At 58.9% G+C, this 226897-nt stretch carries 221 protein-coding genes, 4 tRNA genes, 1 other RNA gene and 1 riboswitch (2 of these 227 running past the window's edge); of the genes, 126 read left to right on the forward strand and 100 right to left on the reverse strand.

The window, feature by feature from the left end:
- Positions 1-156, reverse strand: partial view of an OprD family outer membrane porin gene (locus SP68_RS03760; protein ID WP_008806455.1) — the 5' end (the start) only. Its footprint begins 1113 nt before the window's first position; 156 of the gene's 1269 nt are visible here — the first part of the coding sequence; it begins with the start codon at positions 154-156; its stop codon lies off the left edge, out of view.
- 377 nt (positions 157-533) lie between these two features.
- Positions 534-1292, reverse strand: a complete 759-nt coding sequence (loiP, locus tag SP68_RS03765; protein ID WP_012540572.1) for a metalloprotease LoiP — start codon at positions 1290-1292, stop codon at positions 534-536.
- Between the two features lie 280 nt (positions 1293-1572).
- On the opposite strand from loiP, the gene tkt reads away from it, so the two are divergent.
- The 7 genes from tkt to SP68_RS03800 all read left to right on the forward strand — a co-directional run bounded on the left by tkt (position 1573) and on the right by SP68_RS03800 (position 10050).
- A complete protein-coding gene (tkt, locus tag SP68_RS03770; protein WP_012540573.1) occupies positions 1573-3564 on the forward strand; it encodes a transketolase in 1992 nt (663 codons plus the stop codon).
- 384 nt (positions 3565-3948) lie between these two features.
- Positions 3949-4977, forward strand: a complete 1029-nt coding sequence (epd, locus tag SP68_RS03775; RefSeq protein ID WP_004205289.1) for an erythrose-4-phosphate dehydrogenase — start codon at positions 3949-3951, stop codon at positions 4975-4977.
- Between the two features lie 39 nt (positions 4978-5016).
- On the forward strand, positions 5017-6180 hold the full coding sequence (pgk, locus tag SP68_RS03780; RefSeq protein WP_008806453.1) for a phosphoglycerate kinase: 1164 nt from the start codon (positions 5017-5019) through the stop codon (positions 6178-6180).
- Positions 6181-6277: 97 nt separating this feature from the next.
- Positions 6278-7357, forward strand: coding sequence for a class II fructose-bisphosphate aldolase (gene fbaA / locus SP68_RS03785; protein ID WP_008806452.1), 1080 nt, complete (start codon positions 6278-6280; stop codon positions 7355-7357).
- Positions 7358-7548: 191 nt separating this feature from the next.
- On the forward strand, positions 7549-8406 hold the full coding sequence (locus SP68_RS03790; RefSeq protein ID WP_012967232.1) for a small-conductance mechanosensitive channel MscS: 858 nt from the start codon (positions 7549-7551) through the stop codon (positions 8404-8406).
- 151 nt (positions 8407-8557) lie between these two features.
- Positions 8558-9193, forward strand: coding sequence for an arginine exporter ArgO (gene argO, locus SP68_RS03795; protein WP_008806450.1), 636 nt, complete (start codon positions 8558-8560; stop codon positions 9191-9193).
- Between the two features lie 89 nt (positions 9194-9282).
- Positions 9283-10050: an oxidative stress defense protein gene (locus tag SP68_RS03800; protein ID WP_040968868.1), complete on the forward strand. Its 768-nt coding sequence runs from the start codon at positions 9283-9285 to the stop codon at positions 10048-10050.
- Positions 10051-10104: 54 nt separating this feature from the next.
- On the opposite strand, the gene argP is transcribed toward SP68_RS03800, so the two are convergent.
- Positions 10105-10998 (reverse strand): DNA-binding transcriptional regulator ArgP, encoded by an 894-nt coding sequence (gene argP / locus SP68_RS03805; protein ID WP_008806448.1) that lies wholly within the window; start codon positions 10996-10998, stop codon positions 10105-10107.
- Between the two features lie 167 nt (positions 10999-11165).
- Here argP and rpiA point away from each other — a divergent pair, with 167 nt between their 5' ends.
- Positions 11166-11825: a ribose-5-phosphate isomerase RpiA gene (rpiA, locus tag SP68_RS03810; protein ID WP_008806447.1), complete on the forward strand. Its 660-nt coding sequence runs from the start codon at positions 11166-11168 to the stop codon at positions 11823-11825.
- Between the two features lie 269 nt (positions 11826-12094).
- Complete coding sequence (serA, locus tag SP68_RS03815) at positions 12095-13327, forward strand: phosphoglycerate dehydrogenase (protein ID WP_008806446.1); 1233 nt, start codon at positions 12095-12097, stop codon at positions 13325-13327.
- An 83-nt stretch (positions 13328-13410) separates the two neighbouring features.
- Here the strand turns inward: serA and SP68_RS03820 are convergent, their stop codons facing one another.
- The 3 genes from SP68_RS03820 to zapA all read right to left on the reverse strand — a co-directional run bounded on the left by SP68_RS03820 (position 13411) and on the right by zapA (position 14660).
- A complete protein-coding gene (locus tag SP68_RS03820) occupies positions 13411-14007 on the reverse strand; it encodes a 5-formyltetrahydrofolate cyclo-ligase (RefSeq protein WP_012967234.1) in 597 nt (198 codons plus the stop codon).
- A 99-nt stretch (positions 14008-14106) separates the two neighbouring features.
- Positions 14107-14290: non-coding RNA, 6S RNA (gene ssrS / locus SP68_RS03825), on the reverse strand.
- A 40-nt stretch (positions 14291-14330) separates the two neighbouring features.
- Positions 14331-14660, reverse strand: coding sequence for a cell division protein ZapA (gene zapA, locus SP68_RS03830; protein ID WP_004205298.1), 330 nt, complete (start codon positions 14658-14660; stop codon positions 14331-14333).
- Between the two features lie 166 nt (positions 14661-14826).
- Between zapA and SP68_RS03835 the strand changes: the two genes are divergently transcribed.
- From SP68_RS03835 to SP68_RS03870, 8 genes are all read left to right on the forward strand, one after another.
- Positions 14827-15405 carry a YecA/YgfB family protein gene (locus SP68_RS03835; RefSeq protein WP_008806444.1) on the forward strand — a complete coding sequence of 193 codons (579 nt, stop codon included), beginning with the start codon at positions 14827-14829 and terminating at the stop codon, positions 15403-15405.
- A gap of 23 nt (positions 15406-15428) precedes the next feature.
- Entirely contained in the window at positions 15429-16745 is a 1317-nt protein-coding gene (gene pepP, locus SP68_RS03840) for a Xaa-Pro aminopeptidase (RefSeq protein ID WP_008806443.1), read from the forward strand.
- Positions 16742-17920: a 2-octaprenyl-6-methoxyphenyl hydroxylase gene (gene ubiH, locus SP68_RS03845; RefSeq protein ID WP_040968867.1), complete on the forward strand. Its 1179-nt coding sequence runs from the start codon at positions 16742-16744 to the stop codon at positions 17918-17920. The genes pepP and ubiH overlap by 4 nt, the downstream gene beginning before the upstream one ends.
- A 10-nt stretch (positions 17921-17930) precedes the next feature.
- The gene (gene ubiI / locus SP68_RS03850) at positions 17931-19133 is read left to right on the forward strand and encodes an FAD-dependent 2-octaprenylphenol hydroxylase (RefSeq protein ID WP_040968866.1); all 1203 of its coding nucleotides are present in this window, start codon (positions 17931-17933) and stop codon (positions 19131-19133) included.
- A 422-nt stretch (positions 19134-19555) separates the two neighbouring features.
- Complete coding sequence (gene gcvT, locus SP68_RS03855) at positions 19556-20650, forward strand: glycine cleavage system aminomethyltransferase GcvT (RefSeq protein WP_008806440.1); 1095 nt, start codon at positions 19556-19558, stop codon at positions 20648-20650.
- Between the two features lie 24 nt (positions 20651-20674).
- Positions 20675-21064, forward strand: a complete 390-nt coding sequence (gcvH, locus tag SP68_RS03860; protein ID WP_020077973.1) for a glycine cleavage system protein GcvH — start codon at positions 20675-20677, stop codon at positions 21062-21064.
- 206 nt (positions 21065-21270) lie between these two features.
- On the forward strand, positions 21271-24144 hold the full coding sequence (gene gcvP, locus SP68_RS03865) for an aminomethyl-transferring glycine dehydrogenase (protein ID WP_040968865.1): 2874 nt from the start codon (positions 21271-21273) through the stop codon (positions 24142-24144).
- A 60-nt stretch (positions 24145-24204) separates the two neighbouring features.
- Entirely contained in the window at positions 24205-24948 is a 744-nt protein-coding gene (locus tag SP68_RS03870) for an SDR family oxidoreductase (RefSeq protein WP_008806437.1), read from the forward strand.
- Between the two features lie 224 nt (positions 24949-25172).
- On the opposite strand, the gene SP68_RS03875 is transcribed toward SP68_RS03870, so the two are convergent.
- From SP68_RS03875 to SP68_RS03900, 6 genes are all read right to left on the reverse strand, one after another.
- The gene (locus tag SP68_RS03875; RefSeq protein ID WP_032731237.1) at positions 25173-25676 is read right to left on the reverse strand and encodes a protein disulfide oxidoreductase; all 504 of its coding nucleotides are present in this window, start codon (positions 25674-25676) and stop codon (positions 25173-25175) included.
- A complete protein-coding gene (locus SP68_RS03880) occupies positions 25666-26277 on the reverse strand; it encodes a DsbA family protein (RefSeq protein WP_040968864.1) in 612 nt (203 codons plus the stop codon). Before SP68_RS03880 ends, SP68_RS03875 begins: the two co-directional genes overlap by 11 nt.
- Position 26278: 1 nt before the next feature.
- The gene (locus SP68_RS03885; protein WP_040968863.1) at positions 26279-28288 is read right to left on the reverse strand and encodes a protein-disulfide reductase DsbD family protein; all 2010 of its coding nucleotides are present in this window, start codon (positions 28286-28288) and stop codon (positions 26279-26281) included.
- A 49-nt stretch (positions 28289-28337) separates the two neighbouring features.
- Positions 28338-28697 carry a hypothetical protein gene (locus tag SP68_RS03890; RefSeq protein WP_012967243.1) on the reverse strand — a complete coding sequence of 120 codons (360 nt, stop codon included), beginning with the start codon at positions 28695-28697 and terminating at the stop codon, positions 28338-28340.
- 124 nt (positions 28698-28821) lie between these two features.
- Positions 28822-30255 (reverse strand): 6-phospho-beta-glucosidase BglA, encoded by a 1434-nt coding sequence (bglA, locus tag SP68_RS03895; RefSeq protein ID WP_040968862.1) that lies wholly within the window; start codon positions 30253-30255, stop codon positions 28822-28824.
- A 119-nt stretch (positions 30256-30374) separates the two neighbouring features.
- Positions 30375-31103, reverse strand: coding sequence for a MurR/RpiR family transcriptional regulator (locus SP68_RS03900; RefSeq protein WP_012967245.1), 729 nt, complete (start codon positions 31101-31103; stop codon positions 30375-30377).
- Positions 31104-31153: 50 nt separating this feature from the next.
- Here SP68_RS03900 and yqfB point away from each other — a divergent pair, with 50 nt between their 5' ends.
- From yqfB to SP68_RS27695, 3 genes are all read left to right on the forward strand, one after another.
- Positions 31154-31465 carry a N(4)-acetylcytidine aminohydrolase gene (gene yqfB, locus SP68_RS03905; RefSeq protein ID WP_008806430.1) on the forward strand — a complete coding sequence of 104 codons (312 nt, stop codon included), beginning with the start codon at positions 31154-31156 and terminating at the stop codon, positions 31463-31465.
- Between the two features lie 163 nt (positions 31466-31628).
- Positions 31629-32288, forward strand: a complete 660-nt coding sequence (gene trhA, locus SP68_RS03910) for a PAQR family membrane homeostasis protein TrhA (RefSeq protein WP_008806429.1) — start codon at positions 31629-31631, stop codon at positions 32286-32288.
- Between the two features lie 30 nt (positions 32289-32318).
- Positions 32319-32657, forward strand: coding sequence for a hypothetical protein (locus SP68_RS27695; protein WP_136071171.1), 339 nt, complete (start codon positions 32319-32321; stop codon positions 32655-32657).
- Between the two features lie 46 nt (positions 32658-32703).
- Here SP68_RS27695 and ygfZ read toward each other — a convergent pair whose 3' ends face one another.
- Positions 32704-33687: a tRNA-modifying protein YgfZ gene (gene ygfZ / locus SP68_RS03915; RefSeq protein ID WP_008806428.1), complete on the reverse strand. Its 984-nt coding sequence runs from the start codon at positions 33685-33687 to the stop codon at positions 32704-32706.
- Between the two features lie 245 nt (positions 33688-33932).
- On the opposite strand from ygfZ, the gene sdhE reads away from it, so the two are divergent.
- Both sdhE and SP68_RS03925 read left to right on the forward strand, forming a co-directional pair.
- A complete protein-coding gene (gene sdhE, locus SP68_RS03920; protein WP_002916312.1) occupies positions 33933-34199 on the forward strand; it encodes an FAD assembly factor SdhE in 267 nt (88 codons plus the stop codon).
- Positions 34180-34590: a protein YgfX gene (locus tag SP68_RS03925; protein ID WP_002916310.1), complete on the forward strand. Its 411-nt coding sequence runs from the start codon at positions 34180-34182 to the stop codon at positions 34588-34590. Before sdhE ends, SP68_RS03925 begins: the two co-directional genes overlap by 20 nt.
- Positions 34591-34596: 6 nt before the next feature.
- On the opposite strand, the gene fldB is transcribed toward SP68_RS03925, so the two are convergent.
- Positions 34597-35118 (reverse strand): flavodoxin FldB, encoded by a 522-nt coding sequence (fldB, locus tag SP68_RS03930; protein ID WP_008806427.1) that lies wholly within the window; start codon positions 35116-35118, stop codon positions 34597-34599.
- A gap of 100 nt (positions 35119-35218) precedes the next feature.
- On the opposite strand from fldB, the gene xerD reads away from it, so the two are divergent.
- From xerD to lysS, 5 genes are all read left to right on the forward strand, one after another.
- On the forward strand, positions 35219-36115 hold the full coding sequence (gene xerD, locus SP68_RS03935; protein ID WP_008806426.1) for a site-specific tyrosine recombinase XerD: 897 nt from the start codon (positions 35219-35221) through the stop codon (positions 36113-36115).
- A 22-nt stretch (positions 36116-36137) separates the two neighbouring features.
- The gene (dsbC, locus tag SP68_RS03940) at positions 36138-36851 is read left to right on the forward strand and encodes a bifunctional protein-disulfide isomerase/oxidoreductase DsbC (RefSeq protein ID WP_008806425.1); all 714 of its coding nucleotides are present in this window, start codon (positions 36138-36140) and stop codon (positions 36849-36851) included.
- Between the two features lie 5 nt (positions 36852-36856).
- Positions 36857-38590 carry a single-stranded-DNA-specific exonuclease RecJ gene (gene recJ / locus SP68_RS03945; protein ID WP_008806424.1) on the forward strand — a complete coding sequence of 578 codons (1734 nt, stop codon included), beginning with the start codon at positions 36857-36859 and terminating at the stop codon, positions 38588-38590.
- A gap of 85 nt (positions 38591-38675) precedes the next feature.
- A protein-coding gene (gene prfB / locus SP68_RS03950; protein WP_012540595.1) for a peptide chain release factor 2 occupies positions 38676-39774 on the forward strand; the annotation gives its coding sequence in 2 pieces (ribosomal slippage) (positions 38676-38750 and positions 38752-39774; 1098 coding nt in all).
- A 9-nt stretch (positions 39775-39783) separates the two neighbouring features.
- Positions 39784-41301 (forward strand): lysine--tRNA ligase, encoded by a 1518-nt coding sequence (lysS, locus tag SP68_RS03955; protein ID WP_008806422.1) that lies wholly within the window; start codon positions 39784-39786, stop codon positions 41299-41301.
- 235 nt (positions 41302-41536) lie between these two features.
- Here lysS and idi read toward each other — a convergent pair whose 3' ends face one another.
- Positions 41537-42091: an isopentenyl-diphosphate Delta-isomerase gene (gene idi, locus SP68_RS03960; RefSeq protein WP_032733796.1), complete on the reverse strand. Its 555-nt coding sequence runs from the start codon at positions 42089-42091 to the stop codon at positions 41537-41539.
- A 313-nt stretch (positions 42092-42404) separates the two neighbouring features.
- Between idi and actS the strand changes: the two genes are divergently transcribed.
- Both actS and SP68_RS03970 read left to right on the forward strand, forming a co-directional pair.
- Positions 42405-43118: an amidase activator ActS gene (actS, locus tag SP68_RS03965; RefSeq protein ID WP_040968861.1), complete on the forward strand. Its 714-nt coding sequence runs from the start codon at positions 42405-42407 to the stop codon at positions 43116-43118.
- 80 nt (positions 43119-43198) lie between these two features.
- Positions 43199-43272, forward strand: a tRNA-Gly gene (locus SP68_RS03970).
- A 167-nt stretch (positions 43273-43439) separates the two neighbouring features.
- Here the strand turns inward: SP68_RS03970 and SP68_RS03975 are convergent.
- Positions 43440-44828, reverse strand: coding sequence for an MFS transporter (locus SP68_RS03975; protein WP_040968860.1), 1389 nt, complete (start codon positions 44826-44828; stop codon positions 43440-43442).
- A 129-nt stretch (positions 44829-44957) separates the two neighbouring features.
- Between SP68_RS03975 and SP68_RS03980 the strand changes: the two genes are divergently transcribed.
- Entirely contained in the window at positions 44958-45887 is a 930-nt protein-coding gene (locus SP68_RS03980; protein ID WP_008806405.1) for a LysR family transcriptional regulator, read from the forward strand.
- A gap of 360 nt (positions 45888-46247) precedes the next feature.
- Here the strand turns inward: SP68_RS03980 and SP68_RS03985 are convergent, their stop codons facing one another.
- The 4 genes from SP68_RS03985 to SP68_RS04000 are packed head-to-tail and all read right to left on the reverse strand — an operon-like array spanning position 46248 to position 48998.
- Positions 46248-47051: a carboxymuconolactone decarboxylase family protein gene (locus SP68_RS03985; protein ID WP_040968859.1), complete on the reverse strand. Its 804-nt coding sequence runs from the start codon at positions 47049-47051 to the stop codon at positions 46248-46250.
- A 32-nt stretch (positions 47052-47083) separates the two neighbouring features.
- Positions 47084-48103, reverse strand: a complete 1020-nt coding sequence (locus tag SP68_RS03990) for an aldo/keto reductase (RefSeq protein WP_040968858.1) — start codon at positions 48101-48103, stop codon at positions 47084-47086.
- Between the two features lie 20 nt (positions 48104-48123).
- On the reverse strand, positions 48124-48687 hold the full coding sequence (locus SP68_RS03995; RefSeq protein ID WP_022064931.1) for an NAD(P)H-dependent oxidoreductase: 564 nt from the start codon (positions 48685-48687) through the stop codon (positions 48124-48126).
- Between the two features lie 2 nt (positions 48688-48689).
- Positions 48690-48998, reverse strand: a complete 309-nt coding sequence (locus SP68_RS04000; RefSeq protein ID WP_004151785.1) for a superoxide dismutase — start codon at positions 48996-48998, stop codon at positions 48690-48692.
- A gap of 138 nt (positions 48999-49136) precedes the next feature.
- Between SP68_RS04000 and SP68_RS04005 the strand changes: the two genes are divergently transcribed.
- Positions 49137-50036 carry a LysR family transcriptional regulator gene (locus tag SP68_RS04005; RefSeq protein WP_012540606.1) on the forward strand — a complete coding sequence of 300 codons (900 nt, stop codon included), beginning with the start codon at positions 49137-49139 and terminating at the stop codon, positions 50034-50036.
- 169 nt (positions 50037-50205) lie between these two features.
- Positions 50206-50481: a hypothetical protein gene (locus SP68_RS04010; protein WP_008806400.1), complete on the forward strand. Its 276-nt coding sequence runs from the start codon at positions 50206-50208 to the stop codon at positions 50479-50481.
- A gap of 3 nt (positions 50482-50484) precedes the next feature.
- On the opposite strand, the gene SP68_RS04015 is transcribed toward SP68_RS04010, so the two are convergent.
- Together SP68_RS04015 and SP68_RS04020 are read right to left on the reverse strand one after the other, a co-directional pair.
- The gene (locus SP68_RS04015; protein WP_012540607.1) at positions 50485-51057 is read right to left on the reverse strand and encodes a DUF1349 domain-containing protein; all 573 of its coding nucleotides are present in this window, start codon (positions 51055-51057) and stop codon (positions 50485-50487) included.
- 18 nt (positions 51058-51075) lie between these two features.
- On the reverse strand, positions 51076-51369 hold the full coding sequence (locus SP68_RS04020; RefSeq protein WP_008806398.1) for a YciI family protein: 294 nt from the start codon (positions 51367-51369) through the stop codon (positions 51076-51078).
- Positions 51370-51588: 219 nt separating this feature from the next.
- Between SP68_RS04020 and SP68_RS04025 the strand changes: the two genes are divergently transcribed.
- The 5 genes from SP68_RS04025 to SP68_RS04045 all read left to right on the forward strand — a co-directional run bounded on the left by SP68_RS04025 (position 51589) and on the right by SP68_RS04045 (position 56207).
- A complete protein-coding gene (locus tag SP68_RS04025; RefSeq protein ID WP_008806397.1) occupies positions 51589-51918 on the forward strand; it encodes a metalloregulator ArsR/SmtB family transcription factor in 330 nt (109 codons plus the stop codon).
- Between the two features lie 51 nt (positions 51919-51969).
- The gene (locus SP68_RS04030; protein ID WP_040968857.1) at positions 51970-53262 is read left to right on the forward strand and encodes an arsenic transporter; all 1293 of its coding nucleotides are present in this window, start codon (positions 51970-51972) and stop codon (positions 53260-53262) included.
- 9 nt (positions 53263-53271) lie between these two features.
- The gene (gene arsC, locus SP68_RS04035; protein ID WP_008806395.1) at positions 53272-53694 is read left to right on the forward strand and encodes a glutaredoxin-dependent arsenate reductase; all 423 of its coding nucleotides are present in this window, start codon (positions 53272-53274) and stop codon (positions 53692-53694) included.
- 476 nt (positions 53695-54170) lie between these two features.
- Positions 54171-55724 carry a peptide MFS transporter gene (locus tag SP68_RS04040; RefSeq protein WP_040968856.1) on the forward strand — a complete coding sequence of 518 codons (1554 nt, stop codon included), beginning with the start codon at positions 54171-54173 and terminating at the stop codon, positions 55722-55724.
- Between the two features lie 183 nt (positions 55725-55907).
- Positions 55908-56207, forward strand: coding sequence for a DUF1889 family protein (locus SP68_RS04045; protein ID WP_008806393.1), 300 nt, complete (start codon positions 55908-55910; stop codon positions 56205-56207).
- Between the two features lie 265 nt (positions 56208-56472).
- Here SP68_RS04045 and SP68_RS04050 read toward each other — a convergent pair whose 3' ends face one another.
- From SP68_RS04050 to SP68_RS04065, 4 genes are read right to left on the reverse strand one after another with little or no spacing between them, the layout of a single operon-like run.
- Positions 56473-57921 carry an MdtP family multidrug efflux transporter outer membrane subunit gene (locus tag SP68_RS04050; protein WP_023340707.1) on the reverse strand — a complete coding sequence of 483 codons (1449 nt, stop codon included), beginning with the start codon at positions 57919-57921 and terminating at the stop codon, positions 56473-56475.
- Complete coding sequence (mdtO, locus tag SP68_RS04055) at positions 57918-59855, reverse strand: multidrug efflux transporter permease subunit MdtO (RefSeq protein ID WP_032736393.1); 1938 nt, start codon at positions 59853-59855, stop codon at positions 57918-57920. Before mdtO ends, SP68_RS04050 begins: the two co-directional genes overlap by 4 nt.
- A 12-nt stretch (positions 59856-59867) precedes the next feature.
- Entirely contained in the window at positions 59868-60893 is a 1026-nt protein-coding gene (gene mdtN, locus SP68_RS04060; RefSeq protein WP_008806390.1) for a multidrug transporter subunit MdtN, read from the reverse strand.
- A gap of 6 nt (positions 60894-60899) precedes the next feature.
- Positions 60900-61172 carry a YtcA family lipoprotein gene (locus tag SP68_RS04065; protein WP_008806389.1) on the reverse strand — a complete coding sequence of 91 codons (273 nt, stop codon included), beginning with the start codon at positions 61170-61172 and terminating at the stop codon, positions 60900-60902.
- Positions 61173-61378: 206 nt separating this feature from the next.
- Here SP68_RS04065 and yjdI point away from each other — a divergent pair, with 206 nt between their 5' ends.
- Both yjdI and SP68_RS04075 read left to right on the forward strand, forming a co-directional pair.
- A complete protein-coding gene (gene yjdI / locus SP68_RS04070; RefSeq protein WP_012540613.1) occupies positions 61379-61609 on the forward strand; it encodes a 4Fe-4S mono-cluster protein YjdI in 231 nt (76 codons plus the stop codon).
- Positions 61610-61620: 11 nt separating this feature from the next.
- On the forward strand, positions 61621-61893 hold the full coding sequence (locus SP68_RS04075) for a GNAT family N-acetyltransferase (protein WP_008806388.1): 273 nt from the start codon (positions 61621-61623) through the stop codon (positions 61891-61893).
- Between the two features lie 42 nt (positions 61894-61935).
- Here the strand turns inward: SP68_RS04075 and SP68_RS04080 are convergent, their stop codons facing one another.
- The 10 genes from SP68_RS04080 to fimB form a co-directional block, all read right to left on the reverse strand.
- Positions 61936-63348, reverse strand: coding sequence for a cyclic diguanylate phosphodiesterase (locus SP68_RS04080; protein ID WP_040968855.1), 1413 nt, complete (start codon positions 63346-63348; stop codon positions 61936-61938).
- A complete protein-coding gene (locus SP68_RS04085; RefSeq protein ID WP_012540615.1) occupies positions 63345-64250 on the reverse strand; it encodes a fimbrial protein in 906 nt (301 codons plus the stop codon). The genes SP68_RS04080 and SP68_RS04085 overlap by 4 nt, the downstream gene beginning before the upstream one ends.
- Positions 64251-64267: 17 nt before the next feature.
- Positions 64268-64753: a type 1 fimbrial minor subunit FimG gene (fimG, locus tag SP68_RS04090; RefSeq protein ID WP_074194464.1), complete on the reverse strand. Its 486-nt coding sequence runs from the start codon at positions 64751-64753 to the stop codon at positions 64268-64270.
- A 27-nt stretch (positions 64754-64780) separates the two neighbouring features.
- On the reverse strand, positions 64781-65308 hold the full coding sequence (gene fimF, locus SP68_RS04095; protein ID WP_040968854.1) for a type 1 fimbrial adaptor subunit FimF: 528 nt from the start codon (positions 65306-65308) through the stop codon (positions 64781-64783).
- Positions 65309-65318: 10 nt separating this feature from the next.
- Positions 65319-67934 carry a fimbrial biogenesis usher protein gene (locus SP68_RS04100; protein WP_008806383.1) on the reverse strand — a complete coding sequence of 872 codons (2616 nt, stop codon included), beginning with the start codon at positions 67932-67934 and terminating at the stop codon, positions 65319-65321.
- Positions 67935-68014: 80 nt separating this feature from the next.
- A complete protein-coding gene (locus SP68_RS04105; RefSeq protein WP_012540619.1) occupies positions 68015-68719 on the reverse strand; it encodes a fimbria/pilus periplasmic chaperone in 705 nt (234 codons plus the stop codon).
- 49 nt (positions 68720-68768) lie between these two features.
- Positions 68769-69305, reverse strand: coding sequence for a type 1 fimbrial minor subunit FimI (gene fimI, locus SP68_RS04110; RefSeq protein ID WP_012967260.1), 537 nt, complete (start codon positions 69303-69305; stop codon positions 68769-68771).
- Positions 69306-69375: 70 nt separating this feature from the next.
- Entirely contained in the window at positions 69376-69924 is a 549-nt protein-coding gene (fimA, locus tag SP68_RS04115) for a type 1 fimbrial major subunit FimA (protein WP_008806380.1), read from the reverse strand.
- A gap of 480 nt (positions 69925-70404) precedes the next feature.
- Entirely contained in the window at positions 70405-71013 is a 609-nt protein-coding gene (gene fimE / locus SP68_RS04120) for a type 1 fimbria switch DNA invertase FimE (protein WP_012540621.1), read from the reverse strand.
- A 463-nt stretch (positions 71014-71476) separates the two neighbouring features.
- Positions 71477-72082 carry a type 1 fimbria switch DNA invertase FimB gene (gene fimB, locus SP68_RS04125; RefSeq protein ID WP_012967261.1) on the reverse strand — a complete coding sequence of 202 codons (606 nt, stop codon included), beginning with the start codon at positions 72080-72082 and terminating at the stop codon, positions 71477-71479.
- Positions 72083-72326: 244 nt separating this feature from the next.
- Here fimB and SP68_RS28135 point away from each other — a divergent pair, with 244 nt between their 5' ends.
- Positions 72327-72524 (forward strand): hypothetical protein, encoded by a 198-nt coding sequence (locus SP68_RS28135; protein ID WP_153242724.1) that lies wholly within the window; start codon positions 72327-72329, stop codon positions 72522-72524.
- A gap of 410 nt (positions 72525-72934) precedes the next feature.
- Here SP68_RS28135 and SP68_RS04140 read toward each other — a convergent pair whose 3' ends face one another.
- Positions 72935-73180: a hypothetical protein gene (locus SP68_RS04140; protein ID WP_008806377.1), complete on the reverse strand. Its 246-nt coding sequence runs from the start codon at positions 73178-73180 to the stop codon at positions 72935-72937.
- Positions 73181-73529: 349 nt separating this feature from the next.
- On the opposite strand from SP68_RS04140, the gene yehD reads away from it, so the two are divergent.
- The 5 genes from yehD to SP68_RS04165 all read left to right on the forward strand — a co-directional run bounded on the left by yehD (position 73530) and on the right by SP68_RS04165 (position 79406).
- The gene (gene yehD, locus SP68_RS04145; RefSeq protein ID WP_040968853.1) at positions 73530-74072 is read left to right on the forward strand and encodes a fimbrial protein YehD; all 543 of its coding nucleotides are present in this window, start codon (positions 73530-73532) and stop codon (positions 74070-74072) included.
- 61 nt (positions 74073-74133) lie between these two features.
- Positions 74134-74817: a fimbria/pilus periplasmic chaperone gene (locus SP68_RS04150; RefSeq protein WP_012540626.1), complete on the forward strand. Its 684-nt coding sequence runs from the start codon at positions 74134-74136 to the stop codon at positions 74815-74817.
- A gap of 12 nt (positions 74818-74829) precedes the next feature.
- The gene (locus tag SP68_RS04155; protein ID WP_012967262.1) at positions 74830-77310 is read left to right on the forward strand and encodes a fimbrial biogenesis outer membrane usher protein; all 2481 of its coding nucleotides are present in this window, start codon (positions 74830-74832) and stop codon (positions 77308-77310) included.
- A 12-nt stretch (positions 77311-77322) separates the two neighbouring features.
- Positions 77323-78312, forward strand: coding sequence for a fimbrial protein (locus SP68_RS04160; protein WP_012967263.1), 990 nt, complete (start codon positions 77323-77325; stop codon positions 78310-78312).
- Positions 78313-78449: 137 nt separating this feature from the next.
- On the forward strand, positions 78450-79406 hold the full coding sequence (locus SP68_RS04165; RefSeq protein WP_040968852.1) for a nickel/cobalt transporter: 957 nt from the start codon (positions 78450-78452) through the stop codon (positions 79404-79406).
- Here SP68_RS04165 and SP68_RS04170 read toward each other — a convergent pair.
- Positions 79403-79909 (reverse strand): MarR family winged helix-turn-helix transcriptional regulator, encoded by a 507-nt coding sequence (locus tag SP68_RS04170; RefSeq protein WP_012540630.1) that lies wholly within the window; start codon positions 79907-79909, stop codon positions 79403-79405. The two genes, SP68_RS04165 and SP68_RS04170, sit on opposite strands and share 4 nt — an antisense overlap.
- A gap of 81 nt (positions 79910-79990) precedes the next feature.
- On the opposite strand from SP68_RS04170, the gene SP68_RS04175 reads away from it, so the two are divergent.
- On the forward strand, positions 79991-80887 hold the full coding sequence (locus SP68_RS04175; RefSeq protein WP_040968851.1) for an EamA family transporter: 897 nt from the start codon (positions 79991-79993) through the stop codon (positions 80885-80887).
- A 95-nt stretch (positions 80888-80982) separates the two neighbouring features.
- Here SP68_RS04175 and SP68_RS04180 read toward each other — a convergent pair whose 3' ends face one another.
- Positions 80983-81192 carry a YdgH/BhsA/McbA family protein gene (locus SP68_RS04180; RefSeq protein WP_002916131.1) on the reverse strand — a complete coding sequence of 70 codons (210 nt, stop codon included), beginning with the start codon at positions 81190-81192 and terminating at the stop codon, positions 80983-80985.
- Between the two features lie 705 nt (positions 81193-81897).
- Here SP68_RS04180 and mrkA point away from each other — a divergent pair.
- From mrkA to mrkF, 5 genes are all read left to right on the forward strand, one after another.
- Positions 81898-82506: a type 3 fimbria major subunit MrkA gene (mrkA, locus tag SP68_RS04185; RefSeq protein ID WP_008806369.1), complete on the forward strand. Its 609-nt coding sequence runs from the start codon at positions 81898-81900 to the stop codon at positions 82504-82506.
- Positions 82507-82601: 95 nt separating this feature from the next.
- Positions 82602-83303, forward strand: a complete 702-nt coding sequence (mrkB, locus tag SP68_RS04190) for a type 3 fimbria chaperone MrkB (RefSeq protein WP_040968850.1) — start codon at positions 82602-82604, stop codon at positions 83301-83303.
- A gap of 11 nt (positions 83304-83314) precedes the next feature.
- A complete protein-coding gene (mrkC, locus tag SP68_RS04195) occupies positions 83315-85801 on the forward strand; it encodes a type 3 fimbria usher protein MrkC (protein WP_008806367.1) in 2487 nt (828 codons plus the stop codon).
- Complete coding sequence (gene mrkD, locus SP68_RS04200) at positions 85792-86787, forward strand: type 3 fimbria adhesin subunit MrkD (RefSeq protein WP_022064925.1); 996 nt, start codon at positions 85792-85794, stop codon at positions 86785-86787. The genes mrkC and mrkD overlap by 10 nt, the downstream gene beginning before the upstream one ends.
- Positions 86788-86800: 13 nt before the next feature.
- The gene (gene mrkF, locus SP68_RS04205; protein WP_022064924.1) at positions 86801-87436 is read left to right on the forward strand and encodes a type 3 fimbria minor subunit MrkF; all 636 of its coding nucleotides are present in this window, start codon (positions 86801-86803) and stop codon (positions 87434-87436) included.
- A gap of 35 nt (positions 87437-87471) precedes the next feature.
- Here mrkF and mrkJ read toward each other — a convergent pair whose 3' ends face one another.
- From mrkJ to SP68_RS04235, 6 genes are all read right to left on the reverse strand, one after another.
- Positions 87472-88188, reverse strand: a complete 717-nt coding sequence (mrkJ, locus tag SP68_RS04210) for a cyclic-di-GMP phosphodiesterase MrkJ (protein ID WP_022064923.1) — start codon at positions 88186-88188, stop codon at positions 87472-87474.
- Between the two features lie 143 nt (positions 88189-88331).
- Entirely contained in the window at positions 88332-88916 is a 585-nt protein-coding gene (gene mrkI / locus SP68_RS04215; protein WP_008806363.1) for a transcriptional regulator MrkI, read from the reverse strand.
- Between the two features lie 5 nt (positions 88917-88921).
- Positions 88922-89626: a transcriptional activator MrkH gene (mrkH, locus tag SP68_RS04220; RefSeq protein ID WP_008806362.1), complete on the reverse strand. Its 705-nt coding sequence runs from the start codon at positions 89624-89626 to the stop codon at positions 88922-88924.
- A gap of 382 nt (positions 89627-90008) precedes the next feature.
- Positions 90009-90887 (reverse strand): aldo/keto reductase family oxidoreductase, encoded by an 879-nt coding sequence (locus SP68_RS04225; protein ID WP_012967270.1) that lies wholly within the window; start codon positions 90885-90887, stop codon positions 90009-90011.
- Positions 90888-91006: 119 nt separating this feature from the next.
- The gene (locus SP68_RS04230) at positions 91007-92236 is read right to left on the reverse strand and encodes an amino acid permease (RefSeq protein WP_008806360.1); all 1230 of its coding nucleotides are present in this window, start codon (positions 92234-92236) and stop codon (positions 91007-91009) included.
- 124 nt (positions 92237-92360) lie between these two features.
- Positions 92361-92822: a multidrug/biocide efflux PACE transporter gene (locus SP68_RS04235; RefSeq protein WP_008806359.1), complete on the reverse strand. Its 462-nt coding sequence runs from the start codon at positions 92820-92822 to the stop codon at positions 92361-92363.
- Between the two features lie 102 nt (positions 92823-92924).
- Here SP68_RS04235 and SP68_RS04240 point away from each other — a divergent pair, with 102 nt between their 5' ends.
- From SP68_RS04240 to ompK26, 3 genes are all read left to right on the forward strand, one after another.
- On the forward strand, positions 92925-93794 hold the full coding sequence (locus tag SP68_RS04240) for a LysR family transcriptional regulator (protein ID WP_008806358.1): 870 nt from the start codon (positions 92925-92927) through the stop codon (positions 93792-93794).
- Between the two features lie 118 nt (positions 93795-93912).
- Positions 93913-95091 carry an acetyl-CoA C-acetyltransferase gene (locus tag SP68_RS04245; RefSeq protein ID WP_008806357.1) on the forward strand — a complete coding sequence of 393 codons (1179 nt, stop codon included), beginning with the start codon at positions 93913-93915 and terminating at the stop codon, positions 95089-95091.
- A 249-nt stretch (positions 95092-95340) separates the two neighbouring features.
- Positions 95341-96036: a KdgM family porin OmpK26 gene (gene ompK26 / locus SP68_RS04250; RefSeq protein ID WP_012967271.1), complete on the forward strand. Its 696-nt coding sequence runs from the start codon at positions 95341-95343 to the stop codon at positions 96034-96036.
- Between the two features lie 134 nt (positions 96037-96170).
- Here the strand turns inward: ompK26 and SP68_RS04255 are convergent, their stop codons facing one another.
- Complete coding sequence (locus SP68_RS04255) at positions 96171-97346, reverse strand: oligogalacturonate lyase family protein (protein ID WP_008806355.1); 1176 nt, start codon at positions 97344-97346, stop codon at positions 96171-96173.
- A gap of 487 nt (positions 97347-97833) precedes the next feature.
- On the opposite strand from SP68_RS04255, the gene kduD reads away from it, so the two are divergent.
- Together kduD and araE are read left to right on the forward strand one after the other, a co-directional pair.
- Complete coding sequence (gene kduD / locus SP68_RS04260; RefSeq protein WP_012540639.1) at positions 97834-98595, forward strand: 2-dehydro-3-deoxy-D-gluconate 5-dehydrogenase KduD; 762 nt, start codon at positions 97834-97836, stop codon at positions 98593-98595.
- Positions 98596-98892: 297 nt separating this feature from the next.
- Positions 98893-100314: an arabinose-proton symporter AraE gene (araE, locus tag SP68_RS04265; protein WP_008806353.1), complete on the forward strand. Its 1422-nt coding sequence runs from the start codon at positions 98893-98895 to the stop codon at positions 100312-100314.
- Here araE and SP68_RS04270 read toward each other — a convergent pair.
- A complete protein-coding gene (locus tag SP68_RS04270; RefSeq protein ID WP_008806352.1) occupies positions 100311-101306 on the reverse strand; it encodes a LacI family DNA-binding transcriptional regulator in 996 nt (331 codons plus the stop codon). The two genes, araE and SP68_RS04270, sit on opposite strands and share 4 nt — an antisense overlap.
- 94 nt (positions 101307-101400) lie before the next feature.
- Between SP68_RS04270 and SP68_RS28140 the strand changes: the two genes are divergently transcribed.
- The 4 genes from SP68_RS28140 to SP68_RS04285 all read left to right on the forward strand — a co-directional run bounded on the left by SP68_RS28140 (position 101401) and on the right by SP68_RS04285 (position 105707).
- Complete coding sequence (locus SP68_RS28140) at positions 101401-101535, forward strand: hypothetical protein (protein WP_046621754.1); 135 nt, start codon at positions 101401-101403, stop codon at positions 101533-101535.
- 12 nt (positions 101536-101547) lie between these two features.
- The gene (locus SP68_RS04275; protein WP_012540640.1) at positions 101548-102789 is read left to right on the forward strand and encodes an MFS transporter; all 1242 of its coding nucleotides are present in this window, start codon (positions 101548-101550) and stop codon (positions 102787-102789) included.
- A 19-nt stretch (positions 102790-102808) separates the two neighbouring features.
- Positions 102809-104242: a glycoside hydrolase family 32 protein gene (locus tag SP68_RS04280; protein ID WP_032747069.1), complete on the forward strand. Its 1434-nt coding sequence runs from the start codon at positions 102809-102811 to the stop codon at positions 104240-104242.
- Positions 104243-104363: 121 nt separating this feature from the next.
- The gene (locus SP68_RS04285) at positions 104364-105707 is read left to right on the forward strand and encodes a carbohydrate porin (RefSeq protein ID WP_022064921.1); all 1344 of its coding nucleotides are present in this window, start codon (positions 104364-104366) and stop codon (positions 105705-105707) included.
- A 59-nt stretch (positions 105708-105766) separates the two neighbouring features.
- Here SP68_RS04285 and SP68_RS04290 read toward each other — a convergent pair whose 3' ends face one another.
- The 5 genes from SP68_RS04290 to SP68_RS04310 all read right to left on the reverse strand — a co-directional run bounded on the left by SP68_RS04290 (position 105767) and on the right by SP68_RS04310 (position 110775).
- Positions 105767-107053, reverse strand: coding sequence for an ABC transporter substrate-binding protein (locus SP68_RS04290; protein WP_022064920.1), 1287 nt, complete (start codon positions 107051-107053; stop codon positions 105767-105769).
- A gap of 16 nt (positions 107054-107069) precedes the next feature.
- Positions 107070-108197, reverse strand: coding sequence for an ABC transporter ATP-binding protein (locus tag SP68_RS04295; RefSeq protein WP_022064919.1), 1128 nt, complete (start codon positions 108195-108197; stop codon positions 107070-107072).
- 12 nt (positions 108198-108209) lie between these two features.
- Entirely contained in the window at positions 108210-109112 is a 903-nt protein-coding gene (locus SP68_RS04300) for a carbohydrate ABC transporter permease (protein WP_008806346.1), read from the reverse strand.
- Positions 109105-109995: a carbohydrate ABC transporter permease gene (locus SP68_RS04305; protein ID WP_004205419.1), complete on the reverse strand. Its 891-nt coding sequence runs from the start codon at positions 109993-109995 to the stop codon at positions 109105-109107. The genes SP68_RS04300 and SP68_RS04305 overlap by 8 nt, the downstream gene beginning before the upstream one ends.
- 453 nt (positions 109996-110448) lie before the next feature.
- Positions 110449-110775 (reverse strand): cupin domain-containing protein, encoded by a 327-nt coding sequence (locus SP68_RS04310; protein WP_012540645.1) that lies wholly within the window; start codon positions 110773-110775, stop codon positions 110449-110451.
- Positions 110776-110914: 139 nt separating this feature from the next.
- Between SP68_RS04310 and SP68_RS04315 the strand changes: the two genes are divergently transcribed.
- A complete protein-coding gene (locus SP68_RS04315) occupies positions 110915-111628 on the forward strand; it encodes an aspartate/glutamate racemase (protein WP_008806343.1) in 714 nt (237 codons plus the stop codon).
- Here SP68_RS04315 and SP68_RS04320 read toward each other — a convergent pair.
- Positions 111594-112520, reverse strand: coding sequence for a LysR family transcriptional regulator (locus tag SP68_RS04320; protein ID WP_022064918.1), 927 nt, complete (start codon positions 112518-112520; stop codon positions 111594-111596). The genes SP68_RS04315 and SP68_RS04320 overlap by 35 nt on opposite strands.
- Positions 112521-112657: 137 nt before the next feature.
- On the opposite strand from SP68_RS04320, the gene lysA reads away from it, so the two are divergent.
- The gene (gene lysA, locus SP68_RS04325; RefSeq protein ID WP_022064917.1) at positions 112658-113920 is read left to right on the forward strand and encodes a diaminopimelate decarboxylase; all 1263 of its coding nucleotides are present in this window, start codon (positions 112658-112660) and stop codon (positions 113918-113920) included.
- Here the strand turns inward: lysA and SP68_RS04330 are convergent.
- Positions 113913-114914, reverse strand: coding sequence for a LacI family DNA-binding transcriptional regulator (locus SP68_RS04330; RefSeq protein ID WP_162493303.1), 1002 nt, complete (start codon positions 114912-114914; stop codon positions 113913-113915). The genes lysA and SP68_RS04330 overlap by 8 nt on opposite strands.
- Positions 114915-115213: 299 nt before the next feature.
- Here SP68_RS04330 and SP68_RS04335 point away from each other — a divergent pair, with 299 nt between their 5' ends.
- From SP68_RS04335 to SP68_RS04350, 4 genes are all read left to right on the forward strand, one after another.
- Entirely contained in the window at positions 115214-116551 is a 1338-nt protein-coding gene (locus SP68_RS04335) for a PTS sugar transporter subunit IIC (RefSeq protein ID WP_008806339.1), read from the forward strand.
- 7 nt (positions 116552-116558) lie between these two features.
- Positions 116559-117986: a glycoside hydrolase family 1 protein gene (locus tag SP68_RS04340; protein WP_022064916.1), complete on the forward strand. Its 1428-nt coding sequence runs from the start codon at positions 116559-116561 to the stop codon at positions 117984-117986.
- 67 nt (positions 117987-118053) lie between these two features.
- Complete coding sequence (locus tag SP68_RS04345) at positions 118054-118827, forward strand: GntR family transcriptional regulator (protein WP_008806337.1); 774 nt, start codon at positions 118054-118056, stop codon at positions 118825-118827.
- Entirely contained in the window at positions 118824-119303 is a 480-nt protein-coding gene (locus tag SP68_RS04350) for a GNAT family N-acetyltransferase (RefSeq protein ID WP_022064915.1), read from the forward strand. Before SP68_RS04345 ends, SP68_RS04350 begins: the two co-directional genes overlap by 4 nt.
- Here SP68_RS04350 and galR read toward each other — a convergent pair.
- Entirely contained in the window at positions 119264-120280 is a 1017-nt protein-coding gene (gene galR, locus SP68_RS04355; RefSeq protein WP_008806335.1) for an HTH-type transcriptional regulator GalR, read from the reverse strand. The two genes, SP68_RS04350 and galR, sit on opposite strands and share 40 nt — an antisense overlap.
- A gap of 620 nt (positions 120281-120900) precedes the next feature.
- On the opposite strand from galR, the gene aas reads away from it, so the two are divergent.
- Together aas and lplT are read left to right on the forward strand one after the other, a co-directional pair.
- Positions 120901-123060: a bifunctional acyl-ACP--phospholipid O-acyltransferase/long-chain-fatty-acid--ACP ligase gene (aas, locus tag SP68_RS04365; RefSeq protein WP_032733767.1), complete on the forward strand. Its 2160-nt coding sequence runs from the start codon at positions 120901-120903 to the stop codon at positions 123058-123060.
- On the forward strand, positions 123053-124246 hold the full coding sequence (gene lplT, locus SP68_RS04370) for a lysophospholipid transporter LplT (RefSeq protein WP_008806333.1): 1194 nt from the start codon (positions 123053-123055) through the stop codon (positions 124244-124246). Before aas ends, lplT begins: the two co-directional genes overlap by 8 nt.
- A 104-nt stretch (positions 124247-124350) precedes the next feature.
- On the opposite strand, the gene SP68_RS04375 is transcribed toward lplT, so the two are convergent.
- From SP68_RS04375 to SP68_RS29005, 5 genes are all read right to left on the reverse strand, one after another.
- Positions 124351-125391 carry an NADP(H)-dependent aldo-keto reductase gene (locus SP68_RS04375; protein ID WP_008806332.1) on the reverse strand — a complete coding sequence of 347 codons (1041 nt, stop codon included), beginning with the start codon at positions 125389-125391 and terminating at the stop codon, positions 124351-124353.
- Between the two features lie 220 nt (positions 125392-125611).
- Positions 125612-125830, reverse strand: a complete 219-nt coding sequence (locus SP68_RS04380) for a YgdI/YgdR family lipoprotein (RefSeq protein WP_002915974.1) — start codon at positions 125828-125830, stop codon at positions 125612-125614.
- Between the two features lie 123 nt (positions 125831-125953).
- A complete protein-coding gene (locus SP68_RS04385; RefSeq protein ID WP_004205441.1) occupies positions 125954-126667 on the reverse strand; it encodes a TerC family protein in 714 nt (237 codons plus the stop codon).
- 63 nt (positions 126668-126730) lie between these two features.
- Positions 126731-127426, reverse strand: a complete 696-nt coding sequence (gene mutH / locus SP68_RS04390) for a DNA mismatch repair endonuclease MutH (protein WP_008806331.1) — start codon at positions 127424-127426, stop codon at positions 126731-126733.
- Between the two features lie 85 nt (positions 127427-127511).
- Positions 127512-127655: a hypothetical protein gene (locus SP68_RS29005; protein WP_012540652.1), complete on the reverse strand. Its 144-nt coding sequence runs from the start codon at positions 127653-127655 to the stop codon at positions 127512-127514.
- A gap of 453 nt (positions 127656-128108) precedes the next feature.
- Here SP68_RS29005 and rppH point away from each other — a divergent pair, with 453 nt between their 5' ends.
- The 12 genes from rppH to recD all read left to right on the forward strand — a co-directional run bounded on the left by rppH (position 128109) and on the right by recD (position 146596).
- Positions 128109-128639, forward strand: coding sequence for an RNA pyrophosphohydrolase (gene rppH, locus SP68_RS04395; RefSeq protein WP_004205443.1), 531 nt, complete (start codon positions 128109-128111; stop codon positions 128637-128639).
- Between the two features lie 12 nt (positions 128640-128651).
- Positions 128652-130898, forward strand: a complete 2247-nt coding sequence (gene ptsP / locus SP68_RS04400) for a phosphoenolpyruvate--protein phosphotransferase (RefSeq protein ID WP_008806330.1) — start codon at positions 128652-128654, stop codon at positions 130896-130898.
- Between the two features lie 245 nt (positions 130899-131143).
- Complete coding sequence (gene lgt / locus SP68_RS04405) at positions 131144-132019, forward strand: prolipoprotein diacylglyceryl transferase (protein ID WP_002915934.1); 876 nt, start codon at positions 131144-131146, stop codon at positions 132017-132019.
- A gap of 6 nt (positions 132020-132025) precedes the next feature.
- A complete protein-coding gene (gene thyA, locus SP68_RS04410; RefSeq protein ID WP_008806329.1) occupies positions 132026-132820 on the forward strand; it encodes a thymidylate synthase in 795 nt (264 codons plus the stop codon).
- Between the two features lie 188 nt (positions 132821-133008).
- Positions 133009-133560 (forward strand): prepilin peptidase-dependent protein, encoded by a 552-nt coding sequence (locus SP68_RS04415; protein ID WP_016161770.1) that lies wholly within the window; start codon positions 133009-133011, stop codon positions 133558-133560.
- On the forward strand, positions 133557-134114 hold the full coding sequence (locus SP68_RS04420) for a prepilin peptidase-dependent protein (protein WP_023298179.1): 558 nt from the start codon (positions 133557-133559) through the stop codon (positions 134112-134114). Before SP68_RS04415 ends, SP68_RS04420 begins: the two co-directional genes overlap by 4 nt.
- The gene (locus tag SP68_RS04425) at positions 134111-134518 is read left to right on the forward strand and encodes a DUF2509 family protein (RefSeq protein ID WP_032691242.1); all 408 of its coding nucleotides are present in this window, start codon (positions 134111-134113) and stop codon (positions 134516-134518) included. The genes SP68_RS04420 and SP68_RS04425 overlap by 4 nt, the downstream gene beginning before the upstream one ends.
- On the forward strand, positions 134503-134826 hold the full coding sequence (locus SP68_RS04430; protein ID WP_016161768.1) for a prepilin-type N-terminal cleavage/methylation domain-containing protein: 324 nt from the start codon (positions 134503-134505) through the stop codon (positions 134824-134826). The genes SP68_RS04425 and SP68_RS04430 overlap by 16 nt, the downstream gene beginning before the upstream one ends.
- A 12-nt stretch (positions 134827-134838) precedes the next feature.
- Positions 134839-138216 (forward strand): exodeoxyribonuclease V subunit gamma, encoded by a 3378-nt coding sequence (recC, locus tag SP68_RS04435; protein ID WP_040968848.1) that lies wholly within the window; start codon positions 134839-134841, stop codon positions 138214-138216.
- 120 nt (positions 138217-138336) lie between these two features.
- Entirely contained in the window at positions 138337-141222 is a 2886-nt protein-coding gene (gene ptrA / locus SP68_RS04440; RefSeq protein WP_032733765.1) for a pitrilysin, read from the forward strand.
- Positions 141219-144755 (forward strand): exodeoxyribonuclease V subunit beta, encoded by a 3537-nt coding sequence (gene recB, locus SP68_RS04445; protein ID WP_022064907.1) that lies wholly within the window; start codon positions 141219-141221, stop codon positions 144753-144755. Before ptrA ends, recB begins: the two co-directional genes overlap by 4 nt.
- Positions 144752-146596, forward strand: coding sequence for an exodeoxyribonuclease V subunit alpha (recD, locus tag SP68_RS04450; protein WP_040968847.1), 1845 nt, complete (start codon positions 144752-144754; stop codon positions 146594-146596). The genes recB and recD overlap by 4 nt, the downstream gene beginning before the upstream one ends.
- A gap of 58 nt (positions 146597-146654) precedes the next feature.
- Here the strand turns inward: recD and SP68_RS04455 are convergent, their stop codons facing one another.
- Entirely contained in the window at positions 146655-146975 is a 321-nt protein-coding gene (locus SP68_RS04455; protein ID WP_008806320.1) for a hypothetical protein, read from the reverse strand.
- A gap of 231 nt (positions 146976-147206) precedes the next feature.
- Positions 147207-148538 (reverse strand): amino-acid N-acetyltransferase, encoded by a 1332-nt coding sequence (gene argA, locus SP68_RS04460; protein ID WP_004149616.1) that lies wholly within the window; start codon positions 148536-148538, stop codon positions 147207-147209.
- A gap of 227 nt (positions 148539-148765) precedes the next feature.
- On the opposite strand from argA, the gene amiC reads away from it, so the two are divergent.
- A complete protein-coding gene (amiC, locus tag SP68_RS04465) occupies positions 148766-150019 on the forward strand; it encodes an N-acetylmuramoyl-L-alanine amidase AmiC (RefSeq protein ID WP_008806319.1) in 1254 nt (417 codons plus the stop codon).
- 17 nt (positions 150020-150036) lie between these two features.
- A complete protein-coding gene (gene cobD / locus SP68_RS04470; RefSeq protein ID WP_012967290.1) occupies positions 150037-151113 on the forward strand; it encodes a threonine-phosphate decarboxylase CobD in 1077 nt (358 codons plus the stop codon).
- A 3-nt stretch (positions 151114-151116) separates the two neighbouring features.
- On the opposite strand, the gene SP68_RS04475 is transcribed toward cobD, so the two are convergent.
- The 21 genes from SP68_RS04475 to pduA form a co-directional block, all read right to left on the reverse strand.
- Positions 151117-151983 (reverse strand): GHMP family kinase ATP-binding protein, encoded by an 867-nt coding sequence (locus SP68_RS04475; protein ID WP_032755755.1) that lies wholly within the window; start codon positions 151981-151983, stop codon positions 151117-151119.
- 91 nt (positions 151984-152074) lie between these two features.
- A complete protein-coding gene (locus SP68_RS04480) occupies positions 152075-153289 on the reverse strand; it encodes an acetate/propionate family kinase (RefSeq protein WP_022065721.1) in 1215 nt (404 codons plus the stop codon).
- Positions 153286-153726 (reverse strand): propanediol utilization protein PduV, encoded by a 441-nt coding sequence (pduV, locus tag SP68_RS04485; RefSeq protein ID WP_022065722.1) that lies wholly within the window; start codon positions 153724-153726, stop codon positions 153286-153288. Before pduV ends, SP68_RS04480 begins: the two co-directional genes overlap by 4 nt.
- A gap of 4 nt (positions 153727-153730) precedes the next feature.
- Positions 153731-154081, reverse strand: coding sequence for a propanediol utilization microcompartment protein PduU (pduU, locus tag SP68_RS04490; protein WP_002915850.1), 351 nt, complete (start codon positions 154079-154081; stop codon positions 153731-153733).
- A complete protein-coding gene (gene pduT / locus SP68_RS04495; protein WP_012967293.1) occupies positions 154081-154635 on the reverse strand; it encodes a propanediol utilization microcompartment protein PduT in 555 nt (184 codons plus the stop codon). The genes pduU and pduT overlap by 1 nt, the downstream gene beginning before the upstream one ends.
- A 2-nt stretch (positions 154636-154637) precedes the next feature.
- Positions 154638-155990, reverse strand: coding sequence for a 4Fe-4S dicluster domain-containing protein (locus SP68_RS04500; protein ID WP_040968846.1), 1353 nt, complete (start codon positions 155988-155990; stop codon positions 154638-154640).
- The gene (pduQ, locus tag SP68_RS04505) at positions 155987-157099 is read right to left on the reverse strand and encodes a 1-propanol dehydrogenase PduQ (protein ID WP_040968845.1); all 1113 of its coding nucleotides are present in this window, start codon (positions 157097-157099) and stop codon (positions 155987-155989) included. The genes SP68_RS04500 and pduQ overlap by 4 nt, the downstream gene beginning before the upstream one ends.
- An 11-nt stretch (positions 157100-157110) precedes the next feature.
- On the reverse strand, positions 157111-158496 hold the full coding sequence (gene pduP / locus SP68_RS04510; RefSeq protein ID WP_023298165.1) for a CoA-acylating propionaldehyde dehydrogenase PduP: 1386 nt from the start codon (positions 158494-158496) through the stop codon (positions 157111-157113).
- A complete protein-coding gene (pduO, locus tag SP68_RS04515) occupies positions 158493-159509 on the reverse strand; it encodes a two-domain cob(I)yrinic acid a,c-diamide adenosyltransferase PduO (protein WP_022065727.1) in 1017 nt (338 codons plus the stop codon). Before pduO ends, pduP begins: the two co-directional genes overlap by 4 nt.
- A gap of 10 nt (positions 159510-159519) precedes the next feature.
- Positions 159520-159795 carry a EutN/CcmL family microcompartment protein gene (locus SP68_RS04520; RefSeq protein ID WP_012540668.1) on the reverse strand — a complete coding sequence of 92 codons (276 nt, stop codon included), beginning with the start codon at positions 159793-159795 and terminating at the stop codon, positions 159520-159522.
- Positions 159796-159798: 3 nt separating this feature from the next.
- Positions 159799-160290 (reverse strand): microcompartment protein PduM, encoded by a 492-nt coding sequence (pduM, locus tag SP68_RS04525; protein WP_032733755.1) that lies wholly within the window; start codon positions 160288-160290, stop codon positions 159799-159801.
- Complete coding sequence (locus SP68_RS04530) at positions 160287-160919, reverse strand: phosphate propanoyltransferase (RefSeq protein WP_008806307.1); 633 nt, start codon at positions 160917-160919, stop codon at positions 160287-160289. The genes pduM and SP68_RS04530 overlap by 4 nt, the downstream gene beginning before the upstream one ends.
- A complete protein-coding gene (locus SP68_RS04535) occupies positions 160919-161386 on the reverse strand; it encodes a BMC domain-containing protein (RefSeq protein ID WP_012967299.1) in 468 nt (155 codons plus the stop codon). Before SP68_RS04535 ends, SP68_RS04530 begins: the two co-directional genes overlap by 1 nt.
- Before the next feature lie 21 nt (positions 161387-161407).
- Entirely contained in the window at positions 161408-161683 is a 276-nt protein-coding gene (gene pduJ / locus SP68_RS04540) for a propanediol utilization microcompartment protein PduJ (RefSeq protein WP_002915806.1), read from the reverse strand.
- A gap of 18 nt (positions 161684-161701) precedes the next feature.
- Entirely contained in the window at positions 161702-162052 is a 351-nt protein-coding gene (locus SP68_RS04545) for a glycerol dehydratase reactivase beta/small subunit family protein (RefSeq protein WP_012540672.1), read from the reverse strand.
- Positions 162042-163874: a diol dehydratase reactivase subunit alpha gene (locus SP68_RS04550; protein ID WP_022065729.1), complete on the reverse strand. Its 1833-nt coding sequence runs from the start codon at positions 163872-163874 to the stop codon at positions 162042-162044. Before SP68_RS04550 ends, SP68_RS04545 begins: the two co-directional genes overlap by 11 nt.
- A gap of 12 nt (positions 163875-163886) precedes the next feature.
- Positions 163887-164411 (reverse strand): propanediol dehydratase small subunit PduE, encoded by a 525-nt coding sequence (pduE, locus tag SP68_RS04555; RefSeq protein ID WP_022065730.1) that lies wholly within the window; start codon positions 164409-164411, stop codon positions 163887-163889.
- A gap of 14 nt (positions 164412-164425) precedes the next feature.
- Positions 164426-165106, reverse strand: coding sequence for a propanediol dehydratase medium subunit PduD (gene pduD / locus SP68_RS04560; protein ID WP_016161755.1), 681 nt, complete (start codon positions 165104-165106; stop codon positions 164426-164428).
- Positions 165107-165116: 10 nt separating this feature from the next.
- Positions 165117-166781: a propanediol dehydratase large subunit PduC gene (gene pduC / locus SP68_RS04565; RefSeq protein WP_002915744.1), complete on the reverse strand. Its 1665-nt coding sequence runs from the start codon at positions 166779-166781 to the stop codon at positions 165117-165119.
- Between the two features lie 18 nt (positions 166782-166799).
- The gene (gene pduB, locus SP68_RS04570) at positions 166800-167612 is read right to left on the reverse strand and encodes a propanediol utilization microcompartment protein PduB (protein ID WP_008806300.1); all 813 of its coding nucleotides are present in this window, start codon (positions 167610-167612) and stop codon (positions 166800-166802) included.
- Positions 167609-167893 (reverse strand): propanediol utilization microcompartment protein PduA, encoded by a 285-nt coding sequence (pduA, locus tag SP68_RS04575; protein WP_002915737.1) that lies wholly within the window; start codon positions 167891-167893, stop codon positions 167609-167611. Before pduA ends, pduB begins: the two co-directional genes overlap by 4 nt.
- 524 nt (positions 167894-168417) lie before the next feature.
- Between pduA and pduF the strand changes: the two genes are divergently transcribed.
- From pduF to cobT, 21 genes are all read left to right on the forward strand, one after another.
- Entirely contained in the window at positions 168418-169227 is an 810-nt protein-coding gene (gene pduF, locus SP68_RS04580; RefSeq protein WP_012967303.1) for a propanediol diffusion facilitator PduF, read from the forward strand.
- Between the two features lie 202 nt (positions 169228-169429).
- Entirely contained in the window at positions 169430-170341 is a 912-nt protein-coding gene (pocR, locus tag SP68_RS04585) for a transcriptional regulator PocR (RefSeq protein ID WP_012967304.1), read from the forward strand.
- Positions 170342-170621: 280 nt separating this feature from the next.
- Positions 170622-170799, forward strand: a riboswitch (cobalamin riboswitch).
- Positions 170800-170892: 93 nt separating this feature from the next.
- The gene (locus SP68_RS04590) at positions 170893-172269 is read left to right on the forward strand and encodes a cobyrinate a,c-diamide synthase (protein WP_040968844.1); all 1377 of its coding nucleotides are present in this window, start codon (positions 170893-170895) and stop codon (positions 172267-172269) included.
- Entirely contained in the window at positions 172266-173225 is a 960-nt protein-coding gene (cbiB, locus tag SP68_RS04595) for an adenosylcobinamide-phosphate synthase CbiB (RefSeq protein WP_012967306.1), read from the forward strand. Before SP68_RS04590 ends, cbiB begins: the two co-directional genes overlap by 4 nt.
- 10 nt (positions 173226-173235) lie before the next feature.
- Entirely contained in the window at positions 173236-173871 is a 636-nt protein-coding gene (locus tag SP68_RS04600) for a cobalt-precorrin-8 methylmutase (protein WP_002915711.1), read from the forward strand.
- The gene (gene cbiD, locus SP68_RS04605; protein WP_040968843.1) at positions 173868-175007 is read left to right on the forward strand and encodes a cobalt-precorrin-5B (C(1))-methyltransferase CbiD; all 1140 of its coding nucleotides are present in this window, start codon (positions 173868-173870) and stop codon (positions 175005-175007) included. Before SP68_RS04600 ends, cbiD begins: the two co-directional genes overlap by 4 nt.
- A complete protein-coding gene (locus SP68_RS04610; RefSeq protein WP_023340677.1) occupies positions 175001-175606 on the forward strand; it encodes a cobalt-precorrin-7 (C(5))-methyltransferase in 606 nt (201 codons plus the stop codon). The genes cbiD and SP68_RS04610 overlap by 7 nt, the downstream gene beginning before the upstream one ends.
- Positions 175596-176165 carry a decarboxylating cobalt-precorrin-6B (C(15))-methyltransferase gene (locus SP68_RS04615; RefSeq protein WP_016161750.1) on the forward strand — a complete coding sequence of 190 codons (570 nt, stop codon included), beginning with the start codon at positions 175596-175598 and terminating at the stop codon, positions 176163-176165. Before SP68_RS04610 ends, SP68_RS04615 begins: the two co-directional genes overlap by 11 nt.
- Entirely contained in the window at positions 176158-176931 is a 774-nt protein-coding gene (locus SP68_RS04620; protein WP_004149602.1) for a cobalt-precorrin-4 methyltransferase, read from the forward strand. Before SP68_RS04615 ends, SP68_RS04620 begins: the two co-directional genes overlap by 8 nt.
- A complete protein-coding gene (cbiG, locus tag SP68_RS04625; protein WP_040968842.1) occupies positions 176912-177967 on the forward strand; it encodes a cobalt-precorrin 5A hydrolase in 1056 nt (351 codons plus the stop codon). Before SP68_RS04620 ends, cbiG begins: the two co-directional genes overlap by 20 nt.
- Complete coding sequence (locus SP68_RS04630) at positions 177967-178692, forward strand: precorrin-3B C(17)-methyltransferase (protein WP_008806290.1); 726 nt, start codon at positions 177967-177969, stop codon at positions 178690-178692. Before cbiG ends, SP68_RS04630 begins: the two co-directional genes overlap by 1 nt.
- Positions 178689-179474, forward strand: coding sequence for a cobalt-precorrin-6A reductase (locus tag SP68_RS04635; protein ID WP_012540688.1), 786 nt, complete (start codon positions 178689-178691; stop codon positions 179472-179474). Before SP68_RS04630 ends, SP68_RS04635 begins: the two co-directional genes overlap by 4 nt.
- A gap of 10 nt (positions 179475-179484) precedes the next feature.
- Complete coding sequence (gene cbiK, locus SP68_RS04640) at positions 179485-180279, forward strand: sirohydrochlorin cobaltochelatase (protein ID WP_008806288.1); 795 nt, start codon at positions 179485-179487, stop codon at positions 180277-180279.
- Positions 180276-180986 (forward strand): cobalt-factor II C(20)-methyltransferase, encoded by a 711-nt coding sequence (locus SP68_RS04645; protein WP_012540689.1) that lies wholly within the window; start codon positions 180276-180278, stop codon positions 180984-180986. The genes cbiK and SP68_RS04645 overlap by 4 nt, the downstream gene beginning before the upstream one ends.
- Positions 180986-181723: a cobalt ECF transporter S component CbiM gene (gene cbiM / locus SP68_RS04650; RefSeq protein ID WP_008806286.1), complete on the forward strand. Its 738-nt coding sequence runs from the start codon at positions 180986-180988 to the stop codon at positions 181721-181723. Before SP68_RS04645 ends, cbiM begins: the two co-directional genes overlap by 1 nt.
- A gap of 1 nt (position 181724) precedes the next feature.
- A complete protein-coding gene (locus SP68_RS04655; RefSeq protein WP_008806285.1) occupies positions 181725-182006 on the forward strand; it encodes an energy-coupling factor ABC transporter substrate-binding protein in 282 nt (93 codons plus the stop codon).
- Positions 181993-182670: an energy-coupling factor ABC transporter transmembrane protein gene (locus tag SP68_RS04660; RefSeq protein WP_040968841.1), complete on the forward strand. Its 678-nt coding sequence runs from the start codon at positions 181993-181995 to the stop codon at positions 182668-182670. Before SP68_RS04655 ends, SP68_RS04660 begins: the two co-directional genes overlap by 14 nt.
- Positions 182671-182678: 8 nt before the next feature.
- On the forward strand, positions 182679-183503 hold the full coding sequence (locus SP68_RS04665) for an energy-coupling factor ABC transporter ATP-binding protein (protein WP_012540691.1): 825 nt from the start codon (positions 182679-182681) through the stop codon (positions 183501-183503).
- Positions 183500-185023, forward strand: a complete 1524-nt coding sequence (locus SP68_RS04670; RefSeq protein ID WP_040968840.1) for a cobyric acid synthase — start codon at positions 183500-183502, stop codon at positions 185021-185023. Before SP68_RS04665 ends, SP68_RS04670 begins: the two co-directional genes overlap by 4 nt.
- On the forward strand, positions 185017-185562 hold the full coding sequence (cobU, locus tag SP68_RS04675) for a bifunctional adenosylcobinamide kinase/adenosylcobinamide-phosphate guanylyltransferase (protein WP_016161746.1): 546 nt from the start codon (positions 185017-185019) through the stop codon (positions 185560-185562). Before SP68_RS04670 ends, cobU begins: the two co-directional genes overlap by 7 nt.
- A 43-nt stretch (positions 185563-185605) precedes the next feature.
- Entirely contained in the window at positions 185606-186661 is a 1056-nt protein-coding gene (gene cobT, locus SP68_RS04680; protein WP_040968839.1) for a nicotinate-nucleotide--dimethylbenzimidazole phosphoribosyltransferase, read from the forward strand.
- Positions 186662-186755: 94 nt separating this feature from the next.
- Here cobT and SP68_RS04685 read toward each other — a convergent pair.
- From SP68_RS04685 to SP68_RS04695, 3 genes are all read right to left on the reverse strand, one after another.
- Positions 186756-186832 (reverse strand) — tRNA-Met (locus tag SP68_RS04685).
- 32 nt (positions 186833-186864) lie between these two features.
- A tRNA-Met gene (locus SP68_RS04690) sits at positions 186865-186941 on the reverse strand.
- 35 nt (positions 186942-186976) lie between these two features.
- A tRNA-Met gene (locus tag SP68_RS04695) sits at positions 186977-187053 on the reverse strand.
- 210 nt (positions 187054-187263) lie between these two features.
- Between SP68_RS04695 and mltA the strand changes: the two genes are divergently transcribed.
- Both mltA and tcdA read left to right on the forward strand, forming a co-directional pair.
- A complete protein-coding gene (mltA, locus tag SP68_RS04700; protein WP_008806279.1) occupies positions 187264-188361 on the forward strand; it encodes a murein transglycosylase A in 1098 nt (365 codons plus the stop codon).
- An 87-nt stretch (positions 188362-188448) separates the two neighbouring features.
- The gene (gene tcdA, locus SP68_RS04705; RefSeq protein ID WP_040968838.1) at positions 188449-189258 is read left to right on the forward strand and encodes a tRNA cyclic N6-threonylcarbamoyladenosine(37) synthase TcdA; all 810 of its coding nucleotides are present in this window, start codon (positions 188449-188451) and stop codon (positions 189256-189258) included.
- A gap of 184 nt (positions 189259-189442) precedes the next feature.
- Here the strand turns inward: tcdA and csdE are convergent, their stop codons facing one another.
- Together csdE and csdA are read right to left on the reverse strand one after the other, a co-directional pair.
- The gene (gene csdE, locus SP68_RS04710) at positions 189443-189880 is read right to left on the reverse strand and encodes a cysteine desulfurase sulfur acceptor subunit CsdE (RefSeq protein ID WP_008806277.1); all 438 of its coding nucleotides are present in this window, start codon (positions 189878-189880) and stop codon (positions 189443-189445) included.
- The gene (csdA, locus tag SP68_RS04715; RefSeq protein ID WP_008806276.1) at positions 189880-191085 is read right to left on the reverse strand and encodes a cysteine desulfurase CsdA; all 1206 of its coding nucleotides are present in this window, start codon (positions 191083-191085) and stop codon (positions 189880-189882) included. Before csdA ends, csdE begins: the two co-directional genes overlap by 1 nt.
- Before the next feature lie 197 nt (positions 191086-191282).
- On the opposite strand from csdA, the gene SP68_RS04720 reads away from it, so the two are divergent.
- The 4 genes from SP68_RS04720 (at position 191283) to rlmM (ending at position 194284) form a co-directional block, all read left to right on the forward strand.
- Entirely contained in the window at positions 191283-191507 is a 225-nt protein-coding gene (locus SP68_RS04720; RefSeq protein ID WP_002915549.1) for a YgdI/YgdR family lipoprotein, read from the forward strand.
- 351 nt (positions 191508-191858) lie between these two features.
- The gene (gene gcvA / locus SP68_RS04725) at positions 191859-192776 is read left to right on the forward strand and encodes a glycine cleavage system transcriptional regulator GcvA (RefSeq protein WP_002915545.1); all 918 of its coding nucleotides are present in this window, start codon (positions 191859-191861) and stop codon (positions 192774-192776) included.
- Positions 192777-192795: 19 nt separating this feature from the next.
- Complete coding sequence (locus SP68_RS04730; protein WP_002915543.1) at positions 192796-193191, forward strand: DUF423 domain-containing protein; 396 nt, start codon at positions 192796-192798, stop codon at positions 193189-193191.
- Positions 193184-194284 carry a 23S rRNA (cytidine(2498)-2'-O)-methyltransferase RlmM gene (rlmM, locus tag SP68_RS04735; protein WP_008806275.1) on the forward strand — a complete coding sequence of 367 codons (1101 nt, stop codon included), beginning with the start codon at positions 193184-193186 and terminating at the stop codon, positions 194282-194284. Before SP68_RS04730 ends, rlmM begins: the two co-directional genes overlap by 8 nt.
- Before the next feature lie 48 nt (positions 194285-194332).
- Here rlmM and fucR read toward each other — a convergent pair whose 3' ends face one another.
- From fucR to fucP, 5 genes are all read right to left on the reverse strand, one after another.
- Positions 194333-195043 carry an L-fucose operon activator gene (fucR, locus tag SP68_RS04740; RefSeq protein ID WP_012540709.1) on the reverse strand — a complete coding sequence of 237 codons (711 nt, stop codon included), beginning with the start codon at positions 195041-195043 and terminating at the stop codon, positions 194333-194335.
- Between the two features lie 58 nt (positions 195044-195101).
- Positions 195102-195524 carry an L-fucose mutarotase gene (fucU, locus tag SP68_RS04745; protein ID WP_008806274.1) on the reverse strand — a complete coding sequence of 141 codons (423 nt, stop codon included), beginning with the start codon at positions 195522-195524 and terminating at the stop codon, positions 195102-195104.
- 1 nt (position 195525) lies between these two features.
- Complete coding sequence (gene fucK, locus SP68_RS04750; RefSeq protein WP_038421732.1) at positions 195526-196944, reverse strand: L-fuculokinase; 1419 nt, start codon at positions 196942-196944, stop codon at positions 195526-195528.
- A 107-nt stretch (positions 196945-197051) separates the two neighbouring features.
- Entirely contained in the window at positions 197052-198827 is a 1776-nt protein-coding gene (fucI, locus tag SP68_RS04755) for an L-fucose isomerase (RefSeq protein ID WP_040968837.1), read from the reverse strand.
- A gap of 32 nt (positions 198828-198859) precedes the next feature.
- The gene (gene fucP / locus SP68_RS04760) at positions 198860-200170 is read right to left on the reverse strand and encodes an L-fucose:H+ symporter permease (protein ID WP_008806271.1); all 1311 of its coding nucleotides are present in this window, start codon (positions 200168-200170) and stop codon (positions 198860-198862) included.
- Between the two features lie 566 nt (positions 200171-200736).
- On the opposite strand from fucP, the gene fucA reads away from it, so the two are divergent.
- Positions 200737-201384 (forward strand): L-fuculose-phosphate aldolase, encoded by a 648-nt coding sequence (fucA, locus tag SP68_RS04765; protein ID WP_008806270.1) that lies wholly within the window; start codon positions 200737-200739, stop codon positions 201382-201384.
- 27 nt (positions 201385-201411) lie between these two features.
- On the forward strand, positions 201412-202560 hold the full coding sequence (fucO, locus tag SP68_RS04770; RefSeq protein WP_012967319.1) for a lactaldehyde reductase: 1149 nt from the start codon (positions 201412-201414) through the stop codon (positions 202558-202560).
- Between the two features lie 70 nt (positions 202561-202630).
- Here the strand turns inward: fucO and xni are convergent, their stop codons facing one another.
- Positions 202631-203386, reverse strand: coding sequence for a flap endonuclease Xni (xni, locus tag SP68_RS04775; protein WP_004142871.1), 756 nt, complete (start codon positions 203384-203386; stop codon positions 202631-202633).
- A gap of 96 nt (positions 203387-203482) precedes the next feature.
- Complete coding sequence (locus SP68_RS04780; protein ID WP_008806268.1) at positions 203483-205426, reverse strand: sigma-54-dependent Fis family transcriptional regulator; 1944 nt, start codon at positions 205424-205426, stop codon at positions 203483-203485.
- Positions 205427-205503: 77 nt separating this feature from the next.
- On the opposite strand from SP68_RS04780, the gene SP68_RS28150 reads away from it, so the two are divergent.
- The 9 genes from SP68_RS28150 to SP68_RS04820 all read left to right on the forward strand — a co-directional run bounded on the left by SP68_RS28150 (position 205504) and on the right by SP68_RS04820 (position 215232).
- Entirely contained in the window at positions 205504-205620 is a 117-nt protein-coding gene (locus SP68_RS28150; protein WP_040153195.1) for a hypothetical protein, read from the forward strand.
- 77 nt (positions 205621-205697) lie between these two features.
- On the forward strand, positions 205698-206870 hold the full coding sequence (gene ssuD, locus SP68_RS04785) for an FMNH2-dependent alkanesulfonate monooxygenase (protein WP_008806267.1): 1173 nt from the start codon (positions 205698-205700) through the stop codon (positions 206868-206870).
- 46 nt (positions 206871-206916) lie between these two features.
- Positions 206917-208314 (forward strand): FAD/NAD(P)-binding protein, encoded by a 1398-nt coding sequence (locus tag SP68_RS04790; protein WP_040968836.1) that lies wholly within the window; start codon positions 206917-206919, stop codon positions 208312-208314.
- A gap of 73 nt (positions 208315-208387) precedes the next feature.
- The gene (locus SP68_RS04795) at positions 208388-209794 is read left to right on the forward strand and encodes an LLM class flavin-dependent oxidoreductase (RefSeq protein WP_004890067.1); all 1407 of its coding nucleotides are present in this window, start codon (positions 208388-208390) and stop codon (positions 209792-209794) included.
- Positions 209791-210813 carry a methionine ABC transporter ATP-binding protein gene (locus SP68_RS04800; RefSeq protein WP_004174621.1) on the forward strand — a complete coding sequence of 341 codons (1023 nt, stop codon included), beginning with the start codon at positions 209791-209793 and terminating at the stop codon, positions 210811-210813. Before SP68_RS04795 ends, SP68_RS04800 begins: the two co-directional genes overlap by 4 nt.
- The gene (locus SP68_RS04805) at positions 210810-211508 is read left to right on the forward strand and encodes a methionine ABC transporter permease (protein ID WP_040968835.1); all 699 of its coding nucleotides are present in this window, start codon (positions 210810-210812) and stop codon (positions 211506-211508) included. Before SP68_RS04800 ends, SP68_RS04805 begins: the two co-directional genes overlap by 4 nt.
- A complete protein-coding gene (locus SP68_RS04810) occupies positions 211505-212383 on the forward strand; it encodes a MetQ/NlpA family ABC transporter substrate-binding protein (RefSeq protein ID WP_008806262.1) in 879 nt (292 codons plus the stop codon). The genes SP68_RS04805 and SP68_RS04810 overlap by 4 nt, the downstream gene beginning before the upstream one ends.
- A gap of 193 nt (positions 212384-212576) precedes the next feature.
- Positions 212577-213998 (forward strand): MFS transporter, encoded by a 1422-nt coding sequence (locus tag SP68_RS04815; RefSeq protein WP_004151071.1) that lies wholly within the window; start codon positions 212577-212579, stop codon positions 213996-213998.
- A gap of 10 nt (positions 213999-214008) precedes the next feature.
- Positions 214009-215232 carry an acyl-CoA dehydrogenase family protein gene (locus tag SP68_RS04820; protein WP_016161727.1) on the forward strand — a complete coding sequence of 408 codons (1224 nt, stop codon included), beginning with the start codon at positions 214009-214011 and terminating at the stop codon, positions 215230-215232.
- Between the two features lie 45 nt (positions 215233-215277).
- On the opposite strand, the gene SP68_RS04825 is transcribed toward SP68_RS04820, so the two are convergent.
- The 5 genes from SP68_RS04825 to queF form a co-directional block, all read right to left on the reverse strand.
- Positions 215278-216219, reverse strand: coding sequence for an aliphatic sulfonate ABC transporter substrate-binding protein (locus SP68_RS04825; RefSeq protein WP_022065097.1), 942 nt, complete (start codon positions 216217-216219; stop codon positions 215278-215280).
- 138 nt (positions 216220-216357) lie between these two features.
- Positions 216358-217725, reverse strand: a complete 1368-nt coding sequence (locus tag SP68_RS04830) for an L-serine ammonia-lyase (RefSeq protein WP_012540721.1) — start codon at positions 217723-217725, stop codon at positions 216358-216360.
- Positions 217726-217790: 65 nt separating this feature from the next.
- A complete protein-coding gene (locus tag SP68_RS04835) occupies positions 217791-219080 on the reverse strand; it encodes an HAAAP family serine/threonine permease (RefSeq protein WP_008806259.1) in 1290 nt (429 codons plus the stop codon).
- A gap of 509 nt (positions 219081-219589) precedes the next feature.
- Positions 219590-220957: a nucleotide 5'-monophosphate nucleosidase PpnN gene (gene ppnN / locus SP68_RS04840; protein ID WP_008806258.1), complete on the reverse strand. Its 1368-nt coding sequence runs from the start codon at positions 220955-220957 to the stop codon at positions 219590-219592.
- Between the two features lie 111 nt (positions 220958-221068).
- Complete coding sequence (queF, locus tag SP68_RS04845; RefSeq protein ID WP_008806257.1) at positions 221069-221914, reverse strand: NADPH-dependent 7-cyano-7-deazaguanine reductase QueF; 846 nt, start codon at positions 221912-221914, stop codon at positions 221069-221071.
- Positions 221915-221982: 68 nt separating this feature from the next.
- On the opposite strand from queF, the gene syd reads away from it, so the two are divergent.
- From syd to SP68_RS04875, 6 genes are all read left to right on the forward strand, one after another.
- Positions 221983-222528, forward strand: a complete 546-nt coding sequence (gene syd, locus SP68_RS04850; RefSeq protein WP_008806256.1) for a SecY-interacting protein — start codon at positions 221983-221985, stop codon at positions 222526-222528.
- A gap of 632 nt (positions 222529-223160) precedes the next feature.
- A complete protein-coding gene (locus SP68_RS04855; RefSeq protein WP_008806255.1) occupies positions 223161-223490 on the forward strand; it encodes a YqcC family protein in 330 nt (109 codons plus the stop codon).
- Positions 223490-224284, forward strand: coding sequence for a tRNA pseudouridine(65) synthase TruC (gene truC, locus SP68_RS04860; protein ID WP_008806254.1), 795 nt, complete (start codon positions 223490-223492; stop codon positions 224282-224284). The genes SP68_RS04855 and truC overlap by 1 nt, the downstream gene beginning before the upstream one ends.
- Before the next feature lie 4 nt (positions 224285-224288).
- Positions 224289-224732: a flavodoxin gene (locus tag SP68_RS04865; protein ID WP_008806253.1), complete on the forward strand. Its 444-nt coding sequence runs from the start codon at positions 224289-224291 to the stop codon at positions 224730-224732.
- Positions 224733-225203: 471 nt separating this feature from the next.
- Positions 225204-226562 carry an MFS transporter gene (locus SP68_RS04870; protein ID WP_008806252.1) on the forward strand — a complete coding sequence of 453 codons (1359 nt, stop codon included), beginning with the start codon at positions 225204-225206 and terminating at the stop codon, positions 226560-226562.
- Positions 226559-226897 carry the 5' portion of an enolase C-terminal domain-like protein gene (locus tag SP68_RS04875; RefSeq protein WP_040968834.1) on the forward strand. Its footprint extends 1002 nt past the window's final position, so only the first 339 of its 1341 coding nucleotides appear in the window; its start codon is at positions 226559-226561; the stop codon falls past the right edge of the window. The genes SP68_RS04870 and SP68_RS04875 overlap by 4 nt, the downstream gene beginning before the upstream one ends.

Below are 226897 nucleotides of genomic sequence, written 5' to 3' on the forward strand. Positions count from 1 at the left end.
CAACCCATCGCGATAATCACGTTTGATATAAGCGTTACGCAAAAAGAGATCCAGATGGCTGTCGTCAATAAAGCCCTGACTGGCGGATTGTTGGCTGGCGAAAGTCGGCGTGGCGGCAATAATGCCAAGTGCGATTAACGATAATTCTTTTTTCACTGAAGGCACTTCTCTGTCTGTCTATATATTCAAGGGAATCACTGCAGTCGCGATATTCTCCTGAAATAATGTCGAAAGCAATCATTGTGTGAGCAATGGTATCGCCAGGAAACAAGCTGTGTGGCGCACGCCGGCTGCGTTTGGCGAAGAGGGGTGGACTATTTATTATCTCGAGGAACGCGGTTCTGAAAGGCGGATTGTGCACGCTGTTTTTTATTTGCCAAATAATATCTTGCTGAGTGACAGCGCTTAAAATAATTGGCTGTGACGAGGTGCAGCAATAATTAACGGTTTGTGCGCTTAAGTTATCAATTCATGCGGCTAAATATTTTTACAAGGATATAAAAAAGGGAGGCGATAATGCCTCCCGCTGTCGATTATTTAATCCCGTCGGCCTTCATGCGATCGCGAATATGCTGGGCGCGCGCTTCGGAGGCCGGGTGATCGTCAAACATCGAGCTCTGACGACCGGCTTCCAGCTTGGCCAGTTTTTCGAAGCTGGTGGCCAGTCCCGACGGATTGATGCCGCGCTTACGCAACAGGTCGTAAGAGTAATCATCGGCTTCCGATTCCTGGCGCTGGGAGAACTGCGAGTTCACCAGTTTTTCGCCTAAATCGCCCAGCTGCGACTGCGACAGGCTGCCGACGATGCCGCCGGCGGAGGCCGCCGCCGCACGCACGGCGTTGGTCCCCAGCGCGACCTGCATGCCTTTCTTCACGTGGCCCAGCGCAACGTGACCCATTTCGTGGCCGATAACCGCTTCAACTTCATTATCGTTCATCAGGTCCATCAGCCCGCTGTAAACGCGGATGCAGCCGTTCGCCATCGCGAAGGCGTTCACATCCTTGGTCTCATAGACCTTGTAGTTCACTGGCTGGCCATTGATGTTATCGCCCAGCGCGGTCGCGATTTTGCTCAAACGCTGGCTGTATTCACTGCTGGCCGGGGCGATTTTCGCTTTGGCGTCCATCTCTTTACAGGCCTGGTCGCTTAAGGTTTTCACCTGCGCGTCGCTGAGGGAGTACGCCTGGAAGGCTTCGGCGCCTGAGCTGAGCAGACCATTGGAGTCCATGTTCTGACATCCGGTGAGGGTTGCTGCGATCCCAAGAGCAAGTACGGTTGAGCGAATTTTCATTTTTTTATCTTCCACAATCTTATGGTTGTTTATCCGACAATACGGCGACGGCAGGGAACCGTATTCTGCGTAAATTATAAAGAGTATCGCAGGATGCGGGCGAGCGGATTCCGGGGTAGCACAACCTGTTCCAGAGATTTCTTAAAGGGCAAAAGGATGCTCCATGTACATGACTTGTCGCTTGGGTTACATTGTTCACACTTTTTTCCGGCGTAGCCCAAAACGCGCTCTCGTCAAGTCGTTAAGGGCATGGCCTTCAACAGTCCGAACTGGAGTCAAAATGTCCTCACGTAAAGAGCTTGCTAACGCTATTCGTGCGCTGAGCATGGACGCTGTACAGAAAGCCAAATCCGGCCACCCGGGGGCCCCGATGGGTATGGCTGACATTGCCGAAGTGCTGTGGCGTGATTTCCTGAACCATAACCCGAACAATCCGGCCTGGGCTGACCGTGACCGTTTTGTGTTGTCAAATGGCCATGGTTCGATGCTGATTTACAGCCTGCTGCACCTCACTGGCTACGATCTGCCGATTGAAGAGCTGAAAAACTTCCGCCAGCTGCACTCCAAAACCCCGGGTCACCCGGAAGTCGGCTACACCGCGGGCGTGGAAACCACCACCGGTCCGCTGGGCCAGGGTATCGCTAACGCGGTCGGGATGGCTATTGCCGAGAAAACTCTGGCGGCGCAGTTCAACCGTCCGGGCCACGATATCGTCGACCACTACACCTACGCCTTCATGGGCGACGGCTGCATGATGGAAGGCATTTCTCACGAAGTGTGCTCCCTGGCCGGGACCCTGAAGCTGGGCAAACTGGTGGCCTTCTATGATGACAACGGCATCTCCATCGACGGCCACGTTGAAGGCTGGTTCACCGACGATACCGCGAAACGCTTTGAAGCCTACGGCTGGCACGTGGTGCGCGGCGTGGACGGTCACGACGCTGACGCCATCAAACGCGCAGTAGAAGAAGCGCGTGCGGTCACCGACAAACCGTCCCTGCTGATGTGCAAAACCATCATTGGTTTTGGTTCGCCGAACAAAGCCGGTACCCACGACTCCCACGGCGCACCGCTGGGCGACGCAGAAATCGCGCTGACCCGCGAAGCGCTGGGCTGGAAACACGCGCCGTTTGACATCCCGTCTGACATCTATGCGCAGTGGGATGCCAAAGAAGCCGGCCAGGCGAAAGAAGCGGCGTGGAATGAGAAGTTTGCTGCCTACGCGAAAGCCTTCCCGCAGGAAGCGGCCGAATTCACCCGTCGTATGAAAGGTGAGATGCCGTCTGACTTCGACGCCAAAGCTAACGAGTTCATCGCGAAGCTGCAGGCTAACCCGGCGAAAATCGCCAGCCGTAAAGCGTCGCAGAATGCTATCGAAGCCTTCGGCCCGCTGCTGCCGGAATTCCTCGGCGGCTCCGCTGACCTGGCGCCGTCCAACCTGACCCTGTGGTCTGGTTCTAAGCCGATCAACGAAGACACCGCGGGTAACTACATTCATTACGGCGTGCGTGAATTCGGTATGACCGCTATCGCCAACGGTATCGCGCTGCACGGCGGTTTCCTGCCGTACACCTCCACCTTCCTGATGTTCGTGGAATACGCGCGTAATGCGGTACGTATGGCCGCGCTGATGAAACAGCGTCAGGTGATGGTCTACACCCACGACTCCATCGGTCTGGGTGAAGACGGCCCGACTCACCAGCCGGTAGAGCAGGTGGCTTCCCTGCGCGTGACGCCGAACATGTCCACCTGGCGTCCGTGTGACCAGGTTGAATCCGCGATTGCGTGGAAATATGGCGTAGAGCGTCAGGACGGCCCGACCGCGCTGATCCTCTCCCGTCAGAACCTGGCGCAGCAGGAGCGTACCGCAGAGCAGCTGGCAAACGTCGCTCGCGGCGGTTACGTGCTGAAAGATTGTGCCGGCCAGCCGGAGCTGATCTTCATCGCCACCGGTTCCGAAGTGGAGCTGGCAGTGGCCGCGTGGGACAAACTGACTGCCGAAGGCGTGAAGGCGCGCGTGGTCTCCATGCCGTCCACCGACGCGTTCGACAAGCAGGATGCCGCTTATCGTGAATCCGTACTGCCGAAAGCCGTTTCTGCCCGCGTCGCGGTAGAAGCCGGTATCGCTGACTACTGGTTCAAATACGTTGGCCTGAACGGCGCTATCGTTGGCATGACCACCTTCGGTGAGTCTGCGCCGGCTGAGCAGCTGTTCGAAGAGTTCGGCTTCACCGTCGACAACGTGGTCGCTAAAGCGAAAGCGCTGCTGTAATGGCTGGTACGGTGCGGGCTGATGCCCTCACCCCAACCCTCTCCTGTGGGAGAGGGTGCAAACACCAAAAACGGTAACCCCTGGGTTACCGTTTTGCTGTTACCTCGCCACCCGGCTTTTTGTATGCACTATTCTTCGAACATGTAACCACCCTGTGAATTATTCCAAAAGAAATGTGACACAAGTCATATAGCTGGTTTATTGCGCTGGACAAACATTCCTTTTATTCCTTGTTTCGCTTATTCTAGCTGAAGCGTTTCAGTCGTTTAAATGTTCGACAATTAATCAATCAGTCGCAGTTTGCAGCTGGTAAGGTTCCCCTCAGAGCGTTGCTGGATTACTCTGTCAGCCACCTCAAAAAAGGGTCAGCCTTGCAGGAGATCTATGACCATTCGCATCGCGATTAATGGCTTCGGTCGTATTGGACGCAACGTGGTTCGTGCGCTATATGAGTCCGGGCGTCGTGCGGAAATCACCGTGGTGGCAATCAATGAGCTGGCGGATGCGGCAGGGATCGCGCATTTGTTGAAATATGATACCAGCCATGGCCGCTTCGCCTGGGATGTCCGTCAGGAGCGCGAACAGCTGTTTGTTGGCGATGATGCCATCCGCCTGCTACACGAGCCGACCATTGCGGCGCTGCCGTGGCGCGAGCTGGCGGTAGACGTGGTGCTCGACTGCACCGGCGTATACGGGAGTCGTGAACACGGCGAAGCCCATCTGCAGGCTGGCGCGAAGAAAGTGCTCTTCTCCCATCCTGGCGGCAACGATCTCGACGCGACGGTGGTCTATGGCGTCAATCAGGATGAGCTCCGCGCCGAGCACCGCATTGTCTCCAACGCCTCCTGCACCACCAACTGCATTATTCCGATCATTAAACTGTTAGATGATGCCTATGGCATTGAGTCCGGCACCGTCACCACCATTCATTCGGCGATGCATGACCAGCAGGTGATTGACGCCTACCATCCGGATCTGCGGCGTACCCGCGCGGCCAGCCAGTCGATCATTCCGGTGGATACCAAACTGGCGGCAGGGATCACCCGTATTTTCCCGCAGTTTAATGACCGTTTTGAAGCGATTGCCGTGCGGGTGCCGACGATAAACGTGACGGCAATTGACCTGAGCGTGACGGTGAAAAAACCGGTAAAAGCATGTGAAGTCAACCAGTTGCTGCAAAAAGCAGCACAAGGTGCATTTCATGGTATAGTTGACTATACGGAATTACCGTTGGTCTCGACAGATTTTAACCACGATCCGCACAGTGCTATTGTTGATGGCACGCAAACCCGGGTCAGTGGCGCGCATCTGATCAAAACGCTGGTCTGGTGCGATAACGAATGGGGCTTTGCTAACCGAATGCTCGACACGACGTTAGCGATGGCGGCTATTGGTTTCAGGTTCGACGCATAAACGTCGACAAAACTTTATGAATCAACGAGAGGATTCACCATGTCTGTAATTAAGATGACCGATCTGGATCTGGCTGGTAAACGCGTTTTTATCCGTGCGGATCTGAACGTACCAGTTAAAGACGGGAAAGTAACCAGCGACGCACGTATCCGTGCATCTCTGCCGACCATTGAACTGGCGCTGAAGCAGGGCGCGAAAGTCATGGTTACTTCTCACCTGGGTCGTCCGACCGAAGGCGAGTACAACGAAGAATTCTCTCTGCTGCCGGTTGTTAATTACCTGAAAGACAAACTGTCCAACCCGGTACGTCTGGTTAAAGACTACCTGGATGGCGTGGAAGTGGCTGCCGGTGAGCTGGTGGTTCTGGAAAACGTTCGCTTCAACAAAGGCGAGAAAAAAGACGACGAAGCGCTGTCCAAAAAATACGCCGCGCTGTGCGACGTGTTCGTGATGGATGCTTTCGGTACTGCGCACCGCGCGCAGGCTTCCACCCACGGCATCGGCAAATTTGCTGACGTGGCGTGCGCAGGCCCGCTGCTGGCCGCTGAACTGGACGCGCTGGGTAAAGCGCTGAAAGAGCCGGCTCGTCCGATGGTCGCTATCGTGGGTGGTTCTAAAGTGTCCACCAAACTGACCGTGCTGGATTCCCTGTCTAAAATCGCTGACCAGCTGATCGTCGGCGGCGGTATCGCCAACACCTTCGTTGCTGCCCAGGGCCACAACGTTGGTAAATCCCTGTACGAAGCAGACCTGGTTGATGAAGCTAAGCGCCTGCTGAGCACCTGTGATATCCCGGTTCCGACGGACGTTCGCGTGGCGACCGAGTTCTCCGAAACCGCAACGGCAACCCTGAAATCTGTTAACGACATCAAAGATGACGAGCAGATTCTGGACCTTGGCGACGTTTCCGCACAGAAACTGGCCGACATCCTGAAAAACGCCAAAACCATCCTGTGGAACGGCCCGGTTGGCGTATTCGAATTCCCGAACTTCCGTAAAGGGACTGAAATCGTGGCTAACGCTATCGCGGACAGCGAAGGTTTCTCCATCGCCGGCGGCGGTGACACCCTGGCAGCGATCGACCTGTTCGGCATCGCTGACAAAATCTCCTACATCTCCACTGGCGGCGGCGCATTCCTTGAATTCGTCGAAGGCAAAGTCCTGCCGGCAGTAGCGATGCTCGAAGAGCGCGCTAAGCAGTAATTCAGTTCAGGCGGGGAAACCCGCCTGTTTTTCAGCGCGCTTAAGGGCTCGCGAACCTTCTTCAACGGTCGAAGATACAGATACAGGACTAAGTAACATGTCTAAAATTTTTGATTTCGTAAAACCGGGCGTCATCACTGGCGACGACGTTCAGAAAGTGTTCCAGGTAGCGAAAGAAAACAACTTTGCACTGCCGGCGGTAAACTGCGTAGGTACTGACTCCATCAACGCCGTTCTGGAAGCTGCTGCGAAAGTTCGCTCTCCGGTTATCGTTCAGTTCTCTAACGGCGGCGCCGCGTTCATCGCAGGTAAAGGCGTGAAAACTGACGTTCCTCAGGGTGCTGCTATCCTCGGCGCTATCTCTGGCGCGCACCACGTGCACCAGATGGCTGAGCACTACGGCGTGCCGGTTATCCTGCACACTGACCACTGCGCGAAGAAACTGCTGCCGTGGATCGACGGTCTGCTGGACGCCGGTGAAAAACACTTCGCTGCTACCGGTAAACCGCTGTTCTCTTCTCACATGATCGACCTGTCTGAAGAGTCCCTGCACGAAAACATCGAAATCTGCTCTAAATACCTGGCGCGCATGGCCAAAATGGACATGACCCTGGAAATCGAACTGGGTTGCACCGGTGGTGAAGAAGACGGCGTGGACAACAGCCACATGGACGCTTCCGCCCTGTACACTCAGCCGGAAGATGTGGATTACGCCTACACCGAGCTGAGCAAAATCAGCCCGCGCTTCACCATTGCCGCTTCCTTCGGTAACGTACACGGCGTGTACAAACCGGGTAACGTGGTTCTGACTCCGACCATCCTGCGCGACTCTCAGGAATATGTTTCCAAGAAACACAACCTGCCGCACAACAGCCTGAACTTCGTCTTCCACGGCGGTTCCGGTTCTTCCGCTCAGGAAATCAAAGACTCCGTCAGCTACGGCGTAGTGAAAATGAACATCGATACCGACACCCAATGGGCGACCTGGGACGGTATCCTGCAGTACTACAAAACTAACGAAGCTTACCTGCAGGGCCAGCTGGGCAACCCGAAAGGCGAAGACCAGCCGAACAAGAAATACTACGATCCGCGCGTATGGCTGCGTGCTGCACAGACTTCCATGGTGACCCGTCTGGAGCAGGCATTTAAAGAGCTGAACGCGATCGACGTTCTGTAAGAAAAATCTGTTTCTTACCCTGAAGCCCGCAGCAATGCGGGCTTTTTTATTACTTTAACAACAGGATAGCGTGCAGGAAAACTGTGATCCATTTGGCAAAACGTGCACTTATTGTTTACCCTATAACCTGACTGCCCTGTTGCAGGCTGAGTTATTTACTTCCCCGTTCGGGGATTCATAAGGAATGTTAAATGGAAGATTTGAACGTTGTCGATAGCATCAACAACGCCGGGACGTGGCTGGCACGCAACCAGGAGCTGCTGCTGAGCTATGCCGTCAACATCGTGGCGGCGATCGTTATCCTGGTCATCGGGATGATCGTGGCGCGCATCGTCTCTAACACCGTCAACCGCCTGATGCTGGCGCGTAAGATTGATGCCACCGTTGCTGATTTTCTCTCGGCGCTGGTGCGTTACGCGGTTATCGCCTTCACCCTGATTGCCGCCCTGGGCCGGGTAGGCGTGCAGACCGCCTCGGTCATTGCTGTGCTGGGTGCCGCCGGTTTGGCGGTGGGTTTAGCACTGCAGGGATCGCTGTCGAACCTTGCCGCAGGCGTACTACTGGTGATGTTCCGCCCGTTCCGCGCGGGTGAATATGTCGATCTCGGCGGTATCGCCGGCACCGTGCAGAACGTGCAGATTTTCTCCACCACCCTGCGTACCGCAGATGGCAAAATCGTGGTGGTGCCGAATGGCAAAATCATCGCCGGCAACATCATTAACTTCTCCCGCGAACCGGCGCGCCGCAATGAGTTTATCATTGGTGTATCCTACGATGCTGATATCGACAAGGTGAAGCAGCTGCTGACCTCGATTATCGAATCTGACGATCGTATTCTGCGCGATCGCGAAATGACCGTACGCCTGAACGAACTTGGCGCCTCATCGGTGAACTTCGTGGTTCGCGTGTGGAGCAAAAGCAGCGATCTGCAAAACGTCTACTGGGACGTGCTGGAGCGTATTAAGCGTGATTTCGACGCTAACGGCATCAGTTTCCCGTATCCGCAGATGGATGTTCATGTGGTACAACTGCCGGAAAAAGCAGAGTAAATCATCACTGACAGAGTCAGGCCGGCCATGCCGGCCTTTTTTAATGGCTCACTATTAGCTTAGCTTATTAATGATTAATACTTTCAATTTCCGCTAATAATCCATTCGCGTTATAGTCAGCGCCACTCTCGAACACAGCGGAAAAATCCTTATGTTTACCTATTACTTTCAGGGTCTTGCCCTGGGAGCGGCAATGATTTTGCCGCTTGGCCCGCAAAATGCTTTTGTGATGAATCAGGGGATCCGTCGTCAGTATCACCTGATGATTGCCCTGCTGTGCGCGGTCAGCGACTTGCTGTTGATCTGCGCCGGTATTTTTGGCGGTAGCGCGCTGCTGATGCAATCCCCATGGCTGCTGGCGATAGTGACCTGGGGCGGCGTGGCCTTTTTGTTGTGGTATGGCTTCGGCGCACTGAAAACGGCGTTCAGTCAGAATCTTGAGCTCGCCAGCGCCGAGGTGATGCAGCAGGGGCGCTGGAAAATCATTATAACTATGCTGGCGGTCACCTGGCTGAACCCGCATGTTTACCTGGATACCTTTGTGGTGCTGGGCAGCCTGGGAGGGCAGCTGGCGGTGGAGCCGAAGCGCTGGTTTGCGCTGGGGACCATTAGCGCCTCTTTCCTGTGGTTCTTTGGCCTGGCGCTGTTAGCCGCCTGGCTGGCGCCGCGGCTGCGTACCGCCAAAGCCCAGCGGATCATCAATATTGTGGTCGGCGCCGTCATGTGGTTTATTGCATTTCAGCTGGCAAAAGAGGGCGTCGGCCATATCCTGGCGTTGCTCAACTAAGCGTTGTCCGATGGACTTTCCTGCTGTACGCGCTAAGCTTGCTGGCATGCGTCCCGTAAGGGCGATTTAAGTAACATGGAGAAACGACAGTGAAGTTAAAAGTCTTAGCCCTGGCGGCAGCACTCGGATTTAGCACAATGGCGGCACAGGCAAACGAATTGCCAGACGGTCCGCACATTGTGACTTCAGGCACAGCAAGCGTTGCCGCGGTTCCGGATATTGCCACCCTGGCGATCGAAGTGAACGTCGCGGCGAAAGATGCCGCATCGGCGAAAAAGCAGGCAGACGATCGCGTCGCGCAGTATCTCTCTTTCCTTGAAAAGAGTGGTATCGCGAAAAAAGACATTAGCTCTGCGAATCTGCGTACCCAGCCTGATTATGACTATCAGAACGGGAAAAGCATTCTCAAAGGCTATCGGGCGGTGCGCACCGTGGAAGTGACGTTGCGCCAGCTGGATAAACTTAACGGCCTGCTGGACGGCGCGCTGAAGGCGGGACTGAACGAAATCCGCTCCGTTTCGCTGGGCGTTGCGCAACCGGATGCCTACAAGGATAAGGCGCGTAAAGCGGCGATCGATGACGCGGTGCATCAGGCACAGGAGCTGGCGGCTGGCTTCCAGAGCAAGCTGGGGCCGGTCTACAGCGTGCGCTACCACGTCTCCAACTATCAGCCGAGCCCGATGGTGCGTATGATGAAGGCCGCTGACGCTGCGCCGGTTTCAGCCCAGGAAACCTACGAGCAGGCGACTATCCAGTTTGACGACCAGGTTGACGTGGTCTTTGAGCTGCAGCCAGCTCAGGCCGCCGCGCCAGCCGCGCCGGCGAAACCGGCGGAAGAGCCGAAACCAGCGCAGTAAGCGATAGAAACAAAAAAGCCACTTCCGGGAAGTGGCTTTTTTTATGCCGGGGATTTAATCCTGACGCAGCACTTTGTGGCCGTAATCAATAAGCGCATCGGTCACCCGGCGCATCATGCGGCTTTCCGGCGCAAAGCGGTGCCAGTACAGCATACGACGCTGGAACAGACCGGGCGTGAGGTCAATAAGCTCGCCGCTTTTCAGCTCTTTTTCGATTTGCAGATGCGGGATCATACAGCAGGTAGTGCCCTGGCGCGCCAGCTGCACGAAGGCTTCTGATGAGTTAACGATGTGGCAGGGGACGCTACCCGGCGGCAGGTCGAAGTTTTGCTGCAGGAACGCCTGATGCATATCGTCCAGATGATCAAAGGCGACGACCGGCGCTTTCAGCAGCGCAGAACGCGTCACGCCGTTCGGGAAATAGCGTTGCGCAAACTCTTTTGAGGCGACAAACAGGTAATCGAGCGCGCCGAGCTGATCCACCAGACAGCTTGGCAGCGCCTGCGGCTGGATACTCACTGCGCCCACCACTTCCCCACGGCGCAAGCGCTCCTGGGTGCGGGTTTCATCTTCCACCTGCAGGTTAAGACGAATAGGGGAGTCTGACAGAACATTGGCCAGCGCCGGCAGCAGCCAGGTGGCCAGACTGTCGGCGTTCACCGCCAGCGACAACAGCAGCGGCGTGGAGCCGGTCTGCTCGTCGCCCAGCCACTCTTCTTCCAGCAGTTCAACCTGGCGTAACAGGGCCAGCAGCTTTTGCCCCTGCTCGGTGGGGCGTGGCGGCACGGTGCGCACCAGCAGCGGTTGACCGAACATATTTTCCAGCTGCTTAATACGCTGTGAGACGGCGGACTGGGTAATACATAGCTTCTGCGCGGCGCGCTCAAATCCTCGTTCCCTAATCACCGCATCCAGCGCTTGTAGTGTCCTGTAGTCCGGTCGTTTCATTATTCTGGCGTGCCCCCATAACTAATCGTTATCTCGCACTATGACATAAATTTTTATTTGATACAGACGAAATTGGTCTGCTCAGTTGTGTGATCTGCATCGCAGGGACATTTCCACTGTCGATGTTCTATAATGCGCCACAGGCATTCACATCTCGGACCATAATTATGACGCAGGATGAACTGAAAAAAGCAGTAGGTTGGGCGGCGCTGCAATACGTACAGCCAGGGACCATTGTCGGCGTAGGCACCGGCTCGACGGCGGCCCATTTTATTGACGCGCTGGGCACGATGAAGGGGCAGATTGAAGGCGCGGTCTCCAGCTCCGATGCCTCTACCGAAAAGCTCAAAAGCCTCGGGATCCCCGTCTTCGATCTCAACAGTGTCGATCGCCTGGGGATCTATGTTGATGGCGCGGATGAGATCAACGGCCATATGCAAATGATCAAAGGCGGCGGCGCGGCGCTGACCCGTGAGAAGATTATCGCTTCGGTCGCCGATAAATTTATCTGCATCGCCGATGCCTCCAAGCAGGTTGATATTCTCGGCGCATTCCCGCTGCCGGTTGAAGTCATTCCGATGGCGCGCAGCGCCGTCGCGCGTCAACTGGTCAAGCTGGGCGGTCGTCCGGAGTACCGTCAGGGCGTGGTGACCGATAACGGCAACGTCATCCTGGACGTGCATGGCCTGGAAATTCTTGATGCTGTCGCGCTGGAGAATGCCATCAACGGCATCCCTGGCGTCGTGACCGTAGGGCTGTTCGCCAACCGCGGGGCCGACGTGGCACTGATCGGTACGGCCGATGGCGTGAAAACCATCGTAAAATAGTCTGTCCGCAGGGAGCCAGTCGGCTCCCTCGCAAATATTTTTTCACCTGGTGCAATTTGGTGACTTCTGTCACATTTATGCAACCATTCTGATTAACACGCTACCATTAATCTTCTTTCTGGTGTTTTGTCCTGTCATTTCCCTCTGGATGACATTTCTTCAGGACGGCGACGCAAACGTTCATATTGCCGCGATAGTTTTTTTTGATATGTTGCTGAGACGAACTTTCGTTCAGCACGACATCAGTTAAGACAAAACAGGACGGGGAAATGGCTAAGGTATCACTGGAAAAAGACAAGATTAAATTTCTGCTGGTTGAAGGTGTGCATCAAAAGGCAATCGATAGCCTTCGCGCAGCAGGTTACACCAACATTGAATTTCATAAAGGCGCGCTGGACTCCGAACAGCTGAAAGCGTCGATCCGTGATGCCCATTTCATCGGCCTGCGTTCCCGTACCCATCTGACTGAAGAGATTTTCGCTGCGGCGGAAAAACTGGTTGCCGTGGGTTGCTTCTGCATCGGTACCAACCAGGTCGATCTGAACGCCGCCGCGAAGCGCGGTATTCCGGTGTTTAACGCGCCATTCTCGAATACCCGTTCGGTGGCCGAGCTGGTCATCGGTGAGCTGCTGCTGCTGCTGCGCGGCGTGCCGGAAGCCAACGCCAAGGCGCATCGCGGTGTATGGAATAAGCTGGCGGTCGGCAGCTTTGAAGCGCGCGGCAAGAAACTGGGGATTATCGGTTACGGCCATATCGGTACCCAGCTCGGCATTCTGGCGGAATCGCTGGGGATGCATGTCTTCTTCTATGATATTGAAAATAAACTGCCGCTCGGCAACGCCACCCAGGTTCAGCATCTCTCCGACCTGCTGAACATGAGCGATGTGGTCAGCCTGCACGTGCCGGAAAACGCCTCCACCAAAAACATGATGGGTGCGGAAGAGCTGGCGCTGATGAAGCCGGGCGCGCTGCTGATCAACGCCTCCCGCGGTACCGTGGTGGATATTCCGGCGCTATGCGATGCGCTGGCGAGTAAGCATCTGGCCGGGGCGGCTATCGACGTCTTCCCGACAGAACCCGCCACCAACAGCGACCCCTTCACTTCGCCGCTGTGCGAGTTTGATAACGTGATCCTGACTCCGCATATCGGCGGTTCGACCCAGGAAGCGCAGGAGAACATCGGTCTGGAAGTGGCTGGCAAGCTGGCGAAGTACTCTGACAACGGGTCAACCCTGTCGGCAGTTAACTTCCCGGAAGTTTCTCTGCCGCTGCATGGCGGCCGCCGTCTGCTGCATATCCATGAGAACCGGCCGGGCGTCCTGACCGCCATCAACCAGATCTTCGCCGCGCAGAGCATCAACATTGCCGCGCAGTATCTGCAAACGTCGCCGCAGATGGGCTACGTGGTTATTGATATTGAAGCGGAAGAAGATGTTGCCCAGCAGGCGCTGCAGGCAATGAAAGCGATCCCGGGGACTATCCGCGCCCGTCTGCTGTTTTAATCATTTTTGCCTCTCGGGCAGGTCGCGTACCTGCCCGTTTTTTTGTTAATACTTTCCAGGCTGAAATTCTCGTCCTCGCGTACCTACCAACTCCAGGTTTTTCCCGGGGTGATCACCGCTGGTAACGGGATATCCCACTCTTCGCTTGGCAGGCTATCCACCTGCTGGCAGTCGTGCGCGTAGCCTACCGGCTGCAGGCGATACTGCTGCCAGTTTTGCAGCGTCCGGTCGTAAAAACCGCCGCCCATTCCCAGCCGTTGGCCACTGACATCGAAGGCCACTAGCGGGGTCACCAGCACATCGAGTTCAGCGAGCGGCAGCACGTCCCGCACATCGAGCTTCGGTTCGCGGATTTTCAGGCGATTCACTATCAGTTGGCTCTGTGGATGGTAGTGTAAAAACAACAGGTTTCCGGGGCTAAACGGATGCAGCACCGGGAGATACACCCGTTTGCCGGCGCGCCAGAGCTGGTCAATTAGCGGCTGGGTGTCCAGCTCGCCGTCAAAGGAGAGGAACAGCGCCACGGTATGAGCGAGTACGACCGGCGGCCAGGCCATCATCCGCTCGGCGGCCTGTTGGGCAAACAGGCGCTGTTGCTCCGGGCTGAGCGCGCGGCGACGCTCGCGGATCTGCTGGCGAATATGCTGTCTGGAGAGCGGGATATCAGGCTGTAGGGTCATACAGGTCTCATTACGAGCAAGCGAAACAGTACGAGGAAGTGTAATACAGGGCGGCAGCAGCCGAAAACTAGAGCGTTGGGATAATGCGAACTAAAGAAGGGAATCTCCGAGATGCCGCCGCAGGCTGTAACCCTTGAACCCTTGGTTCAAGGTGAATGTGTCGTCACAGTTTTAAGGCTTCTCGGACGAACCGAGCATGCTCACCAACCGTGGAGCGCCACATTCTTGTGGTATGAAATATCGGCTCAGGGGACTGGCCCGCTTGCAAACATCTCAGAGAAATTTTGTTCTGGAATTACTCTAACACAGTTAACTGCAAAGTGTTATTCAAACTTTGACCCTGGTCTTTCGCTTATGCGACCTTGCTCAAGCAATGCCTGTTCAATGGTCTGCTGAAGCATCCGAATGCGCTGCTCCATGCTCGAAGCGTAGTCGCGGGTCTTCGCTTTTTCCTGAGTCAACTCATAGCTGATGTTCAACGCGGCGATGAAGACCAGCTGCTCAGTATTTGTGACTCTAGTGCGTTCTTTTAAATCTTGCAACCGCTGATTAAGGTCTTCAGCTGCCTGATTCAGGGCATCCCTTTGTTCAGGCGGGCAATTCACTCGCAGTGAACGGCCGAAAATTTGGAGATCTACGGGTTGTGCAGACATGCCACCTTCCTGCTGATTGACTGCGCTGCCTTCACATCCGAGCCTGGGTCTGCGAAGGGGCGACACTATAGCTACCCTGGTGCAGGGATACAAGCCCTTTTCTGGTTCACCAGGGTCCAAAGTGGTAGCATATCATGAATATTCCTCCCAACGATGACGAATGCGCATGTCTATACAGAACGAAATGCCTGGTTACAACGATGTAGACCAGTTACTGAACCAACAAGGGGTCGGCCTCACCCCAGCCGAAATGCACGGTTTGATCAGCGGATTGCTGTGCGGCGGCAACACGGACAGCAGCTGGCTGCCGCTGGTGCACGACCTGACCAACGAAGGGCTCGCCTTTGGTCATGAACTGGCCCAGGCGCTGCGTAACATGCATTCCGCCATCAGCGATTCACTGGATGACGACGGTTTCCTCTTTCAACTGTATCTACCGGAAGGCGATGCGGTAAGCGTCTTCGACCGCGCCGACGCTCTCGCCGGTTGGGTCAACCATTTCCTGCTCGGCCTTGGCGTCAGCCAACCGAAGCTGGATAAAGTGAAAGACGAGACCGGGGAAGCGATTGACGATCTGCGTAATATTGCCCAGCTGGGCTACGATGAAGACGAAGATCAGGAAGAGCTGGAGATGTCTCTGGAGGAGATTATCGAGTATGTCCGCGTTGCCGCACTGCTGTGCCACGACACTTTTTCTCGTCAGCAGCCAACCGCACCGGAAGTCCGCAAACCGACATTACACTAACTAAAATTCGTTCAGGGGGCGTCATGACTCAGCAGGAATTTCTCTCGCGTCGCCAGGCGCTGCTGGCGCAGATGCAGCCAGGCAGCGCGGCGCTGATTTTCGCCGCACCGGAAGCGGTGCGTAGCGCAGATTCGGAATATCCCTACCGGCAGAACAGCGATTTTTGGTACTTCACCGGCTTCAACGAACCGGAAGCGCTGCTGGTGTTGATCAAAAGCGATGAAACGCACAACCATAGCGTGCTGTTTAACCGGGTTCGCGATCTGACCGCTGAGATCTGGTTCGGTCGCCGTCTGGGCCAGGATGCCGCGCCGGCGAAGCTCGGTGTGGATCGTGCGCTGGCGTTTAGCGAAATCAACCAGCAGCTGTATCAGCTGCTCAACGGCCTGGATGCTATCTACTTCGCCCAGGGTGAATATGCCTATGCCGATGAGATTGTGTTTAACGCCCTCGAAAAACTGCGCAAAGGCTCGCGCCAGAATCTGCAGGCGCCGAACTCGGTCATCGACTGGCGGCCCATCGTGCATGAGATGCGCCTGTTTAAATCTGCGGAAGAGCTGGCAGTGATGCGCCGCGCCGGCGAAATTTCCGCCCTTGCCCATACCCGGGCGATGGAAAAATGTCGCCCTGGCATGTTCGAGTATCAGCTGGAAGGCGAAATTCTCCATGAATTCAACCGCCACGGCGCGCGTTTCCCGTCCTATAACACCATCGTTGGCGGCGGCGAAAACGGCTGCATTCTGCACTACACCGAAAACGAATCCGAGCTGCGCGATGGCGATTTAGTGCTGATTGACGCCGGCTGCGAATACCGCGGCTATGCGGGCGATATCACCCGCACCTTCCCGGTTAACGGTAAATTCAGCAAGCCGCAGCGTGAAATCTACGACATCGTGCTGGAATCGCTGGAAACTGCGCTGGAACTGTATCGTCCGGGCACCTCCATTTATGAAGTTAATCAGGAAGTGGTGCGCATTATGATTACCGGCCTGGTGCGGCTGGGGATCCTGAAAGGCGAGATTGACGAGCTCATCGCCAACAACGCCCACCGCCCGTACTTTATGCATGGCCTGAGCCACTGGTTGGGTCTGGATGTGCACGATGTCGGTAATTACGACACCGACCGTTCGCGGGTACTGGAACCGGGAATGGTGCTGACCGTCGAGCCGGGACTGTATATCGCCACCGATGCCGACGTGCCGGCCCAATATCGCGGCATCGGCATTCGTATTGAAGATGACATCGTCATTACCGAAGACGGCAACGAAAATCTCACCGCCAGCGTGGTGAAGAAGGCGGATGAGATCGAGGCGCTGATGGCGGCGGCGCGCCAGTCATGAGCGTGCTGATCGTCGGCGGCGGGATGACCGGGGCGACGCTCGCGCTGGCCATCTCCCGTTTGACCGGCGGCGCCCTGCCGGTCCATCTGATTGAGGCGCAGGATCCGCATTCGTCACGCCATCCCGGTTTTGACGATCGGGCAATTGCCCTGGCGGCCGGTACCTGCCAGCAGCTGGCGCGCATTGGTATCTGGCAGACCCTGGCTAAACGAGCGACGCCCATCCAGCGGGTCCATGTCAGCGACCGTGGTCACGCTGGTTTTGTGAACCTGGCGGCGGCCGATTACGGCTTGTCGGCGCTGGGGCAGGTGGTTGAACTCCACGATGTCGGCCAGCGGCTGTTTAGTCTGCTGCGCGAGGCGCCGGGCGTCACCCTGCACTGTCCGGCGAAAGTGGAAGCGGTCAGCCGCCGCGAGGAGAGCGTCAGCCTTACGCTTGAGGGCGGCGAAATCATCAACGGTAAGCTGCTGGTGGCGGCGGACGGTTCCCGTTCGTCGCTGGGCGCTCACTGCGGCATCAGCTGGCAGCAGCAGCCGTATGAGCAGATAGCGATCATTGCTAACGTTAGCACTGCGTTGCCGCACGAAGGCCGCGCCTTCGAGCGCTTTACCGAGCATGGCCCGCTGGCGATGCTGCCGATGTCGCAAGGGCGCTGTTCGCTGGTGTGGTGCCATCCGCAGTCGCGGCGCGACGAGGTACAGAGCTGGTCTGACGAACGTTTTTGTCAGGCGTTACAGCAGGCATTCGGCTGGCGGCTGGGGCGTATTCCCCATGCCGGTAAGCGCAGCGTCTATCCGTTAGCCTTAACCACCGCCACCCGTGCGGTGTCGCATCGCCTGGCGCTGGTCGGTAATGCGGCGCAGACGCTGCATCCGATCGCCGGGCAGGGCTTTAACCTCGGCCTGCGCGACGTGATGAGCCTGGCGGAGATGCTTGCCGATGCGCATGTGGCCCGCGACGATGTGGGCGATTATTCCCTGCTGTGCCGCTACCAGGCACGGCGGGCAGGTGATAAAGCCGCCACTATCGGTGTCACCGATGGGCTGGTGCATCTGTTTGCCAACCGTTGGGCGCCGCTGGTGGCGGGGCGCAACGTCGGTCTGATGGCCATGGACTTATTTACCCCGGCGCGCGATGCGCTGGCGCAGCGTACCCTCGGTTGGGTTCCCCGTTAAGGAGTAAAACGTGCAAAGTGTTGATGTTGCCATTGTTGGCGGTGGAATGGTGGGACTGGCGGTAGCCTGCGGTTTACAGGGCAGCGGCCTGCGCGTCGCGGTGCTGGAGAAAGCAGCGCCGCAGCCTCTGGCCGCCGATGCGCCGCCGGCGCTGCGCGTTTCGGCGATCAATGCCGCCAGCGAAAAGTTGCTGACTAAGCTGGATGTCTGGCGCGAGATCGTCGCCCAGCGTGCCAGCTGCTATCACGGTATGGAAGTGTGGGACAAAGACAGCTTCGGCCGCATTAGCTTCGATGACCAGAGCATGGGCTTTAGCCATCTGGGCCATATTATTGAAAATGCCGTGGTGCATCACGCATTGTGGCAGAAAGCGCAGCGCTGCGCTGACGTCACCCTGCTGGCGCCTGCGGAACTACAGCAGGTGGCGTGGGGTGAAAACGAAGCCTTTCTCAGCCTGCAGGACGGCAGCATGTTGACCGCGAGGTTGGTGGTGGGCGCTGATGGCGCGAATTCATGGCTGCGTAATAAGGCCGATATTCCGCTGACCTTCTGGGATTACCACCATCATGCGCTGGTGGCGACGATTCGCACCGCTGAGCCGCATCAGGCGGTGGCACGCCAGGCGTTCCATGGCGAGGGTATTCTGGCCTTCCTGCCGCTCAGCGATCCGCACCTGTGCTCGATCGTCTGGTCGCTGTCGCCAGCGGAAGCGAAGCGGATGCAGGGGGCTGATGAAGCCACCTTCAACCAGGCGCTGAATATCGCCTTCGATAATTGCCTCGGCCTCTGCCAGCTGGCAAGCGAACGTGAAGTTTTCCCGCTGACCGGCCGCTATGCCCGTCAGTTTGCCGCCCACCGCCTGGCGCTGGTCGGCGATGCCGCGCATACCATCCACCCGCTGGCCGGGCAGGGGGTGAACCTTGGCTTTATGGACGCCGCCGAGCTTATCGACGAGTTGAGGCGCCTGCATGCGCAGGGGAAAGATATCGGCCAGCATTTGTACCTGCGCCGCTATGAGCGCAGCCGCAAACACAGCGCCGCGCTGATGCTGGCGGGTATGCAGGGATTCCGCGAAATGTTCTCCGGCAGCCATCCGGCGAAGAAATTCCTCCGCGACATGGGGCTCAAACTGGCCGATTCGCTGCCTGGCGTAAAACCGCAGCTGATTCGTCAGGCGATGGGCCTCAACGATCTCCCCGCCTGGTTACGTTAACCCCGTCACACTTCTTTTACCCGGCCTGCGTGCCGGGTTTTCTCCCTCATTTGAAATATTCTAATTTCACCTCTTTTTTCGCATTAGTTTTATTAATGCGCTCTTTTTTTTGTTAAAGAAATTAGGCCCGTAAAATCGCATAAAACACCATCATTGCCTTATCGATGAAAGCTTAATGTTAATTTTATGTGGCATAAATCGCTTTTTTCCAGTCAATAACTCTGTAGTCTTTTCGGCGGATTTTAGTCATAAGCTAATGTGATGCCCTGAATGAGCTTATGGTTTAGCGCCGGGTTCGGTGGTAAGTTCAGGCAAAAGAGAACGTTTGCGTCGGCGTCCGTCAGCGGTGCCGTCGCCGAATTTCGTGGCGCAAAATCGCCGACAATCTCGTGGCTGGTTCCGTTTTATTCGATGAGGAAAAGATGGCTCAACAGACTCCGTTGTATGAACAACACACGCTATGCGGCGCTCGCATGGTGGATTTCCATGGCTGGATGATGCCGCTGCATTACGGATCCCAGATTGATGAGCACCATGCGGTGCGCGGCGATGCAGGGATGTTCGATGTGTCGCATATGACCATCGTCGATTTCCACGGCAGCCGGATCCGCGAGTTCTTGCGCTATTTGCTGGCCAACGATGTGGCGAAGCTGACCACCCCAGGCAAAGCGCTCTACACGGGAATGCTTACCGCCTCCGCCGGCGTCATCGATGACCTGATTGTCTATTTCCTTTCTGAAGATTATTTCCGCCTCGTTGTTAACTCCGCCACCCGCGAAAAAGACCTCGCCTGGATCTCCGAGCAAGCTGAACCTTACGGCCTTGAAATTACCGTTCGCGACGATCTGTCGCTGATCGCGGTGCAGGGCCCCCAGGCGAAAGCGAAGGCGGCGACGCTGTTTACTGATGCGCAGCGTCAGGCCGTGGAAGGCATGAAGCCGTTCTTTGGCGTGCAGTCCGGCGACCTGTTTATCGCCACCACCGGTTATACCGGCGAAGCGGGCTATGAAATTGCGATGCCGAACGAGCAGGCCGCTGATTTCTGGCGCGGTCTGCTGGACGCTGGCGTTAAGCCGTGCGGTCTCGGCGCGCGTGACACCCTACGCCTGGAGGCCGGGATGAACCTGTATGGCCAGGAGATGGACGAAGGCGTCTCCCCGCTGGCGGCGAACATGGGCTGGACTATCGCCTGGGAGCCCGCCGATCGTAACTTTATCGGTCGCGAAGCGCTGGAGATGCAGCGCGAAAAAGGCACCGAGCAGCTGGTTGGCCTGGTGATGACCGAGAAAGGCGTCCTGCGCGGCGGCCTGCCGGTCCGTTTTACCGATAGCGACGGTAATCAAAAAGAAGGCATTATCACCAGCGGCACCTTCTCGCCGACCCTGGGCTACAGCATCGCGCTGGCGCGCGTGCCGGCCGGGATTGGCGACACCGCGGTGGTGCAAATTCGTAACCGTGAAATGCCGGTAAAAGTGACTAAACCTGGTTTTGTACGCAATGGCAAAGCCATTGTGTGATTTCCCTTTTTTGGAGATGAATTGATGAGCAACGTACCAGCAGAACTGAAATACAGCAAAGAACACGAATGGCTGCGTAAAGAAGCAGACGGCACCTATACCGTCGGGATCACCGAGCATGCGCAGGAGCTGCTGGGCGACATGGTTTTCGTTGACCTGCCGGAAGTGGGCGCCACCGTTGAAGCGGGCGCTGATTGCGCCGTTGCCGAATCCGTGAAAGCGGCTTCCGATATCTACGCGCCGATTAGCGGTGAAATCGTTGCCGTCAACGAAGAGCTGAACGACTCTCCGGAACTGGTCAACAGCGACCCGTACAGCGACGGCTGGATCTTCAAAATTAAAGCCAGCGACGAAGCGCAGGTTGCCGCGCTGCTGGATGCCGCCGCGTATGAAGCTTTACTGGAAGACGAATAAATACGCTTCATCCTTCACGCTGCAGGGGTGTTGGCTTCCTGGCTCCCCCCGGTCACTTACTTTTGTAAGCTCCCGGGGAGTCGCTGTGTCGCCGCCTTCCTGCAACGCGAATGATTTTGCGTATTCTGGCCCGGTAAGCATCAGCGCTTGCCGGGCAAACCAGTCAGACAATCACGATTCACCGCACGTTTCAGGAACCATCGCTCATGACTCAGACTTTAAGTCAGCTTGAAAACCGCGACGCCTTTATTGAACGTCACATTGGCCCGGACGCTCAGCAGCAGCAAGAGATGCTGAAGACCGTCGGCGCGGATTCGCTTAACGCCCTGATTGGCCAGATTGTGCCGCAGGATATCCAGCTGGCGACCCCACCGCAGGTGGGCGACGCGACTACCGAATTCGCCGCGCTGGCGGAGCTGAAGGCGATTGCCGGTCGCAACAAGCGCTTCAAGTCTTACATCGGCATGGGCTACACCGCCGTGCAGCTGCCGCCGGTCATTCAGCGCAACATGCTGGAAAACCCGGGCTGGTATACCGCCTATACCCCTTACCAGCCGGAAGTCTCCCAGGGCCGTCTGGAATCGCTGCTCAACTTCCAGCAGGTCACGCTGGATCTGACCGGGCTGGATATCGCTTCCGCTTCGCTGCTCGATGAAGCCACCGCCGCCGCCGAAGCGATGGCGATGGCCAAACGCGTCAGTAAACTGAAGAACGCCAACCGTTTCTTCGTTGCCGCCGACGTCCATCCGCAAACCCTGGACGTGGTGCGCACCCGCGCGGAAACTTTCGGCTTCGACGTGATCGTCGATGACGCCGACAAAGTGCTCGATCACCAGGATGTCTTTGGCGTGCTGCTGCAGCAGGTGGGCACCACCGGTGAAATCCACGATTACAGCAAACTGATCGCCGAGCTGAAAGCGCGCAAAGTGATTGTCAGCGTCGCCGCCGACTTTATGGCGCTGGTGCTGCTGACGGCGCCGGGCAAGCAGGGCGCGGATATTGTCTTCGGTTCCGCCCAACGCTTCGGCGTGCCGATGGGCTATGGCGGCCCGCACGCGGCCTTCTTCGCGGCGAAAGATGAATTCAAACGCTCCATGCCGGGCCGGATTATCGGCGTATCGAAAGATGCGGCGGGTAATACCGCGCTGCGCATGGCGATGCAGACTCGCGAGCAGCATATCCGCCGCGAGAAAGCGAACTCCAACATTTGTACCTCGCAGGTTCTGCTGGCCAACATCGCCAGCCTCTACGCGGTATTCCACGGCCCGGCGGGCCTGAAACGTATCGCTGGCCGCATTCATCGCCTGACCGATATTCTGGCCGACGGCCTGCAGAAGAAAGGGCTGAAGCTGCGTCATGCGCACTACTTCGATACCCTGTGCGTCGAAGTGGCGGATAAAGCTGCGGTGCTGGCGCGTGCCGAAGCGCTGCAGATTAACCTGCGTAGCGATATTCACGGCGCGGTTGGCATTACGCTCGATGAAGCGACCACCCGCGAAGATGTGCTGAACCTGTTCCGCGCCATCGTCGGCGACGATCACGGTCTGGATATCGATACCCTGGATAAAGACGTGGCGCTGGATAGCCGTTCGATCCCGGCGGTGATGCTGCGCGACGATGCGATCCTCACCCATCCGGTGTTTAACCGCTACCATAGCGAAACCGAGATGATGCGCTACATGCATGCGCTGGAGCGTAAAGATCTGGCGCTGAACCAGGCGATGATCCCGCTGGGCTCCTGCACCATGAAACTGAACGCCGCGGCGGAGATGATCCCGATCACCTGGCCGGAATTTGCCGAGCTGCACCCGTTCTGTCCGGTCGAGCAGGCGGAAGGTTATCATCAGATGATCGCCCAGCTTTCTGACTGGCTGGTGAAACTGACCGGCTATGACGCCGTCTGTATGCAGCCGAACTCCGGCGCGCAGGGCGAGTATGCTGGCCTGCTGGCGATTCGCCACTATCACGAAAGCCGCAACGAAGGCCATCGCGATATCTGCCTGATCCCAAGCTCCGCGCACGGCACCAACCCGGCTTCCGCGCAGATGGCGGGTATGCAGGTCGTGGTCGTTGCCTGCGACAAAAACGGCAACATCGATCTTGCCGACCTGCGTGAAAAAGCAGAGCAGGCAGGGGCGAATCTCTCCTGCATCATGGTCACCTATCCGTCAACCCACGGCGTGTATGAAGAGACCATCCGTGAAGTGTGCGAGATCGTGCACCAGTTCGGCGGCCAGGTTTATCTCGATGGCGCCAACATGAACGCCCAGGTCGGGATCACTTCTCCGGGCTTTATCGGCGCCGACGTTTCGCACCTCAACCTGCATAAAACCTTCTGCATTCCGCACGGCGGCGGCGGTCCGGGTATGGGCCCTATCGGTGTGAAAGCGCACCTGGCGCCGTTTGTACCGGGCCACAGCGTGGTTCAGATTGAAGGTATGCTGACCCGTCAGGGCGCGGTTTCCGCCGCGCCGTTCGGCAGCGCTTCCATTCTGCCGATCAGCTGGATGTATATCCGCATGATGGGCGCGGAAGGCCTGAAGCAGGCGAGCCAGAACGCGATCCTTAACGCCAACTATATCGCTACCCGGCTGAAAGAGGCTTACCCGGTGCTCTATACCGGCCGCGATGGTCGCGTGGCGCACGAATGTATTCTCGATATTCGTCCGCTGAAAGAAGAGACCGGCATTAGCGAGCTGGATATTGCTAAACGCCTGATCGACTTTGGTTTCCATGCGCCGACCATGTCCTTCCCGGTTGCCGGGACGCTGATGGTTGAGCCGACAGAATCGGAAAGCAAGGTAGAGCTGGACCGCTTTATTGACGCCATGCTGGCGATCCGCGCGGAAATCGACCGCGTCAAAGCCGGTGAATGGCCGCTGGAAGACAACCCGCTGGTGAACGCGCCGCACACCCAGGGTGAGCTGGTGAGCGAGTGGAACCATCCGTACAGCCGCGAGCTGGCGGTATTCCCGGCTGGGTTGCACAACAAGTACTGGCCGACGGTGAAACGTCTGGATGATGTCTACGGCGACCGCAACCTGTTCTGCTCCTGCGTGCCGATGAGCGAATACCAGTAAGTGGTGAATTAGCTAAACTTTTAAAGGCGCTGCGGCGCCTTTATTTTTTGGAGGGAAGGTATGGCGATAGCTCTGATTAGCGGCGCGAGCCGCGGCATAGGCCGGGCGACGGCGCTGCTGCTGGCGCAGGAAGGGTATACCGTCGCGGTTAATTATCATCACAACATTAACGCCGCCACCGAAGTGGTCAATACCATTGTTGAATCTGGCGGCAAAGCCACGGCGCTGCGGGCGGATATCAGCGATGAAGCGCAGGTGATGGCGATGTTTGAGGCGGTTGACCGCATGGGCGAACCGTTGACGGCATTGGTCAACAATGCCGGGATCCTGTTTACCCAATGTACGGTGGAGAGCCTGAGCGCCGAGCGTATTAACCGCGTGCTGGCCACCAACGTCACCGGCTACTTCCTCTGTTGTCGTGAGGCGGTAAAGCGCATGGCGCATCGGCATGGCGGCAAGGGCGGGGCGATAGTTAACGTGTCGTCGGCGGCCTCGCGCCTTGGCGCGCCGGGCGAGTACGTTGACTATGCCGCGTCGAAAGGGGCGGTAGATACCCTGACCACCGGGCTGGCGCTGGAAGTGGCGGCGCAAGGGATCCGGGTGAACGGCGTGCGTCCGGGGCTGATTTATACCGAGATGCACGCCTCCGGCGGCGAACCGGGACGCGTGGACCGGGTAAAAAATTCGCTGCCGATGCAGCGCGGCGGCCAGCCGGAAGAGGTCGCTCAGGCCATTGCCTGGCTGCTGAGCGACAAAGCGTCGTATGTGACGGGCAGTTTTCTTGAACTGGCGGGCGGTAAATAACCCATAGATGTCTATTGCCCGGCGGCGCTGCGCTTGCCGGGTAACCTTCCCGGATAGCGGCTACGCCTTATCCGGGCTACCCAACGATGCGTACCCGTAGCCCGGCTGAGCGCAGCGCGAGCCGGGGAAACCTTCCCGGATGGCGGTTACGCCTTATCCGGGCTACCCAACGATGCCTACCCGTAGCCCGGCTAAGCGCAGCGCGAGCCGGGGAAACCGACGGTCTACCAGGAGGCCAGCCACAGCCTCAGGCGCATTCCCCAACCGCTGGTCCAGCCGGTGGTAACCGACTTCACCTCGCCTTGAGAAATGACCACCAGCGTTGGCGTTACCCGAATGTCCCACTGCCGCGCCAGTTGGCCGCTCGGGTCATTCACCGTCGGCAGCGTCATTTTCTTCCTGGTCAGCCACTTCTCCAGCGCGGCGTTATCGCCGGAACGCAGGGCTACCGTCAGCACATTGCCGCCGTCGGCGGCAAGCGATGCCACCGACGGCGTGGTATAGCGACAGACTCCGCACCAGGTCGCCCAGACGTACAGCAGCAGCGGCTTTTGCTGGCTCATGGCGTTCAGATCCAGCGTCCTGCCGTCGAGTGTCTGCAGCGATGTGGCGCTGACGTTTTGCGGCAGCGCGGGCTGGCGAAAATAATCCACCGCCAGGCTCACCGCCGCGCCAATCAGCAGCCACACCGCCAGCTCGCGCAGCCAGCGCCTGATTTTACTGGCCACGGGCTTTCCCCAGCTGTTCTTTCACCAGCCCCTCCAGGTCTTCAGCAGGGATCGCGCCGGCCACCATCTGATCGCCGATGATGGTCGCCGGGGTGCCCTGAATATTCAGCACCTGCGACAAAATCAGGTTCATCTTCAGCGAATCCATGGTCTTGTCATCAATACTGACGTCATCGGTGGCGGTTTTCTTCTGTGCGGCGGCGATACTGGCGTCATCGTGATAGCCTTTTTTTGCCATCAGCCGCTGATGCAGCGCCCAGAATTTATCGGGCTGCTGACGCCAGGTGGAGAGCGCGGCTTTAGCGGCATTCACCGAACTCTGCCCTTTAAACGGCAGCAGCTTAACGATGAGCTGAATATCCGGATTATCGTGGACGATTTTTTCCAGCAGCGGATCAAACTGTTTGCAGTAAGGACAGTTGTAATCGGTAAACGAGACGATTGTGAGTTTTGGCTCTTTCGCGCCGGTGCGCGGGCTATTCGGATCGTTAAACAGCAGCTGGGCTAACTGGTCATTACCGTTCGATTGCGGTTTTTCCGCCGGCGCGGCGAAGCTGAAGGCCGATACGCACAGCAGTAATAAGGCGGTGATAGCTCTCATGTTATTTTCCTTTAGCGGCGGACAGGGTGGCGAGAAGTTGTTCGCGGTCTAACAGCGCAGGCAGGATCTCTCCCTGCGGCAATCCCGGTCCGTAAATCTGGTTAAACGGCACCGCGGCGTTGCCGCGTGCGGTTAAAAACTGACTAATGTCGGCGGAGGGTCGGCTCCAGTCGCCGCGTAAGGCGACCACGTCTGGCGCTGATAGCGCCTGCTGGATGTCGTCGCGCAGCAGCACGTTGTATTTATTGGCTTTACAGGTCACGCACCAGTCGGCGGTGACATCAATAAATACCCGTTTATGCTCCGCAAGGCCGTTAGCGATAGCCTGCTCGCTGAGCGGCTGCCAGTTAACCCGGTCGCGGCGCGGGCCCTGGCCGTCCTGTTGGGCGACAAAGGCGACGGCGCCCGCCACCACGATGGCCAGAGCGCCCGCGCGCAGCGCCGTACGCCAGCGGTAGCGCCAGGCGGTGGCCAATAGCAGGCCGATGGCCAGAATCACCAGCAGGGTAAGCACCGGCGTGCGGCCGATGTGGATCGTCAGCAGGCTAACCAGCCATAGTGCTGAACCAAGCATCATTAGCCCCAACACCACGCGCAGATGATTCATCCAGCGGCCTGGACGTGGAAGTCGTTGCGCCAGCCCCGGCCAGGCGACAATAAGCAGCCACGGCAGGCTCATGCCGATCCCCATGGCGAAGAAAATCCCCCACAGCAGCGGCAACGGCGCCACCAGCGCTACCGACACGGCGGTACCGAGGAACGGCGCGGTACAGGGCGTCGCCAGCAGGGTGGCGAAGGCGCCCTGCCAAAAATGGCCCATCAAGCCGTTGCCGCCGCGGGTGGCGAGGAAGGTACTGGCGCTGGAGGAGAGACGGATTTCGAATAGTCCCAATAAACTGGCGCTGAACAGCACCATCACCAGTGCCATCGCGCCGATAAACCACGGGTTCTGGAACTGGATCCCCCAGCCGAGCGCCTGATTACCTAAGCGTAGCGCGGTCATCATCAGCGCCAGCGCCAGGAAGGAGACGACGATCCCGCATACCGAGGCGAGGAACTGCCGCCGCACCGCGCCGCGTTCACGACGTTCGGTTTGCACCAATGAGCCGAGTTTCATCGCCAGCACCGGCAGCACGCAAGGCATGACGTTGAGAATAAGCCCGCCGGCCAGCGCCATCAGCAGCACCCAGCCTAACGCCAGCCCCGGCGCGGTACTGCCGGCGGCGATGGCGATTTGGCTTTCCTGCGCCGGGCCGCTATCGGCCAGCACCAGCGACAGCGTTTTGCCGCTCAGATCCGGCGCCGCTTCGCCCCAGCTATCGGTGACCGGTACGGTGGCGGTTAACGTATCGCCGCGGCTGGTAAAACTCGGCGTGCCGAAATCGACATCCTCCATGCTGTCGATAAACAGCGCTGGCTGCTGCCAGCCGGCATCGCGGCGGGCGGTTACCGTCAGCTTTCCGCTGACGTAGCTGGCGCTAAGCGCCGAGGTGAGACCGTCGCGCAGGGGCAGCGTGCCCATCGCGCGGGTGAAATCGTAATTAAATTGCTCCCCCGCCGGAGCCGTCATATCCAGCGAAAAGGGGTAGTCAGTGAGAATGCAGACATTGCTGCAGGTAGAGAGCGTCAGGACGCCGCTAAGCGTCGGCGGTATTTTCCCGCGCAGGGTCATCGGGAAGCTGACGTCGCCGTGATACCCCTGAGTGGAAATACCCGCGACGTCGAAGCGCTGCGGCGTCGGCCAGCGCCAGTTAACCTCCAGCGGCGTGTGCCAGGCGATAGCTGGCGCGATGCCGCCTTCGCCCGGCGAACGCCAGTAGGTTTTCCAGCCCTTTCCCAGCGCTACGTCTAAAAGCAGGCGGGTGTCGCCATTGCTTCCGCTTTGCGCCCGCAGGCGCACGCTGGCGTGTTGATTGTCGGCGACGCGCAGCCAGCCGCTATCGGCGGCCTGGCTGACGGGCAGCCATAGCCAAAGCAGGCAGACCAGCAGTCGCCTGAATACCATAAACATAAATTTTCTCCGTAAGTAATAAATTAACCTGAGCTGTCAGGAGAATTAATCACTCACGGAAGACGCATAATCGCAGATGCACCCGCAATCGGGGTGGGGAGATAACGCGGGGAGGCCACTGGCGTTCGATACGCGGCGGGATCGCCGCCAGCACCGCCAGCAGCAGAGTGATAGCCAACAGCGCCCCTTCAAACAGCATCGGCGGAACGGCCATCAGCGACTTGGCGCTGAGCTCGCACGGCGTGACCGGCGCCTCGGCCTTATCCGGGTTTTGCTGTAGCGACGGGCTGTCGGCGGTGAGGTTCATGACCAGCGCGTGCATCCCGGCCATCCGCTGGGCGGTGCAGGTCAGCACCACCAGACAGGCCAGGAGGACAAAAAGAATGGCTTTGCGTTGTCGCTTAATCATGATCGCCTCAAATATTCACGCGGCCTATCTTATCGGGCGAACGCGTTTTGGCAATGGTAAAGCTGTAAAGAAGTGTCTGGCGGATAAGTGATTTGCCCCCTCCCGGCCGGGAGAGGGCGGTCAGTTACAGATTCTCACCGTTGCTGGCGATGACTTCTTTGTACCAATTAAAGCTCTTCTTGCGCGAGCGGGACATGTCGCCGGTGCCGTCATCGTGTTTATTGACGTAGATGAAGCCGTAGCGTTTGCTGTACTGCCCGGTAGTGAAGGAGACGCAGTCGATGCAGCCCCATGGGGTATAGCCCATCAGATCGACGCCGTCATAAGTCACCGCTTTGATCATCTCTTCGACGTGGGCGCGCAGATAATCGATGCGGTAGTCATCGTTGATGCTGCCGTCGGCTTCGACTTTGTCGTAGGCGCCGAAGCCGTTTTCCACGATAAACAGCGGCTTCTGGTAGCGCTCATACAGTTCGCACAGGGCGTAGCGCAGGCCAACCGGGTCAATCTGCCAGCCCCAGTCGGAGGCTTTGACGTGCGGGTTCGGCACGCTGCCTTCGAAACCGGAAATGGCATCGCCGGTGCCGCCCTCAGCTTTCACCGCGTTGGTCATGTAGTAGCTGAAGCCGAGGTAGGCGCAGGTGCCTTCGCGCAGGATCTGCGCGTCGCCGTCTTCCATTTTGATGTTGAAGCCACGGCGTTCCCATTCATTCAACACATAGCTCGGGTAGTAACCGCGCAACTGGACATCGGTAAAGACGTAGCGTTCGCGCATCGACTCCTGGGCGAACATGACATCTTCCGGTTTGCAGGAATAAGGGTAGAGGGCGACCATCGCCAGCATGCAGCCGACCTGCATATCCGGGTTGATACGACGGGCCGCTTTCACCGCCAGCGCGCTGGCGACAAACTGGTGATGCAGCACCTGGTACATGGTCTCTTCCGGATTTTCATGCTCGGTATAGACCACGCCGGAACAGCAGTAGCCGAACAGCGGCGCGCGCCAGTTGCGCTGGTTATTGATCTCGTTAAAGGTCATCCAGTATTTCACTTTGTGCTTATAGCGCTCGAAGACCACTTCGGCGAAGCGCACAAAGAAATTGACCACTTTGCGGTTGGTCCAGCCGCCGTACTGCTGTACCAGATGCAGCGGCATTTCAAAGTGGGAAAGGGTGATCACCGGCTCGATGTTGTACTTCAGCAGTTCATCGAACATGTCATCGTAGAATTTCAGCCCTTCTTCATTCGGCTGAGTTTCGTCGCCCTGCGGGAAGATGCGGGTCCAGGCAATAGAGGTGCGGAAGCACTTGAAGCCCATCTCGGCGAACAGCTTGATGTCTTCTTTGTAGTGGCCGTAAAAATCAACCGCTTCGTGATTAGGGTAATATTTACCCGCTTCGACCTGGTGGGTGATTTCGCGCGGTACGCCGTGCGCCCCGCCAGTCAGCACGTCGCAGATGCTCGGGCCTTTGCCGCCTTTATTCCAGCCGCCTTCAACCTGATGCGCGGCGACCGCGCCGCCCCACAAAAAGTCTTTGGGAAGAGTCAATTTTTTCATCTTTGCTAATCTCTCTGAATGACTATTGCGATTGAGTCTAGCAAAGCGAAATTGAATGTCACGATATAACAAATTCCGCTAAAGGTAATATGTTACATCGAAAAAACAGGCTGTTATTTTTAGCTGATTTTGCGCGCTAATTTACGTCCTAGCGATTCAAGGATATAGATCACCGGAATTTGCGTTGTAATATCGTAGACGCCGCCGATGCGCGTCTGCGGCACGTGCCAGGAGAGATTGAAATCAGCCAGTTTCGCCAGTCGCGAATGCTCGTGGCTGGTAATCGACATCACCTTGCAGCGGTGCAGGCTGAACTGGCTGGCGAAGCGCAGGATCTCTTCGGTTTCGCCGGAGACGGAAAGCACGATCGCCAGCGCGTTACGGGCCATATCATTGGTTACCGGAAAATAGGGGTCGTCAATATGGTTGCTGAATTTCCCGACGTTGGAAAAGAAGCGTGCGCCATATTTCGCCAGCGCGCCGGAGGTGCCGGCGCCGACGAAAATAATACGTTCCGAAGCGAGAATAATATCCACGGCCTGCTCGAGTAATTCATCGAACTCGTCATTATTGACGCTTTTAAAAAAGCTCATAATTTCGCTGGCGCCGATATTTGCCTGTTGAGGCTCATTCTGCTCAAGATATAATTTAAAGCGTACGCGAAATTCAGAGTAGCCCTCGCACTGCAGTTTGCGGCAGAAGCGCAACACGGTGGTGGTGGAGACCCCGGCGGCCTCGGCCAGTTCGCGGATGGTCATGTACATCACTTTGTCACGATTCTTAATGACATAGTGATAGACCATCATCTCAAGATTATTGAGACTGGCGACAGCGGCGTGGGAGAACATACTCACAGTGGCGAACTCACAATTCATAATGACCAGGACGGAATTATATCATGCAGGCCAATGACATTACCTTTTTTCAGCGTTTTCAGGAGGACATCCTTGCCGGGCGCAAAACGATTACTATCCGCGATGCGGCGGAATCGCATTTTAAACCGGGTGACGTCCTGCGCGTTGGGCGCTATGAAGATGACGGCTATTTTTGCACCATCGCCGTGACCGCCACCTCGACGGTGACGCTCGATACGCTAACTGAACAGCATGCTCAACAGGAGAATATGACCCTCGAACAACTGCGGCAGGTGATTAGGGAAATCTATCCTGCGGAAGATCGGTTTTATGTTATTGAATTCAAACGCCTTTAAATAAAACCGGCACAGGTGTTAGTTGAAATAACATTGTAACATTATGATTTTAATGTATTTACAAATATACATCGTTTTATTTTAGCTAACAGGTGTTCACTGGAATCATTCTCAGTTACCCTAAGTGGGCAATGAAAGCGTTCTTGTTTTCACGGAGTCAAATATGGTGCGCAAACCATTAATCACTCAGGGATATTCTCTGGCAGAGGAAGTTGCCAACAGCATCAGCCACGGGATCGGGCTGGTGTTCGGTATTGTCGGCCTCGTGTTGCTGCTGGTGCAGGCGGTAGACACCAACGCCAGCGCGACGGCGATCACCAGCTACAGCCTGTACGGCGGCAGCATGATTATGCTGTTCCTCGCCTCTACGCTCTATCACGCGATCCCGCATCAGCGGGCGAAACAGTGGCTGAAAAAGTTCGACCACTGCGCTATCTACCTGCTGATTGCCGGGACCTACACGCCGTTTTTGCTGGTGGGGTTGAATTCACCGCTGGCAAAGGGGCTGATGATCGTCATCTGGAGCCTGGCCCTGCTGGGGATCCTGTTTAAGCTGACCATCGCGCACCGCTTTAAAATTCTGTCGCTGGTGACTTATCTGACCATGGGCTGGCTGTCGCTTATCGTGGTCTATCAGCTGGCAGTGAAGCTGGCGGTGGGCGGCGTAACGTTGCTGGCGGTCGGCGGGGTGGTGTACTCGCTGGGGGTCATCTTCTACGTCTGCAAACGTATTCCCTATAACCACGCTATCTGGCACGGCTTCGTGCTCGGCGGCAGCGTGTGTCACTTCCTGGCGATCTATCTGTACGTCGGCCAGTCCTGATAAACATTCCACGGTGGCGCTGCGCTTACCGTGGCTACGGTTATCTGCGGCCTGGAAATCCCACGGTGGCGCTACGCTTACCGTGGCTACGGTTATCTGCGGCCTGGAAATCCCACGGTAGTGCTGCGCTTACTGTGGCTACGATACTCTGCCGCCTGGAAATCCCACGGTGGCGCTACGCTTACCGTGGCTACGGTTATCTGCCGCCTGGAAATCCCACTGTGGCGCTGCGCTTACTGTGGCTACGGTTATCTGCCGCCTGGAAATCCCACGGTGGCGCTGCGCTTACCGTGGCTACGGTTATCTGCCGCCTGGAAATCCCACGGTGGCGCTACGCTTACCGTGGCTACGGTATTTGCAGTCAAGTAGCCCGGCTAAGGCGCGAGCGCCGCAAGCCGGGAGTCATAACGCTTTATTACACGTCTTCCAGCGAATAGGGCAGCGGTTCGATGCGCAGGCTTCCGGCATCGTCGCGCACGCGGAAGATGCTGTCCGGCTCCATATCGTTATTCATCACCACCTGCACCAGCAACTGGCCATCATCCAGCTGAACCGCCGCAAGCACCGTCCCGGTGCGGCGCCAGTTGTCGCCCATTTTCAGCTCCAGATCTTCCCCCGCTTCCGGCACCCGGCTGGCGGTCCCTGACAGCGTCCACAGCGCGCGCTTATTGGCGCCGCGGAATTTCGCCCGCGCCACCATCTCCTGACCGGTGTAGCAGCCTTTCCTGAAGCTGATACCGCCCAGCGCCTGCAGGTTGGTCGCCTGCGGAATGAACTGCCCGCTGTTGGCGCTGTCGATAACCGGCAGACCGGCTTCAATATTCAGCGCCAGCCACTGCTGGCTGTTATTGAGCTGCGCTTCGCCGCGCAGCGCATCGGTAACGCGATTGGCGGTGTCGACATCAGTCACCAGCAGGAAGCGTTCACCTGGATGTTCAAACCACAGCAGGCTGGTGGCGCCTTCGCTGACCACCGGGGCGGCCGCGTCGGGCAGGGCAGCGAACAGCGGCGCCAGCGCGGCGCGCGCCTGGAAGCCGGCCACCCCCAACAGAACCAGATCGTCGTTGGCGGCGATGGTGACTTTAGAGAAGACGGCATATTTTTTCAGTTCGGTCAGCTGTACGTCGCGCAGGCTGCGGCGCTCGATCCATGCGAAGCCGCCGTCGCGGCGGAATACGCGCAGATTGCTCCACATCTTGCCTTTGGCGTCACAGTGGGCGGCAAGCAGATGCTGAGCATCGGTGAGATTGCTCACATCGGCGGTAATCTGCCCCTGCAGATATTTTTCGCTATCCGGCCCGCTAATCGTCGCCAGCGCCCAGTCATCCAGGGTCATCAGCGTTAACGGCAGACGAGCGGAAGAGGAAGGCTGACGCGGAGGAAAAGGTGTAAAAGCCATAGTCATATCCTGAATCGCTTAACGCAGTGTGTGTGACCAATGGTAAAAGAGCTATAGTGCATTGCAAGTGCTTTCAACAGGCCATTTGTGCGCTGGCGTGAGACAGCCGCCTGACGCAGGGAATCAATAAGCCCATCATTATTTTATGGTTTTTATGGAAGGATGCTCGCATTCAGCGATATTCCTGTAAAGTTACGGCAGAAAACGGGTTAAACTAACCTATATTTTGCTGTTGGAAGGTCAACATGGACATTAACAATAAAGCACGTATCCACTGGGCATGCCGCCGCGGGATGCGCGAACTCGACATCTCCATCATGCCGTTCTTTGAGTATGAGTACGATACCCTCAGCGACGCTGACAAACAGCTGTTCATTCGCCTGCTGGAAAATGACGATCCGGATCTGTTCAACTGGCTGATGAACCACGGCAAACCGGCCGATGCGGAGCTGCAGCGGATGGTAACCTTAATTCAGACACGGAATCGGGAACGTGGTCCTGTGGCAATCTGATCTCCGTATCTCCTGGCGCGCGCAGTGGTTTTCCCTGCTGCTCCACGGCGTTGTGGCGGCGCTGGTGCTGTTGGTTCCCTGGCCGCTAAGCTACACCCCGATCTGGCTGCTGCTGTTGTCGCTGGTAGTGTTTGACTGCGTGCGCAGCCAGCGGCGGATCCATGCCCGTCGCGGAGAGATAAAACTGCTCACCGATTCCCGTCTTCGCTGGCAAAACGCCGAATGGGAGATCCTCGGGACGCCGTGGGTCATCAATAGCGGTATGCTGCTGCGTTTACGCCATGTCGATACCCGGCGCGGGCAGCATCTGTGGCTGGCGGCGGATAGCATGGATGCCGGAGAATGGCGCGATCTGCGCCGGCTGGTGCTGCAAAAACCGGCGCAGGAGTAAGCGGCGTCAGGAGAAGTGTTCGGCCATTTCGCCGAGGATCTGCTCGCACCAGCTCTGGATGCGCTCGTCGCTCAGGTCGTACTGATTGGTTTCATCCAGCGCCAGGCCAACGAACAGTTGGCCATCGGCGATAACCGGTTTTGGACTGGTGAACTCATAGCCTTCGGTTGGCCAGTAGCCGACAAACTTCACGCCTTTGGTCGCCAGCTTGTCGTGCAGCATGCCCAGTGCGTCAAGGAACCATTCGCCATAGCCCAGCTGATCGCCCATGCCGTACAGTGCGACGATTTTGCCTTCCAGGTCCAGGGTATCCAGTTGCTCCCAGACCGCCTCCCAGTCTTCCTGAATTTCGCCGAAATCCCAGGTCGGGATGCCGAGGATCAGTACGTCGTACTGGCTCATCAGCGCGGGGGAATCGTCTTTCAGATTGTGCAGCGTCACCAGCTCAGGGCCGATGATATCGCGGATTTTCTCCGCAGCCATTTCGGTATAGCAGGTACTGGAGCCGTAAAAAAGACCTATATTCATCGCGTAAACGTCTCAATTCTTGCCGTGAATTGCGCCCAGTGTACCAGAAAGGCGGCCTCTTAAGGCATAATGAGACCGTATAACGAACAAAGAGGCCGATGTGAAACAGGATCTGGCACAAATCGAACAGTTTCTCGATGCCCTTTGGCTGGAGCGGAATCTGGCGGAGAATACGCTCAGCGCTTACCGTCGCGATCTGACGATGTTAGTCGAGTGGCTGCACCATCGCGGCCTGTCGCTGGCCAGCGTCGGCAGCGACGATCTGCAGGCGCTGCTGGCCGAGCGGCAAACCGGCGGCTACAAAGCAACGAGCACCGCACGTCTGCTCAGCGCCGTGCGCCGGTTCTTCCAGCATCTGTACCGGGAAAAAATTCGCCCGGACGATCCCAGCGCGCTGCTGGCTTCGCCGAAGCTGCCGCAGCGGTTGCCGAAGGATCTCAGCGAGGCGCAGGTTGAACGTCTGCTGCAGGCGCCGCTGGTGGAGCAGCCGCTGGAGTTACGCGATAAGGCGATGCTGGAAGTGCTGTATGCCACCGGTCTGCGCGTCTCGGAACTGGTTGGCCTGACGATGAGCGATATCAGCCTGCGTCAGGGCGTGTTGCGGGTCATTGGTAAAGGCAACAAAGAACGTCTGGTGCCGCTGGGCGAAGAGGCGGTAATGTGGGTAGAAAATTACCTCGAATATGGTCGCCCGTGGCTACTGAATGGCGTGGCGTCGGATGTCTTATTTCCCAGCCAGCGCGCACAGCAGATGACGCGTCAGACCTTCTGGCACCGCATTAAACACTATGCCGTCCTGGCGGGGATCGACAGCGCGAAACTCTCCCCGCACGTATTACGCCATGCCTTCGCCACGCATTTGCTCAATCACGGCGCCGACCTGCGCGTGGTGCAGATGCTGTTAGGACACAGCGATCTCTCCACCACGCAGATCTACACCCACGTGGCGACCGAGCGTCTGCGACAACTTCATCAACAGCACCACCCGCGGGCGTGAGTGCTGAACAAAAGGACTGAGTATGAAAAAAGGTTTATTGATGTTCACTCTGCTGGCAGCCTCGCTTTCCGGCGCGGCGCATGCCGATAGCGCGGCGATCAAACAGTCGCTGGCGAAGCTGGGTGTGCAGAGTACTGATATTCAACCGTCGCCGGTTTCCGGGATGAGCACGGTGCTGACCGACAGCGGCGTCCTGTACGTTACCGACGATGGCAAACACATCATCCAGGGGCCGATGTACGATGTGAGCGGCGCGCAGCCGGTCAACGTCACCAACCAGTTGCTGGTCGGTAAGCTGAACGCACTGAGCAACGAGATGATTGTCTATAAAGCGCCGAAGGAGCAGCACGTCATTACCGTCTTTACCGACATCACCTGCGGCTACTGCCATAAACTGCACGAGCAGATGAGCGACTACAACGCACTGGGCATTACCGTGCGCTATCTGGCCTTCCCGCGCCAGGGGCTGCAGAGCCAGGCCGAGCAGGACATGAAGGCCATCTGGTGTGCGAAAGATCGCAACAAAGCGCTGGATGACGCCATGAACGGCAAAGGCGTGCAGCCGGCAAGCTGCAATGTGGATATCGCCAAACATTACACCCTCGGCGTGCAGATGGGCGTCAACGGCACCCCGGCGATGGTTCTCAGCAACGGTATGGTGTTGCCGGGCTATCAGGGGCCGAAAGAGCTGAAAGCGTTCCTCGACGAGCATAAAAAACAGACAAGCGGTAACTGATTCGCGTGAAACAACAGATACAACTACGACGCCGTGAGGCGGTTGACGGCGTCGATCTCCCTGCCGACCTGCCGCCGCTGCTGCAGCGGCTGTATGCCAGCCGCGGGGTGCGCAGTGCGCAGGAGCTGGAGCGCAGCGTCAAAGGCATGCTGCCGTGGACGCAGCTCACCGGCGTTGAAAAAGCGGTTGAAATGCTGCATGAGGCTTTCGAGAAAGGGTTACATATTGTGGTGGTCGGCGATTTTGATGCCGACGGCGCCACCAGTACCGCCCTTAGCGTGCTGGCGCTACGCGCGCTGGGCTACGGTAACGTCTCCTATCTGGTGCCCAACCGTTTTGAAGACGGCTACGGTTTAAGCCCGGAAGTGGTCGATCAGGCGCACGCTCGCGGCGCGCAGATGATCATGACCGTTGATAACGGCATTTCGTCACATGCCGGTGTCGATCACGCCCATGCGTTGGGCATTCCGGTGCTGGTGACCGATCACCACCTGCCGGGCGAGACGCTACCGGCGGCCGAGGCCATCGTTAACCCTAACCTGCGCGATTGTGACTTCCCGTCGAAATCACTGGCCGGGGTGGGGGTGGCGTTTTATCTGATGCTGGCGCTGCGTACTTTCCTGCGCGATAAAGGCTGGTTCGACGCCCGCGGCATAGCCGCGCCGAACCTGGCTGAGCTGCTGGATCTGGTGGCGCTGGGCACCGTCGCGGACGTCGTGCCGCTGGATGCCAACAACCGCATCCTGACCTGGCAGGGGTTAAGCCGCATTCGCGCCGGCAAATGTCGGCCAGGCATTAAAGCGCTGCTGGAAATTGCCAACCGTGACCCGCAAAAACTGGCGGCCAGCGACCTCGGTTTCGCCCTTGGGCCGCGCCTCAATGCGGCGGGGCGGCTGGATGATATGTCCGTCGGCGTGGCGCTGCTGCTGTGCGATAACATCGGCGAAGCGCGCGTGTTAGCCAATGAGCTTGATGCGCTCAACCAGACGCGTAAAGAGATTGAACAGGGGATGCAGGCCGAAGCGTTGACCCTGTGTCAGCAACTGGAACGCAGCAGCGACACCCTGCCTGGCGGGCTGGCGATGTACCATCCGCAGTGGCATCAGGGGGTGGTCGGCATTCTGGCATCACGCATTAAGGAGCGCTTCCATCGCCCGGTTATCGCTTTTGCGCCGACCGGCGACGGCACGCTGAAAGGTTCCGGCCGCTCTATTCAGGGGCTGCACATGCGCGATGCGCTGGAGCGCCTGGATACGCTCTATCCGGGACTGATCCTGAAGTTCGGCGGCCATGCTATGGCGGCGGGTTTATCGCTGGAAGAGGCGCGCTTTGAGGAGTTTCAACAGCGCTTCGGCGAACTGGTGACCGAGTGGCTGGATCCCGCATTATTGCAGGGCGAGGTGGTCTCCGACGGCCCGCTGGCGGCGACGGAGATGAGCATGGAAGTGGCGCAGATGCTGCGCGATGCCGGACCATGGGGGCAGATGTTCCCGGAACCGTTGTTTGATGGCCGTTTTCGCCTGCTGCAGCAGCGGCTGGTAGGCGAGCGTCACCTGAAAGTGATGGTCGAACCGGTTGGCGGCGGCCCGCTGCTGGACGGTATTGCTTTCAACGTTGATACTTCCATTTGGCCGGACAACGGCGTGCGCGAAGTGCAGTTAGCCTACAAGCTCGACATCAACGAGTTCCGCGGCAACCGCAGCCTGCAGCTGATCATCGATCACCTCTGGCCAAATTGACAACAGTGTATGAATAAGGGCGCGAATCCGGTAGAATTCCGCTCTTATCACCGCATTTTGACAAATCCATTAAAAGAAACCGACCATGTTTGAAATAAATCCGGTAAAAAACCGCATTCAGGACCTCACGGAGCGCTCCGACGTTCTTAGGGGGTATCTTTGACTACGATGCCAAGAAAGAGCGTCTCGAAGAAGTAAACGCCGAGCTGGAACAGCCGGACGTCTGGAACGAACCTGAACGCGCCCAGGCGCTGGGTAAAGAGCGTTCTTCTCTGGAAGCCATTGTGGATACCCTGGATCAGATGTCCCAGGGGCTGGAAGACGTGGCTGGTCTGCTGGAGCTGGCGGTTGAAGCCGAAGACGAAGAGACCTTCAACGAAGCGGTTGCTGAGCTGGACGGGCTGGAAGAGAAGCTGGCACAGCTTGAGTTCCGCCGCATGTTCTCCGGCGAATACGACAGCGCCGACTGCTACCTCGATATTCAGGCCGGTTCCGGCGGCACCGAAGCCCAGGACTGGGCCAGCATGCTGATGCGCATGTACCTGCGCTGGGCGGAAGCCCGCGGCTTTAAGACCGAAATCATCGAAGAATCCGAAGGTGAAGTTGCGGGCATTAAATCCGTGACCATCAAAATCATTGGCGATTACGCCTACGGCTGGCTGCGTACGGAAACCGGCGTTCACCGCCTGGTGCGTAAGAGCCCGTTCGATTCCGGTGGCCGTCGTCATACCTCCTTTAGCTCGGCGTTCGTTTATCCGGAAGTGGATGACGATATCGATATCGAAATTAACCCGGCCGATCTGCGTATCGACGTTTATCGCGCATCCGGCGCCGGTGGACAGCACGTTAACCGTACGGAATCCGCGGTGCGTATTACCCACATCCCGACCGGGTTGGTGACGCAGTGCCAGAACGACCGTTCGCAGCACAAGAACAAAGACCAGGCCATGAAGCAGATGAAAGCGAAGCTTTATGAGCTGGAAATGCAGAAGAAAAATGCCGAGAAGCAGGCGATGGAAGACAACAAGTCCGACATCGGCTGGGGCAGCCAGATCCGCTCTTACGTGCTGGACGACTCGCGTATTAAAGATCTGCGTACCGGGGTGGAAACCCGCAATACTCAGGCGGTGCTCGACGGCAGCCTGGACCAATTTATCGAAGCAAGTTTGAAAGCAGGGTTATGAGGAACCAACATGTCTGAACAACAAGCACAGGGCGCTGACGCGGCAATTGACCTTAATAATGAACTGAAAACCCGCCGTGAGAAGCTGGCCGCGCTGCGTGAGCAGGGCGTCGCTTTCCCGAACGATTTCCGTCGTGACCATACCTCTGACCAACTGCACGCTGACTTCGATGCGAAAGAAAACGAAGAGCTGGAAGCGCTGAACGTTGAAGTGGCCGTTGCTGGCCGCATGATGACCCGTCGTATTATGGGTAAAGCGTCTTTCGTTACCCTGCAGGACGTGGGCGGCCGCATTCAGCTATACGTCGCGCGTGATGACCTGGCGGAAGGCGTTTATAACGACCAGTTCAAAAAATGGGATCTTGGCGACATCATCGCCGCCCGCGGTAAGCTGTTCAAGACTAAAACCGGCGAGCTGTCCATCCACTGCACCGAGCTGCGTCTGCTGACCAAAGCCCTGCGTCCGCTGCCGGACAAATTCCACGGCCTGCAGGATCAGGAAGCGCGCTATCGTCAGCGTTACCTCGATCTGATCTCCAACGATGAATCTCGCAACACTTTCAAAGTGCGTTCGCAGATCCTGGCGGGTATTCGTCAGTTCATGGTTGGCCGCGGCTTTATGGAAGTGGAAACCCCGATGATGCAGGTGATCCCGGGCGGTGCTTCCGCGCGTCCGTTCATCACCCATCACAATGCGCTGGATCTGGACATGTACCTGCGTATCGCGCCGGAACTGTACCTCAAGCGTCTGGTGGTTGGCGGCTTCGAACGCGTCTTCGAGATCAACCGTAACTTCCGTAACGAAGGGATCTCCGTTCGTCATAACCCAGAGTTCACCATGATGGAACTCTATATGGCATACGCGGATTACAAAGATCTGATCGAGCTGACCGAATCCCTGTTCCGCACCCTGGCGCAGGACATCCTCGGCAACACTGAAGTGCCTTACGGCGACCAGGTGTTCGACTTCGGCAAGCCGTTTGAAAAACTGACCATGCGCGAAGCGATCAAGAAATACCGTCCGGAAACCGAGATGGCGGATCTGGATAACTTCGATTCCGCGAAAGCGATCGCTGAGTCCATCGGCATTAAAGTTGAGAAGAGCTGGGGTCTGGGCCGTATCGTGACCGAGATCTTCGAAGAAGTGGCGGAAGCGCATCTGATTCAGCCGACCTTCATCACCGAATACCCGGCGGAAGTTTCTCCGCTGGCGCGCCGTAACGACGTGAATCCGGAAATCACCGACCGTTTCGAGTTCTTTATCGGCGGCCGTGAAATCGGTAACGGCTTTAGCGAGCTGAACGACGCTGAAGATCAGGCGCAGCGCTTCCAGGATCAGGTTGATGCGAAAGCCGCCGGCGACGACGAAGCGATGTTCTACGACGAAGACTACGTCACCGCGCTGGAACACGGCCTGCCGCCGACCGCTGGTCTGGGTATCGGTATCGACCGTATGGTCATGCTGTTCACTAACAGCCACACCATCCGCGACGTGATCCTGTTCCCGGCGATGCGTCCGCAGAAATAATCGCCCTTCGCGAAATACAAAAAACCCGGCTTGCCGGGTTTTTTTATGTCTGATGTGAGGGCCGAAGCCTGACGTAGTCCGGCTCAGTGCAGCGCAAGCCAGGGGATCCCGGATAGCGGTATAAACGCCTTATCCGGGCTACGCAATGGCGCAGAACCGTAGGCCTGTGCAAGCGTAGCGCCGCCAGGCATTAATGACAGGCACAAGGCTGCGCCTGGCCTGGAGAATAGTCAGCTTACCCGCGCAGACGCGCAACGAAATCGATCAGCGCCTGGCGGGCGTCCTGGTTTTCCGCTTCCAGTACCATCCACGGGCTAAACGCCCACGGCGTGGCGGCCAGTGCGCTTAACATCGTTGCCAGGTCAACCCACTGATAATCCATGACTTCATCGTCGTTAGGCTGCACTTGGCTGACCACGCGCGCGGCATACACCGGGCACACTTCGTTCTCAACGATGCCGTTGGGGGCGACCGCCCGGTAGCGGAAGGCCGGGTGAACCGGCGCGATATCGGCGATCTCCACGCCGAGCTCGAAGCGGCAGCGGCGCGTGACGGCCTGCTCGAAGGTCTCGCCCTGCTGGGGGTGTCCGCAGACCGAGTTAGTCCACACCCCGGGCCAGGCTTTTTTGCCCAGCGAACGACGGGTGACCAGAAACTGACCCTGCTGATTAAACAACCAGCAGGAAAACGCGAGATGTAAAGGGGTATCAAGCGTGTGGGCGGCATACTTCTCCAGCATACCGGCAGGTTGATCCTGCTCATCCAGTAAAATGACGTGTTCCCCGGCCATGACGACTCCTGAAAATAAAAAATGACCCGGCACAAACCCGCCGGGTCATGTACTCAGGCCACTAGGGTAGCTCATAAATGGGAGAAAGGCATTACCAAAACAAGCCCTGGAGGCTGGTCTGCGAGCGGCAGCCTGGGACTGCGGGGCGTGCCCTCCACGACGTGCGGTATGAACGTGAATCTTTCCGTCGCTGGCCGAACGTGATGCCAGAGGGTCATCTGTTAGCCTTCAGGGATGACGCCCTGCGCCGCGGGCTGGTATGATATTCGCCCTGATTGCGAGGTAAGTGGTTGTGTTAAGTGCAGGATGCCTGATGATGAAACGCTTTTATATGACACTGATGCTGGCGACAAGCCTGGTGCTGGCCGGTTGCTCCAGCACCTCCGACTCCGGTGCCACCTATACCGTCAAACGTGGCGATACCCTGTACGGCATCTCGCGCACCACCGGCACCAGCGTTCGCGATCTGGCTCGTCTGAATAACATCTCGCCGCCTTACACCATTGAGGTGGGGCAGAAGCTGAAGCTCAACGGCAGCGGCGCGTCAAAGACGACGAAGAAAAAAACTTCCTCTACGCGCACTGCGGCGGTCACCCCTTCATCTGCGGTACCTCAATCCTCCTGGCCGCCGGTGGGACAGCGCTGCTGGCGCTGGCCGACCAGTGGCAAAGTGGTCCTGCCTTATTCCACCGCCGATGGCGGCAATAAGGGCATTGATATTGCCGGGACCCGCGGGCAGCCGGTGTATGCCGCCGGGGCGGGCAAGGTGGTGTATGTCGGCAACCAGCTGCGCGGCTATGGCAACCTGATCATGATTAAGCACAGCGAGGATTACATCACCGCCTACGCCCACAACGATAAGCTGATGGTGAATAATGGCCAGAGCGTGAAGGCCGGCCAGCAAATTGCCACCATGGGCAGTACGGATGCCGACTCTGTGCGCCTGCATTTCCAGATCCGCTATCGGGCCACGGCCATCGATCCGCTGCGCTATCTGCCGCCGCAGGGCAGTAAACCTAAGTGCTAAAAGGTTATTTTATCGCCAGTCAGCATCTGGCAGGCTTGTCACAGGGTGCGTAAGGGCTATAATGCTTCTCGCACCTCTTCGCGGGCGTAGTTCAATGGTAGAACGAGAGCTTCCCAAGCTCTATACGAGGGTTCGATTCCCTTCGCCCGCTCCAAACTCCAGTCTCCTGACGTCTTCTAAACTCACTTCTCCCTTGATAAATCAGCGGTTATAGCTTTCTGTCAGTCTATTGAACTCCGACGGAGGACTCCACTTTGGTTGCGGGATCAGCGTTTTGCGCTGCTGGCGCTGGAGTAGTCGCGTTTAGTGATATTTTCGCATTTATCCTGTTTCCGCAGGATGAGTAATTTTACGCAACCGGCTCGCGCTGACGATGACCGATACCGCAGAGGCCGCGGCAGCGCTCCACAGCGCAACATGAATTGACCTTTCATCTGCTGCCAGCAGAACGGCTACGGCGGCGGCTCCCAGGCACTGCCCGAAAGTGCGCATAATGGATAAAACACCGGACGCATAACTCGCGTGCTCACGAATAACGTTTGAGAGCATTTCCCGGTTATTGGGACTCTGAAAGCAGCCAAACCCTATTCCGCACACCAGACTTCGCAGGCAGATATCCCACATTGAAGGGCTGGCGGGTAACGTCGCCAGCAGGATCAAACCGATGACAAAAATCACCAGCCCCAGGGTGGATATCGCCGGGGCTGATATCGTGTCCGCCCAACGGCCTGCATGCGGCGCAATCAGCACGATCCCTAACGGCCACGGCGTAAACAGCAGGGCAGACACTACCGGACTGTAGCCGTATTCGCTCTGAAACAGGAAGGGTAGCGCAATAAAGGTGATCCCCTGGCTGACAAAAGCAACCATCGACGTGAAGGCCGCGAGGGTAAAACGTTCATTTTTAAACATGGTCGGCGGCAGTAAGGGATGATCCGTGCGGCGGATTTGCCAGATAAAAGCCATGCCGCTCAGCGCAGCGAGAGCCATCCAGCAAAGGCTGCCGAATTGAGAAGTAGCGTTCTGTAGGCTGTTCGCCGCCATGATCGTCGAACCCAACAGCAGCGCCGACAATATGGCGCCCAGGGTGTCGAAGGGCGCCTGCATAGGGATCGCATCCCGCGGCAGCGCTCTGACCGCCAGCAGTAAGGCGAGGGTGCCGGGAAGAACGTTTATCGCAAACAGCCATTGCCAGCTCAGGGTGTGAAGGATCGTACCGCCCAATACCGGGCCGATAGCGGAGCTGGAGGCAATGAGCAGGGCATGGAATCCCAGAATGCGGCCAAGTAATCGTCCGGGAAATACGGACCTGAGTATTGCGGGGGCAATACTCAGCGTCGCCGCGCCGCCGATCCCCTGAAGCACGCGCATACCAATAAGCACTTCGGGCTTATTCGCCAGCGCGCAACCCAGTGATGTCAGGGTAAAGGTCGTCAGGCCCGCCAGAAATACGGGGCGATAACCCAGACGGGCCGCAAGCGCCGCGAATATCGCCAGCGTCATCGCAGCCGCCAGCAGATACCCGTTGGCGAACCAGACGGCAATACTGGCAGGTACCTGCATCTCCTGAGCCATTGAGGGGAGGGCAATGTTGATCATGGTGCCATCAAACACGCCCATTAAGGTGGTGGTCATTATTGCGGCCATCACCCGTGCGCGCGCCGGGCCAGGCAGTCCTTCGTCGCCGGGTTGACTGGAAAAGAGCGTCATCATTTGTCCTCTGAGAAGAGTGTATGGATGACAAAACTATAAAGATGGCTTTTACTGGGCGGAAGACGCACTACTTTCACTTTATTGTTGCATCAAACGCCTTATCTTAATGTGCTGGGAGGAAGGGTAATGTCTGATCCCGATTTTAATTTGCTGGTAGCACTCGACATATTGCTGAGTGAAGCGAGTGTCGCAGGTGCGGCACGTCGTCTGAACCTCAGCACCTCGGCCATGAGCCGGACATTAAGCAGGTTACGCGATGTCACAGGAGACCCGATCCTGGTGCGCGCCGGGCGTAACATGGTACTGACCCCGTGGGCCGAAGCGACCCGGGATCGCGCCAGGCGTGCAGTGCACGAGGCCAGGGCAGTATTGCAGCCCTCAACGGAAACGTTCTGCGCGAGAAGTCTGGCGCGTCTTTTTACCATCAGGGCAAACGATGGCTTTGTGGTGGCGTTTGGGCCTGCGCTCATAGCAGCGGTTGCCGACGCCGCGCCGGATGTCTGTATACGCTTCGCGCCCAAGCCGGAAAAAACGTCGCGCTATCTTCGGGAAGGGCTGGTTGATCTGGAGATTGGCGTTCAGAGTAATATGGGGCCAGAAATACGGCTGCAACGACTGTTTGAGGATCGGTTTGTTGGCGTCGTGCGTAAAGGGCACCCGCTGGCTAAGCAGGCAGAAATAGGCGTGGGTGATTATGTCGCCTGGGGCCATGTGGTAGCGTCACCCGATGGCGCGTTGCACGGATCCGTCGACGATGCGCTGGCCGAACTGGGGACAAAACGTAAAATTGCGAGCGTCGTACCGGGATTTCCGACAGCCCTGTCCGTGGCGCTGGAATCGGATCTTATCGCCATGATACCCGCACTCTATTTACTCAATCAGCAGGTAACGGACCAGGTACATGTTTTCGAGCTGCCGTTCAAAAGCCGTCGTATTACGGTATCGCAGATGTGGCACCCAAGAATGGAACGCGACCCCGGTCACCGCTGGCTGAGAGAGCAAATTCTTGCGATATGCGGTGTGGGGAGGTCAGTCATGACTAAGGAGCCTGTATAGCGATTGCTATAACATCAATTTATATTAAATGAATAGTTCAAATTACTGATATTTAAGATAAAAAATCAAACGAAGTAGCGGTGTAGTAACTAAATTGAGATGCCCATCTCTGACCAAATAGACATGTCCGCGCTACCGTCTCGCTACAGCGATCGCTGCTTTCAAAGGATGAGACTCATGACGGCATACGGAACGGAAATTTTCTCAATGAGCGATGTGAACAGACTCACTATCGAAGTCTCCATACTTCGATAGACCGTTTATGTTCTTTCCGCGAGACCTAATCGAAAGCCCTCCTGGTACCTTTAAATTAACAGTTAACGATAAATAAAGGACAGCTTCCCTGTCCTTTATTCTTTTTTATTCAGTTTTGCTTTCGCGCGATCGCAATACCTCGCCGACCACCGGGGCGGCGGTAAACGCGTTTGGCCATCCCGCGTAGAACGCCGCCTGGGCGACTACTTCTCCGGCCTCTTCAGCCGAAAGCCCATTATCCATGGCTCTGTTCAGGTGGTAGCCAATCTGCGCGCTCTGTCCGGCGGCGATTAACGCGCTGACCGTCACCAGACTTCTGTCGCGGGGCGTAAGCGCGGGCCGTTGCCAGAGGTCGAGAAACAGCGGGTCGGCGGTAAATTTAACCAGGCCAGGCGAAATGGGGCCGACATTTTTTTCCACGGTGTCTGCACGCTGTTTCTCTACCTGTTCATTGAGTGGCAGCAGCGTTGGCGAGGCGGCGGGCAGGGCCTCTGCCGTGATGCCGCGGGCTGCAAAGATCGCTTTGGTCACGCTGACGGCTGACATTGCATTGGGCCAACCTGAGTAGAACGCCAGATGGGTAATGATCTCTGATACTTCCGCTGGCGTCACGCCGCTATCGAGCGCAACGGCAATATAGTGCTTCAGCTCGCCTGGCTGGTTGCGGGCAATCAGCATGGCTACGGTCACGATGCTACGGTCCCTGGGCGAGAGGGCTTCGCGTGTCCACAGATCTTCAGTAATTGCTTCTCGACCAAAGCGTGCCAGCGCCGGTGAGACCGCGTGAATATCAGCGTCCACAAGGGTGGAGGGGGTAATTTTCATCATAGCTTCATCTCTTTGTTCGTTGGCATAAGTAAAATCAGACAGCACAAGCGACAAGGCTGCCGCGGCAATCACGTTTTTCATGTTTTATTCTCCCTGCTGAACAGGACAGAGGGTTACCGCGTCCACACCTGATGATGGTCTTTGGCTTGCGGCGTGTTTTGCGCCATCACGCCTGTGAGAACGTGCGGCTGGTAGGCCTCTTCCAGATAGCGGATCTCCTCAGAACTGAGCCGCAGGTTCACGGCGCTGACCGCACCGTCAACATGGTGCTTTTGCGTGGCGCCGACCACCGGGGCGGTGACTTTAGTCAGCAGCCAGGCCAGCGAGATTTCGGTCATGGAGACCTGATGCCGTTCGGCAAGTTCGGCGACGCGCGCAATAATGATCCGATCCTGCTCTGCCGTGCCGTCGTATTTCCCCCGGGCATAATCATCTTCCACCGCTCGCCGCGTGTAGCCTTCTAAACGCGAGAGACGGCCGCTGGCCAGCGCGCTATAGGGGGTCATGGCGATATTATCTTCTGCGCACAGCCCGAAGAGTTCTCGTTCGTCTTCACGCATAATCAGGTTGTAATGGCTTTGCATGGAGACAAAGGGCGTCAGCCCTTCGCGTTCAGCAAGGGCGTTCGCCTTCGCCAGCTGCCAGGCATAGCAATTGGAAATGCCAATCGCGCGCACCTTGCCGGCGGTCACGGCGGTGTGCAGCGCCTCCAGCACGTCGATAACCGGGGTGTTGTGATCCCAGATGTGATAGATGTAGAGGTCGATGTAGTCCATCCCGAGGTTTCGCAGACTCTGGTCGAGCGAGCGGGCTATCGCCTCTTTTCCGCTGATCCCCTCGGCTATCTGGGCAGCGGTTCGTGGCAGAAACTTGGTGGCCAGCACCACCTCCTCGCGTTTTGCCATCTCCCGCAGCGCCCGGCCAACGTACCGCTCACTGGAGCCGTTCTGATAGGCGATGGCGGTATCGTAAAAATTGATGCCCTTTTCGAGGCCGTAGCGAATGATGTCCCGGCTTGCTGTTTCGTCCAGCGTCCAGCGATGCTGGCCCGTCAACGGATCGCCAAACCCCATACATCCCATGCAGATGCGGGAGACCAGTAAGTCACTTTTACCGAGCCGGGTATACTGCATCGTTATTTTCTCCCTTTGGGTTATTCCACCAGAGTTTTCAGCTGCGCGATCAGTCTGGCCGCGTGCTCCCGGGCACGCGCTTTTTGCTGGGCGATTTTGTCGGCATCCCGGTCGGCGTAGCTGATGCCGCAGGTATAAACCGGCGCCAGCAGCTCAAGATTGCACAGCCTGGCCGTGGTCTCGAAAGGAAGGAGGTACTCTTCAATGGCGTGGCCAAAGAAACCGTCAGTGGTGTAGAGCGCTTGCGGCGCCCCGGTGGTGAAAGAGAGAAGCAGTTTTTTACCGCCCAGTTTCGCCGTTGAGCCGTGAGCAAAGCCATGAACAAAAACCTCGTCCAGCCACTGTTTCATTAACCCGGGCAGCCCATACCAGGAAAAAGGAAACTGCCAGACAATCACATCGGCCCTGAGCAGGCTTTCCTGCTCTGCGCTGATGTTGATGTTGCCGTGCGGATAGAGCCTGTCCAGACGGCGGATTTCCGCGTCGGGCAGGGCGGTCTCCACTTCGTCGAGGATGGTGGCGTTGGCGATGGAATGGTTGAGGTCCGGATGTCCGGAAACGATAAGGATATGAGGCGTTCCCATCGTTACTCCTGATGTTTAAATTCGGCTGAGAAGAGATTTTCCCAGCTAATAAACGAGCCGAGTGGAATACACTCGAAGGTTAATAAACCCGCTTTTGCCAGCGGAAATTCGGCCATGACGTTATTCGCCTCTTCCACGGTGTCGCATTCGAGGAAAATAGCGACGCCGGGTCGGTCCTGACGGAAATAGATGTCGCGGATAAAGCCAGACTTATACAGTCCCCAGGCATGCAGGGCTTCCGCGGTAAGGTGCGGCGCATAGTGTTCCAGCGTCGCGCCGGGCGCGGGAATATCCAGACATAAAATTCGCATCGTTGTCTCCGGAAAGTCGTTATCAGCGGGAAGAGACAAAAGTATACGAGCCCCTGGTGGCGAAGATTAGGCGGTCATTGACTTAAGAATATTTAGCCTGTACTTAATAATCAGGCGAGGTTGGCTTAAGGAGATGCTATGAATAACGCGCTTTATAATCAGATACGCATTTTTCAGAGCATTGCGCGCGAAGGCACTATCTCGGCCGCCGCAAGGAAATTAGAAATCACACCGCCGTCGGTCAGCAATGCGCTCAAGCTGCTGGAAGAGCACATTGGTCATCCGCTTTTTGTGCGTACGACCCGGCGAATCGAGCTGACGGAAACCGGGCAACAGCTGCTGGAGCAGACTGCGGCGGCGGTGGAGGTTCTGGAAACATCGCTGGAGAGCCTCCGCGACCAGAATCAGGAACCCTCCGGAGCAGTGAGAATAACCCTCTCGCGCTTTGCCTACCTGCTTATTTTGAAACCGGCGATGGCGGCATTTTGTCAGCAATATCCGGGGATCCAGCTGGAAATATCGGTCTATGACGGTACCGTCAATATTATTGAAGAACGATTCGACCTGGGGATCCGCTTTGGCGATATTCTCGAAGGCGGAGTGGTCGCCCGCCCGTTAATGAAGCCGTTTCGGGAAGGGTTATATGCCTCCTCAGCCTATCTGGCCGAATATGGCGTGCCTGCGGTACCCGCCGATCTCAACCATCACCGGCTGATTGGCTATCGCTTTATTACCAACAACCGCATCCTGCCGCTGATCCTCAATGACCACGGCGAGCAGCTCACCGTCGAGATGCCGGGGCAGTTAATCAGCAATGATATTGACGTCATGGCCGACGGTATCCGCCATGGACTGGGGATTGGCCGCTTGTTTGAACCCATCTGGCGGCTACAGCCCGATCGTGAACAGTTTCTACCGGTGATGGAGGACTACTGGAAAACCTATCCGCCGGTTTATCTCTATTACCCGAAAAACGCGGGCAGAACGAAAAGGGTGAAAGCCCTAATTGATTTTCTGATAGCGCATACCGCGGAATAGAGGTTATTTGCGTGCGAAATGTCTGAAGGCACCGGCCCTGTCTTTCTCTCAGCCTTAACCCTATACTCCCTGCGGATAACGCGTTTTTATCGCGGTGCATTTTGCCGTGCAACGGCTCATCCCATCGTCAACGCGATGGACGGGGAATATCAATAAGGGAGAGGCAGCAATGGGCAGACGCTTCATGGTCTGTATGTTCGCGCTGGTGGCGTTTTCGGCCAGTGCAGCGCAGGGCGTTCACGGTGGCCATAACGGGCAGTCGGTAATAGCTGGCGCCGACGGCGGCAACGGTTCGAACGGCGGCGATAGCGATAATTCCTCGGGTCGGGCAGGGTGCCCGGGCGGCACCGATCCCGATAAGCACGGCCATTTTTACCTGCCCGGCACCCGCGAACCCTGTAATCCCGGGCCCCAGGATGCAGAGAAAGTCGGGTCTTCCCGCTAGCGTTCAGCTCAGATCGTGCAGCGCTTTGTCTGATGGCGGGGAAAGCTGAATATCCTGAAACTCAACCGCCAGTCCCCCGCGCTCCGGTGAGCAGCACATGACGCCCGCTTTCACCGGGCCTGGCGGAAAGTAGCCGAGCCGCAGCAGCGGCCAGCGCTCGCCGTCGGTCGAATACTGCAGCCTTAACGCATCGCCCTTGCGGGTCAGCCGCAGCCAGAAGGTGCGCGGGTCGCCGGGAAAAAGCCCGGTGGCCCAGTCGGAGTGGGTTAGCGTCAGTACGCTGCCGATGGCCGGGGCATCGTCATTGAATTCAATCCCCGCCTTCAGCCAGGTCTGCTCGTCCGCCATCATCATTAGTCCAGCCTGGTCGTAAAGCGTGGTGAAATCGGCACATATTTTTGCCTGCAGGGTAAAATCACCTTCCACCTCAGTAGCATAAAGATGCCCAGAGAAACGCTCGAAGCCATACCAGGTATGGCGCCAGAAGTCGGTATGCTTATCGGTGACCACCGTCAGGCCGTCAGTATCGCGGCGCCACTCGGCAGGTTCATTGATCCAGTGAAAGGACGGCTGCATTTTTCCTCCGGGATACGCTTATAACAGCGACTGCAGTACGGGTGACGCCATGCTGGCCTCAAAGGGAATAATCTCGGTACGGGCGAGACCCAACTGCTGGAAGGGATCCTGACTCAGACGCGATTCCAGCATTTCCCGGCTGGCGCATTTCGCCAGAATCACCCCGCCGGTGCGGGGAAGGCGGCGGCCGGAGGCGAGAAAGAGGCCGTCAGCATAGCCTTTTTTGAGCCATTCGACGTGGGCGGGAATGGCGTCGTCCACCTCTTCGAGCGGTTTTATATACGTTAAAACAACCACATAAAGCGTACTCATCCTGAAAACCCTGTCAATCCGATGGGATCGCCAGCCTGACACATTTCGATGAGGGATAAAAGAAAGCGCGGTATTTTTCCGTGCTATTGCGCAAGGGAGGGCGTGTAGCCACTCAACGGGGGCTTATCGCAGGTGTGAAATAACACATATGTTTTTACGAATGTATATTGATCTTTATTGGTGGTTCCGTATGCTGTCCGTCACGCTTGAGGAGAAATCATGTCTTTATTGCCCCTGCAACTGTTCAAAAACCTCGCCGATGAAACCCGGCTGGGGATCGTATTGCTGCTCAAGGCGCGTGGAGAGCTGTGTGTTTGCGATCTCTGTACGGCGCTCGCCCAGTCCCAGCCCAAGATCTCCCGCCATCTGGCGATGCTGCGGGAAAGCGGGCTGCTGCTGGATCGTAAACAGGGTAAATGGGTCCATTACCGCCTCTCTCCGCAGATGCCGGCCTGGGCGGCGCAGGTGATTGAGCAGGCCTGGCTCAGTCAGCAGGACGATGTGCGGATGATGGTTTGCAGACTGGCTGACGGGGCGGGTTGTCAGTAAAAATCTTATCTAAACATATCTGTTTTTTCGAATGTGATTGACGGGGTGATCATGTTGCTGGCAGGCGCGATTTTTGTCCTGACCCTGGTGCTGGTGATCTGGCAGCCGCGGGGTTTAGGGATCGGCTGGAGCGCGGCCTTTGGCGCGGCGCTGGCGCTGGCCACCGGTGGAGTACAACTAGCCGATATCCCGGTGGTGTGGCATATCGTCTGGAATGCGACCGCCACCTTTATCGCCGTTATCATTATCAGCCTGCTGCTTGATGAGTCTGGCTTTTTTGAATGGGCCGCTCTGCACGTTTCCCGCTGGGGAAGAGGGCGGGGTCGTCTGCTGTTTACCTGGATTATCCTGCTCGGCGCCGCGGTGGCGGCGCTGTTTGCCAACGACGGCGCGGCGCTGATCCTCACCCCCATCGTGATTGCCATGCTGCGAGCGCTGGGATTCAGCAAGGGAATGATGCTGGCCTTTGTCATGGCCGCCGGATTTATTGCCGATACCGCCAGCCTGCCGCTGGTGGTGTCGAATCTGGTGAATATCGTTTCGGCAGATTTCTTTGCCATCGGCTTCAGGGAGTACGCTTCGGTGATGGTGCCGGTCGATCTCGCGGCGATCCTCACCACCCTGGCGATGCTGCACCTGTTCTTTCGCCGGGATATCCCGCCGGCCTGGGATATGGCGTTACTGAAAGCGCCGGTCACGGCGATAAAAGATCCGGCGACGTTCCGCACCGGCTGGGGCGTGCTGCTGCTGTTGCTGGTCGGCTTTTTCGTTCTTGACCCGCTGGGGATCCCGGTCAGCGCCATCGCGGCGCCGGGAGCGGGGATCCTGTTTGCTGTCGCGAAGCGCGGGCGGGTGATTAACACCGGCAAGGTGCTGCGCGGCGCCCCGTGGCAGATCGTGATCTTCTCGCTGGGAATGTATCTGGTGGTGTATGGCCTGCGAAACGCCGGGTTAACGGATTATCTGACCACGGTGCTGAACATGCTGGCGGAGCGCGGGCTCTGGGCCGCGACGCTGGGCACCGGTATCCTGTCGGCCTTCCTCTCTTCAATAATGAATAATATGCCCAGCGTACTGGTCGGCGCCCTGTCGATTGATGGCAGCGCGGCAACAGGGACGATCAAAGAGGCCATGATTTATGCCAACGTCATCGGCTGCGATCTGGGGCCCAAGATCACGCCAATTGGTAGCCTGGCCACGCTGCTCTGGCTGCATGTGATGGCGCAGAAGCACATCACCATCGGTTGGGGGTATTATTTCCGCTGTGGCATTACCATGACCCTGCCGGTGCTGCTTGTGACGCTGGCCGCGCTGGCGCTGCGTCTCTCCTTCAACCAGCCATGAGAACGTACTATGAGCATCACCATTTACCATAACCCTGACTGCGGCACCTCGCGTAATACCCTGGCGCTGATCCGCAACAGCGGCGCTGAGCCCACCATTATCTATTATCTGGAGACGCCGCCATCGCGCGATGAGCTGCGCCAGCTGATCGCCGCGATGGCGATCCCGGTACGTGCCCTGCTACGGAAAAACGTTGAACCCTACGACGCGCTGGGGCTGGCGGAAGACCGGTTTACTGACGATCAGTTAATCGACTTTATGCTTCAGCATCCGATCCTGATTAACCGTCCGATCGTGACAACGCCGCGGGGCACCCGACTCTGCCGCCCATCAGAGGTGGTGCTGGAGATCCTGACGGCGTCGCAAAAAGGCGCGTTCGTGAAGGAAGACGGTGAGCCAGTCATTGATGCCGCAGGGCAGCGTGTGAAATAACTCGCGAAAGGCGCCGGCTTTGACTCCCGGCTGCCTCACTTCCCCTCCCGTCATCCTCCGCGACAAACACTGTGGGCCAGGATAGTCCCTGATAGAGAAATATTGCCACTTAGCGTGGTTTCTACATCATTCCACCTGTTTTCCTTACTTTTTCTGTCGTTATCCTGGCAGCCGAACTGAGCCGCTATAGATCCTCGCCTTAGCGTTAACTTTCTGTTTTTTAATAAAAATAATCGGATTTTCTGCACTAATATAAAGTCAATGCTGTTTATCTTTTTATGAACGTTAAATCTGTAAAACTAGATGTTTGTCGACTTTTCATCTAAAAAGGGAAGGTAAGGGGCTGGACAAAACCATTGTGTGGTTATCAAATGGTTAAAAATGCTCGCGTTTGATGTTAATGCAAACAAATTATAAATCGTCAGCCCGCTTTATACGGTTAACTTGCGCTGCGGCGCACCTTACCTGGAGAATTTATGCATTCCTCTGTTAATAAAAACGAAAGCCGTACCTTTTTCGGCCATCCTTATCCGCTGGGCTCCCTGTTCTTCACCGAAATGTGGGAGCGCTTCTCGTTTTACGGCATCCGTCCCTTACTGATCCTGTTTATGGCGGCGACGGTGTACGACGGCGGGATGGGACTGGCGCGGGAGAACGCCTCGGCGATCGTCGGGATTTTTGCTGGCAGTATGTATCTGGCCGCGCTGCCGGGCGGCTGGCTGGCGGATAACTGGCTTGGCCAGCAGCGGGCCGTCTGGTACGGCTCTATCCTGATCGCCCTGGGGCACCTGTCGATCGCCCTGTCGGCATGGCTGGGCAACGACCTGTTCTTTATCGGTCTGATGTTTATCGTCCTGGGTTCCGGGTTGTTTAAAACCTGTATCTCAGTGATGGTCGGCACTCTGTATAAAAAAGGCGACGCGCGCCGCGACGGCGGTTTTTCGCTGTTCTATATGGGGATCAACATCGGCTCGTTTATAGCGCCCTTGATCTCCGGTTGGCTGATTAAATCCCATGGCTGGCACTGGGGCTTCGGCATCGGGGGGATCGGGATGCTGGTGGCGCTGGTCATTTTCCGCGTCTTTGCCGTGCCGTCGATGAAGCGCTATGACGCGGAGGTCGGCCTCGATTCCACCTGGAACAGCCCGGTGGCGAAAAAGAATGGCGTCGGAGCGTGGCTGCTGGTCCTGGCCCTGGGGGTGGCAGTGCTGGTCACGCTGATTAGCCTGGGCACGATCGTGATTAACCCGGTGGCGGTGGCCAGCGTGCTGGTCTATGTGATTGCCGCCTCCGTGGCGCTCTATTTCATCTGGCTGTTCGTCTTCGCTGGGCTGAACCGTAAAGAGCGGGCGCGCCTGCTGGTGTGCTTTATTTTGCTGGTCTCGGCGGCCTTTTTCTGGTCCGCGTTTGAACAGAAACCGACCTCCTTTAACCTGTTTGCTAACGACTACACCAACCGGATGATCGGCGACTTTGAGATCCCCGCGGTCTGGTTCCAGTCGATTAACGCCTTGTTTATCATTCTGCTCGCTCCGGTATTCAGCTGGGCGTGGCCTGCGCTGGCGCGTAAAAACGTGCGTCCGGGCAGTATGACCAAATTCGTGATTGGCATCCTGTGCGCAGCGGCGGGCTTTGGCCTGATGATGCTGGCGGCGCAGAACGTCCTGAGCAACGGCGGGGCCGGTGTGTCGCCGCTGTGGCTGGTGGGCAGCATCCTGATGCTGACGCTCGGTGAGCTGTGCCTGAGTCCGATTGGTCTGGCGACCATGACTCTGCTGGCGCCGGAGAGAATGCGCGGCCAGATGATGGGCCTGTGGTTCTGCGCCAGCGCGCTGGGTAACCTGGCGGCGGGCCTGATTGGCGGTCACGTGAAGGCCGATCAGCTGTCGCTGCTGCCGGACCTCTTCGCCCGCTGCTCCATCGCATTGCTGATCTGCGCCGCCGTGCTGGCCGTGCTGATTGTCCCGGTCCGCCGGATGCTGGAGAACAGTCGGTCCAGTGCCGGGCAAACATCCGTCAGCAACGCCTGACGCGATCCTCAGACCGGCCCTACGGGGCCGGCTTATTTTTGTACGAAACCCGCCTCAGCAGAACAAAATCCCTTTTTCAGAATGCGCGATGTCCCATAACGTGAGCGTGTTCTTTGAAATCACGTCACTTTCCGGTCCATAGTGTAGTCAGGTTTACTATGTGGTTAATATAAGGACACACCTATGCCAGCAGTCATTGATAAAGCATTGGATTTCATCGGTGGTATGAATACGTCTGAGCCAGTACCACAGTCTATGGATGAAAGTACCGCGAAGGGAATTCTCAAATATTTGAAAGAGCTGGGCGTGCCCGCTACCCCGGCCGACGTCGCTGAACGCGGGCAGCAGCAGGGCTGGAGCGCCGGGTTTACCGACAAAGTGGCGGATTGGGCTGAACGGATCGCCGCCGGCGAGCGGATGGTCATCAAGCATCCGGAATTCTTTTCCACCTATATGCAGGAGGAGCTGCGCGCCCTGGTGTAATCGCCGCGCATCCACCCCGCCTCTTCTGTTAAATGCCTTCCCCATCCGGGAAGGCATTCTTGCTGATGACAAACCTGTTTGGTTATTGTGCCCGCCTTTCTGCCGGGTGGCGGCTTCGCCTTACCCGGCCTACGAAAGACAGTAATATCAAACAGTTATGCAATTAGCTGTAGGCCCGCGCAAGCGCAGCGCCGCCGGGCAATCCCTGAAGATTGCCCGGCGGCTGCAGTCTGAATGCCTTCTCCACCGGGGGAAGGCATTTTTGTTACTGGCCGCGGTAGCCGCCGCCCAGGGCTTTGATCAGGGTAATGTCGGTGCTCAGCCGCTGGGCTTCAATGTCCAGCAGCAACAGCTGCTGGGCGAGAACCGCCCGCCGGGCCTCTTCGGCGGCGTAGCGGCTGAGCAGGCCGCGCTGATAATGGGCGCGAGCGCTGTCGGTAGTGGTCTGCGCCGCGGTGACCTTTAGCTGCTGCAGCGCGCGCTGTTGATTCAGATCGTTAAGCTGGCTGGAGCTGATGGCGACATCGCGCACCGCGTCCAGCACCGCCTGGTTGTACTGTTTGATCAGGATGTTGCTGGCGGTGCGCACCGACTGCAGATTAGCGTTCAGACGACCGCCGTCGAAGATTGGCAGATACAGCCCGGGCAGCAGGTTGATCTGCTGGAAAGAGGACTTAAACAGATCCCCGACGCTCAGGGCGTTATATCCCCAGAACGCTTTGATATCAAAATGAGGATAGAAGGCCGCTTTCGCCGCATCGACCTGGCTCAGGGAGGCAGTCACGTAGCCGCGCAGCGCCTGCAGGTCCGGGCGGCGGGCCAGCAGCTCGAAAGAGAGCGATGGCGGCAGCGTCTCCTGGAGCGCCGGCAGCGCCACCGGATGGATCGCCGGCATGCTCTGCGCATCGGCGCCGATCAGCGCCCGCAGGGTTTCACGATACTGGGTCAGCATCCCCTCGGCGCTGATAATCTGCTGGCGAGCGGCGAGCTGCTCAGCCCGGGCATTGGCCACATCCACACTGTCTTCCACGCCGCGTTGGGTCCGGTGCTCATGGGCCGCTACCGAGAATTGGGCAATACCCTCCAGCTCCTGCAGCAGCGCGATTTTCTGGAACGTCGCCTGCATGGCGAAATAGAGCTGCGCCACGCTGCTGGCGATGTCGAGTTCAATGCCGGCGGTTTCCGCCAGCCGGGCATTTTTCTCGCCAATGGCGGCGGCGACCCGGGCGCGATCGGCTCCCCAGAGATCGATATTCAGCTGCGCCCCGACGCCAACGGTATTCAGCGTATACCAGGGACCGTTCTTATCCACCGGCAGGGAGTACGAGTAGGGCCAGCTAAAGGATTTGTCGGTGATCCGCAGGCGGTTTTGCGCCGCGACGGCGGTGGCCTGCAGGCCCATCGCCGACCGGGCGAGTTCCACCGTGGACTGCGACTGGGAGATGCGTAGCCGGGCGGCCTGCATGGTCGGCGAGTTCTGCAGCGCCCGGTTGATCAGCAGGTTGAGCTGAGGATCATCATAGGCCTCCCACCAGCGGGCTGCCGGCCAGTCGCTGTTCGCCAGGTGGATCACCTGCGCCAGCTGGGCCTGCTGCGGATTGACGATGGCGACCTGGGAAGGCTCATCCTGGATCAGCGCGCAGCCGCTGAGCAGCGTCAGCGTCAGGGTAAAGAGAGTGACCCGCAATCGCGCGGGGAAAGGAAGCATCATCATGACGTTTTAGCCTGTTGCTCAGTCGCTATCGGTGTCGGGCCCCAGTCGGGCAGGGCGGCCAGCGCGGTAGCCAGCGCCGGGCCAAAGGGGTTGCGGAGATCGGCGGCCAGCGTCCCGTCAGGCGCTGCCGCCTCCTGTTCGATACGTTCGGCGTAGCGCCGCAGCTGTTCAGCGCAGCGAGCCAGCGTCGGGTCTCCCGGCGCGGCATTGAGCCGGTAGCCTTCGCTGAGGCGGGCGATCTCCTCGGCCTGGGCGAGGGTGGCGCGCATCGGCCAGCCTTTCGCCTGGGGCCAGGGATGGGCCCAGGTGCCCAGCGGTTCAGCGCGAACCCGATGGAGCAGCGCTTCGCTGTCGGTGAAGGCGACAAACAGGGGAGCCAGCGGCACCGCCTCCTTCGGGGCGGCGAGACAGTCCGCCAGCCGGCGATAAAGCGCCGCAAGACAGGATTTCAGCTGCGGCGCTTCGCTGTCCGGCCAGAGATACAAATGGACAATGGAGGAGACCAGCACCCCGAGCAGGATGCCGAGCACCCGATCCCGCAGCTCGGTGAGGTTCGTCAGCGGGCCAAACCAGCTGAGGAAGGCCAGCGCAAAGGTGAAACCAATCTGGATCCCGGCGTAGGCGATACGCTCCGAGCCGGCGGCAATCCACGCCGCCAGCGCCAGCACCGGCAGAGACATCGCCAGCAGGCCCGACAGCGAATCGGTCCAGGGCTGAACAAAGACGATTAACAGCAGCGCCAGCAGGGTGGCGAGCAGCGCCCCGCCGATACGCAGCCATGTCTTTTGCATCGTGGCGCCCAGCCCGGGCTGGGCGACAATGACGCAGCTCAGCATAATGGTGTGCAGCCCTTGCCAGTCGGCAGCGGTATAGAAGACATAGCAGATTAGCGTCGCCAGCAGGGTCTTGAGCGCAAAATGGAGATAAGCCGGGTTGCGCCAGGCGTCCGGCGCCAGCAGGGGCGCCTTCTCCACCTCACCCTGCGGCAGGGCGACGGGCTCACCCTGCGCCAGCTGCTGCAGGAGGGTAGCCATCTCCTGCAGAACCGCGTGATTAATGCCACGACCGCTGAGCGCCAGGGGAGGAATGGCGCCGTCAAACTGTTCCTCGCTGAGGGCACTCTTCAGCTTCAGTACCGCCTGCGACAGCTGCTGGCGATCTTCGCTATCTGCCTCGTCTGCTTGCAGCAGCGCCGCCAGCTGATAGCAGCGCAGGGTGGCGGCCAGCCGCGAGCGCCAGGCCTGCGGTTCGGCGGCTATCTCCGGCGTGGCCCGGCTGGCCTGGGCGAACAGCGACTGCAGCTGGTTGAACTGCGCGGCGGTCTCGCCGAAGGTCGGTGGCGCTTCATCGCCAGGAGCCGTCAGCCGCCGGGCGACCTCGTGCAGCATCCCCGCCAGGCGCGCCTTAAACTGGTTGCCGGGAAAGGCCTGCTGAAAACAGGCGTTGACCAGCAAAGTGACGAGGATCGCGGTGTTAATCGCCACCCACAGCCAGAGCAGCAGCCGCACCAGGATCTCGCTCTGACTGGTCATTGACGGGAAGGTCTGAGCGTAAATCACCGCCAGCGCCACCACGAAAAAAGCCAGCCCCAGCTTACCCAGCACCCGCATCAGGTAGATGGCGCAGAAAAAGAGCGCCACGGAGGCCGCCAGGCGGATCAGCGGGTAGTCATAGGTCCACTTGATGATCAGCAGCACGCCGCCGAGCGCCACGGTGACGGTGACAAAAAAGACCACGCTGACCAGCTTGATCATCAACACGTTAGGCTGGCTAACGTAGAACACGACGATCAGCGCAACAGCCAGGAAGGGGATCTGCAGAGTCATAAACAGGGTGATGAGCACCGCGCAGCTCAGCGTCAGGCGCAGCGTGTAGCTGGCGCGTCCCGGCGCGTCGCGCAGCTCCTGGCGTAAAAAATGGGCGAGAGGAAACATCGCGTCCCCCGGCTACGGCTGCAGCACGGCGCTGGCCGAGGCGCCCATGCGGAACAGCGCCGGATCGGGATCGCTGACGGCGATTTTCACCGGGAAGCGCTGCGAGACGTGAACCCAGTTAATGCTTTTTTGGATCAGCGGCAGCCCTTCGATGACGCTCCCGCCTTCGGGCAGGACCCCGGAGCCGACCGAATCGACCACCCCGTTAAAGGTCCGGTTGTGGTTGGTCATCACGGTGATCCGTGCCGCCACGCCGGGGCGCACGTTGTTCAGATCGGTCTCGCGGAAGTTAGCGATCACATACCAGCGGTCGTCATCCAGCAGGGTAAAGACCGGCTTCAGCGCCGAGGCGTACTGGCCGACGGTGGTTTTCAGCGCCACCACCACGCCGTTGAAGGGCGCACGCACTTCGGTAAATTCCAGATGCAGTTCGGCGAGGGCGATTTGCGCCAGGATCCCGGCGCGTTGTGCCACCATGGCATCCACGCCGGTCACGGCCGCCGAGGCCTGTCTGGCCTGCAGCAGCGTGGCCTCCAGCTCCGCCCGCGCCGCTTTCTCAGCGGTGCGCGCCTGATCGAGATCTTCCTGGGAGGCAAACCCCTGCGGCACCAGCGGCTCAAGGCGGGTGCGCGTGGAGGTGGTCTGCTTGACCAGCGCTCTGGCGCGCTCGACGGCGGCCGCCACCGACTGGGCGTTATACTCCTGCGCTTTGATGGTGCGCTGGGTCAGCATGATCTGCGCGTCGAGGGTCGTCAGCCGCGCTTTCGCGTCATCGAGCATCGCCTGATAGGGACGGGGGTCGATGCGGAACAGCAGATCGCCTTTTTTCACCCGCTGGTTATCGCGAATGGGCATCTCCACGATGCGTCCGCTGACCTCGGGCACCACATCGATGGTATCGGCATAGACATAGGCGTCATTGGTCTCCGGCGAGGTTTGCAACTGCCAGATAACCAGGATCAGCGCCAGGATAGCGGCAAGGACCAGCGCCAGCAGAGGCCACTTTTTGCGTAACAGGGGAGTGCGGGAAGTTGTCATAAGCGATCAGTGAACAAAAAACAGAAACCACAGCAGCGTGGCGAACAGGAACATCAGCGCGACATAGCTGAAGACCAGAGGAGAAAAGCGCGGCTGCCAGCCTTTACGGGTAATCAGGATATGGCAGGGGATCAGTAAAAACGCACCGCCCAATAAGCAGAAAAACCAGCCGGGGAACGCGGCGCCCAATACCGGGATCGCGGGCGAAAGTGAGCAGCCGGAAAGCGGCAAGACGAGCAGTAACCGCGCCGGGCGGGCGATGGTGGCAATATGATTCAATAGAGCATCCCTGAGTGATCATACCAGTGTGTGATGAGTGTAATCGCCTCGTTGCGGGAATGAAAGTCAACGGATCGCCGACTGCGGGATCCTTACCCGATGGGAAAGCATGATGTGAGGCGCCAATTCCCACGCTTACGCGTAGTCAGCCGCGACGTGTAGGACTATGCTTAGCCTGAAACATAAAAAAAGAACGAGGCAATGTCATGGATAAGGAATTACTGGAAGCGGGCTACCGGGCCTACACCGGAGAGAAAATCGACGTCTACTTTAATACGGCGATCTGTCAGCATTCGGGGAACTGCGTGCGCGGCAGCGCGAAGCTTTTTAACCTGAAGCGTAAACCGTGGATTATCCCGGATGAAGTGGATGTGGCGACGGTGGTAAAAGTGATCGATACCTGCCCGAGCGGCGCCCTGCACTATCGTCATAAATAAGCGAGGAGAAGATGGAAATACTGGAAGGGCACAACAAGTTTTATGTTAACGACGCGCAGGGAAACCAGGTGGCGGAAATTGTTTTTGTTCCCACCGGCGACCACCTCAGCATTATCGAACATACCGATGTTGATCCCAGCCTGAAAGGCCAGGGCGTGGGGAAACAGCTGGTGGCGAAGGTGGTGGAAAAAATGCGCCAGGAGCAGCGGAAGATCATTCCTCTCTGCCCGTTTGCCAAACATGAATTCGATAACACCCGCGAATACGACGATATTCGCGCCTGACGTACCGGCACCGGTGCCAACCGGTGCGCTTTTCTCGCGCCATCAACGATCCGCCGGATCGCGCTGATGGGAAAAGCGGCGGATCAGATCCGGGAGATGCTCGCGCCGCATCGGCGGTGAAAACAGATAGCCCTGGAAACGGTCAATACCCAGCGATTTTAACTGCGTAAACTTCGCCAGCGAATCCACCCCTTCCGCCACGCAGCGGCTGCCGCTCAACTGGCAGTAGTAGGCCAGGCTTTTTATCAGCGCAAGCGCCTTCTGATCGTGCTGAGCGTCGTTGACGATACTCATATCCAGTTTATAGGCATTGAAGTGCAGGCGACGCGCCGGAAAGATGACGCTCCCCTGAGAAAAGCAGTCGTCCAGCATCACCCGCACGCCAGCACGTTGCAGTTCCTCCACCTGGGCGGTGGATCGGCTCTGACGGCGAAAATCGATGGTTTCAGCATATTCCAGCACCAGCCTTTCCACGCCCTCTGGCTGCCGGAGCTGCTGGCGAGCGGCTTCCACCATCCGCAGCAGGCTATCGCTGGCGGCGAGCGAGGAAGGAATATTGACCGAAAAATAGAAAGTACCCGGATGCTCATTAATATTCTGCACGGCCTCCTGCAGGACAAAGGCCGTGAGCAGCAGCCAGGCGTAGTCGGCGCGGAACTGCGGCAAAAAAGCCTGCGGATGGAGAACCTGGCCGCGGTGGCGCCAGCGGATCAGGATCTCCACCCCCTGTAGCTGTGAGCGACTATCGACGATAGGTTGAAAAACCGGGAAGACCTGGCGATCGTGGATCGCTTGTACCCATTCCTGTTCAAACGCCGACAGTGAGCTGGCGGATGAGCGCGGTAGCAGCGTACGCGGAAAGCGGGGGGCCAGATGCGGGTGATATTCCACCAGCTTTTTCACCCCGGCCAGCCGCTGGGTGTAGAGCGTTTTCTGGCTCAATCGGAGACGCCGGGCCTGCTCGCCTATCGTCTGCCCTTGCAGCAGGGCGAGGATCACTTTGAACTCGGCATGGCTCAATCCGGCGGCTCGTTTGTCGTGGAGCAGGGCGGCTTCACTGGCAAGCCGCTCAAGTCGCGGTGCGTTCTCCAGCCGATCGGCCAGCTCCGTGCAGGACAGATCGGCGGGGGCGGTATGGACGTTGCGCAGACGATCCGGATGGCTCACCTGATAAAGCAGCGTTTGCCACAGCCAGATGGCCGGGCTGCGGCTCAGAATCAACATCGGTAACGGCTGCAAGGCCTGGTCGAGCAGCCTTGCCGCCTGGCGCAGCGTGGTGAGCATCCACAGGGGATCGTCAGGGAGAAACACCACGATCCGCGTCACGGCGGTCAGCTCCCGCAGGGACACGCCCTCGACCGGCAGCTCAACGGGCCGCTTCGCGGCGTTCACCATCAGCTGGCTCAACCCGCGGGCGGCCAGCGAGCAGGGTGAGAGGATATAGTCGGTCATCATTGATAGACAAAGGTGATGCCGATGATCGACTGCACGTTGCCGGCAGTGACCTGGCCTGTGGTCCGGGCATAGGTTGCCGTCAGACCGAGATTAACTGGCGAGGTACTGACGGTGCCCAGCGAGACCGTGCTGTTCGCCGGCACGGCGCTGCCGTTGCGGGTCAGCTGAACGCCTATCCCCTGCGCCGGTGAGGCGGAGGCGGTATTGGTGAAGATCGCGTTGGCGCTATCCGCGGTGGTGCCGGAGAGGTAATACCCCAGCTGCTGGCTTTGCGCGCAGTGCACGGTGAGCGGCACGGCCATCGATCCCGGGTAGTCGGGGAGGGTGACGGTGACATCGCGGGCGGAGACATCGCAGCCGCCGGTGGGGACCACCACGTCGTTGTTGGCGTAAATGTTCCAGATGAACTGGAAGGAGTCGCTATTGTAGTTGTTGGTCTGATGCAGGATCAGCACCGCGATTAACGATCCTGCGGTGATCGCCACCCCACCGGCGGTGCTGACCGGCGTCAGATACAGGACGGTGGGCCAGGGCTTATCGGTCCGTGAATCGTAAACCACCCGCGCCGTTTCCGTGGTGGTCGGGAAGGGGTAAGAGGTGCCGTTATATTTCACGGTGCCGGAGAAACTCGACAGCACGCCGCCGTAGGCGGATCCGCGCTGCAGGGTGACGTAGTCAGTGATCGTTTCCGGATAGTCGTTATGGCAAAAAATCTGCGTGGAGAGGTCGACCACCAGGTTTTGCCCGACGTTAACCGCCGGTGTCAGATTTACGTAGACGTTGGCTGACCCGCCGCCGATGGGGATCGTCGCCCCGGTGGCCGTTTTGCAGGCAAAGGACCAGGCGTTCATCGACCAGCCCAACAGCAGCAGGGTGGTGAACAGGGGGATAATTTTTTTCATCATAATGCTCTCCTGGCTCAGGCGTAGGTATAGGTGACGTTAATCACCGCCTGAATGGTGCCTTGCGTGGCGCCGCCGTTGACGGACAGGGCTCTAACCTGCAGCGGGAAGCGAGCGGACTGGCTGGCCTCATCCACCTGTACCGACTGGCTGCTGCCATTGTTCAGCGTGGTGCCGTCCTCGCTCTGCAGTTCGAGCTGAATATTGCCCGCCGTTCCCTGGTTTTTGTAATAGCCGGTGCTGTCCGCCGTCCCGCTGAAGGTGGCCTTCACCCGTGAAGTACCCACGGGGCAGTTACTGAGATCCAGCGCCACGCTGTGCCAGGCCGATGCCGAGCCCGCGCCGATCAGGCTAAAGGTATAGAGATCGCCCAGCTCGACGGTGGCATTGACGGTGGAAACCGTGCAGGGTCTGGCCACCACCTTCCCGTTGACGGTGAGGGTGACGTCGGCCGCCCGCAGGGAAGCGCTCGCGGTTAACAGGCCGGCCAGCAGCCAGCCCACGTGGGTCCATTTCATTTCAGCCTCCGCTTACTGAAATTCCAGCGTGAATGTCGCTGTCGCATTGACATGCCCGGCGGTGACGGGCACCTGAGTGGCCATCAGACGGGCGTAAAAGTTGAGAATGTTGGTCTGGCCCGGCGTCAGCGTGGTCCAGGACATGGCTGACGACGGCGCATTGACCGGCAGCCGGGACTGCTGCTGATCGAGAATTTCCACCCCCATTCCCGCCGCCGCCGAGGCGCCGGCATCGAGTTTTAACAGGCTGGTGTTGACGCTGTCCGCCACGCCGGTGAAACCGACCTTCACCGCGGTGACGGAAGTGCCACAGGGCGACAGCACGATGCGGAACGGCACCGGCGGCGTCGTCGCCCCGACGGCATAAAACTGCTTCGCGGCGTTGTCCTGAAAATCGACGGTGAAATCCTTCGACTCGCCGGCCACTGCGCAGGCGTTGTCGCGCACATAGCCGCTGATGGTGATCGTGCTATCGGCAGCGAAGGCAAACGGCGTCACCAGGGTGAGCAGGGCGCCCAGCAGATACTGCAGTTTTTTCATCATGATCTCCTTAGCGGCACGCGGCCGACAGCTGGCTGAGCGCCTGCTGCTGACTCTCCGGCGGCAGACGATAATCGGCCACGCACTGAGCGTCCGGGCCATCGCCCCATTTCACTCGCACCTTGCCCGCCAGCGGCATCCCGCTCAGGTAGACCTGGCCGTTATCCGCGACGATGCTGCCGCTCTGGTTGCTGTCGCCGGTGGCGAGGGCGCCAAACGGCACCGGTTTGCCGCGATGGGTCAGCGTCATCAGGATCTTCATTCCCACCTGCGCGTTAAAGTTGGCGCGGACGATCGCCCCATGGGTCGGCACCACGCTGACCACTGCATCATCAAGGTCGACATTGTCTGCCAGGGTGTTGGTGTCCAGCGCGATCCGGTTTTCGCGATACTCGGTGGCATAGGGCAGGACGGCATACCCGCGCCAGTCGGTGCGTACCCCGGTCTGGTTTTCCACCTTCACGCCGCCGGCGCCGGGGGCTTTCACCAGCACCACGGTATCGTTCAACGGCTGGCTCAGGGTGATGCCGTTGGCGTGCGCCAGCACGCCGCCGCTGACCCCGTAGTAGAGCTGTTTAAAGCCGTCGCTGCGGCTGTAGCCGACGTTGGCGTTGCCGTAGCCGCCGCGGTAGTTGAGCGCCGTATAGCCTGTGCTCCCGCTGTCGCCGTTGCCGCCGCCCGCATAGCCGGTCTGCACGCTATAGCTGAGGTTGTTGTCTTCCAGCAGGGTGCCGTACAGGCCCGCCAGGTTAGTCATGCGGCCATTGAGATCGTGCGACAGGCTGTAGCTGGCGCTGGCGTGCCGCCAGACTGAGCGGCTATCGGAACGCAGCCAGTGGCTGAAGGGGATATTGACGTTGACCGCCAGCATCTGATCGCGCCCTTGCTGCCAGGCGTTTTTGGTCAGGCTGTAACTTAGCGACCAGTTGATATCGTCTACGGCGGCGTTGAGGCCGGCCTGCAGCTGCTCATCGGCATCGTCGGTGCCCCAGTAGGTCTGGTGGCTGCCGCTGAGATAGAGGGTGGCGGTGCGCCCCAGCTGCTGGGTCACGCTCAGTTGCACCTTGCCGCGCTTGCTGTAAGCCAGATTGTAGTAGTCGGTAAATTTGGGTTTCACCTGGATAACGCCGTCCTGAGTTTCCACACTGTAGCCGCTCATCCGGCGGTAGGTGGTATCGGCAAAGTTATAGTAGCCGCGGGTGGAGTAGCGGTAGCCCACCAGCTGCAGGTTAGTCCCGGTCTCATCCAGGGATTTGTTATAGAGGAAACGCACCGACTGTCCCTGATGCTCGCTGTCGTCCGCCAGCGTGGCGTTGGCCTGGGTGATATCCAGCGACAGGGCGCCGAAATAGCCCATGTTTTTCCCCACCCCAAGGTTAAAGGCGCGATAGCGGTCCGCCAGCTGAGTGCCGCCGTACAGGGTCCAGCCGGCCGGCAGGCCATGCATGGCCGTGCTCTGGAAAAAATCGGGCGTTTCCTGTTGGCTGTTGCCGCTGCGGTACTCCCCGGCGGTGAGGGCGAAGCGGGTATGGCCTTCACGCTGCAGCACCGGCACCGTTGACCAGGGCACGCTGAAGACCTGGCGGGAGCCATCCGCTTCTTTAATCGTGACCTGCAGATCGCCGCCATTGCCCGCGGCGTAGAGATCGTCGATGGTAAACGGCCCCGGCGGCACTGTGCTCTGGTAGATTTCATAGCCGTTTTGTTTGATTGACACCTGCGCCGTGCCGCGGGCGATCCCGTGGATCACCGGCGCGAAGCCTTTCTGGCTGTCCGGTAGCATATTGTCGTCCGAGGCCAGCTGGGCGCCGCGGAAGTTGATCCCGTCGAAGACATCGCCGTTGGTATAGCTGTCCCCGAGGGTGAGTCGCGAACGCAGAGGCGTGATGTCCCGCTCAAGCCAGCTGTTAACGTGCTGCCAGCGGTTTTCACTGGAGGAAGCGCTGCCGCTGCCGCTACTGTAGCTCCACGTGCTGTTATCGCGCAGACGCCAGGCGCCAACGTTCAGGCCGCTCTGCAGATTCAGATAGGCGTAACGGCTGCTGCCACCCGTGGTGTTATGGACGTTATTGCCCGTGAAGTTATAGTTAATCAGCCCGGCGGTGATACCGTTATCCCACAGCTCCGGCGGAATATAGCCGCGCGCGCGGGTGCCCATAAATGCCTGAGGCACGGTGAGATACAGACGCTGTTGGCCGACGTCGAAGCGCGTAGTGGCTTCGCTGATAAGCGTCGTTAGCGGCACGCAGGCTGCGCTGTCCAGCGTCGCCATGCCCGGCACCCGACCGGTATCCACGCCCATGCTCGCCAGCTGGCCGCGCGTCAGACAGGGCGACAAGCCATGGCCCTGCGCGTCGGCCTGGAAAGTGACGTCCCGGGTGGTCATAAAACCATTGTTGAGATAAATATCGACGCGATAGGTGCCTGGCGGCACCTCCTGGCCTTTTTCAAATCCCGACAGGTCAGCCACCGCCGCCGGATCGTCAGCTAAGAAGCGGGGGTTAAAATAGAGGTCCGCCCGCGCGGCAAACGGCTGTGAGCAGAGCCACAGCGTCAGCGCCGGCGTAATCAGGCGCCGGGCGCTTCGGCAACCCCAATGGTCCAGTCCATATTTTCGATGTGACATAATCCCTCCGGTCCGACGTTGCCCGGCTGTCAGTGCTTCTGGTCATGCGCAGCGTGGCCCGCGCGGCGGGGTACTCTGGGTTAACGCAGTACGCCATTCATTTTCGGCGTCAGCGCGCCGTAATCGTTAATCGTGCGATAGGTGATGGTGCTCCCGGCATCCGCGGGCAGCTTGACGCTGGTTTTGCCCATCGGCGGCACGAGGGCGTTTTCCAGAATGCGCGTCCCGGCGTTCAGTTCGGTCACCGTCAGGTAATAAGGGGTGGGGTTCGTCAGCGTCAGCGAGGATCCGCTGCGGCTAAAGGTCAGCTTTTCCGCTGCCTGATCCGGGGGCAGGGCCAGTTTTCCCGGACGGTAGTAGAGCTTGATGCGGCTGATAATCGCCAGCTGCAGGGTATTGTCGCTGAGCTTGGATTTATCCATCGAGGGGATCGCCTTCACGTTCATCCAGAACAGGCTTTCCCGATCCTGCGGCAGCTGGTTATTGGTGGCGTCGATAATGCGCAGGGTGTTCTCTTTTTTGCCCTGCATGGCAAACAGCGGGGGAGTGATGACAAACCGGCCGTCTCGCTGACCATCGGCATTTTCCACCCATGACTGAATAAGCCAGGTGCTGTTGTCGTCATTATTGGTCACCGCGAGCTGGACCTGCTTCTGTCCCGCCGGGTAGATAACCCGGGTCGCGCCCAGCGCGACGCCCGCCTGCGCGCTGGCGCTCAACGCACCGGCGACGAAAAGTAAACATCCCGCCAGTATGCCGCGTGTCGTCGTTGCCATTTTTCTCACGTTATCTCCTTGTCTGCTCACCGTGTTGTCCTGTTTGTCTGCGGATTAATTACTGATAGGTCAATGAGAACCAGGCCTGGGCGTTGGCCGCGCCGCCGGTGACCTGGCGTCCGGTCGCCCGATATTTGGCGACAAAATTGAGCGTCGTCGGTCCGCGGTAGAGCGGCACCCAGCGGTCGGGCGGACGATTGAGCGGCAGCTGCTGGCCCTGACTGTCGAACAGCGCAATGCCAATCCCGCTGGCGATCCCCGGGCCTTCGCCCACCGAGAGCACATCGGGATTTTTACCATCAGCCACGCCGTGAAATGCCACCCCCACATGCTGGCTGACTGCGGTACTGCAATCCTGTAAATGAATCGCGAAAGGGATCGGGTTACTGTCTTCCCCGACATCATGAAATCGGTTACTGCTGATCTGCCCCAGATTGACCGTCATCTGCCGATCGCCCGCTTCGACGCGGCAGGAACTCGCCATAATCAGGCCCTGAAAACGCATGCTGCCCCCAGGCAGCGTGACGTTCCACTGATTACCGGCCAGGGCCAGCGGGGGTAGTAGCAGCAGCAGACCTGATTTCATTCCCTGCATCGTTTCACTCCAGTTGGAAATAGAGAGCGGGCCCTCCTGGCCCTGATTGCCTCCCTGCGTGGATCGGGCCTTACTCGTATTGCACTTTGAACGTGGCATCCGCGTTCGCCGTACCGGCGGTCGCTGCGCCGGTCGCGTAGTAACGCGCCTGGAACGGGATGATGTTGGTGCCGTCATTCAGCGTGGTCGCGGCACTGAAGGTGGCCCCGTCCAGCGCCAGCGGCGTGCCGGTGCTGTCGAGGATCTGCACGCCAACGTTGGTTGCGCCGCCGGCGGCAGAGTTTTGCAGTGCCAGAACGGTGGTGTTGCTGCTGTCGATAGCGGTACCGGAGAAAGCGACAGAAGCTTTGGTCGCCACTGTGGTGTCGCAGTCATCCAGCTGAATGTTGAAACCGACGGAGGAGCTGGTGCTACCTGCGGTGGCAAGTTTCGCGGAACGCACCTGTCCTAACTGGACGGTTTGATCGATAGAGCCGGCATCTACCGCACAGGCCGCATTGACGACTTCCCCTTTAAAATGCACTGTCCCGCCGTTGACCGTGGTGGTATCGGCCAGCGCCGCCGCGGAGCTCAGAGACAGGGCTGACACAACAACCATTGCCAGTGTTTTGATTTTCATACTGTTTTCCTTTGAACGATGTCGAAATAACGAACCGGATTGGCAGCCGATGTGCCTTCCAGGCATGTCAGATTTCAGCCGAGTAGTCAGGCTGCCGGCTCTGCACAGTTTTTACCCAACTGATGAGACAATTGGGGCCATTTTGACTCGTTGGGATAAATGATCTGTTTTTGGTTTTTGACTGGTTTATTTGTGGTTTTAAATTCTGTTTATTTGGCTTTTTGTGGGTATATAATCTGGAGTGGTGGGCGGAAGTGCAAAAGGAATAGCGATGGCGCTGGCGAAGGATCGCCGGTGCAACGGGAGTATGGTGGGAGAAAAGTGAGTGATTGCATGATTAAAAATATATAATAATCAATAAACTATGATTTTTTCTGCAGAAATATAGCGCGGTGAGTTGCAAAACATTACAAAACATTTTTATGATATAAACAGTTTGGCCCCAATTGACCTGTTAGCAATTGATTTTGTTGTATTAAATCAATCGCTTAAATCATTTTCCTTTGACAGGCCTTTTTCCTCTAAAAGATTATTTCTTTCCCAAATCCCGGCAAAACGCGCCGCATTGCTGGCAGTGTAGCGTACCGTGTGACGAATATTACGATGTCCCAGATAATCCTGTATCAAACGGGTATCTGTACCTCTTTCCGCCAGTTCATAGCCGCAGGCGTGACGCAGCATATGAGGGTGCGTGTGCGTCACGGTGCCCGCATTTTCACCGGCGGATCGAATAATACGATATGCCTGCTGGCGTGAGAGCGGCGTACCGCGACGAGAGATAAACAGCGCGTCGGTTTTTGCCGCCGCTTTCCAGCCGGCGCGGACCTGACTCCAGCGTTCGATTGCCTCGCGCTCATCAAAGCGCAGCGGATGAATAGTCGAAAAACCGTTCTTAAGCCGCCGCACATTGACCCGTCCTTCATGCAGATCCAGATCGTGATAGTGCAGATCCAGCAGTTCGCTGATGCGCATGCCGTGGCGAAAGGCAAGCAGGATGAGGCAGTAATCCCGTTCACCGGTTGGGCCCTGGCGAGCGGCCTGCATCATTGCCTGAACTTCTTTGGCGGTAAGAAAACGACGTCGGTTCACAATATTAGCTCCTGAAAAAAGGATGAATGACCGTCACGGCGAAACCTTACGCCATGACGAAAAGAATGCGTAATGCTAAAACGTTGTAGGGTGAAGTTGATTAACCACGAATAGATAGCACATTACATTGACTGATACTAAAAATATCGCCGGGCGATAATTCTTAATTTTAAAGATTTTAATCGTTGTCTCAATAGCCTCTCCAGATGTTATCGCCAGGTGCATAAAATAAAAGGATTTTTTTCTGGCGCACGTTGTCATTAAAAAAACGGTGCGGAAATTTTACTCGAGCAATAAATAATTCGGTCAAATCCAGAATGAACGCAGGGTTAAATTGACGCGGAGCTGGCAGGAATAAATAAGAACTTGCGGGAACAGTAATCATAATTAACGCAGGGTTAATGATAATAAATGTTATAATTTGCGAGCAGGTTGCGGGACAACGCCATCCTTGGCGTCAAGGTTATTGGATCAAAGACGATCGCTGTTTGTCGCGCGTATTGTCCCAGATGCCATAGAAACGTCCCGCGTTGCTGGCGGTATACCAGACGGTATGGCGGATATTGCGATGCCCAAGGTAATCCTGGATCAAACGGGTATCGATCCCCATATTGGCCAGCGCAAAGCCACAGGAGTGACGCAGCATGTGTGGGTGGATCTCCAGCGGTAATCCCGCCAGATCCCCTGATGAGGCGATAATCTGATAAAACTGCTGGCGAGAAAGGGGATTACCTTTGCGGGAGAGAAACAGCCATTCGCTGGCTGCCTGCGGCCAGCTGCTGCGAATGGCCAGCCATCGCTTTAGGGCGTGGATCTCTTTCTCCAGCAACGGATGGGTAGTTGAAAACCCCTTTTTGAGTCGATGGATGTAAACGCAGCGGGCAGCAAGGTCGATATCCGATATTCGTAGACGGCAGATCTCGCTGGCTCGCAGACCGTGAATGAAGCACAGTAATGTCAGGCAATAATTCCGTGCGGCATAGAGACCGGTATCGGCGGCTTTAAGTAAAGACTCGATCTCATTCTGAGTCAGGAAGTTCCTTTTTTTTATATCGGCGTTATTCGTCATGGTTTTCCCTTTTATTGCAGGCATATTTTTCTCTTTCCAGGCCTGCGTCAGGTCATTGTTAAATTCGACTGCCTTTTTATTTTGAAACGGCGTGCTGATAACGTTTTAATCTCATACGAAAGCGTTTCACCTGGTGAAGGCAAAATCTGAATGCTATCGCTGAGTGAGCGTGCGGTATCATAGGCTATCTCCATCGCCACCGATAAGGCGCCGCAAGCTGAAGGGTAAAGAAAGGGTTAGCGGGTTGAAGTGGCGTCGCTTTCCTGGTGGTTTCCACGTCCTGTACATCCCTGATCCTCTTGATGATGCCCGCATGATGATGAAGGCGCGGGCTTCCGGCCGCGGCAAGGCGGCCATCAATGCCGTCATGATTTATTGCCTGCCTGCTGGACATCATTGCGCCAGCAAACCAACCTCCCGCGCCAACAACCTTCGGGAATAGCATGAGAAATTTCTCAGACAGAATACAACTCTGCATCGTCTGGATAGCATTCACTGCAAAACTACAACAGTGATTAAACCATACTGCAAAAAGCCTGGGGATAATAGCCATTGTCTGTATGAGGGCACTTTACGCTGTATTTCAGTAATTCAGTTTAATCTAAAGCATGTGGTCGAAGTGGAGTGGTATCAGGCACGGTAAGCGCTAGTGGCGGCGATATTAGTGGGCTGGAAAAAAGGGGGATATGATGAGGACCGGGATACGGTCTGAGGGGGGCGCGGGAATATTCTGCGCTATGCTAAGAATAAGGCGCATGCCACAAACGTCAGCCAGACAACTGAAGTATGAGGGGGCGTTAAAGGCTCCGGCGGCGGGAGGAATGACGTCCTGGAGACGCCAAAACCTCAGTTTCACCATTTTTCGTCACGTGCTTCCTGGCGACCTTCGCGGCGGTTTTCCCGTTTATCGTGACGGCAGCTGGCGTTGCTTTGATTGTTATTGCGGACGCATTCCTGCTTGGTATCACGACCTTGCTCGCGGCTATCCTGTCGGATATCGCGGGCGTCCTGGCGTTTGTCGCCACGCCAGGTCGCCTGCGCCGAAAACGATGGCGCCAGCAGCGCGACGCAGACCAGGGCAAGTAAGCCTCTTTTCATGGAGATGGCCTTCTGTTTTTATAAACACAATAAATAATTAGCAGGTAATTATAAAATTATCATATAGCTTAAGTGAGGATAGCACAAAATGCATCGCTTCCAGCGATAACGTTGTTTTTTATTAAATGAATCCGTCGTTTCTGATGTCTATGTTTTTATTGTGTTTTAATGCGATATAAGCAACATAACTTTTGGATGAGTCGTAGATATAATGAATTATTTGGCTTGATATTAGTCAAGTGAATTAAATACGTCTGTTGTGAATGATTAAGTTGCGTGCAATATTTAACGCATGAGTTTTTTCTCATCTCATAAGCCAAATGGATAAACAAATAAAAGGAACTATATTATGAAGCGTTTAACTGTTGCTGCAGCAGTCCTGTCCACCGTATTTATGAGTGCCGGTGCTTTTGCGGATACTGACCAGGGTGAAGTTATTATCACCGGACGCGTTGTGGGAACCACGTGTCAGTTTCTTGATGGCAACAACTCTACCACTATTACGATGAACCAGGTCGGGCAGGAAAGTCTTGCTGGTCTTAATGCCGGCGCCACCTATACCGGCATTAAAAACAGCACCACGGTGCCATTAAAATTAAAATGTACCGGTGCTGAGCCGAAAATCAGCCTGGCACGTAACCAGTTTGATACCACTTACCCGAACATTACGAAAAATACCGTAGCGGGTGGCGCATCCGGCGTCGGCTTTGTGGTGACAGCGAATGACGCCGAACTAAACGCCAACTCGCTGATTCCTCTTAATGGGGATCCTGATGAAAACGGTGTATATACCATTGATTTTTCAGCACAGTATGCGGTGGTGGCCGCAGGTAACGCAGTCACCCAGGGCGATGTTGAGTCAACCCTTACGCTGACCGTGGTAACCGAGTGATGCTGTCACCCGGCGAGACGCAGGGCGTTCGCCGGGTCTCTGTTTACATGGAGTGAAAGAGATGAAAGGATTCATTCTGCTGCTACTGACCTTTTTCATTATCCCCGCGCAGGCGGGTATTGTGATCTATGGGACGCGCGTTATTTATCCGGCCGGTAAAAATGAGGTGATGGTGCAGTTAATGAATCGCGGCGATCGCGGCGCCCTGGTACAGGCGTGGATCGACGACGGTAATACTTCCATTGCCCCGGAAAATATCCGCGTACCTTTTCTTATTTCACCGCCGGTGGTGCGCGTCAGAGCCAATACCGGTCAGCAGCTTAAAATAAAAGCATTATCCAATACGTTACCGCAAAATCAGGAAAGTTTATTTTATCTGAATGTCCTCGATATCCCACCCAATGCCAGCGTGAATGATGGTAAAAATGTGGTGAAATTTGCGATCCAAAATCGAATTAAGTTGTTTTATCGCCCGGAAGGTGTCGCTGGCGTTACGCAGGCCAGTTTTCATCATTTAGACCTGCAGCAAAAAGGTAAAAATGTACTGCTTAAAAATAACAGCGCAAACTGGATAACGATCCCTGAAATTAAAGTGAATAATGTGAAAGGAAACAGTAAAGCCATTATGCTGGCGCCATTTTCACAGCAAATGATCACCCTCAGCGGCAGCGTTGCCAGACAGTACAAAATAACTCTTATTGATGATTATGGAAATTATATTAGTGATAGCATCAGCGTAAAATAAAAAGAGGTGGTTATGTTAAGGATGACATCACTGGCCCTGGCAATTATTGCATCATTATTTGCTGAAGCCCTGGCGGCAGAAGAGACCTTTGATACCAACTTTATGTTCGGCGGGATGAAAGGGGTTAAAGACAGTCACTATCAGTTTACAGATGACGCACCGATTGCGGGTGAATATAACCTGGATGTGTATGTCAATAACAAGTGGCGTGGGAAATATGACCTGACAGTGAAGGAGCAGCCAGGGGAAAGCTGCTTGTCACACTCCCAGCTGCAGCAGCTCGGTATTAAAGCCGAGAGGCTGGACAAAAAGGATCTGGCGCAATGCATCACGCTACGCGAGGCTGTGCAGGGGGGGAAATATCATTTTGATATCTCCACCCTGACCCTCGAGCTCACTGTCCCGCAGGCGTTTGTTAATGAGCTGGAGGCGGGCTATGCTTCCCCGGAAAGCTGGGACCGCGGGGTCAACGCCTTCTATACGTCCTATTATGCCAGTCAGTATTACAGCGATTATAAAAGCGCCGGGAATAACAAGAGTACCTTTGCCCGTTTTACCAGCGGTTTAAATCTCCTGGGATGGCAACTGCACTCTGACGCCAGCTATAACAATAATGATTCTGGCGCCGGTGAGTGGAAAAGTAACACCCTTTATCTGGAGCGAGGCTTCGGCGAGATAGAGAGTACGCTGCGCGCTGGCGATATGTACACATCAGGCGATATATTCGACACTGTGCGCTTTCGCGGGGTGCGCTTATATCGCGATATGCAGATGTTGCCCAACTCCAGACGCAACTTTACGCCGATCGTCCAGGGGATTGCGCAAAGCAATGCCCTGGTCACCATTGAGCAAAATGGCTTTGTCATTTATCAGAAAGAGGTGCCGCCCGGTCCCTTTGCCATCGCTGATTTACAGATGGCCGGCGGCGGGGCCGATCTTGACGTGAGCATCAGAGAAGCAGACGGGACGGTCACCAGCTATCTGGTTCCCTTTTCTTCCGTTCCCAATATGCTGCAGGCAGGCGTCTCGAAATACGATCTTGCTGCCGGACGCAGCCATATTGAGGGGGCCGATCGGCAGGCTGATTTTATCCAGGGGACCTATCAGTATGGTCTGAACAATCTGCTGACGCTGTATGGTGGTTCGATGCTGTCGAATCACTATTCGGCTTTTACCCTCGGGACGGGCTGGAATACCTGGCTCGGCGCTATTTCCGTCGATGCCACCCAGTCGCACAGCGAGCAGGATAACGGCACCTATGATGGACAAAGCTATCAGGTGGCTTACAGTAAATTCCTCACCCCAACCCAGACCCGTTTTGGCCTCGCGGCCTACCGCTATTCCAGCCGCGATTACCGCACCTTTAACGATCACGTGTGGGCGAAGAACAGAACCCACTATCACCGCGACGAAAATGATGTCTACGATATTGCCGATTATTATCAATATGATTTCGGCAGGAAAAATTCCTTGTCGGCCAGTTTGAGTCAGGCGCTTCCGGCGGGCTATGGCGCGATTTCCCTGAGCGCCCTGTGGCGCGACTACTGGGGAAAAAGCGGCAGCAATAAAGATTATCAGCTCGGCTACTCGAATACCTGGCAGCGGCTGACCTATACGCTATCGGCTAGCCAAACCTATGACGAATATCATCACCAGGATAAGCGATTTAATCTTTATTTCTCCATTCCGTTCAGTTGGGGGGACGACCTGACCGCGCCGCGCCGTCGGTTGAATCTGTCTAACTCCACCACCTTCGATAACAGTGGCTTTGCCTCCAATAACACCGGACTGAACGGCATTGCCGGCTCGCGCGATCAGTTCAGCTACGGCGTTAATCTCAGTCATCAGCAGCAAAATAATGAAACCGCTGCCGGGGCCAACCTTACCTGGAATGCCCCGCTGGCCACACTGAGCGGAAGTTACAGCCAGTCGTCAAACTACACCCAGGCCAGCGGAAGCCTGTCCGGGGGCATGGTGCTCTGGTCCGGGGGCGTGAACCTGGCGAATCGGTTATCAGACACCTTCGCGATTTTGCAGGCGCCGGGGCTGGAGGGGGCTTATGTCAATGGTCAGAAATACCGCACCACCAACGGGAAAGGGATCGTGCTCTACGACAACCTCACGCCGTTCCGTGAAAACGCCCTGATGCTGGATGTGTCGGATTCCCACAGTACGACGGAACTGAAAGGCAACCGGAAAATGGTGGCTCCGTATCGGGGGGCTGTGGTGGTCAGCCACTTTGATACCGACCAGCGTAAGCCGTGGTTGATTCATGCCCGACAAGCCGCGGGTGAGCCGCTGCCGTTTGGTTATGAAATCGAGGATAACCGGGGGCAAAACGTCGGGGTCGTGGGCCAGGGCAGCTTATTATACATCCGCACGGATACTGTTCCGTCGACGCTGAAAGTGGCTGTTGATAAAGCAAATAATCAGTACTGCACGATCACCTTTAAACAAACCATTGATGAAGAGCAGACCTATGTCTGCCGGTAAAGGAATATTACGATGAGATGGCTACTGTTTCTGCTATTCACCTTCAGTACCTTTGGCGCCTGGGCGGGGAACTGCGACCTGAACACCAGTCATATTCAGAAAGGGATTGAGGGGTACGGTACCTATATTTTCAAACCCGTCACCCTCTCCGGTACTCTGGCGTTACGCGAAGGCACCTTTACCAATGATGACTGGCTGTTTGTTTGTCAGTCATTACAGAACGTCGTGATTACCCTGACAGGAGAAGCGCAGCACAGCACCGAGTATAATTTCCTGGTGGGCCACGAAAAATATAAAATTAAATTCGACCTGTCGCCGCATAATATTTCCGGCACCGATTTGACCGAAAAAATTCACTATAAATTGTCTGACATTTTTAATGATACCGCCTCGATTAGCTATGCCATCAGTAAGGGAGAGGTCGCAGGCAGGCCGGTGATCACCCCCGGTCAGCCCTTTACGGTAAGTTATAAACTCAATCTAAGATATTGTCAGAATAAGGATAAAGAGTGCACCGATATCCCCATTACCTATATTTATCATATCATTTTGCAAATCAACGTGATGACCTGTGGTTTTGAGAATCCGACGACGGAAATCAACATGGGTGAATATAATTTCATCGATATTAAACAGGGAACCGTAGCGTACCGCCCGGAGGTGATCTATATCGACTGCCGCCAGGGAGAGTCCGGTGTACTGGAACTGACGCCGGGCAAGATTGAGTACTCGTTCAGGAGCGCATCGGGACTGAAAAACGGCCAGGTGTTAGCCAACGATGAGGAATTATCTGCCACCGGCGCCGGTGAGGTCGGGTTCCATATTCAGGATGCCAGCGGGGCGGATATCCAGTATGACAATGGCTACCTGTACGAAACGCCTCAGGAAGCCGTGCACGGCAAAAACCCAATTACCCTTAATATCAAGCCAATGAAGTATGGCGAGAATATACGTACCGGGGAGATGAAAAGCCGGGTCATCATCGTGGTCAACAATAACTAACCCCGCTTTGCCTGTCGACGCCAGCCCAGGCTAATGTTATCTCTATCTGTCAGGGGGCATACCGCTTCCCCTGGCCGACAGGGCAGGCAGACGGTTCGCCGCCCGGTGAGATAAACTCTTTACGCAATGGCATAATGATGAATACTCCGATTGCGCAGCGCGACTGGCGCCTGCTGGCGGCCGGGAGCGGCGGGCTCCTTCTGCTGGTGGCCGGCATCATGTTGCACAGCCACTGGGGCGATTTTCTCCAGTGGTGCCTCGCCACCCAAATTACCCTGCATCGCTATCTGGTGATGTACCTTCTGCTGCTGAATAACCACCAGTACAGCGGCGGCGTCTGGCTGTTAGTGGGCGCCTTTCTCTACGGCGTGCTGCACGCCATCGGGCCGGGTCACGGCAAGTTTATCGTCACGACTTACCTGAGCACCAACCCGGAGAGCCTGACGGCGGCGCGGGTGGTGCCCTTTCTCGGCAGCCTGTTGCAGGGCGTCAGCGCCATCCTCTTTGTCTTTATTCTCGCGGTAGGACTGAATCTGGCCGCCGGCGATCTCAGCGCCAGCCGCTGGTACGTTGAGAAGATCAGCGCCCTGACCATCGGCGCCTTTGGAATTTACATTATCTTTCGCGCGCTGCAGAACCTGGGGCCGGGCAAGAGAGTGATTCGCGCCATGACGCCGGTGCATCAGCATGATGCCTCGTGCGGCTGCGGGCACCACGGCGTGGGGCACAACCTGCACGGCGCCGACTGGAAAACACGCCTTGGCGTGGTGCTGGCCATCGGCGCCCGCCCCTGCAGCGGAGCAATCATGATCTTGCTGTTCGCCAACGCGCTGGGGATTGTCAGCTGGGGCATCGCCGCGGTGATGACCATGGCGCTGGGTACCGGACTTTCGATCCTCGCGCTGTCACTGACGGTGCACTATGCCCGCCACCGGGCGGTCAACAGGCTGACGGTGGGGAGTCGTCCGCGGCCCTGGCTGGTGCCGCTGGTGAAGATCCTCGGCGGGCTGGTGCTGATCCTCTTTGCCGCCGGGTTGTTTTTCACCGTGGTGCCGATCAGCGCCAACGGCGACTTTATCGCCGCCGGCTGTTAACGACTTTCCAGCAGGTGCATCAATACCCGTAGCGCCTGATCCAGTTGCAGGCGTTCGCTGTCACTGAGTCCTGCCAGCAGCTGCCGTTCATTATCGACATGCGTTTCCACCGCCTCATCGATCCGCTCACGCCCGACAGGGGTCAGGGCGACCAGCATACTGCGGGCATCCTCCGGGTTCGGCAGGCGGGTAATAAATCCGCGTTTCTCCAGCGCCTTCAGGCGATGAGTCATGGTGCCGGAGGTGATCATCAGCGTGGAGAAGAGCTGGGTCGGCGAAAGAGTGAAAGGGGGGCCGGCGCGGCGCAGCGTCGCCAGCATATCAAACTCCCAGCGCACCAGATCGTGGCGCGTAAAGGCCACTTCCACCTGCGGCTCCAGCAGCATGGCGCATCGTTTCAGGCGGCCTATCGGTCCCATTGGGCTGCAGTCCAGATCCGGTCGCTCCCGCTGCCACTGGGCGAGAATGCGATCCACGGCGTCGATCGCGGGTGATTTGTCCATCAGTGCTCACTTGTCTTGATATCAAGATACTTGTCGGTACATACTTCAGTCACCAATTTAGCTTGAAGTGAAGATAAAATCATGGCTTTTCTCTCACGTAGTCTGATGATCGACTTACTGCTCACCGCGCTGGCGCCCGCTATCTGGGGGACGACCTATATCGTCACCTCCCAGTTCCTTCCTCCCGATCGGCCATTTATCGCTGCGCTGCTGAGGGTGTTGCCGGCAGGCATCGCCCTGCTGATCTGGAGCCGTCGTTTCCCGCAGCGCGGCGAGTGGGCAAAGCTTATCGTTACCGGCATTTTAAATATCGGCGCTTTCCAGGCGCTGCTGTTTATCGCTGCCTATCGCTTACCCGGTGGACTGGCGGCGGTGATTGGCGCGATCCAGCCGCTGCTGGTGATGCTCCTCGCCTGGTGCGTTGATCGGCAGCGCTCGCCCTGGCTGGCGGTGTTCTCCGCCATCGCCGGTATACTCGGTATGGCCATGCTGCTGCTGTCGCCGCACACCGTCCTCGACCCGCTGGGGATCGGCGCGGCGTTTCTCGGCGCGATCAGTATGGCGCTGGGCACCTGGCTCTCCCGCCGCTGGGCGCTCTCCTTGCCGATTGTCGCGTTGACCGGCTGGCAGCTGGCGATTGGGGGAGTGGTGCTGGCCCCGGTGGCGCTGATCGTTGACCCCCCTCTGCATCAGGTGACAGCGCTGCAGGTCGCAGGCTATCTGTGGCTGTGCGTCGCGGGCGCCATGCTGGCCTATGGCCTGTGGTTCCGGGGGATTGGCCGCCTCTCGCCGGTGGCGGTGTCGGCGATGAGTCTGCTGAGCCCGGTGACCGCCGTGGTGCTGGGATGGATTTTCCTTGGACAAAAGATCCAGGGGATGGCGCTGGTGGGGTTGATCGTGGTGCTGGCGAGCGTGCTGTCCATCCAGCGCGCGCTGGCGCGCCAGGCGGTGGGAGCAAAAACGAAAAAAGCCCCATAACGGGGCTCGACATTGCTGCGTGCGGGGTGGGCGGCGGGAGCCAGACCAGCCACCCGCAGGCGGCCTGTCCGGCAGCTCCCTCTGCAACCATTCGCTTATTTAGACAGCTCGGCGGTCATATGGACCTGGTTGCCGGTGTACGCTTCGGTGATGTGGTAGGAAGCGCCTTGTTCTTTCGCAATGGTCGCGATTTTCGCTTCTGCGCTGTCCAGGGTATCTGCTGTCACGCTCACCGGATGCGCGAAGCTAGCAAAAGAAACCAGGGAGAGCATACCGGCAGCGGCGAGTAATTTTACGTTTTTCATGGTGTTTGTCCTTTTAACTTTTATGGTGGAAAGCGTGTTTGCTTTCGATGGACTTATAATAAGCCTGCTAACTATAACGCGCGTTGCAAAAAGTGCGATTTAGATCACATTTTTATGGCGGTTTGATGGCGGAAATATGATCGTTTATCTATTTTTTAATTTAAAAACAATGGATTAATGATTTGTTTCTGGAAGGGGATATCACATGGGCTGCCCTTGTTCAGGGAGAGGAATGCGCCTCATTCATGCTTTCATCATTCGTTGTATGAATGGTTTGGTGCTGTTTTCACCACCGCAAAGGCAGATTCAGACTTATCGCGATGGCCTTCCGAGGGCTTTTTCTGCATGCTGTTGCGGTCACTTTCTCTCGCACTGGCGTTAGGCTTGCTGCGCTGTAAACAACCACCCTCTCGTTTTCATCTATCAATGACTGTTTATTAATAGTTGATGGTTATCTGTTATATAACTTAATGAAACGTGAACAAATGTATATTTGTCGGCGAATAAATAGCATTCTTTGACGCCGATAGCACCAGCGAACTGATATTTTTAAGTTCGTTACCTGACGCCTTAAATATTGCGGCTCCCGGTCAGTCGAAGATTCTATTAGCAGTGGCATAAATCAGCATCGCCTGATGTTTCTGGTTCTATGCGAATTCACAGTGTGCTCATTGATTCGTAATTCACTCTGACAAGGAAATGGCAATGAAAAAGGTTCTTCTCTCTGCAGCAATGGCAACCGCGTTTTTTGGCATGACTGCTGCCCATGCAGCTGATACCAATGTTGGCGGCGGCCAGGTTAATTTCTTCGGTAAAGTTACCGATGTATCCTGTACTGTTTCTGTTAACGGCCAGGGCAGCGATGCGAACGTTTACCTGTCTCCGGTAACCCTGACTGAAGTTAAAGCGGCAGCAGCGGATACTTATCTGAAACCGAAATCTTTCACCATTGACGTCTCTAACTGCCAGGCTGCTGACGGCACCAAACAGGATGACGTAACCAAACTGGGCGTGAACTGGACCGGCGGTAACCTGCTGGCTGGCGCAACCAGCAAACAGCAGGGTTACCTGGCGAACACCGAAGCTTCCGGTGCCCAGAACATCCAGCTGGTGCTGTCTACTGACAACGCCACCGCGCTGACCAACAAAATCATCCCGGGTGACAGCACTCAGCCGAAAGCAAAAGGCGATGCTGCTGCTGTAGCCGATGGCGCGCGCTTCACCTACTACGTTGGTTATGCGACCAGCGCACCGACCACAGTAACTACCGGTGTGGTCAACAGCTACGCGACTTACGAAATTACCTATCAGTAATTCCGCCAGAAAATAAAACTGCCCCGCTCCGGGGCAGTTAATAACAATAATAAAGCGGCGATGTCCGCCGCTTGTATTTTTATTCTGAGGTCAGCATGAAGCGTATTGCCCTTTTTTTCTGTTTCATTTTTAGTTTTGCGGCCCATGCCAACAACATTATTGTTAACGGTACCCGCTTTATTTATCCAGGAAATGAAAAAGAAATAACGGTACAGCTTTCAAATAACGCCGACCGTCCGGCACTGGCGCAGGCCTGGCTGGATAATGGCGATGCCGATGCCACACCGGATACCATTACCACCCCGTTTATTATCACCCCGCCGATCTCGCGCGTTGACGCCAAAAGTGGCCAGACGCTGCGTATTAAGCTCGGCAGAAGCGCCGGTCTGGCGAAAGATAAAGAGACACTGTGGTGGCTGAATCTGCTGGAAATTCCACCGGTAGTGGCCAATCAGAAAAATGAAGGCCAGAACGTGCTGCAGCTGGCGATCCGTTCCCGCTTTAAATTTATTTACCGCCCTGCCGGACTGGGCAACCGCGATGCGGCGGCCGAGAAGCTGACGCTGACTGCCAACGGCAGCAGTCTCGCCATCAATAACCCGACGCCGTTCTACATTACCGTCAGCCGTATTTCCCGCGACGGCGGTAAAGCCCTGAACAGCAAAACCGTGATGCTGGCGCCGCAGTCCAGCCAGACGGTAGCACTCTCCTCCGCCGTCAACCGCGGCGAAACCCTGACCGTTAACAACATTAATGACTATGGCGCCGATGTCGCAGTGAAAGTGGCCGTTAAATAAGGGAAAAGCTAATGAAGCAGAGGTCATTCTGCCCGGGAAGATTAAGCACCGCGATAGCCATCGCGCTGTGCTGCTTTCCGCCATTTTCCAGCGGACAGGAAAACCCGGGAACGGTATATCAATTTAACGACGGCTTTATTGTCGGTAGCCGCGAGAAGGTCGACCTGTCACGCTTTTCGACCAGCGCGATTACCGAAGGCACTTACTCCCTTGACGTCTACACCAACGACGAGTGGAAAGGGCGCTACGACCTGCGCATCGCGCGCGACAAAGACGGTAACCTTGGCGTTTGCTACACCAAAGCGATGCTGACGCAGTACGGCATCGCGGCGGAAAAGCTTAACCCAAAGCTCAGCGAACAGGAGGGATACTGCGGTAGCCTCAAATCCTGGCGTAACGAAGAAAACGTCAAAGACAACCTGGTCCAGTCCTCCCTGCGGTTGAACATTTCGGTGCCGCAGATCTATGAAGATCAACGTCTGAAAAACTATGTCAGCCCGGAGTTCTGGGACAAAGGCATTACTGCGCTCAATCTGGGCTGGATGGCCAACGCCTGGAACAGCCACACCTCTTCGGTCGGCGGCTCGGATAACAGCAGCGCCTATCTTGGCGTCAACGCCGGCCTGTCGTGGGACGGCTGGCTGCTGAAGCACATCGGCAACCTGAACTGGCAGCAGCAGCAGGGTAAAGCGCACTGGAACAGCAACCAGACCTATCTCCAGCGCCCCATTCCGCAGCTCAACTCCATCGTCAGCGGCGGGCAGATTTTTACCAATGGTGAATTTTTCGACACCATCGGTCTGCGTGGGGTCAACCTTTCCACCGATGACAACATGTTCCCGGACGGCATGCGCTCGTATGCCCCGGAAATTCGCGGCGTGGCGCAGAGCAACGCCCTCGTCACCGTGCGCCAGGGCAGCAACATTATCTATCAGACCACCGTTCCGCCCGGGCCGTTTACCCTGCAGGATGTCTATCCTTCCGGCTATGGCAGCGACCTTGAGGTCTCGGTGAAAGAGGCGGATGGCTCGGTGGAAGTGTTTAGCGTGCCTTACGCTTCCGTCGCCCAGCTGTTGCGCCCGGGAATGACCCGCTACGCGCTCTCCGCCGGTAAAGTGGACGACAGTTCTCTGCGTAACAAGCCGATGCTCTATCAGGCCACCTGGCAGCACGGTATCAACAACCTGCTGACCGGCTATACCGGGGTCACGGGTTTCGACGACTATCAGGCCTTCCTGGTGGGGACCGGGATGAACACCGGCATCGGCGCGCTCTCCTTTGACGTGACCCATTCGCGGCTGAAGAGTGATACCCATGATGATTCGGGGCAGAGCTATCGCGCCACCTTTAACCGCATGTTTACCGATACCCAGACCAGCATCGTGCTGGCGGCGTATCGCTACTCGACGAAAGGCTATTACAACCTCAACGACGCGCTGTATGCCGTCGATCAGGAAAAAAACAGCCGCAGCAACTACACCCTGTGGCGGCAGAAAAACGGCATGACCTTCACCGTGAACCAGAACCTGCCGGACGGCTGGGGCGGGTTTTATCTGAGCGGTCGCGTCTCCGACTACTGGAACCGCTCCGGGACCGAGAAGCAGTATCAGGTCAGCTACAACAACTCATTTGGTCGTCTCTCCTGGTCGGCGAGCGCGCAGCGCGTTTACACGCCAGACAGCTCCGGTCATCGCCGCGACGATCGCATTTCACTTAACTTCAGCTACCCGCTGTGGTTTGGCGATAACCGCACCGCCAACCTGACGTCGAACACCTCGTTCAACAACTCGCGCTTTGCCAGCTCGCAGATTGGCATCAACGGTTCGCTGGACAGTGAAAACAACCTTAACTACGGCGTGTCGACCACCACGGCCACCGGCGGCCAGCACGACGTGGCGCTCAACGGCAGCTACCGTACGCCATGGACCACGCTCAACGGCAGCTACAGCCAGGGCGAAGGCTATCGTCAGAGCGGCCTGGGCGCCAGCGGGACGATGATCGCCCATAGCGGCGGCGTGGTGCTCTCGCCCGAAAGCGGCTCGACGATGGCGCTGATTGAAGCCAAAGATGCTGCCGGCGCCATGCTCCCGGGGTCGCCGGGCACCCGTGTGGACAGCAATGGTTACGCCATCCTGCCGTATCTGCGCCCGTACCGGATTAACGCCGTCGAGATCGACCCGAAAGGTAGCCTTGACGATGTCGCCTTCGATCGCACCGTGGCGCAGGTTGTGCCGTGGGAAGGCAGCGTGGTTAAGGTGGCGTTCGGCACCACGGTGCAGAACAACCTCACGCTGCAGGTGCGCCAGGCGAACCATGAGCCGCTGCCGTTTGCGGCGAGTATTTTCTCTCCTGATGGTAAGGAGATCGGCGTTGTCGGCCAGGGCAGCATGATGTTTATCAGCGATGCGAATGCCAAACGCGCGATTGTGAAGTGGAGCGGCGGGCAGTGTTCGGTGGATCTGGGACCGCAAACAACAAAGGATAGCGTATGTCGCTGAGGAAATTACTAACGCTTTTTATCGTCTTAATGGCGCTGGGAACCACCTCGTCCTGGGCCGTCTGTACGCGCCTTTCTTCGCCAACGGTGATGCTGGACATGGTGGTGGGCAGGGTGGTGGTGCCTCCGGATCTGCCGGTGGGGTCGGTGATCCTCACCCGCGACTGGACGATGAGCGCCCCCGGCGGCGCGAGCTATCGCTGTACCTCCGGCACCAACCGCTTCGCGGCGAAGATTGTTGCGCCAGGGGCCACTGACCTCGGGAATAAAATCTATTCCACCAACGTGCCGGGTATCGGCATGCGTTTCAGCCGCGGCGGCGCGACGGTCAATATCGTCTATCCCGACGTCTTTTCGTCTCGGGTATCGAGTACCACCAACTATTCGCTGGAGGGATCGCGCTTTACCCTGGAGATAATCAAAACTGCGGCAACCACCGGCAGCGGCACCCTGGCGACGGGAAAATACACCTCCTATGACTGGGAGAGCGGCGGCAACCCGATCCTCGAAACCTATCTGAGCGCCAACGCCATCACCGTGGTTTCGCCCTCCTGTACGGTGATGAGCGGGAAGAATATGAATGTCGATGTCGGTTCCATCCGGCGCAGTGACCTGAAAGGGGTGGGCACTACCGCGGGCGGGAAAGATTTCAATATCGACCTGCAGTGCAGCGGCGGCCTGAGTGAAACCGGGTATGCCAATATCAGCACGTCATTCTCCGGAACGCTGGCTACCAGCACGACGGCGACCATGGGCGCGTTGCTCAATGAAAAGGCCGGCAGCGGCATGGCGAAAGGCGTCGGTATTCAGGTGCTGAAGGATGGATCGCCGCTGCAGTTTAATAAGAAATACACCGTTGGTCGCTTGAACAATCAGGAGACTCGCTACATCACCATACCGCTGCACGCGCGCTTTTATCAGTATGGCCCGACGACCAGCACCGGCGAGGTGGAGTCGCATATGATCTTTAACCTGACGTACGATTAATACGGGAGGGGGAATGAAGGGATTGCCGAAACACACTATCGCGTGGCTGCTATTCTGCGGCAGCCTCGCCGCCCCCTCGGCGTGGGGTTTCGAGACTAATTATGACCGCGGACGGGTCGAATTTGCCGGGCGGGTGACGGATATCTCCTGCAGCGTCGCGCTGAATGGCGGTCAGCATGCCGGCAATGGCAACGTCTGGCTGGCGCCGGTCAGTCTGGCGGAAGTACACGATCGCGGGGCCGGGGCGTTTATGAAGCCGCAGTCTTTTACCCTGGCGCTGTCAAACTGCCAGTTGCGCCATGACGGTGGGGCCGCCTCGCAGGACGAAGTGCGACGGGTCAGCGTTCGCTGGATCGACGGTTTTTTACTGACGGCGGTCGGGAATGAGAATGCGGGCTATCTGGCCAATACCTTGCCAGATGGGGCGCAGAATATTTATCTGGCACTGTCGACCAATGATAATAATACGCTGGATAAAAGTAATAAAATTGTCCCGGCGGACCCGCAGCAAAATCAGGTGCATTTGCAGGAAAACGCGGTCAGCGGTGGGCTGTTCACCTATTACGTGGGCTACGTTTCGCCAACGCCAAAAAGCGCCACCAGTGGGCCGATTACCAGTTGGGCAACGTGGGAATTAGTTTATAATTAAGCAATGCAAAAAAGCCGGAGAATCCCCGGCTTTTTTTATCGGGTAATATCGTCAGCAACCAGTTGTTCAATACTGACTTCCTGCCAGTAATGGCCCTGAATGGCAAACCATTCCATTCCCTGCAACCATTTTTTATGGTCTTCGCTTTCCACCCCCTCAATAATCACGTTGTGATGATTGCGGGATAAAAAGGTCACCAGGGCATCCATTAACTGGCGGCCTGACTCTTTGCGCATCAGATGCCAGAAAAAATCTTTATCAATTTTGACATAGTCAAAATGATACCCTCTGATGGCGTTAATCCCCGCATAGCCTGAGCCGAAGTCATCGAGCCACAGCGAGGTATCTTGCGGGTTTTGCCAGGCGGCCAGGGAATTATTGAGAAGGTTCTCGGCGTTTTCGGTCACTTCGAAATGGACGCAGGCGAGTGCGGCAATTTTATCTTTTATTTCCTTATGACGCAGCAGATTCAGGATATGGTCATCGACGTTAATGGTGGCGGAAATGTTGTTGCGTAAAAACCAATCTTTATGTTTTTCAATCAATGCCAGTTGCTCGAGAAAAATACGCTCACGAACCGCCGCGGTAGCATGACGAAAAAAATACTCAGGAGAGACGGTAAGATTATCGAAGCGGCTCAGGCATTCAACCGCGACTAAGGTACCTTGTGGGGAAAACATTTTCTGAAAGACGTAGCGTACAGCGATATCATTACGAGATAAAATGTTGTCTTCGGTTATTTTAGTGTTCATTATCCCTCATCACGAGGTTAGTCAGACAATAGGCAGAGGATACACTAATTATAGGCTACCTGATGGTTAATGGGAATGGCAGGAAATGTAAATCAACAGCGAATAAGTACGCTTTATCCGCTGTTGATTTACTGGAGCATAATTTAACATTGATGGAGTGCGGCAATACGCTGGTTCATCGCGCGGGAATTATCAATGCCCAGCTTTTGCATGATATGGATACGATGGCTGTGAACCGTTTTATGAGCAATGCCGAGCAGGGCGGCAATACGCTTGTTATTATTGTTGGCAATCAGCAGTTCGAGGATCTGGCACTCTCGTGGCGACAGCTGTTTGCGCAACCTTCGCGGTGGCAGTTCGCTGGCGCCCTCTGCGCGCTTGACGATAGAGGAAAAAAGAGATAATGGCGATTTTTCGCTAATAATCATGGCATTATCAATAGTTATCAACTCTCTGCACAGGGCGACAATGTCGCTTTTCACCACCAGTACCGGCTGTTGGCAGCGCTGCAGAGAAAGGCGAAGCGCGTTCAGCAGGTCGACGATTCTGATGGCAGAAATATCCTTATTAATTAAATTGAAAATAACTGTCTGAGCCAGTGGTAGATGTTTCTCATGGATAACGTCGCCATAACCAAGACGGGTGATATTTTCATGGCTATCAATAAGGTAGTGATAGATTGAGTGACCAATGAGATTATCATTGGTGTACAGCAATATACTGTCCAAGGGTATCAGATTCTCTTTTTGCGCTTGGCTTCTAAGATCAGGTCCAGCAGTATCTTCTCTATTCTGCGCTGGTCATCGAGATGGCGGAACTTAAACTGGCAGGATATCTGATAGTAGCTTTCACTCTCTTCATTGGCGTCATCAAGGGTGATAACAATGACATTCTTTACCACCAGGTCAATGGTGATCTCACCATATTCCGCGAGCATCAGTACAGCATTTTTCAGTAAGGCGTTATGGCTGAGAAATTTCAGGTTCGGCGTCCTGGTCATCAATGCGCAACCGCCATCTGAAATGTCTTTGATGTCGAAAAGATAGTTTTCGCCATTTTTATGGCGACCGCGGCAATAAAAATCATGTTCGTGGCGTAAACGAAAACGGGGATCGCGGCGGCGCTGTACGACCTGCAGACATTCAGGCAAAGAAAAGGCGTAGCGGATACCTTTATCCACACCGCTATTGTCATGTTTTGTCAGGGGTGCATTAAACTCTATTTTCCCTGAATCACTATGCAGGAGAAAGCGAATTTTATGCCCCGGCGGGATTTTGCGGTGAGTCTGAATATGGAACTCGGCAAAATCCACACGTGTCAGTTGGGTTACGATACTCGTGTTGTTAAAAAATATTTCAATTTCAGTACGTTTGCGCAACTCCTCTCTGAAAATAGCAATAATTTCATACTTACTGGTCTTTATCGTTCCCTCTGTCATGTGCTTCCCTTGTAAATAGTTGTCGTGAGGCGTTTGATTTTTCTTATAGCAATAGCAACATTCTGATTGGGTTAATCAGATGTTTTTATGAGCGTTTGATGTTATTGACTATCTTTGCAGCCAGATTGATATGTATAAACTTGGAATTCGATATTGTGTTTCCTGTAATCAAGAGTTTCAAATTTTGGTCATGACAAAAACGACAACGGCCTCCATGCTGGAGACCGGTCGAAGGATAAAAACAGTAGTTTGATTAACGGGGATAATGAGAAAACGATCGTCGATCACACCCCATTTGTAAGATCTATAGTGCCAGCAGTGTTGAGGTTTTTCCAGGCAAATATTAAGGATAGCTGTCGTTCCCCCCATTTCTCCCCATGGGTCAGGGGCGTGCGCGGGTGGCGATATTATCGAGGATGCGCAGGGCGTCTGCCGGCAGGACCAGCTGCGCGGCGGCAATATTTTCCGCCAGATGCGTGCGGGATGACGTGCCGGGGATCAGCAGAATATTCGGTGAACGCTGAAGCAGCCAGGCCAGGGCGACCTGCATCGGCGTCGCCTCAAGCGAGGCTGCGACCTCGTTCAGCTCTTGCGCCTGGAGTGGCGTAAAACCACCCAACGGGAAGAAGGGCACCCACGCGATGTGCTGCGCGGCGAGCGCATCGACCAGCGCGTCGTCGGCGCGATGGGCAATGTTATAGAGGTTTTGCACGCAGACGATGGGCGTCATTTTCTGCGCATCCGCGACCTGTTTTGCCGTCACGTTGCTGAGGCCGATATGGCGGATCAATCCCCGCGCTTTGAGCTCCAGCAGGGTAGTGAGCGGCGCCTCCAGCGAGCCTTCCACCGGGCCGTGAGGGCTGAGCATACTGCGCAGGTTCACCACCTCCAGCACGTCGAGCCCCAGGTTACGCAAATTATCCTCGACGGCCTGGGTCAGTTCGGCAGGCGACATGGCCGGCAGCCAGTTGCCCTTCTCGTCGCGGCGGGCGCTAACCTTGGTGACAATACACAGGTCGTCAGGATAGGGATGGAGCGCTTTGCGGATCAATTGATTGGTCACATGCGGACCGTAAAAATCAGAGGTATCGATATGGTTTACCCCGGCCTCGACGGCAGCCTGCAGGACGCGCACCGCCTCCTCGGGATCTTTCGGCGGGCCGAAGACGCCGGGGCCGGCCAGCTGCATCGCGCCATAACCCAACCGATAAACCTGGCGATCGCCGAGCGTGCCGCGACCGGATAAGGTGACACTGGACATACGAACTCTCCTTACGGTGGCTAAGCCGTAAGTGTAATCCGCTCAGGGGAAAGGGAAGGGCGAGAATGTTGTCAGAATGTGCGGCAGCGGCTCAGGTAAGCCGCTGCCGCCAGAGGCGATTAGCCAAAGAACATCACTGAAACGCAGAGCAGGCCGACCACCAGCGTAATGGCGTTACCCACCGAGCGGTACGGTTTAAGCGCCGGAATAAGCCAGGTGGACAGCGTGGGCATGATAAACAGGATCATGGCGATAAGCGGCCCGCTGATGGCGTAGATCATCGAAATGGCATTCGGGTTGATAAAGCACACCGCAAAGGTGAAGGCGGAGACCAGCAGGATCGACATCGCCCGGTTGAAGGCGCGGCTCTTACGCACCCCGACCAGCCCCAGCGAACTCTTGACGATTTCACTGGCGCCTTCAATCACCCCGAAGTAGGTGCCAAGGAAGGATTTCGACATGGCGACCACGGCAACGATGATGCCGGTTACCGCCAGCCAGCCGGGCGCGCCCGGCACCATCGACAGGGCGGAAAGGATGGTCACCCCCTGATCGCGGGCGCTTTCAATATAGGTCGCCGGGATCGCCAGCAGACAGCTGAAGACGAAAAACAGCACGCTGGCGCAGATGATGGTGTAGGCCACCTTCATGATTTTTTTGCATTTACCCATGGCCAGGTCGCCATGTTTCTCCTGCTGGTCGATAGCAAAAGTAGAAATGATCGGCGTATGGCTAAAAGCGAAAACCATCACGGGAATGGAGATCCAGATCTGATGGAGCGTGTGCGTGCTGAACTGCATCTGGCTGGTGAGGTGCTCAGGATGCCAGTCGCGGATTAAATAGAGGGAGAGAAACAGGAAGCAGGCGATAAGCGGGAAGACCAGAAAGCCCATCACCTTGATGGTGACCTGCCGACCCATGAGGAAGATCAGGTTGAGGACCAGCACAACGCCCAGGCTCAGCAGCGCGCGCAGCGTGGGGGTCACCGGCGTACGATGCGCCACCTGCTCGGCCAGCGAGTTGGTGATGGCCACGGCATAGATGAGCACCACGACGAAGAAGGCGAGGAAATAGAGGCCGGTGATCAGGTTGCCGATTTTCTTACCATAGTAGTGATTGACTGCGCCGGTGATCCCGGTTCCCGGCGCGATATTGGCCGAGAGAATAAACTGGCTCAGCGCTTTGTGAGGCCAGTAGGTGAGCGGCCAGGCGACCAGCGCGGTGATGAACAGGACAATGGCGCCAGCCGAACCCAGCTGGATCGGTAGAAATAGCGTCCCAGCGCCTACTGCAGTGCCATATAAGGCAAAACTCCATAGAGTTTCTTCTTTAGACCAAATTTTAGACATTATGCGACTTTATCAACCGGTAAACCAAAAAAAAGGAGTGCAATTTACCATATTTATGGTTCGTCTGTTGCGATAGTTTTTGGTGATAAAGTCGCGGCGGATCGTGGAGGATCCGCCCGGGGTACTACCCGCGCGCCGGCTGGCGTGGGCGGCGGCGGCGGATAACGCGCTCGCGTAGGGTGTCCCATGCCCAGTTAAACGCCATGGTGTAGGGCAGGAAGAAGAGCATGAAGCCGATCTCCAGCATAAACGCCTGCAAGAGCGATACGCCCAGCACGATCGCCACCATGGTGACGCCAATGATGATGAATCCGGTCTCAAAGCCCAGCGCGTGCAGCGCACGCACTTTCAGTTGGCGGGGAAAGCGGGAGACCGGCCACAGGCGATCGAACATCGCGTTATAGATGATGTTCCATACCATCGCCAGGGTGGCGAGCAGAATACTCAGCCCGCCCATCTCCACGACCGAGCGCTGCATCAGCCAGGCGGCGGTAGGGGCGAGGATCAGCGTCGCCAGTCCTTCGAAGGTGATGGCGTGGATAACGCGTTCCGTAAGCGTCTTGCGCTGATGAGGGATCTGTTGCATGGCGAGCGACCTCCAGTTTTAGCCTGAACAGGAAATTACCCGGCATTTTATGGAAAAATATGATAAACAAAAGATAGAAACCATCGATAAAGTAGATAGATTATGCGTTATTCCCCGGAAGCGTTAACCGCCTTTGTGGAGGCGGTTGACTGCGGATCGTTTTCCGCTGCCGCCCGTCGCCTGCGTAAAAGCCAGTCGACGATCAGTACCGCTATCGCCAACCTGGAGGCCGATCTCGGCGTGACCCTCTTTGACAGGGCAACGCGGCAGCCGACGCTGACGCCGCAGGGGGAGCAGGTGCTGAGCTACGTCAAAGCGATCCTCGCCGCCAGCGAGCGGTTGGATGAGCTGGCGGTGTCGCTCGCCGGTGAGACGGAACCGCGACTGACCTTCGTGCTCTCGGACACCCTGCACCCGGACGTGCTGGAAGATCTGCTGGTGCAGTTTGACCGCCGCTTTCCCCATACCGAGTTTGAGTGTTTGATTGGCGAAGACGAGGATGTGATCGATCTCCTGCAAAAAGCCCGCGCCCAGGTGGGGCTGATTGAGGCCAGAGATCGCTACCCGACCGACATCGGCAGCACCCGCCTGCCGCTGCAGACGGCGATGGGCATTTACGTGGCGCCTGACCATCCGCTGGCGGCGCAGGGCAAGGTCGTCTGGGATGAGCTGCGCAGCTGGCGTGAGCTGCGGTTGAGCACCTTTCTGGCCAGCGCCACCGAACCTGCCGCAGGTCAGGTCTGGTCGGCGCCAAACTACCTGCTGCTGCTCAGCATGGCAGTGCAGGGATTCGGCTGGTGCATTCTGCCCTGTGCGCTGGTGGCGGAGTTTGCGCCGCAGGGCGGGCTGGTGGCGCTTGATATTCCCGGCTGGCCGCGGGCGATTTCGGTCGATCTGCTGTGGAATAAGAAAGCGCCGCCGGGGGCGGCCGGCAGCTGGCTGCGTGAGCATCTGCAGCGGCGTGAACGTTAATAAAAAGCGGTTTCTTTGTGATTGGCTTCACTTTTTTTAAACAATTACAAAGTTTTTTGATAACAATTATCTAGTATATCGCTGTTTCTTTGCGCAAAAGCATGGGCAGGGGTAGAGGATGAAGGATGTCGTGATCGTCGGGGCGCTGCGAACGCCGATTGGCTGCTTTCAGGGTGCCTTATCGCGCCATTCAGCCGTCGAGCTGGGGAGTGTGGTATTGAAAGCGCTGGTTGAGCAGACAGGGATCGATCCGCAGAGTGTGGATGAGGTGATCCTCGGCCAGGTGCTGACCGCCGGTACCGGGCAAAACCCCGCGCGACAGTCCGCAATTCGCGGCGGGCTGCCTAACACTGTATCGGCCATTACCATAAACGACGTCTGCGGCTCCGGCCTGAAGGCTTTGCACCTCGCCACCCAGGCGATTCAGTGTGGGGAAGCGGATGTGGTGATCGCCGGCGGCCAGGAGAATATGAGCCGCGCTCCGCATGTACTCACCGACAGCCGCACCGGCGCCCAGTTGGGCAACAGCCAGCTGATTGACAGCCTGGTGCATGACGGACTGTGGGATGCCTTCAACGATTATCATATGGGCGTTACGGCGGAAAACCTCGCCCGGGAATACGGCATCAGCCGCGAGTTGCAGGACGCCTGGGCGCTCAGCTCACAGCATAAGGCGCGCAAGGCGATTGATTCCGGCCGCTTTCGCGACGAGATTGTCCCGGTTATTACCGAGCATAACGGCGCGGCGCGCACCGTGGATACCGATGAACAACCGCGGGTGGATGCCAGCGCGGAAGGGTTGGCCAGCCTGCAGCCCACCTTCGACCGCCTCGGGTCGGTGACCGCCGGCAACGCCTCCAGCATCAACGACGGCGCGGCGGCGGTGATGATGATGAGTGAAGCCAAAGCCCTTGAACTGGGGCTGCCGATCCTCGCGCGGATCCGCGCCTTCGCCAGCGTCGGGGTCGATCCGGCGCTGATGGGCATTGCCCCGGTGCACGCCACCCGTCGCTGTCTGGAGCGGGCCGGCTGGCGGCTGGACGACGTCGATCTGATCGAAGCCAATGAGGCCTTTGCCGCTCAGGCGATCTCGGTTGGCCGGGTACTGGAGTGGGATGAACGGCGGGTCAACGTCAACGGCGGCGCGATCGCCCTCGGTCACCCCATCGGCGCCTCCGGCTGCCGGATCCTGGTATCGCTGGTGCATGAAATGATCAAGCGTGATGCCCGTAAAGGGCTGGCGACGCTGTGCATCGGCGGCGGTCAGGGCGTGGCGCTGGCGGTAGAGCGCGCCTGACACTCTGTCTCGATCTACATGGCCTCCTGCGGGAGGCCTTTTTTATGCGCCGCACTTTGCCGAACCCTGCTTTTTCTCGCGTATTTCACTTCCCCCCTGGCGAATTTATTGAGCTCCGTCACGTCTTGTTGTGCCACATTTTTTGAAACAAATAACTACGATCCTGGTCACTAAAACTAAGGTGCTTAAAAAATAAAATAACGTTTCATAAAAACGAAATGACATTTTATTTATTATAAGGGGTACCCTATGTTAAAACGATCTCTGGTTCTGGCCGCCCTCTGTGGTATGTCTTTTGCGGCGACTGCGGTAACGATAGATTTACGTCATGAATTCATTGATGGCGGTAAGAGCGATAAAAGTAATGCCGACCGCGTCTCCGTTTCCCACCGTTTTGCCAACGGGCTAGGCTTTACCGTCGAGGCCAAATGGCGTTCGGGTGGCGACAACGGTTCGCAGCCCTATTCAGACGTGGTGGGTAATGGACATGAAGACACCATCAGCTGGCGCTGGAAAGCAACGTCGAACTTTTTCCTCACCCCCGGGTTTACCATTGAGAGCAACGACAGCCGCTCCATCTACAAGCCGCACCTCCACGTGCAATACAGCTTCGACAACGGCTTCTATGTCGCCGCTCGCTATCGCTATGAATACACCCGTTATCCGAACAACGCCGGTAAAGATGATGACAAAGTTAACCGCGGCGACGCGTGGGCCGGGTTTGCGCTTGGTGACTGGCGTACAGAGCTGAACTATGTCTATGCCCGCAGTTCCGAAGGGGTCAGCCGCAACGACAACAAACCCTACTCGCAGGAATATAACGTGAAGGTGGCTTATAAGCTGGATAACAACTGGTCACCGTATGGTGAAATTGGCAACGTCGGGGTGAACGACCGCAGCGATCGTCAGACCCGCTTCCGCGTTGGGGTGGCCTACTCGTTCTGACAGACCATTCAGCCCTCATCGTTTGTTTTCCCCGGCGCCGTCAGCCGGGGTTTTTTATGGGGGAAAGAGAAGGGACAAAAAAAGCCCTCCACGAAGGAGGGCAAGGCCAGTGACAGAAAGACGTGTGGCGTGGATCAGGCGCTTAGCATTGGCGGATGCTCGGGTAATTTCGCGATATAGATGGCCGGTTTACCGTCTTTATCGGAGCTGAACAGAATGGCGCTGTCGTCCGGGGTAAACGAGGGGTGTGGGTGAGTCACCTGACGGCTGTTGGCCACCGTCGCCCACGAGGTATCATGACGCGCGACGCGGAAGTAGCGTTTTTGCGCCACGTTAAAGACATACAGATAAGGATCGTTATCAATGGAGTAGCCGCCGGTATCTTTGACATCCACCGGGGTCCCTGAGCCATCGCCCACCAGCAGCGTGCCGTCGAAATTGCTCATCAGATGCGAGCAGGCCGGCATGGTCATCAGGGCCTCGTTGACGCCGCTTTCGGGATCAAAGCGATAGATAGTCCGCCCCTGCTGACCTTTCAGATAGGAGACGTAGATCAGCGCCGAACCGTCCGGTACCCAGAATTCATGGGTGCAGCTTTCGCCCGGGGCATGCGTTTTCACTTTGCGGACGTGGCTGCCATCTTCATTGACCAGCCACATGCGGGCGTCCACCAGATCGTGCGGCCCTTCATGGCAGAAGGCGACGGTGTGGTCGTCGAAGGGACGATAGATTGGGTGTCCCAGCCAGATTTTTTCCTCATGGATCACCTGGCTCTCACCGCTGTGCAGATCGACGCGCAGCAGGCGGCAGTGTGGTCCTTTGTGAAAGAAGTCATGAAAAATCTGCCAGTCGTTGAGCGGCGTCCAGTCGCTTTTCGCAATCTCAATGCCCACCAGTTTGCTGCAATCGCTGTTTGCCACCCAGGTGCCGTAGCCGACCCAGTCATCGCTGACGCGATAAACTTCGCGCTCAACGAGGGTGGTCAGATTCACCTCCAGCAGGGTGCGGTCATTTTTCACGTAATAAAGCGACTTATCGTCCGGGGAGAGGAAGCCGCCGAAGGTGTTATCCCCGGCGCCTTCCGTCAGCTGGATGGCCTCGGCGCTGGCGATATTCAGCAGATAGTAGTTCCAGTGGCCGTCAAACTCGCCGGCGAACAGTAAATGGCTGCCATCGTTAAAAAAACACTTCTGATAGAAGTAGTTGCGATGACAGGTGACCTCCGGAGGGGTTAAGCGGGTAACTTCCGCTCCGGTATCCGGATCGTGGCTGACCTGATAATTCAGTTTGACCCGCATGCCTTTAGCCATGTAGTGCTCCTTTCTTTCCTGCGATGCCGCTGGACCAGAGGCGTGTCGCTGAGTGATGTGTTTTAAAAGATGAGTGTTAATTTATCAAAACATCGTTTCATTATTTGTGATGCTTCACGCAGTTCAGCGTAATTCCCGCATTTTCAGCGGCCTGTTGGCCTGTCTTCTGCCGTCTCTCCAGACAACCGATTGAATCATCAACCTTTTAAAATCGCTTCCGACCCGGCGCGTGCCGCCAGGTGCCTTCGCTTTTTCTTTTTTTGTAATCGCCATCATAAAAAATGAAACATCGTTTTAAATATTATTGAAAATGACAGGGGGCAGGGCTAAGATGGCACCCATCAGCAAAAACGGAACTCTGTTTTATTTTCATTATGGTGGGCTATGCCCGAGAGTTCACCCCACGCTCAGCTCCGCCATCGGCGTGGGCAGGGCCGAGAGAACCTTGCCTGCACGCAGCAGGCTCTGAACGATTAAGGAACACATTATGATTCTTGATGCATTCTCCCTGCAGGGAAAAGTAGCCGTCGTGAGCGGATGCGATACCGGTTTAGGTCAGGGAATGGCCCTCGGGCTAGCGGAAGCAGGATGCGATATTGTTGGTATCAATATCGTCGAGCCAGTGGAAACCATCGAGCGGGTGACGGCGCTGGGACGCCGCTTTCTCAGCCTGACCGCCGACCTGCGCCAGATCGACGGTATCCCCCAGCTGCTGGAGCGTGCGGTGGCGGAGTTCGGCCATATTGATATTCTGGTCAATAACGCCGGGCTGATCCGCCGCGAGGACGCGCTGGCGTTCAGCGAAAAGGACTGGGACGACGTCATGAACCTGAACATCAAGAGCGTATTTTTCATGTCCCAGGCGGCGGCGAAGCACTTTATCGCCCAGGGCAGCGGCGGGAAGATCATTAACATCGCCTCCATGCTGTCTTTCCAGGGCGGGATCCGCGTGCCATCGTATACGGCGTCCAAAAGCGCGGTGATGGGCGTGACCCGCCTGCTGGCGAACGAATGGGCTAAACACAATATCAACGTCAACGCCATCGCCCCGGGGTATATGGCGACCAATAACACCCAGCAGCTGCGCGCTGACGAACAGCGTAGCAGCGAAATTCTCGACCGCATTCCCGCCGGACGCTGGGGCCTGCCGGCCGATCTGATGGGGCCGGTGGTATTCCTTGCCTCCCCAGCTTCCGATTACATCAATGGTTATACGGTGGCGGTGGACGGCGGCTGGCTGGCGCGCTAACCCCCTCCGCGAGGCCGGGGCGGTGAGTATCGCACCGGCCGAGTGAGCAATTATTGTCCATATCAATAAGTGATAATCGTCCATATTCTATATCGCCTGATTAATGTTACTGCCCTGTATGGACAGGGTTATTCACTATGACAAACGCATTTTTTGTTCCTTAGAAAGTTTAATGTCCATCACAAAACCTCTCCTGCCAGCAAAATAGTCCATATCTTTGGCTTATCCAGCCTGACAAACTCCTCCGCCAGTCACGTACTTTCGTCCTATGTCTTTCTCTGTGTGGCAGGAATAAAAATGACTTCAATCAGTAACGACTCTGCATTAACGCCGCGGACACAACGTGACACCCGGCGGATGAACTGGTTTGTTTCTATCGCTGCGGCGGTAGCGGGGTTGCTCTTTGGCCTGGATATCGGCGTGATATCCGGGGCGCTGCCCTTTATTACCGACCACTTCACCTTATCCAGCCAGCTTCAGGAGTGGGTGGTCAGCAGTATGATGTTGGGGGCGGCGATCGGTGCGCTGTTTAACGGCTGGCTGTCGTTCCGCCTCGGCCGTAAATACAGCCTGATGGCGGGGGCTGTGCTCTTTGTTGCCGGCTCTATCGGCTCCGCTTTTGCCGCCAGCGTGGAGGTGCTGCTGATAGCCCGCGTGGTGTTGGGGGTGGCCGTCGGGATCGCTTCCTATACCGCGCCGTTGTACCTCTCCGAGATGGCCAGTGAGAACGTGCGCGGGAAAATGATCAGTATGTACCAGCTGATGGTGACCCTCGGCATTGTGCTGGCGTTTCTTTCCGATACCGCCTTTAGCTACAGCGGTAACTGGCGCGCCATGTTAGGCGTGCTGGCGCTGCCGGCGGTGATCCTGATTATTCTGGTCGTCTTTTTGCCGAACAGCCCGCGCTGGCTGGCGGAGAAAGGACGCCATATCGAAGCGGAAGAGGTGCTGCGGATGCTGCGCGATACCTCGGAAAAGGCGCGCGACGAGCTTAACGAGATCCGTGAGAGCCTGAAGCTGAAGCAGGGCGGCTGGGCGTTGTTTAAGGTCAATCGTAACGTGCGCCGGGCGGTGTTCCTTGGCATGCTGCTGCAGGCGATGCAGCAGTTCACCGGCATGAACATCATCATGTACTACGCGCCGCGTATCTTTAAAATGGCGGGCTTTACCACTACCGAACAGCAGATGATCGCCACTCTGGTGGTGGGCCTGACCTTTATGTTTGCCACCTTTATTGCGGTGTTCACGGTGGATAAAGCGGGTCGTAAGCCGGCGCTAAAAATCGGCTTTAGCGTGATGGCGCTGGGCACCCTGGTGCTGGGTTACTGCCTGATGCAGTTCGACAATGGCACCGCCTCCAGCGGTCTCTCCTGGCTTTCCGTCGGCATGACCATGATGTGTATTGCCGGGTATGCGATGAGCGCGGCGCCGGTGGTGTGGATCCTCTGCTCCGAGATCCAGCCGCTGAAATGCCGCGATTTCGGTATCACCTGCTCGACCACCACCAACTGGGTGTCGAACATGATCATCGGCGCCACCTTCCTGACGCTGCTTGACGCGATTGGCGCCGCCGGTACCTTCTGGCTCTACACGGTGCTCAACGTGGCCTTTATCGGCGTCACCTTCTGGCTGATCCCGGAAACCAAGAATGTCACCCTCGAGCACATTGAGCGCAACCTGATGGCGGGCGAGAAGCTGCGCAACATCGGTAACCGTTAATGTGAGGCGCGCGGCAACCACGGGCTGGCGACTTTGCGCGTCTCCCGATGGTTGTCGCCGTGAATGATATGCAGGGCGCTCAGGCGCCCGATGTCGTAGTGCGGCAGCTGCACCGTGGAAAGCGGCGGCAGAAACAGATCGCCAATGCCCACCATATTGTCGTATCCCACCACCGCCACGTCCTGGGGAATGCGTAACCCCTGACCCAGCAGCGTCTGATAGACCATAAACGCGATGCGATCGTTGCCGCAGATCACCGAGTCAAAGCCAGGTTTACCCTCGCGGATATGCGCCAGCACCACCGCCGGGATATCGTGGTAATGCTCATCGCCCTGGCCCATATACGAATGGATCAGATGGTCCGGTTCGATACCCGCCTCCCGGCAGGCGCGCTCCAGCCCCTGGCGGCGGCGGATCGTCGCCAGCTGGCTGGCGGGTAAGTGCAGGCACAGCGGATGACGATAGCCAGCGGCAAGCAGGGCTTTCACCGCGTCGTACTGGCCCTGTTCATCGTCCGGGATATAGCTGGCCACCGGCTGGCTGAGGCTTTCGCAGTTGGCCAGCACGCAGGGCAGAGTCAGCAGTTTGTCCGGCAGCGGCACCTGGCGCAGCCCCATGGTGGTAAAGATAATGCCGTCCGGACGGTGGGAGAGGAGCAGGTCGACCACCGCTTCCGGACTATCGTCCGAAAACATGTTGACCACAAAGCTGTTCCAGCCGTGGGCGCGGGCGGTCTCTTCGATCGAGAGGGTGATCTCCACCGAAAAGGGTGTGGTGACGGTATCCAGCGCCAGCACGCCGATGGTGCTGGGGGTGGCGCGCGCCCCGCGGATCTTCTTCGCCGACAGGTCGGGGACGTAGTTGGTCTCGGCGATGGCGGCCTGCACGCGGGCCAGGGTCTCCGGCTTGAGCCGCTCCGGGGTGTTCAGCGCCCGCGAGACGGTCATCAGAGATACATTCGCCAGTTTTGCTACATCTTTCAGGGACGCCATTTTTTCCTCCGCCGTGGCTGCAGAGTACAGGCTATACAACTAAGTCGCTGATGTAAAAGAGTGAAACGATTTTCTGCTATCGCCGTCCTGAACGCTGCCGCGGTTAATATTTGATCGCGATCGCATCTTCATTATGTTAACGTTAACTTTTGTGATTAACATCATGTATCGCAGCGAATCCCCCTGCGTTTTGTTTTTTGTTAACGTTACCATAATTGCATTCCTCTAACACGAGAATGTCATGATGAAAGCGCATCACTCACACAGCTACCCGTTGCTCAGTGCCTTACTGTTTTTCTTTTTCGTGACCTGGTCGTCATCCGGCTCCTTGCTCTCTATCTGGCTTCACCAGGAGGTTGGGTTAAAGGCTGGCGATACCGGTATTATCTATGCCGTACTGTCGGTTTCCGCGCTGTTTGCGCAAGTTTGCTATGGCTTCATTCAGGACAAACTGGGGCTGCGCAAACATCTGCTCTGGTATATCACCGCGCTGCTGATCCTCTCCGGTCCGGCGTATCTGCTGTTCGGCCACCTGCTGAAGATTAACGTCCTGTTGGGCAGCATCTTCGGCGGGATCTACATCGGCCTGACCTTTAACGGCGGCATTGGCGTGCTGGAATCCTACACCGAGCGCGTGGCGCGTCAGAGCCAGTTTGAATTCGGCAGGGCACGGATGTGGGGCTCGCTCGGCTGGGCGGTGGCCACCTTCTTCGCCGGCCTGCTGTTTAATATCAATCCGCAGCTTAATTTCCTCGTCGCCAGTTGCTCAGGGCTGGTGTTCTTTATCCTGCTGGCGCGGCTGCGGGTCTCCTCGGCGCCGCATGCGATGCAGGAGGCGGTATCGGGCGGTAAGGTGACGCTGGAAGATGCGCTGCGCCTGCTGACGCTGCCGCGGTTCTGGGCGCTGGTCTTTTTCGTCATCGGCACCTGCATCTACGGCGTCTATGACCAGCAGTTCCCGGTCTATTTCTCATCGCAGTTCGCGACCCTGCAGGAAGGCAATGAGATGTATGGTTATCTCAACTCCTTCCAGGTGTTCCTCGAGGCGGCCGGCATGTTCTGCGCGCCGTGGCTGGTGAACCGTATCGGCGCCAAGAACGGTCTGATTTTCGCCGGCATGGTGATGGCGATGCGCATGGTGGCCTCTGGCCTGGTGGAGGGGCCGCTGCTGATCTCCATTACCAAACTGCTGCACGCGGTGGAGCTGCCGATACTGCTGGTGGCTATCTTTAAGTACAACAGCATCAACTTTGATAAACGCCTCTCCTCCACCCTCTATCTGGTGGGTTTCGCCTGCACCAGCTCGATCATTGCCAGCGTCTTGTCGCCGCTGGCGGGCTACAGCTATGAAAAATATGGCTTCGCCCAGTCCTATCTGATCATGGGCCTGCTGGTGTTCTGCACCACCTTTATCTCCATCTTCTTGTTGCGCTCCGGTAAATCCTCGGCCGATCCGCTGGTGTCGCAACCTACCGCTATCTGAATCAAAAAGAGTGAAAATGATGACTTACACAATCTCCCGGGCTGAACAGGTACTCCAGACACAACGCCAGGCGCTCAATCTGCGCTGGTATCCACACTATCACCTGGCGGCCCGCGCCGGGTGGATCAACGACCCTAACGGTCTGGTGTGGTTCGACGGCTGGTACCATGCCTTTTATCAGCATCACCCGTATTCCACCCAGTGGGGGCCGATGCACTGGGGGCACGCGCGCAGTAAGGATCTGGTGCACTGGGAGCACCTGCCGGTGGCGCTGGCGCCGGAAGGGCCGGAAGATAAAGACGGCTGCTTTTCCGGTTCGGCGGTGGTCGATGGCGATACCCTGGCGCTGATTTACACCGGGCATAAGTTCCACGGCGATCCTGGCGACGAAGCCAATCTGTATCAGGTGCAGTGTCTGGCCACCAGCCGCGACGGGATCCACTTTGAGCGCCAGGGGATGGTGGTCGACACCCCTCCAGGCATGCACCACTTCCGCGACCCGAAGGTCTGGCGGGAAGGGGATAGCTGGTACATGATCGTCGGCGCGCGTGAAGGCGATACCGGCCAGGTGCGGCTGTACCGTTCAACCGATCTGCGCCAGTGGCAGGATGCGGGCGTGCTGGATGAAGCGGAAAGCACCATGGGCTACATGTGGGAGTGCCCGGACTTCTTCACTCTCAACGGCAAGCGTGTTCTGATGTTTTCTCCGCAGGGGATGCAGGCCGAAGGATTCCGCAACCGCAATCTGTTCCAGAGCGGCTATCTGATCGGCGAGTGGCAGCCGGGGCAGCGTTTTATTCGCCACGGCGAATTCAGGGAGATGGACCACGGCCACGATTTCTATGCCCCGCAAAGTTTCGCCACCCCCGATGGCCGGCGGATCGTAATTGGCTGGCTGGATATGTGGGAATCGCCGCTACCGGAACAGCAGGACGGCTGGGCGGGCATGCTCTCCCTGCCGCGCGAGTTGAGCCTGAGCGCCGATGGCCGCCTGCAGATGCGCCCGGCGAAAGAAGTGGAGAGCCTGCGCGGCGCCTGGTTCCCGTGGCCGGTCAGCACGCTGAACAACCAGCAGACGACGATGGTCGACAACTGCGAGGCGATGGAAGTGCACCTGCGCTGGGACTGCGCCCGCAGCAGCGCTGAGCAGTATGGTCTGCGCTTTGGCGATGGCCTGCGCATCTACGTGGATGCCCAACAGCAGCGTCTGGTGGTGGAGCGGCATTATCCGCAGTTTGGCCTGTGTGGGACGCGCAGCGTGCCGTTGACCGCCGGGGCGGATCTCAACCTGCGGATATTTTTCGATAGCTCTTCGGTTGAGGTTTTCGTCAATGATGGCGAAGCCTGCCTGAGCAGCCGTATCTATCCGCAGGTCCCTTGCCGTGAATTAGCGTTATTTGCCTGGAGCGGCTCAGCTGCATTAACTGAAGCCGGCGCCTGGCAGCTCGAATAATAATAAGGCTGTTGTCGTTAATAACCCGTCTTTGACGATGGGCGGGTTATTATTGCCTGCATCGTCGTGCGTTACCCATTAATAACAAATTCAGTTCATTCCATAATAAAAGGGTTTACCGATGAATAAAATCTGGGTCGGGTGTTTTCTCACGTCTCTGTATCTGCCATCCGTTATGGCGCAGGCGCCGTTATCGCTGGAGGAGCGACTGGCGCAAATGGAGCAGCGGTTAAAGGCAACGGAGGCGCGCGCCGCCAGCGCAGAGGCGGAAATTAAGACACTGAAAGGCCAGCAGCAGGCCACGACGGTCGCCCGCGCGGCGCCGGCTACGCCGCGCCTGCAGCTAAACGACAATGGCGAATTAAAATTTTATGGCGACGTCGAATTTAACCTCGATGGCGCCAGCCGCACCGGCAGTCTGACGTCGGTCAAAACCAGCGCGAATAAAAGCTGGGCGCCGGGCGATAAAGAACGCTGGGATATTAATGGTCGTATTCTGCTGGGGATTGACGGCAGGCGTAATGGCGCTGACGGGAAATATGCCGGATTCAGCGTGCAGCCGCTGGCGGATATGGATGGCAAAATGAATCTCGACGATGCGGTATTTTTCTTTGGTCAGCAGGATGACTGGAAAATAAAAATAGGTCGCTTTGAAGCCTGGGATATGTTCCCCCTGAATCAGGACACCTTTATTGAATATTCAGGCAATACCGCCAACGATCTCTATTCCGACGGCTATGGCTATATTTACATGATGAAAGAGGGGCGCGGGCGCAGCAGCAGCGGCGGCAACCTTCTGTTCAGCAAAACGGTGGATAACTGGTATTTCGAGGTTAATACCCTGGTGGAGGACGGCAGTTCGCTGTTTGTCGATCAGAACTATCACGGTAACGCGCTGGAAAACCGCAAAAATGTGGTGTACGTGCGGCCGGTGGCGGTGTGGCAGTCCGGCGCCTGGTCGGCGGCCGCGGCGATAGAGAGCAATCTCGTCAACAATGCTTACGGCTATCAGAACCAGAGCGGACGCTGGGTCGACCAGTCAAATCGCACCGGCTACGGGCTGACCATGAGCTGGAACACCCTGAAAAGCGACCCGCAGGATGGGGCGGTGGTCAATCTGAGTACCGCCCTGCTGGACGCGGCGGACGAAACCGACTTCAGCGCCGGAATTAACGCCCTGTGGCATCGCGTGGAGCTGGGCTATATCTACGCGCATAACAAAATCGACCAGTTCAATATGGCCGGGGTGACCAGCGAATGTGATGGCGACTGCGCAATTCTCGCGCCGGGGCGCTATGACATCCATACCCTGCACACCTCCTGGCAGTTGCCGAATATTATGGCGATGCCGAACTTCAATATTTACCTTGGCGCCTATGCTTCGTGGCTCGATTCCACGGCAGCGAAGAGCGGGAATCCCGATGAACGCTACGGCGCTCGGGTGCGTTTTAAATATTTTTTCTGACAGGATACTCAGGCAGGCTCTCCCGCGGCGGATGCCGCGGGAGAGTTCAGACGGGCACGTTAGCGCATCGCGCGGCGCAGAATGCGGTCGGTCTGGCGCTGGAAGTCCTCGGCCGCTTCTTCCACCGACTTTTTACCGTAGTCGATGTACTGCAGGGTGGTGCCGAACTGGGCGACGATCTGCGGATCGTCGAAGTACGGGGAGACCGGCAGAGCGGTGGGCAGGGATTGCGCCAGCTTCAGGCCGGACACCGCCGGATCGTCGGCTTTGATGATCCCATCCTCGGTCAGGTAGGTGACCGCCGCTTTACTCAGTGGTACCCCACGCTCCAGTCCAAGAATATCCACCCCTTCTTTGCTGTTCAGCAGGAAGTTAATCACTTTCGCCGCCGCCTGCGGGTTTTTCGTCGATTTGCCAATCGATAACATTTGCGCGGGCTTGAAGAACAGTCCGGCATCGGTGGCGCCCGGCAGCATCGGGTATTCCCCCAGCACCAGCTTCGCCGGCGGCTTCAGGTTATCGGAATATTTGTTGATGGTGGAGTTCCACATGTAGGTGCCGCCCCATTCGCCCTGGATCCACGGCTTCATCTCGTACATGTTGCTCTTGCCGAACGAGGCATAGTAGCGGGTGTCCGGCATCACATGGTTGTCGATAAGCTTCTTATACATACCGAAGAAATCTGCCCACTGCGCTTTGCTGTAGGAAAATTTGCGCCCCTTCTCATCGATGGCCGGCTGATTGTATTTTTGCACCATATAAGAGTTGAGCAGCGCCAGCACGTCCTGATGTTCGAGCACGACCGGGTAGTACTGTTTCCCGAGCTTGCTTTCGAAGGTTTTGCCCGCCGCCATAAGCTCATCCCAGGTTTTCGGGAAGGCGATGCCCGCCTTTTTCCACGCTTCGTCGTTAAAGTAGAAGACGCGGGCGGTGACGGAAATGGGAATACCGTTAAGCTTGCCGTTGACCGTGGTGGACTGCAGCTCTTTGGCATCGAACTGGCTGAGGTCGATCTCGTCTTTCAGGGTATTGAGATCGTAAAAGCCCTCGCCATTTTTCGAAAAGATCGGCAACCAGTTCCAGTTGGTCTGCATCACGTCAGGCTCAGTGCCGCCGGCAATCTGGGTGGTCAGGCGCGAAAGATGGCCGTCCCAGCCGGTGTATTCTGCTTTGACGTTAATGTCGGGATGTTGTTTGTGGAATTCCTCCAGCGCCTTGAGGGTGACCTGATGGCGGCCGTTGCCCCCCCACCAGGACATACGCAGGTCGACATCCTTCGCCATTGACGGTAATGCGGTAAGGCCCAGAGTGGCGGAGATGACGGCGCTTAAAAGCACGTTTTTCATTTTAATACTCCAGTGTTCACAGAGAGAGGTTCTGTTCGGTTTTCGCGTCAAAGATGTGACACTTATTGAGATCAAATTTGAAATACACCTTGCGATGAAGGCCCTTCTCGATCATGGGTTTCGCTTCATCGGACGGCACGCGGGCGGTCAGCTCATAATCAGCAACCTTCAGATAAACAAAGAATTCATGTCCCATGTTTTCCACACGTACCATTTCACCCGTGCAGGAACCCTCGGCAAAGGGTTCATCGGAGAGAGAGACAAACTCCGGGCGCACGCCAAAGAAAACCTGTTGATTCTTATGGGTCTCAACTTTGCTTTGCAGCAGGTCGTTGAGCGGCAGTCGCTGATCGCCCAGCGTCAGATGCAGGCGACCGTCGTGCTCAACCAGCTGGCTGGGGCGAATATTCATCTCCGGCGCGCCGATGAACCCGGCGACAAACATATTTTTCGGCTGGTGGTAGAGATTGTCTGGCGTATCAACCTGCATAATGTGGCCGAGCTTCATCACGCAGATGCGGTCGCCCATGGTCATCGCTTCCGTCTGATCGTGGGTGACGTAGACGGTGGTCGCCGGTTTGCCGGATTTTTTCAACTGCTTATGCAGATCGGAAATGCGGATCCGCATCGAGGCGCGCAGTTTGGCGTCAAGGTTGGAGAGCGGTTCGTCGAACAGGAAAACGTCCGGTTTTTTGACGATCGCCCGACCCACCGCCACGCGCTGCGCCTGGCCGCCGGAGAGCTGGCGCGGCAGGCGATCGAGCAGTTCTTCCAGTTCGAGAATTTTCGCCGCTTCTTCCACCTGTCTGTCGATTTGCGCCTTCGGCAGCTTGCTCAGCTTCAGGCCGAAGGCGAGGTTTTCGCGCACCGTCATATGCGGATAGAGGGCGTAGTTCTGGAACACCATCGCGATGCCACGTGATTTTGGCGCCAGGTTGTTGACGATTTTGTCCCCAATCCGCACCTCGCCGCCGCTGATGGTTTCCAGACCCGCCAGCATGCGCAGGGTGGTCGATTTGGCGCAGCCGGAGGGGCCGACGATCACCATAAATTCGCCATCGGCAATCTTCAGGTCGATACCATGCACCGCTTTAAACCCGTTGGAGTAAACTTTTTCCAGTTTGTTGAAAATGACTTCAGCCATGATATTTCCCTCTTAACCTTTGATTCCGCTGCTGGTCACGCCCTGCACGAAGTAGCGTTGAGCCAGGAAGAAGACAATGATGGACGGCAGAATGGAGATACTCGCCATTGCCAGAATTTCGTTCCACGGCGCGCCTTCCGTGACGTCGATGGACATTTTTAGCGCCAGCGCGATGGGATACTTATCGACGCTGTAGACGTAGATCAGCGGGCCGATAAAGTCGTTCATCGACCACATGAACTGGAACAGCGCCACCGAGATAATGGCCGGCTTGAGGATCGGCACCACCACGTACCACAGCACCTGGATGGAGTTGCAGCCGTCGATCTGCGCCGCCTCTTCCATATCGCGTGGGACGCCGCGCAGAAACTGGATCAGCATGAAGACAAAGAATCCCTGGGTGGCGAAGGCCAGCGGCAGGTACAGCGGCAGATAGCTGTTCAGCATCCCCATTTCACGGAACATCAGGTACTGCGGGATCAGCAGGACGGTGCTCGGCAGCAGCATGGTGGTGATGAGCGTTGCGAACCAGAACTTCTTCCACGGGATCTCAAAGCGTGCAAAGCCGTACGCCACGATGGTGGAGGAGATGATCGTTAACACCACCTTCGGGATCACATACTTAAAGGTGTTAAGCATATAGTGGCCGAAATGGTATTCGGTGCCGGTTTTCCAGCCATTAATAAACCCGTCCCAGGTCGCGTGGGCAGGCCACAGTCCGAGGGTGGTGAAGATCTCATGGTTCGGCTTGAACGAGGCGGAGAACATCCACGCCAGCGGGTAGAGCATCAGCAGGCCGACGAATATCAACACGACGTAGCGTACCACCCGACTCACCTTTTCCCGACGCAGCGTACGAGCGACCTCACGATCGGCGTTGCTCATTACCGGCGCCATCTGTTGAATATCAGCCATTTTTGCCTCCCTTATCGGCGGAGTAGAAGACCCAGTATTTCGATGATTTAAAGGCTATCGATGCAAAGACCGCGACGACGAGGAACAGCACCCACGCCAGCGCGGCGCCATAGCCCATGTCGAAGTACTTAAAGGCGGTATCGTAGATATAGAGTGAGAACAGGTAGGTGTAATAGGTTGGGCCGCCGCCGGTTATCACGTACGGGCCGGTAAACTCCTGGAACGCCTGAGTGGTCTGCATAATAAAGTTGAAGAAAATGACCGGAGTGATCAGCGGCACGGTGACCTTCATGAACATCTGCCACTTTGAGGCGCCGTCGATCATCGCCGCCTCATACTGCGACTGCGGAACGTTCTGCAGCGCGGCGAGGAAGATGACCATCGCGGAACCAAACTGCCAGACGCGCAGCAGGGTGACCGACATCAGCGCCAGCGAAGGCTCCCCCAGCCAGTTGACGGCATCGATGCCAAAGACGGCGAGGAAGCTATTCAGCAGGCCGTCAATGGCGAACAGGGCGCGCCACAGTACCGCAATAGCCACTGAGCTGCCGAGAATCGACGGAATGTAGTAGGCGGTACGGAAAAAGCCGATGCCGCGCAGTTTGAAATTGAGCACAAAAGCAATGCCGAGGGCGAAAGCCAGTTTTAAGGGAATAGTTAAAAAAACGTAGGCGAAGGTCACGCCCATCGATTTCCAGAACAGGCTGTCCTCGGTCAACATATAGCGATAGTTTTCGATGCCGTTAAATACCGGCGGGCTCATCAAGTCGTACTCAGTAAAACTGAGAAAGAAAGATGAAACAAAGGGAAAAGCGGTAAAGACGATCAGCCCGATGATATAGGGTGATATCCATGCCAATCCCAGCAGCTTGTTTTCATTCATACATACCTACCTGGCTTACGAGTTGTAATACGGATTCGGTGACGCGGCGCTGTCGGCCTTTTCGCCTGACAACGCAAAAATGTCTGAACGCTTCCTCTGATTAACATGTCCTTGTTAATGAATGGGTTAGTAATTAAGTGAGCCAGCAAGTGGCGTGCTGTCAGGCTCGCTTTTATGCTGCTCTATTTTTTATAAAACACCGTTTTAATTTCATTTTATTGCGATTTATTTCTGCGTCATGCAGATCAGGATGGAAATGTGATCAAAGTCGAAACGATGTTTCAAAAAGGTGAGGTGGTAAGCATTTTAGGGGGCTGAGGGAGCCTGAAAAGAATGAAGGTTCAGCGTTAACTGAGCGAAAAATATTATTACCAGGATAATGATTGTGACGGCATCTTTTTTAATGCCTGCGGTAACTCTTAAACCGGGGGCGGTGAACGCCCCCATCATGGATCAGCGTGAGAGAAAATCTTCGCGGACCGGCGTGAAGGTATCGAGCAGCGTGCCTGGCTGCAGGCAGACGCAGCCGTGCATGATCCCTGGCTGCTTATACAACGTATCGCCGGCGCTGACGACGCGCGTCTCCTCGCCGATGGTGAATTCAAACTCACCGGAGAGCACATAGGTGAGCTGTTCGTGGGGATGGTTATGCATCGGGCCGACGGCGCCGGCGGCAAAATTCACCTCCACGGCCATCATTTTTCCGTCGTGGGCCAGAATGCGGCGGGTTACGCCATTGCCGAGGTCTTCAAGGGTGGTGTCTTTATGGAAAATAAACATCGGGCGGTCCTGTTGTTAAAGTGAAACATTGTTTCATTTAACTTATCCCACTCTTCATGAAAAAGAAATACGCGGCCAGAGAAGTGGAAAGTTGATCACAAGTTTGCTTCACTGGCAGAAACGACATAAGGAGCAGAAGATGAAAACCATTGGCCTGTTAGGCGGCATGAGCTGGGAGTCCACGATCCCCTATTATCGGTTGATCAATGAGGGCGTTAAGGCGCGACTGGGCGGCCTGCACTCTGCCAGCCTGGTGCTGCACAGCGTCGATTTTCACGACATCGAAGCCTGCCAGTCCGCCGGCGACTGGGATCGCGCCGGGGAGATCCTTGCTGAAGCCGCGGTTGGGCTGCAGCAGGCGGGGGCCGAAGGCATTGTCCTGTGCACCAACACTATGCATAAAGTCGCGGATGCCATCGCCGCCCGCTGCCAGGTTCCCTTCCTGCATATTGCCGATGCCACCGGGCGGGCGATTGCCGCCAAAGGCCAGCGCCGGGTCGCGCTGCTGGGCACCCGCTATACCATGGAGCAGACCTTTTACCGCGGTCGTCTGCTGGAGCAGTTTGCCATCGAGACGTTGATCCCCGAGGCTGACGATCGGGCGCGGATCAATCAGATCATCTTCGACGAACTTTGTCTCGGCACTTTCAGCGAGGCGTCGCGGGATTATTATCTGCAGGTGATCGCCGCCCTGGCGGAGCAGGGGGCGGAAGGGGTTATTTTCGGCTGTACGGAAATTGGCCTGCTGGTGCCTGCCGAGCTCAGCCCGCTGCCGGTCTTTGACACTGCGGCGATCCACGCAGAAGACGCGGTCAACTTTATGCTCTCTGCAGGACCGACGCCAGCGGCGTGAGGATCTGCGGCAGACTCTCCTGCAGGTGTGCAACAAAGGCGTCGACCAGCGCCGATCGCGGGCGGTGGAGGGGGCGGATCAGGCTGACGGTAAACGGCACCTCGACGCTAAAGCGGCGCACCACCACGCCGCTATCGGCATAGTCCAGAGCGGTCAAGGGATTCACCACCGAGATCCCGGCGCCGGCGCGCACCATGGCGCAGATCGAGGCCGCGCTGTGGGTTTCGACCACCATCCGCCGTTTAACCTGATGCTCAAGGAACAGGGCGTCAAGCAGCTGGCGATAGCTGTCGGTGCGCGACAGGCTGATGTAGTTTTCGCCCTGAAAATCGGCGGGGGTCAGCGTCGTCTGCGCCGCCAGCGGATGGCCGGCAGGCAGCACGCAGACTTCATTCAGCGTCAGCAGTGGGGTGCGTTCGGTGCCCGCCGGGGTATGCAGGGTCTCCGTCAGGCCGAGGTCATGGCGCTGGGCGGAGAGCCACTCCTCCAGCAGCGGCGACTCCTGGGGGACGATCTGCAGGCTGACCTCCGGGTAGCGAGCGAGAAACGGCGGCAACAGCAGCGGCAGAAAGGACTGGGAAAAGACCGGCAGGCAGGCGATCGACAGCTCGCCCTGGCGGAACTCGCGCAGGCTCTCGGCGGCGCTGACGATGCGGTCCAGGCCGTACCAGGAACGCTGAACCTCCTCAAACAAACGCAGGCCCTGCACCGTCGGCTGCAGGCGACCGCGGGTCCGTTCAAACAGCTTCAGGCCGAGCACTTTCTCAAAGCGCGCCAGCTCGCGGCTGACCGTGGGTTGCGAGGTGTGCAGCATCCGCGCCGCTTCGGTCAGATTGCCGGTGGTCATCACCGCGTGAAAGATTTCGATATGACGCAAATTAACGGCTGGCATGCGGTCTCCATGAGGCTCGGCTGTAACCATATCATTTTTGCATAGAGTCGCGATAAAACGATATTTTTTATTCGTCCGCCACTGTGGCGTAATCGAAAAAAAACAGCGACCAACACACGCACTGCACCGGAGTTCTTATGCCACACTCGCTTTACGCCACCGATACTGACCTGACCGCGGATAACCTGCTGCGCCTGCCCGCGGAATTTGGCTGTCCAGTCTGGGTCTATGATGCGCAGATTATTCGCCGCCAGATTGCTCAGCTCAGCCAGTTTGACGTGGTACGTTTTGCGCAAAAAGCCTGCTCTAACATTCATATTCTGCGTCTGATGCGTGAGCAGGGGGTGAAGGTGGACTCGGTGTCGCTGGGGGAGATCGAGCGGGCGCTGGCGGCGGGCTACGATCCGCAGCAGAATCCAGAGGATATCGTCTTTACCGCCGATCTGATCGACGACGCCACCCTCGATCGGGTGAAAGCGTTACAGATCCCGGTGAACGCCGGCTCGATCGACATGCTGAGCCAGCTGGGCGAGGTGTCGCCGGGCCATCGCGTCTGGCTGCGCGTCAACCCGGGCTTTGGTCACGGCCACAGCCAGAAAACCAATACCGGCGGGGAGAACAGCAAGCATGGTATCTGGTACAGCCACCTGCCGGCGGCGCTGGAAGTGATGCGTCGCTATCAGCTGCAGCTGGTCGGGATCCATATGCATATTGGCTCTGGCGTTGACTACGGTCACCTGGAGCAGGTGTGCGGCGCGATGGTGCGTCAGGTCGTCGACTTTGGCCAGGATCTGCAGGCCATCTCCGCCGGCGGCGGTCTGTCGATTCCTTACCGCGAAGGCGAAGAGGCCATCGACACCGCCCACTATTATGGCCTGTGGAACCGCGCCAGGGAGCAGATCGCGGCCCATCTGGGGCACCCGGTGAAACTGGAGATTGAACCCGGACGCTTCCTGGTGGCCGAGTCCGGCGTGCTGGTGTCGCAGGTGCGCAGCGTGAAAGAGATGGGCAGCCGTCACTTTGTGCTGATTGACGCCGGCTTTAACGACCTGATGCGCCCGGCAATGTACGGTAGCTATCACCATATCACCGCTCTGGCGGCGGATGGTCGCGAGCTCAGCGCCGCGCCGCAGGTGGAAACCGTGGTGGCCGGGCCGCTGTGCGAATCCGGGGACGTCTTTACCCAGCAGGAAGGGGGCAAAGTCGAGACCCGCCTGCTGCCGGCGGTGGTGCCTGGGGACTATCTGGTGCTCCATGACACCGGCGCCTACGGGGCTTCGATGTCATCCAACTATAACAGCCGTCCGCTGCTGCCGGAGGTGCTGTTTGATGGCGGCAAGGCGCGGCTGATCCGCCGTCGCCAGACCATTCAGGAGCTGCTGGCCTTAGAGCTTATTTAAAAAAAGGTCCCGTCGTTACCGACTCGCGCAACACCAGCGTGCCGGTAAACGGCGGGATCGTTTCTATCGGCTGCTGGTTAGCAAGCTTGATCGCCTGATCGATAGCCGTGGTGATCATGTTGTCGATCGGCAGATAGACCGTCGACAGCCCCGGCTCCAGCCATTTCGCGCTTGGCGCATCGTCGAAGCCAAACAGCGACACATCCTGCGGAATACGCAGCCCCGCCTGATGCAGCGCCTTTGACGCCCCCAGCGCCATATCATCGTTACAGGAAAACAGCGCGCTGAAGCGGGCTTTCTCGTCCAGCAGTTCCCGGCACAGTTCGTAGCCGCGGGTCATCGTCGAGTCCCCGTACTTCACCCGGCTCGGATCCCACTCAATACCATGTTTTATCAGCGCGTTGCGGTAGCCCTGCAGGCGAGCCTGGCCGGTAGGGGTGTGCATCGGGACGGTCATGCAGGCGATATCGCGGTGGCCCTGGGTAATCAGATACTCCACGGCCTGAAAGGCGGCTTCCTGCTGCTCGAAGAACACGCAGCGTTCGCGGGCCTGCGCCACATCGCGGTTAATCACCACCAGCGGCATGGCGATCGAATTAATCAGCGACATGATCGCCTTCTCACTCATGTGCCGGGTATAGAGGATGATCGCATCGCATTGCCGGTCGGCGAGCATCTGCACCGCTTCCTCTTCGCGCTCCGGCGTATCATGGCCGTCAGTGACGATAAGCTGCTTTCCCCAGGCTTCCGTCTGGCGTGACGCCTGCTGCAGCAGACGGCCAAAGTAGAAGCCGTCGAAGGTGGAGACGACCAGCCCAATACTATTGCTGGTCTGATTGGCCAGCGAGCGTGCGAGAAAATTCGGCCGGTAGCCCAGCTCTTCCATCGCTTTAAAGACTTGTTGGCGGGTGCTCTCTTTCACCTGACCTGTGCCGTTCAACACGCGGGAAACCGTCGCTTTCGAGACGCCTGCGCGAATTGAGACATCCAGCATTGTAGCCATTCATCGATTCCTGATTTCACGTGGTAAAGCGCAGTTTATCACAGACCGAAAAGGGACATATCGACGGGGCGGGGCGGAAAAACCATCGCGATCACGCTTTTGGCAGGAACTGACGAGCCGGCATAGTCTGGTATGCCAATGTCGATTCTATCGGATATTTGGGATACCACAGTGCGCGTTGCGAGCGCTGTCACAGAACTATTTTTGCCTGGCGACTATGTTTTGGTATGCCAAAAGTCTCTGGCTGTTCACCTGGCCGCAATAAGCCCTTTACTCTGAGGTACTCTTTTATGGCATTACAGGACAAACTGATCGACGCGCTGGGGCGTTTCGCGACGACATTCAACAGCTATCGCTACATTATGGCGATCAAATCGGCGTTTATTACTCTGATGCCGGTGATCATCGTCGGGGCCTTTTCGGTACTGATCTCCAATATGGTGCTGGATCCGAAGAATGGGCTCGCCAGCTTTTCCTCGCTCTCCTTTCTTGCGGCGCTGAAGCCGATCACCAGCGCGCTTAACTACGCCACGCTCAACTTCCTCAATATCGGCGCCGTGTTTCTGATCGGTATTGAGCTGGGGCGGATCAACGGCATCAAAAGCCTGTTTCCCGGCCTGCTGGCGGTGATCTGCTTTATCTGCGTCACGCCGACGACGGTGGAGATGATGGTCGATGGCCAGATGCACGTGGTGAAAGATGTCCTGCTGCGCCAGTTCTCCGATACCCGCAGCCTGTTCCTCGGGATGTTCATCGCCATTCTGTCAGTGGAGATTTACTGCTGGCTGGAGGGGCGCAAGGGACTGAAGATCAAAATGCCGGATACCGTGCCGCCGAACGTTTCCGCCTCTTTTTCGGCGCTGATCCCGGCGATCATCACCACCACCGCGATCGCCACCCTGGGTTTTCTCTTTCACCAACTGACGGGAATGTATCTCTACGATGCGGTCTACCAGGTGGTGCAGCAGCCGCTGGAGCGGGTGGTGCAGAGCCTGCCGGGGATCCTGCTGCTGATGTTCGTCGCCCAGCTGTTCTGGGTGATCGGCATTCACGGCAACCAGATGATCAAGCCGATCCGCGAGCCGCTGCTGCTGGGGGCGATCACCGTCAATATGAGCGCTTTTGAGCAGGGAAAAGAGGTACCGAACATTATCACGATGCCCTTCTGGGACGTCTACATGAGCATCGGCGGCTCGGGGCTGACCATCGGCCTGCTGATTGCGGTGATGATCGCCACGAAGCGTAAAGAGATGAAAGAGATCGCCAAGCTGTCGATAGGCCCGGGGCTGTTCAATATTAACGAGCCGGTGATCTTCGGGATGCCGATCATGCTCAACCCGATCCTCGCTATCCCGTTTATCATCACCCCGCTGGTGACCGGCAGCATCGGCTATTTCGCCACCCTGACCGGCTTCGCCGGCAAGGCGGTAGTGATGGTGCCCTGGACCACGCCGCCGCTGATCAACGCCTGGCTCTCCACCGCCGGCTCGATGGGGGCGGTGGTGACCCAGCTTATCTGCATCGTGACCGCGGTGCTTATCTATCTGCCTTTCGTCAAAATCGCCTCCCGCCGTGCCGATGCCGCACAGCGTCAGGCCGACAATCAACAGACCGCCAACCCTGTCTGAGGAGCCTATGACTACCGTACGGATGACCATTCCCGATGATTTTATCCTTGGCGCGGCGGCTTCCGCCTGGCAGACCGAGGGCTGGAGCGGGAAAAAACCGGGGCAGGACTCCTGGCCCGATCTCTGGTACAAAAACGACCGCCACGTCTGGCATAACGGCTATGGCCCGGCGGTGGCCACCGATTTTATCAACCGCTTTCAGGAAGATGTGCAGTTGATGAAGCTGGCCGGGCTGACCCACTACCGCACCTCAATCAACTGGTCGCGCTTTCTGACCGACTATGAAAACGTCACGGTGGATGAGGAGTATGCGGCCTATTACGACCAGCTGTTCGATGCGCTGCTGGCCAACGGCATCACGCCGATGATCTGCCTTGAGCATTATGAATTGCCCGGCTATCTGCTGGAAAAGTATGGCGGCTGGGGGTCGAAAACGGTGGTCGAGCTGTTTGTGCGCTACGCGGAGCAGGTCTTTGCCCGCTACCACCCGAAGGTGACCCGCTGGTTTACCTTTAATGAGCCAATTGTGGTACAGACCCGGGTCTATCTGGATGCCCTGCGCTGGCCCTATGAGCAGAACACCAGCACCTGGATGCAGTGGAACTATCATAAGGTGCTGGCGACCGCCAGCGTCGTGAAGCGGTTTCGCGAGCTCGGCTATCCCGGGACCGTCGGCTGCATCCTCAATCCGGAGGTGACCTACCCACGCTCACGCGCCCCCCATGACCTGCGCGCGGCGGAGATCTACGATCTGTTCTACAACCGCATGTTCCTCGACCCGCTGGTGCACGGGGTCTGGCCGCCGGAGCTTCTTGCACTGCTCGAGCAGCATCAGGTGACGTGGGACGCCAGCGCGGAGGATCTGGCGATTATCCGCGAGCACACCGTCGATGAGCTGGGGATTAATCTTTACTACCCGCACCGGGTCAAAGCCCCGTCGCGGGCCTGGCATCCGCATACCCCGTTTCATCCGGCCTGGTATTATGAGCCGTTTGAGCTGCCCGGCCGGCGAATGAACGCCTCCCGCGGCTGGGAAATCTACCCGCAAATCATCTTTGATATGGCGATGCGGATAAAAAATGACTATCGCAACATCCCCTGGTTCGTGGCGGAGAGTGGGATGGGGGTGGAAAACGAAGACCAGTTCCGTAACCGCGAAGGCACCATCGATGACAGTTACCGCATCCGTTTTATCAGCGAACATCTGTGGCACACCCTGCGCGCCCGCGAGGCAGGGGCCAACTGCCAGGGCTATATGCTGTGGGCGTTTACCGACAACGTATCGCCGATGAACGCCTTTAAAAACCGCTACGGGCTTATCGAAATCGACCTGCAAAACCATCGCGCCCGGCGACCCAAAGCCTCGGCGCACTGGTTTCGTCAGCTGGGCGAACGGCGTGAACTGGTGCTGGATATCGATGATGAATACCGCTAGCCGGGGGCAATTTTTGCTAAGATAGCGGCGTATTTGACTCGCAGGCATGTAACGCACAGGTGATTTTGTGGAAAAAGCGATAATTCCGCCGGAAAAGAAGCCCTATCAGGAGATTGGTGATGACTTACGCGCCCAGATCGCGCAGGGGCGCTACCCGGTCGGGTCGCGTTTGCCGCCGGAACGCCATATTGCCGAAACCTACGGCGTCAGCCGGACCATCGTGCGCGAAGCGCTGCTGATGCTGGAGCTACAGGGGACGGTGGATATTCGTCAGGGATCCGGGGTGTACGTCATGCGTATTCCCCACGAGAACGACAGCGAAGAGGAGCAACTGCTCAGCAGCGACGTCGGTCCGTTTGAAATTCTGCAGGCGCGCCAGCTGCTGGAGAGCAATATCGCCGCCTTTGCCGCGAAAATGGCCACCCGCGCCGATATCGACAATCTGAAGCGGATTGTCGAGCAGGAGCAGCGGGCTATCGCCCTCAACGACACCGCGCAGGATAACGCTCGTCTGTTCCATCTGGTGCTGGCCGGGGCGACGCAGAACCAGATGCTGCTGGCGACGGTGGAGCGGATCTGGCTGCAGATGGACAGCAGCCCGCTGTGGCAGCAGTTCAATGTGCATATTGCCAGCCGCGCCTGGCGGCTGAAGTGGCTCGGTGACCGACAGACGCTGCTCGCCGCGCTGCGGCGTCGCGATGTGATGGGCGCCTGGCAGGCGATGTGGCAGCATCTGGAAAACGTCAAAAACAGTCTGCTGGAGCTGTCCGATGAAGACGCCCCCGACTTTGACGGCTATCTGTTCGATTCGGTGCCGATTTTTCAGGGGAAGCTGGTATGACGATCCTGCCGCTGTACGCTGCGCCGCAGTACGCCCCGCAGGTAACCGACTGGCTGTGGCACGCCTTTGGCGGCGAGACGCTGCCGCGGGAGTTTTTCGCCAGCATCATGCAGCATAGCCAGACGGCGGAGGCGCTGCCATTGACCTTTATTGCCGTGGAAGGCGAGCAGTTGCTCGGCACGATTGGCCTCTGGCGCTGCGATTTGATCAGCCGCCAGGATCTGTTTCCCTGGCTGGCGGCGCTGTACGTCGCGCCCGCCGCCCGCGGTCAGGGGCTGGCCGGAAAACTGCAGCGGCATGTGATCGATTATGCCCGCCGCGCGGGCTTTCGGGAGCTCTATCTCTACTCCGCCTGCCGGGATTTCTATGAACGCTTCGGCTGGCGCTACATCGGCGAGGGGCTGGATTACCCGGCCACTGCCGTGCATCTCTATCGCTACGATTTATCGCCTTCCAGCGGGGCGACCACCGAGTGACGGCGCACCAGCGTCGGGCTGAACAGGTGGGTGATCTCCGGGGCCGGGCGGTACTCCGCCAGGGCTAAGGCCAGCTCGGCCGCCTGGGTCGCCATGGTGACGATCGGGTAGCGGACAGTGGTCAGCCGCGGACGGACATAGCGCGAAATCAGGACATCGTCGAAGCCAATCAGCGAAATTTCCCGCGGGACGTCGATGCCGTTGTCGTTGAGTACGCCCATCGCGCCGGCGGCCATCGAGTCGTTATAGCAGGCGACGGCGCTAAAGTGGCGGCCGCGGCCAAGCAGTTCGGTCATTGCCAGTTCGCCGCCGCTTTCATCCGGTTCAGCAAAGGCGACCAGCCGGTCATTGCACGGCAGGCCGCTCTCTTCCAGCGCCGCGTAGTACCCCTGCAGTCGATCTTCCGCATCGGAGATATGGTGGTTTGAGCACAGATAGCCGATACGCGTGTGCCCCTGCTGGATCAAATGACGGGTCGCCAGCCAGGCGCCATAGCGGTCGTCCAGCGCCACGCAGCGGGTTTCATACCCGGGCAGGATGCGGTTGATCAGCACCATGCCGGGGATCTGCTTCATTAACCCCGCCAGTTCCTCATCGGGGATCATTTTGGCGTGTACCACCAGCGCCGCGCAGCGGTGGCGGATCAACTGCTCTATCGCCTGGCGTTCCTTCTGCACGTTGTGGTAGCCATTGCCAATCAGCAAAAAGTTGCCGGTGCGGTAAGCCACCTGTTCGACGGCTTTGACCATCGCGCCGAAGAAGGGGTCGGAGACATCACCCACCACCAGGCCGACGGTTTCCGTTGACTGCTGGGCCAGGGCCCGGGCGTTCGCGTTGGGATGATAGTTCAGGGTTTCCATCGCCGCGCCCACGGACTGACGCGAGGCTTCGCTGGCTTTGGGAGAGTTATTGATGACGCGGGAGACGGTAGCGACGGAGACTCCTGCGAGTCGGGCTACATCCTTAATTGTCGCCATACCATGCCTTTTATAGGGTAAGCGTTTACATACTGCTATGTTACGGGAAAGAGCGGCAGATTCAAGGCGCGGCGGCGAAGGAATGGCGCAAATGTGATTCAGGCCGGGCTTATGGGTAACCTGGTTACATTGACGTCATCGCTAATTGAAACCGACGCAGGGAAATACAAACCTTTGCTTACACTTTGCGATGCGCTGTTGCGAATGTTCGCTGGTTTGTTCGCGGACCCGGTTGATATTCTGGCTATCCCAGAGGTATTGATAGGTGGAGTCAACGTCACGTTGACCACTTTACTTACACCAGCCTGCGCAGATGCGCAGGTTTTTTTTTGCCCGTTATCGGCGTTGTTACAGATAGCGAAAATCGTAATACCTGGTTGCACTTAGGCTCACTCCCTTGCGTTTTCCCGCTGGCCCGTTACGGCCAAAAAACGTGACAATCGAGATCCCAGAGGTATTGATAGGTGAGTTTCTTAGGTACGCTCTTCGTACTGAACGTCTTACACCGACCTGCGCGGATGCGCAGGTTTTTTTTATTCCGAAAATCTCCCCGCTGCACTGCTTTCCCATGCCTTCTCGTGTAACCTGCTTTGACTCATCACCGGTCACATGGAGTTGTTATGCTTTTGGGATTTTTCAGACTGCTGTTCAAGGGGTTATACCGGGTCAGACTGACCGGCGACACGCAGGCTTTATACCAGCAAAAGGTCTTAATTACCCCGAACCACGTCTCTTTCCTCGACGGCATTCTGCTGGCGCTGTTTTTGCCGGTCCGACCGGTTTTTGCGGTCTATACCTCAATCAGCCAGCGCTGGTTTATGCGCGCGCTGACGCCGATTATCGATTTTGTACCGCTGGACCCGACTAAACCGATGTCGATCAAACATCTGGTGCGGCTGATTGAACAGGGGCGACCGGTGGTAATCTTCCCGGAAGGGCGAATTTCGGTTAGCGGCTCGCTGATGAAAATTTATGACGGCGCCGCCTTTGTCGCCGCCAAATCGCAGGCGACCATCGTGCCGCTACGCATTGAAGGCGCCGAACTGACGCCCTTCAGCCGGCTGAAGGGGCTGGTGAAGCGTCGCCTGTTCCCGCGTATTCAGCTGCATCTGCTGCCGCCCACCCATCTGCCGATGCCCGAGGCGCCGCGCGCCCGCGACCGACGGAAAATCGCCGGGGAAATGCTGCATCAAATCATGATGGAAGCCCGGATGGCAGTGCGTCCGCGGGAAACCCTGTATGAATCGCTGCTGGCGGCACAGGACCGCTTCGGCGCGCGCAAACCCTGCGTGGAGGATATCAACTTCCAGCCGGATACCTATCGCAAGCTGCTGACCAAGACCCTGTTTGTCGCCCGCATTCTGGAAAAATACAGCCAGCGGGGCGAAAAGATTGGCCTGATGCTGCCTAACGCCGGCATCAGCGCGGCGGTGATTTTCGGCGCTATCGCCCGCGGGCGTATTCCGGCGATGATGAACTATACCGCCGGGGTGAAAGGGCTCAGCAGCGCGATAGCCGCCGCGGAAATCAACACTATTTTTACCTCACGCACCTTCCTCGATAAAGGCAAACTCTGGCATCTGCCGGAGCAGCTGACCCAGGTGCGCTGGGTATTCCTCGAAGATCTTAAAGGTGATATCACCCTCGCTGACAAACTATGGATTTTCGGACATCTGCTGGCGCCGCGTCTGGCGCAGGTTAAGCAGCAGCCGGAAGACGCGGCGATGATCCTCTTCACCTCCGGCTCGGAGGGCAATCCGAAAGGGGTGGTGCACAGCCATAAGAGCCTGCTGGCCAACGTCGAGCAGATCAAAACCATCGCCGACTTTACCGCCAACGACCGCTTTATGTCGGCGCTGCCGCTGTTCCACTCCTTTGGCCTCACCGTCGGTCTGCTGACGCCGCTGTTTACCGGGGCTGAAGTGTTTCTCTATCCCAGCCCGCTGCACTATCGCGTGGTGCCGGAGCTGGTCTACGATCGCAACTGCACGGTGCTGTTCGGTACCTCGACCTTCCTCGCCAACTATGCCCGCTTCGCTAATCCGTATGATTTCTACCGCCTGCGCTATGTGGTCGCCGGGGCGGAGAAACTGCAGGAGAGCACCAAACAGCTGTGGCAGGATAAATTCGGCCTGCGCATTCTCGAAGGCTATGGCGTGACCGAGTGCGCGCCGGTGGTATCGATTAACGTACCGATGGCGGCGAAGGTCGGCACCGTGGGCCGTATCCTGCCGGGGATGGACGCCCGCCTGCTGGCGATGCCAGGCATTGAGCAAGGGGGGCGACTGCAGCTAAAAGGGCCGAACATCATGAAAGGCTACCTGCGGGTGGAAAACCCCGGGGTGCTGGAAGCGCCAGCGGCGGAAAACCAGCACGGCGAGAAGGAAGCGGGCTGGTATGACACCGGCGATATCGTCACCTTCGACGAGCAGGGCTATGTTCGCATCCAGGGCCGCGCGAAGCGCTTTGCCAAAATCGCCGGCGAGATGATCTCCCTCGAGATGGTGGAGCAGGTGGCCCTCGGCGCGTCGCCGGACAAAATGCACGCCACGGCGATTAAGCAGGACGCCAGCAAAGGTGAGGCGCTGGTGCTGTTTACCACCGATAATGAACTGACTCGCGAAGCCCTGCTGCGCTACGCTCGCCAGCACGGAGTACCGGAGCTGGCGGTACCGCGAGATATACGCTGGCTGAAGCAACTGCCGGTGCTGGGCAGCGGCAAGCCAGACTATGTCACCCTGAAAAACATGGTCGACGAGGCGGAAACAACCCATGAGTGAGTCAGTACATACTAACCCTTCGCTGTACTCGAAAGGGATGCTGGCGGTGATCTGCGCCCAGTTCCTGTCGGCCTTCGGCGACAATGCGCTTCTCTTCGCCACACTGGCGCTGATGAAGCAGCTCTATTATCCGGAGTGGAGCCAGCCGGTCCTGCAGATGTTGTTTGTGGGCGCTTACATTCTTTTTGCTCCTTTTGTCGGCCAGTTTGCCGATAGCTTTGCCAAAGGCCGGGTGATGATGGTGGCCAACGGTCTGAAGCTGCTCGGCGCCGGCTGCATCTGCTTCGGTGTCAATCCGTTTATCGGCTATACGCTGGTGGGGATTGGCGCCGCCGCCTATTCGCCGGCCAAGTACGGCATTCTCGGCGAACTGACCACCGGCGATAAGTTGGTGAAGGCTAACGGACTGATGGAGTCCTCGACCATCGCGGCGATCCTGCTGGGCTCCATGGCCGGCGGGATCCTCGCCGACTGGCACGTGCTGGCGGCGCTGATCGTCTGCGCGCTGGTCTACGGCGGGGCGGTAGTGGCTAACCTGTGGATACCCAGGCTGCCGGCGGCGCGCCCGGGGCAGTCGTGGCGTTTTAAGCCAATGACGCACAGCTTCTTCAGCGCCTGCCGCACGCTGTGGCGCAACGGCGAAACCCGCTTTTCGCTGATGGGGACCAGCCTGTTCTGGGGCGCTGGCGTGACCCTGCGCTTCCTGCTGGTGATCTGGGTGCCGGTGGCGCTGGGCATTACCAGCAACGCCATGCCTACCTATCTTAATGCGATGGTGGCGGTGGGGATTGTGTTGGGGGCCGGGGCGGCCGCGAAGCTGGTGACCCTGGAGACGGTATCGCGCTGTATGCCGGCGGGAATATTGATCGGTATCGCGGTGATGGCCTTTGCGGTGCAGCAGTCGCTGCTGCCGGCGTTCGGTCTGCTGTTACTGCTCGGGGTGTTCGGCGGGTTCTTTATCGTACCGTTGAACGCGCTGCTGCAGGAGCGTGGGAAACATTCGGTCGGGGCAGGTAACGCCATTGCGGTACAGAACCTGGGCGAAAACGTGGCGATGCTGCTGATGCTGGGGCTCTATTCCCTGGCGGTGAGCGTGGGCGTTCCGCCGGTCGCCGTGGGGATAGGGTTTGGCGCGGTCTTTGCCGTGGCCATCGCCGCGCTGTGGGTCTGGGGGCGGCGTAAATAACCTCCCGGCTTGCGCTGCGCTTAACCGGGCGACGGGTTCACCAATGTCTGCTCTTCGGTAGCCCGGGTGGTGGCGTATACGCCGCTACCCGGGGCTTTGCTTTCTTACGGTGCCGGGTAGGTATAAACCTGATGCACCGCCTCAATCTCCGCTAATACCTCTTCACTCAGTTCAAGCTGCAAACTTTCCACGTTGGCCTGCAGCTGCGCCATGGTCGTCGCCCCCAGCAGGGTGCTGGCGACAAATGGCTGCCGACGCACAAAGGCCAGCGCCATTTGCGCCGGATCGAGGCCGTGGCGTTTGGCGATATCCACATAGGCCGCTACCGCTTTCTGCGACTGCTCGCTGCTGTAGCGCGTAAAGCGGCTGAACAGCGTGTTACGCGCCCCTGCCGGCTTCGCGCCGTTGAGATACTTCCCGGTCAGTGTGCCGAAAGCCAGGCAGGAGTAGGCCAGCAGCTCCACGCCTTCGAACTGACTCACTTCCGCGAGGCCGACTTCAAAGCTGCGGTTCAGCAGGCTGTAAGGATTCTGAATCGTCACGATCCGCGGCAGGTCGTGCTTATCCGCCAGGTGCAGATAACGCATCACGCCGAAGGCGGTTTCGTTCGACACGCCGATGTAGCGGATCTTCCCGGCGCGCTGGAACTCGGTCAGCGCTTCGAGGGTATCCAGCAGGGTCACGGCGGGCGCGGCATCAGCCCAGGTATAACCCAGCTTGCCAAAGCAGTTGGTTGGGCGCTGCGGCCAGTGTACCTGGTACAGGTCGAGGTAATCGGTCTGCAGCCGCTTCAGGCTGGCGTGCAGCGCCTCGCGGATATTTTTGCGGTCCAGGACGTGATTGGGCCGAATGCTGCTGTCGTTATTGCGCGCGGGCCCGCTAACTTTGGAGGCCAGCACCAGCTTTTCGCGATTGCCGCGTTTCGCCAGCCAGTTGCCGACGTAGGTTTCAGTCAGCCCCTGAGTTTCCGGGCGCGGCGGGACGGGGTACATTTCGGCGACATCGATCAGATTGATGCCGTTGGCGACCGCATAGTCGAGCTGCTGATGGGCATCAGCTTCGCTGTTCTGCTCGCCAAAGGTCATGGTCCCCAGCCCGAGGGTGCTGATTTCAAGTGAACTGTGTGGGATACGGTGATACTGCATAGCCAGCTTCCTTTTTATTTATAAGGTCAGGCATTCCCCGACAAAGGAGTATCAACATGGCAGAGGGTGAGAAAAAGAGGAAGTAAAAAATCAAAAAAGCCGGGTGACGAGGAGGGGCGGTGGGTGGAACCCGCGGCGTCCTGGTGTGTCCCGACTCTTCTCAAAAGACTGGTTGTCGGTAAGCGCAGCGTCAACAGAGGCTGGGGCCGACGGGGAAAGATTAACGCTTAATGATTTGCGAAACGTCGTCACGATTGATCTGCATTTTATTACCCTGCTGATCTTCGTAACTGATTAAACCGGTATCGTCATCCACGGTAGGTTTACCGTCGGTCAGGATCATTCGCCCATCTTTGGTCGCCATGACGTAATCGCTGCTGCAACCGGAAACCGAGAACGCCAGTCCTACGGCGGAAATCAATACTGCCCATTTTTTCATCGTCATCACCTCTTGAGTAGCTGCACCCCATACCCGTCTATTAATAGCCTGATTTGTGAGACATAAAAAGCAGTAAAGTCTGAAAAAGGGTTGCAGCCTGTGACCAGGCTGCAATTTTGTGGTTTACAGCGGGTTTTTCTTATTACGCAGCAGGTTAAGGCTCTCCACCGCAATAGAGAAGAACATGGCGAAATAGATGTATCCCTTCGGCACATGAACGTCGAAACTTTCCAGCATCAGGGTAAAGCCGACGAGGATCAGAAACGACAGCGCCAGCATTTTCACCGAAGGATGGCGGTCAACAAAATCGCCGATAGGTCGCGCGGCGAACATCATCACCCCCACCGCAATCACCACCGCCGCCATCATGATGAACAGATGATCCGACAGGCCGACGGCGGTGATCACTGAATCGAGGCTAAAGATGATATCCAGCAGCATGATCTGCACGATAGCGCCGAGAAAGGAGTGGACGTTGGTCTTCAGCCCCTCTTCTTCACCTTCGATAGATTCATGGATCTCTTTACTGGCTTTCCAGATAAGGAATAGCCCACCGAGCAGCAAGATCAGGTCGCGAAACGAAATCTCCTGACCGAGGACGGTGAAGAGCGGGTTGGTCAGTTTCACTACCCAGGCGATAGAGGCCAGCAGCGCCAGGCGCATGACCATCGCGCCCATCAAACCGATCCGTCGCGCGTGGGCGCGCTGGGCGGTGGGGAGCTTGGCCACGACCAGAGAGAGAAAAATAATATTATCGATCCCGAGCACGATCTCCAGCAGCGTCAACGTGCCCAGCGCCAGCCAGGCGTTAGGATCGGTTATCCATGCAAATAACATTGTTCAAAGTCCTGCAAAATAGAAAGCAGCAATTATATGCAAGCCCTAACGCAGAACAAAAAATTAATCGTGTTGTAACAAGAAATGGCGGGCGAGCAGGGCGGCGGTAAAATTCTTTTTCAGGTAAAAGCCGCGCGGCAGCGTCAGGATCGTCTCCCCGTGCGCGCCGATGGCCTCGGTCAGCGCCTTGCTGTTGGCGGCTTTCGGTCTTAACTGCAGCACCTCGCCATGGCGGGCGGTAATGCGCTCAACTTCGCCCAGAACAATGAGATCCATCAGCTCCTCCCAGTCCATGCGCAGCTGGCGCTCCTCGTCTTCGTCCGGACTCCAGAGCAGTGGTGCGCCGACGCGCCGTGCCGCCAGCGGAATGGTGCGCTCACCCTCCACCGGGATCCACAGGACGCGCTGCAGCTTATGCCGCACATGGCTGCTCTCCCAGGTGACGCCGCTATTGCCGGTTAACGGGGCGACACAGACGAAGGTGGTCTCCAGCGGACGCCCCCGGCTGTCGATGGGGATCGTTTTGAGCTCGACCCCCAGCGCGGCGAAATCCTGCTCGGGTTTACTGCCTGCGCTGGCGCCCAGCCACAGCTCCAGCAGAATGCCCGTCCAGCCTTTATCGCGTTTCAGATCGCGCGGAATGGGGATCCCGGCCAGCGCCGCCAGCTCGCCCAGCGAATAGCCAGCCAGCTGACGGGCCTGGGCCAGCAACTGTTCCTGACTTTGCGGCGGCGAGGAGAGAGGGGCGATAGTGGGCATAGGGCGCTACCTTTGGCTAAAAAATGAGCGCTATTTTTGCGCGTTGTGGATAGAGTTTACCGTTTTCTGAGTAACTATACCAATGTCATGATTTATATGAGTTTTTAAACTTATTGCGCCGCGGGTGAAAACCGTGAAAACAGGTTTTCCAGAACTGGTCACTGACAATAAACAGGATCTTACACCATGTTATCCACAGAAAATTGGGATAACTGGGGAAAAGCCTCACTACTGGTTCGATTTACAGCCTTGACGTGCGACGAAAATCGAAATTTTAGAGAAAACCTGCCCGCGGTCTGCGCGTAATCTGTGGATAAAATCGACATTGCTCGATCTTTCATCAGTCAGCGGATCGCATATGTGATGATCGTCACGTTACGTTGTAATAAATGAAAGGAATATATTCTAACTTGATGAATATGCTATCATTATTTTAAGGTGTTAGCGGTGCGATGTTCAGATTACTCCGGGTTTTCCCGGGGTAATTCCGTACTTCTTCACAACTCTATCCACAGAAAAAGTGAATAAAATAGGGCCTAAGCCGCATTCGTTGTTTATAACTCTGGCCATTACTGTGAGTTATTCAAATGTTATCCGTTCTCAGTGTGCGAACAGAGTGGTTTACCGTTTCCGGCGAGTGTGAAACAATCATTCACATTGAAGCTTATCTTGAGGTAGTCCGGTGATTGATGACGATGGCTACCGCCCAAATGTCGGTATTGTAATCTGTAATCGTCAGGGCCAGGTCATGTGGGCCCGGCGCTATGGTCAGCACTCGTGGCAGTTCCCGCAAGGGGGCATAAATCCAGGAGAATCCGCAGAGCAGGCGATGTATCGGGAATTGTTTGAAGAGGTCGGGTTAAGCCGTAAAGATGTGCGGATCCTTGCCTCAACCCGTAACTGGCTGCGTTACAAGTTGCCTAAACGTTTGGTGCGTTGGGACACAAAGCCGGTTTGTATCGGCCAGAAACAAAAGTGGTTTCTTTTGCAGTTGATCGGCAACGATGCGGACATCAATATGCAAACCAGCAGTACACCAGAATTTGATGGTTGGCGCTGGGTGAGTTACTGGTACCCGGTCCGCCAGGTGGTGTCGTTCAAGCGCGACGTCTACCGCCGGGTGATGAAAGAGTTCGCCAGCGTGACCATGTCGCTGGCGGAGAGTGCACCTAAGCCGCAAAGCGCGCCTGCTTATCGACGTAAAAGAGGTTAAGCCACGCACATTATGCTCACTCGGTTGCGAGAAATAGTCGAGAAGGTCGCGAGTGCGCCGCGTTTAAACGAGGCGCTGGATATTCTGGTGACGGATGTCTGCCAGGCGATGGAGACGGAAGTCTGCTCGGTTTACCTGGCTGACAATGACCGACGCTGCTATTACCTGATGGCCACCCGCGGGTTAAAAAAACCTCGCGGGCGCACCGTTGCGCTGGCGTTCGATGAAGGCCTGGTGGGTCTGGTTGGCCGCCTGGCGGAGCCCATCAACCTCGCCGATGCGCAAAAACACCCCAGCTTCAAATATATCCCTGCCGTCAAAGAGGACCGCTTCCGCGCCTTCCTTGGCGTGCCGATCATTCAGCGCCGCCAGCTGTTGGGCGTGCTGGTGGTCCAGCAGCGCGAGCTGCGTCAGTTTGATGAAAGCGAAGAGTCTTTCCTCGTCACCCTCGCCACCCAGATGGCGGCGATCCTCTCCCAGTCCCAGCTGAACGCCCTGTTCGGCCAGTATCGTCAGACGCGCATTCGCGCCCTCCCGGCCTCTTCCGGGGTGGCGATCGCCGAGGGCTGGATGGACGTCAGCCTGCCGCTGATGGAGCAGGTGTATGAAGCCTCGACGCTGGACACCGCCTCGGAACGCGAACGCCTGACCGGCGCGCTGGAAGAGGCGGCTAACGAATTTCGTCGCTACAGCAAACGCTACGCTGCCGGCGCGCAAAAAGAGACGGCGGCGATCTTCGATCTTTACTCGCACCTCCTCTCCGACGCCCGCCTGCGTCGCGAGCTGTTTGCCGAAGTCGACAAAGGCGCGGTGGCCGAGTGGGCGGTCAAAAAGATCATTGAGAAGTTCGCCGAACAGTTTGCCGCGCTCAGCGACGGTTATCTGAAAGAGCGGGCCGGCGATCTGCGTACCCTGGGTCAGCGTCTGCTGTTCCATCTCGACGACAGCATTCAGGGGCCCAACACCTGGCCGGCGCGCATTATCCTCGTGGCGGACGAGCTGTCGGCCACCACCCTCGCCGAAGTGCCGCAGGATCGTCTGGTCGGTGTGGTGGTGCGCGATGGCGCCGCCAACTCCCATGCCGCCATTATGGTACGCGCCCTCGGGATCCCGACGGTGATGGGCGCCGATATCCAGCCCTCTCTGCTGCATGGCCATACGCTGATTGTCGATGGCTATCGCGGTGAGCTGCTGGTGGATCCCGAACCTGTCCTGTTGCAGGAATATCAGCGCCTTATTAGCGAAGAGAACGAGCTCAGCCGCCTGGCGGAGGACGATCTCCAGCGCGCGTCGGAGCTGAAAAGCGGCGAGCGGGTGAAAGTCATGCTCAACGCCGGCTTAAGCCCGGAGCACGAAGAGAAGCTCGGCAGCTTTGTTGACGGCATTGGCCTCTACCGTACCGAAATTCCCTTTATGCTGCAGAGCGGCTTCCCCTCTGAAGAGGAGCAGGTCGCCCAGTATCAGGGCATGCTGCAGATGTTTAACAGCAAACCGGTGACCCTGCGTACCCTGGACATCGGCGCGGATAAACAGCTGCCGTATATGCCGATCAGCGAAGAGAACCCGTGCCTCGGCTGGCGCGGGATCCGCATCACCCTCGATCAGCCGGAGATCTTTTTGATCCAGGTGCGGGCGATGCTGCGCGCCAACGCCGCCACCGGCAACCTCAGCATTTTGCTGCCGATGGTGACCAGTCTGGAGGAGGTGGATGAGGCCCGTCGGCTGATCGACCGCGCCAGCCGGGAAGTGGAAGAGATGATCGGCTACGCCATCCCACGTCCGCGCCTGGGGGTGATGCTGGAGGTCCCGTCGATGGTCTTTATGCTGCCGCAGCTGGCCAGTCGGATCGATTTTATCTCGGTAGGGACGAACGACCTGACCCAGTACCTGCTGGCCGTCGACCGCAACAATACCCGGGTCGCCAGCATGTATGACAGCCTGCATCCAGCGGTATTGCGGGCGCTGGCGATGATCGCCCATGACGCGGAGCGCTTTGGCATCGATCTGCGACTGTGCGGCGAGATGGCGGGCGACCCGATGTGCGTGACGATCCTTATCGGCCTCGGTTATCGCCATCTGTCGATGAACGGCCGCTCGGTGGCGAGGGTGAAATATCTGCTGCGCCGCATTGATATCGAAGAGGCGCAGGAGCTGTCGCGTCGCAGCCTTGATGCCCAGATGACCGCTGAGGTGCGCCATCAGGTGGCGGCCTTTATGGAGCGTCGCGGTCTCGGCGGCCTGATCCGCGGCGGGCGGTAGCGGTAGCCCGGGTGAGGCGTAAGCCGTAACCCGGGGATCCTCTGCTCGCACCATCCGGCAAAATAGGGTACCGCCGGGAAAACGGCATTCTGTTAGCATCCGTATACATATCTTTTACACGTTCGGCGCGGATCGCACTCCAGGCTTATGCTATGATTCGCCTCCTTCGGCGTGCCCGTTTTTATCGGGCATAGATCATCACCGCTGTCCACTTTCGGCGGAATAACAAGTCTTTATGGTGACAGATGAATAGTGGCTACCTGCATTTTCCGGAGTTCGATCCGGTCATTTTTTCTCTAGGCCCGGTCTCCCTCCACTGGTACGGTTTGATGTACCTGGTGGGCTTTGTCTTTGCGATGTGGCTGGCCACCCGTCGGGCGAATCGTCCGGGCAGCGGCTGGACGAAAAATGAAGTGGAAAACCTGCTCTACGCGGGCTTCCTCGGCGTCTTCCTGGGCGGCCGTATCGGCTACGTGCTGTTTTACAACCTGCCGGTATTTCTTGCCGATCCGCTGTATCTGTTCCGCGTCTGGGACGGCGGCATGTCGTTCCACGGCGGCCTGATCGGCGTGATCCTGGTGATGATTATCTTCGCCAGACGCACCAAACGCACCTTCTTCCAGGTCTCCGATTTTATCGCGCCGCTGATCCCGTTTGGCCTTGGCGCCGGACGTCTGGGCAACTTCATCAACGGTGAGCTGTGGGGCCGCGTGGACCCGAGCTTCCACTACACGATGATTTTCCCGGGCTCCCGTGCCGAAGACCTGGCGCTGCTGCCGACGCATCCGGAATGGCAATCGCTGTTCGATACCTACGGCGCGCTGCCGCGTCACGCGTCGCAGCTGTACGAGCTGGCGCTGGAAGGCGTGGTGCTGTTCCTGATCCTGAACCTGTTTATCCGTAAACCGCGCCCGACCGGCTCCGTTTCCGGTCTGTTCCTGATTGGCTACGGCCTGTTCCGCATCATCGTGGAATTCTTCCGCCAGCCCGACGCCCAGTTCACCGGCGGCTGGGTGCAGTACATCAGCATGGGGCAGATTCTTTCGATCCCGATGGTGCTTGCGGGTATCATCATGATGGTTTGGGCTTACCGCCATCGTCCGCAGCAACAGAATTCTTGAGGAACCATGAAACAGTATCTTGATTTGATGCAGAAAGTGCTCACCGAGGGCACGCCAAAAAATGACCGCACCGGCACTGGCACGATCTCTATTTTCGGCCATCAGATGCGTTTTAACCTGCAGGAAGGCTTCCCGCTGGTGACCACCAAGCGCTGTCATTTACGCTCCATCATCCATGAACTGCTGTGGTTCCTGCAGGGCGACACCAACATCGCCTATCTGCACGACAACAACGTCACCATCTGGGACGAGTGGGCAGATGAAAATGGCGACCTGGGGCCGGTCTACGGCAAACAGTGGCGTTCCTGGCCTGCGCCGGACGGTCGTCATATCGACCAGATCACCACGGTGATGAACCAACTGAAAAACGACCCGGACTCCCGCCGGATCATCGTCTCGGCGTGGAACGTCGGCGAGCTGGATAAAATGGCGCTGGCGCCGTGCCACGCCTTCTTCCAGTTCTACGTCGCCGACGGCAAGCTCTCCTGCCAGCTGTATCAGCGCTCCTGCGACGTATTCCTCGGCCTGCCGTTTAACATCGCCAGCTACGCGCTGCTGGTGCATATGGTGGCGCAGCAGTGCGATCTGCAGGTCGGTGATTTCGTCTGGACCGGCGGCGACACCCATCTGTACAGCAACCATCTTGAGCAGACCAACCTGCAGTTGAGCCGCGAACCGCGTCCGCTGCCGAAGCTGGTCATCAAACGCAAACCGGCGTCGATTTTCGACTACCGTTTTGAAGACTTCGAGATTGAAGGTTACGATCCGCACCCGGGCATTAAAGCGCCGGTGGCGATTTAACCCCCCCTGCAGAGATGATCAACCGGCGCCCGATGGCGCCGGTTTTTTTATGCCTTTTGCACCATCAGAATGGAGGCTATCTCCATAGCCACAGGGATAAGGTCGCTTCAGCCTGCCCACTGCCCCCCCGGCGGTTGCGGTGGGCGAAGTTGGGTAGACGCTCGCAAAAAAATGTTCCTCTGTCGAGTATGCAAACCTTTTTTGCGTATCTGGCCGGGAAAGCTATTTTCCGTCGTCGCGCCAGGGTCAACCGCCGCGGCATACTCGACGCCATGAACAGAGAACATGGCTACACCCTGATGGAAACCCTGGTAACGCTGACACTGATGATGATCCTCAGCGTCGGCGGCCTGTACGGCTGGCAGCGCTGGCAGCAGCAGCAACAACTGTGGCAAACCGCCGTCCAGGTGCGGGATTTTCTGCTCTTTCTGCGCGATGACGCCAACGCGTACAACCGGGACCGCGTGCTTCGCGTCGGCCAGGACGAAGTGGGCTGGTGCCTGAGCGCGGAGGGGGAGGGGCCGGAATGCGCCTCGGGGACATCCTTCACGCTGCGCCCGCGCTGGCCGGGGATCACGCTGGCTGGCGTTACGCCTGGTCTGGGGTTTTATGGTCTGCGCAGCACCGCCTGGGCGGGGAATCTGCGGTTGCAGAGCGCGGCCGGCAGCTGGAGCATTGTGATCTCACACTGGGGGCGGATTCGTTTATGCCGCAGCGACAGCGCAGGAGGGTGTCAGTGAACAGTCGAGGATTTTCCCTGGCGGAGGCGCTTATCGCCATGGCCATCGGCTCGCTGCTGCTGATGGGGGCCTGCCGTTTTCTGCCTGCCCTGCAGCGTCATATTCTGCGCCAGGGCGAACAGCTGGCCCTGGAGAACGAGCTGTGGCAGCGCGTGCATGCCGTGGGAAAACATCTCCAGCGCGCCGGGTACTGCCGGGGAGCGTGCGGCGGAGCCGGGCTGGAGCTAGCCGCTGATGGCGAGTGTCTGATTGTGCGCTGGGATGCGAACAGCAACGGGAGATGGGAAACCTCCCCCGCGGCAGCGGCGGAGAGCACCGGCTTTCGCCTGCGCGACGGCGCGCTGGAGACCTTGCGCGGGGCCAGCGACTGCCGCGGGGGCGGATGGGAGAAAATCACCAACCCGGCCGCCATCGTGGTGACGCGCTTCTCGGTACAACGTCAGGTCACCTCGGGCTTCGCGCCGGAGCTGAGCGTGACGCTGGCGGCGCGCTCCGCGCAACAGAGGGGCCTGACGAGCGAGGTTGAGCAGCGGGTGACGGGGTATAACCTGTGAGCCGTCAGCGTGGAATGTCGTCGCTGCTGATGGTGCTCCTGTTGCTGACCCTCGGCAGCCTGTTACTCGAGGGGCTTAACCTGCAGCAGCGGGCGCTGCTGGCGCAAACCGCCAGCGAAACGCAGGCGATCCGCGATACGGCGATAGCCCATTCGGCGCTGCAGTGGGGAAAACAACAGGCCTGGTCGGCGCAGCTGCCGCTGGCCTGCCGGGAGCAGACGCCGCAGGGCTGGCGTGCCTGCCTGCGTATCTTCGGCGACGGTTCACTGTTGCTCAGCAGCGCCAGCGGCGAGGTGCAGGTCTGGCAGTCCGGCGAGGTGCGCGGCGGGCAGGTGCGTTTTTCCGCCCACGGCTGGAGCGATTTTTGCCCGCTCAGGGAGGCGAGCTTATGTCAAATGCCCTGAAGCATCAGCGGGGGTTTAGCCTGCCGGAGACCGTGCTGGCGATGGCGCTGATGGTGCTGACGGTCACCGCGCTGGGCGGCTATCAGCGCGGAATGGCGCAAGGAATTGTCCAGTTGAACCAGACCCGTCAGCTGTGGCGGGACGCGTGGCGCTATAGCCAGCTCTCCGCGCCGCCCTCGCCGGAACACGGGCAGGTAAGCCGTATGCAGACATCGACGCAAAGATGTGTCAGCATCACGGTAACGATCAGTAGGCCCGTTGCAAAGCGGGTGCAGATGACCCGGCTGCATTGCCCGGTTAGTCAGTAGTCAGGAGCAATTATGTTAAGGGTATACCACTCAAACCGGCTGGATGTTCTCGAGGCGTTGATGGAATTTATCGTCGAGCGCCAGCGGCTGGATGACCCTTTTCAGGCCGAAATGGTGCTGGTGCAGAGTACCGGTATGGCGCAGTGGCTGCAGATGACCCTGGCCTCGCGCTTCGGAATTGCCGCCAATATCGAGTTCCCGCTGCCGGCGAGCTTTATCTGGGACATGTTCGTGCGCGTCCTGAAAGATATTCCTGGCGAAAGCGCCTTCAGCAAGCAGAGCATGAGCTGGAAGCTGATGACCCTCCTGCCGCAGCACCTGGAGGAAGACGATTTTATCTTGCTGCGCCAGTATCTGAGCGATGACGGCGACAAGCGCAAACTGTTTCAACTCGCCGCCCGGGTGGCGGACCTCTATGACCAGTACCTCGTCTATCGCCCGGAGTGGCTGATGCGCTGGGAGGCCGGCCAGCGGGTGGAAGGTCTCGGCGATGCCCAGCAGTGGCAGGCGCCGCTGTGGCAGGCGCTGGTGAGCTATACCGCCGAGCTGGGGCAACCGCAGTGGCACCGCGCCAATCTCTACCAGCGCTTTATCAGTACCCTGGAAAAAGCGGACGAACCGCCCGCCGGGCTGCCGTCGCGCGTCTTCATCTGCGGGATTTCCGCGCTGCCGCCGGTCTATCTTCAGGCCCTGCAGGCGCTGGGTAAGCATGTCGATGTCTACGTATTGTTTACCAACCCCTGCCGCTACTACTGGGGAGACATTAAGGATCCGGCGTTCCTGGCGAAGCTGCTGTCGCGCCAGCGGCGCCATCACCGCGAGGCGCGCGCGCTACCCCTGTTTCGCGACACCGAGCAGGCGCCGGGGTTGTTTAATGACGCTGGGGAACAGGATGTCGGCAACCCGTTGCTCGCCTCCTGGGGCAAACTGGGGCGCGATTATATCTACCTGTTGGCGGGGCTGGAGCGCTATGAGGAGCTGGACGCCTTTGTCGATATTGCCCCCGATAACCTGTTGCATAACCTGCAATCGGATATCCTCGAACTGCGCAACGCGGCGGTGGCCGGGCAGAGCGCAGAGGCGTTCGCCCACAGTCGCGACAAACGTCCGCTGGCGCTGGATGACCGCAGCCTGAGCATTCACGTCTGCCACAGTCCGCAGCGCGAAGTGGAGGTTCTGCACGATCGGCTACTGGCGATGCTGGAGGCGGATCCGACGCTCACCCCGCGGGATATCATCGTCATGGTGGCGGATATCGACAGCTACAGTCCCTATATTCAGGCGGTGTTTGGCGCGGCCAGCGGCGATCGCTGGTTGCCGTGGGCGATCTCCGACCGTCGCGCCCGCGAGTCGCACCCGGTGCTGCAGGCGTTTATCACGCTGCTCTCGCTGCCGGACAGCCGCTTCGCCAGCGAAGATGTGCTGGCGCTGCTGGACGTGCCGGTGCTGGCGGCGCGCTTTAATATCACGGAAGAAGGGCTGCGCTACCTGCGCCAGTGGGTGAACGAGTCCGGCGTCCGCTGGGGAATGGATGACGACAACGTCCGCGAGCTGGACCTGCCTGCGACCGGGCAGCATACCTGGCGGTTCGGCCTCACCCGTATGCTGTTGGGCTACGCCATGGACAGCCGCGAGGGAGAGTGGCAGTCGGTGCTGCCGTATGACGAATCCAGCGGTTTGATCGCCGAACTGGTGGGCAACCTCGCGTCGCTGCTGATGCAGCTTAATCTGTGGCGACGCGGCCTTGCCCAGCAGAGGCCGCTGGCGGAGTGGCTGCCGGTCTGTCGCGATCTGCTGAATGACTTTTTCCTGCCGGACAGCGAGACCGAAGCGGCGCTGGCACTGATTGAGCAACAATGGCTGGCGGTTATTGATAGCGGTCTGGAAGCACAGTATGGCGACCAGGTGCCGCTGACGCTACTGCGCGATGAGCTGGCCCAGCGTCTCGATCAGCAGCGGATCAGCCAGCGCTTTCTTGCTGGCCCGGTCAACATCTGCACCCTGATGCCGATGCGCTCTATTCCTTTCAAAGTGGTTTGCCTGCTGGGGATGAACGACGGGGTTTATCCGCGAACGCTACCGCCGCTGGGCTTTGATTTAATGAGCCAGAAGCCGCAGCGCGGCGACCGCAGCCGGCGCGATGATGACCGCTATCTGTTCCTCGAAGCGCTGATGTCCGCCGAACAGACGCTGTATATCAGCTATATCGGACGTTCGATCCAGGACAACAGCGAGCGCTTTCCTTCGGTGCTGGTGCAGGAGCTGGTGGATTACATTGGCCAGAGCCACTGTCTTGCTGGCGACGAAGAGCTTGACTGCGACGCCAGCGAAGCCCGGGTCAAAGCCTATATCACCCATCTGCATACGCGCATGCCGTTCGACGTCGCTAATTTCCAGGAAGACGAGAACAAGAGCTACGCTCGTGAATGGCTGGCCGCCGCCGGCCAGCAGGGAGAGGCGCATAGCGATTTTATACAGCCGCTCACCGCGCCGCCGATTGACAGCCTGCCGTTCGAGCAGCTCTTACGCTTCTGGCAGCACCCGGTTCGCGCGTTCTTTCAGCAGCGTTTGCGGGTCAATTTCCGCGCCGAAGAGGACGATATTCCAGACGACGAGCCCTTCACTCTTGAAGGGCTGAGCCGTTATCAACTGAATCAGCAACTGCTCAATACGCTTATCGAGGAGCAGGACGACTCAGCCATGTTCCGCCGCTTCCGCGCCGCCGGCGAGCTGCCGTATGGCGCCTTTGGCGAGCTGGTCTGGGAGACGCAGCGCCTGGAGATGCAGGCTCTGGCCGAGCGGGTGATGGCCGAGCGCCAGCAGGCGCAGAGTATGGAGATCGATCTGCAGTGCGGCGGCGTGAACCTGACCGGCTGGCTGCAGCAGGTGCAGCCGGACGGTCTGCTGCGCTGGCGGCCTTCGCTGCTGAGCGTCTCCCAGGGGATGCAACTTTGGCTGGAACACCTTGTCTACTGTGCCAGCGGCGGCACCGGCGAGAGCCGGCTGTTTGTGCGGAAAGAGGGAGAGTGGCGCTTCCCGGCGCTGGCGCCCGCCGAGGCGCAGGCGTACCTTAATGCGCTGGTGGATGGCTATTTGCTGGGGATGTCGCAGCCGCTGCTGCTGCTGCCGGAAAGCGGTGGCGCCTGGCTGAAAGCCTGTTACGACGCCGAAAAGGATGTCATCTTAATGGACGAAGAGACGCAGCAGAAAGCGCGGAGCAAATTCCTGCAGACCTACGAAGGTAATATGGTGGTCAGCGGGGAGGGCGCCGATATCTGGTATCAACGCCTGTGGCGTTCGCTGGAGCCGGCGCATTACGAAGAAATTATTGCTCAGACGCAGCGTTATCTGTTACCGCTATATCGTTACCATCAGTCCACACAAATTTAAATAGTATAAAAATTGCGCAGTGAATGGCGGTTCATTTATTATGCGCAACGTATCACGGACTGATGGACATAAAAGGCTGCACGCTGTGCAGCGCAAGTTTGTTAATGATGAGGTTCGTGAATGCCCCGCAGTTTATGGTTCAAGGTTTTTGTTGTGCTGGCCGCCCTCTGGGCGCCGTTTAGTCAGGCCGACACCGGATGGCAGCCGATTCAGGAGACGATCCGCAAAAGCGAAAAAGATACGCGTCAGTATCAGGCGATCCGCCTTGATAACGACATGGTCGTGCTGCTGGTTTCCGATCCGCAGGCGGTGAAATCGCTGTCGGCGCTGGTGGTGCCGGTGGGATCCCTGCAGGATCCGGCCGATCATCAGGGGCTGGCGCATTTTCTGGAACATATGACGCTGATGGGGTCGCAAAAATATCCCCAGCCTGACAGCCTTGCAGAGTTTCTTAAACTGCACGGCGGCAGCCATAACGCCAGCACCGCGCCTTACCGCACCGCGTTTTATCTCGAAGTGGAAAATGATGCGCTGGACGGGGCCGTAGACCGCCTGGCCGACGCCATCGCCGCGCCGCTGCTGGATAAAAAATATGCCGACCGCGAACGTAACGCGGTCAACGCCGAGCTGACGATGGCCCGGACGCGAGACGGGATGCGCATGGCCCAGGTCAGCGCGGAGACCATCAACCCGGCCCACCCGGCGGCCCACTTCTCCGGTGGTAACCTCGAGACGCTCAGCGATAAGCCCGGCAGCCCGGTACTTGATGCGCTGCATACCTTCCGCGATAGCTGGTACTCCGCCAACCTGATGAAAGCGGTGATCTACAGCAACAAGCCGTTGCCGGCGCTGGCGCGGATGGCTGCTGACACCTTTGGCCGCGTGCCGAATCGTCAGATCAGCAGGCCGGAAATTACCGTCCCGGTGGTAACGGATGCGCAAAAAGGCATCATTATTCACTATGTGCCGGCGATGCCGCGCAAAGTGCTGCGCGTCGAGTTTCGCATCGACAACAACAGCGATCGCTTCCGCAGCAAAACCGATGAGCTGGTCACCTATCTCATCGGCAACCGCAGCCCGGGCACGCTCTCCGACTGGCTGCAAAAGCAGGGGCTGGCGGAAGGTATCCGCGCCGATTCCGATCCGGTGGTAAACGGCAACAGCGGCGTACTGGCGATCTCTGCCACCCTCACCGATAAAGGCCTGGCGCACCGCGACGAAGTGACGGCGGCCATTTTCAGCTATCTCGACCTCCTGCGTACTCAGGGCATCGACAAACGGTACTTCGATGAACTGGCGCATGTGCTGGCGCTGGATTTCCGCTATCCGTCGATCAACCGCGACATGGACTACGTGGAATGGCTGGCGGATACCATGATCCGGGTGCCGGTCGAGCATGCGCTGGACGTGGTGAATATTGCCGACCAGTACGACCCGCAGGCGATCAAAGACCGGCTGGCGATGATGACCCCACAGAACGCCCGTATCTGGTATATCAGCCCCCAGGAGCCGCATAACAAGACGGCCTATTTTGTCGATGCGCCGTATCAGGTGGATAAGATTAGCGAGCAGACGTTCGCTGACTGGCAGCAAAAATCGCAGGCCATCCAGCTGCAGCTGCCGGTGCTCAACCCCTATATTCCGGATGATTTCACCCTCATCAAAAGCGATAAAGCCTGGCCGCATCCGCAGCTGATCCTTGATGAACCGACGCTGCGGGTGGTGTATGCCCCGAGCCAGTATTTTGCCAGCGAGCCGAAGGCGGATATCTCCCTGGTGCTGCGTAATCCCCAGGCGATGGACAGCGCTCGCCGGCAGGTGATGTTTGCCCTCAACGATTATCTCGCCGGCATCGCCCTCGATCAGCTCAGTAACCAGGCGGCGGTCGGCGGCATTTCGTTCTCCACCGGCGCTAATAACGGATTAATGGTTAATGCCAACGGCTATACCCAGCACCTTCCGGCACTGTTCAGCGATCTGTTGCAGGGATACTTCAGCTATACGCCGACCGAGGAGCAGCTGGAGCAGGCCAAATCCTGGTATGCGCAGATGATGGACTCCGCCGAGAAAGGCAAAGCCTACGATCAGGCGATAATGCCGATCCAGATGGTCTCCCAGGTGCCGTACTTCCAGCGCGAAGTGCGCCGGGCGCTGCTGCCCTCCATCACCCTTAAAGAGGTGCTCGACTACCGCGCCAACCTGAAAACCAAGGGGCGTCCTGAACTGATGGTGATCGGCAATATGACCTCCGATGCCGCCACGACGCTGGCCCGCCAGATCCAGCAGCAGCTGGGCGCCGACGGCAACGAATGGTGCCGTAATAAAGACGTGGTGGTGAACCGGCAGCAGCTGGCGATCTTCAACAAAGCGGGCAACAGCACCGACTCCGCGCTGGCCGCGGTGTTCGCGCCGCCCAACGTGGATGAGTTCAGCAGCACCGCCGCCAGCACCCTGCTGGGGCAGATTATTCAGCCGTGGTTCTACAACCAGCTGCGTACCGAAGAGCAGCTCGGCTATGCGGTCTTTGCCTTCCCGATGAACGTGGGGCGCCAGTGGGGCATGGGCTTCCTGCTGCAGAGTAGCGATAAGCAGCCGGCCTTCCTCTGGCAGCGGTTCCAGGCCTTCTTTCCCACCGCGGAGGCGAAGCTGCGGGCGATGAAGCCGGAAGAGTTTGCTCAGCTCCAGCAGGCGGTGATAAGCCAGATGCTGCAGGCGCCGCAGACGCTGGGCGATGAAGCCTCGAAACTGAGCAAAGATTTCGATCGCGGTAATATGCGTTTTGATTCACGTGATAAAGTAGTGGCTCAGATTAAACTGCTGACGCCGCAAAAACTTGCCGACTTCTTCCATCAGACGGTGGTGGATCCGCAGGGCATGACGATATTGTCCCAGATTTCCGGTAGCCAGAATGGCAAAGCGGACTATGCCCAGCCGAAAGGCGGCAAAGTGTGGGAAAACGTCAGCGCATTGCAGCAATCCTTACCCCTGATGCGAGAGAATGAATGACCGACACCGCTGAGTCTTTGGATCCCCTGCGCTTGCCCCTGAGGGGCGAGCGCCTGATAGAAGCCTCTGCGGGCACCGGAAAAACCTTTACCATCGCCGCGCTGTATCTGCGGCTGCTGCTGGGGCTGGGCGGCGAGTCCGCCTATTCCCGCGCTATCAGCGTTGAAGAGCTGCTGGTGGTGACCTTTACCGAGGCGGCGACCGAAGAGCTGCGCGGGCGTATCCGCAGCAACATCCACGAACTGCGCATCGCCTGCCTGCGCGGCGAATCCGACAATCCGCTCTACAGCGCGCTGCTGGCGGAGATCGATGATAAAGACGACGCCGCGAAGACGCTGCTGCTGGCTGAACGGCAGATGGACGAGGCGGCGGTATTCACCATCCACGGCTTTTGCCAACGGATGCTGAGCCTTAACGCCTTCGAGTCGGGCATGCTGTTCGAGCAGCAACTGATCGAGGATGAATCCCGCCTGCGCTATCAGGCCTGCGCTGACTTCTGGCGCCGCCACTGCTATCCGCTGACCCGCGATATCGCGGCGGTGATCCACGACGTCTGGAAAGGGCCGCGCGATCTGCTGAAGTCTCTTGACCGCTGGCTGCAGGGCGAAGCGCCGCAGCTTAAGTCGCCGCCGGCCCCCGACGAGACGCTGGCTGAACGCCATCAGCAGATCATCGCCCGCATTGACTCGCTCAAGCAGCAGTGGCGCGAGCAGGTGGGCGAGATCGAAGGCGTGCTGGAAAATTCCGGGCTCGACCGGCGGAAATACAATCGTGGCAACCAGGGCAAATGGCTTGAGAAAGTGAACGCCTGGGCGCAGGAAGAGACGTTAAGCTACCAGCTGCCCGACGCGCTGGAGAAATTTGCCCAGTCGTTTCTGCTCGAGCGCACCAAAGCCGGTGGCGAACCACCCGTGCATCCCCTGTTTAGCGCCGTGGAGTCGCTGCTGGCCTCCTCGCTGACGCTCACCGATCTGGTGCTGGCGAGAGCGATGGTCGAGATCCGCGATGCGGTCGCCCGCGAAAAGCGCCGCCGCGGCGAGCTGGGGTTTGACGATATGCTCAGCCGGCTTGACGAGGCGCTGCGCGGCGACAGCGGCGAGGCGCTGGCCAGCGCCATTCGCCAGCGTTTTCCGGTGGCGATGATCGACGAATTTCAGGACACCGACCCCCAGCAGTACCGGATTTTTCGCCGCATCTGGCGCCAGCAGCCGGAGACGGCGCTGCTGCTGATCGGCGATCCGAAGCAGGCCATCTACGCCTTTCGCGGCGCCGATATCTTTACCTATATGAAAGCGCGCGGCGACGTTGCCGCGCACTACACCCTCGATACCAACTGGCGCTCCTCGCCGGGCATGGTGGGCAGCGTCAATCGGCTGTTCAGCCTCAGCGATAACCCCTTCATGTTCCGCGAGATCCCGTTTCTGCCGGTGAAGGCGGCGGCAAAGAATCAGGGGCTGTGCTTTACCGTTGACGCGGCGGACGTACCGGCGATGAACGTCTGGCTGATGCCCGGCGACACCGTCGGGTCTGGCGATTATCAAACGTTTATGGCGCAGCTCTGCGCCACGCAGATCCGCGACTGGCTGAGCGCCGGGCAGCAGGGGCGCGCGCTGCTGTGGCGCGGGGAAACCTCGCGCCCGGTGCAGGCCTCGGATATCACCGTGCTGGTGCGCAACCGGCTGGAGGCGGCGCAGGTGCGTGAAGCGCTGCAGACGCTGGGCATCCCCTCGGTCTACCTCTCTAACCGCGACAGCGTTTTTGAGACGCTGGAGGCCCAGGAGCTGCTCTGGCTGCTGCAGGCGGTGCTGGCCCCGGAGCGGGAAAATACCCTGCGCAGCGCGCTGGCGACCTCGATGTTTGGCCTGACCGCGCTGGATATTGAAAACCTGAACCAGGATGAGCAGGCGTGGGACGCGCTGGTGGAAGAGTTCAGCGACTACCGCCAGATCTGGCGTCAGCGCGGAGTGATGCCGATGCTGCGGGCGTTGATGACGGCCCGGCATATCGCCGAGAATCTGCTGGCGACCCGCGGCGGCGAGCGGCGCTTAACCGACATTCTGCATATCAGCGAACTGCTGCAGGAGGCGGCCAGCCAGCTGGAAAGCGAGCATGCCCTGGTGCGCTGGCTGGCGCAGCATATCGCCGAGCCGGACAGCAACGCCGCCAGCCAGCAGATGCGTCTCGAAAGCGATAAGCACCTCGTGCAAATTGTCACCATTCACAAGTCAAAAGGGCTGGAGTACTCCCTGGTCTGGCTGCCGTTTATCGCCCGGTTTCGTAAACAGGACCAGGCGTTCTACCACGATCGCGAGACGTTCGCGGCGGTACTGGATCTGGGCCAGGATGAGGCCAGTCTCGAGCTGGCGGAGGCGGAACGGCTGGCGGAAGATCTGCGCCTGCTATACGTCGCCCTGACCCGTGCGGTCTGGCACTGCAGCCTCGGCGTGGCGCCGCTCAGCAGCCGGAAATCCGGCAACAGCGATTTCCACCTCAGCGCGCTGGGGCGGCTGTTGCAGGCGGGCGAAGCCATGGACGCCGCCGGGCTGGCCGCGCGGCTGGCGGACTTCTGTCATGGCGATATTGCATTACAGAGACCGGGCGAGCTGGATCTGACCCCGTGGCAGGCGCCCGCGGCGACCATCCCCCCGCTGTCGGCGCGCGAGCTGCAGCGCCGCATCGCCGACGACTGGCGGGTGACCAGCTACTCCGGACTGCAACAGCATGGTTTCAGCGGCGGGCAGGATCTGCTGCCGCGTCTGGATGTCGATGCCGCCGGCGTCGGCGAAGTCGTGGAAGAGCCGCAGCTGACTCCGCACCAGTTTCCGCGCGGCGCCGCGCCGGGGACCTTCCTGCACAGCCTGTTTGAGGAGCTGGACTTCACCCAGCCGGTGCCGGAAGGGTGGATGGCGGAGAAGCTGCAGCTGAGCGGGTTTGACGCGCAGTGGGCGCCGGTGCTGACCGACTGGCTGGGGGGCGTGCTGAAGACTCGCCTGCCGGGAGCGGATATTGCGCTCAATCAGCTTGCGGCGCGGGATAAACAGGTGGAGATGGCGTTTTATCTGCCTATCGCTCAGCTGCTGACGGCGGAGCGCCTTGACGCGCTTATCCGCCAGTACGATCCCCTCTCCGCCGACACGCCACCGCTGGATTTCCGCCAGGTGCGTGGCATGCTGAAGGGCTTTATCGATCTGGTCTTCCGCCACGAAGGCCGTTATTACCTGCTGGATTACAAATCCAACTGGCTGGGGGAAGACCGCGAGGCCTACACCCGGCCGGCAATGGAGCAGGCGATGCGTGCCCACCGCTACGATCTGCAGTATCAGTTGTACAGCCTGGCGCTGCACCGCTATCTGCGCCACCGGCTGGCCGATTATGACTATGACCGCCACTTCGGCGGCGTGATTTATCTTTTCCTGCGCGGCATGGACGGGCAGGAGGGGGGGCAGGGGATCTTCACCACCCGGCCGGTGAGACCGCTGATTGACGGTCTGGATCAGCTTTTTGCCGGAGAAACTCAGGAGGAGACCTCATGACTTTCGAACAATTACTGCTGGCGGCGGTGGAGCAGCGTCTGCTGCGGCCGCTGGACGTCCAGTTTGCCCTGATGGTGGCGCAAAACGACCCGCCGGCGGTCATGCTGGCGGCGGCCTTGCTGAGCCGGGATGCTGGCGAGGGGCACGTTTGCCTGCCGCTGTCGCGGTTGAGCGGCGACGAGGTGCTGAGCGGAAAAGCGGGGGAGATCCGCGATCGGCTGCTGGCCGAAGCCGGCGCGCCGGAGGACTGGCCCGCGCTACTGCTCGCTTCGTCGGCAGTGAGCTGCGGCGATGCTCCGGCGCCGATGATTTTATGCGGCGACCGGCTCTATCTGAACCGGATGTGGCGCAACGAGCTGACCGTCGCCCGCTTCTTTAACGAAGCCAACCGGGTGCTGGAGATGGATGAGGCGCGGCTGGCGTCAACGCTAAATGCGCTGTTTCCCGCCACTGGCGAAACCGACTGGCAAAAAGTGGCCGCGGCGGTGGCGCTGACCCGCCGTATCTCGGTGATCTCCGGTGGTCCCGGGACCGGGAAAACCACCACCGTGGCGAAGCTTCTGGCGGCGCTGATCCAGATTGACGACAGTCCACGCTGTCGTATTCGCCTGGCGGCACCGACGGGGAAAGCGGCGGCGCGCCTGACCGAATCGCTGGGCGCGGCGCTGAGAAAGCTGCCGCTGACCGACGCGCAGAAAGCGTTAATTCCCACCGAGGCCAGCACGCTGCATCGTCTGCTGGGCGCCCAGCCCGGCAGCCAGCGCATGCGCTATCACGCCGGCAACCCGCTGCATCTGGACGTGCTGGTGGTGGATGAAGCCTCGATGATTGACCTGCCGATGATGTCGCGGCTTATCGACGCGCTGCCGGCCCACGGGCGGGTGATTTTCCTCGGCGATCGCGACCAGCTGGCCTCCGTGGAAGCGGGGGCGGTGCTGGGGGATATCTGCGCCTGGGCGAGCTCGGGTTACACTGCCGCGCGGGCGCAGGAGCTGACCCGGCTGACCGGTTCGCCGGTGCCGGCGGGCGAGGGGACTATCGCTGGCGCGCTGAGAGACAGTTTGTGCCTGCTGCAAAAGAGCTATCGCTTCGGCAGTCACTCTGGTATCGGGAGCCTGGCGCGGGCGGTGAATGCTGGCGCGCGCGCGGAGGTGAAGGCCACGCTGCGCCAGCCGTTTGACGATATCGCGCTTCATCCCCTCAGCACGACTGAAGAGTACGAGGCCATGCTCGGCGCGGCCCAGCAGGGCTATGAACGCTACCTGCAACTGCGCCGCGAGCGGGCCGAACCGCAGGCCATGCTGGCCGCTTTCAGCGAATTCCAGCTGCTGTGCGCGCTGCGTGAAGGGCCGTACGGCGTGAGCGGCGTCAATGAGAGGCTGGAGCAGCGGCTCAACCGCCAGCGGGCGATCGCCCTGCCGCGCCACTCCCGCTGGTATGACGGCCGACCGATCATGATATCGCGCAACGACAGCGCGCTGGGGCTGTTTAACGGCGATATCGGCATAGCGCTGGAGCGCAACGGCGAGCTGCGGGTGTGGTTCCTGATGCCCGACGGCACCATCAAGTCGGTGCAACCGAGTCGCCTGCCGGAGCATGATACCGCCTGGGCGATGACCGTGCATAAATCGCAGGGCTCCGAGTTCGAACATGCGGCGCTGATCCTGCCGGCGCGCAGCGTCCCGCTGGTGACCCGCGAACTGGTCTACACGGCGATCACCCGCGCGAAAAAGCGATTGTCGCTCTATGCCGACGAGCAGGTGCTCTCCCAGGCCATTGTGACGCGCACCGAGCGGCGCAGCGGCCTGGCGGAGATTTTCGCCGGGCGCGAAGCCCCCTGAGAGGCCGCATCCGGGCGATGGAAAATGCTGCAGCCCGTTGCCCGGACTGGCAGAAAAATCAGTAGCTGAAGACCAGGGGGATGAGCCAGAGCACCGATATCGAGTTCATGGCGCAAAAGCGGACTGCCGCGCCGCTGGCCAGCGGTGGGGTGGAACAGCGGGCAACAAAAATCACCAGCGAGGAGATGAGAACATTCATGCCGGACGTCAGGGCCAGCAGGAATAATATCGCGATGGCGGCGCCGAGCGCGGCATAACCATGCTGATGATGGCGCTGGTTATCCCAGAGCAGCAATATCATCAGCAACCACGGATAGAGGGCGACCGCGGCGGTAATGAGGTTGATATGTCTGACCAGCCAGTTCGGTTTGGTTTCCATTATTTCAGCGATCCTTGCAGGGCGGGTGGCGGCCGTGGCGCCAGTCGACGTCCTGTCGACAGCCAATAGCATATCGGTGAGCCAGCGAGAAAGAAATGGCCTGTGCGGAAACCAGGAATTTCGCCCGCGTACCGCAGACGAGCGCTGGCGCGAAGAGTGGCGGGAGACCGGCCCAGGATAAAGCGATAAGCGTCGCGCTATCCCGGGCCGTTAGAAAGGGTGAAGAAGGGCCTAAGCGAGGTCGGCCATCAGCACCTTCGACCGGCGCTGATAGTTATACATCTGCTTTTTACTCTCCGGCAGCAGGTCGATATCCACCGGCGTGAAGCCGCGCTCCTGGAACCAGTGGATGCTGCGGGTGGTTAGCACGAACAGCTTGCTCAGTCCCATCTGTCTGGCCTGAGCGGCAATACGCTCCAGAAGCACCTCTCCCCGCGACGAGCTCCGGTAATCCGGATGCACCGCCACGCAGGCCATTTCGCCGATCTTCTCTTCCGGGAAAGGATAGAGGGCAGCGCAGGCGATAGTGGTGTTATCGCGCTGAATAATGGTGAATTTGTCGATCTCCATCTCCAGCTGCTCGCGGGAGCGGCGCACCAGGATGCCCTGCTGCTCAAGCGGGCTTATCAGCTCAAGAATACCGCCGATATCGTTGATGGTCGCCCGGCGGATCTGCTCCGCGCTCTCCATGACGATCTGGGTGCCGATGCCGTCGCGTGAGAACAGCTCCTGCAGCAGCGCGCCATTTTCCTGATAGCTGATCAGGTGGCAGCGCCGCACGCCGCTGCGGCAGGCCTTCACGGCCCCGCGCAGGAAGCGCACGGTGCCGGAGTTATAATCTTCGTCCGCTTCCAGCTCTTCGACGCGGGCCTGCGCTTCATTAGGGAACAGTTCGGAGACGATTTCTCCGGCCTGGTTGTAAACCCCTTGCGACGAACAGAAGCCGATCATTTTCTCCGCCTTCAGCTTGATGGCCAGCTGGGTGGCGATCTCTTCCGAAGTCAGGTTAAAGCTCTCGCCGGTGACCGACACCGCGACCGGCCCCATCAGGACAATGGCGCCGCTGTCGAGCTGACGATGAATCGCCTCTTCGTCAATGCGGCGAATGCGTCCGCTGTGGCAATAATCGACGCCGTCATCGACGCCCAGCGGCTGGGCGATGATAAAGTTGCCGCTGACGACGTTGATATGGGCCCCCTGCAGCGGGGTGTTGTTGAGGCTCATCGACAGGCGGGCGGTGATCTCCAGCTGCAGCATCCCCGCCGCCTGCTTAACCAGCTCAAGCGTTTTAGCGTCAGTCACTCGCGTCTGCTTGTGATAGACCGGCTCGTGGTGGTGCTCGGCGAGGTTAGCGTCAATCTGCGGGCGGGCGCCATAGACCACGACCAGGCGAATGCCCAGGCTATGCAATAATCCTATGTCATTGACAATATTTGAGAAATTTTCATGCTCAATGGCTTCGCCGCCCAGCATGATGACAAACGTTTTTCCCCGATGGGCATTAATATAGGGAACAGAATGGCGGAATCCTTCTACCAGTTCAGTGCGACGTTCCTTCACCATGACAAACCCTCAATGCATGATTATTCGTAATTATTGTATTTTTATTCTGTTTTGCTGTTAAACGCAAGTGCCAATTTTAGGCTAAGCCACGAAAAACATGTGACCCGGCGCAGGGTGTCAATGAATGTTTACCCTTTTATAGATGACAGGTTATATGCCTTTCGTTAAAGTTTCTGGTCAATCTGTTTGTTTTGGGTACAAATGCGTTTTTATTGCTTGGGAGTGGCATGTCGGGAAACAACTCTGGATTAAGCCGTCGCCGTCTGCTGCAGGGCGCGGGCGCCATGTGGTTAATGAGCGTGAGCCCTGTGGGGCTGGCTGCCGATGCGCGGGTGGTCGCTGTTCGCGTCTGGCCAGCATCGACCTACACGCGCGTCACGGTAGAATCGAATCATGTGCTGAAATACCGGCAGTTTGCCCTCAGTAACCCGGAGCGGGTGGTGGTGGATCTGGAAGGGGTTAACCTTAACTCTGTGCTGAAGGGCATGGGGGGGCAGATCCGCGATGACGACCCCTTTATTCAGTCCGCCCGCGTGGGCCAGTTTGATCCGCAAACCGTGCGCATGGTTTTTGAGCTCAAGCAGAACGTCAAGCCGCAGCTGTTTGCCCTCGCGCCGGTGGCCGGCTTTAAAGAGCGTCTGGTGATGGACCTCTACCCCGCCAACGCCACCGATGTTCAGGATCCGCTGCTGGCGCTGCTCGAGGATTACAACAAAGGCGATCTGGAGCGTCAGGTGCCGCCGGCGCAAAGCGGACCGCAGCCGGGCAAAGCCGGGCGTGACCGGCCGATTGTCATTATGCTCGATCCCGGACACGGCGGCGAAGACTCCGGCGCCGTGGGGAAGTATCGCACCCGCGAGAAAGATGTGGTGCTGCAGATTGCCCGCCGCCTCCGGGCGCTGATCGACAAAGAAGGCAATATGAAGGCCTATATGACCCGCAACGAAGACGTGTTTATCCCGTTGAAGGTGCGTGTCGCCAAGGCGCAGAAGCAGCGCGCCGACCTGTTCGTATCGATTCACGCCGACGCCTTTACCAGCCGCCAGCCCAGCGGCTCCTCAGTGTTTGCCCTCTCCACCAGGGGGGCCACCAGTACCGCGGCAAAATATCTCGCCCAGACGCAGAATGCCTCGGATCTGATCGGTGGGGTCAGCAAGAGCGGCGACCGCTATGTCGACCACACCATGTTCGATATGGTGCAGTCCCTGACCATCGCCGACAGCCTCAAATTTGGCAAGGCGGTGCTGGAGAAAATGGGCAATATCAATAACCTGCACAAGAATCGGGTAGAGCAGGCGGGCTTTGCGGTGCTGAAGGCGCCGGATATCCCCTCCATTCTGGTGGAGACGGCGTTTATCAGCAACGTGGAAGAAGAGCGGAAGCTGAAAACGGCCAAATTCCAGCAGGAGGTAGCCGAGTCGATCCTCGCCGGGATTAAAGCCTACTTCGCCGACGGCGCGACGCTGGCCCGTCGCGGATAACCACACAGGAAAGGGATATGGCCTTACTGAAAAGCGCCCATGGCGGTAACATCCGCGAGGCCGCCGCCCTGCTGGGTATTGCGCCCGGCGAGCTGCTGGATTTTAGCGCCAACATCAATCCGCTGGGGATGCCAGCTTCGCTCAGGCAGGCGATCGTCGACAACCCAGGCTGCGCCGAGCGCTACCCTGACGTTGAATATCAACAGCTGCATCAGGCGCTGGCTGCCCACCATCAGCTGCCGGCGGCGCATATCCTTGCCGGCAACGGCGAAACTGAATCGATCTTCACCCTCGTCCACGGCCTTAAGCCGCGGCGGGCGATGATCGTCATTCCTGGTTTCGCGGAGTACCGGCGGGCGCTGCAGACGGTGGACTGCGAGTTGGTGGAGTATGCCCTCCGGGAGTGCGATGGCTGGCAGCTGACTGACGCCATCCTCGATGCCCTGACTCCGGCGCTGGACTGCCTGTTTCTTTGCACCCCGAACAACCCCACCGGCCTGCTGCCGGAGCGGGGCCTGCTGGAAGCCATTGCGCAGCGCTGTCGGGCGCTGAACATCAGCCTGATCCTCGATGAGGCCTTCCTCGACTTTATCCCCGACCAGCCGGGATTTATTCCCCTGCTGGCGCAGCACCCGCACGTCTGGGTTCTGCGCTCGCTCACCAAATTTTATGCTATTCCGGGGCTGCGTCTCGGCTACCTGCTCAACGCTGACGCCCAGGCAGTGGCCCGGCTGCGCGAGCGACAAATGCCGTGGTCCATCAATGCCTATGCCGCCCTGGCCGGAGAGATCATCCTCCAGGACCGGGCGTATCAGCGGGCCACCTGGCAATGGCTGCAGGAGGAGGGGGCGCGTTTCTGTTCACGACTGAAAGAGATTACCGGGCTGACCGTGTGGCCCGGGCGTGCTAACTACCTGTTCTTGCGCTGCGACAGGCAAGGGCTTGACCTGCAATACGCCCTGTTGCGCCAGCATGTGCTGATCCGCAGCTGCGCCAACTACCCGGGGCTGGATAGCCGTTATTTCCGGGTGGCGATCCGTAGCGCCAGCGAAAACGACCAGCTGCTGGCGGCGCTGCGCCGGGCGCTGGCCTGAGGCCTACTGCAGGGTGACGCCCCCGGGCACCATCGCCAGCAGATGCTGCTGCGGCCAGTGGGCGGCGATGTCGCTCTCTGCCAGCCGCCATTGCAGAAATTCGACGTCATGACGAAGGCGGTCCAGCAGCAGGCCGACGACGCTGCCGCTGTGCGCTACATTAAGGCCATACAATCCTGCGCTTTCCACCAGTTGCAGTAGCGCGTCAAACCCCGGTTTGGGCAACAGCTGCTGGCTGGCGATGGCGCTGATGGTCGCCGCTTCGCCCAGCAGCTGTGGGCTGCCGCAATGGCAGGCCTGCTGTACTTTCTCCCACGCCAGCTGCAGCCGGGAGGCGTTAGCCAACAGACCCGCCTCGCGCGGCAGCTGGTGGTAGTCGGTGGTGCGCAGCGTCAGCGGGCTCTCCAGTACTAACAGGTCGAGCGCTGGCGGAGGGGGACAGGCGATTTGCGTGGCGGCGGTATTATGGTCGAACAGCGTCAGCTGGCGAAACAGGGTGCTGTCGGTAGGCTCCAGCGCGACGCACAGGCGCGCCAGCGTCGGCTCATCCAGTAGATGGCCCAGATGATGGGCGGTGGCGACGGCGGTGGCAGCGATATCGGCGGTGCTGCTGGCCATCCCTTTGGCCACCGGGATCGTTGAGTGCAGGGTAATGCGGATCTGCTGGCTCAGCGCTGGGGGGTAGCCCCAGTGGGCCAGCAGCTGGTCGACCATCGCCCGCGACAGCGGCCGCTCATCTTTTCGCGGCACCCCGGTCTCGACCTCGACGGTGCTGTACCAGTCCACCGGGCAGGAGACCAGTTTCTCGCTGCCGAGGATCCAGCCCTGGATAAGTTCTCCGCACGAGGCGGGACATTGTGCAACAGCCACGTTTTCACCTTTCCGCTTACCTTCGCCAGGGCGCATAGTGGCATGGCGACCCGCCGGTTACCATGATTCTCCGCAAGAGGAGGTACGTCGTTTAGGCCGACACCGCCAGCTCGCGCGCCTGCGGCAAGGCAAGACGCATGACGTCGCGGGCAATCATCAGCTCTTCATTGGTGTTGATCACCGCCACTTTGACCAGCGCATTATCCGCCTGAATAAAGGTCGCGCTCCGCTGGTTTTTCTCGTCGTCCAGTGCGAGGCCGAGAAAATGCAAATTGCGGCAGATCGTCGCCCGCGCCCGGGCGGAATGCTCGCCTATGCCGCCGGTAAAGATCAGCGCATCCAGGCCTCCCATCTGCATGATATAGCTGCCGATAGTTGCGCGAATGCGTTCGGCAAACAACGACAGCGCCAGAGCTGCGCGTTCATTGCCGGCGTCGGCTGCCTGTTCGACGTCGCGGTAGTCAGAGGACACGCCGGAGACGCCCAGCAGCCCGGATTCATTATTCAGCAGCTGGCTGAGCTGCCGGGCGGATTTCCCCTCTTTCTCCACCAGCCAGGGAAGGATCGACGGGTCGATATCGCCGCTGCGGGTGCCCATCATTACCCCGGACTGGGGAGTAAAACCCATTGAGGTATTCACCGACTGCCCGCCTTTGATGGCGCAGACGCTACAGCCATTGCCCAGGTGGCAGCTCACTACCCGCAGGGCGCTCAGCGGTACGCCCAGCTTTTCCGCCAGCGCGCTGCTGACATAGTGATGGCTGGTGCCGTGAAAACCGTAGCGGCGAATGCCCAGCTCGGCGTAATAGCGCCAGGGCAGGGGATAGAGCCAGGCCTCCGGCGCCAGGGTCTGGTGAAAGGCGGTATCAAAGACCGCCACCGCCGGTACCGCGGGTAACAGCTGGCGAAAGAGACGTATGCCCAGCGCATTGACCGGGTTATGCAACGGCGCCAGCTCCGCCAGGCGTTCGATCTCCCGCAGGGTGTCGTCGCAGACCAGCGCGGCGTCTTTGAAGCGTTCGCCGCCGTGGGCGACGCGGTGGCCAACGCCGTCTATCTCCTGCAGGCTGCTCAGGATCCCGCGGCCGGTCAGCGCCTCCAGCAGCAGGGTCACTGCCTCATGGTGATCGGCGATGGGCAGCGTCTCCTGCCATTTCTGTGCCGACGTTTTCAGCATGAAGCGGGCCTCGGGCAAGCCAATACGTTCGATCAGCCCCTGGCAGAGCAACGCTCCCTGCGGCATGTTAAGCAGCTGAAACTTCAGGGAGGAGCTGCCGGCGTTGATCGCCATGATTTTATAGGTCATTGATATTCCTCTGCGTTCAGGCAGGCGAGCAGGTCATCAAGCCCGTCGCCGGTTAACGCGCTGGTGATAAAGATATGTTCGGCGCCTGCCGCCTCGAGCCATGCCCGGACCTGTTCCAGACGGGGCGGGGCGGCCAAATCGGCTTTGGTGACCACCCCGATAACCGGGCGGTTCATCGGGGCGGTAAACCCCGGAGAAAAAGGTGACCAGGGCGCATCGGCATTCAGTACCAGCGCGATGACATCTGCCTCGCAGGCGCTGGTGAGCAGCGCGCTGTACAGGCAGCGGTTTTCCAGATATTCCCCCGGGGTGTCGATCGCGGCCGGCGTCCAGACGATGGCCTGCGTTTTCTGATAACGCAGCGTTTCGCCACGCAATACCTGGGTCAGCGAGGTTTTGCCGCACTGACTGGGTCCGATAAGCATCAGGCGTTTCATGGGCTCAGGTCCGGGTAATTGGACAGGCGGTGAAGCGCATCAGCTCACCAAGGGTGCGTGTGACCTGCCTGAGCGCGTACTCCACCGCGGAGACATCGCCGGTCAGCACCACCGCGCCGGTGAAGCGATCGAGAAAGCCGATCTCCACCGCGCCAGACTTGGTGGCGATGTCGCAGGCGATAATTGATGCCTCACTGGGGGTAATGGTGAGAATGCCGATAGCGGAGACCGCGTCCGGCAGGCCCAGCTTTTTGAACAGATCTTTGCCCGGATTGGCAATGAGATGCGCCAGAGTGACCTGTTTGCCCGGGACATACTCCTGGATCATGCGTTCGGTAGGGGTTTGCGGTTCCATTATCCCTCCATCAGCTGTTGCCACAGCGCATCGTGCGGTCGCGGGATCACTGCCCGGTAAACCAGTAATCCTTTCTCGCCTGCGCTGTCGCTGGCCACCGTGACGGCGTTGTCGACATCGGCGATATCACCCGCCACCACCATGTAGCATTTGCCGCCGATACCAAACGCCATATGAACGCGAACCAGGGTGACGTTGGCCGCTTTCACCGCGCGGTCGGCGGCGCTGATGCACGCTGCCACGCTCCAGGTTTCGACGATCCCCGCCGCCTGCCGCTGCTCGACCACGTTGAGTCCGCTGATCGCCGGCAGTACGCTGGGGTGAATGTTGGCCAGCACCAGGCTGTCCACCAGCATCTCCCCGGCGCGCGCCGTGCCGGCGGCGATTGCCTGTTGCACGGCGCCGACGTCGCCGCCGAGCATCAGCAGGAATTTCCCGGGACAAAGGGTTCTGCAGAGCAGGAGCTGTACGTTCGCGCTTTTCAGCATGACGTCGCCCAGCTCCATTCCCCTGGCGATGCTGGTCAGTTCTAAAATTCCGATAGCCTGGGTCATGATTAACCTCTTACAAGCGTAATGGCCTGCTCCGTGATGGCGGAGACCTGGCCGTCAATACTGGCGTGTACCGGCGCACCGAGGGCGTCGGCAGGGATGTCTGCCAGCAGCTGGCCGCGCGTTACTCGCTCTCCCGGTGCGACGCAGGGAACGGCGCTGATGCCGATATGCTGGCGCAGCGGCAGGGTGACGCAGCCCACCTCCGGCTCCACCGCCGTCAGCGGCGCCTCCTGATACCAGGGATCAAGCCCCAGTTTGCTGATGAGCCGTTTGACCGGCACCAGGCGGTGCTTCGCCATCTCGTCCGCCGGACGTAGCGGTCCCTCGTAGCGCAGGTTTTTCGCCCTCAGCTCACGTTTCAGCAGACGGTTGATGCGCATGGGGGAAATCCCCACCGGGCAGGCGACGCTCTCGCAAACGTTGCACTCCGAGCAGGTCAGGGCGCTGAGCAGCAGCGACGGGGTGGCCGCCTGGCGATAGTTCACCGCCCGCACCAGCAGGTGGGGAGAAAGCTCATGGCCGATCAGGTGCCGGGGGCATAAATCTGTGCATAAACGGCACTGCTCACAGACGGTGCGGGCGATGGCGAGCAGGGTGCGTTCATCCTGCCGCCGTCGCTGGATCAACGGATGGTTGCCCGGGAGCACCAGCAGGCCGCCGGTGGTTTTGGTGACCGGTGTCTCCAGGGAGGTCATAAGCGAGCCCATCATCGGACCGCCGTTGATAAACCCCGGTTCGGCAACCGTCGCGCCGCCGGCCAGATCCAGCACCTCGCGCAGCGACATGCCCAGCGGTACGGTCAGCGTCAGCGGGCGGGCGACAGCGCCATTGACGGTCAATGTCCGGCGGGTCACCGGATAGCCCTGCTCCACGGCTCTGGCGATATTGAGTACCGTCTGCACGTTATTGACCACCACGCCGACGCTGACCGGCAGCGCGGCAGGCGGCACGCGGCGCCCCGTCGCCAGCCAGATAGTGAGTACCTCATCCCCGGCCGGATAGACATCAGGCAGAATATGCAGCCGGGCCCATTCCGGTAGTCGCGGGGTTAACGCCGCAATCGCCGGAGTATATTTCGCCTTCAGGGCAATGATCCCTTCCCGGGCGCCGGTGGCGGTCATTGCGTAACCCAGGCCGCGAATCAGCCGGTCAGCCTGCTGCGCCATCAGCTGTTGATCAACCTTCAGCATCGGTTCGCATTCAGCGGCGTTCACCAGCACGGTATCCACCCTGGCCTGCAGTTTGATGTGGGTCGGAAAGCCCGCCCCACCGGCGCCCACCACGCCGGCGGCCCGGACGCGCTCGCGGATCTCCGCCGCGTCAATGTCTGGTAGTGGCACTATCGCTTCACTCATTGCAGGCTCTCCAGCAGTCGCGCGATGGCCTCACCATCGACCGGGCGCGGGTTGGTGCGCAGGGTGGCGTCAGCCAGCGCGGCCGGCACCATGGCGGGAATTCGCGATAAGAAAAGGGGATATTTTTCCTGCAAGGCGCCCTTGAGGGTGGGAATGGCGCACTGCTGTTTCAGTGTTTCCACCGCGGCAAGCAGCGCCTGGAGAGCCTCCTGTTCGCCAGCTTCCGGCGGGCAGAACCGGCAGGCCCTGGCCAGGCGCGCATAGCGCTTCGCCGCTCGCGGCTCGCCGGCGTTGAAGCGGATCACCGCGGTCAGCAGCAGCGCGTTGGCCAGGCCATGGGGGAGGTGAAACTGGCCGCCAAGCTGATGGGCGATAGCATGATTGAGTCCGAGGCCAGCCTGGCTAAAGGCCATGCCGGCAAGGGTTGAGGCATTGTGCATTTTACTGCGGGTCGCGACGCAGTCGCCCTGGCGAACCGCAACGGGCAGGGCGCGAAATACCAGCCTGGCGGCTTTTTCCGCCAGTGCATCGGTAAAATCGGTGGCCTGCGGCGATACCCATGCCTCAAGGGCGTGGGTCAGGACGTCCAGTCCGGTATGGGCCGTGATGGTGGGCGGTACGCTGACCACCAGCGACGGGTCAAGGATCGCCATATCGGGACAGAGTGCCTCATGGAACAGCGGGTATTTGATCCCTTTTTCCGGATCGCTGATGACGCAGGCGCTGGTCACTTCCGACCCGGTACCGCTGGTGGTGGGGATCGCCACGCAGGTGTCGACAGGCAGCCCGCCCTGCTGGCTGAACCAGACGATCGCCTTGGCGGCGTCCATCGCCGAGCCGCCGCCGAAGCCGATCACCACCTGCGGACGCAGGGCCTGCATCTGCGCTATCCCTTTCGCCACGGTGTGAATGGTCGGATCCGGTGTAATATCACTGAACACGCTGACGCGGTTGCTGGCGGGCAGCGCGGCGCGCAGCCGCTCGAACAGCGGCGAGCGCGCCAGGAAGCCGTCGCAGACGATCCAGATGTGCTGATGGCTAAAGCGCTGCAGCGCGGCCAGGCTGCCCGGGCCGCTGTAGAGGCGCGTTTGCAGAGAAAAGGTGTGCATGGCGCCCCCGGCTAGCGAATGGAAAAACCGTTGGTCAACACGCAGCGCCGCAGGCGGGCGAACGTCCGCGCGGAGGTGGTGCCTTCTCCGGTTGGCGTGGCGATGGTGAAGGTGGTAAACCCTTCGCCGCCGACGCCGATACCCGCGTAAGACGGACCATTTTTGACAAAAATGGAGGTCTGCAGCGTGCGTGCCGCCAGATTGAGCCGCGAGACATTCTGCGAGTGCATAATGGCGGTGTGGTGCAGACCCTCCTCAACGCGCAGGGCCAGCGCCAGGGCGCTATCAAAATCGGCGACCCGGACGATCGGCAGCACCGGCATCAGTTGCTCGCAGGTCACCCAGGGGTCGTTCGCCTGCACCTCGGCTATCAGCAGGCGAGGGGGGCGGGAAGGGACGGCGAGACCGGCGGCCGCCAGCAGCGCAGCCGGACTTTTACCGACCAGTTTTTTATTCGCCGCGCCGTCGGGCAGGCAGACGGCGCGCAGGGTATCGGTCTCCTGCGGGCTCAACAGCAGCGCGTCAAAATCCTGCATCTGCTGGATCAGGCGGTCAGCGACGGAGGCGACGACGATCAGGCTTTTTTCGGCGATACAGGGCAGGTTGTAATCGAAGGCGGCGCCGCTGATGATATCTTCGGCGGCTTTGACGAGATCGGCCGTTTCATCAACGATGCACGGCGGATTGCCGGCGCCAGCGCCGATCACTTTTTTACCGCTTTTCATGCCCATCGCCACAATGCCAGGGCCGCCGGTGATAGCCAGAACGGCAATCAGCGGGTGGGCCATCATTTGCTGGGTGGCTTCAAAGGTCGGCTCGGCAACGGTCACCACCAGGTTACGGATCCCGCTGCAGCGGTAGGCGATCTCTTCGATCCTGGCGATAAGCGTTAACGAGACCTTTTTCGCGCCGGGATGGGGGCTGAAATAGACGCTGTTACCCGCCGCCAGCATGCTGATACTGTTGTTGATAATGGTTTCCGTTGGGTTGGTGCTGGGCGCCACGGCGCCAATAACCCCGAACGGTGAGTACTCAAACAGCACCATCCCGCCATCGCCGGTGAGGGCGCTGGTAGTGAGATCCTCAATGCCCGGTGTGTTCTCAAGGGCAGCTTTATTTTTCAGATATTTATCTTCTTTGTTGCCCATGCCGGTTTCCGTGGCGCTCTCCTCCGCCAGCGTCGCCAGCTCGGGGGCCAGCGTCTCCCGCAGCGCGCTGATAATGGCGCTGCGGGTTTTTAGCGGACACTGCTGATAGCGGAGAAAAGCCTGATGGGCGGCGTCGATGGCGCTGCCGACGTCGCGGAAAATGCCCTGCTGTTCCTGAGAAACGGGGGCGGGCGCGAGCTTTTCGCTGAGAATGGTGCGGATAAGGGTTTCCAGTTCTGCTGTATTCATTGATGTGTTCTCACGTTAATGGCCGCCATAGCAGCCTGTGCAATAGCCATATCCTGCTCGATGCTGCCGCCGCTAATCCCGAGGCCGGCTATTAGCTGGCCATCGCGCCACAGCGGATATCCGCCGCCAAAGGTGACGACTTTGCCCTGCAGATGGCTCTCCAGACCGTACAGCGCAGCGCCTGGCTGTACGGTCGTCGCGAGCTCGTGGGTGGCGGTTTTCATGGCGACGGCGGTCCAGGCTTTTTTCGGCGCCAGCTCGCTGCTGACCAGCAGCGCATCGGGCATTCGCCAGGTCACGGTTTCGGTACCGTGTGCGTCAACGATGCTCACCACCACCGGCACCTGCAGCAGGCGGGCGTGTTCGATGGCCTGACGGGTAAGCTGATGCAGCTCGTGAAAGGAGAGCGACCCGGCCTGGGCTTTGGGCGCGTCGGGCGCAGGCGACCCGCTGGCGGCCAGGTAGCGGGCCGCGATCTCCGCGACGAGCCGGCGCTGGTGATCGGCATGATCCTCGCTGCGCGCCAGGGCATACAGGCAGTCAGATAAGCGGTTCAGATAACGCAGCAGTATCTGACGGATAGTGACCTCTGCCGCCAGCTCGACCAGCCGGCGCTCCGCCCGACGGGAAACGGTGCGGGCCAGGTGCAGACGACTGGCGGCTTCGCACCGTCCGGGCAACACAAACTGGTGCAGCGCCGGCACGCGGGCCATCTCGCGATCGATGGTCTGCTCCAGCAGGGCAATCTCTTCGCTGCTGATATAGCGCTTACCCGGTGATGGCTGTTCGCTGTCGCTGGCGAGCTCCGCGCTGAACCAGAAAATATGTTGCTGCAGGGCTTCGAGCAGGACGCGATGTTCCTCTTCAGCGACGGCGCAGACGCACAGGCTCAGCACCGCGTTCAGTTCATCCAGGGTGCCGTAGGCTTCGACGCGCGGATGCGTCTTGCTGACCCGCTGGCCGGTAAAGAGTGATGTACTGCCGGCATCGCCGGTTCGGGTATAAATAGCCACAGGCGCCCCCTTAGCGTGAAAGTGAGTCAACAATGCCCACAACGGCAAGATCGATAGCCTCATTCGGGCCGCTAAAGACGTGGCGTGCGCTCGAGCCGCTGCAGAGCAGCACCAGCTCGCCGACGCCAGCGCCAACCGAATCTACCGCCACTTCATCGCCGCTCGCGGGCTGAAATGGATGTTCGTCGTCTGTGCTTACCCGGCGCACCAGCAGCAGTTTTTTGCCGTTCAGAGAGGGCGATTTTTGCGTCGAGACGACGGCGCCGGTCACGCGTGCCAGATGCATAGTTCACTCCTGCGTAATCAATTGAACATGCCGCGCGACGGCCGCTTCGCGGGCGAGGGCGGTGATAATGGGGCGGCGGCGCAGCACCAGATAACCTCCCCTGAGACGGGCTACATCGGCATAGGTGAGCACCGACGCGGCGTGAAGTCTGACGGGCTGGCCAGGCGGGTCGCTGAACGTCAGCGGCAAACGGGCGAGTTTTTTTACCGCCAGCGCGGGGAGCAGGGCGGGAAGCAGCGTTAGCTGTACCCGAACGCCCCAGGCCATCGCCTCATGCAACGCGCAACCGGCGGCCGTCAGCGCGCGCTGGCCGGTAAGCTGCTCCAGCAGCGGTAAATCCACCTGCACGATGCGCAGCGAAGCGTGCTGGCACAGCAGGCTGTGGATATCCGCTTCGCCGAGCTGGGCCACGCTGAGCGTGGCCGTACTCCGGGCGCGACGGCGCAGACGGGCGGCGACCTCTTCGACGATACGCTGCAGCATCGCGTGGTTCATGGCTTCGTCACCAGCGTAGCCCAGGCCTGCGCAGCGTCAGCGCCTGCCGCATTGGCTTCGTCAGTATCGATGTGCATCTCAAGACGCATATCCGGGGCTACGCGGACCGCTACATTGTCGAAGATAAGCCGCCTGTCGCTGCCTTCGATCGCCACCGCGACGCTATCGCCATGGGCGACGCGCAGGATCAGGGCATCGAGCGGGGACATATGAATATGTCGTTGGGCGACGATCGTCCCGCTGCTCAGCTCCAGTTCGGCAAAGGGGCTTATCAGGCGGATCCCCGGCGTGTCCTGCAGATTGCCGGACATGCGCAGCGGCGCGGCGATACCGAGGGTCCGGGCGTCGGTGCGTGAGATTTCCACCTGGCTGGTCTGGCGCAAAGGGCCGAGCAGGCGCACGTTGTTTAATCGTCCTTTGGGGCCAACCAGGGTCACCGTCTGCTCTGCAGCATACTGTCCGGGCTGCAGCAGCGCTTTTTTCGGCTGGATGGGCTGAGCGGGAAAGAGCCTGGCGTAGTCAGCCGCCGCTAAATGGATATGGCGACTGGAGATACCGATAGGGATGGGACGCTGGCGCATCTCATCCAGCACTTTGTTGACTGTTGAAGCCAGCTGTTGTTTATCCATTACGCGTCACCTCGTTTACCGGCGTGCAGGCACTGCGAGCGAGGTTCGCCTTTTTGCCGTGGACAGTGCGGGTCCAGGCACAGGTTGCAGGTCACCTGCTCCGCAGGGCGGGGGAGGGTGTCTGCGGGATCTCTGCGCTCATCCATTACGGTGGCGTTCTCCTCTTCCAGAGCAGCGTCAGGTGCTGGTGAAGGCGCTTCGACGCGGGCTGGCAGCAGGCCTGCGCCGGGCCTGGCGATAACCTTCTGCGCCACCAGCCCCTGCTGCCGGTCGGCGAGTTCGGCCCCGGTCATCACCGCCGCCTGGACAGAGGCCACATCACCGGCGATCTTCACCACCATCCAGCCGGAGCCGTTGGTCTTTTCCAGGGCGAGCAGCGTGATGGCGGCCGCTTTCGCCATGGCGTCGGCGCAGGTGATGGCCAGGGCCAGGCCGCTGACCTCAAGTAATCCCAGTGATTGCTTCACGCAGTGCTCCTTGTTTCAAGGTCAGACGGATTTCGGCAGAATGGCCTCGACATCGCTGTGCGGGCGTGGGATCACATGGCTGGACTTGACCTCGCCGACCACGCTGGCCGCCGCGCTCCCGGCGTCAACGGCGGCTTTCACTGCACCGACGTCTCCGCGGACCATCACGGTAATCAGCCCGGAGCCAATTTTTTCGTAACCAATCAACTGCACGTTGGCGGATTTCACCATTGCATCAGCGGCTTCAATGGCGCCAACCAGGCCTTTCGTTTCAACCAGTCCTAGTGCGTTATTCATATTGTGTTCTCCTGTGGATTAAGCATTGCGATCCCGAAATGGGATCCCTTTGACGAGACGAGCCGCATTGTTGCCAGTGTTTCGCCGGGCCAGCCTGTCCTGGTGATACCTCAGCGAAAACAGCGGAGTTGATGCGGGTAAATTTTTGTAGTGCACGATGAGCTGTTCCCGGTCGCAGGCGATGCCCACCAGCAGCGGCGAACGCTGCGCCGCCTGCCAGGCGTGATGGACAAGATCGCCGCCGGTCCGCGGTTGCAGAACGAAAGGAATGCCTTCCTCTTCAATGCCCAGCAGGACATCGCGCCACTGTTCGCTGCATTCGTCAGTGACCGCAATGACGATGGCGGGGGTGACGAGGCTACTCTCCATGCGTACCTCCTTTTTGCCAGGCAAGGAGTAATCCGCTGGCGACCGCATTGCGCGGGCCTTCACTGCCGCGGATGTTGCCGCGCCCGGCAACCAGCCGGTAGTGCGCCAGCGCGTCGGTGACCAGCTGGGGGATCTCGAAATCGAGGGACGAGCCGCCCACCAGCACTACGAACGGGATGTCGCGAATGTTGCCGGTAGGGCTCACCTGGCGTAACGCCCGCAGGGCGTTGGTGACAAAGACGCGTGATTTGGCGCTACGGCGAATGGCGCGCACTTTCTCCAGCGGCAGATCGCCGGGCAGGGGAACCAGTTCATCCGGTTTCACCACGCAGACGCGGGCAAATACCGCCGGTGGTAAGGCCGACGGAAAAAACTGGACGCTGCCGTCTTCATGACGCAGATGAAACAGGCTTTCGACTTTCGCCAGCGGGTATTTTTTGATCTCTTCCGCCAGGTAGCGGTCCTCAAGCCCCAGCTCGCGGGCGATGATCATCGTGACCATATCGCCGGCGCCGGCCAGGTGAGTGGCGCTGATCTCTCCTTGCGCATTGATAATGGAGGCGTCGGTCGACCCGGCGCCCAGATCGAGGATCGCCAGCGGGCGCGTGGTGCCGGGAGTGGTGAGCGCCCCGAGAATGGCCGCTTCCGCCTCAGCGCCACCCACCTGAACCGCAATCTGCAGTTTGTGCTCAATTTCACGGGCGATCAGGGCCATCTGCAGGCGATCCGACTTGACCATCGAGGCGATACCCACCGCCTGCTCCAGCGAGAACTCCCCCGCCAGGCCACCGGTCACGCTGACCGGCACCGCCGTATCAACGGCCAGCAGATCCTGAATGCGGATCTCCTGAGCTGGCTTATTGGTAAGCTCCGCCATGGTCTGGCGCACGTGCTCAAGCATGCCGCCGATATTGGTGCCCGCTTCTCCCGCGACGTTGTCCAGTTTGCCGCAGCCGTCAACTGCCTTCATGATGGTTTCCGCCCCGGCGGCCACATCAACCTGTACGCTGCGCCCCTGAGCGATGAGCAGCAGATTCCCCGCCGGAATAGTCCGTGCCTTGACGTCGCCGGAGGGGGTTTTCACCACTACGGCCGAACGATTGCCAATCAGCGCCCGCGCCATTGGCACGATATTTTTGGTCTCTTCGGCGTTGAGATTGAAAACGGTGGCAATACCATAGGGGTTGGAGAGCGTTTCGATAATCTTGCCGGGTAAAGCGACCTCGACCGCCGCCAGCATGCCAAGTGGAATACGGTCGATATGCTGAACTTCATCGATCACCGGCAGCGGTTGCTGTAGCCGGTTATTGACCAGCACGCCGTCATCCTGCTGCAAAATAATGCCGGAAATCTGATAGCCCGCTGCCGTCGCCGCATTGACCATCGCAGCGACATCGGCAAAGTCAAAGGCTGAGGAGACCACCAGAATATAGGGGGCGTCCGCAGCGCAGGACAGCAGCGCCTCCGGTGTGATGGTGATGCCGACCCCCAGTCCGACGCCGCCGGGTGTCTTCGGGTTGTGGCCGATCATGGTGGACTCGGTGATGATGGTTTCCGTGATGGTCTCCATCGCCACATCGCCAATGACCGGCGTGGCTTCGTTAATGCGAATAAGCGAGATATCGCTGACCTGAATGCCTGCCGCTTTTGCCGCCTGTGTTAGCGCCTCCTGAATACCGAACACATTACGTAATGTGCCTTTAATACCGGTGGTTTCAGCCAGCGCGCTGTGGCGGATGTTCAGCACACCTGCGTCATCGACCGTCGCCAGGGCGACCTCTGTCGATGAGTTGCCAATATCAATGCCAGCGATATAGCGCATGCTTGCCCCCTGTTAATCGTCGCCTTTCAGTTTCTTACGCTCGACGTACAGCCCGGCCGCTTCCCGAACAAAGGCGGCACAGATCCGGGCCTGGTAGCGATGCTCCAGGTCGTCAGCGATCGCCAGTAGCTCCGCCTGGGTGGAACGGTATGGGCGCAGGGCGTTGTAGATCTCAAGGATCCGGTCGTCGGGAACCGCGGTGAGCTCGGCGGCCCGCTCAAAGTTCATCGCCAGCCGATCGCGTCCGGCATCCTGGGCGATCGCCGCCTGCATCTGCAGCGTTTCCGGGGTAATGCGCATGTCCTGCGCCGTAACGCGATCGCTTAATACGTTCTCCAGCGTCAGGTCATCGAGCGTTTTATTGGTAGCGGTTTTGACCCACTCCGGATGGCGGGTGGCTAACGGGTAGTCGCTGACTTTAGGCTGGCGAGCGGTGTCGTTTGTCGATGCGGCTGGCGCGGGCGTTGCCCCGTCCTGTAGGCTGTTCATCCGGCTCAGCACGTCGCGTACCATGGATTCAATTGCGTCGGTATTCATCGGGATATCCTTTGTTAAAGCGCCATGCGCAGTTCCTGCGGGTTTTTGCCGGTCACTACGTATTTGGTCTCTTTAATGTGCAAAATGGCCGACTTCGCCTGGTATTTGGGACGAGCCATCTGATCGTTGAGCGTCGGCACTGGCTGTGGCGACTCGCGTTTGGCGTAGCGCGCGGCGTTTTTGCCAATCTGGCGGTAGGTTTCCAGGGTCAGCAGCGGCGCCTGCGGGAAGAGTTCCAGATTGGAAAGCGGCGGCAGGCCCCGCTGGTGGATGACGGTGGTGCCTTTCGACTGAATACCGATCGAGATGCCGGAGCCGCTCAGGCGGTTGCCTTCCACCGCCACGAAGGCGACGTCAGAAGATTTAAAGCAGCGGATCACCCGGGCTTTGATGCCTTCTTCCTCAATGCCGGCGATCACTTCGCGCAGGATATTTTTATGCGGAATGCCGACGATATTGGCGGTTTGCGCCAGGCCAAAGGCGGGCCCGACGGCAATGATGACTTCATCCTGCTGCGTGCCGGGTTTGGCTTCGCCGATTTCCGTCAGGAAGCTGTCGCTGGACACAGGCGCAACAGCGGCCGACGCGACGGAAGCGGCAGGAGCGCTAAAGGAGACCGGCTTATCTGCGCCTGATTTCATCTCCGACAGCACCTCTTCGATAATCTGGCGCAGCAGCGTTTCGTTAATTTCCATTTTTCACCCCTTAGCCAAGTTCATTGGGATCGAGCGCGCCCGGGATATTTTTAATCTCTTCCCAGCGCTCGCCTTGCAGGCGGTAGCCTGTTGCCGGACCGGCATAATCGTTCACGTCATTCACGGCCGAGAGCACCTGGCCTTCGCCGACGATGATGGCGGAGGTGTGCAGGTAGTCGCCGGTGAGCTTGGCTTTCTGAATATTGAGCATGTCCTGGGCGACATCGGGGAAGCCGCCTTTCGCCAGGGCTTTCACCACCTCCAGGCCGTTGCGGTTCTTGTTGATGATCTCCTGGGCAAACTTGATGTCCTCAACGATGTTGCGCTCAGGCATATCTTTTGAACCGTGGGCGTAAGTGGCGGCCTCCACCTCTTCATCCGTAATTGGCGGCAAACCCATGCCGGCAAATACCGCTTGCAGCGCGCGGGCGGCTTTATTACGAATGGCGATCACGTCCTCTTCACGCACCGGCCGCAGGCCGCCATCGACCTTCAGATCGCGCTGGATCACGTTGTAGTCGTCGAAGTCTTCGGCATCTTCGTTGGAACCGGCGAACATGTTGTCGTAGTTCGGCACCGCCGAGTAACCGGAGGAGATAAAGTCGGTGCCTGGCAGGAACTGCATCAGCAGGCGCGCGGTACGCCGCATATCCGAGTGGGTAAAGGTTTGATCGTTACTTGAGGCGCACTCCAGATCCAGCGCTGAGCAAATCAGGTTTTCCGCCAGTACGGCGCGGATACCCGACGGTACGGCGGACGGCACGCCGATACAGCTGACGGAGCCATTCTGCAGGCCTTGCACCCCGGCGGCTTTGGTGATGTAGATGCAGCGCGCTTCGAGATACAGCATCGATTTGCCTTCGGCATAACCCATCTGCACTTCAGAGCCGGAGCCGGAGGTAAAGCGCATTTTCAGGCCGCGCGAGGCGTAGGAGGAGGCGAGGAAGCCTTTCGACCATGGGGTGTCATCGCCATCGGTAAACACCGGTTCCGTACCGTAGACCGAAATGGTTTCGGCATAGCAGGTATGGCCCAGCATGCCCAGTTTCAGCTCGGTGGCTTCTTCCAGCGAACACTGGGTGAGGACGCCGGGGCGGCCCACCTGTGAACCGACCAGCAGGGCGATGGCGTTGAACGGCGCGTAGCGCGCCACGGCGACGGTGGTCTCCTGCTCGTCAAAGCCGCGCCATGCGCCTTCAGCGGCGTCGGCGGCAATCTGTACCGGATTATCTTTGATATTAGTGACATGCGCCTGCTGGGACGGCGTGCGGCGGGCGCGCATTTTTTGCATCGCCATCATCATCTCGACCACGTTCATATGCGACACCACTTCGACGATTTTCGCCGGGGTCATCGCGGTGGTGAGCGGCACGATGTCGCTGCGTTTAACGTTCGGGTCGCAGAGCATATTGGCGAGCTTAACCGAATCCATGGCCATCACTTCTTCGGCCCGGGCGAGATTAATGCCGTAGCGCGCGATAAAGTGGTCAATCAGGTCGAACTGCTCAACCGGTTTACCGTCGAGTTCGGTCACCGCGCCGTTGACGATGCGGATAGAGGGTTTGGGATCGTTAGGGCTTTCCATCGCGATAAAGCCCTCTTCAATCCACTCCTTAACGAAACCATCCTGATTCACAGGGCGTTTCGCCAGTGCTTCAAATCTTTTCGATCTCATGAATCAGCCTCGCGGATATTAAATGTAGGAGGGGCGATCGTTTTTCGGTTCGGCGCCCAGCGTCCCCAGTACGGTTTTGCCGATCTCCCGGGCGGAGATCACCGCCTGGCGCACCGCCCCTGAGTCGCCGGAAATCACCAGGATGGCTTCGTTGCTGAAGCTGGTGCCGTGGGCCGGTGAGCTGTAAGCCACCACTTCGACGTTGGCTGATTTCAGCGCGGTATCGGCCATCAGCACGCCAACTGACGCCGGCGCGCCGACGATAATCCCGCAGGCGCGGCCCAGCGGAGCGCCGAAGGCTTTTTCCAGGGCGTAGCTGGCGCGCGCGGTATACTGCAGCTCGATATGACCCGCCTCGTTGCCGTAGACATCGCCGAAAGTACGGTCCAGCTCTTTCAGCGCGACCTCAATCCCGCGTTTGACGTCGGAAACATCGTTCCCGCCCAGCACAATCAGCGAGCCATGGCCGGCGCCGCCTTTGGTGTCGCGAGGAAGCTCAATGCTGACCACTTCGGTGTTGGTGGCTTTGACCGCTTCATCGGCGGCCATAATGTGCGGCCCGGCGCCGGTGCGCGCACCGAGGATGCCGATAGAGCGATAGCGTTTTTCAAGCTTCATGGCTTCCAGCAATGCGGCATCCACGTTGGCGATGACCAGCCCGAGGGTGTCGCCAATGGCGGTCCCGACAAATTCCGTTAAGCTGCAGCTTTTCTCTGCCATAGCCGTCTCTCCTGTGGGATGGGGGGTATCGGGAAGCGCCTGCTGCTCTGGCGTCGCCACACGGGCTATGACTTGCGCCATGATCTGTTCAACCAGCTCATTGCTGCTCATTGGCTATTCCCCTTCGGTAAGATTTTTTCAACATCGGTATGGGGGCGGGGAATGACGTGTACGGCTTTCACCTCGCCCACGTGGCGGGCTGCGGCGGCACCGGCGTCGGTGGCGGCTTTTACGGCTCCCACGTCGCCACGCACGATGACGGTCACCAGGCCTGAACCGATCCTTTCATAGCCAACTAATAAAACATTGGCCGACTTAACCATTGCGTCAGCGGCCTCTATGGCTGCGGTTAAGCCTTTGGTTTCTACCATTCCTAATGCTTCTTGTTGCATAAAGACCTCGCAGGGTATGTTCCAGTGAGGGAACTATATGGCGGGGCGGCGAAAAAGAATGGCTGAGTTGATGGTGTAGAACGAAAAAATAGTGGTTTTTATATAATAATAAATAGTCATGATTTATTTTATATTGTTGTTTTTATTGGTTTTTATTTTACTTATTAATGTGATTATCTTGCGGGTGCTGTTCCGTATTTACATTTTTTGGCGTGATTTTTTAAATTGTTTTTGCTATGCGATATTTTGCGTGGTGTGATATTTGTTGGAAAATAAGCACTGCGCTTTTGCAATTTTTTATTATTGAGTTGGAAATAAAAATATCCCCTGAACGCCCGCCATTGCTGCATGGATTCGCGAGCAAATAGCAATAAATTGCTCTTCTTCAGCGACTTTACGCCGCCCGTTTTCCGCAGGATGCCAACACTTTGCTGCCGCCGGTTTCTATAGTGGGCCTCGCCGTACCCAACGAGCCAGCGGATGGTTGGCTGGCCTGGACACGAACTACGTCAAGAGGTGTCACAATGAATGGTTCTTTACGTGCGCAATGTATCGCCGAGTTTTTAGGCACCGGGCTATTTCTGTTTTTTGGTATCTGCTGCCTGAGTGCTCTGAAGCTGGCTGGCGCCAGCCTGGGGCTGTGGGAGATCTGTATTATCTGGGGACTGGGTATTTCTCTGGCGGTGTACCTGACGGCCGGCATTTCGGGGGGGCATCTGAACCCCGCCGTCACCGTCGCCCTGTGGCTGTTTGCCTGCTTCCCGGGCAGAAAAGTGTTGCCCTATATCGTGGCCCAGGTCGCCGGCGCGTTTGGCGGCGCCGTGTTGGCCTGGATACTTTACAGCACCCTGTTTACGCAATTTGAAACGGTACATCATATGGTGCGTGGCAGCCTGGAAAGCCTGCAGCTGGCCAGTATCTTCAGTACCTACCCGGCGCCTGAGCTCAGCATCTGGCATGCGGCGCTGGTGGAGGTGGTGATCACCTCGATGTTGATGGGGATGATCATGGCGCTCACCGATGATGGCAATGGCGTACCCAAGGGCCCGCTGGCGCCGCTGTTGATTGGCATTCTGGTAGCGGTGATCGGCGCCTCGACCGGGCCGCTTACCGGTTTTGCGATGAACCCGGCGCGCGATTTTGGCCCGAAATTATTTGCCTGGCTCGCCGGGTGGGGCGACATCGCGATGACTGGCGGAAGGGATATTCCCTATTTTATCGTGCCCATCATCGCGCCATTGCTGGGCGCCTGCCTCGGCGCCGCAATTTATCGTTTTCTCATCGCCAATAATCTTCCCTGTCATACCTGCGTTGAGGAGAAAAATACGCGTTAGCATCCAGTGAAAAATGTATTACTGAAATAGCAAAACTATTTCATGAACCGATATCACGAACCGCTCAAAAAGTCTCCCCGGGGTGGGAGACTTTTGTTATTGTCAATGCACTTTTTTATCGTCGACGGGATCTGATGCTAAAAAAGGGAAATATGAATAATATGTTTTATTTATAACAAAAAATTAACTGAGGGGTTTTATCATGATTTCTGCGAGTACCCTGAACTCAGAACTCATCAATAAAATCGCACAGGATTTTGCGCAAGCCACCAGTCTGGCGGTTGTGGTCGTCAATATTCACGGTGATGAGATTTCTGAACTGTTTAATTTCACGCCGTTTTGCCAACTCATGCGTCAGCACCCGGAGCACAGCGGACGCTGTCGCATGAGCGACCGCTGCGGCGGGCTGGAAGCCTCGAAAAATGACCAGCTGTGTATCTACCGCTGTCACGCGGGGTTAACTGATTTTTCCATCCCGCTGGTGATCGCCGGCCACCTCGTTGGCTTCGTGCTGTGCGGCCAGGTGCGTCTGAGCAATGATATTGAACTGGTTGATATTCTGAACGTGGATGACCGCTGGCAGGACGATCCGGCGCTGGTCCAGGCGTTTCGCGATGTGCCTGAGATGGACTATTCGCGGGTTATCGCTTCGGCGGATCTGCTGAAGCTGATCGTCGAGAATTGCCTGAAAAAACAGCTCAACTTTGTGGTTATCAAAGATAACCCGCCGCAGAACGACCCGGCGCAGGCCTGCCGGGCGGCCTCGCCGCACGATGGCAAAATGAAGAAGGCGCTGCGCTATATCGACGCGCATCTCTCCGATGAGCTGCGTCTGGAGGACGTGGCGGCGCACGTCTATCTCAGCCCGTACTACTTCAGCAAACTGTTTAAAAAGTATCAGGGGATCGGCTTTAACGCCTGGGTCAATCAGCAGCGGATGGCGAGCGCAAAAGAGCTGCTATGCCACAGCGACTGGAGCATTGCCAGCATCGCGCGGAATTTAGGTTTTTCGCAAACCAGCTATTTTTGCAAAGTGTTTCGCCAGACCTATCAGGTAACGCCGCAGGCATTTCGTCAGCAAATTAATGCCGGATCACAAACTGAGTCTTTTTAAATGACAATATTTTGCTATTGCCGATTTTTGATATCCCGGAGTATCTTCATCATTATAAAATGAAAAAAACGACAGTAGAGCAATAAATTGTCATAGCGCAACAAAATAGTGATATTCGAGGGATAAACTACACCAGTTTTTATTTTTGTGATGGGATAGAGTGTCCGTTAATACGAGACTGATGAATATCACAACACCGCTTCACCTCGCGGACGTCATTTTGCAGGCGATGAGGCGGTAAAAGTAAGCGTGAAACATTAACCGCGGATGCATGGCGCATCGGCGAATACAACCGACAGGTTCGACACCAGTTTGGTGTCAGGGAAGGGGGTGTAAATCCCCCGCAGCCCCCGCTGCTGTGATGCTGACGACCCCGCAAAAACCACTGATCGAAAGATTGGGAAGGGCGGGCGAGAACGAGGCTAAGCCAGAAGACCTGCCTGCCGGTAACTGACCAACAACTTCGGTGGGAAGTGGGTGGCTTAGCGGTGCGTGGTCGCAGGACCAGGCATGCGCGCAGCTATACCCCGACCACCTGAACAGGACAGGGTATGGCAACCAGGCGTGCGTTTATTCTTGCGGGTACCGGCAGCGGTTGTGGCAAAACCACCGTTACGCTTGGCCTGCTCAGCTTGCTCCAACAGCGCGGTTTGCGGGTGCAACCCTGTAAAGTGGGGCCAGACTACCTGGACACCGCCTGGCACACCGCCATCAGCGGCGTCGCCTCCCGCAATCTCGACAGCTTTATGCTTCCCGCCCCGATACTCAACGCGCTGTTTGCCGAACAACTGCAGCAGGCCGACATCGCGGTTATCGAAGGGGTGATGGGCCTGTATGACGGCTACGGCATCGACCCCAACTACTGCAGCAGCGCGGCGATGGCTAAACAGCTTGGCTGCCCGGTGATTTTGCTGGTGGATGGCAAAGCGGTGTCGACTTCCATCGCCGCCACGGTGATGGGCTTTCAACACTTTGATCCGGCCCTCAACATCGCTGGCGTTATCGTCAATCGGGTTAACAGCGACGCGCACTTCCAGCTGCTGAAAAGCGCCATTGAGCGCTACTGTCAGGTGCCAGTGCTCGGCTATGTGCCGCGCGTGGAAGGCGTGGCGCTGCCCGAACGGCATCTGGGGCTGGTGACCGCCCGCGAGTCGGTGGTCAATCAGCAGGCATGGCGGGATTTTGCCAGCCTGCTGGGGCGCACCCTCGACATAGACCGGCTACTGGCCCTCAGCGAACTGGCCGCCATGCCGGCCGGCGAGTGGGGGGAACCGCTTGCCGCCGACGCCGGCGAAGGACTGACGCTGGCCCTCGCCGACGATGAGGCCTTCAATTTTTATTACCCCGATAACCTGGCGCTGCTGGCGCGCTGCGGCGTGAAGATGGTGCGCTTTAGCCCGCTGCGCGATCGCCAGCTGCCGGCCTGCCAGATGATCTGGCTCGGCGGCGGCTACCCGGAGCTGCATGCGGCCGGGCTGTCCGCCAACCATGAGATGCTGGCGCAGCTTCGCGCGGCGCACCGGCGCGGGGTGGCGATCTACGCCGAGTGCGGCGGCCTGATGTATCTGGGCACGACCCTGGAAGTCACCGGAGGCGAGCGCTACGCCATGGCGGATATTATTCCTGGACACAGCCGAATGGGGACGCGTCTGACCCGGTTCGGCTACTGCGAAGCGCAGGCGCAGCAGCAGACGCTGCTGGCCGCTCCTGGCGAGTGGCTGCGCGGCCATGAATTTCATTACTCCGATTTTTCGCCCGCCACCCCTGCCGTACTGGCCTGCCGTAAACAGCGAGACGGTAAGACGCTCCAGCAGTGGCCGGGAGGATGGCAGTCCGGCAGCGCCTTTGCCAGCTATCTCCATGTCCACTTTGCCCAGCGCCCCACCATGCTCAACCACTGGCTGCGAGCGGCAAGGAGGGCGCAATGACTCTTCTCGCCTGGTGTGTGGCCTGGATACTTGATGTGCTCATTGGCGATCCGCCGCACTGGCCGCATCCGGTGCGCTGGATAGGTCGCCTGATCACCGTCAGCCAGCGTGTGGTGCGGCGCGTCTGCCATAGCGACCGGGCGCTGCGCATCGGCGGCGGGGTAATGTGGCTGGTGGTGACCGGCCTGACATGGGGCGTGGCCTGGGGCGCACTGGCGCTGGCGCACAGGCTCCATCCCTGGCTGGGATGGCTGGTGGAGGTGTGGATGATCTTCACCGTGCTGGCGGGACGCTGTCTGGCACAGTCGGCGATGGCGGTGGCCCGGCCGCTGCAGGCCGGGGATCTCGCCGAAAGCCGGCATAAGCTCTCCTGGATTGTCGGGCGCGATACCTCTCAGCTCCAGCCAGCGCAGATCAACCGTGCGGTGGTGGAGACCGTGGCGGAAAACACGGTGGATGGCATTATCGCGCCGCTCTTTTTCCTGCTGCTGGGCGGCGCGCCGCTGGCCATGGCCTATAAAGCGGTCAACACCCTCGATTCCATGGTCGGCTATAAACACGAAAAATACCGGGCGATCGGCATGGTCAGCGCCCGTCTTGATGATGTAGCCAACTTCCTTCCCGCCCGGCTGAGCTGGCTGCTGCTCAGCCTTGCCGCAGTGCTATGCCGGGAAGATGGCGCCCGGGCGCTGCGTACGGGCTGGCGCGATCGTTATCAGCACAGCAGTCCTAACTGCGCCTGGCCGGAAGCGACCGTCGCCGGCGCGCTGGGGATCCGCCTTGGCGGCCCGAACGATTACTTCGGCCAGCGCGTTGAAAAGCCCTGGATAGGCGACGCCGTCCGCGACATCGCGGTGGACGATATTTCCCGAACCATTCGATTAATGTGGGTGGCGTCAAGCCTGGCGCTGGCGCTATTTATCGGCGTGCGCTACTGGCTGGTCGGCGCGGCCTGAGGAGAACCTGATGCAGTACATCCAACAACCGCAGGCGATCGAGGCGAAAAGCTTCGACATCATCAGCGAGATCATCGCCGAAACGCGACCGGACTACCGTTTCGCCAGCCCGCTGCACGAGGCGATTATCAAGCGGGTGATCCACACCACCGCTGACTTCGACTGGCTGGATATTCTGTGGTTTTCTCCGGATGCCCTGATCGCGCTGAGCGAGGCGTTGAGCCGGCCCTGCACGCTGTATACCGATACCACCATGGCGTTGTCCGGGATCAACAAAACCCTGCTGGCCCGCTTTGGCGGCGAATGCCGCTGCTATATCAGCGACCCACGGGTGGTGCGCGAGGCGCAAAGCCGGGGGATGACCCGCTCGATGGCGGCGGTGGATATTGCGGTGCAGGAGCCCGGGGAGAAAGTGTTCGTCTTCGGCAATGCGCCAACCGCGCTGTTTCGCCTGCTGGAACATCGCGAGACGGCCATCGGCGGCGTGGTGGGGGTGCCGGTCGGGTTCGTCGGCGCCGCGGAGTCGAAAGCGGCGCTCAGCGAGAGCGGCCTGCCGGCCATCGCCGCGCTCGGCCGCAAGGGGGGAAGCAACGTGGCGGCAGCGATTGTGAACGCTCTGCTTTACCACCTGCGGGAGGCGCAATGAGCGATCAGACCTTTGACGCCCCGGTGTGGCATCACGGCAAAGCGCTGCGCAAGGGCTACACCACCGGCTCCTGCGCCACGGCGGCGGCAAAAGTGGCGGCGCTGATGGTGATGCGCCAGCATCTGATCCACCAGGTCTCGATCGTCACCCCCTCCGGCGTCACCCTGTGCCTGAACGTCGAGTCTCCGCACGTCGAAGGGCAGCAGGCGGTCGCCGCGATCCGTAAAGACGGCGGCGATGATGTCGACGCCACCCACGGCATGCTGATTTTTGCCCGGGTGACCCTCAATGACAGCGGAGAGATTAGCCTGCAGGGCGGCGAGGGCATCGGCACGGTGACCCGCAAAGGGATCGGTCTGCCGACAGGCAGCCCGGCGATAAACAGTACTCCGCGGCACACCATCGAGACCGCCGTTCGCGAAGCGATTGGCCCTTCCCGTGGCGCGCAGGTGGAGATCTTTGCCCCGGAAGGTGTACTTCGCGCGCAAAAAACCTATAACGCGCGGCTGGGGATCCTCGGCGGCATCTCGATTATCGGCACCACCGGGATCGTCACCCCGATGTCGGAAGAGAGCTGGAAGCGCTCGCTCTCCCTCGAGCTGGAGATAAAACGCGCCGCCGGGCTGGATCGCGTAGTGCTGGTGCCGGGCAACCACGGTGAGCGCTTTGTCCGCGAACAGATGGGCATCGACCCGCAGATAGTCGTCACCATGAGCAACTTCGTCGGCTACATGATTGAAGAGGCGGTCCGGCTTGGTTTCCGCCAGATTGTGCTCATCGGCCACCCCGGCAAACTGATCAAAATCGCCGCCGGGATCTTTCATACCCACAGCCATATCGCCGATGCGCGGATGGAAACCCTCGTCGCTCATCTGGCGCTGCTTGGCGCGCCGCTGCCGCTGCTGACGCTGGTCAGCGAGTGCGACACCACCGAAGCGGCAATGGAGCATATCGACGCCTGGGGATACCAGCGCCTCTATAACCATCTGGCTGAGCGAATCTGCCAGCGTGTTCTTGAGATGCTGCGCTTCACTCAGCACCCGCCCACCTGCGACGCGGTTCTGTTTTCTTTTGATAACCAGGTGCTGGGCAGCAGCCGTCCGCTGGAGGCCATTGCCCGCGAGCTGACATGTTGACGGTCGTGGGAATGGGCCCGGCGGGGCTGCAGTGGCTGGCCCCGGCCGCGCGCGAGGCAATCGCCGCCGCCGAGGCGCTGGTGGGCGGCAGCCGCCACCTCCGGCAGTTTCCCAACTTCGCCGGCGAGCGCTTTGCGCTGGGGGCCGATATGCCGGCGCTGCTGGCGTGGATCGAGGCCCGTACCGGGCGCCACGTCGTGGTGCTGGCCTCCGGCGACCCGCTGTTCTATGGCATTGGCACCCGGCTGATTGCCCATTTTGGCCGGGAACGGGTGCAGGTGATCCCCGGCATCAGCGCGGTGCAGTACCTCTGCGCCCGGGCGGGCATCGACATGAACGACATGTGGCTGACCAGCAGCCATGGCCGGGCGGTGAGCTTCGATGCGCTGGCCGCCCACCGGAAAGTCGCCATGGTGACCGACGGCCGCTGTGGTCCGCGGGAGATTGCCGCCCAGCTGACGGCCCGCGGCAAAGGCCACCGCTGGATGGTGATCGGCGAAAATCTGGCGATGGAAAACGAGCGGATCCACTGGCTGCCGGTCAGCGCCGTGGAGGACGAATATGAGATGAATGCGGTGGTGATCCTCGATGAAAGATGAGCTGTTTTTGCGCGGCGCCCAGGTGCCGATGACCAAAGAGGCCGTGCGCGCACTGGCGCTGGCGAAGCTGGAGCTGCACCGGGCGCGCCACCTGATTGATATCGGCGCGGGCACCGGCAGCGTCAGCATTGAGGCCGCCCTGCAGAACCCGGCGCTGCGGGTGACGGCGATTGAGCGTCAGGCCGACGCGCTGCGCCTGCTGGCGGAGAACCGGCAGCGCTTTGGCTGCGACAACATCGCTATCGTGGCGGGCGTTGCGCCGCTGGCGGTCGCCGACAAAGCCGACGCGATCTTTATGGGGGGCAGCGGCGGCCACCTGACGGCGCTGATCGACTGGTCGCTGGCGCAGCTGCATCCCGGCGGCCGGCTGGTGATGACTTTTATTTTGCAGGAAAACCTTCATAGCGCCCTGGGGCACCTGCAGCAGTGCGGCATCCACGAGGTGGACTGCCAGCAGCTGGCGGTCTCCACCCTGGCTACCCTGGGCAGCGGCCACTATTTCAAACCCCATAATCCCGTTTTTGTCATCGCCTGTCAGAAGGAAGAAAACCATGGCTGAGACTTTTGATCCCCATTGCGTGTGGTTCGTCGGCGCCGGTCCGGGCGATCGCGAACTGATTACTCTCAAAGGCTACCGTCTGCTGCAGCAGGCGCAGGTGGTGATCTACGCCGGGTCGCTGATCAACACCGAGCTGCTGGCCTACTGTCCGCCACAGGCGGAGTGCCACGACAGCGCCGCGCTGCATCTGGAGCAGATCCTCGACCTGATGGAGGCGGGGGTGAAGGCGGGAAAAACGGTGGTGCGTCTGCAGACGGGCGATGTTTCGCTGTACGGCTCGGTGCGCGAGCAGGGCGAAGAGTTGACCCGCCGCGGGATCCGCTGGCAGGTGGTGCCGGGCGTCAGCGCTTTCCTCGGCGCGGCGGCCGAGCTGGGGGTGGAGTACACGGTGCCTGAGGTATCGCAAAGTCTGATTATTACCCGTCTGGAAGGGCGCACGCCGGTTCCTGCGCGCGAACAGCTGGAGGCCTTTGCCAGCCATCAAACCTCGATGGCGATTTACCTGTCGGTGCAACGTATTCACCGGGTGGCGGAGCGGCTGGTGGAGGGCGGCTACCCCGCGACCACCCCGGTCGCGGTGATTTACAAGGCCACCTGGCCGGAAAGCCAGACCGTCCGCGGTACCCTCGCGGACATCGGCGACAAAGTACGCGACGCCGGGATCCGCAAAACGGCGCTGATCCTGGTCGGTCCCTTCCTCGGCGATGAGTATCACTACTCAAAACTGTACGCAGCGGATTTTAGCCATGAATACCGTAAAGCCTGAATCCATTGCCCTGTTTTGCCTGACGCCCGGCGGCGTGCGGTTGGCAAAACGGCTGGCGGCCATGCTGCCGCTCACCTGCTACACCAGCGAAGCGCTGCAGGAAGAGGGGTTTATCCCCTTCAACGGCGGCTTTGCCAGCGCAGCCCGCGAGGCATTCAGCAGCTTCTCGGCGCTGATTTTTATCGGCGCCACCGGGATTGCCGTGCGGGTGCTGGCCCCGCTGGTGAATGACAAGTTCAGCGACCCGGCGGTGGTGGTGATTGATGAGCGCGCCCGGCACGTCATCAGCCTGCTCTCCGGCCATGCCGGGGGGGCGAATGCGCTGACCCGCTATCTGGCCGGGATGCTCGACGCCGACCCGGTGATCACCACCGCCACCGATGTCAACGAGCTGGCCGCCCTCGACACGCTGGCCTTCCAGCTGAACGCCCGGATGACCGATTTTCGCGCGGCGGTGAAAACCGTCAACCAGATGCTGGTGAGCGGCAAGCGGGTGGGGCTGTGGTGCGACGGCGAATTCACCGAGGCGCTAAGCCGGTGCGACCAACGCGGCTTTATCCCGGTAAGCGACCTGGCGCGCTTGCCGGCGCTCGACGCGCTGATCTGCGTCACCCTGCGCCGGTCGCTGCCGTCGCTGCCGGTACCTCACTGGAAGCTGGTGCCCCAGCGGGTGGTGGCGGGCATCGGCTGTCGGCGCGACACCCCCTGTTCCTTGCTCTGTACGTTGCTGGATCGCCAGCTTGCCGCTCAGCGTCTTGACCCGCTGGCGCTGAAAGCGATCGGCAGCGTGAGCCTGAAGGCAAACGAGCCGGGGTTGCGCCAGTTGGCTCACCGCTGCCGGGTGCCGTTCGAAACCTTCAGCGCCGAGGCGCTGCGCGAGCACGAGCACCGCTTTCCAGCCTCGTCTTTTGTCCGGGATACGGTCGGCGTCGGCAGCGTCTCCGGCCCGGTGGCCTGGCTGCTGAGTCAGGGAAACCTGTCCGGCGAAACCCTGCGTGAGCAGGGCGTGACCATTACTTTGGGAGTAACACACTGATGTTAAGCGTAATCGGAATTGGCCCTGGCTCGCAGGCGATGATGACCATGGAAGCCGTGGAGGCCCTGCAGGCGGCAGAGATTGTGGTGGGCTACAAGACCTACACCCACCTGGTAAAAGCCTTTACCGGTGACAAGCAGGTGATCAAAACCGGCATGTGCAAAGAGATTGAACGCTGCCAGGCCGCCATTGAGCTGGCGCAGGCCGGGAACAACGTTGCGCTGATCAGCAGCGGCGACGCCGGCATCTACGGCATGGCGGGGCTGGTGCTGGAGCTGGTCAATAAGCAGCAGCTGGACATTGAGGTCCGTCTGATCCCAGGGATGACGGCGAGTATCGCCGCCGCCTCGCTGCTCGGCGCGCCGCTGATGCATGATTTCTGCCATATCAGCCTCAGCGATCTGCTGACGCCGTGGCCGGTGATTGAAAAACGCATTGTCGCCGCAGGGGAAGCAGACTTCGTTATCTGTTTTTACAACCCCCGCAGCCGCGGCCGCGAAGGGCATCTGGCGCGCGCCTTTGCGCTGCTGGCGGCCAGCAAAAGCCCGGACACGCCGGTCGGCGTAGTCAAATCCGCCGGGCGCAAAAAGCAGGAGAAATGGCTGACCACCCTCGGAGAGATGGATTTTGCCCCGGTGGATATGACCAGTCTGGTCATCGTCGGCAACAAAGCGACTTACATCGACAACGGTCTGATGATCACCCCGCGAGGCTACGCGCTGTGAACCACGGCGACGTGCTGGTTATCGGGGGCACCAGCGATGCGCGGGCGATCTGCCAGCAGCTGGACGCCGCCGGCGTGCGCTACACCCTGTCGGTGGCGACCCCCACCGGCGAGCGGCTGGCCGGCGATATCCGCGGGCGGATACGCTGCGGGCGCATGGAGTGGCAGCAGATGGCGGAGTGGCTCAGGGCGCAGCGCACCCGCTGGGTGATTGACGCCTCTCACCCCTACGCCGAAGTGGTCAGCCAGAATATTGTGCGCGCCTGCGCCAGCGTCGGGGTCCTGCTCAGCCGCTATCAAAGGCCGGAGCAGCTGAGCGATCTGCGCCATCCGCTACTTCACGTGGTCGGCGATCTGAACGAGGCCTGCGTGCTGGCCCGTCGCCTCGGGGAGCGGATCCTGCTGACCACCGGCAGCAAAGATCTGGCGGCCTGGCGGGCGGGACTGGCGGAGAAAACGTTGCTCGCCCGGGTGCTGCCGGTGCCGGAGGTGGTTCAGCACTGTAGCGATCTGGGGTTTGGCGTCGGGGAAATCTTTGCCCTCTGCGGGCCGTTCAGCGCCGAATTTAACGCCGCCTTTTATCGCCAGTGCCGGGCTGATGTTGTGGTCACGAAAGCCTCGGGCGCGGAAGGGGGCTATCAGGAAAAAGTACAACCCTGTCTTGATGCGGGGATCCCCTGCATCGTCATTACCCGCCCGGCGCCGCTGGTGAAGGGCGATGAATTACTGGAAAGCCAGGCCGATTTCGCTACGCGGCTGACGCGCTGGCTGTCGGCGACTTGAGGAACAGGATATGAAAAAAGCACTTCTGGTGGTGAGCTTCGGCACCAGCTATCACGACACCCGCGAGAAGAACATTACCGCCTGCGAGCGCGATCTTGCCGCCAGCTGTCCGGATCGCACGCTGTTCCGCGCCTTCACCTCGGGGATGATTATTCGCAAACTGCGGCAGCGCGACGGTATCCATATCGATACCCCGCTGCAGGCCCTGCAAAAGCTGGCTGAGCAGGGGTACCAGGATGTGGCGATCCAGTCCCTGCACATTATCAACGGCGACGAGTACGAGAAGATCGTTCGCGAAGTGCAGAGCCTGCGCCCGCGCTTTCAGCGCCTGACGCTGGGCGTGCCGCTACTGAGCGGTCATGGCGATTATGTTCAGCTGATGCAGGCCCTGCGCCAGCAGATGCCGCCGCTGGCGGCGACGGAGCGAGTGGTGTTTATGGGGCACGGCGCCAGCCACCACGCCTTCGCGGCCTACGCTTGTCTGGATCATATGATGGCGGTGCAGGGTTTTCCGGCGCGGGTGGGGGCGGTGGAAAGCTATCCCGAAGTGGACATCGTGATTAACGAACTCTCCCGCCAGGGCGTGACCGGCGTGCATCTGATGCCCCTGATGCTGGTGGCCGGCGATCATGCCATTAATGATATGGCCTCCGACGAAGACGATTCGTGGAAAACCCGCTTTAATGCCGCCGGTATTCCTGCCACGCCGTGGCTGAACGGGTTAGGGGAAAATCCGGCGGTGCGGGCAATGTTTGTTGCCCATCTGCAGCAGGCGCTGAATAACGCGATGGAGAAAGCAGCATGAGCGGCAAACTCTACGCCCTGAGCACCGGGCCGGGGGCGGCCGATCTGATCACCGTGCGTGCGGCGCGGATCCTCGGCCAGTTGGATGTGCTGTATGCGCCAGCCGGCCGCAAAGGCGGCGACAGCCTCGCGCTCTCCATCGTGCGCGAGTACCTTGGCGCACACACGGAGGTCCGCTGCTGCCATTTTCCGATGAGCGCCGACAGCGCGGAAAAAGAGGCGGTGTGGAACGACGTTGCCGCGGCGCTGGCCCAGGAGGTGGCGGCGGGCAGGCAGGTCGGATTTATCACCCTCGGCGACGCCATGTTGTTCAGCACCTGGGTCTTTCTGCTGCAGCGGATTGGCTGCCCGGACTGGCTGGAGATTGTCCCTGGCGTTACCTCCTTCGCCGCCATTGCCGCGCGGGCGAAAACCCCGCTGGCTATGGAGCAGCAGTCGCTGGCGGTGATCTCCTGTACCGCGCCGGAAGCGGACATTGCCGCGGCGCTGCGCCAGCATGACAGTCTGGTGCTGATGAAAGTCTACGGCCGCTTCGCCCGCATTAAGGCGCTGCTGGCGCAGGCGGGGCTGCTGGATGCGGCGCTGATGATGTCAGAGGCCACCCTGCCGGGCGAGCAGTGCTGGCGCCGTCTGCGCGAGGTCAGCGATGACCAGCCGCTGCCCTATTTCTCGACCATCCTGGTTAACAAACAGTGGGAGGAGGCGTAATGAATCAGGTGAAATCGCTGAAGCAGCTTTCGTACGGGGGGCTGGCGGCGGCTGTTCTGCTGATCATCGTCCCGCAGGAGGCGTTCGCCATGCATATCATGGAGGGTTTTTTACCGCCGATGTGGGCGCTGGCGTGGTGGCTGCTGTTTTTACCCTGCCTGTGGTACGGCCTGGTGCGCCTGCGGCGTATCGTCCAGGAGGAGAGCAATCAGAAGGTGCTCCTGGCCCTGTGCGGGGCGTTTATTTTTGTTCTTTCGGCGCTGAAGATCCCGTCGGTGACCGGCAGTTGCTCGCACCCGACCGGCGTTGGTCTGGCGGTGATCCTCTTCGGGCCGGGCGTGGTGGCGGTGCTGGGGGCGATCGTTCTGCTGTTCCAGGCGCTGCTGCTGGCGCATGGCGGCCTGACCACCCTTGGCGCTAACGGGATGTCGATGGCGGTGATCGGCCCGATGGTCGGCTATCTGGTGTGGAAGCTGGCCTGCCGGGCGGGGATCCGTCGCGATGTCGGGGTCTTTCTCTGCGCCATGCTGGCGGATCTGATGACCTATTTTGTCACCTCCGTCCAGCTCGGGGTGGCCTTTCCCGATCCGGCCACCGGGGCAGGTGGATCGATCCTGAAGTTTATGGGGATCTTCTGCCTGACGCAGATCCCGATCGCCATCGCGGAAGGATTGCTTACCGTGATGATCTACGATCAACTGACCAAACGGCGGCTGATCGCCGCTGAGGGACATTAATATGAAAAAGCCCCTGATCTTGTTGGCGATGGTGGTTGCCCTGATGATCCTGCCCTTTTTTATTAATCATGGCGGTGAGTTTGGCGGTTCGGACGGCGAAGCGGAGAGCCAGATCCAGGTGGTGGCGCCGGATTATCAACCCTGGTTCCAGCCGCTGTACGAACCGGCGAGCGGCGAGATTGAGAGCCTGCTGTTTACCCTGCAGGGCTCGCTGGGCGCAGCGGTGATTTTTTACATTCTCGGCTATGCGAGGGGCAGACAGCGCCGTGATGACCGGGTTTGACCGACTCAGCTACCAGAGCCGCTGGTTGCAGGTGGCTCCAGAGCGGAAGTTTCTGCTCTGGCTGCTGCTGATGGTGCTGGCCTTTACGCTGCCGACGTGGGGCCAGGCGCTGACGCTGGCGCTGACCGCCGCGCTGACCTGCTGGCTGCTGCGGGTCTCATTCTGGCGCTGGTGCCGCTGGATGGCGCTACCCTTTGGCTTTTTGCTGGTCGGCGTGCTGACCATTGTGTTCAGCGTCAGCCGCGACCCGCAGATGCTGTTAGCGAGCTTGCGGCTGGGCGCTTTCTCGATAGGGATTTCCGCCCCGGGGCTGGCCGTGGCCGGGGAGACCTTCTGGCGCAGCCTGGCAGCGATGGCGGCCACGCTCTGGCTGGTGCTTAATCTGCCTTTCCCACAGCTGATTATCTTGCTCAAGCGCGGTCGCGTACCGCGACTGTTGACGGAGCAGATCCTGCTGACCTGGCGCTTCATTTTTATTCTGTTGGACGAGGCGATGGCGATTCACCGCGCGCAAACCCTACGTTTTGGCTATGGTAGCGTGCCGCAGGGCTATCGCTCGCTGGCGATGCTGGTGGGACTGCTGTTCACTCGCGTCCTCCTGCGCTATCAGCAGATGAGCACCGCGCTGGATATCAAATTGTACCAGGGTGATTTTCACCTCTAAGGATAAGTATGCTTGCCACAACCGATCTCTGGTTTCGCTATCAGGATGAGCCGGTACTTAAAGGGCTGACGCTGGATTTTTCCCGCCATGCGGTGACCGGCCTGGTGGGGGCCAACGGCTGCGGAAAGTCGACGCTGTTTATGAACCTGAGCGGCCTGCTGCGCCCGCAGCAGGGGGCGGTGCTGTGGCAGGGAGAGGCGCTGAATTACAGCAAGCGCGGTCTGCTGGCGCTGCGCCAGCAGGTGGCGACGGTGTTTCAGGATCCGGATCAGCAGATCTTCTATACCGATATCGACAGCGATATCGCTTTTAGCCTGCGTAATCTCGGGGTGGCGGAAGAGGAGATCGCCCGCCGGGTGGATGAAGCGTTGACCCTCGTTGATGCTCAGGGGTTTCGCCAGCAGCCGATCCAGTGTCTCAGCCATGGGCAGAAAAAACGGGTGGCGATCGCCGGGGCGCTGGTGCTGCAGGCGCGCTACCTGCTGCTTGACGAGCCCACCGCGGGCCTCGATCCCCGGGGGCGGGCGCAGATGATCGCCATCATCCGGCGCATTGTCGGGCAGGGGCGGCGCGTGGTGATCTCCAGCCACGATATCGATCTGATCTATGAGGTGAGCGACGCCGTTTACGTTCTGCGTCACGGCGAAGTGCTGGCCGCGGGGGATCCCGGCGAGGTATTTGCCTGCGCGGCGATCATGGCCCAGGCGGGATTGACGCAGCCGTGGCTGGTGAAACTTCATAGCGAACTGGGATTGCCGCTGTGTAAAACCGAAGCGGAGTTTTTTCAGCGGATGCACAACAACGCGATAGGCGCGATAAAGGAGGCGTCATGACGCTGGCAGTGATGTTACAGGGCACGGCTTCCGACGTGGGGAAAAGCGTACTGGTGGCGGGACTGTGCCGTATTTTTCATCAGGATGGGCTGCGTACCGCGCCGTTTAAATCACAGAATATGGCGCTGAACTCCGGCATTACGCCGGATGGCAAAGAGATGGGCCGGGCGCAGATTTTCCAGGCCGAAGCGGCAGGGATCGCGCCGGATGTCCGCATGAACCCGATTTTGCTCAAGCCCACCAGCGACCGTCAGGCGCAGGTGGTCCTGATGGGGCAGGTGGCGACCAGCATGGACGCGGTGATCTATCACCAGTACAAGCCGCGCCTGCGCGAACAGATCCTCGCGGTCTACCAGAGCCTGGCCGGAGAGTATGAGGCGCTGGTGCTGGAAGGGGCCGGCAGTCCGGCGGAGATTAACCTGCGCGACCGCGATATCGTCAATATGGGCATGGCCGAGATGGCGCAATGCCCGGTGATCCTGGTGGCCGATATCGACCGCGGCGGGGTGTTTGCCGCGATTTACGGCACGCTGGCGCTGCTGCAGCCTCAGGAGCGGGCGCGGGTGAAAGGGGTGATCATCAATAAATTCCGCGGCGATGTGGCGCTCCTGCGCTCGGGGATAGAGCAAATCGAGGCGTTGACCGGGGTGCCGGTGCTGGGCGTTATGCCGTGGCTTGACGTGGATCTCGAGGATGAGGACGGCGTCGCGCTGCAGGCCGGGAAATACCATCGCACCGACCGGCGCGACATCGACATCGCCGTGGTTCACCTGCCGCATATCGCCAATTTTACCGACTTTAACGCCCTGGCGGCGCAGCCAGACGTCCGGGTGCGCTATGTCCGCGACCCGCAGGCGCTGGCCGACGCCGACCTGGTCATTCTCCCGGGCAGTAAAAATACCCTCGGCGATCTGTGCTGGCTGCGCGAGAGCGGCATGGCGCATGCAGTCGAGCAGGCCCGGCAGCGCAAGGTGCCGCTGCTGGGGATCTGCGGCGGCTATCAGATGCTCGGCGAAACCATTATCGATGAGGTGGAGTCTGGCCTTGGCACCCAGCCCGGACTGGGGGTGTTGAAGACCGTGACCCACTTCGCCCAGCACAAAACCACCACCCAGGTGCAGGCGACCCTGGGAACTAACCTCCCGGAATGGTTAGCCGACGCGGCAGGTCTGCATGTCAGTGGCTACGAAATTCATATGGGCGAGACGCGCCGCGAGGCCGGCATCCCGCCGCTGCTGCAGCTGCATAAAGCGGGACAGTCAGTAGAGGACGGGGCGATAAGCGACGACGGCCTGGCATTCGGCACCTATCTCCATGGCCTGTTCGACAGCGATGCCTTTACCCGGGCGCTGCTCAACGGCCTGCGCCAGCGCAAAGGGCTGGCGCCGCTGGATAGCGCCCTGGAGTATGCCCGCTATAAAACCCGGCAGTTTGATCGGCTGGCGGACGCCATGCGCGAACATATCGCCATCGATAAAATTTACGCCATCATGCGCCAACATCAGGAGCCCCTATGCTGACTCTGGTTACCGGCGGCGCGCGCAGCGGCAAAAGCCGCCATGCCGAGGCGCTGATTGCCGATGCGCCGCAGGTGTTATATATCGCCACCTCGCAAATCTTTGACGACGAGATGGCCGCAAGGATCCAGCACCATCGCGACGGCAGGCCCGCCCACTGGCGCACCGCCGAGCGCTGGCAGCAGCTTGATGAACTGATCACCCCGGATATCGCCCCAGCGGAGGCGATTCTGCTGGAGTGTATCACCACCATGGTCACCAACCTGCTGTTCGCGCTCGGCGGCGACAGCGACCCCGACGGCTGGGATTACGCCGCCATGGAGCGGGCTATTGATGACGAAATTGGTGTGCTGATTGCCGCCTGTCAGCGCTGCCCGGCGCACGTCGTGCTGGTGACCAACGAGGTGGGGATGGGCATTGTGCCGGAGAATCGCCTGGCGCGGCATTTTCGCGATATCGCCGGGCGGGTCAATCAGCGCCTGGCGGCCGCGGCGGATGCGGTCTGGCTGGTGGTCTCCGGCATCGGCGTCAAAATCAAATAACTCAATCGCTGGCTGACCGGGCCAGCCCTGGCAGGGATTCTGTATGGAAAATTTAAACACGGTTCTGCGGGCGATCCCCGCGCCGGACGCTGACGCCATGGTGCGGGCACAACACCATATCGACGGCTTGCTTAAGCCCCCCGGCAGCCTCGGCCGTCTGGAGGCGCTGGCGGTTCAGCTGGCGGGAATGCCCGGCCTGGGCGGCCAACCGCAGGTGGCGAAAAAGGCCCTGCTGGTGATGTGCGCCGATCATGGGGTGTGGGACGAAGGGGTGGCGATTTCGCCGAAAGCGGTCACCGCCATTCAGGCAGCCAATATGACCCGCGGCACCACCGGCGTCTGCGTGCTCGCCGCCCAGGCCGGGGCGCAAGTGCATGTAATTGATGTCGGTATCGATAGCGAACCGCTCCCCGGCGTGGTGAATATGCGGGTGGCGCGGGGCTGCGGCAATATTGCCCGCGGTCCGGCGATGAGCCGTGAGCAGGGGCAGGAGCTGTTGCTGGAGGTGATGCGCTACACCCGCGCGCTGGCCCAGGAGGGCGTTACTCTGTTTGGTGTCGGCGAGCTGGGGATGGCCAATACCACGCCGGCGGCGGCGATGGTCAGCGTTCTGACCGGCAGTGATGCGCAGGAGGTGGTTGGGGTTGGCGCCAATCTGCCGTTGGCGAAGGTTGGCAACAAGGTGGAGGTGGTGCGGCGGGCTATCGCCGTCAATCAGCCCGACCCGAATGATGGTCTCGATGTGCTGAGCAAAGTCGGTGGTTTCGATCTGCTGGGGATGGCGGGGGTGATGCTGGGGGCGGCGTCCTGCGGGCTGCCGGTGGTGCTGGATGGCTTTCTTTCCTACGCCGCAGCGCTGGCGGCGTGCCAGATAGCGCCGGAGGTAAAACCGTATCTGATCCCGTCCCACTCTTCGGCGGAGAAGGGGGCGCGTATCGCGCTGGCGCATCTGGGCCTCGAACCGTATCTCAATATGGGTATGCGTCTGGGAGAAGGCAGCGGCGCGGCGCTGGCGATGCCGATCGTCGAGGCAGCCTGCGCGATGTACCATCGCATGGGCATGCTGGCGGCAAGCAATATTGTGTTACCGAAGGGGTAAGCAGGAGATGGGGGCGGCAATGGCCGTTCCCGTTTTCGGCAGAGGTTTGCCGGCGGCAGAAACAAAAAAACACCCTTGAGGGTGTTTATGATGTTGGTTGCGGGGGCCGGATTTGAACCGACGACCTTCGGGTTATGAGCCCGACGAGCTACCAGGCTGCTCCACCCCGCGTCACCGTACTGCTTTACTTTGTCAAATTTGATTGGTTGCGGGGGCCGGATTTGAACCGACGACCTTCGGGTTATGAGCCCGACGAGCTACCAGGCTGCTCCACCCCGCGTCACCGTACTGCTTTGTACTTCATCAAATTTTAATTGGTTGCGGGGGCCGGATTTGAACCGACGACCTTCGGGTTATGAGCCCGACGAGCTACCAGGCTGCTCCACCCCGCGTCCGTGGAAGCGCACTATACTCCGCTAGCGAGATGATGCAACCTTTTTTCGACCAAATCGACATTTTTGTAAGAATTGGCTTATAAAACGCCACGTTGTGGTGTTTTTTTACACAAATCTGTGCCATCGATGAGATCGCGCATTTCAATAGCCCCGGCGCTTTGTTATCTTCAACACGCACTAAGGCTTCGCAGCAAAAGATGAGACACCATGAAAGGACGTTGGGCAAAATATGTAGCGACGGGGGCAATGCTGGCTATGCTTGCCGCCTGTTCCTCAAAACCGACCGACCGCGGTCAGCAATATAGCGATGGCAAGTTCACCCAGCCGTTTTCACTGGTAAACCAGCCGGATGCCGTCGGGGCGCCGATCAACGCCGGCGACTTCTCCGAGCAGGTTAATCAAATTCGTAACGCCTCGCCGCGCCTCTATAATAGCCAGAGCAACGTCTATAACGCGCTGCAGGAGTGGCTGCGCGCGGGCGGCGATACCCGCACGCTGCGCCAGTTTGGCATCGACGCCTGGCAGATGCAGGGCACCGACAACTATGGCAACGTCCAGTTTACCGGCTATTACACGCCGGTAGTGCAGGCGCGCCACACCCGTCAGGGCGAATTCCAGTACCCCATTTACCGGATGCCGCCGAAACGCGGTAAGCTGCCGTCCCGCGCCAGCATCTATGCCGGCGCGCTGAGCGATAACTATGTGCTGGCGTACAGCAATTCGCTGATGGATAACTTCATCATGGACGTGCAGGGCAGCGGCTATATCGACTTTGGCGATGGTTCGCCGCTCAACTTCTTTAGCTATGCCGGGAAAAACGGCTGGCCCTATCGCAGCATCGGCAAAGTGCTGATCGACCGCGGGGAAGTGAAGAAAGAAGATATGTCGATGCAGGCGATCCGCGAGTGGGGTGAAAAGCACAGCGAAGCGGAAGTGCGCGAGCTGCTGGAGCAGAACCCGTCGTTCGTGTTCTTTAAACCGCAGTCTTTCGCGCCGGTGAAAGGGGCCAGCGCTGTGCCGCTGATCGGCCGCGCCTCGGTGGCCTCCGACCGGTCGATTATTCCGCCGGGAACCACCTTGCTGGCCGAGGTGCCTCTGCTGGATAATAACGGCAAGTTTAACGGCCAGTACGAACTGCGCCTGATGGTCGCTCTCGACGTCGGCGGGGCCATCAAAGGCCAGCATTTCGACATTTATCAGGGCATTGGGCCTGACGCAGGCCACCGTGCCGGCTGGTATAACCACTATGGCCGCGTATGGGTGCTGAAAAACGCCCCGGGCGCGGGGAATGTTTTTAGCGGCTAACTCCCCTGGCCATGCCTGTTGACCAGGGCGCCCGGATGACGCCGTTTACGGCGGCCTCCGGGCGCTGTCATTTTGTTCTGAGGTTCTATGTCTGTTGTTATCAGCGATGCCTGGCGCCAGCGTTTTGGCGGTACGGCACGTTTATATGGTGAAAAAGCGCTGCAATGTTTTGCCGATGCCCACGTCTGCGTGGTCGGGATCGGCGGGGTCGGCTCCTGGGCGGCGGAAGCGCTGGCGCGAACCGGCATCGGGGCGATCACCCTTATCGATATGGACGATGTCTGCGTCACCAACACCAATCGTCAGATCCACGCCCTGAGCGGCAACGTCGGGCTGGCGAAAGCGGAAGTGATGGCAGAGCGTATTCGTCTCATCAACCCGGAGTGTCGGGTGACGGTGGTGGATGATTTCGTGACCCCGGAAAACGTGGCGGAATATCTTGGCGTCGGCTTTAGCTATGTTATCGACGCGATCGATAGCGTCCGGCCGAAAGCGGCGATTATCGCCTGGTGTCGCCGCTACAAAGTGCCGCTGGTCACCACCGGCGGGGCGGGCGGTCAGATTGACCCAACGCAGATCCAGGTCGCTGACCTGGCGAAGACCATCCAGGATCCGCTGGCGGCTAAACTGCGCGAGCGGCTGAAAAGCCAGTTTGGGGTGGTGAAAAACAGCAAAGGCAAGCTCGGCGTGGACTGCGTCTTCTCTACGGAAGCGCTGGTCTACCCGCAAGCGGACGGCAGCGTCTGCGCGATGAAGAGCACGGCGGAAGGGCCGAAACGGATGGACTGCGCTTCCGGCTTTGGCGCGGCTACCATGGTGACCGCGACCTTTGGCTTCGTCGCGGTATCGCATGCTCTGAAGAAGATGCTGGCGAAGGCGGAGCGGCAGACGACGTAAATCCCGGGCCGCGGCGCAGGCGCCTTACCCGGTCTACAGGACAATTCCCCGGAGGCGGCGCAGGCGCCTTACCCGGTCTACAGGACAATTCCCCGGAGGCGGCGCTGCGCACCTGTCCGGGCGACAAAACTGCATGAGCCCGTAGCCCGGGCAAGGCGCGTCAAGCGCCGCCCCCGGGATGAGCTTAAACCTCAACCTCGCGGGCGGCGGCGAGCACTGCCTCGCTGAGGGCGCTGAGGCCCTGGCTGCGCGAGGCGCTGAGCTGGCCGCGTAGCCCCAACTCGTCGAACAGCGCCAGCGGATCCTGCGCCAGCAGCTCAGCGGCGCTTTTGCCTTCCACGGCGGTCAAAAGTACCGCCAGCAGACCGCGCACAATCCGTCCTTCGCTGTCGCCAAAGAAGTGCAGCCTGCCCTCGGCATCCTCCTCATAGCCCAGCCAGACGCGGTTTTCACACCCGGCAATCTCCCGGGCCTGCGCTTTGCGCTCATCGGTCAGCGTCGGCAGCTTTTTGCCCAATAAAATCAGCTGACGATATTTATCCTCCCACTGGTTCAGCGGGGCGAAGGTCTGGCGCAGCGTGGCGTCGGTAATGGTTGTGCCGAAGGGGTGCAGAGTTGTCATTAATCCACCAGAATTTCCAGGGCGCGATCCACCGCGTGGACCAGCGCCGCAACATCGTCTTGGGTATTGTAGGGGGCGAAAGAGGCCCGCAACGTGCCGCTGACCCCTAAGGCCGCCAGCAGCGGTTGGGCGCAGTGTTGCCCGGCGCGCAGAGCAATGCCGGACTCCGCCAGCAGCGTCACCAGATCGCTGTGATGAACACCGTCGAACTCAAAGGCCAGCAGGCTTGACTGCTGGCAGCGGAAAGAGCGGAAGCCCGGCCGTTTCGCCAGCGCCTCTTCCGCCAGACTCGCCAGACTGCGGCTCCAGTTTTCCGCCTGGCCGATATCGCTCTGCGCCAGCCACTCCAGGGCGGCGCTAAGGCCGATTACCCCGGCGACATTCGGCGTGCCGGCCTCGAGACCATAAGGGGCCGGCTGCGGCGTAAAGCCGTCAAAGCTGACCTCGGCGATCATTTTCCCGCCGCCGAGCCAGGGCGACATCGCCGCCAGCAGCTCGCTTTTGCCGTACAGGGCGCCGATCCCGGTCGGGCCATACAGCTTATGGCCGGAAAAGGCGTAAAAATCGATATCCAGCGCCTGCACGTCAGCGGGGAAATGCACCGCGCCCTGGGCGCCATCGACCATCACTACCATCCCGGCGGCGTGAGCAAGGCGGATAGCCTGCGCCAGGTCCGGGCAGCCGCCGGTGACGTTGGACATCTGACCGATGGCCAGCACCCGGCTGCGCGGGGTGATGAGCGCGCTGAGGCTGGCAATATCCGGCAGGCGGTCAGCGCCAAGCGGTAGTTTGACCACTCTGGCGCCGGTCTGCCCGGCTACCATCAGCCAGGGCACGAGGTTGGCATGATGCTCGGCTTCGCTAACGATAATTTCATCGCCAGGCTGCAGGCGCGGCCGGACGTAGCTCTGCGCCACCATATTGATGGCCTCGGTGGTTCCCCGCGTCCAGACGATATCTTTGCCGGACGGGGCGTTAAGCCACGCCGCCACGCGCTCGCGGGCCGCCTCGTAGCGCTCGGTCAGCCGCTGGGCGGCGGCGAACTGGCTGCGATGGACGTTGCCGGCGCTCAGGCGATAAAACTGGTCGCTGGCGTCGATCACCGCCTGCGGTTTGAGCGCGGTCGCCGCGCTGTCGAGATAGACGCCGGCATCGGCCAGAGCCGGAAACTGCGCGCGAAAGTGCGCCGGGTTGAATGCGTTCATGGAATTCCTCGTATCAATCCCGCGATCGTCGCGCAATTTGCCGGGCGTGACAAGGCCTCTGCGCCCTGTGGAATTGTCCGAATGTGACTTCAGGTGGGTCAAAGAGGGTTATGCTGAAAAGTGTTGGGTTTGTGTTTTAACCTATTACTTAACGAGTCACGAATAGTATAAATAGCCGTAAGGAGAGAAAAATGAAAATGACTAAGGCCGCTGCGATTATCTCTGCCTGTATGCTGACTTTAGGCCTGAGCGCCTGTTCCTCTAACTATGTGATGCATACCAATGATGGGCGAACCATCGTTACCGACGGGAAACCGCAAACCGATAATGATACTGGCATGATCTCGTATAAGGACGCGTGGGGCAACAAACAGCAGATCAATCGCTCTGACGTGAAACAGCTGGGTGAGCTGGACGAGTAAGGCAGTAAAAAGGCAAAAAAAAGCACCGCGCGTTGCGGTGCTACATTAAATCACTATGGACAGACAGGGTAAATGTACAGGAAGTGAAAAGGGGTAGCTTTGCTACCAGGGTCTGCAAAGACAGACCAATTGCAAACACAACAACACAACATCACAACCGTAAGCCAAAAGCTTGATGGAACACGCATTCCAAAAAAAGCTTCTCGTTCCGGCTCAGGAAGTGCCGCCACTATAGGTATTTGCTGGTAGAACCTCAACGGACAATTTATAATGGCTCAGATAAAAAAAACTAATAGGTTAATCATTGTTTCCTATTTGTTAAATTGAGTTAACATCTAAGCCAGAATAACCATGTCGAAGCGATTACCACCTCTGAATGCATTACGTGTTTTTGATGCAGCCGCACGTCATCTCAGCTTCACTCGGGCAGCCGATGAGCTTTTTGTGACGCAGGCCGCAGTCAGCCATCAAATCAAGTCTCTCGAGGATTTTCTGGGCCTTAAGCTGTTCCGGCGGCGCAATCGTTCGCTGCTGTTAACGGAAGAAGGGCAGAGCTATTTTCAGGATATTAAAGAGATTTTTTCGCAACTGACGGAAGCGACGCGTAAACTGCAGGCGCGCAGCGCCAAAGGGGCATTAACGGTCAGTTTATTGCCAAGTTTCGCCATTCAGTGGCTGGTGCCGAGACTGACAAGCTTTAACTCAGCTTATCCGGGAATCGACGTCAGGATCCAGGCGGTAGACCGCCAGGAGGATAAGCTGGCGGACGATGTCGATGTGGCGATTTTTTACGGCCGCGGCAACTGGCCGGGCCTGCGTGTGGAAAAATTGTACGCCGAGTATCTGCTGCCGGTCTGTTCCCCGCTCTTGCTCACCGGCGACAAAGCATTGAAAACGCCTGCCGATCTGGCGCAACATACGCTGCTTCACGATGCGTCCCGTCGCGACTGGCAAACTTATACCCGCCAGCTTGGTCTAAGCCATATTAATGTGCAACAGGGGCCGATTTTCAGCCATAGCGCGATGGTGCTGCAGGCGGCCATTCACGGGCAGGGTGTGGCGCTGGCCAACAACGTGATGGCGCAGTCCGAAATTGAAGCCGGTCGTCTGGTGTGTCCGTTTAATGATGTTCTGGTCAGTAAGAATGCGTTTTACCTTGTTTGCCATGACAGTCAGGCAGAACTGGGTAAAATAGCCGCTTTCCGGCAATGGATCCTGGCGAAAGCGGCAAGTGAGCAAGAAAAATTCCGCTTTCGTTATGAACAATAAATACTTGTAGGGTAAAAACATGACCAGCCGTTTTATGCTGATATTCGCCGCGATTAGCGGCTTTATCTTTGTGGCTCTGGGTGCCTTTGGCGCGCATGTATTAAGTCAATCGCTCGGCGCGGCGGAGATGGCCTGGATCCATACCGGCCTGGAGTATCAGGCCTTCCATACCCTGGCGATTTTTGGTCTGGCGGTGGCGATGCAGCGTCGGATCAGTATCTGGTTCTACTGGAGCAGCGTGTTTCTGGCGTTAGGGACCGTGCTGTTCAGCGGCAGCCTCTATTGTCTGGCGCTGTCTCATTTACGTCTGTGGGCGTTCGTGACCCCGGTGGGCGGCGTAAGCTTCCTCGCCGGTTGGGTTTTAATGTTAATTGGTGCAATTCGTCTGAAACGTAAGGGCGTTGTTCATGAATAAGGTTGTCCTCTATTGTCGCCCTGGGTTTGAGAAAGAGTGCGCAGCAGAAATTACCGATAAGGCCGCCCGCCTTGAGGTGTTTGGTTTTGCCCGGGTCAAAGAAGACTCTGGTTATGTGATTTTTGAAGGTTATCAGCAAGACGACGGTGAGAAGCTGGTACGCGATCTGCCGTTCAGCTCGCTGATTTTCGCCCGTCAGATGTTCGTGGTCGGCGAACTGCTGCGCGACCTGCCGCCGGAGGATCGCATTACTCCGATCGTCGGCATGCTGCAGGGCGTGGTGGAGAAGGGTGGCGAGCTGCGTGTGGAAGTGGCGGATACCAACGAAAGCAAAGAGCTGATGAAGTTCTGCCGCAAGTTCACGGTGCCGTTACGCGCGGCGCTGCGCGAGGCGGGCGTGCTGACCAACTATGAAACGCCAAAGCGACCGGTGGTGCATGTGTTCTTTATCGCCCCCGGCTGCTGCTATACCGGCTACTCGTACAGCAACAACAACTCACCGTTCTATATGGGCATTCCGCGGCTGAAGTTTCCGTCCGATGCCCCGAGCCGTTCCACCCTCAAGCTGGAAGAGGCGTTCCACGTCTTTATTCCGGCGGACGAGTGGGACGAGCGCCTGGCGAACGGCATGTATGCCGTCGATCTCGGCGCCTGCCCGGGCGGCTGGACCTATCAGCTGGTGAAGCGCAACATGTGGGTCTCTTCGGTCGATAACGGCCCGATGGCCCAGAGCCTGATGGATACCGGCCAGGTGACCTGGCTGCGCGAAGACGGTTTCCGCTATCGTCCGAACCGCAACAACATCTCGTGGATGGTCTGCGATATGGTGGAGAAACCGGCGAAGGTGGCGGCGCTGATGGCGCAGTGGCTGGTCAACGGCTGGTGCCGGGAGACCATCTTCAACCTCAAGCTGCCGATGAAAAAGCGCTATGAAGAGGTGTCGCAGAATCTGGCCTATATTCAGGCCCAACTGGACGAGCACGGCATCAACGCCCAGATCCAGGCGCGTCAGCTGTATCACGATCGTGAAGAGGTGACCGTTCACGTGCGTCGCCTGTGGGCCGCCGTCGGCGGACGTCGCGACGAGCGTTAATCCTTCCCCCTCAGGCCGGAGACGCGTGCGCGTCCTCCGGCCTTCCCCTTAAGGCTGCGGCGCATCCGACACAATATGCGTCACGTCATCCAGATGACCAATTCTCGCCTCGCCGGAACGGTTGAACTTGCTTTTGTCGATCAGCAGTAGCGACTGCGCCGCGCGCTTAAGCAGGATCGATTTAAAGTCGGCATTGAACGCATTGGAGTCCCATAGCGCGCCCTGCGGGTCGATGCCTTCGCAGGAAAAAATAAACAGATCGATCTCCAGCGATTTCAGCTGGGAAATCAGCGCCGGGTTCACGTAGCAGCCATATTTCCGCTGCAGAGTGCCGCCGGAGCAGGTGAGCGTGATTTGGTCGCGTTTGGCCAGCTCCTGGCAGATGGGCTGGCTGTTGGTAAAGACGTGCAGCGGGCGGTCCGGCAGCTGGCGGGCGAGATACCAGCAAGTGGAGCTGGCATCGAGGGCGATCACCATCCCTTCGTCAATCCAGGCCAGCGCTTCGCGGGCGATATCGGCTTTATGCGCGTAATGGCTTTTCAGCCGCATGTGAAAAGGGTCGCCGCTGTCCTGGCTGCGCTGATGGATCACTTTGGCCCGGCCGTGGTTGCGCAGCACTTTGCCCTGCGCCTGCAGCTCGCTCAGATCGCGGCGAATGGTTTCCCTGCTGACGTTGAGCTGTTTTGACAAGGTTTCGGTGGTCAGGCTGCTGTGGTTGATCAGGAGATCGACGATCGCCTGCTGGCGGGCTGCTTTCATTTATTCTCATCCCATCATTGATTGAGCGTCTGCATCAGGCAGACGCTCCGGCATGAGATTACGGCGTGACTCCTTTTTTTAAAAGGATATTTCCGTACTTAGCACGCTCTCCTGTGATAACGATCGCAAAGGCTTTTTGCGCCCGGTCGTAGAAGGCAAAGCGGTCAATCCGCACGATATCCGGGCAGGGGGCCTGCGCCGATAGCGCCTGCCGATAGCGCTGTTCCACCGTCGGGTCCAGCGCATCGCCTTCGACGGCGGCCATCATCACCAGCGGCGGCGCGTAGCTGTCTAACTCGAACAGCGGGATAATCGCCTGCAGCAGATCGCTGACCCGCAGGCCATCGGCGCGGATCACCTGTGGCCCCATGCTGTGCGCCGGGAAATGGGCATCGGAAAAAATGATTTCATCCCCATGGCCCATTTCGGCCAGCACTTTCAGCAGCTCCGGCGATATCAGCGGGGAAATGGTTTTGAGCATCTCAGGCTTCCTCTGTTAATTCAGGTTCAGTTTGCGGCCAAAAATAGCGGTAGCGGTACGCGACCTGCGCTCTGGCCTGTTCCGGCGAAGAGAACTCGCCCACGCCATACCAGCCAAACATCGCCGCGCCGGCCACCGTGGTTTCGGCATCATCGAGAACTTTGATCGGTATTCCAAGCCGGTCGGCCTTGATCTGGTTCCACAGCGCGTTGCGGCTGCCGCCGCCCACCAGCAGCAGCTCTTTCGCCCTGAAGCGGCCGATGTTTTCCAGGGTTTGCAGATGCTGCGCCAGCTGGTCGCTTAACCCCTCCAGCGCGGCGCGGTAAAAATGGCCGCGGGTGGTGTTGAGCGTGACGCCCTGCCAGCCGGCGTGCTGGCTGGCGAGCAGGTCGCACTGCATCCTGACGCCCTGGGCGCCGGGCGGGATCGCCTGCGCTTCGGCAATCAGCGTCTGCCACGGCGTGTCAGCGCTCCACAACAGCTTGCGCACCCATTCGAGCACGCCGGAGGCCAGCCACTGCATTCCCGGGTTATAGCGGCCCGGCTGGCTGTCCAGCTCGCAGGTGGAGCCGCTGTAGTCGCAGAGCAGCGAAGTGTCGACCTGGGCGCTGCGCACCATCAGGATCTCCCAGGTCCCGGAGGAGAGCACCGGCTCATCCTGCCCGGCGCCAGCGCCAAACAGAGCGAACTGAGTGTCGTGCCCGGCCGAGATAACCGGGATCCCGATGGGAAGGCCCAGCAGCGCAGCGGCCTCCGGCAGCAGGGCGCCGATTGGCTGGCCTGCTTCAACCAGCCGCGGGAACAGGCGGCGCGGCAGGCCGGTCGCCTGCAGGATCGGCGCGCTGAAATCGCGCTGCCGGAGATCGAGCATCTGGCTGGTACCCGCCATGGTGAGGTCGGTGGTGAACTCCCCGGTCAGCCGGTGGTTGATCAGCGACGAAATAAACAGCCAGGCATGGGCCTGCGTCAGCAGCTGCGGGTGGTTCTCTTTCAGCCACACCAGCTTATACAGGGTGTTGAACGCAAAGGCGCCGACGCCGGCAATCTGCTGTAGCTGGTGTGCTGGCATATACTGGCTGATATTCTCCATCACCGCCGCGGTGCGCGGGCATTTCCAGCTGATGATCGGATACAGCAGGGCACCCTGCTCATCCACCAGCGCGCCATCGACGCCAAAGGTCGTGACGGTGATGCCGCGCACCGTGCAGGAGGCCAGCTGGTCATGGATCTGCCGACAGCAGTCGGCAAAGCGCTGCATAATGGCCTCCAGCGACCACTGGTGCCAGTCGCTGTTCTCCGCCGCGATGTCGCTGGCGTTCGCCGTTGCGGCGCGGGCGATAATGTTTCCCTGTCGGTCAACGGCCATCGCCCGCACGTTGGTGGCGCCGCAGTCGAGGACCAGGATAACGTCTTGCTTCATAGTGACTCCCGAAACAACATCGCCGGATGGCGCGGCGCTTATCCGGCCTACAGACCGCGCGCATCTGTAGGCCAGGTAAGCCTGCGCCACCGGGCGAAACCAACCTGTTAACGCTTATACAGCGGCCCGTAGTTCTGGCAGGCGCGGTAGTCCTGGCCCTCGATATCCATGCCATGCGCAGCCCAGGCGGAGGGGCGGTAGATTTTCTCCGCTTCCACGTTGTGCATGCAGACCGGAATGCGCAGCATGGCGGCGAGGGTAATGAAATCCGCACCAACGTGGCCGATGGTCAGCACGCCGTGGTTGGCGCCCCAGTTGGCCATGACCGAGTACACATCGCTGAACGGACCCTTGCCGGTCAGACGTGGGGCAAACCAGGTGGTGGGCCAGGTGGAGTTGGTGCGGGCGTCGAGCTGGTCGTGCATCGCTTTGGGCAGCGCCACGCTCCAGCCTTCGGCAATTTGCAGCACCGGCCCCAGGCCTTTGATGATGTTCACCCGGGTCATGGTGAACGGCACGCCGCCTTCGGTCAGGAAGCGGGAAGAGAAGCCGCCGCCGCGGAAGTATTCGTGGATCGCCGGGCACCATTCGGTCGCTGCGAGGCAGGCATCCGCCTCGTTCTGCTCAATCTCCCAGTGAGGTTTCATCGTCGGGTTGCCCTGCGCGTCGCGCTGCTGGCAGGAGCCGTCCAGCGCCGCAGAGCCGGAGTTAATCAGGTGAATGATGCCGTGCTCCGCCCGCCCGGTGAGCGGCTGCCCGGTGACCCGCTCAACGGCGTCCGGCGACCAGTAGGTGCGCACGTCGGCAAACACCTGGGCGGTGCCGGTGAGCTGATGACCCATCAGCATGGCCACGCCGTTGAGGCTGTCGTTTTCGGTAGCGACGACAAATGGCTCGCGCACCCCGTTCCAGTCAAAAGAGCTGTTGAGCAGCGCTTCAGCGGTATCGCCATTGGGGTATTGATCGGTCCAGTGGCGCTGACCCTGGAAACCGGCGGCGATGGCGTTGTAGCCCAGCGACTCCTCCACCAGCCCTTTTTCCGCCAGTTTCGGGTTGCCCTGCATCATGTCGCGGATGCACATCGCCATCAGCAGGCTCTCTTTCAGCACCGCGCGGCTCTGCGTTTCATTGCGCTTATACTGCTCAGCGTTCTGATCTTCGCCGTAGCGGAAGTGTTTATCCGCCCACGCCAGCGCCATCTCCAGCTCGGTTTCATCATAGATTTTGTGATCGATTCGCCGGCGCAGCTCCGTCATGTCGACAGCCTGGACCTTCATGCCGAGCCAGGATTCAAAGAAATTGTGGTCGACGATGGAGCCGGCGATGCCCATTGAGACGCCGCCCAGCGACAGATAGCTTTTCCCTTTCATACTGGCGACGGCCAGGCCGGCGCGCGCGAAGCGCAACAGTTTTTCTTCGACATCCGCCGGGATCGAGGTGTCATCGGCATCCTGCACGTCATGTCCGTAGATGGAGAACGCCGGGATCCCTTTCTGGCTATGGGCCGCCAGGGCGGCGGCCAGATAGACCGCCCCCGGACGTTCGGTGCCGTTAAAGCCCCAGATGGCCTTCGGGCGCAGCGGATCCATGTCGATGGTTTCGCTGCCGTAGCACCAGCAGGGGGTGACGGTGATGGTGACGCCGACGTTCTGGCTGCTGAATTTCTCTTCACAGGCGGCCGACTCGGCCATGCCGGCGATGCAGGTATCGGCAATCACGCACTCCACCCGGGCGCCGCAGGCGTGGCGCAGTTTCTCGCTGATAAGCGCGGCGGTGGCTTTCGCCATGTTCATGGTTTGCGCTTCCAGCGACTCGCGGACCCCCATGCGACGACCATCGATTACCGGGCGGATACCGATCTTCGGTAAGCTGATTTTTTTCATTACAGATCCCTCAGGTTATGCGGATAACAGGTTTAGTTCGTCGCCGCTTGTGAACGGAAACGGGCAAAAATAAAGATGATGGCGAAGCACAGCGCCGGGACCAGTTCGGCGGTCGGGATATTGCCGGCGGCGTCGCTGACAAAGCCCATCACCGGGGTGACGATCCCGCCGCCGATAATGGTCATGACGATAAAGGACGAGCCATATTTGGTGTCCTGGCCCAGATGCTTAATCCCCAGCGAGAAGATGGTCGGGTACTGAATGGACATAAAGGCGCTGCACAGGGTCAGGGCCAGCAGACCGACGTGGCCGCCGCTGAAGGCGGAGAGCAAACAGAGCAGCATGGCGATAAACGCATAGATAGCGAGCACGTTATGCGGTGCAAAGCGGCGGATAAGCCAGGTGCCGGTAAAACGGCCAATAAAGAAGCAGACCATGGTGGCGGTCAGGTAGTTGGCGGCGAAACCGGCCGTCATGCCCGGGATCTCTTCGATAGCGTAGCGAATCAGGTAGCTCCAGCAGGCGGTTTGCGCGCCGACGTAGCAGAACTGGGCCAGCACCGCCCAGCGCCAGTGACGGATGCGCATCAGGCGCGTCAGCGAGGCGAGGAAGGTGCTCTGCGCGCTGTCGCTGTGGTCATCGCTCTGCAGGGAGGGGAAGCGGGTGCAGACGATCAGCAGGGCGACCAGCAGGACGATGGCCACGATAATCATATAGGGGGTTTGTACCGACAGGACCAGGCTGTGCTTCCAGGCGCTGAGCTGTTCTGGCGTCATTTTATCCAGCACATCCTGCGGCTGATGCGGGACGTTAGACAAAATAAGACTCTGGCCAAATACCACGGCAATAATGGCGCCAAATGAGTTAAAGGTCTGGGCCAGATTAAGGCGGAAGTGACCGCCGCTTTCCGGACCGAGAACGGTCACAAACGGGTTGGCCGCCGTTTCCAGGCAGCCAAGCCCGGCGGCGATAATAAATAATCCAATCAAGAATAAAGTGTAGTTCATCACTTCGGCGGCAGGCCAGAACAGCGCGGCGCCGCAGGCATATAAAAACAGACCCGTAAGAATGCCTGCTTTATAGCTGAATTTTTTCATCAGCATCCCAGCGGGGATGGGAATAATAAAATAGCCAAAATAAAAGGCCGACTGAATTAATCCGGCCTGGAAATTAGTCAGGGTAAAGGCCTGTTGAAATTGCGGTAATAAAATATCATTCAGATTATTAGCCACCGCCCACAGAAAAAAGAGGGAGCACAGCAGAGCAAAAGGAATAATGTAGCTCTTACTCTGCCCGCTCTCCATGGCGCGGTAACTTTGCGTTGGTATCGTTGTGTTTCCCATAGCGTCCTCATCAGTTCAGAAGCATTTACAACAGCATTCAGGGCGCAGTCTGGTGCTGCAGCAGACCGCAAAATTAAGTGAGCTCAGGTGACGCGCCGGTGAGTGAAATGAAAGTCACGGCGGAACTCATGACTTCATTTTCAAATAAAAACCGCCTGTTAATATGATGATGGTCACACTTAACGATCTGCGGGCCATTTTATGTGATAATTGTCACTTTAATTTTTCAAAAACGCTGACCGTTTGAGAAAATAAATTCACAAAACCACAACGCTAATGACCGAATGAATGTATATCGTGGAAAACGGGCAAATGTTACAAAGAAATAAAATGCCCGCTTGATGAAATATTATTAAGAACGGGCATTTTAAACACTCTCTTAATGGGCATGGTTGCTTTATTCATGGCGGAATTATTGACGCGGTTCACAAAATATAGTCATGAAAATTCCCCTTTGATTATTCAGGTTGATGATGAAGACCATTATTCACCCTATCCCACGGTAGCCGACGATATTTCTGTTGCCCTGCCGTTGACGGATGATGAGTCACCACAAGAGGAACGCAATGGAAAGAAACAGACTGGCCCGGCAGATTATCGATACCTGCCTGGAAATGACCCGCCTGGGGTTAAATCAGGGGACCGCCGGCAATGTCAGCGTGCGCTATCAGGGAGGAATGCTGATCACCCCCACCGGTATCCCGTATGAAAAGCTGACGGAAGACAAGATTGTCTTTATTGATGCCGATGGCCAGCATGAGCAGGGAAAATTGCCCTCCAGCGAATGGCGTTTTCATCAGGCGGCCTACCAGACGCGGCCCGATGCCCAGGCGGTGGTCCACAATCACGCTGTCCATTGTACGGCGGTGTCGATCCTCAACCGGCCCATCCCGGCCATCCACTATATGATCGCCGCGGCCGGCGGGAATTCGATCCCCTGCGCGCCCTATGCCACCTTCGGCACCCGCGAGCTGTCTGAGCATGTCGCGGTAGCGCTGAAGCACCGCAAAGCCACGCTGCTGCAGCATCATGGCCTGATCGCCTGCGAGGCCAGCCTGGAGAAAGCGCTCTGGCTGGCGCATGAAGTGGAAGTCCTGGCCCAGCTCTACCTCAGCACGCTGGCGATTATCGACCCGGTACCGGTGCTGGATGACGAGGCGATCGCCATCGTGCTGGAGAAGTTCAAAACCTACGGATTACGTATTGAAGAGTGATGCCGCAACGCTAACAGGAGAGACGCGATGGCAAACCGAATGATCCTCAACGAAACGGCGTGGTTTGGCCGGGGGGCGATAAACGCATTAACCGATGAAGTGGCGCGGCGCGGCTATCGCAAAGCATTGATCGTCACCGACAGCACCCTCGCCCGGTGCGGCGTGGCGGCGAAAGTCACTGATAAACTGGATGCCGCCGGGCTGGCATGGGATATGTTCAGCGACGTGATCCCTAACCCGACCATTGCCGTGGTCCAGCAGGGGCTGCAGGCCTTTCAGCGCAGCGGGGCGGATTACCTGATCGCCATTGGCGGCGGTTCGCCGCAGGATACCTGTAAGGCGATCGGTATTATTCAGTGTAACCCGGAATTCGCCGATGTCCGCAGTCTGGAGGGGCTGTCGCCCACCCGTCAGCCCAGCGTGCCGATCTTCGCGGTGCCGACCACCGCGGGTACCGCGGCGGAGGTGACGATTAACTATGTCATCACCGATGAAGAACAGCGGCGTAAGTTCGTCTGCGTCGATCCGCATGATATCCCGCAGGTGGCCTTTATCGATGCCGATATGATGGACGCCATGCCGCCGGCGCTGAAGGCGGCCACCGGCGTGGACGCCCTGACGCACGCTATCGAAGGATATCTCACCCGCGGCGCCTGGGCTTTGACTGATGCGCTGCACCTCAAGGCCATCGAGATCATTGCCGGGGCGCTGCGCGGCTCGGTTGCCGGGGATGCCGGCGCGGGCGAAGCCATGGCGCTGGGCCAGTACGTCGCGGGGATGGGATTTTCCAACGTCGGGCTCGGGCTGGTGCACGGCATGGCGCATCCGCTCGGCGCTTTTTACAACACGCCGCACGGCGTGGCGAATGCCATCCTTTTGCCGCACGTGATGCGCTTTAATGCTGAGGCGACGGGGGAAAAATATCGCGATATCGCCCGGGCGATGGGCGTCAGGGTGGAAGCGTTAAGCCTGACTGCCGCGCGCCAGGCGGCAGTGGAGGCGGTCTGCCAGCTAAACCGCGATGTCGGTATTCCCGGCCATCTGCGCGAGGTGGGCGTCAGGAAAGAGGATATTCCGGCGCTGGCGCAGGCGGCGCTGGAGGATGTGTGTACCGGCGGTAACCCGCGTGAGGCGAGCCTGGCCGATATCGTCGGGTTATATCAGGCGGCCTGGTGATTGCCTGGCCCGGGTAAAGCAGGCAATGCCGGAGGCAGTTACCCTGCACCGGCGCACCTCTTAACGATGGTTAGCGCGTCAGCCGCAGCTGCTGCAGATTGCCATCCAGCTGGAGGTCGGTCTGCAGGCGGGCCACTTCCCGGCAGGTGAAGGCCATCTCCTGATGCGCGGCCAGTTTTTTGCGCCACTTCTCCGGGACCTCGGCCAGACGGGCGTACAGCCCCTCCAGGTCCTGAAACTCGTTCAACAGCTGGGCGGCGCTTTTGGGTCCAATGCCCGCCACGCCCGGCACCTTCGAGCTGCTGATCCCCGCCAGCCCCCAGTAATCCGCCAGTTGCTCCGGAGTGACGCCGAACTCGCTGGCGATAAAGGGCGCGTCCAGCCAGCGCTTCTGAAAGTAGTCGCGGATGCGGATGGTGGGCGACAGCAGCTGACAGTAGCCTTTGTCGGTGGAGACAATGGTGGCTTGATGGCCCGCCTGGGCCACCTTTACCGCCAGGGTGGCGGCGAGGTCGTCCGCTTCGCTGCCCGGCGAGGCCCAGCAGCGGATCCCCCGCTGTTCGAAGGCCGCCCGCAGCGCTGGCATCTCGGCCACCAGCGTCTCCGGCATCGGCGCGCGGCCGGCTTTGTACTCTGGCAGGCGCTGGTGGCGCCAGCCGTGGGCGCGATCCTCATCATCGAACACCGCCACCGCGTGGGTGGGCTGACTGTGGACGATCAGCTGCTCCAGCGCATGCAGGCAGGTATCGACGCAGGGCGAACCCTGCACCGCATGGATGCGGCGGATCAGATTTAACGCGTCGACGATTAACAGATGAACAGCCACAGATACCCCCTTATTCTCAGCGTCTTTAGGGTAACATCGCCATCGGATCGAGGCTATCTGCGCCTGAACAATCAGGAAGATAACGCGCAAATTTCGCTAACTGACCGCCATCAGCGGGCTGATGACGCCCGGCGCGGGTTCGCCGTACCACACCGCTTCGCGCACCGGGACCGGTTTGGCGATAAGCCCGAGGGCGTAAAAGCGATCGGCGATGGTCTGCTGGGCGCGGATCACCGACAGATCCATCGGCCGCGGGCGATGGCTGCGGCGGGCGAGGGCCATGCTCAGCGACCGGGCGTCAATCCCCAGCTCTGCCGAGAGTAAGCGGGCCGCTTCACCACGATGCGAGTCGATAAACTGCCCGGTGTGGGTCAGCTCCGTCAACAGACGGCGCATGATATCGCCATGCTGAGCGAGATAGTCCCGTCGCGAAAGATAAAACTGATGGTTGTTGACTCGTCCTTCGCCGCTGGCGACCACCCGCAGCTCGCCGGTGTGTTCGGCGTCGCTGAGCAGCGGGTCCCACATCATCCAGGCGTCAACCGCCAGGTAGTCGCTGGCGGTCAGCGGATATTTCGGCGGGGTATAGACCACCCGCACGTCGTTCAGACCCAGGCCGGCGTCCTCGAGGATCTGCAGCAGCAGCCAGTGGACATTCGACCCTTTATTGAGGGCGATGCGTTTACCGCGCAGATCGCTGAGCTGGCGAATGTCGCTCTCCTGCGGGACGACCATCGCCACGCTGCGCGGCGCCGGCGGCTCCCACGCCACGTACATCAGTTCGCTATTGCTGGCCTGGGCAAACACCGGCGGCGCTTCTCCGGTGGTGCCGAAGTCGATCTCGTTGCAGGCGAGGGCGTGGAGGAGCTGCGGTCCGGCAGGAAACTCACTCCACAGCACGTTGACGCCGAGGCTGGCGAAGGCGGTTTCCAGACTCTGACGGGCTTTCAGGATCCCGAGGCTGCCGAAGCGCTGGTAGCCAATGCGCAGTTCGCGATCGGCCCCGGCTGCGTTGGCGAACGCCCGCGGCGGCGCAGGCGGGCGGCGGCGGCTTTTGATCAGCCCGAGGTTAGCGAGCTGGGTGCGCAAGGTATGCCGACTGATCCCCAACAGCGCGGCCGCCTGGCTCTGGTTATCGTCGCAATGCGCCATGGCGTGGCGAATCAGGGCGCTGGTCACTCGCTGCCACAGCGGCTCGCCGGGAAGCGCTAGCTGGTGGCGAATAAAGTCGTCCAGTTCATGATCGCTCGCCGGCGCCGGGGCGTCGTTGAGCGTCGCCAGGCGCAGCTGGGCAGGACTGATCTCCTCTTCTTTACTGAGGAGCACCGCGTTGTGCAGGGTGTTTTCCAGCTCGCGAATATTGCCCGGCCACGAATAGTCCATCAGCCGGGCCAGTGATTCCGGCGCCAGACGCAGGGTTGGCCGCCCTAGGCGCCGGGCATAGAGTGATAAAAAGTGGTGCGCCAGCAGCGGGATATCCTGCCGACGCTGGCGCAGCGGCGGCAGCGGCACCACCGCGATATTCAGTCGATAGTAGAGATCCTCGCGAAAGCGGCGCTCGCGGATCGCCTGGGCCAGGTCGACGTGGGTGGCGGCAATCACCCGGACATTCACTTTAATCGCTTTGCGTGAGCCGACGCGGGTAATTTCACGCTCCTGCAGCACTCGCAGCAGCTTGACCTGCAGCGGCAGGCTTAATTCGCCGATCTCGTCCAACAGCAGCGTCCCCCCTTCTGCGGCTTCAAACCAGCCGGGCTGTCCCTGCTGCGCGCCGGTGAAGGCGCCTTTCTCATGGCCGAACAGTTCGGCTTCGGCGAGGCTCTCGGTCAGCGCGCCGCAGTTAACGGCCAGAAACGGCTGCTGGCGACGGGCGCTGTGATGATGGAGATAGCGGGCCACCACCTCCTTGCCGGTGCCGGTTTCGCCCACGATCAGCACGGTCGCCTCCGTTGGCGCGAGCTTGTCCAGCAGGCTCTGGAAGGCCTTCGACGCCGGGTCGATCAGCGCGGGAGCGGTGGAAGGGGATTCTGGGTTCAGCATAGCGGGCCTCCGATCGTTGACGCTCTGAACTTATCCTGCGGCGGCCGCAGAAACCAGAGGGGGAAGGCCCGCGGCTGTTGCAAATGCGCCAGCGGATGCGCGGCGGCTGCGCGATTTGCAACAGCGCGGCGCGGCGAAGCTGTTTTCAGTGCCTTGATTTTAAAAGATTAATTTTTTATTCACCATTGGCATGATTATCGCTAACACCCATATAACCAAATTAAAACATCTCTTCGATAAATATCGGATATGGTTATATAGGAAATAGATAATGACGCAGCAAGCTCCCGACAAGATCAATGTCTTCTGGTTCTTACCTACCCATGGCGATGGCCGTTATCTGGGTACCACCGAGGGTGGACGCCCGGTCGATTTACCTTATCTGCAGCAGGTGGCGTTGGCGGCCGACAGTCTGGGCTACTACGGCGTGCTGATCCCCACCGGTAAAAGCTGTGAAGATTCGTGGCTGGTGGCCTCGGCGCTGGCGCCGTTGACCCGCCGTCTGCGCTATCTGGTGGCGGTCAGGCCGGGCCTGCAGCCGCCAACCCTGGCGGCACGGATGGCGGCCACCCTCGACCGTTTATCGGAAGGTCGGCTGCTGATCAACGTCGTTACCGGCGGCGACCCGGTGGAAAACAAAGGCGACGGTATCTTCCTCAGCCACAGCGAGCGCTATCAGGTGACCCGCGAATTTCTTGATGTTTACACCCGCCTGCTTCGCGGGGAAAAAGTGGACTATCACGGCGAGCATATTCACGTGGAAGGCGCTGAAGTGCTGTTCCCGCCGGTACAGGAGAATGGCCCGCCGCTCTATTTCGGCGGCTCTTCTGAGGCGGCCATTGATGTGGCGGCCGAGCAGATCGACAGCTATCTGACGTGGGGCGAACCCCCGGAACTGGTGGCGGAGAAGCTGGCGGTGGTGCGCGAGCGCGCCGCGGCCCGCGGACGCACCCTGCAGTACGGCATTCGTCTGCACGTCATTGTGCGCGAAACGGAAGAAGAGGCATGGGCCGCCGCCGACCGGCTGATCGCCCATCTTGACGACGATACCATTGCCCAGGCGCAAAAGATCTTCGCCCGCATGGACTCGGCCGGCCAGGCGCGGATGAGCGCCCTGCATCAGGGGTCGCGCGATAATCTGCGCATTGCGCCCAATCTGTGGGCCGGCGTCGGACTGGTGCGCGGCGGCGCGGGTACCGCGCTGGTAGGTAATCCGCAGCAGGTAGCGGAACGCATCCGCGAATATCAGGCGCTCGGCATCAGCAACTTTATCTTCTCCGGCTACCCACATCTGGAAGAAGCGCACCGCTTTGCTGAGCTGGTGATGCCTCTGTTGCCGCTGGAAAACGCGGCCTCGTCGAAGGCGCGTAGCGTGAACACCGGTCCGTTTGGCGAAACCATCGGCGGCGATAAGCGCCCGGTGCGCCAGGTCAGCGCCAGCTGATGGCCCGGAGCGCGACCATGAGACAGCATACCGGAGGAGGGCTGCGATGAGTGCAGAACCGCATATCGTGATTATCGGCGGCGGCTTTAGCGGCGCGGCGGTGGCGATTGAGCTGCTGCGCCTGGCGCCGAACGGGGTGCGCGTGACGCTGCTGGAGCCGCGCCAGTCCCCCGGGGCCGGGGTGGCCTACTCCACTGCGGAGCCGACGCACCGGATTAACGTTCCGGCCGCTCGCATGCAGCTGGCCGGCGACGAAGAGGGCGCCTTCGATCATTGGTACCGCCATCAGCCTGCCTTTGCCGTCGATGTGCAGGCGCTGCGCCCGGACGGTTCCGTCTACCCTCAGCGCGGCCAGTTTGGTCGCTATGTGGCGCAGCGTTTTGCCGACGCCGTGGCGTCCAGCGGCGGACGGCTTCGCCACCTGCGCGATCGGGCGCTCGCTTTTCATCAGGGGACGGTGACCACCGACGGCGGCCTGCAGCTTAAGGCCGATCTGCTGGTGCTGGCGATCAGTCATCCACCGCCTTCGCTGCCGCCGCAGGCCGAAGCCTGGCGTCATCATCCGGCGCTGATTGCCAACCCGTGGCAGCCCGGCGCGCTCGATGCCATCGCCCCGCACGCCCGGGTGGCGGTGATGGGCACCGGATTAACCATGGCCGATACGGTCGCGACGCTGGACCGGCTGGGCCACCGCGGCAGTATCGTCGCCTTTTCGCGCCACGGCCTGCTGTCGCGCGGCAACCTTAGCGGCGCAGGGACAACCTGGCCCGGCGACTATCAGCAGGGCAACCTGCGTCAGCGCCTGCGTCAGATCCGCCTCGACGTCGCGTATGCGGCGCAGCAGGGCCTGAGCTGGCAGGTGGTGCTGGATGCGGTTCGTCAGCAGGGGCAGCGGATCTGGCAGGCGCTCAGCGTCGCCGATCGCCAGCGTTTTCTGCGCCATCTGCGCCATTACTGGGATGTCCACCGCTACCGCGTGGCGCCGCAGGTCGCCGAGGTGCTGGAGGCGCGCCAGCGCACGGGCAGTCTGCAGGTGCAGGCGGCCAGGCTACTGTCGATAAGCGGTGAAGGCGAAACGCTGCGTCTGACGCTGGCGCGGCGCGGCGGCGGTGTGCAAACCCTGAGCGTCGATCACCTGATCCTGACGACCGGACCCGCACACCGCGCCCTGACCGACAGCCAGCCATTTTTACAGGACCTCGCCCGCCGCGGCCTGATTCGCGCCGATGCCCTCGGCATGGGCCTGGAGGTGGACAGCCGTTCCCGGGCAGTGGCTGAGCCGCACGTTGAGGCGCCGCCGGTGCTGGTGGCCGGTCCGGCCGCCCGCGGGCGTTTTGGCGAACTGATGGGCCTGCCGCAGGTAGCCGACCATGCCGCCGACGTGGCGGCGCAAGCGTTACTCACGCTCGGGATCCCGCAGGACTCCCGATGTCCTGCGTACTGAATACCTCCCTTTATTTTCCCTGATTCATTTTGCCGCGTGCGCCCCGGCGACGGGCCGCGCTATGGAGATTGCTATGTCATCACAACGTGAAATTCGTCTTAACGCTTTCGATATGAACTGCGTCGGCCATCAGTCGCCGGGCCTGTGGGCGCATCCCCGGGATCGCTCCTGGCAGTATAAAGATCTGGAGTACTGGGTGGATCTGGCGCGGCTGCTGGAGCGCGGCAAGTTCGACGGGCTGTTTATCGCCGACGTGCTGGGGATCTATGACGTACTGAACGGCAGCGGCGACGCGGCGATCCGCCAGGCGACGCAGGTTCCGGTCAACGATCCGCTGGCACTGATCACCCCGATGGCGCTGGTGACGGAGCATCTGGGCTTCGGCCTGACCGCCTCGCTGTCGTTTGAGCATCCTTACCCCTTCGCTCGTCGTCTGTCGACGCTCGATCATCTGACCAAAGGGCGGGTGGGCTGGAATATCGTCACCTCCTATCTGGAGAGCGGGGCGCGCAATATCGGCCAGCAGACTCAGACCGATCATGACACCCGCTATGACTATGCCGATGAGTATTTGCAGGTGATCTACAAACTGCTGGAGGGAAGCTGGGAGGACGGGGCGGTGCTGCGCGACAGAGAGCGGAAGATCTTCAGCGATCCGCGGAAAATCCATCCCATTAACCATCAGGGACAGTTCTTTTCCGTGCCGGGGATCCACCTCTGCGAGCCATCCCCGCAGCGCACGCCGGTGCTGTATCAGGCGGGGGCGTCCAGCCGCGGCAAACAGTTCGCCGCCGGCCATGCCGAATGCGTCTTCGTCGCAGCGCCGTCGAAGGTGCTGCTGAAGAAGACGGTGGCGGATATTCGCCGCCGGGCAGCTGAAGCGGGGCGAGATCCGCACAGCATCCTGATCTTCAACCTGCAGACGGTGATTGTCGGCGACACCGACCGCGAGGCGCAGGCGAAGTGGCAGGAATATAAGCAGTACGTCAGCTATGAAGGCGCGCTGGCGCTGCTCTCCGGCTGGACGGGGATCGATTTCGGCCAGTATCAGCCGGATCAGGTGCTGAAGTATCTGCACACCAACGCCATTCAGTCGGCGGTGGAGGCCTTTTCGACCGCTGATCCGAACCGCCAGTGGACGGTGCAGGCCCTGGCCGATTGGGCGGGGATCGGCGGCTTCGGTCCGCTGGTGGTTGGCAGCGCGCAAACCGTGGCGGACGAACTGCAGTCCTGGGTCGAAGAGACGGACGTCGATGGCTTTAACCTCGCCTATGCCGTCACTCACGAAACCTTCCGCGACGTCGTCGAGCTGCTGGTGCCTGAGCTGCAAAAGCGCGGCGTCTTTAAGCAGGAGTACCGCGAGGGGACCCTGCGCGAAAAACTGTTCGGCGCCGGCCCGCGTCTGGCCGCGCCTCACCCGGGCGCCAGCTACCGCCGCGATGCGCGCACGGCGGCATCGGTAGAGGAGAAGGTGACATGATCGCTATCGATGACCTGCATAAAAGTTACCGCACGGCGGATGGCCGGCTCAGCGCGGTGCTGAAAGGGCTGTCGCTGCAGGTGCCTGAGCGCTCCATCACCGCGGTGGTGGGGCCGAGCGGCGCCGGTAAATCAACCCTGGCGCGCTGCATCAGCCTGCTGGAGCAACCGGACAGCGGCAGCATTCGTATCAATGGCCAGGATCTGTCGGCGCTGTCCGGCGAGGCGCTGCGCCGGGAACGGCGGGCGATTGGCACCGTTTTCCAGTCTTCGGCGCTGTTGAGCCGCAGGACCGCCTGGGAGAATGTCGCCCTGCCGCTGGCGTGGCTGGGTGTGGTGGAGCGCGATATCAAGGCGCGGGTTGGCGAGCTGCTGGAGAGCGTCGGCCTGAGCCACAAAGCGGATGCCTGGCCGGCCCAGCTCTCAGGCGGCCAGCGCCAGCGGATCGGCATTGCCCGCGCGCTGGCGCTGCGCCCGTCCGTTCTGCTGGCGGATGAAGCCACCTCCGGCCTCGATCCTCAGGCCACGGCCTCGGTGCTGGCTCTGCTCAAGCGGCTGCGTGACGAGTACCAGCTGGCGATCGTCCTGATCACCCATGAAATGGACGCGGTGCGCACGGCGGCGGATGCGGTGGCGGAGATCCGCGACGGGACGATCGTCCAGTACGGGCGGATCGAAGATCTGCTGGCGCGCCCCGATTCTCTGCTCGGCCAGCAGCTGTTGCCGCTGACGCCGGCGGCAGCGACCCACAGCGATCTTCTGCTGCGTCTGAGCTACCGCTGGGATGTGCCGGTGGCCACCGACTGGATCAGCCGCCTGAGCCAGCAGTGGGCGCTGCAGATCGATCTCCTTGGCGGTCACGTCGAGGTGATCAATGGTCGGCTGGCCGGTCGCCTGCAGGCCGGAGTGCGCTTTCAGGGCGAACGCCTGTCGCCCGCGCGACTGCAGGGCCTGCTGGCGCAGCTCGGCATAACGGCGGAGATCCTCGACAGCGCGCCGTTGCTCAGGGAGGCGGTATGAAACCGACAGTCATCAGTCAGGATACCCCCTGGGGCGAAATCCCTTCGCTGCTGCTCCCCGCCTATGGCGAAACCTGGCTGATGGTGGCCATTGTGATGCTGTTTGTCGTCACGCTGGGAGGGCTGGTGGGGGTGGTGTTGTTTAATGCCTCGCCGCGGGGCTTATTTCCGCACGCACTGCTGTACCGACTGCTGAACTGGGTGGTCAATATGGGACGTTCGCTGCCGTTTCTGGTGCTGATGGCCGCCATTATCCCGTTCACATACTGGCTGACCGGCACCACGATTGGCATCCCCGCCGCGGTGGTGCCGATGATCGCCGCCGGCGTCCCGTTCTTTGGCCGTCTGGTGGAGAACGCGCTGCGCGAGTTGCCGGCGGAGGTCACCGCAGTGGGGGTCGTCTGCGGCGGGTCGCGCTGGCAAATCATTGCCAGCGCGCAGCTCAGTGAAGCCTTGCCCGCGCTGGTGGCGGCGGTGACGCTGAACCTGGTCTCGATGATTGAGTATTCGGCTATCGCCGGGACCATCGGCGCCGGCGGCATCGGCTACCTGGCCGTGGTGTACGGCTATCAGCGCTTCGACAACCACATCATGATCGCGACGATCATTGCCCTGATCGCCACGATCCAGTTGATTCAATTTTTGGGTGACCGTCTGGTCAACCGTTTACGCCACACGCAGGGGAACCTTGTATGACAACAGAGCAATTTGAGTTACGTAAAGCGCGGCGCTGGCCCTGGCTGGCGGCGCTGGCAGTGATTATCCTGCTCGCCATCGCCTTCTGGTGGTGGCGGGGACATACCCAAAGCCAGCAGGTGGTCTTCGGCAGCACGTTAAAAATTCACTACGAGCCGGCGATGGCCGGCGAGCAGCGGATCATTGAGTATATTAATCAGCATATTGCGCCCGATTACGGTCTGAAACTGGAGGCGGTGGGGGTGCAGGATCCGGTCCAGGCTGACCGCGCGGTAGCGGAAGGACAGTATGCCGGGACGATCTATCAGCATCAGTGGTGGCTTAAACAGGTGGTGGACGCTAACGGCTTTGCGCTGTCGACCACGGTGCCGGTGTTCCAGTGGGCGTTTGGCATCTATTCCGACCGCTACTCGTCGGTACAGGCGTTGCCCAACGGCGCGACCATTGTCGTGCCTGACGATGGCGCCAATCAGGGGCAGGCCCTGTGGCTGCTCCAGCGCATTGGGTTGATCTCGCTCGACCCGGCGGTGGAGCCGCGTACGGCGAAGCTGAAAAATATTGTCGGTAACCCGCATCAGTTTGTCTTTAAAGAGCTGGATCTGCTGACCATGCCGCGGGCGTTAAATTCGGTGGATGCCGCCATCGGCTATGTCTCGCAATTTGACGCCGGGAAAGTGCCGCGTGAGAAAGGCATATTATTCCCGCCGGCGCCGCGCACCTTTGCTTCGCAATTAGTGATTGGTACACCGTATTTATCGCAGGAAAATATCGTCAAATTAAAACAGGCTTTTTCTGACCCGCGGATCCAGACGTGGTTACAAACCACCGATGACCCGCTGGTAAAAGACGTATTAGTTCCAGTGTCCGCGGAATAAGCGTCCTGCACGACGTCTATTTTCGTTGTTATTTATTTCCCTTGAGGATGCGCGAAAGCGCGTCCTTTTTGTGCTGGTAATATTTATTAACTTATTGATTATATTGATTTTTATAGAATGATTTGTTGTTTTGATTCTCGTCGCGCGCGGTCTATAACCGCTGATGACCTGCACAAAATAATAAGGTGAAAAAATGAGTACATTACCAGTGGATAATCCCGGTATCGCTTCGGTACCGGTCAGTAGCGTCGGGGATGTGGCGCGGCTAATTAATTCCGGCAAGGAACAAGCGAAATATGCGCGGATGATTGTCTTCCTCGCGCTGGGGGGCGTTTTTCTCGACGCATATGACTTAACCACGCTCTCCTACGGTATTGATGACGTTGTACGTGAATTTCAGCTCTCACCGCTGCTGACCGGCCTGGTGACTTCGTCCATTATGGTCGGGACTATCGTCGGCAATATTATCGGCGGCTGGCTGACCGATAAATATGGTCGCTATTCGGTTTTTATGGCCGATATGTTCTTTTTCGTGATTTCGGCTATCGCCGCCGGGCTGGCGCCGAACGTCTGGGTGTTGATTGGCGCCCGCTTCCTGATGGGCATCGGCGTTGGCATCGACCTGCCGGTAGCGATGTCCTATCTGGCCGAGTTTTCCCGCTTTGCCGGCAAAGGCAACAAAGCGGCTCGCCTCGCGGCGTGGTGCCCGATGTGGTACGCCGCCTCAACCGTCTGCTTTCTCATTATCTTCGGCCTCTATTTCCTGCTGCCGCAGGAGCATCTTGACTGGCTGTGGCGCGCCTCCCTGCTGTTCGGCGCCGTGCCGGCACTGCTGATTATTGCCGTCCGCAGTCGATTTATGAATGAATCCCCGCTGTGGGCGGCGAACCAGGGCGATCTGACCTCTGCAGTGCGTATTTTACGCGACTCCTGGGGGATCCATGCCCATGAGGTCCCGGCGGCGAAGCCCGCGCCCGCGCCGAAAGTGAGCTTCCGCGTGCTGTTCGAAAAACCCTACCGCGAGCGGACTATCGTCGCCGGGGTGATGAATATCTGTATCTCCTTCGAGTACACGGCGATTGCCTTTTTCCTGCCGTCAATTCTTGCCCAGTTCCTCGGGGCTGGCGTCTTCGAAACTATTTCGGCATCGCTGGGGCTGAACGCCCTGTTTGCTTTTACCGGCGGGCTGCTCGGTATGCATCTGGCGTGGAAATATCCTTCGCGTCATGTGGCGATAGCCGGCTTCGCCCTGCAGTTTGTGGCGCTGATTGTGCTGGCGCTGGTGGGGCAACCGCACGCGACGGCAGGTATCGTGCTGGCTATCGCGATGCTGGGGCTGTGGCTGTTCGCCGAAGGGTTTGGCCCGGGGGCGCAGCTGATGATCTACCCGGCGCTCTCCTATCCTACTGCCATTCGCGCCACCGGGGTCGGTTTCAGCCGGGCACTCTCCGGGATCGGCAGCGCGCTGGCGTTGTTTATTCTGCCGCTGCTGCAGGCCTCCCTCGGCACGCAGATGTTCTGGGTGGTCTCGCTTGCCGCCATTATTCCCATTTTCTTCCTGCTGGCGGTCCGTCATGAACCGACGCGAGAAGATATCGACGCACTCCATGAATAAGGAACTGACAATGACCCTGCTCTCCACTGGCACCGATTATGACGCGCTGGCGGCCGCCTTCCGCCCGATATTCACCCGTATCGCCCAGGGCGCTGCGGAGCGCGAACAGCAGCGCATTCTGCCCGATGAGCCGATCCGCTGGCTGAAAGAAGCGGGCTTCGGCACGCTGCGTATCCCGCGCGAGAAGGGCGGCTGGGGCGCTTCGCTGCCGCAGCTCAGCGCGCTGCTGATCGAGCTGGCGCAAGCGGACTCTAACCTGCCGCAGGCCCTGCGCGCGCACTTTGCCTTTGTGGAAGATCAGCTGAATCAGCCGGATTCCGCCGGGCGCGACCGCTGGTTTCGTCGCTTCCTCGACGGTGAGCTGGTGGGCAGCGGCTGGACCGAGATCGGCGCGGTTAAGCTGGGAGAGGTGAACACCAGAGTGACGCCGACAGAGGGCGGCTGGCGACTCGACGGCGAGAAGTTTTACAGCACCGGCGCGCTGTACGCCGACTGGATCGATGTGTTTGCCCGGCGCAGTGATACCGCCGGCGATGTGATAGCCCTGGTCAGCACCCAGCAGACCGGCGTGGCGCGGGAAGATGACTGGGATGGCTTTGGCCAGCGGCTGACCGGCAGCGGGACCACCCGCTTTACCGGCGCTCGGGTGGAAACCGAACATGTCTATGATTTTGCCCAGCGCTTTCGCTATCAGACCGCCTTCTACCAGCATGTGCTGCTGGCGACCCTCGCGGGCATTGGCCTGGCGGTTGAGCGGGATGCCGCGCAGGGCGTCAAACATCGCTCCCGGATGTACAGCCACGGCAACGCCGCCGTGCCGCGCGATGACGCTCAGGTTCTGCAGGTCGTTGGGCAGATCAGCAGCTGGGCATGGGCGACCCGGGCCGCGGTCCTGCAGGCCGCGGAATCGCTGCAGCAGGCCTATGTGGCGCACGTCAGCGACGACGAAGCATTGATTGCCCGGCGTAACCAGCTGGCGGAAGTGGAAGCGGCGCAGGCGCAGGTGATCGCCAGCGACTGGATCCCGCGGGCGGCGACGGAGCTGTTTAATGCCCTCGGGGCGTCGGATACGCGAACTCGCCTTGCGCTGGATCGCCACTGGCGCAATGCGCGGACGGTCGCCTCGCATAATCCGGTGATTTATAAGGCACGTAATATCGGTAACTGGCTGGTGAACGGTGAAGCGCCCACCTTTATCTGGCAGATAGGCAATGGTGAGAAAACGGCGGGGTAAGCCTGTCGGCGACGGGAGGCGCAGTGCTTCCCGTCGTCAGGAAAATCAAGGTTTATCCAGCGACCAGGTGGCGCTGCGCACGTCGACTTTCACCGGCAGCAGGCCGATGCGCGTAAAGGTATCCGCCAGCGCCTGCTGTTCGTTATACACCGCCGGGGTCATGCGTTCGGCACCGTAGGGCAGGCGGGCCAGGGTCTTCTGCCAGATGGCTTTATCCAGTCCGGTTGAGGTCGACAGCAGCCCGGCGGCCTCGTCCTGATGGCTGTTCGCCCACGCGCTGAGTTTACCCAGCTCATCCACCACCTGCTTTGCTGTCTCCGGGTAGGTATCTGCAAACTTGCGGCTGGCGAGATAGAAGGTGTAGTGAGGCACCAGCCCCTCGGCATTGCGGATCTGTCGGGCTTTCGCGTTGGTTTCCACTTCTGCGAGGAACGGATCCCAGATCACCCACGCATCAATCGCCCCGCGCTGGAAAGCGGCGCGGGCATCCGCCGGCGGCAGATAGACCGGGGTGATGTCTTTATAGCTGAGGCCCGCTTTTTCCAGTGCGGCAACCAGCAGGTAGTTGACGTCAGACCCCTTGTTCAACCCCACGCGCTTGCCCTTCAGGTCGGCCACGCTGTGGATTGCCGACTGTTCAGGCACCACAATCGCTTCCGTTTTCGGGTTAGCGGGGGAATGGGCAAGGTAGACCAGATCGGCTTGCGCCGCCTGGGCAAAGGCCGGAGGCGCATCGCCGGTCGCGGCCAGATCGATACTACCGACGTTCAGCCCCTCCAGCATTTGCGGTCCGGCGGGGAATTCGACCCAGCGTACGGCAATACCCTGTTTTTTCAGGCTCTTATCCAGCGTGCCGCGATACTTCAGCAGCGCGAAGATATTCGCCTTTTGATAGCCGATGTTGACGGTTTCCGGCGCTTTGGCCAGCGCGGAGGTAGAGAGGGCGGCGAGGACCAGCAGCCAGGCGGGGCGGAATCGGTTGGACATTGTCTGTTCTCCTTAGCGGTTTTGCGTAAGGTAACAAACAGCGCTTATAACCATTAAATAACTAAAATTTTATTGATATAACAAAAAGAGTTATTCAGGACGATGACCCGACACGTCGACGCGTGCCGGGTCTGAGGATTAATCGCAGGCGACGATCTTCATCGCCAGGCCACCGCGAGAGGTTTCCCGGTACTTGGCGTTCATGTCTTTACCGGTTTCGTACATGGTCTCGATCACTTTATCGAGGCAGACGCGCGGCTCGCTGGTTCGGCGCAGCGCCATTCGCGCGGCGTTGACCGCTTTCACGGCGGCGATAGCGTTGCGTTCGATACACGGTACCTGCACCTGGCCGGCAACCGGGTCGCAGGTCAGGCCGAGGTTATGCTCCATGGCGATCTCTGCCGCGATGCACACCTGACCCGGACTACCGCCCAGCAGTTCCGCCAGACCGGCCGCCGCCATCGAGCAGGCGACGCCCACTTCACCCTGGCAGCCGACTTCGGCGCCGGAGATGGACGCGTTCATCTTATACAGCGAACCAATCGCGCTGGCGACCAGCATATAGCGGGCCAGAGAGTTGCTGTTCACTTTGCGGATAAACTTGTCGTAGTAGGCCAGCACCGCCGGCACGATACCGCAGGCGCCGTTGGTTGGCGCGGTAACGACCCGGCCACCGGCGGCGTTCTCTTCGTTCACCGCCAGGGCGAACATATTGATCCAGTCGACCACCGCCATCGGATCGCTGTTGGTGGTGTCCTGACTCACCAGCATGCGGCGCAGCGCGGCGGCCCGGCGCGGCACGCGCAGTTTGCCCGGCAGAACGCCTTCGGTGGTGATGCCGCGTTCGATACCGGCGCTCATCACTTCCCATACCGCGGCAAAGTGTTGCTCCAGCGCTTCTTTGCTGTGCAGCGCCAGTTCGTTCTGCATCATCAGCCCAGAGAGCGACAGCCCGGTTTCACGGCAGTGACGCTGCAGGTCGGCGGCGTTTTTATAAGGGTAAGGAACCGCAACCGGCGCATCGGCGATCTGGCCGAAGTGCGCTTCGTCGACGATAAAGCCGCCGCCGATAGAGTAATACGTCTGGCTGTAGATCACCTTGTCACCGGCCAGGGCGGTAATGCGCATGCCGTTCTCATGCAGCGACAGGTTGTCGGCATGGAAATTCATGCACTGATCGACCGGGAAGTCCACTTCGTGCTGACCGTTGGCCAGCATCAGGCGGCCATGGGTGTTAACGTCCTGAATAAAGCCCGGAATGGCGTCGATGTCGACGGTGTCCGGCAGGTTGCCGGCGAGTCCCATGATAATCGCGATGTCGGTATGGTGGCCTTTACCGGTCAGGGAGAGGGAGCCATAGACGTCGACGACGACTTTGCTGACGTCGGCCAGCAGGCCGCGTGCGATCAGATCGTCAGTGAATTGTTTGCCCGCTTTCATCGGTCCAACGGTATGGGAGCTGGAAGGGCCAATGCCGATTTTAAAGATATCGAATACGCTGATCATATGTATTCCCGTGCTGTCGGAAAGCGCGCCGCCGTTAAGCGGCGCGGGGGGAGGTATTGACTGAATTAGCTGAACAGCGAGTAGAAGATCGCGGAGATGGCAATCAGACCCATAATCACCACGAAGACGTTGCTGATATGGCCGCTGTATTTACGCATCGCCGGCACTTTCTGAATCGCGTACATCGGCATCAGGAACAGGATCATCGCGATAATCGGGCCGCCAAGGGTCTCGATCATCCCGAGGATGCTCGGGTTCAGCGTCGCCACAATCCAGGTGGTCACCAGCATGAACAGCGCGGTCAGCTTGTTCAGTTTGTTGACTTCGATAGATTTGCCTTTACTGCGCAGGGATTTAATCACCATGCCGTTAAAGCCTTCGCGGGCGCCCAGATAGTGGCCGAGGAAGGATTTGGTGATGGCGATCATCGCGATGATCGGTGCCATCCAGGCGATAACCGGCGCGTTAAAGTGGTTTGCCAGGTAAGACAGAATCGAGATGTTCTGCTCTTTCGCCGCCGCCAGGTCCGCCGGAGAGAGGCTCAGGACGCAGCTGAATACGAAGAACATCACGGTCAGCACCATCATAATGTGAGCGCGGGCCAGGATGCTGGAGCATTTCTTCTCGGCGCCTGCGCCGTACTCTTCACGCTTGGCCACCGCGAAGGAGGAGATGATCGGCGAGTGGTTGAAGGAGAAGACCATCACCGGGATCGCCAGCCACAGGGTCATCAGCAGGCCATTGCCGGTTGCGGAGGCGCTGCTCAGGGAGAGCGTCTCCAGCGCCGCGCCGTTCCACTGCGGGATCAGGTACAGCGCCAGAATCATCAGGGCGATAACGAACGGGAACACCAGGATGCTCATCGCTTTCACAATCATCTGCTCACCGAAACGCACGATGGTCATCATGCCGACGATCAGGATCAGCGACAGAATGGCGCGCGGCGGCGGCGTCATGTGCAGTTGGTGCGCCATGAAGGTTTCGACGGTGTTAGTGATCGCCACGCTGTACACCAGCAGGATCGGGTAGATAGCGAAGAAGTAGAGCAGGGTAATCAGCTTCCCTGCGCCTACGCCAAAGTGTTCTTCCACCACTTCGGTGATGTCTTCGCCCGGATTTTTCCCGGAGAGGACGAAGCGAGTCATACCGCGGTGAGCGAAGAAGGTCATCGGGAAGGCCAGAATCGCCATGATAATCAGGGGGATCATGCCGCCGACGCCGGCGTTGATCGGCAGGAACAAGACGCCCGCGCCGATCGCTGTACCGTACAGGCCCAGCATCCACATGGTGTCGGTTTTACGCCATCCGCTGCGGGTTTCGCCCGAAACGATGGTGCTGGTTTGAGTGGTTTCCATCTGTATCTCCTGGAGGAATCAACAAAATCTAATGAACAAATACAATTGCGTAACATGAAATTCGTTTAATTACGGTTTTTTTAGAAATTTTCTCCGTAATAATTGGGCCGGAAAGATACATTTATATGGTTTATGCATCAGTGATCGCGATCTCAAATGCAATAATCCACTTTCAATGTGCGTATTTTTAGTCCAACAGCCTGTTTCTGGTGATCAGCCAGCGATTTGTGGCGCGCAGGCTACCATTTGCAGCATATGAGATAAAAGCGGAGCGGCGTAATAACGAGGGATTTACTGTAAAAAAGAGATGTAGTCGACGTTTTTGCGCTTAAAACCATTTTTTGCAGTGATAATTGTCGCAGTTTTTACCAACGCAAACGATTGGCTATGTAGAAATGATTCAGGTGAATGAATAATAACAGAAAGGTTTTTAGCGTGTTCTGGAAGTCAGAGGAAGAGAGCCCGCCGGGGGCAGGCTGTAGAAGATACCCCGGCGGGAGAGTGAGAAATCAGGCGATGATTTCGTAGCAAGGAATATAGGCGGTGCCGCCCGGCAGTTTCATACGATGCTGGGCGACGAAGCCCTGCAGCAGATCGTCCATGCGGCGCATCATCTCCGGATCGCCATGCAGCTTGTAAGGACCGTACTGCTCAATGGCCTGGATGCCCACCTCTTTGACGTTACCCGCGACAATCCCGGAGAAGGCGCGACGCAGGTCGGCGGCCAGCACTTCCACCGGTTGGTCCGGGGAGAGCTTGAGATTGGCCATGTTTTCATGGGTCGGATCAAACGGCATCTGCAGGTCCGGTGAGATGCGAATCGACCAGTTGAAGCTGTAGGCGTCATCGGTCTCGCGACGGCTCTCTTTCACCAGCGGCATCGCTTTTTTCATCTGCCGCGCCACTTCCGCCGGATCGTCGATGATGATCCGATAGTGACGACGGGCGGACTCGCCCAGAGTATGGGTGATAAACTCGTCCAGCACGCGGAAGTAGTCGGCGCTCTCTTTCGGTCCGGTGAGGATCAGCGGCAGCACCTGCGCTTTGTTCTCCGGATGCATCAGAATACCCAGCAGATAGAGCAGCTCTTCGGCAGTGCCGACGCCGCCCGGGAAGATAATGATCCCGTGGGCGATGCGCACGAAGGCTTCCAGACGCTTTTCGATATCCGGCATGATGATCAGTTCGTTGACCAGCGGGTTCGGCGGTTCTGCGGCAATGATGGACGGTTCGGTCATGCCGATAAAGCGGCTGTCTTTGTAGCGCTGCTGCGCGTGGCCGACGGCGGCGCCTTTCATCGGGGCCTCCATTGCGCCAGGCCCGCAGCCGGTGCAGATGTTCAGTTCGCGCAGTCCCAACTGCGTACCGACGCGGCGGGCGTAGAGATATTCGTTTTCATTAATGGAGTGACCGCCCCAGCAGACGATCATGTTCGGTGCTTCGCCGACGTGCAGCGCGCGGGCGTTGCGCAGGATCGAAAACACCAGGTTGGTGATATGGACCGAACTTTCCAGATCGAGGTTCGGGAAGCGAACGGTATTGTGGATCTGGCCGTAAACGAACAGGATATCGCGCAGCACGGCGAACAGGTTGGCCTGCAGGGAACGGATAATACGCCCGTCAACGAAAGCTTCTTCCGGCGGGTTGATCAGTTCCAGCTTCACGCCACGTTCGCGACGCAGCACGTTAATATCGAAGTTTTCAAAACGGGAGAGCAGCTCCTTGCTGTTATCGGTCAGGCTCCCCGAGTTAAGCACAGCAAGCGAGCAGTTGCGAAAGAGTTGATACAGGTCACTGCTGGCGGTGCGCTTAAGCATATCCACTTCCAGCTGCGACAGCATATCCATTGAACCAAGCGGGCTAACATGTGTAATCAAGTGAACTCCTTACAGGACGCTTATGGTCTTCCTGTGATTACAATAGCCCTGCGAGCGGCGTTTCCACAACCTTGCGCGCGCCTAAACGCACGCATATTGTGAAATTATTTATTATTGTCGGGCGAGGCGGCCAGTGGCGGGGGAAAAGTCGCCGTTGCTGCGCCAGGGGTTGATATCCAGACCGCCGCGTCGCGTATAGCGGGCGTAAACGGAAAGCGATTCCGGCTGGCAGAAACGGAGAATATCGTTAAAGATGCGCTCGACGCACTGCTCATGGAATTCGTTATGATGGCGGAATGAGACCAGATAGCGCAGGAGCTGCTCGCGGTCGATTTTCGCCCCCCGATACTGGATCTGTACCGAGCCCCAGTCCGGCTGGTGGGTGATCAGGCAGTTGGATTTCAGCAGATGGCTGACCAGCGTCTCTTCCACGATTTTGCCGCTGGCGGCGCCCTGCAGATAGTCGGTGCTGAACTGATAGTTATCGATCTCGATATCCTGATCGTCGATGCAGGCGCCGTGCAGGTGGGCAATCGGCTGGCCTTCCAGTTCATCCAGCCGATACAGCGCCACCTTGACCTCGCCCTGCGCGCAGGCGCTCAGATCGCGGGTCAGCGTCTCTGCAACGTCCTGCCAGCTGGCGAAACGCGTCTGGTTAAAGCTGTTGAGATAGAGCTTAAAGCTTTTTGACTCCACCAGATTGACGCTGGTGTCGGGGAGTTCGACGTGGCCGACGGCCACCTGCGGCAGGCCTTTGCCGTTCAGCCAGGAGAGTTCGTACAGCGTCCAGATATCGGCGCCGTGGAACGGCAGGTTATCGGCATGCAGGCCCAGCGGATCGCGGTTAAGGCTGCGCGGGACACCCTGCAGCAGCGAGGCGTCATAAGTATCGCGGTAATCGGTTGATTTACCGAGCGTCAGGCCGGCCAGCGCCTGATGATTATCGTAAGAAGACATGTTTCACCATAGTAAAGCGGGTACACTGTCTCTCCAGTGTATCCTGTCTAACGTGAAGAGAGAAACCGGTGGACCATCAGACCGCAGAAGCGCTGCGCGCTTTTACCCAACGTTACTGCGCCGCCTGGCAGCAACAGCGCAACAGCCTGCCGCGCAGTGAAGAGCTTTACGGCGTTCCGTCGCCTTGCGTCGTTGATACCCAGGGCGAGGCCGTATTCTGGCAGCCGCAGCCGTTTTCGCTGGCGCAAAATATCAGCGCGGTTGAACGCGCCCTGGATATTGTGGTACAACAACCGCTTCATTCTTATTATACCACTCAGTTTGCCGGCGACATGACCGGCCGGTTTGCCGACGAAACGCTGACGCTGCTGCAGACCTGGAGTGAAGAGGATTTCCAGCGGGTGCAGGAAAACTTAATCGGGCACCTGGTGGTACAGAAGCGCTTGAAGCTGGCGCCGACGCTGTTTATCGCCACCCTCGAGAGTGAACGGGATGTGATTTCCGTCTGTAATCTCAGCGGCGAGGTGATCAAAGAGACCCTCGGCACCGCCAAACGCATCACGCTTTCCCCCTCGCTTGCGAGTTTCCTCAGCCACCTTGAGCCGGTTCTGTAATCCAGTCTACCTGGTCGTTTGTGAGAGATCTCTTACAAAACCTGTAAGAGATCGTCATCATTTAAGGCAAATTTAATCCCTTCTTTTTTTTATAAGTCATTGGTATCAAATCAGATCTTAATTTTTTCGTCCTTTTGAGTGGGGACTAATCTTAAGAGATTGTCTCAAGAAGGGTTGTAAGACGAGGCAGAATCAGTGATCCTATGTCTGTCGACAGGAAGTCGCGAAATGAAGCGAACATCAGGATGATGGCGCTTCTGCAGGACCCGCCAGGATGGCGTTGCAAGGACAGGCTTCAGGATGAAGCAAGGATAACGCAGGAACGCGTAATGGACACCTCCAGGATGGAGAACGAGAGCCGCTCAGGATGAACGGTGGATCAGGAAGATCGGGACAAACTTAAGGATAAGTCATTTCGCATCGGGGTGGTGTGAAAGCAGGATGCGCGAGTTTATGGATGAACATTGGTCAGGAGACCTCAGGAAAAGTTTTCAAGGACGAGCAGGGAGCACCAATGTAGCGGGAATGCTGCAAAACGAACCGGGAGCACTGTTTATACAGTGCTCCCTTTTTTTATTTCTTCTGCGGATTTGCTATCCTGCGCCCGGTTTTTAACTCATCGAGGTTTCCCCATGACTCTTCACGATAGCGTGCGCGATCGCCTGCGCGCCATTGAAGCCCTGCTGCGCGAAACAGAGCACTGGCAGGCGACGGCGCCGGACAGCAGCGCCTTCGCCAGCGATAAGCCGTTTTGCCTGGATACCCTGGAGCCGCTGGAGTGGCTGCAGTGGGTCCTGATCCCGCGTATGCACCAGCTGCTGGAGAGCGGTCAGCCGCTGCCGCAAAATTTTGCCGTTGCGCCTTATTACGAGATGGCTCTGGATCAGGCCCACCCGGTCCGCGAATCCATGCTGGCGGAACTTCTGCTGTTAGACGCGCTGTTTGCCGGTGAGCAGGCCTGATGCTGGAGATTATCTACCAGGACGACTGGCTGGTGGCGGTCAATAAACCCTCGGGCTGGCTGGTGCATCGCAGCTGGCTCGATCGCGACGAGAAAGTGGTGGTGATGCAGACCGTGCGCGACCAGATTGGCCAGCACGTTTTTACCGCTCATCGTCTCGACCGGCCCACCTCCGGCGTCCTGCTGATGGGGCTGTCGAGCGAGGCGGGCCGCCTGCTGGCGCAGCAATTTGAACAGCATCAAATCCAGAAGCGCTACCATGCGATCGTCCGCGGCTGGCTGATGGACGAAGCGCTGCTGGATTACCCGCTGGTGGAAGAGCTGGATAAAATCGCCGATAAATTTGCTCGTGAGGACAAAGATCCGCAGCCGGCGGTGACCCACTACCGCGGCCTGGCGACGGTGGAGATGCCGGTGGCAACCGGGCGTTATCCCACCACGCGCTACGGGCTGGTGGAACTGGAGCCGAAAACCGGCCGCAAGCACCAGCTGCGCCGCCATCTTGCTCATCTGCGTCATCCGATCCTTGGCGACAGCAAGCACGGCGATCTGCGGCAAAACCGCAGCGCCGCAGAACATTTCGGCTGTCACCGCCTGATGCTGCACGCCAGCGAGCTGTCGTTGACCCATCCTTTTACCGGCGAGCCTCTGACCCTGCGCGCTGGTTTTGACGAGGTCTGGATGCGCGCCCTGTCGCAGTTTGGCTGGCGCGGGCTTCTCCCGCTAAATGAAAGGGTTGAGTTTGCCGACGACTGCGGTCAGGATGAAGGGAATAAGGTCAATCCAGGGAGATAATAGCATGGCGGAAGTCGGAATTTTTGTCGGCACCATGTACGGCAACTCGCTGCTGGTCGCGGAAGAAGCGGAAGCGATCCTCAGCGGACTGGGGCACAAGGCAACCGTGTACGAGGATCCGCAGGTCAACGACTGGGAATCCTATACGGGTAAATATGTGCTGGTGGTCACCTCCACCACCGGGCAGGGCGATCTGCCGGACAGCATTGTTCCGCTGTATGAGGGGATGAAAGATATGTATCAGCCCCATCTGCGCTACGGCATTATCGCGCTCGGCGACAGCACCTATGCTAACTTTTGCGGCGGCGGGCTGAAGTTCGACCAGCTACTGCAGGAGCAGGGCGCGAAGCGCATCGGCGAGATGCTGAAGATTGACGCCAGCGAAGACCCGGAGCCGGAGAGCGTCTCCAATCCGTGGGTTGAGCAGTGGGCCACCCTGCTCGAATAAAAGCGCTGCCCTCTCCCTACGCAGAGGGCGCTCTTTCAATACGTCGCGGCCAGATACGCGGACGTCAAAATGGTAGCGCGTTCCTGGCGCCACGCCTTTAGGCAAACGCCACAATATCCTTAGCAATATCATGGCTTAAGCCAGCCAGTTTCACCGGGTCAAGTGAGGTATTTCACACTCCGGCCCTTTTTGCTGTGCTTTGCGGCTCCAGCGGCGCTGGTTTTTCATTTCCGTGAACTTCCCCCCATTCTTTCAGGCATTCGCCACAAACCACCTGCAATAGCGGCGTAAAAGCTGTGTAGATGCACGGTGAGCCGCGGTGTGCCTCTTCATATACTGCTCCAGCCAGTGATAAATGCAGTGCCAGATATAACGACAACTATCAAAACACGACCACGTCATTCTGATTACCCTACAGGTTGTGCTGTTCAGAATGAACGTAGCTAAACGCTATGATTCAGGAGTACAACAATGAGTTCATTAAGTCAGGCGGCGACGGCGGCTGAAAAGCGCACCAACGCCCGCTACTGGATAGTGGTGATGCTGTTTATCGTCACTTCTTTTAACTATGGTGACCGGGCGACGCTGTCGATCGCCGGTTCGGAAATGGCCAAAGATATCGGCCTCGATCCTGTTGGCATGGGGTATGTGTTCTCCGCCTTCTCATGGGCGTATGTCATCGGCCAGATCCCGGGCGGCTGGCTGCTTGACCGCTTCGGTTCGAAGCGCGTCTATTTCTGGTCGATCTTCATCTGGTCGATGTTTACCCTGCTGCAGGGCTTCGTCGATATCTTCAGCGGCTTTGGCATTATCATCGCGCTGTTCACTCTGCGTTTCCTCGTCGGCCTTGCCGAGTCGCCGTCATTCCCGGGCAACAGCCGTATCGTCGCCGCCTGGTTCCCGGCGCAGGAGAGGGGGACGGCGGTATCGATTTTTAACTCCGCCCAGTACTTTGCCACCGTTATCTTCGCGCCGATCATGGGCTGGCTGACGCATGAGGTGGGTTGGTCGCACGTGTTCTTCTTTATGGGCGGCCTGGGGATTGTGATCAGCTTTGTGTGGCTGAAAGTGATCCACGATCCGAACAACCATCCGGGCGTGAACCAGAAAGAGCTGGACTATATCGCCGAAGGCGGGGCGCTGATCAACATGGATCAGAAGAGCAGCGCGCAGAAAGTGCCGTTTAGCGTCAAAATGGGACAGATCAGACAGCTGATCGGATCGCGGATGATGATCGGCATCTATATCGGTCAGTATTGCATCAACGCCTTAACCTACTTCTTTATCACCTGGTTCCCGGTTTATCTGGTGCAGGCGCGCGGCATGTCGATCCTCAAAGCCGGCTTTGTCGCCTCCGTTCCGGCGGTGTGCGGCTTTGTCGGCGGGGTGCTGGGCGGGGTGATTTCCGACTGGTTAATGCGCCGCACCGGCTCGCTGAATATCGCGCGTAAAACGCCGATCGTGCTGGGGATGCTGCTCTCCATGACCATGCTGATGTGTAACTATGTCAACGTGGAGTGGATGGTGATCGGCTTTATGGCAATGGCCTTCTTCGGCAAAGGGATCGGGGCGCTCGGCTGGGCGGTGATGGCGGATACCGCGCCGAAAGAAATTAGCGGTCTCTCCGGCGGCCTGTTCAACATGTTCGGCAATATCTCCGGTATCGTCACTCCCATCGCCATCGGCTATATCGTTGGCACCACCGGCTCGTTCAACGGCGCGCTGATCTACGTCGGCATCCATGCCCTGGTGGCGGTGCTGAGCTACCTGGTGCTGGTGGGCGATATCAAACGCATCGAACTGAAACCTGTGGTGGGGCGCTCATCATGACTACCCAATCCAGCCCGATTATCACAGAGATGAAGGTCATTCCGGTGGCCGGGCACGACAGCATGCTGCTGAACATCGGCGGGGCGCACAACGCCTGGTTTACCCGCAATATCGTGGTATTGACCGATAATGCCGGCCACACCGGCGTTGGCGAAGCGCCCGGCGGGGAGGTTATCTACCAGACGCTGCTGGCGGCGATCCCGCAGGTGGTGGGCCAGGAGGTCGCCCGACTCAATCGCGTAGTGCAGCAGGTGCACAAAGGCAATCAGGCGGCGGATTTCGATACCTTCGGCAAAGGGGCATGGACCTTCGAACTGAGGGTTAACGCGGTGGCG

The organism is Klebsiella variicola, from assembly GCF_000828055.2.
In the GTDB taxonomy this organism is placed as follows: Bacteria; Pseudomonadota; Gammaproteobacteria; order Enterobacterales; family Enterobacteriaceae; genus Klebsiella; species Klebsiella variicola.

Coding starts and splice junctions, on each gene's coding strand:
- SP68_RS04795 (WP_004890067.1), top strand. CDS start 208,388: ATGTCATCACAACGTGAAATTCGTCTTAACGCTTTCGATATGAACTGC.
- SP68_RS04165 (WP_040968852.1), top strand. CDS start 78,450: ATGAATACTCCGATTGCGCAGCGCGACTGGCGCCTGCTGGCGGCCGGG.
- SP68_RS03990 (WP_040968858.1), bottom strand. CDS start 48,103: ATGCAGTATACCCGGCTCGGTAAAAGTGACTTACTGGTCTCCCGCATC.
- SP68_RS04340 (WP_022064916.1), top strand. CDS start 116,559: ATGACTACCGTACGGATGACCATTCCCGATGATTTTATCCTTGGCGCG.
- cobU (WP_016161746.1), top strand. CDS start 185,017: ATGCTGACTCTGGTTACCGGCGGCGCGCGCAGCGGCAAAAGCCGCCAT.
- SP68_RS04170 (WP_012540630.1), bottom strand. CDS start 79,909: ATGGACAAATCACCCGCGATCGACGCCGTGGATCGCATTCTCGCCCAG.
- trhA (WP_008806429.1), top strand. CDS start 31,629: ATGGTGCGCAAACCATTAATCACTCAGGGATATTCTCTGGCAGAGGAA.
- SP68_RS04385 (WP_004205441.1), bottom strand. CDS start 126,667: ATGTTATTTGCATGGATAACCGATCCTAACGCCTGGCTGGCGCTGGGC.
- mrkB (WP_040968850.1), top strand. CDS start 82,602: ATGAAGCGTATTGCCCTTTTTTTCTGTTTCATTTTTAGTTTTGCGGCC.
- SP68_RS03885 (WP_040968863.1), bottom strand. CDS start 28,288: ATGTTTATGGTATTCAGGCGACTGCTGGTCTGCCTGCTTTGGCTATGG.
- lgt (WP_002915934.1), top strand. CDS start 131,144: ATGAATAGTGGCTACCTGCATTTTCCGGAGTTCGATCCGGTCATTTTT.
- SP68_RS04005 (WP_012540606.1), top strand. CDS start 49,137: ATGAATAACGCGCTTTATAATCAGATACGCATTTTTCAGAGCATTGCG.
- mrkC (WP_008806367.1), top strand. CDS start 83,315: ATGAAGCAGAGGTCATTCTGCCCGGGAAGATTAAGCACCGCGATAGCC.
- SP68_RS04430 (WP_016161768.1), top strand. CDS start 134,503: ATGTCAAATGCCCTGAAGCATCAGCGGGGGTTTAGCCTGCCGGAGACC.
- cobT (WP_040968839.1), top strand. CDS start 185,606: ATGGAAAATTTAAACACGGTTCTGCGGGCGATCCCCGCGCCGGACGCT.
- galR (WP_008806335.1), bottom strand. CDS start 120,280: ATGGCGACAATTAAGGATGTAGCCCGACTCGCAGGAGTCTCCGTCGCT.
- SP68_RS04545 (WP_012540672.1), bottom strand. CDS start 162,052: ATGGAGAGTAGCCTCGTCACCCCCGCCATCGTCATTGCGGTCACTGAC.
- SP68_RS04300 (WP_008806346.1), bottom strand. CDS start 109,112: ATGGCTGATATTCAACAGATGGCGCCGGTAATGAGCAACGCCGATCGT.
- rpiA (WP_008806447.1), top strand. CDS start 11,166: ATGACGCAGGATGAACTGAAAAAAGCAGTAGGTTGGGCGGCGCTGCAA.
- SP68_RS04615 (WP_016161750.1), top strand. CDS start 175,596: ATGAAAGATGAGCTGTTTTTGCGCGGCGCCCAGGTGCCGATGACCAAA.
- SP68_RS04620 (WP_004149602.1), top strand. CDS start 176,158: ATGGCTGAGACTTTTGATCCCCATTGCGTGTGGTTCGTCGGCGCCGGT.
- SP68_RS04720 (WP_002915549.1), top strand. CDS start 191,283: ATGACTAAGGCCGCTGCGATTATCTCTGCCTGTATGCTGACTTTAGGC.
- SP68_RS04655 (WP_008806285.1), top strand. CDS start 181,725: ATGAAAAAGCCCCTGATCTTGTTGGCGATGGTGGTTGCCCTGATGATC.
- SP68_RS04335 (WP_008806339.1), top strand. CDS start 115,214: ATGGCATTACAGGACAAACTGATCGACGCGCTGGGGCGTTTCGCGACG.
- SP68_RS04140 (WP_008806377.1), bottom strand. CDS start 73,180: ATGAAAAGAGGCTTACTTGCCCTGGTCTGCGTCGCGCTGCTGGCGCCA.
- amiC (WP_008806319.1), top strand. CDS start 148,766: ATGTCGGGAAACAACTCTGGATTAAGCCGTCGCCGTCTGCTGCAGGGC.
- ssuD (WP_008806267.1), top strand. CDS start 205,698: ATGACGCAGCAAGCTCCCGACAAGATCAATGTCTTCTGGTTCTTACCT.
- SP68_RS04275 (WP_012540640.1), top strand. CDS start 101,548: ATGATGAAAGCGCATCACTCACACAGCTACCCGTTGCTCAGTGCCTTA.
- SP68_RS04315 (WP_008806343.1), top strand. CDS start 110,915: ATGAAAACCATTGGCCTGTTAGGCGGCATGAGCTGGGAGTCCACGATC.
- mrkA (WP_008806369.1), top strand. CDS start 81,898: ATGAAAAAGGTTCTTCTCTCTGCAGCAATGGCAACCGCGTTTTTTGGC.
- csdA (WP_008806276.1), bottom strand. CDS start 191,085: ATGAACGCATTCAACCCGGCGCACTTTCGCGCGCAGTTTCCGGCTCTG.
- recD (WP_040968847.1), top strand. CDS start 144,752: ATGACTTTCGAACAATTACTGCTGGCGGCGGTGGAGCAGCGTCTGCTG.
- pduJ (WP_002915806.1), bottom strand. CDS start 161,683: ATGAATAACGCACTAGGACTGGTTGAAACGAAAGGCCTGGTTGGCGCC.
- SP68_RS03980 (WP_008806405.1), top strand. CDS start 44,958: ATGTCTGATCCCGATTTTAATTTGCTGGTAGCACTCGACATATTGCTG.
- SP68_RS04240 (WP_008806358.1), top strand. CDS start 92,925: ATGCGTTATTCCCCGGAAGCGTTAACCGCCTTTGTGGAGGCGGTTGAC.
- fucA (WP_008806270.1), top strand. CDS start 200,737: ATGGAAAGAAACAGACTGGCCCGGCAGATTATCGATACCTGCCTGGAA.
- SP68_RS04150 (WP_012540626.1), top strand. CDS start 74,134: ATGAAAGGATTCATTCTGCTGCTACTGACCTTTTTCATTATCCCCGCG.
- pduE (WP_022065730.1), bottom strand. CDS start 164,411: ATGAATACCGACGCAATTGAATCCATGGTACGCGACGTGCTGAGCCGG.
- SP68_RS03985 (WP_040968859.1), bottom strand. CDS start 47,051: ATGAAAAACGTGATTGCCGCGGCAGCCTTGTCGCTTGTGCTGTCTGAT.
- SP68_RS04375 (WP_008806332.1), bottom strand. CDS start 125,391: ATGCAGTATCACCGTATCCCACACAGTTCACTTGAAATCAGCACCCTC.
- ubiH (WP_040968867.1), top strand. CDS start 16,742: ATGAGCGTGCTGATCGTCGGCGGCGGGATGACCGGGGCGACGCTCGCG.
- SP68_RS03790 (WP_012967232.1), top strand. CDS start 7,549: ATGGAAGATTTGAACGTTGTCGATAGCATCAACAACGCCGGGACGTGG.
- ptsP (WP_008806330.1), top strand. CDS start 128,652: ATGCTCACTCGGTTGCGAGAAATAGTCGAGAAGGTCGCGAGTGCGCCG.
- truC (WP_008806254.1), top strand. CDS start 223,490: ATGCTGGAGATTATCTACCAGGACGACTGGCTGGTGGCGGTCAATAAA.
- kduD (WP_012540639.1), top strand. CDS start 97,834: ATGATTCTTGATGCATTCTCCCTGCAGGGAAAAGTAGCCGTCGTGAGC.
- SP68_RS04855 (WP_008806255.1), top strand. CDS start 223,161: ATGACTCTTCACGATAGCGTGCGCGATCGCCTGCGCGCCATTGAAGCC.
- argO (WP_008806450.1), top strand. CDS start 8,558: ATGTTTACCTATTACTTTCAGGGTCTTGCCCTGGGAGCGGCAATGATT.
- cobD (WP_012967290.1), top strand. CDS start 150,037: ATGGCCTTACTGAAAAGCGCCCATGGCGGTAACATCCGCGAGGCCGCC.
- pduP (WP_023298165.1), bottom strand. CDS start 158,496: ATGAATACAGCAGAACTGGAAACCCTTATCCGCACCATTCTCAGCGAA.
- gcvP (WP_040968865.1), top strand. CDS start 21,271: ATGACTCAGACTTTAAGTCAGCTTGAAAACCGCGACGCCTTTATTGAA.
- pduQ (WP_040968845.1), bottom strand. CDS start 157,099: ATGCACACCTTTTCTCTGCAAACGCGCCTCTACAGCGGCCCGGGCAGC.
- serA (WP_008806446.1), top strand. CDS start 12,095: ATGGCTAAGGTATCACTGGAAAAAGACAAGATTAAATTTCTGCTGGTT.
- SP68_RS04645 (WP_012540689.1), top strand. CDS start 180,276: ATGAGCGGCAAACTCTACGCCCTGAGCACCGGGCCGGGGGCGGCCGAT.
- SP68_RS04665 (WP_012540691.1), top strand. CDS start 182,679: ATGCTTGCCACAACCGATCTCTGGTTTCGCTATCAGGATGAGCCGGTA.
- SP68_RS03820 (WP_012967234.1), bottom strand. CDS start 14,007: ATGACCCTACAGCCTGATATCCCGCTCTCCAGACAGCATATTCGCCAG.
- SP68_RS04225 (WP_012967270.1), bottom strand. CDS start 90,887: ATGTCCAGTGTCACCTTATCCGGTCGCGGCACGCTCGGCGATCGCCAG.
- gcvA (WP_002915545.1), top strand. CDS start 191,859: ATGTCGAAGCGATTACCACCTCTGAATGCATTACGTGTTTTTGATGCA.
- recB (WP_022064907.1), top strand. CDS start 141,219: ATGACCGACACCGCTGAGTCTTTGGATCCCCTGCGCTTGCCCCTGAGG.
- tcdA (WP_040968838.1), top strand. CDS start 188,449: ATGTCTGTTGTTATCAGCGATGCCTGGCGCCAGCGTTTTGGCGGTACG.
- SP68_RS04320 (WP_022064918.1), bottom strand. CDS start 112,520: ATGCCAGCCGTTAATTTGCGTCATATCGAAATCTTTCACGCGGTGATG.
- SP68_RS04780 (WP_008806268.1), bottom strand. CDS start 205,426: ATGCTGAACCCAGAATCCCCTTCCACCGCTCCCGCGCTGATCGACCCG.
- fbaA (WP_008806452.1), top strand. CDS start 6,278: ATGTCTAAAATTTTTGATTTCGTAAAACCGGGCGTCATCACTGGCGAC.
- SP68_RS04500 (WP_040968846.1), bottom strand. CDS start 155,990: ATGAGTGAAGCGATAGTGCCACTACCAGACATTGACGCGGCGGAGATC.
- SP68_RS04180 (WP_002916131.1), bottom strand. CDS start 81,192: ATGAAAAACGTAAAATTACTCGCCGCTGCCGGTATGCTCTCCCTGGTT.
- mltA (WP_008806279.1), top strand. CDS start 187,264: ATGAAAGGACGTTGGGCAAAATATGTAGCGACGGGGGCAATGCTGGCT.
- SP68_RS04630 (WP_008806290.1), top strand. CDS start 177,967: ATGTTAAGCGTAATCGGAATTGGCCCTGGCTCGCAGGCGATGATGACC.
- SP68_RS04660 (WP_040968841.1), top strand. CDS start 181,993: ATGACCGGGTTTGACCGACTCAGCTACCAGAGCCGCTGGTTGCAGGTG.
- SP68_RS04290 (WP_022064920.1), bottom strand. CDS start 107,053: ATGAAAAACGTGCTTTTAAGCGCCGTCATCTCCGCCACTCTGGGCCTT.
- mutH (WP_008806331.1), bottom strand. CDS start 127,426: ATGCCCACTATCGCCCCTCTCTCCTCGCCGCCGCAAAGTCAGGAACAG.
- SP68_RS04245 (WP_008806357.1), top strand. CDS start 93,913: ATGAAGGATGTCGTGATCGTCGGGGCGCTGCGAACGCCGATTGGCTGC.
- SP68_RS04835 (WP_008806259.1), bottom strand. CDS start 219,080: ATGGAAACCACTCAAACCAGCACCATCGTTTCGGGCGAAACCCGCAGC.
- arsC (WP_008806395.1), top strand. CDS start 53,272: ATGAGCATCACCATTTACCATAACCCTGACTGCGGCACCTCGCGTAAT.
- gcvT (WP_008806440.1), top strand. CDS start 19,556: ATGGCTCAACAGACTCCGTTGTATGAACAACACACGCTATGCGGCGCT.
- mrkJ (WP_022064923.1), bottom strand. CDS start 88,188: ATGAACACTAAAATAACCGAAGACAACATTTTATCTCGTAATGATATC.
- mrkH (WP_008806362.1), bottom strand. CDS start 89,626: ATGACAGAGGGAACGATAAAGACCAGTAAGTATGAAATTATTGCTATT.
- yjdI (WP_012540613.1), top strand. CDS start 61,379: ATGGATAAGGAATTACTGGAAGCGGGCTACCGGGCCTACACCGGAGAG.
- pduU (WP_002915850.1), bottom strand. CDS start 154,081: ATGGAACCGCAAACCCCTACCGAACGCATGATCCAGGAGTATGTCCCG.
- cbiM (WP_008806286.1), top strand. CDS start 180,986: ATGAATCAGGTGAAATCGCTGAAGCAGCTTTCGTACGGGGGGCTGGCG.
- mrkD (WP_022064925.1), top strand. CDS start 85,792: ATGTCGCTGAGGAAATTACTAACGCTTTTTATCGTCTTAATGGCGCTG.
- SP68_RS04025 (WP_008806397.1), top strand. CDS start 51,589: ATGTCTTTATTGCCCCTGCAACTGTTCAAAAACCTCGCCGATGAAACC.
- SP68_RS04730 (WP_002915543.1), top strand. CDS start 192,796: ATGACCAGCCGTTTTATGCTGATATTCGCCGCGATTAGCGGCTTTATC.
- SP68_RS04230 (WP_008806360.1), bottom strand. CDS start 92,236: ATGTCTAAAATTTGGTCTAAAGAAGAAACTCTATGGAGTTTTGCCTTA.
- pduC (WP_002915744.1), bottom strand. CDS start 166,781: ATGAGATCGAAAAGATTTGAAGCACTGGCGAAACGCCCTGTGAATCAG.
- SP68_RS03890 (WP_012967243.1), bottom strand. CDS start 28,697: ATGATTAAGCGACAACGCAAAGCCATTCTTTTTGTCCTCCTGGCCTGT.
- cbiK (WP_008806288.1), top strand. CDS start 179,485: ATGAAAAAAGCACTTCTGGTGGTGAGCTTCGGCACCAGCTATCACGAC.
- zapA (WP_004205298.1), bottom strand. CDS start 14,660: ATGTCTGCACAACCCGTAGATCTCCAAATTTTCGGCCGTTCACTGCGA.
- fimF (WP_040968854.1), bottom strand. CDS start 65,308: ATGAAAAAACTGCAGTATCTGCTGGGCGCCCTGCTCACCCTGGTGACG.
- ygfZ (WP_008806428.1), bottom strand. CDS start 33,687: ATGGCTTTTACACCTTTTCCTCCGCGTCAGCCTTCCTCTTCCGCTCGT.
- cbiG (WP_040968842.1), top strand. CDS start 176,912: ATGAATACCGTAAAGCCTGAATCCATTGCCCTGTTTTGCCTGACGCCC.
- pgk (WP_008806453.1), top strand. CDS start 5,017: ATGTCTGTAATTAAGATGACCGATCTGGATCTGGCTGGTAAACGCGTT.
- rlmM (WP_008806275.1), top strand. CDS start 193,184: ATGAATAAGGTTGTCCTCTATTGTCGCCCTGGGTTTGAGAAAGAGTGC.
- ptrA (WP_032733765.1), top strand. CDS start 138,337: ATGCCCCGCAGTTTATGGTTCAAGGTTTTTGTTGTGCTGGCCGCCCTC.
- fucR (WP_012540709.1), bottom strand. CDS start 195,043: ATGAAAGCAGCCCGCCAGCAGGCGATCGTCGATCTCCTGATCAACCAC.
- fucP (WP_008806271.1), bottom strand. CDS start 200,170: ATGGGAAACACAACGATACCAACGCAAAGTTACCGCGCCATGGAGAGC.
- SP68_RS04825 (WP_022065097.1), bottom strand. CDS start 216,219: ATGTCCAACCGATTCCGCCCCGCCTGGCTGCTGGTCCTCGCCGCCCTC.
- SP68_RS04670 (WP_040968840.1), top strand. CDS start 183,500: ATGACGCTGGCAGTGATGTTACAGGGCACGGCTTCCGACGTGGGGAAA.
- SP68_RS04415 (WP_016161770.1), top strand. CDS start 133,009: ATGCAAACCTTTTTTGCGTATCTGGCCGGGAAAGCTATTTTCCGTCGT.
- SP68_RS04280 (WP_032747069.1), top strand. CDS start 102,809: ATGACTTACACAATCTCCCGGGCTGAACAGGTACTCCAGACACAACGC.
- SP68_RS04550 (WP_022065729.1), bottom strand. CDS start 163,874: ATGCGCTATATCGCTGGCATTGATATTGGCAACTCATCGACAGAGGTC.
- SP68_RS04600 (WP_002915711.1), top strand. CDS start 173,236: ATGCAGTACATCCAACAACCGCAGGCGATCGAGGCGAAAAGCTTCGAC.
- SP68_RS04815 (WP_004151071.1), top strand. CDS start 212,577: ATGAGTACATTACCAGTGGATAATCCCGGTATCGCTTCGGTACCGGTC.
- ompK26 (WP_012967271.1), top strand. CDS start 95,341: ATGTTAAAACGATCTCTGGTTCTGGCCGCCCTCTGTGGTATGTCTTTT.
- SP68_RS04000 (WP_004151785.1), bottom strand. CDS start 48,998: ATGCGAATTTTATGTCTGGATATTCCCGCGCCCGGCGCGACGCTGGAA.
- SP68_RS04790 (WP_040968836.1), top strand. CDS start 206,917: ATGAGTGCAGAACCGCATATCGTGATTATCGGCGGCGGCTTTAGCGGC.
- fucK (WP_038421732.1), bottom strand. CDS start 196,944: ATGAAGCAAGACGTTATCCTGGTCCTCGACTGCGGCGCCACCAACGTG.
- aas (WP_032733767.1), top strand. CDS start 120,901: ATGCTTTTGGGATTTTTCAGACTGCTGTTCAAGGGGTTATACCGGGTC.
- SP68_RS04015 (WP_012540607.1), bottom strand. CDS start 51,057: ATGCAGCCGTCCTTTCACTGGATCAATGAACCTGCCGAGTGGCGCCGC.
- pduV (WP_022065722.1), bottom strand. CDS start 153,726: ATGAAACGCCTGATGCTTATCGGACCCAGTCAGTGCGGCAAAACCTCG.
- SP68_RS04295 (WP_022064919.1), bottom strand. CDS start 108,197: ATGGCTGAAGTCATTTTCAACAAACTGGAAAAAGTTTACTCCAACGGG.
- recC (WP_040968848.1), top strand. CDS start 134,839: ATGTTAAGGGTATACCACTCAAACCGGCTGGATGTTCTCGAGGCGTTG.
- SP68_RS04175 (WP_040968851.1), top strand. CDS start 79,991: ATGGCTTTTCTCTCACGTAGTCTGATGATCGACTTACTGCTCACCGCG.
- epd (WP_004205289.1), top strand. CDS start 3,949: ATGACCATTCGCATCGCGATTAATGGCTTCGGTCGTATTGGACGCAAC.
- SP68_RS04530 (WP_008806307.1), bottom strand. CDS start 160,919: ATGGATAAACAACAGCTGGCTTCAACAGTCAACAAAGTGCTGGATGAG.
- SP68_RS04305 (WP_004205419.1), bottom strand. CDS start 109,995: ATGAATGAAAACAAGCTGCTGGGATTGGCATGGATATCACCCTATATC.
- SP68_RS04270 (WP_008806352.1), bottom strand. CDS start 101,306: ATGGCGTCCCTGAAAGATGTAGCAAAACTGGCGAATGTATCTCTGATG.
- pduD (WP_016161755.1), bottom strand. CDS start 165,106: ATGGAAATTAACGAAACGCTGCTGCGCCAGATTATCGAAGAGGTGCTG.
- fucU (WP_008806274.1), bottom strand. CDS start 195,524: ATGCTCAAAACCATTTCCCCGCTGATATCGCCGGAGCTGCTGAAAGTG.
- cbiD (WP_040968843.1), top strand. CDS start 173,868: ATGAGCGATCAGACCTTTGACGCCCCGGTGTGGCATCACGGCAAAGCG.
- SP68_RS04020 (WP_008806398.1), bottom strand. CDS start 51,369: ATGAGTACGCTTTATGTGGTTGTTTTAACGTATATAAAACCGCTCGAA.
- idi (WP_032733796.1), bottom strand. CDS start 42,091: ATGGCCGGGGAACACGTCATTTTACTGGATGAGCAGGATCAACCTGCC.
- pduT (WP_012967293.1), bottom strand. CDS start 154,635: ATGACCCAGGCTATCGGAATTTTAGAACTGACCAGCATCGCCAGGGGA.
- SP68_RS04800 (WP_004174621.1), top strand. CDS start 209,791: ATGATCGCTATCGATGACCTGCATAAAAGTTACCGCACGGCGGATGGC.
- SP68_RS04155 (WP_012967262.1), top strand. CDS start 74,830: ATGTTAAGGATGACATCACTGGCCCTGGCAATTATTGCATCATTATTT.
- SP68_RS03835 (WP_008806444.1), top strand. CDS start 14,827: ATGTCTATACAGAACGAAATGCCTGGTTACAACGATGTAGACCAGTTA.
- SP68_RS04830 (WP_012540721.1), bottom strand. CDS start 217,725: ATGATCAGCGTATTCGATATCTTTAAAATCGGCATTGGCCCTTCCAGC.
- SP68_RS04040 (WP_040968856.1), top strand. CDS start 54,171: ATGCATTCCTCTGTTAATAAAAACGAAAGCCGTACCTTTTTCGGCCAT.
- yehD (WP_040968853.1), top strand. CDS start 73,530: ATGAAGCGTTTAACTGTTGCTGCAGCAGTCCTGTCCACCGTATTTATG.
- SP68_RS04100 (WP_008806383.1), bottom strand. CDS start 67,934: ATGTCACATCGAAAATATGGACTGGACCATTGGGGTTGCCGAAGCGCC.
- actS (WP_040968861.1), top strand. CDS start 42,405: ATGATGAAACGCTTTTATATGACACTGATGCTGGCGACAAGCCTGGTG.
- fimI (WP_012967260.1), bottom strand. CDS start 69,305: ATGCAGGGAATGAAATCAGGTCTGCTGCTGCTACTACCCCCGCTGGCC.
- SP68_RS03975 (WP_040968860.1), bottom strand. CDS start 44,828: ATGACGCTCTTTTCCAGTCAACCCGGCGACGAAGGACTGCCTGGCCCG.
- SP68_RS04235 (WP_008806359.1), bottom strand. CDS start 92,822: ATGCAACAGATCCCTCATCAGCGCAAGACGCTTACGGAACGCGTTATC.
- pepP (WP_008806443.1), top strand. CDS start 15,429: ATGACTCAGCAGGAATTTCTCTCGCGTCGCCAGGCGCTGCTGGCGCAG.
- pduF (WP_012967303.1), top strand. CDS start 168,418: ATGAATGGTTCTTTACGTGCGCAATGTATCGCCGAGTTTTTAGGCACC.
- yqfB (WP_008806430.1), top strand. CDS start 31,154: ATGCAGGCCAATGACATTACCTTTTTTCAGCGTTTTCAGGAGGACATC.
- fldB (WP_008806427.1), bottom strand. CDS start 35,118: ATGAATATAGGTCTTTTTTACGGCTCCAGTACCTGCTATACCGAAATG.
- SP68_RS04160 (WP_012967263.1), top strand. CDS start 77,323: ATGAGATGGCTACTGTTTCTGCTATTCACCTTCAGTACCTTTGGCGCC.
- argA (WP_004149616.1), bottom strand. CDS start 148,538: ATGGTGAAGGAACGTCGCACTGAACTGGTAGAAGGATTCCGCCATTCT.
- SP68_RS04805 (WP_040968835.1), top strand. CDS start 210,810: ATGAAACCGACAGTCATCAGTCAGGATACCCCCTGGGGCGAAATCCCT.
- SP68_RS04310 (WP_012540645.1), bottom strand. CDS start 110,775: ATGTTTATTTTCCATAAAGACACCACCCTTGAAGACCTCGGCAATGGC.
- loiP (WP_012540572.1), bottom strand. CDS start 1,292: ATGAAAATTCGCTCAACCGTACTTGCTCTTGGGATCGCAGCAACCCTC.
- SP68_RS04010 (WP_008806400.1), top strand. CDS start 50,206: ATGGGCAGACGCTTCATGGTCTGTATGTTCGCGCTGGTGGCGTTTTCG.
- fimA (WP_008806380.1), bottom strand. CDS start 69,924: ATGAAAATCAAAACACTGGCAATGGTTGTTGTGTCAGCCCTGTCTCTG.
- fimB (WP_012967261.1), bottom strand. CDS start 72,082: ATGACGAATAACGCCGATATAAAAAAAAGGAACTTCCTGACTCAGAAT.
- pduM (WP_032733755.1), bottom strand. CDS start 160,290: ATGAACCACGCGATGCTGCAGCGTATCGTCGAAGAGGTCGCCGCCCGT.
- SP68_RS04455 (WP_008806320.1), bottom strand. CDS start 146,975: ATGGAAACCAAACCGAACTGGCTGGTCAGACATATCAACCTCATTACC.
- lplT (WP_008806333.1), top strand. CDS start 123,053: ATGAGTGAGTCAGTACATACTAACCCTTCGCTGTACTCGAAAGGGATG.
- SP68_RS04480 (WP_022065721.1), bottom strand. CDS start 153,289: ATGACCTATAAAATCATGGCGATCAACGCCGGCAGCTCCTCCCTGAAG.
- SP68_RS04350 (WP_022064915.1), top strand. CDS start 118,824: ATGACGATCCTGCCGCTGTACGCTGCGCCGCAGTACGCCCCGCAGGTA.
- SP68_RS03995 (WP_022064931.1), bottom strand. CDS start 48,687: ATGGGAACGCCTCATATCCTTATCGTTTCCGGACATCCGGACCTCAAC.
- lysS (WP_008806422.1), top strand. CDS start 39,784: ATGTCTGAACAACAAGCACAGGGCGCTGACGCGGCAATTGACCTTAAT.
- cbiB (WP_012967306.1), top strand. CDS start 172,266: ATGACTCTTCTCGCCTGGTGTGTGGCCTGGATACTTGATGTGCTCATT.
- gcvH (WP_020077973.1), top strand. CDS start 20,675: ATGAGCAACGTACCAGCAGAACTGAAATACAGCAAAGAACACGAATGG.
- SP68_RS04050 (WP_023340707.1), bottom strand. CDS start 57,921: ATGATGATGCTTCCTTTCCCCGCGCGATTGCGGGTCACTCTCTTTACC.
- SP68_RS04380 (WP_002915974.1), bottom strand. CDS start 125,830: ATGAAAAAATGGGCAGTATTGATTTCCGCCGTAGGACTGGCGTTCTCG.
- araE (WP_008806353.1), top strand. CDS start 98,893: ATGACTTCAATCAGTAACGACTCTGCATTAACGCCGCGGACACAACGT.
- SP68_RS04520 (WP_012540668.1), bottom strand. CDS start 159,795: ATGCATCTGGCACGCGTGACCGGCGCCGTCGTCTCGACGCAAAAATCG.
- SP68_RS04590 (WP_040968844.1), top strand. CDS start 170,893: ATGGCAACCAGGCGTGCGTTTATTCTTGCGGGTACCGGCAGCGGTTGT.
- SP68_RS04285 (WP_022064921.1), top strand. CDS start 104,364: ATGAATAAAATCTGGGTCGGGTGTTTTCTCACGTCTCTGTATCTGCCA.
- SP68_RS04080 (WP_040968855.1), bottom strand. CDS start 63,348: ATGATGACCGACTATATCCTCTCACCCTGCTCGCTGGCCGCCCGCGGG.
- csdE (WP_008806277.1), bottom strand. CDS start 189,880: ATGACAACTCTGCACCCCTTCGGCACAACCATTACCGACGCCACGCTG.
- SP68_RS04865 (WP_008806253.1), top strand. CDS start 224,289: ATGGCGGAAGTCGGAATTTTTGTCGGCACCATGTACGGCAACTCGCTG.
- mdtO (WP_032736393.1), bottom strand. CDS start 59,855: ATGTTTCCTCTCGCCCATTTTTTACGCCAGGAGCTGCGCGACGCGCCG.
- SP68_RS04610 (WP_023340677.1), top strand. CDS start 175,001: ATGTTGACGGTCGTGGGAATGGGCCCGGCGGGGCTGCAGTGGCTGGCC.
- SP68_RS04085 (WP_012540615.1), bottom strand. CDS start 64,250: ATGAAAAAAATTATCCCCCTGTTCACCACCCTGCTGCTGTTGGGCTGG.
- SP68_RS04255 (WP_008806355.1), bottom strand. CDS start 97,346: ATGGCTAAAGGCATGCGGGTCAAACTGAATTATCAGGTCAGCCACGAT.
- argP (WP_008806448.1), bottom strand. CDS start 10,998: ATGAAACGACCGGACTACAGGACACTACAAGCGCTGGATGCGGTGATT.
- fucI (WP_040968837.1), bottom strand. CDS start 198,827: ATGAAAAAAATCAGCTTACCGAAGATCGGTATCCGCCCGGTAATCGAT.
- SP68_RS04045 (WP_008806393.1), top strand. CDS start 55,908: ATGCCAGCAGTCATTGATAAAGCATTGGATTTCATCGGTGGTATGAAT.
- bglA (WP_040968862.1), bottom strand. CDS start 30,255: ATGAAAAAATTGACTCTTCCCAAAGACTTTTTGTGGGGCGGCGCGGTC.
- SP68_RS04870 (WP_008806252.1), top strand. CDS start 225,204: ATGAGTTCATTAAGTCAGGCGGCGACGGCGGCTGAAAAGCGCACCAAC.
- SP68_RS04030 (WP_040968857.1), top strand. CDS start 51,970: ATGTTGCTGGCAGGCGCGATTTTTGTCCTGACCCTGGTGCTGGTGATC.
- dsbC (WP_008806425.1), top strand. CDS start 36,138: ATGAAAAAAGGTTTATTGATGTTCACTCTGCTGGCAGCCTCGCTTTCC.
- mdtN (WP_008806390.1), bottom strand. CDS start 60,893: ATGACAACTTCCCGCACTCCCCTGTTACGCAAAAAGTGGCCTCTGCTG.
- fucO (WP_012967319.1), top strand. CDS start 201,412: ATGGCAAACCGAATGATCCTCAACGAAACGGCGTGGTTTGGCCGGGGG.
- SP68_RS04330 (WP_162493303.1), bottom strand. CDS start 114,914: ATGCTGGATGTCTCAATTCGCGCAGGCGTCTCGAAAGCGACGGTTTCC.
- SP68_RS04810 (WP_008806262.1), top strand. CDS start 211,505: ATGACAACAGAGCAATTTGAGTTACGTAAAGCGCGGCGCTGGCCCTGG.
- thyA (WP_008806329.1), top strand. CDS start 132,026: ATGAAACAGTATCTTGATTTGATGCAGAAAGTGCTCACCGAGGGCACG.
- SP68_RS03870 (WP_008806437.1), top strand. CDS start 24,205: ATGGCGATAGCTCTGATTAGCGGCGCGAGCCGCGGCATAGGCCGGGCG.
- lysA (WP_022064917.1), top strand. CDS start 112,658: ATGCCACACTCGCTTTACGCCACCGATACTGACCTGACCGCGGATAAC.
- SP68_RS04075 (WP_008806388.1), top strand. CDS start 61,621: ATGGAAATACTGGAAGGGCACAACAAGTTTTATGTTAACGACGCGCAG.
- SP68_RS04820 (WP_016161727.1), top strand. CDS start 214,009: ATGACCCTGCTCTCCACTGGCACCGATTATGACGCGCTGGCGGCCGCC.
- mrkF (WP_022064924.1), top strand. CDS start 86,801: ATGAAGGGATTGCCGAAACACACTATCGCGTGGCTGCTATTCTGCGGC.
- pduB (WP_008806300.1), bottom strand. CDS start 167,612: ATGAGCAGCAATGAGCTGGTTGAACAGATCATGGCGCAAGTCATAGCC.
- queF (WP_008806257.1), bottom strand. CDS start 221,914: ATGTCTTCTTACGATAATCATCAGGCGCTGGCCGGCCTGACGCTCGGT.
- pocR (WP_012967304.1), top strand. CDS start 169,430: ATGATTTCTGCGAGTACCCTGAACTCAGAACTCATCAATAAAATCGCA.
- tkt (WP_012540573.1), top strand. CDS start 1,573: ATGTCCTCACGTAAAGAGCTTGCTAACGCTATTCGTGCGCTGAGCATG.
- SP68_RS03880 (WP_040968864.1), bottom strand. CDS start 26,277: ATGAGAGCTATCACCGCCTTATTACTGCTGTGCGTATCGGCCTTCAGC.
- sdhE (WP_002916312.1), top strand. CDS start 33,933: ATGGACATTAACAATAAAGCACGTATCCACTGGGCATGCCGCCGCGGG.
- SP68_RS03900 (WP_012967245.1), bottom strand. CDS start 31,103: ATGTTCTCCCACGCCGCTGTCGCCAGTCTCAATAATCTTGAGATGATG.
- pduA (WP_002915737.1), bottom strand. CDS start 167,893: ATGCAACAAGAAGCATTAGGAATGGTAGAAACCAAAGGCTTAACCGCA.